This window comes from Janthinobacterium sp. SUN026, from assembly GCF_030397625.1.
GTDB lineage: Bacteria > Pseudomonadota > Gammaproteobacteria > Burkholderiales > Burkholderiaceae_D > Janthinobacterium > Janthinobacterium kumbetense.
Map to the genome: position 1 here is coordinate 1,127,982 of NZ_JAPQNU010000001.1, position 230,686 is coordinate 1,358,667.

203 protein-coding genes and 5 tRNA genes (1 of these 208 running past the window's edge) are annotated in these 230,686 nt (G+C 63.1%); 132 read left to right on the top strand and 76 right to left on the bottom strand.

Annotated elements, in window-relative coordinates; all coding sequences use genetic code 11:
* From OX459_RS05140 to OX459_RS05160, 5 genes are all read left to right on the top strand, one after another.
* Window positions 1–2,403: YDG domain-containing protein (locus OX459_RS05140; protein ID WP_289904086.1), on the top strand; the 2,403-nt coding region annotated here is incomplete at its 5' end.
* A 4-nt stretch (window positions 2,404–2,407) separates the two neighbouring features.
* Window positions 2,408–3,121, top strand: a complete 714-nt coding sequence (locus OX459_RS05145) for a FecR family protein (protein WP_354669648.1) — start codon at window positions 2,408–2,410, stop codon at window positions 3,119–3,121.
* Between the two features lie 105 nt (window positions 3,122–3,226).
* Window positions 3,227–5,677, top strand: coding sequence for a heavy metal translocating P-type ATPase (locus OX459_RS05150; protein WP_289904087.1), 2,451 nt, complete (start codon window positions 3,227–3,229; stop codon window positions 5,675–5,677).
* Window positions 5,674–6,093: a Cu(I)-responsive transcriptional regulator gene (cueR, locus tag OX459_RS05155; protein WP_289904088.1), complete on the top strand. Its 420-nt coding sequence runs from the start codon at window positions 5,674–5,676 to the stop codon at window positions 6,091–6,093. Before OX459_RS05150 ends, cueR begins: the two co-directional genes overlap by 4 nt.
* Before the next feature lie 21 nt (window positions 6,094–6,114).
* A complete protein-coding gene (locus OX459_RS05160) occupies window positions 6,115–6,843 on the top strand; it encodes a glutathione S-transferase (RefSeq protein WP_289904089.1) in 729 nt (242 codons plus the stop codon).
* Between the two features lie 44 nt (window positions 6,844–6,887).
* Here the strand turns inward: OX459_RS05160 and OX459_RS05165 are convergent, their stop codons facing one another.
* The 4 genes from OX459_RS05165 to OX459_RS05180 form a co-directional block, all read right to left on the bottom strand.
* Complete coding sequence (locus tag OX459_RS05165; protein ID WP_077407505.1) at window positions 6,888–7,088, bottom strand: heavy-metal-associated domain-containing protein; 201 nt, start codon at window positions 7,086–7,088, stop codon at window positions 6,888–6,890.
* Window positions 7,089–7,170: 82 nt separating this feature from the next.
* A complete protein-coding gene (locus OX459_RS05170; protein ID WP_289904091.1) occupies window positions 7,171–8,112 on the bottom strand; it encodes a bestrophin family protein in 942 nt (313 codons plus the stop codon).
* Window positions 8,113–8,380: 268 nt separating this feature from the next.
* Entirely contained in the window at window positions 8,381–8,911 is a 531-nt protein-coding gene (yidD, locus tag OX459_RS05175; RefSeq protein WP_289904092.1) for a membrane protein insertion efficiency factor YidD, read from the bottom strand.
* Between the two features lie 35 nt (window positions 8,912–8,946).
* Window positions 8,947–9,198 carry a hypothetical protein gene (locus OX459_RS05180; protein ID WP_289904093.1) on the bottom strand — a complete coding sequence of 84 codons (252 nt, stop codon included), beginning with the start codon at window positions 9,196–9,198 and terminating at the stop codon, window positions 8,947–8,949.
* Window positions 9,199–9,335: 137 nt separating this feature from the next.
* On the opposite strand from OX459_RS05180, the gene tssI reads away from it, so the two are divergent.
* The 4 genes from tssI (at window position 9,336) to OX459_RS05200 (ending at window position 16,323) form a co-directional block, all read left to right on the top strand.
* The gene (gene tssI, locus OX459_RS05185; RefSeq protein WP_289904094.1) at window positions 9,336–12,542 is read left to right on the top strand and encodes a type VI secretion system Vgr family protein; all 3,207 of its coding nucleotides are present in this window, start codon (window positions 9,336–9,338) and stop codon (window positions 12,540–12,542) included.
* Window positions 12,543–12,544: 2 nt separating this feature from the next.
* Window positions 12,545–14,035, top strand: a complete 1,491-nt coding sequence (locus tag OX459_RS05190) for a hypothetical protein (RefSeq protein WP_289904095.1) — start codon at window positions 12,545–12,547, stop codon at window positions 14,033–14,035.
* A 3-nt stretch (window positions 14,036–14,038) separates the two neighbouring features.
* Window positions 14,039–15,055 (top strand): PoNe immunity protein domain-containing protein, encoded by a 1,017-nt coding sequence (locus OX459_RS05195; RefSeq protein WP_289904096.1) that lies wholly within the window; start codon window positions 14,039–14,041, stop codon window positions 15,053–15,055.
* A gap of 422 nt (window positions 15,056–15,477) precedes the next feature.
* Window positions 15,478–16,323, top strand: coding sequence for a PoNe immunity protein domain-containing protein (locus tag OX459_RS05200; RefSeq protein ID WP_289904097.1), 846 nt, complete (start codon window positions 15,478–15,480; stop codon window positions 16,321–16,323).
* 184 nt (window positions 16,324–16,507) lie between these two features.
* Here the strand turns inward: OX459_RS05200 and OX459_RS05205 are convergent, their stop codons facing one another.
* The 9 genes from OX459_RS05205 to OX459_RS05245 form a co-directional block, all read right to left on the bottom strand.
* On the bottom strand, window positions 16,508–18,313 hold the full coding sequence (locus OX459_RS05205; RefSeq protein WP_099667012.1) for a PhoH family protein: 1,806 nt from the start codon (window positions 18,311–18,313) through the stop codon (window positions 16,508–16,510).
* Between the two features lie 289 nt (window positions 18,314–18,602).
* On the bottom strand, window positions 18,603–19,073 hold the full coding sequence (locus OX459_RS05210) for a peroxiredoxin (protein ID WP_034785468.1): 471 nt from the start codon (window positions 19,071–19,073) through the stop codon (window positions 18,603–18,605).
* Window positions 19,074–19,147: 74 nt separating this feature from the next.
* Window positions 19,148–20,107 (bottom strand): polysaccharide deacetylase family protein, encoded by a 960-nt coding sequence (locus OX459_RS05215; RefSeq protein ID WP_251350447.1) that lies wholly within the window; start codon window positions 20,105–20,107, stop codon window positions 19,148–19,150.
* Window positions 20,107–21,159: a bifunctional UDP-4-keto-pentose/UDP-xylose synthase gene (locus tag OX459_RS05220; RefSeq protein ID WP_070290550.1), complete on the bottom strand. Its 1,053-nt coding sequence runs from the start codon at window positions 21,157–21,159 to the stop codon at window positions 20,107–20,109. The genes OX459_RS05215 and OX459_RS05220 overlap by 1 nt, the downstream gene beginning before the upstream one ends.
* 21 nt (window positions 21,160–21,180) lie before the next feature.
* The gene (locus tag OX459_RS05225; protein ID WP_251350448.1) at window positions 21,181–22,098 is read right to left on the bottom strand and encodes a formyltransferase; all 918 of its coding nucleotides are present in this window, start codon (window positions 22,096–22,098) and stop codon (window positions 21,181–21,183) included.
* Window positions 22,098–23,093, bottom strand: a complete 996-nt coding sequence (locus OX459_RS05230; protein WP_289904098.1) for a glycosyltransferase — start codon at window positions 23,091–23,093, stop codon at window positions 22,098–22,100. The genes OX459_RS05225 and OX459_RS05230 overlap by 1 nt, the downstream gene beginning before the upstream one ends.
* A gap of 11 nt (window positions 23,094–23,104) precedes the next feature.
* Entirely contained in the window at window positions 23,105–24,241 is a 1,137-nt protein-coding gene (locus OX459_RS05235) for a DegT/DnrJ/EryC1/StrS aminotransferase family protein (protein WP_289904099.1), read from the bottom strand.
* A gap of 205 nt (window positions 24,242–24,446) precedes the next feature.
* Entirely contained in the window at window positions 24,447–26,120 is a 1,674-nt protein-coding gene (locus OX459_RS05240) for a glycosyltransferase family 39 protein (protein ID WP_289904100.1), read from the bottom strand.
* Window positions 26,117–26,509 carry an Mth938-like domain-containing protein gene (locus OX459_RS05245; protein ID WP_070260554.1) on the bottom strand — a complete coding sequence of 131 codons (393 nt, stop codon included), beginning with the start codon at window positions 26,507–26,509 and terminating at the stop codon, window positions 26,117–26,119. Before OX459_RS05245 ends, OX459_RS05240 begins: the two co-directional genes overlap by 4 nt.
* 424 nt (window positions 26,510–26,933) lie before the next feature.
* On the opposite strand from OX459_RS05245, the gene OX459_RS05250 reads away from it, so the two are divergent.
* Together OX459_RS05250 and OX459_RS05255 are read left to right on the top strand one after the other, a co-directional pair.
* On the top strand, window positions 26,934–28,163 hold the full coding sequence (locus tag OX459_RS05250; RefSeq protein ID WP_099667018.1) for a pyridoxal phosphate-dependent aminotransferase: 1,230 nt from the start codon (window positions 26,934–26,936) through the stop codon (window positions 28,161–28,163).
* A gap of 74 nt (window positions 28,164–28,237) precedes the next feature.
* On the top strand, window positions 28,238–29,560 hold the full coding sequence (locus tag OX459_RS05255; RefSeq protein ID WP_251350452.1) for a homoserine dehydrogenase: 1,323 nt from the start codon (window positions 28,238–28,240) through the stop codon (window positions 29,558–29,560).
* Between the two features lie 63 nt (window positions 29,561–29,623).
* On the opposite strand, the gene OX459_RS05260 is transcribed toward OX459_RS05255, so the two are convergent.
* The 4 genes from OX459_RS05260 to OX459_RS05275 all read right to left on the bottom strand — a co-directional run bounded on the left by OX459_RS05260 (window position 29,624) and on the right by OX459_RS05275 (window position 33,069).
* Window positions 29,624–29,989, bottom strand: a complete 366-nt coding sequence (locus OX459_RS05260) for a ribonuclease E inhibitor RraB (RefSeq protein WP_289904101.1) — start codon at window positions 29,987–29,989, stop codon at window positions 29,624–29,626.
* A 144-nt stretch (window positions 29,990–30,133) separates the two neighbouring features.
* Complete coding sequence (locus tag OX459_RS05265; RefSeq protein WP_099667021.1) at window positions 30,134–30,676, bottom strand: outer membrane beta-barrel protein; 543 nt, start codon at window positions 30,674–30,676, stop codon at window positions 30,134–30,136.
* A gap of 168 nt (window positions 30,677–30,844) precedes the next feature.
* A complete protein-coding gene (locus OX459_RS05270) occupies window positions 30,845–32,344 on the bottom strand; it encodes a sensor histidine kinase (protein WP_289904103.1) in 1,500 nt (499 codons plus the stop codon).
* A 2-nt stretch (window positions 32,345–32,346) separates the two neighbouring features.
* Window positions 32,347–33,069 carry a response regulator gene (locus OX459_RS05275; protein ID WP_251350454.1) on the bottom strand — a complete coding sequence of 241 codons (723 nt, stop codon included), beginning with the start codon at window positions 33,067–33,069 and terminating at the stop codon, window positions 32,347–32,349.
* Between the two features lie 214 nt (window positions 33,070–33,283).
* Here OX459_RS05275 and OX459_RS05280 point away from each other — a divergent pair, with 214 nt between their 5' ends.
* The 6 genes from OX459_RS05280 to OX459_RS05305 all read left to right on the top strand — a co-directional run bounded on the left by OX459_RS05280 (window position 33,284) and on the right by OX459_RS05305 (window position 40,478).
* Window positions 33,284–34,345: a porin gene (locus OX459_RS05280; protein WP_099667023.1), complete on the top strand. Its 1,062-nt coding sequence runs from the start codon at window positions 33,284–33,286 to the stop codon at window positions 34,343–34,345.
* A 3-nt stretch (window positions 34,346–34,348) separates the two neighbouring features.
* Complete coding sequence (locus tag OX459_RS05285; protein WP_289904104.1) at window positions 34,349–35,329, top strand: tripartite tricarboxylate transporter substrate-binding protein; 981 nt, start codon at window positions 34,349–34,351, stop codon at window positions 35,327–35,329.
* A gap of 48 nt (window positions 35,330–35,377) precedes the next feature.
* On the top strand, window positions 35,378–36,475 hold the full coding sequence (locus OX459_RS05290) for an ABC transporter substrate-binding protein (RefSeq protein WP_099667024.1): 1,098 nt from the start codon (window positions 35,378–35,380) through the stop codon (window positions 36,473–36,475).
* A gap of 69 nt (window positions 36,476–36,544) precedes the next feature.
* The gene (locus tag OX459_RS05295; RefSeq protein ID WP_070219148.1) at window positions 36,545–38,335 is read left to right on the top strand and encodes an iron ABC transporter permease; all 1,791 of its coding nucleotides are present in this window, start codon (window positions 36,545–36,547) and stop codon (window positions 38,333–38,335) included.
* 20 nt (window positions 38,336–38,355) lie between these two features.
* On the top strand, window positions 38,356–39,429 hold the full coding sequence (locus tag OX459_RS05300) for an ABC transporter ATP-binding protein (protein ID WP_289904105.1): 1,074 nt from the start codon (window positions 38,356–38,358) through the stop codon (window positions 39,427–39,429).
* A gap of 2 nt (window positions 39,430–39,431) precedes the next feature.
* On the top strand, window positions 39,432–40,478 hold the full coding sequence (locus OX459_RS05305; protein WP_289904106.1) for an AbrB family transcriptional regulator: 1,047 nt from the start codon (window positions 39,432–39,434) through the stop codon (window positions 40,476–40,478).
* Here OX459_RS05305 and OX459_RS05310 read toward each other — a convergent pair.
* From OX459_RS05310 to OX459_RS05320, 3 genes are read right to left on the bottom strand one after another with little or no spacing between them, the layout of a single operon-like run.
* Entirely contained in the window at window positions 40,475–41,260 is a 786-nt protein-coding gene (locus tag OX459_RS05310) for a DUF2145 domain-containing protein (RefSeq protein ID WP_289904107.1), read from the bottom strand. The genes OX459_RS05305 and OX459_RS05310 overlap by 4 nt on opposite strands.
* Window positions 41,261–41,264: 4 nt before the next feature.
* Window positions 41,265–41,681: a hypothetical protein gene (locus OX459_RS05315; protein WP_289904108.1), complete on the bottom strand. Its 417-nt coding sequence runs from the start codon at window positions 41,679–41,681 to the stop codon at window positions 41,265–41,267.
* A 26-nt stretch (window positions 41,682–41,707) separates the two neighbouring features.
* A complete protein-coding gene (locus tag OX459_RS05320; protein ID WP_251350458.1) occupies window positions 41,708–42,130 on the bottom strand; it encodes a hypothetical protein in 423 nt (140 codons plus the stop codon).
* 161 nt (window positions 42,131–42,291) lie between these two features.
* Here OX459_RS05320 and OX459_RS05325 point away from each other — a divergent pair, with 161 nt between their 5' ends.
* Entirely contained in the window at window positions 42,292–43,035 is a 744-nt protein-coding gene (locus OX459_RS05325) for a helix-turn-helix domain-containing protein (RefSeq protein ID WP_077407465.1), read from the top strand.
* Between the two features lie 253 nt (window positions 43,036–43,288).
* On the opposite strand, the gene OX459_RS05330 is transcribed toward OX459_RS05325, so the two are convergent.
* Both OX459_RS05330 and OX459_RS05335 read right to left on the bottom strand, forming a co-directional pair.
* Window positions 43,289–44,770 carry a DUF3999 family protein gene (locus OX459_RS05330; RefSeq protein WP_289904109.1) on the bottom strand — a complete coding sequence of 494 codons (1,482 nt, stop codon included), beginning with the start codon at window positions 44,768–44,770 and terminating at the stop codon, window positions 43,289–43,291.
* On the bottom strand, window positions 44,767–47,967 hold the full coding sequence (locus tag OX459_RS05335; RefSeq protein ID WP_289904110.1) for a DUF2339 domain-containing protein: 3,201 nt from the start codon (window positions 47,965–47,967) through the stop codon (window positions 44,767–44,769). The genes OX459_RS05330 and OX459_RS05335 overlap by 4 nt, the downstream gene beginning before the upstream one ends.
* Window positions 47,968–48,212: 245 nt before the next feature.
* Here OX459_RS05335 and OX459_RS05340 point away from each other — a divergent pair, with 245 nt between their 5' ends.
* Window positions 48,213–50,099, top strand: a complete 1,887-nt coding sequence (locus tag OX459_RS05340) for an MFS transporter (RefSeq protein ID WP_251350461.1) — start codon at window positions 48,213–48,215, stop codon at window positions 50,097–50,099.
* Between the two features lie 3 nt (window positions 50,100–50,102).
* Here the strand turns inward: OX459_RS05340 and OX459_RS05345 are convergent, their stop codons facing one another.
* Entirely contained in the window at window positions 50,103–51,647 is a 1,545-nt protein-coding gene (locus tag OX459_RS05345) for an ATP-binding protein (protein WP_289904111.1), read from the bottom strand.
* An 8-nt stretch (window positions 51,648–51,655) separates the two neighbouring features.
* Complete coding sequence (locus tag OX459_RS05350) at window positions 51,656–53,167, bottom strand: ATPase domain-containing protein (RefSeq protein WP_289904112.1); 1,512 nt, start codon at window positions 53,165–53,167, stop codon at window positions 51,656–51,658.
* 555 nt (window positions 53,168–53,722) lie between these two features.
* Here OX459_RS05350 and OX459_RS05355 point away from each other — a divergent pair.
* The 7 genes from OX459_RS05355 (at window position 53,723) to OX459_RS05385 (ending at window position 62,948) form a co-directional block, all read left to right on the top strand.
* Window positions 53,723–54,799 (top strand): efflux RND transporter periplasmic adaptor subunit, encoded by a 1,077-nt coding sequence (locus OX459_RS05355; RefSeq protein WP_289904114.1) that lies wholly within the window; start codon window positions 53,723–53,725, stop codon window positions 54,797–54,799.
* A gap of 15 nt (window positions 54,800–54,814) precedes the next feature.
* Complete coding sequence (locus tag OX459_RS05360) at window positions 54,815–57,979, top strand: efflux RND transporter permease subunit (protein ID WP_289904115.1); 3,165 nt, start codon at window positions 54,815–54,817, stop codon at window positions 57,977–57,979.
* A gap of 1 nt (window position 57,980) precedes the next feature.
* Window positions 57,981–59,429, top strand: a complete 1,449-nt coding sequence (gene adeC / locus OX459_RS05365; protein ID WP_251350465.1) for an AdeC/AdeK/OprM family multidrug efflux complex outer membrane factor — start codon at window positions 57,981–57,983, stop codon at window positions 59,427–59,429.
* 62 nt (window positions 59,430–59,491) lie between these two features.
* Window positions 59,492–60,106: a TetR/AcrR family transcriptional regulator gene (locus OX459_RS05370; protein WP_099667038.1), complete on the top strand. Its 615-nt coding sequence runs from the start codon at window positions 59,492–59,494 to the stop codon at window positions 60,104–60,106.
* A 102-nt stretch (window positions 60,107–60,208) separates the two neighbouring features.
* Window positions 60,209–60,285 (top strand) — tRNA-Pro (locus OX459_RS05375).
* A 229-nt stretch (window positions 60,286–60,514) separates the two neighbouring features.
* Entirely contained in the window at window positions 60,515–62,527 is a 2,013-nt protein-coding gene (locus tag OX459_RS05380) for a S9 family peptidase (protein ID WP_289904116.1), read from the top strand.
* Window positions 62,528–62,657: 130 nt separating this feature from the next.
* Entirely contained in the window at window positions 62,658–62,948 is a 291-nt protein-coding gene (locus tag OX459_RS05385) for a hypothetical protein (RefSeq protein WP_289904118.1), read from the top strand.
* 78 nt (window positions 62,949–63,026) lie between these two features.
* Here OX459_RS05385 and OX459_RS05390 read toward each other — a convergent pair whose 3' ends face one another.
* From OX459_RS05390 to OX459_RS05405, 4 genes are all read right to left on the bottom strand, one after another.
* Window positions 63,027–63,560 carry a tail fiber protein gene (locus tag OX459_RS05390; RefSeq protein ID WP_289904119.1) on the bottom strand — a complete coding sequence of 178 codons (534 nt, stop codon included), beginning with the start codon at window positions 63,558–63,560 and terminating at the stop codon, window positions 63,027–63,029.
* Window positions 63,561–63,596: 36 nt separating this feature from the next.
* Entirely contained in the window at window positions 63,597–64,130 is a 534-nt protein-coding gene (locus tag OX459_RS05395; protein ID WP_289904120.1) for a tail fiber protein, read from the bottom strand.
* 107 nt (window positions 64,131–64,237) lie between these two features.
* Window positions 64,238–64,771 carry a tail fiber protein gene (locus OX459_RS05400; protein ID WP_289904121.1) on the bottom strand — a complete coding sequence of 178 codons (534 nt, stop codon included), beginning with the start codon at window positions 64,769–64,771 and terminating at the stop codon, window positions 64,238–64,240.
* A 154-nt stretch (window positions 64,772–64,925) separates the two neighbouring features.
* Window positions 64,926–65,183 carry a hypothetical protein gene (locus OX459_RS05405; protein WP_289904122.1) on the bottom strand — a complete coding sequence of 86 codons (258 nt, stop codon included), beginning with the start codon at window positions 65,181–65,183 and terminating at the stop codon, window positions 64,926–64,928.
* Between the two features lie 172 nt (window positions 65,184–65,355).
* Here OX459_RS05405 and OX459_RS05410 point away from each other — a divergent pair, with 172 nt between their 5' ends.
* A complete protein-coding gene (locus tag OX459_RS05410) occupies window positions 65,356–71,910 on the top strand; it encodes a putative Ig domain-containing protein (protein WP_289904123.1) in 6,555 nt (2,184 codons plus the stop codon).
* Between the two features lie 66 nt (window positions 71,911–71,976).
* Here the strand turns inward: OX459_RS05410 and OX459_RS05415 are convergent, their stop codons facing one another.
* The 9 genes from OX459_RS05415 to OX459_RS05455 form a co-directional block, all read right to left on the bottom strand.
* A complete protein-coding gene (locus OX459_RS05415; RefSeq protein WP_289904124.1) occupies window positions 71,977–73,005 on the bottom strand; it encodes an acyl-CoA dehydrogenase in 1,029 nt (342 codons plus the stop codon).
* Between the two features lie 159 nt (window positions 73,006–73,164).
* Entirely contained in the window at window positions 73,165–73,791 is a 627-nt protein-coding gene (locus OX459_RS05420; protein WP_289904127.1) for a hypothetical protein, read from the bottom strand.
* Window positions 73,792–74,018: 227 nt separating this feature from the next.
* On the bottom strand, window positions 74,019–74,858 hold the full coding sequence (locus tag OX459_RS05425) for a hypothetical protein (protein ID WP_289904128.1): 840 nt from the start codon (window positions 74,856–74,858) through the stop codon (window positions 74,019–74,021).
* A 184-nt stretch (window positions 74,859–75,042) separates the two neighbouring features.
* On the bottom strand, window positions 75,043–77,121 hold the full coding sequence (locus tag OX459_RS05430) for a methyl-accepting chemotaxis protein (protein WP_251350476.1): 2,079 nt from the start codon (window positions 77,119–77,121) through the stop codon (window positions 75,043–75,045).
* 57 nt (window positions 77,122–77,178) lie between these two features.
* Window positions 77,179–77,973, bottom strand: coding sequence for a TorF family putative porin (locus tag OX459_RS05435; RefSeq protein WP_289904129.1), 795 nt, complete (start codon window positions 77,971–77,973; stop codon window positions 77,179–77,181).
* Between the two features lie 240 nt (window positions 77,974–78,213).
* Window positions 78,214–78,627, bottom strand: coding sequence for a hypothetical protein (locus OX459_RS05440; protein WP_099380849.1), 414 nt, complete (start codon window positions 78,625–78,627; stop codon window positions 78,214–78,216).
* A 65-nt stretch (window positions 78,628–78,692) separates the two neighbouring features.
* Window positions 78,693–79,712 carry a WYL domain-containing protein gene (locus OX459_RS05445; RefSeq protein WP_289904130.1) on the bottom strand — a complete coding sequence of 340 codons (1,020 nt, stop codon included), beginning with the start codon at window positions 79,710–79,712 and terminating at the stop codon, window positions 78,693–78,695.
* 81 nt (window positions 79,713–79,793) lie between these two features.
* Window positions 79,794–80,813 (bottom strand): GGDEF domain-containing protein, encoded by a 1,020-nt coding sequence (locus OX459_RS05450; protein WP_289904131.1) that lies wholly within the window; start codon window positions 80,811–80,813, stop codon window positions 79,794–79,796.
* Window positions 80,814–80,922: 109 nt separating this feature from the next.
* The gene (locus tag OX459_RS05455) at window positions 80,923–81,633 is read right to left on the bottom strand and encodes a FadR/GntR family transcriptional regulator (protein ID WP_289904132.1); all 711 of its coding nucleotides are present in this window, start codon (window positions 81,631–81,633) and stop codon (window positions 80,923–80,925) included.
* Between the two features lie 140 nt (window positions 81,634–81,773).
* Between OX459_RS05455 and OX459_RS05460 the strand changes: the two genes are divergently transcribed.
* The 4 genes from OX459_RS05460 to OX459_RS05475 all read left to right on the top strand — a co-directional run bounded on the left by OX459_RS05460 (window position 81,774) and on the right by OX459_RS05475 (window position 86,534).
* The gene (locus tag OX459_RS05460; protein WP_289904133.1) at window positions 81,774–82,571 is read left to right on the top strand and encodes a (Fe-S)-binding protein; all 798 of its coding nucleotides are present in this window, start codon (window positions 81,774–81,776) and stop codon (window positions 82,569–82,571) included.
* Complete coding sequence (locus tag OX459_RS05465; protein ID WP_289904134.1) at window positions 82,568–83,284, top strand: LUD domain-containing protein; 717 nt, start codon at window positions 82,568–82,570, stop codon at window positions 83,282–83,284. The genes OX459_RS05460 and OX459_RS05465 overlap by 4 nt, the downstream gene beginning before the upstream one ends.
* Window positions 83,281–84,726 carry a LutB/LldF family L-lactate oxidation iron-sulfur protein gene (locus OX459_RS05470; RefSeq protein ID WP_289904135.1) on the top strand — a complete coding sequence of 482 codons (1,446 nt, stop codon included), beginning with the start codon at window positions 83,281–83,283 and terminating at the stop codon, window positions 84,724–84,726. The genes OX459_RS05465 and OX459_RS05470 overlap by 4 nt, the downstream gene beginning before the upstream one ends.
* Before the next feature lie 101 nt (window positions 84,727–84,827).
* Complete coding sequence (locus tag OX459_RS05475) at window positions 84,828–86,534, top strand: lactate permease LctP family transporter (RefSeq protein ID WP_289904136.1); 1,707 nt, start codon at window positions 84,828–84,830, stop codon at window positions 86,532–86,534.
* Between the two features lie 58 nt (window positions 86,535–86,592).
* Here the strand turns inward: OX459_RS05475 and OX459_RS05480 are convergent, their stop codons facing one another.
* Window positions 86,593–87,120 (bottom strand): NADPH-dependent FMN reductase, encoded by a 528-nt coding sequence (locus tag OX459_RS05480; RefSeq protein ID WP_289904137.1) that lies wholly within the window; start codon window positions 87,118–87,120, stop codon window positions 86,593–86,595.
* Window positions 87,121–87,219: 99 nt separating this feature from the next.
* Entirely contained in the window at window positions 87,220–87,453 is a 234-nt protein-coding gene (locus OX459_RS05485) for a DUF3563 family protein (RefSeq protein ID WP_077407407.1), read from the bottom strand.
* 424 nt (window positions 87,454–87,877) lie between these two features.
* On the opposite strand from OX459_RS05485, the gene fucP reads away from it, so the two are divergent.
* A complete protein-coding gene (gene fucP, locus OX459_RS05490) occupies window positions 87,878–89,182 on the top strand; it encodes an L-fucose:H+ symporter permease (RefSeq protein ID WP_092607048.1) in 1,305 nt (434 codons plus the stop codon).
* 51 nt (window positions 89,183–89,233) lie between these two features.
* Here fucP and OX459_RS05495 read toward each other — a convergent pair whose 3' ends face one another.
* Window positions 89,234–90,127 carry a LysR substrate-binding domain-containing protein gene (locus OX459_RS05495; protein ID WP_289904138.1) on the bottom strand — a complete coding sequence of 298 codons (894 nt, stop codon included), beginning with the start codon at window positions 90,125–90,127 and terminating at the stop codon, window positions 89,234–89,236.
* A 159-nt stretch (window positions 90,128–90,286) separates the two neighbouring features.
* Between OX459_RS05495 and OX459_RS05500 the strand changes: the two genes are divergently transcribed.
* A complete protein-coding gene (locus OX459_RS05500) occupies window positions 90,287–91,780 on the top strand; it encodes a succinate CoA transferase (RefSeq protein WP_289904139.1) in 1,494 nt (497 codons plus the stop codon).
* A gap of 64 nt (window positions 91,781–91,844) precedes the next feature.
* Here the strand turns inward: OX459_RS05500 and OX459_RS05505 are convergent, their stop codons facing one another.
* Window positions 91,845–92,216 (bottom strand): hypothetical protein, encoded by a 372-nt coding sequence (locus OX459_RS05505; protein WP_289904140.1) that lies wholly within the window; start codon window positions 92,214–92,216, stop codon window positions 91,845–91,847.
* A gap of 96 nt (window positions 92,217–92,312) precedes the next feature.
* Window positions 92,313–92,975 carry a TetR/AcrR family transcriptional regulator gene (locus tag OX459_RS05510; protein ID WP_289904141.1) on the bottom strand — a complete coding sequence of 221 codons (663 nt, stop codon included), beginning with the start codon at window positions 92,973–92,975 and terminating at the stop codon, window positions 92,313–92,315.
* A 302-nt stretch (window positions 92,976–93,277) separates the two neighbouring features.
* Here OX459_RS05510 and OX459_RS05515 point away from each other — a divergent pair, with 302 nt between their 5' ends.
* Together OX459_RS05515 and OX459_RS05520 are read left to right on the top strand one after the other, a co-directional pair.
* Complete coding sequence (locus OX459_RS05515) at window positions 93,278–94,399, top strand: M14-type cytosolic carboxypeptidase (RefSeq protein ID WP_251350487.1); 1,122 nt, start codon at window positions 93,278–93,280, stop codon at window positions 94,397–94,399.
* 12 nt (window positions 94,400–94,411) lie between these two features.
* Window positions 94,412–94,876 (top strand): CYTH domain-containing protein, encoded by a 465-nt coding sequence (locus OX459_RS05520; protein WP_289904142.1) that lies wholly within the window; start codon window positions 94,412–94,414, stop codon window positions 94,874–94,876.
* 215 nt (window positions 94,877–95,091) lie between these two features.
* Here OX459_RS05520 and OX459_RS05525 read toward each other — a convergent pair whose 3' ends face one another.
* From OX459_RS05525 to OX459_RS05545, 5 genes are all read right to left on the bottom strand, one after another.
* Window positions 95,092–96,345: a DUF2863 family protein gene (locus tag OX459_RS05525; protein ID WP_289904143.1), complete on the bottom strand. Its 1,254-nt coding sequence runs from the start codon at window positions 96,343–96,345 to the stop codon at window positions 95,092–95,094.
* 213 nt (window positions 96,346–96,558) lie between these two features.
* Complete coding sequence (gene acnA / locus OX459_RS05530; protein WP_099667065.1) at window positions 96,559–99,279, bottom strand: aconitate hydratase AcnA; 2,721 nt, start codon at window positions 99,277–99,279, stop codon at window positions 96,559–96,561.
* Between the two features lie 88 nt (window positions 99,280–99,367).
* Window positions 99,368–99,922, bottom strand: a complete 555-nt coding sequence (locus tag OX459_RS05535) for a hypothetical protein (RefSeq protein WP_099667066.1) — start codon at window positions 99,920–99,922, stop codon at window positions 99,368–99,370.
* Window positions 99,923–99,935: 13 nt separating this feature from the next.
* Window positions 99,936–100,934: an aldolase/citrate lyase family protein gene (locus OX459_RS05540; protein WP_289904144.1), complete on the bottom strand. Its 999-nt coding sequence runs from the start codon at window positions 100,932–100,934 to the stop codon at window positions 99,936–99,938.
* 110 nt (window positions 100,935–101,044) lie between these two features.
* The gene (locus OX459_RS05545; protein ID WP_034789110.1) at window positions 101,045–102,034 is read right to left on the bottom strand and encodes a malate dehydrogenase; all 990 of its coding nucleotides are present in this window, start codon (window positions 102,032–102,034) and stop codon (window positions 101,045–101,047) included.
* 305 nt (window positions 102,035–102,339) lie between these two features.
* Between OX459_RS05545 and OX459_RS05550 the strand changes: the two genes are divergently transcribed.
* From OX459_RS05550 to OX459_RS05590, 9 genes are all read left to right on the top strand, one after another.
* Window positions 102,340–103,227 carry a GntR family transcriptional regulator gene (locus tag OX459_RS05550; RefSeq protein WP_289904145.1) on the top strand — a complete coding sequence of 296 codons (888 nt, stop codon included), beginning with the start codon at window positions 102,340–102,342 and terminating at the stop codon, window positions 103,225–103,227.
* A gap of 306 nt (window positions 103,228–103,533) precedes the next feature.
* Window positions 103,534–103,956: a succinate dehydrogenase, cytochrome b556 subunit gene (gene sdhC, locus OX459_RS05555; RefSeq protein ID WP_034752080.1), complete on the top strand. Its 423-nt coding sequence runs from the start codon at window positions 103,534–103,536 to the stop codon at window positions 103,954–103,956.
* 2 nt (window positions 103,957–103,958) lie between these two features.
* Window positions 103,959–104,324: a succinate dehydrogenase, hydrophobic membrane anchor protein gene (gene sdhD / locus OX459_RS05560; RefSeq protein WP_034752078.1), complete on the top strand. Its 366-nt coding sequence runs from the start codon at window positions 103,959–103,961 to the stop codon at window positions 104,322–104,324.
* A 2-nt stretch (window positions 104,325–104,326) separates the two neighbouring features.
* A complete protein-coding gene (sdhA, locus tag OX459_RS05565) occupies window positions 104,327–106,108 on the top strand; it encodes a succinate dehydrogenase flavoprotein subunit (RefSeq protein ID WP_099667069.1) in 1,782 nt (593 codons plus the stop codon).
* Between the two features lie 9 nt (window positions 106,109–106,117).
* Entirely contained in the window at window positions 106,118–106,828 is a 711-nt protein-coding gene (locus tag OX459_RS05570) for a succinate dehydrogenase iron-sulfur subunit (protein ID WP_034752075.1), read from the top strand.
* Between the two features lie 117 nt (window positions 106,829–106,945).
* Window positions 106,946–107,227, top strand: a complete 282-nt coding sequence (locus OX459_RS05575; RefSeq protein ID WP_034752073.1) for a succinate dehydrogenase assembly factor 2 — start codon at window positions 106,946–106,948, stop codon at window positions 107,225–107,227.
* A 122-nt stretch (window positions 107,228–107,349) separates the two neighbouring features.
* On the top strand, window positions 107,350–108,654 hold the full coding sequence (gene gltA / locus OX459_RS05580) for a citrate synthase (protein WP_099667070.1): 1,305 nt from the start codon (window positions 107,350–107,352) through the stop codon (window positions 108,652–108,654).
* 145 nt (window positions 108,655–108,799) lie between these two features.
* A complete protein-coding gene (locus tag OX459_RS05585; protein WP_289904146.1) occupies window positions 108,800–109,141 on the top strand; it encodes a helix-turn-helix domain-containing protein in 342 nt (113 codons plus the stop codon).
* A gap of 225 nt (window positions 109,142–109,366) precedes the next feature.
* Entirely contained in the window at window positions 109,367–109,909 is a 543-nt protein-coding gene (locus OX459_RS05590) for an NAD(P)H-dependent oxidoreductase (protein ID WP_289904147.1), read from the top strand.
* 16 nt (window positions 109,910–109,925) lie between these two features.
* Here the strand turns inward: OX459_RS05590 and OX459_RS05595 are convergent, their stop codons facing one another.
* On the bottom strand, window positions 109,926–110,390 hold the full coding sequence (locus OX459_RS05595) for a hypothetical protein (protein WP_289904148.1): 465 nt from the start codon (window positions 110,388–110,390) through the stop codon (window positions 109,926–109,928).
* A 116-nt stretch (window positions 110,391–110,506) separates the two neighbouring features.
* On the opposite strand from OX459_RS05595, the gene OX459_RS05600 reads away from it, so the two are divergent.
* The 20 genes from OX459_RS05600 (at window position 110,507) to OX459_RS05695 (ending at window position 136,863) form a co-directional block, all read left to right on the top strand.
* Window positions 110,507–111,481, top strand: a complete 975-nt coding sequence (locus OX459_RS05600) for a LysR family transcriptional regulator (RefSeq protein WP_289904149.1) — start codon at window positions 110,507–110,509, stop codon at window positions 111,479–111,481.
* Between the two features lie 257 nt (window positions 111,482–111,738).
* A complete protein-coding gene (locus OX459_RS05605; protein WP_034789088.1) occupies window positions 111,739–114,591 on the top strand; it encodes a 2-oxoglutarate dehydrogenase E1 component in 2,853 nt (950 codons plus the stop codon).
* A gap of 117 nt (window positions 114,592–114,708) precedes the next feature.
* Window positions 114,709–115,965 (top strand): 2-oxoglutarate dehydrogenase complex dihydrolipoyllysine-residue succinyltransferase, encoded by a 1,257-nt coding sequence (gene odhB, locus OX459_RS05610; protein ID WP_230542174.1) that lies wholly within the window; start codon window positions 114,709–114,711, stop codon window positions 115,963–115,965.
* A gap of 94 nt (window positions 115,966–116,059) precedes the next feature.
* On the top strand, window positions 116,060–116,437 hold the full coding sequence (locus tag OX459_RS05615; protein ID WP_077407361.1) for a PspC domain-containing protein: 378 nt from the start codon (window positions 116,060–116,062) through the stop codon (window positions 116,435–116,437).
* A complete protein-coding gene (gene lpdA, locus OX459_RS05620; protein ID WP_034752057.1) occupies window positions 116,427–117,857 on the top strand; it encodes a dihydrolipoyl dehydrogenase in 1,431 nt (476 codons plus the stop codon). Before OX459_RS05615 ends, lpdA begins: the two co-directional genes overlap by 11 nt.
* 70 nt (window positions 117,858–117,927) lie before the next feature.
* Window positions 117,928–119,025, top strand: a complete 1,098-nt coding sequence (zapE, locus tag OX459_RS05625) for a cell division protein ZapE (RefSeq protein WP_099667077.1) — start codon at window positions 117,928–117,930, stop codon at window positions 119,023–119,025.
* Between the two features lie 19 nt (window positions 119,026–119,044).
* The gene (locus tag OX459_RS05630) at window positions 119,045–119,761 is read left to right on the top strand and encodes a hypothetical protein (RefSeq protein WP_289904151.1); all 717 of its coding nucleotides are present in this window, start codon (window positions 119,045–119,047) and stop codon (window positions 119,759–119,761) included.
* 138 nt (window positions 119,762–119,899) lie between these two features.
* Window positions 119,900–120,100, top strand: a complete 201-nt coding sequence (locus OX459_RS05635) for a DUF465 domain-containing protein (RefSeq protein WP_034752051.1) — start codon at window positions 119,900–119,902, stop codon at window positions 120,098–120,100.
* Window positions 120,101–120,194: 94 nt separating this feature from the next.
* On the top strand, window positions 120,195–122,198 hold the full coding sequence (locus tag OX459_RS05640) for an ATP-dependent DNA helicase (protein ID WP_289904820.1): 2,004 nt from the start codon (window positions 120,195–120,197) through the stop codon (window positions 122,196–122,198).
* Between the two features lie 283 nt (window positions 122,199–122,481).
* Window positions 122,482–123,087, top strand: a complete 606-nt coding sequence (locus OX459_RS05645) for a toll/interleukin-1 receptor domain-containing protein (protein ID WP_035820738.1) — start codon at window positions 122,482–122,484, stop codon at window positions 123,085–123,087.
* A gap of 19 nt (window positions 123,088–123,106) precedes the next feature.
* Window positions 123,107–125,587: a tetratricopeptide repeat protein gene (locus OX459_RS05650; RefSeq protein WP_289904152.1), complete on the top strand. Its 2,481-nt coding sequence runs from the start codon at window positions 123,107–123,109 to the stop codon at window positions 125,585–125,587.
* A gap of 94 nt (window positions 125,588–125,681) precedes the next feature.
* Complete coding sequence (gene surE / locus OX459_RS05655; RefSeq protein ID WP_034789072.1) at window positions 125,682–126,419, top strand: 5'/3'-nucleotidase SurE; 738 nt, start codon at window positions 125,682–125,684, stop codon at window positions 126,417–126,419.
* A 22-nt stretch (window positions 126,420–126,441) separates the two neighbouring features.
* Window positions 126,442–127,329: a protein-L-isoaspartate(D-aspartate) O-methyltransferase gene (locus OX459_RS05660; RefSeq protein ID WP_251350503.1), complete on the top strand. Its 888-nt coding sequence runs from the start codon at window positions 126,442–126,444 to the stop codon at window positions 127,327–127,329.
* Between the two features lie 42 nt (window positions 127,330–127,371).
* Window positions 127,372–128,289, top strand: a complete 918-nt coding sequence (locus OX459_RS05665) for a peptidoglycan DD-metalloendopeptidase family protein (RefSeq protein WP_289904153.1) — start codon at window positions 127,372–127,374, stop codon at window positions 128,287–128,289.
* Between the two features lie 8 nt (window positions 128,290–128,297).
* Complete coding sequence (gene rpoS, locus OX459_RS05670) at window positions 128,298–129,329, top strand: RNA polymerase sigma factor RpoS (protein WP_077407335.1); 1,032 nt, start codon at window positions 128,298–128,300, stop codon at window positions 129,327–129,329.
* Window positions 129,330–129,568: 239 nt separating this feature from the next.
* Entirely contained in the window at window positions 129,569–130,909 is a 1,341-nt protein-coding gene (gene rlmD, locus OX459_RS05675) for a 23S rRNA (uracil(1939)-C(5))-methyltransferase RlmD (protein ID WP_289904154.1), read from the top strand.
* A gap of 527 nt (window positions 130,910–131,436) precedes the next feature.
* Complete coding sequence (locus OX459_RS05680) at window positions 131,437–133,413, top strand: glycosyl hydrolase family 18 protein (RefSeq protein ID WP_289904156.1); 1,977 nt, start codon at window positions 131,437–131,439, stop codon at window positions 133,411–133,413.
* A gap of 78 nt (window positions 133,414–133,491) precedes the next feature.
* Complete coding sequence (locus OX459_RS05685) at window positions 133,492–134,544, top strand: cupin-like domain-containing protein (RefSeq protein WP_289904158.1); 1,053 nt, start codon at window positions 133,492–133,494, stop codon at window positions 134,542–134,544.
* A 299-nt stretch (window positions 134,545–134,843) separates the two neighbouring features.
* On the top strand, window positions 134,844–135,989 hold the full coding sequence (gene cfa, locus OX459_RS05690) for a cyclopropane fatty acyl phospholipid synthase (RefSeq protein ID WP_289904821.1): 1,146 nt from the start codon (window positions 134,844–134,846) through the stop codon (window positions 135,987–135,989).
* Between the two features lie 28 nt (window positions 135,990–136,017).
* Window positions 136,018–136,863 carry a LysR family transcriptional regulator gene (locus OX459_RS05695; protein ID WP_289904160.1) on the top strand — a complete coding sequence of 282 codons (846 nt, stop codon included), beginning with the start codon at window positions 136,018–136,020 and terminating at the stop codon, window positions 136,861–136,863.
* A gap of 65 nt (window positions 136,864–136,928) precedes the next feature.
* On the opposite strand, the gene OX459_RS05700 is transcribed toward OX459_RS05695, so the two are convergent.
* Window positions 136,929–137,615, bottom strand: coding sequence for a Bax inhibitor-1/YccA family protein (locus tag OX459_RS05700; RefSeq protein WP_034752039.1), 687 nt, complete (start codon window positions 137,613–137,615; stop codon window positions 136,929–136,931).
* A 221-nt stretch (window positions 137,616–137,836) separates the two neighbouring features.
* Between OX459_RS05700 and ndk the strand changes: the two genes are divergently transcribed.
* From ndk to OX459_RS05795, 19 genes are all read left to right on the top strand, one after another.
* Entirely contained in the window at window positions 137,837–138,253 is a 417-nt protein-coding gene (gene ndk / locus OX459_RS05705) for a nucleoside-diphosphate kinase (RefSeq protein ID WP_034752036.1), read from the top strand.
* A 125-nt stretch (window positions 138,254–138,378) separates the two neighbouring features.
* Entirely contained in the window at window positions 138,379–139,554 is a 1,176-nt protein-coding gene (rlmN, locus tag OX459_RS05710) for a 23S rRNA (adenine(2503)-C(2))-methyltransferase RlmN (protein WP_289904161.1), read from the top strand.
* A gap of 11 nt (window positions 139,555–139,565) precedes the next feature.
* Complete coding sequence (gene pilW, locus OX459_RS05715) at window positions 139,566–140,363, top strand: type IV pilus biogenesis/stability protein PilW (RefSeq protein WP_289904162.1); 798 nt, start codon at window positions 139,566–139,568, stop codon at window positions 140,361–140,363.
* A gap of 67 nt (window positions 140,364–140,430) precedes the next feature.
* On the top strand, window positions 140,431–141,369 hold the full coding sequence (locus tag OX459_RS05720) for a helix-turn-helix domain-containing protein (RefSeq protein WP_354669649.1): 939 nt from the start codon (window positions 140,431–140,433) through the stop codon (window positions 141,367–141,369).
* Window positions 141,370–141,407: 38 nt separating this feature from the next.
* Window positions 141,408–142,676: a flavodoxin-dependent (E)-4-hydroxy-3-methylbut-2-enyl-diphosphate synthase gene (gene ispG, locus OX459_RS05725; RefSeq protein ID WP_289904164.1), complete on the top strand. Its 1,269-nt coding sequence runs from the start codon at window positions 141,408–141,410 to the stop codon at window positions 142,674–142,676.
* Window positions 142,677–142,709: 33 nt separating this feature from the next.
* Window positions 142,710–144,071, top strand: coding sequence for a histidine--tRNA ligase (hisS, locus tag OX459_RS05730; RefSeq protein ID WP_099667087.1), 1,362 nt, complete (start codon window positions 142,710–142,712; stop codon window positions 144,069–144,071).
* A gap of 54 nt (window positions 144,072–144,125) precedes the next feature.
* Entirely contained in the window at window positions 144,126–144,794 is a 669-nt protein-coding gene (locus OX459_RS05735; protein WP_289904165.1) for a tetratricopeptide repeat protein, read from the top strand.
* Between the two features lie 85 nt (window positions 144,795–144,879).
* Complete coding sequence (bamB, locus tag OX459_RS05740) at window positions 144,880–146,025, top strand: outer membrane protein assembly factor BamB (RefSeq protein WP_099667089.1); 1,146 nt, start codon at window positions 144,880–144,882, stop codon at window positions 146,023–146,025.
* 4 nt (window positions 146,026–146,029) lie between these two features.
* On the top strand, window positions 146,030–147,376 hold the full coding sequence (gene der / locus OX459_RS05745) for a ribosome biogenesis GTPase Der (RefSeq protein WP_070221915.1): 1,347 nt from the start codon (window positions 146,030–146,032) through the stop codon (window positions 147,374–147,376).
* 227 nt (window positions 147,377–147,603) lie between these two features.
* Window positions 147,604–147,840, top strand: coding sequence for an RNA chaperone Hfq (hfq, locus tag OX459_RS05750; RefSeq protein ID WP_008450615.1), 237 nt, complete (start codon window positions 147,604–147,606; stop codon window positions 147,838–147,840).
* A 114-nt stretch (window positions 147,841–147,954) separates the two neighbouring features.
* Window positions 147,955–149,178, top strand: a complete 1,224-nt coding sequence (gene hflX / locus OX459_RS05755; protein ID WP_099667090.1) for a GTPase HflX — start codon at window positions 147,955–147,957, stop codon at window positions 149,176–149,178.
* Between the two features lie 2 nt (window positions 149,179–149,180).
* A complete protein-coding gene (hflK, locus tag OX459_RS05760; RefSeq protein ID WP_070254060.1) occupies window positions 149,181–150,473 on the top strand; it encodes an FtsH protease activity modulator HflK in 1,293 nt (430 codons plus the stop codon).
* Window positions 150,473–151,360: a protease modulator HflC gene (gene hflC / locus OX459_RS05765; protein WP_099667091.1), complete on the top strand. Its 888-nt coding sequence runs from the start codon at window positions 150,473–150,475 to the stop codon at window positions 151,358–151,360. Before hflK ends, hflC begins: the two co-directional genes overlap by 1 nt.
* 270 nt (window positions 151,361–151,630) lie before the next feature.
* On the top strand, window positions 151,631–152,791 hold the full coding sequence (locus OX459_RS05770) for an ATP phosphoribosyltransferase regulatory subunit (protein WP_099667092.1): 1,161 nt from the start codon (window positions 151,631–151,633) through the stop codon (window positions 152,789–152,791).
* A 3-nt stretch (window positions 152,792–152,794) separates the two neighbouring features.
* Window positions 152,795–154,108, top strand: a complete 1,314-nt coding sequence (locus OX459_RS05775; protein ID WP_099667093.1) for an adenylosuccinate synthase — start codon at window positions 152,795–152,797, stop codon at window positions 154,106–154,108.
* Between the two features lie 66 nt (window positions 154,109–154,174).
* A complete protein-coding gene (locus OX459_RS05780) occupies window positions 154,175–154,720 on the top strand; it encodes a phosphoribosyltransferase family protein (RefSeq protein WP_034752020.1) in 546 nt (181 codons plus the stop codon).
* Window positions 154,721–154,787: 67 nt separating this feature from the next.
* A complete protein-coding gene (locus tag OX459_RS05785) occupies window positions 154,788–155,297 on the top strand; it encodes a GNAT family N-acetyltransferase (protein ID WP_099667094.1) in 510 nt (169 codons plus the stop codon).
* Entirely contained in the window at window positions 155,294–156,220 is a 927-nt protein-coding gene (locus OX459_RS05790; protein ID WP_289904166.1) for a hypothetical protein, read from the top strand. The genes OX459_RS05785 and OX459_RS05790 overlap by 4 nt, the downstream gene beginning before the upstream one ends.
* Window positions 156,217–156,522, top strand: coding sequence for an NIPSNAP family protein (locus tag OX459_RS05795; protein ID WP_034752016.1), 306 nt, complete (start codon window positions 156,217–156,219; stop codon window positions 156,520–156,522). Before OX459_RS05790 ends, OX459_RS05795 begins: the two co-directional genes overlap by 4 nt.
* Before the next feature lie 6 nt (window positions 156,523–156,528).
* Here OX459_RS05795 and OX459_RS05800 read toward each other — a convergent pair whose 3' ends face one another.
* The 4 genes from OX459_RS05800 to OX459_RS05815 all read right to left on the bottom strand — a co-directional run bounded on the left by OX459_RS05800 (window position 156,529) and on the right by OX459_RS05815 (window position 160,634).
* The gene (locus OX459_RS05800; RefSeq protein WP_289904167.1) at window positions 156,529–157,188 is read right to left on the bottom strand and encodes a glutathione S-transferase family protein; all 660 of its coding nucleotides are present in this window, start codon (window positions 157,186–157,188) and stop codon (window positions 156,529–156,531) included.
* A gap of 124 nt (window positions 157,189–157,312) precedes the next feature.
* On the bottom strand, window positions 157,313–158,740 hold the full coding sequence (locus OX459_RS05805) for a hypothetical protein (protein ID WP_289904168.1): 1,428 nt from the start codon (window positions 158,738–158,740) through the stop codon (window positions 157,313–157,315).
* Window positions 158,741–158,814: 74 nt separating this feature from the next.
* Window positions 158,815–159,279, bottom strand: a complete 465-nt coding sequence (locus OX459_RS05810) for a hypothetical protein (RefSeq protein WP_143451500.1) — start codon at window positions 159,277–159,279, stop codon at window positions 158,815–158,817.
* A 293-nt stretch (window positions 159,280–159,572) separates the two neighbouring features.
* Window positions 159,573–160,634 (bottom strand): AI-2E family transporter, encoded by a 1,062-nt coding sequence (locus OX459_RS05815; RefSeq protein WP_099667099.1) that lies wholly within the window; start codon window positions 160,632–160,634, stop codon window positions 159,573–159,575.
* A 199-nt stretch (window positions 160,635–160,833) separates the two neighbouring features.
* On the opposite strand from OX459_RS05815, the gene OX459_RS05820 reads away from it, so the two are divergent.
* On the top strand, window positions 160,834–161,460 hold the full coding sequence (locus OX459_RS05820; RefSeq protein WP_289904169.1) for a flavin reductase family protein: 627 nt from the start codon (window positions 160,834–160,836) through the stop codon (window positions 161,458–161,460).
* Window positions 161,461–161,564: 104 nt separating this feature from the next.
* Here OX459_RS05820 and uvrB read toward each other — a convergent pair whose 3' ends face one another.
* Window positions 161,565–163,652, bottom strand: a complete 2,088-nt coding sequence (uvrB, locus tag OX459_RS05825) for an excinuclease ABC subunit UvrB (protein WP_077407260.1) — start codon at window positions 163,650–163,652, stop codon at window positions 161,565–161,567.
* Window positions 163,653–163,764: 112 nt separating this feature from the next.
* On the opposite strand from uvrB, the gene OX459_RS05830 reads away from it, so the two are divergent.
* From OX459_RS05830 to OX459_RS05855, 6 genes are all read left to right on the top strand, one after another.
* A complete protein-coding gene (locus OX459_RS05830; RefSeq protein WP_180278725.1) occupies window positions 163,765–164,979 on the top strand; it encodes an amino acid aminotransferase in 1,215 nt (404 codons plus the stop codon).
* Window positions 164,980–165,110: 131 nt separating this feature from the next.
* Window positions 165,111–165,186 (top strand) — tRNA-Asn (locus OX459_RS05835).
* A gap of 135 nt (window positions 165,187–165,321) precedes the next feature.
* Window positions 165,322–165,397: transfer RNA gene (locus tag OX459_RS05840), tRNA-Asn, on the top strand.
* 123 nt (window positions 165,398–165,520) lie between these two features.
* The gene (locus OX459_RS05845) at window positions 165,521–165,847 is read left to right on the top strand and encodes a Dabb family protein (RefSeq protein WP_289904170.1); all 327 of its coding nucleotides are present in this window, start codon (window positions 165,521–165,523) and stop codon (window positions 165,845–165,847) included.
* A gap of 90 nt (window positions 165,848–165,937) precedes the next feature.
* A tRNA-Asn gene (locus OX459_RS05850) sits at window positions 165,938–166,013 on the top strand.
* A 184-nt stretch (window positions 166,014–166,197) separates the two neighbouring features.
* Complete coding sequence (locus OX459_RS05855) at window positions 166,198–166,908, top strand: alpha/beta hydrolase (protein ID WP_289904171.1); 711 nt, start codon at window positions 166,198–166,200, stop codon at window positions 166,906–166,908.
* Between the two features lie 63 nt (window positions 166,909–166,971).
* Here OX459_RS05855 and OX459_RS05860 read toward each other — a convergent pair whose 3' ends face one another.
* The 4 genes from OX459_RS05860 to OX459_RS05875 all read right to left on the bottom strand — a co-directional run bounded on the left by OX459_RS05860 (window position 166,972) and on the right by OX459_RS05875 (window position 170,329).
* Window positions 166,972–167,940 carry an alpha/beta hydrolase gene (locus OX459_RS05860; protein WP_289904172.1) on the bottom strand — a complete coding sequence of 323 codons (969 nt, stop codon included), beginning with the start codon at window positions 167,938–167,940 and terminating at the stop codon, window positions 166,972–166,974.
* 141 nt (window positions 167,941–168,081) lie between these two features.
* Entirely contained in the window at window positions 168,082–169,104 is a 1,023-nt protein-coding gene (locus OX459_RS05865) for a hypothetical protein (RefSeq protein WP_289904173.1), read from the bottom strand.
* Window positions 169,101–169,838, bottom strand: a complete 738-nt coding sequence (locus OX459_RS05870) for an aspartyl/asparaginyl beta-hydroxylase domain-containing protein (protein WP_289904174.1) — start codon at window positions 169,836–169,838, stop codon at window positions 169,101–169,103. The genes OX459_RS05865 and OX459_RS05870 overlap by 4 nt, the downstream gene beginning before the upstream one ends.
* Window positions 169,823–170,329: a GNAT family N-acetyltransferase gene (locus OX459_RS05875; protein WP_289904175.1), complete on the bottom strand. Its 507-nt coding sequence runs from the start codon at window positions 170,327–170,329 to the stop codon at window positions 169,823–169,825. The genes OX459_RS05870 and OX459_RS05875 overlap by 16 nt, the downstream gene beginning before the upstream one ends.
* 147 nt (window positions 170,330–170,476) lie before the next feature.
* Between OX459_RS05875 and OX459_RS05880 the strand changes: the two genes are divergently transcribed.
* The 6 genes from OX459_RS05880 to OX459_RS05905 all read left to right on the top strand — a co-directional run bounded on the left by OX459_RS05880 (window position 170,477) and on the right by OX459_RS05905 (window position 177,440).
* Window positions 170,477–171,493: a hypothetical protein gene (locus OX459_RS05880; RefSeq protein ID WP_289904176.1), complete on the top strand. Its 1,017-nt coding sequence runs from the start codon at window positions 170,477–170,479 to the stop codon at window positions 171,491–171,493.
* A gap of 122 nt (window positions 171,494–171,615) precedes the next feature.
* The gene (locus OX459_RS05885; RefSeq protein ID WP_289904177.1) at window positions 171,616–172,275 is read left to right on the top strand and encodes a sugar dehydrogenase complex small subunit; all 660 of its coding nucleotides are present in this window, start codon (window positions 171,616–171,618) and stop codon (window positions 172,273–172,275) included.
* Window positions 172,272–173,930 (top strand): GMC family oxidoreductase, encoded by a 1,659-nt coding sequence (locus tag OX459_RS05890; protein ID WP_099667110.1) that lies wholly within the window; start codon window positions 172,272–172,274, stop codon window positions 173,928–173,930. Before OX459_RS05885 ends, OX459_RS05890 begins: the two co-directional genes overlap by 4 nt.
* Entirely contained in the window at window positions 173,927–175,390 is a 1,464-nt protein-coding gene (locus OX459_RS05895; RefSeq protein ID WP_289904178.1) for a c-type cytochrome, read from the top strand. The genes OX459_RS05890 and OX459_RS05895 overlap by 4 nt, the downstream gene beginning before the upstream one ends.
* Window positions 175,391–175,668: 278 nt before the next feature.
* The gene (locus OX459_RS05900) at window positions 175,669–176,070 is read left to right on the top strand and encodes a GtrA family protein (RefSeq protein WP_289904180.1); all 402 of its coding nucleotides are present in this window, start codon (window positions 175,669–175,671) and stop codon (window positions 176,068–176,070) included.
* A gap of 71 nt (window positions 176,071–176,141) precedes the next feature.
* Window positions 176,142–177,440, top strand: a complete 1,299-nt coding sequence (locus tag OX459_RS05905) for an NCS2 family permease (protein ID WP_092606241.1) — start codon at window positions 176,142–176,144, stop codon at window positions 177,438–177,440.
* Between the two features lie 109 nt (window positions 177,441–177,549).
* On the opposite strand, the gene OX459_RS05910 is transcribed toward OX459_RS05905, so the two are convergent.
* Window positions 177,550–178,257: a GntR family transcriptional regulator gene (locus OX459_RS05910; RefSeq protein ID WP_099667112.1), complete on the bottom strand. Its 708-nt coding sequence runs from the start codon at window positions 178,255–178,257 to the stop codon at window positions 177,550–177,552.
* 269 nt (window positions 178,258–178,526) lie between these two features.
* Between OX459_RS05910 and OX459_RS05915 the strand changes: the two genes are divergently transcribed.
* A tRNA-Asn gene (locus OX459_RS05915) sits at window positions 178,527–178,602 on the top strand.
* A 145-nt stretch (window positions 178,603–178,747) separates the two neighbouring features.
* Here OX459_RS05915 and OX459_RS05920 read toward each other — a convergent pair.
* Window positions 178,748–179,131 carry a hypothetical protein gene (locus OX459_RS05920; RefSeq protein WP_251351372.1) on the bottom strand — a complete coding sequence of 128 codons (384 nt, stop codon included), beginning with the start codon at window positions 179,129–179,131 and terminating at the stop codon, window positions 178,748–178,750.
* A 337-nt stretch (window positions 179,132–179,468) separates the two neighbouring features.
* On the opposite strand from OX459_RS05920, the gene OX459_RS05925 reads away from it, so the two are divergent.
* The gene (locus tag OX459_RS05925; RefSeq protein WP_099667114.1) at window positions 179,469–180,260 is read left to right on the top strand and encodes an alpha/beta hydrolase; all 792 of its coding nucleotides are present in this window, start codon (window positions 179,469–179,471) and stop codon (window positions 180,258–180,260) included.
* Between the two features lie 5 nt (window positions 180,261–180,265).
* On the opposite strand, the gene OX459_RS05930 is transcribed toward OX459_RS05925, so the two are convergent.
* A complete protein-coding gene (locus OX459_RS05930; protein WP_289904181.1) occupies window positions 180,266–180,970 on the bottom strand; it encodes a hypothetical protein in 705 nt (234 codons plus the stop codon).
* A gap of 137 nt (window positions 180,971–181,107) precedes the next feature.
* On the opposite strand from OX459_RS05930, the gene OX459_RS05935 reads away from it, so the two are divergent.
* The 4 genes from OX459_RS05935 to OX459_RS05950 all read left to right on the top strand — a co-directional run bounded on the left by OX459_RS05935 (window position 181,108) and on the right by OX459_RS05950 (window position 187,800).
* Window positions 181,108–181,947 (top strand): M15 family metallopeptidase, encoded by an 840-nt coding sequence (locus OX459_RS05935; protein ID WP_289904182.1) that lies wholly within the window; start codon window positions 181,108–181,110, stop codon window positions 181,945–181,947.
* 217 nt (window positions 181,948–182,164) lie between these two features.
* On the top strand, window positions 182,165–186,022 hold the full coding sequence (tssM, locus tag OX459_RS05940; protein WP_289904184.1) for a type VI secretion system membrane subunit TssM: 3,858 nt from the start codon (window positions 182,165–182,167) through the stop codon (window positions 186,020–186,022).
* Window positions 186,019–186,999 (top strand): type VI secretion system-associated protein TagF, encoded by a 981-nt coding sequence (gene tagF / locus OX459_RS05945; RefSeq protein WP_289904185.1) that lies wholly within the window; start codon window positions 186,019–186,021, stop codon window positions 186,997–186,999. Before tssM ends, tagF begins: the two co-directional genes overlap by 4 nt.
* Before the next feature lie 9 nt (window positions 187,000–187,008).
* Window positions 187,009–187,800, top strand: coding sequence for an OmpA family protein (locus OX459_RS05950; protein WP_289904186.1), 792 nt, complete (start codon window positions 187,009–187,011; stop codon window positions 187,798–187,800).
* Here OX459_RS05950 and icmH read toward each other — a convergent pair whose 3' ends face one another.
* The 3 genes from icmH to tssJ are packed head-to-tail and all read right to left on the bottom strand — an operon-like array spanning window position 187,801 to window position 190,606.
* A complete protein-coding gene (icmH, locus tag OX459_RS05955) occupies window positions 187,801–188,583 on the bottom strand; it encodes a type IVB secretion system protein IcmH/DotU (RefSeq protein ID WP_289904188.1) in 783 nt (260 codons plus the stop codon).
* Window positions 188,580–189,950 (bottom strand): type VI secretion system baseplate subunit TssK, encoded by a 1,371-nt coding sequence (tssK, locus tag OX459_RS05960; protein ID WP_289904189.1) that lies wholly within the window; start codon window positions 189,948–189,950, stop codon window positions 188,580–188,582. Before tssK ends, icmH begins: the two co-directional genes overlap by 4 nt.
* A gap of 47 nt (window positions 189,951–189,997) precedes the next feature.
* Entirely contained in the window at window positions 189,998–190,606 is a 609-nt protein-coding gene (gene tssJ, locus OX459_RS05965) for a type VI secretion system lipoprotein TssJ (protein WP_289904190.1), read from the bottom strand.
* Window positions 190,607–190,886: 280 nt separating this feature from the next.
* Here tssJ and OX459_RS05970 point away from each other — a divergent pair, with 280 nt between their 5' ends.
* From OX459_RS05970 to OX459_RS06025, 12 genes are all read left to right on the top strand, one after another.
* Window positions 190,887–191,474 (top strand): hypothetical protein, encoded by a 588-nt coding sequence (locus OX459_RS05970; RefSeq protein WP_289904192.1) that lies wholly within the window; start codon window positions 190,887–190,889, stop codon window positions 191,472–191,474.
* Between the two features lie 37 nt (window positions 191,475–191,511).
* Window positions 191,512–192,021 carry a type VI secretion system contractile sheath small subunit gene (gene tssB / locus OX459_RS05975; protein ID WP_289904193.1) on the top strand — a complete coding sequence of 170 codons (510 nt, stop codon included), beginning with the start codon at window positions 191,512–191,514 and terminating at the stop codon, window positions 192,019–192,021.
* A gap of 1 nt (window position 192,022) precedes the next feature.
* On the top strand, window positions 192,023–193,522 hold the full coding sequence (gene tssC, locus OX459_RS05980; RefSeq protein WP_077407195.1) for a type VI secretion system contractile sheath large subunit: 1,500 nt from the start codon (window positions 192,023–192,025) through the stop codon (window positions 193,520–193,522).
* 31 nt (window positions 193,523–193,553) lie between these two features.
* Complete coding sequence (locus OX459_RS05985) at window positions 193,554–194,045, top strand: type VI secretion system tube protein Hcp (protein ID WP_034750126.1); 492 nt, start codon at window positions 193,554–193,556, stop codon at window positions 194,043–194,045.
* Window positions 194,046–194,110: 65 nt separating this feature from the next.
* Window positions 194,111–194,587 carry a type VI secretion system baseplate subunit TssE gene (gene tssE / locus OX459_RS05990; protein ID WP_289904194.1) on the top strand — a complete coding sequence of 159 codons (477 nt, stop codon included), beginning with the start codon at window positions 194,111–194,113 and terminating at the stop codon, window positions 194,585–194,587.
* Window positions 194,584–197,226, top strand: a complete 2,643-nt coding sequence (gene tssH, locus OX459_RS05995; RefSeq protein WP_289904195.1) for a type VI secretion system ATPase TssH — start codon at window positions 194,584–194,586, stop codon at window positions 197,224–197,226. The genes tssE and tssH overlap by 4 nt, the downstream gene beginning before the upstream one ends.
* 20 nt (window positions 197,227–197,246) lie before the next feature.
* Window positions 197,247–198,278, top strand: coding sequence for a type VI secretion system protein TssA (gene tssA, locus OX459_RS06000; RefSeq protein WP_289904196.1), 1,032 nt, complete (start codon window positions 197,247–197,249; stop codon window positions 198,276–198,278).
* 33 nt (window positions 198,279–198,311) lie between these two features.
* Window positions 198,312–199,112, top strand: a complete 801-nt coding sequence (locus OX459_RS06005) for a transporter substrate-binding domain-containing protein (protein ID WP_289904197.1) — start codon at window positions 198,312–198,314, stop codon at window positions 199,110–199,112.
* 34 nt (window positions 199,113–199,146) lie between these two features.
* The gene (locus OX459_RS06010; protein WP_289904198.1) at window positions 199,147–199,659 is read left to right on the top strand and encodes a lipocalin family protein; all 513 of its coding nucleotides are present in this window, start codon (window positions 199,147–199,149) and stop codon (window positions 199,657–199,659) included.
* A 264-nt stretch (window positions 199,660–199,923) separates the two neighbouring features.
* Window positions 199,924–201,708, top strand: coding sequence for a methyl-accepting chemotaxis protein (locus OX459_RS06015; RefSeq protein WP_289904200.1), 1,785 nt, complete (start codon window positions 199,924–199,926; stop codon window positions 201,706–201,708).
* Between the two features lie 85 nt (window positions 201,709–201,793).
* Window positions 201,794–202,501: a tRNA-uridine aminocarboxypropyltransferase gene (locus OX459_RS06020; protein ID WP_289904201.1), complete on the top strand. Its 708-nt coding sequence runs from the start codon at window positions 201,794–201,796 to the stop codon at window positions 202,499–202,501.
* Between the two features lie 128 nt (window positions 202,502–202,629).
* Window positions 202,630–203,772 carry a PA0069 family radical SAM protein gene (locus tag OX459_RS06025; RefSeq protein WP_289904822.1) on the top strand — a complete coding sequence of 381 codons (1,143 nt, stop codon included), beginning with the start codon at window positions 202,630–202,632 and terminating at the stop codon, window positions 203,770–203,772.
* A 208-nt stretch (window positions 203,773–203,980) separates the two neighbouring features.
* On the opposite strand, the gene OX459_RS06030 is transcribed toward OX459_RS06025, so the two are convergent.
* The 7 genes from OX459_RS06030 to OX459_RS06060 all read right to left on the bottom strand — a co-directional run bounded on the left by OX459_RS06030 (window position 203,981) and on the right by OX459_RS06060 (window position 212,611).
* Window positions 203,981–204,157 carry a hypothetical protein gene (locus OX459_RS06030; RefSeq protein WP_158301208.1) on the bottom strand — a complete coding sequence of 59 codons (177 nt, stop codon included), beginning with the start codon at window positions 204,155–204,157 and terminating at the stop codon, window positions 203,981–203,983.
* A 154-nt stretch (window positions 204,158–204,311) separates the two neighbouring features.
* Window positions 204,312–206,222, bottom strand: coding sequence for a S8 family serine peptidase (locus OX459_RS06035; protein WP_289904202.1), 1,911 nt, complete (start codon window positions 206,220–206,222; stop codon window positions 204,312–204,314).
* Between the two features lie 295 nt (window positions 206,223–206,517).
* Complete coding sequence (locus OX459_RS06040) at window positions 206,518–207,231, bottom strand: aspartate/glutamate racemase family protein (protein ID WP_289904203.1); 714 nt, start codon at window positions 207,229–207,231, stop codon at window positions 206,518–206,520.
* Entirely contained in the window at window positions 207,228–208,448 is a 1,221-nt protein-coding gene (locus OX459_RS06045) for a DUF917 domain-containing protein (protein ID WP_289904204.1), read from the bottom strand. The genes OX459_RS06040 and OX459_RS06045 overlap by 4 nt, the downstream gene beginning before the upstream one ends.
* Window positions 208,423–210,825 carry a sigma 54-interacting transcriptional regulator gene (locus tag OX459_RS06050; RefSeq protein WP_289904205.1) on the bottom strand — a complete coding sequence of 801 codons (2,403 nt, stop codon included), beginning with the start codon at window positions 210,823–210,825 and terminating at the stop codon, window positions 208,423–208,425. The genes OX459_RS06045 and OX459_RS06050 overlap by 26 nt, the downstream gene beginning before the upstream one ends.
* Window positions 210,826–211,037: 212 nt before the next feature.
* Window positions 211,038–211,622: a gamma-glutamylcyclotransferase gene (locus OX459_RS06055; RefSeq protein WP_289904823.1), complete on the bottom strand. Its 585-nt coding sequence runs from the start codon at window positions 211,620–211,622 to the stop codon at window positions 211,038–211,040.
* Window positions 211,623–211,675: 53 nt separating this feature from the next.
* The gene (locus OX459_RS06060; protein WP_077407156.1) at window positions 211,676–212,611 is read right to left on the bottom strand and encodes a LysR family transcriptional regulator; all 936 of its coding nucleotides are present in this window, start codon (window positions 212,609–212,611) and stop codon (window positions 211,676–211,678) included.
* A 118-nt stretch (window positions 212,612–212,729) separates the two neighbouring features.
* Here OX459_RS06060 and OX459_RS06065 point away from each other — a divergent pair, with 118 nt between their 5' ends.
* The 15 genes from OX459_RS06065 (at window position 212,730) to OX459_RS06135 (ending at window position 224,359) form a co-directional block, all read left to right on the top strand.
* Window positions 212,730–213,263, top strand: coding sequence for a VOC family protein (locus OX459_RS06065; RefSeq protein ID WP_092710160.1), 534 nt, complete (start codon window positions 212,730–212,732; stop codon window positions 213,261–213,263).
* 62 nt (window positions 213,264–213,325) lie between these two features.
* Complete coding sequence (locus OX459_RS06070; RefSeq protein ID WP_289904206.1) at window positions 213,326–214,354, top strand: fumarylacetoacetate hydrolase family protein; 1,029 nt, start codon at window positions 213,326–213,328, stop codon at window positions 214,352–214,354.
* 11 nt (window positions 214,355–214,365) lie between these two features.
* Window positions 214,366–215,016 carry a maleylacetoacetate isomerase gene (gene maiA, locus OX459_RS06075; protein ID WP_289904207.1) on the top strand — a complete coding sequence of 217 codons (651 nt, stop codon included), beginning with the start codon at window positions 214,366–214,368 and terminating at the stop codon, window positions 215,014–215,016.
* Window positions 215,017–215,149: 133 nt separating this feature from the next.
* The gene (locus OX459_RS06080) at window positions 215,150–215,929 is read left to right on the top strand and encodes a uracil-DNA glycosylase (protein WP_289904208.1); all 780 of its coding nucleotides are present in this window, start codon (window positions 215,150–215,152) and stop codon (window positions 215,927–215,929) included.
* Window positions 215,930–215,967: 38 nt separating this feature from the next.
* Window positions 215,968–216,519: an NADAR family protein gene (locus OX459_RS06085; protein ID WP_251351403.1), complete on the top strand. Its 552-nt coding sequence runs from the start codon at window positions 215,968–215,970 to the stop codon at window positions 216,517–216,519.
* A 204-nt stretch (window positions 216,520–216,723) separates the two neighbouring features.
* Window positions 216,724–217,200, top strand: a complete 477-nt coding sequence (gene iscR, locus OX459_RS06090; RefSeq protein WP_065310626.1) for a Fe-S cluster assembly transcriptional regulator IscR — start codon at window positions 216,724–216,726, stop codon at window positions 217,198–217,200.
* A gap of 70 nt (window positions 217,201–217,270) precedes the next feature.
* Window positions 217,271–218,497, top strand: a complete 1,227-nt coding sequence (locus OX459_RS06095) for an IscS subfamily cysteine desulfurase (RefSeq protein ID WP_289898886.1) — start codon at window positions 217,271–217,273, stop codon at window positions 218,495–218,497.
* A gap of 55 nt (window positions 218,498–218,552) precedes the next feature.
* Window positions 218,553–218,939, top strand: a complete 387-nt coding sequence (iscU, locus tag OX459_RS06100; RefSeq protein ID WP_034750082.1) for a Fe-S cluster assembly scaffold IscU — start codon at window positions 218,553–218,555, stop codon at window positions 218,937–218,939.
* Window positions 218,940–219,096: 157 nt separating this feature from the next.
* Window positions 219,097–219,417 carry an iron-sulfur cluster assembly protein IscA gene (iscA, locus tag OX459_RS06105; RefSeq protein WP_010399774.1) on the top strand — a complete coding sequence of 107 codons (321 nt, stop codon included), beginning with the start codon at window positions 219,097–219,099 and terminating at the stop codon, window positions 219,415–219,417.
* Between the two features lie 66 nt (window positions 219,418–219,483).
* Window positions 219,484–219,999 carry a Fe-S protein assembly co-chaperone HscB gene (gene hscB / locus OX459_RS06110; protein WP_230520945.1) on the top strand — a complete coding sequence of 172 codons (516 nt, stop codon included), beginning with the start codon at window positions 219,484–219,486 and terminating at the stop codon, window positions 219,997–219,999.
* Between the two features lie 108 nt (window positions 220,000–220,107).
* Window positions 220,108–221,988: a Fe-S protein assembly chaperone HscA gene (gene hscA, locus OX459_RS06115; protein ID WP_289904209.1), complete on the top strand. Its 1,881-nt coding sequence runs from the start codon at window positions 220,108–220,110 to the stop codon at window positions 221,986–221,988.
* A 71-nt stretch (window positions 221,989–222,059) separates the two neighbouring features.
* Window positions 222,060–222,401 (top strand): ISC system 2Fe-2S type ferredoxin, encoded by a 342-nt coding sequence (fdx, locus tag OX459_RS06120; RefSeq protein ID WP_034750070.1) that lies wholly within the window; start codon window positions 222,060–222,062, stop codon window positions 222,399–222,401.
* A gap of 1 nt (window position 222,402) precedes the next feature.
* Complete coding sequence (gene iscX / locus OX459_RS06125; RefSeq protein WP_071076333.1) at window positions 222,403–222,597, top strand: Fe-S cluster assembly protein IscX; 195 nt, start codon at window positions 222,403–222,405, stop codon at window positions 222,595–222,597.
* Complete coding sequence (locus OX459_RS06130) at window positions 222,584–223,501, top strand: SAM-dependent methyltransferase (RefSeq protein WP_099667142.1); 918 nt, start codon at window positions 222,584–222,586, stop codon at window positions 223,499–223,501. The genes iscX and OX459_RS06130 overlap by 14 nt, the downstream gene beginning before the upstream one ends.
* 99 nt (window positions 223,502–223,600) lie before the next feature.
* A complete protein-coding gene (locus tag OX459_RS06135; protein ID WP_289904210.1) occupies window positions 223,601–224,359 on the top strand; it encodes an rRNA pseudouridine synthase in 759 nt (252 codons plus the stop codon).
* On the opposite strand, the gene OX459_RS06140 is transcribed toward OX459_RS06135, so the two are convergent.
* The 5 genes from OX459_RS06140 to OX459_RS06160 all read right to left on the bottom strand — a co-directional run bounded on the left by OX459_RS06140 (window position 224,356) and on the right by OX459_RS06160 (window position 227,120).
* Window positions 224,356–224,784: a group III truncated hemoglobin gene (locus OX459_RS06140; protein ID WP_099667144.1), complete on the bottom strand. Its 429-nt coding sequence runs from the start codon at window positions 224,782–224,784 to the stop codon at window positions 224,356–224,358. The genes OX459_RS06135 and OX459_RS06140 overlap by 4 nt on opposite strands.
* A 63-nt stretch (window positions 224,785–224,847) precedes the next feature.
* Entirely contained in the window at window positions 224,848–225,384 is a 537-nt protein-coding gene (locus tag OX459_RS06145) for an RDD family protein (RefSeq protein ID WP_289904212.1), read from the bottom strand.
* Window positions 225,374–226,150, bottom strand: a complete 777-nt coding sequence (locus OX459_RS06150; RefSeq protein WP_289904213.1) for a DUF3106 domain-containing protein — start codon at window positions 226,148–226,150, stop codon at window positions 225,374–225,376. Before OX459_RS06150 ends, OX459_RS06145 begins: the two co-directional genes overlap by 11 nt.
* On the bottom strand, window positions 226,150–226,554 hold the full coding sequence (locus OX459_RS06155) for a DUF3619 family protein (protein WP_099667147.1): 405 nt from the start codon (window positions 226,552–226,554) through the stop codon (window positions 226,150–226,152). The genes OX459_RS06150 and OX459_RS06155 overlap by 1 nt, the downstream gene beginning before the upstream one ends.
* On the bottom strand, window positions 226,551–227,120 hold the full coding sequence (locus OX459_RS06160) for an RNA polymerase sigma factor (protein ID WP_034779551.1): 570 nt from the start codon (window positions 227,118–227,120) through the stop codon (window positions 226,551–226,553). The genes OX459_RS06155 and OX459_RS06160 overlap by 4 nt, the downstream gene beginning before the upstream one ends.
* A gap of 496 nt (window positions 227,121–227,616) precedes the next feature.
* Between OX459_RS06160 and OX459_RS06165 the strand changes: the two genes are divergently transcribed.
* The 3 genes from OX459_RS06165 to ilvC all read left to right on the top strand — a co-directional run.
* Window positions 227,617–229,347: an acetolactate synthase 3 catalytic subunit gene (locus tag OX459_RS06165; protein ID WP_099667148.1), complete on the top strand. Its 1,731-nt coding sequence runs from the start codon at window positions 227,617–227,619 to the stop codon at window positions 229,345–229,347.
* Window positions 229,348–229,349: 2 nt separating this feature from the next.
* Entirely contained in the window at window positions 229,350–229,841 is a 492-nt protein-coding gene (gene ilvN, locus OX459_RS06170) for an acetolactate synthase small subunit (RefSeq protein WP_010399754.1), read from the top strand.
* Window positions 229,842–229,915: 74 nt separating this feature from the next.
* Window positions 229,916–230,686: the 5' portion of a ketol-acid reductoisomerase gene (ilvC, locus tag OX459_RS06175; RefSeq protein ID WP_034750044.1), read on the top strand. Its footprint extends 246 nt past the window's final position; the window shows 771 of its 1,017 coding nt (coding positions 1–771); its start codon is at window positions 229,916–229,918; its stop codon lies off the right edge, out of view.

A 230,686-nucleotide genomic window follows, 5' to 3' on the forward strand; every position in this document is an offset into this window, starting at 1 on the left:
AGCGCGAATGCAGGCAGCACCACGGCCGACATCGGCGCGCGTACCTTGCATGTGAGCTTTAACGGCGTCAACAAGACGTATGACGGCACGACGGCAGCACAGGTCGGCTTTGGCGACGACCGCGTCCAGGGCGACGCCTTGAGCGTAAGCGGTAATGGCTCGTTTGGCAACAAGAACGCGGGCACGGGAAAAACCGTCGCCGTGACGAATGTGGGCCTCGATGGCGCGGATGCGGGCAACTATGTGCTGAGCGCGAATGCAGGCAGCACCACGGCCGACATCGGCGCGCGTACCTTGCATGTGAGCTTTAACGGCGTCAACAAGACGTATGACGGCACGACGGCAGCACAGGTCGGCTTTGGCGACGACCGCATCCAGGGCGATGCCTTGAGCGTGAGCGGCAATGGCTCATTTGGCAACAAGAACGCGGGTGCGGGAAAAACCGTCACCGTGACGAATGTGGGGCTCGATGGTGCGGATGCGGGCAACTATGTGCTGAGCGCGAATGCAGGCAGCACCACGGCCGACATCGGCGCGCGCGCGCTGAACCTGTCCGGCGTGGCAGGTAACAAGGTCTACGATGGCACGACGGGCGCCAGCCTGGTCCTGGGCGATGACCGTCTCGCCGGCGACAGCTTGGTGGCCTCGGCAGCGGCCAACTTTGCGGACAAGAACGTGGGCGCGGCCAAGGCGGTAGAGCTCAGTGGGGCGGCGCTGACGGGCGCCGATGCGGGCAATTACTTTATCATCTTGCCAACGGGCTTGCTGGCCAGTATTACACCCGCCAGCCTGACCCTGGCCAGCTTGAGCGCGGCCGGCAAGGTGTATGACGGCACCACGAATGCGGCCGTCAGCGCGTCGGCGAACGGCGTGCTGGGCCAGGATGTGGTCAGCGTGGTGGGCGGCAACGGCAGCTTTGCCGACAAGAACGCGGGCGCGGGCAAGCTGGTGACAGCCAGCGGCTTCCGCCTGGCGGGCGCCGATGCGGGCAATTACACACTGGAAACGACGGGCGGCACGGCGCAGGCAACGATTGCGCAAAAACAATTGTCAACCTGGGTCGGCAGCGGCAGCGGCTTGTGGAGCGACGCGGCCAACTGGGACGGCGGCGTGGTGCCGGAAGGCGCGAACGTGCTGGCTGTCGACTTCAGCAACAGCAAGGGCATCGTCACCTACAGCGCGGCGGCCGGCAATACCATCCTGAAAAACTTGCATTCGGCGTCGGGCTTGTTGTTGACGGGCGGCAACCTGACGCTCGGTGAAAACGCGCTGGACCTCTCCGTGCTGGGCGGCCTGGCGGGCCTGGAAATCAACGGCGGCAGCTTGCTGCTGAACGGCAGCCTGTCGGCCGACCGTTATGCGCAAGGCGGCGGCATGCTGAGTGGCAACGGTAACTTGCTCGTCGCCAACAGTTTTAATCAGACGGCCGGCGCCATCCGGTTGGCGGGCCAGCTGGCCATCACGCAAGCGGAGGGCGATATGCGCTTCGCCAGCCTGGCGGCCAACGAGGTGAAACTGAGCGCCCTGAACGGCGCTATCGGTCAGGATGGTGCCTTGCTTGCCGGCAGCCTGGCTGCGCAGGCGCGCGATGGTATCGTGCTGGGCCATGCGGGCAACCAGGTGGGCAGTTTTACCGCCAGCAATAGCGCAGGGGGCGGCATTGTGCTGAACAATACCTCGGCGCCGGGTACCCTGGTCCTGGGAACCTTGGCCACGGGCGCGGGCAACATTGCCATCGATAACACGGGCGGCGTCACGGCCGGCAACATCAATGCGAATGGCGGCAACGTCAGCGTGACGGCGCACAGCCCCGTCACCGTCAATGGCAAGATCGAGGGCAAGGACATTGCGCTCAATGCCAGCACGGATGTGTTGCTGGGCAATGGTGCGCAACTGGCAGCGGCGCGCGACATCAGCCTGGCGGCCGGCGGCGACATTCGTATCGAAGGCAATGCGCAGGTCCTCGGCGGCGGCAATTTCAGCGCCAGCGCGGGGGGCAATGTGCGCTTTGCGGACACGGCAAGCTTCGCCTTGCCGGCTGCGGCAAACATGAGCGTGCTGGCGAAAGCGGGCAGCATCACGGGCGACTCGGGCGTGCGCATCAACCGCCAGCGCGCCAACGTCAGTTTGCTGGCGCCGAATGGCACGGTGAATATGGCGGACGCCATCTTCCTGCCTGCCACGACCGTTGACAAGCCCGCCATCGATGCCAGCGCCAGCGCAGCCATCGATGAAGCCTTGCGTATCATCAAGCAGGCCGACCGTGCCAACGCCCCGCTCGCTTCTGCGTCGCCAGCCAAGGATGATGACAAGAAGAAAGACAGCAAGGATGTTGCCGATGCCACAGATAAACCCACAGGATACAAATACGATGATGCCGCAAAAAAAATGTACTGCAATTAAGGCCTTGTTGTGGCTGGCCCTGATGTGCGTGGGCGCGCACGCCTGGGCCGGACAGGTGGCGGGTACGGTGATGCAGTTGAGTGGTCCGCTGATGGCCAAGAAGGCGGATGGCAAGGTGAAAATCCTGGCCATCAAGTCCGAAGTCGAGCAGGGAGACACCTTGCTGACGGAAAAGGAAACCTATGCCTTGATCAAGCTGATCGACAATAGCGAAATCACCCTGAAGCCGAATACCAGTTTCGTCATCGAGCAATTCAGCTACACGGCCGAGCAGCCTGACGGCGACCACGCCATCTTCAGCCTGCTCAAGGGCGGCTTGCGTTCCGTCACGGGATTGCTGGGCAAGCGCAACAAGGAGCGTTTCGAGATGAAGACGCCGGCCGCCACCATCGGCATCCGCGGCACGACGTTTGTTGCCACCTATGTGCCGCCCTCGGCGCAGGCGGTGCCAACGGTGCCGACACCAGGCGGGGCGGCGAGGGCGCCGGGCCTGTATGTCCAGGTGCTCGATGGCTTGATTCACGTGACCAATCCTGCCGGGACGCAGAATTTTGCCGCCGGGCAATTTGGTTTTACGCCCAGCTTCAAGCAGCCGCCCGTGATGCTGCCTGTCAATCCCGGCATTCCGTTCACGCCGCCGCCGGTCTTTTCATCGTCGTCATCGGGCCCGGGCGCCGCCAGCGGCAAGCCGGCCGCCATCGATTGCGTCGTGCGCTAAGCGTCGTCAAACAAGCCCGGCACACCGTGCAAATAGGGCTTGACCTTCCCATCATGGGATAGCAGATCCTGACCCTATTCGTTACTCTTTCGTACAGGATCTGCCATGAACCAGGCCGCACTCGCTCCCGCCAATTCCAGTTCTCCTCCTCCCTCCGCCGCCCATGCGCAGGCGCTGGCCATCGAAGGCATGAGCTGCGCCTCGTGCGTGGGCCGCGTGGAAAAGGCCCTGGCCGCCGTGCCCGGCGTGACCCAGGCCAGCGTCAACCTGGCCACCGAAGTGGCCAAGGTCACGTCCAGCACGCCGATTCCCCTGGCCACCTTGCAGGCGGCCGTGGAAAAGGCTGGCTACAGCGTGGCGCAGCGCGAAATCGACCTGAACGTCGCCGGCATGACGTGCGCCTCTTGCGTGGGCAGGGTGGAAAAAGCCTTGCTGAAGGTGCCGGGCGTGCTGGCCGCCAGCGTCAACCTGGCCACGGAAAGCGCGCGCATCAAGGTGACGGGCGAGGCCGATGCTGGCACCCTGATCGCCGCCATCGACAAGGTTGGCTATGAAGCCACCGTGCCCGCCGCCAGCCGGACCAGCGCGCCCCTTGCCGCGCCGAACCTCGACGGCTTGAAAGTGGCGTTCGCGGCCGTGCTGGCTTTCCCCTTGATGCTGCCGATGCTGCTCGAATGGGCCGGCATCCATCTGATGCTGCCCGGCTGGCTGCAATTTGCGCTGGCGACACCTGTGCAATTCTATTTTGGCGCGCGCTTCTACAGGGCGGGCTGGAAGGCGGCCTGCGCCGGCAGCGGCAATATGGATCTGCTGGTGGCGCTGGGCACGAGCGCCGCGTATGGCTTGTCCGTCTACCAGTGGCTGACGGCGGGCGAGATGCTGCCGCACCTGTATTTCGAAGCGTCGGCCGTCGTCATCACCCTGGTGCTGCTGGGCAAATGGTTGGAAAGCCGCGCCAAGCGCCAGACGGCCTCTGCCATTCGCGCGCTGCAAGTCCTGCGTCCGGAATCGGCCCGCGTGCGCCGCGACGGCGTGGAAATCGACTTGCCCGTGGAACAAGTCAAAGTGGGGGACCTGGTGGTCATCCGCCCTGGCGAGCGGGTAGCCGTCGATGGTGTGGTGGTGGAAGGCGCCAGCCAGATCAACGAATCGCTGATCACGGGCGAAAGTTTGCCGGTCGATAAGCATCCGGGCGACAAGGTCACGGGCGGCGCCATCAATGCGGATGGTTTATTGCTGGTGCGCACGCAAGCCGTGGGTGGCGAGACGACTTTGTCGCGCATCATCCGTCTGGTGGAAGATGCGCAGGCGGCCAAGGCGCCGATCCAGCACCTGGTGGACAAGGTCAGCGCCATCTTTGTTCCCGTGGTGCTGGTGCTGGCGCTGCTGACCATGCTGGGCTGGTGGTTCGCCACGGGCGAGCTGGAAAACGCCATCATCAATGCCGTGGCCGTGCTGGTGATCGCCTGCCCGTGCGCGCTGGGCCTGGCCACGCCGACGGCGATCATGGCCGGCACGGGCGTCGCTGCCCGTTACGGCATCCTGATCAAGGATGCGGAAGCGCTGGAAGTGGCGCACGCCGTCAATACCGTCGTGTTCGACAAGACGGGCACCCTGACGGTGGGTAAACCTGCGCTGGCGGCCCTGCATGCGCATGGCATCGACGATGCCCGGCTGCTGCAGCTGGCGGCCAGCATCCAGCGCGGCAGCGAGCACAGCCTGGCTACGGCCGTGCTCGATGCGGCGGCCGCGCGCCACCTCGAACCCTTGCCAGCCACGGGCCTGTCGGCCTTGCCGGGGCGCGGCCTGGCGGCCCAGGTCGATGGCCTGGAGTTGAAACTGGGCAGCACGCGGCTGATGCAGGAGTTGCATGTAGACATGACGCCGCTGGCGGAACAGGCCTTGTCCCTGGAAGCCACGGGCAACACGATTTCGTGGCTGGCTGCGGGAGCGGAACTGCTGGGCCTGTTCGCCTTCAGCGACCAGGTCAAGCCGAACGCGCAGGCGGCCATTGCCCATTTGCACAGCCTGGGCATCCGCACGGTGATGTTGACGGGCGATAACCAGGGCAGTGCGGACGCCGTTGGCAAGCTGCTGGGCATCGATACGGTGGCTGCGAAAATGCTGCCGGCCGATAAAACCGCTAAAATTGTCGCGCTGAAAGGCGAAGGGGCGAAGGTGGCCATGGTGGGTGACGGCATCAACGATGCGCCCGCGCTGGCGGCCGCCGACGTGGGCATCGCCATGTCGACAGGCACGGACGTGGCCATGCATGCGGCCGGCATCACGCTGATGCGCGGCGATCCGGCCCTGGTGGCGGACGCCATCGATATCTCGCGCCGCACCTACAGCAAGATACGGCAAAATCTGTTCTGGGCCTTCATTTATAACCTGATCGGCATTCCGCTGGCCGCCTTCGGCTTGCTCAACCCCATGGTGGCGGGCGCGGCGATGGCCTTCAGTTCCGTCAGCGTGATCAGCAATGCCCTGTTGCTGCGCCGCTGGAAAGCCCGCAGTCATACAGGTAGCGCGCATACCAAGGAGCAACAAGGATGAATATCGGCCAGGCGGCAAGCGAAACGGGCGTATCGGCAAAAATGATACGCTATTACGAAAGCATTACCTTACTAAAACCCAGCGCGCGCAGCGACGCCGGTTACCGCATCTACACGCCGAACGATTTGCACGCCTTGCGCTTTATCAAGCGCGCGCGGGGCCTGGGTTTTTCGCTGGAACAGATCCGCGAACTGCTGTCGCTGTGGCAAAACGACCAGCGCGCCAGCGCGGACGTGAAAGGCATCGCCCTGGCCCACGTGGCGGACTTGAATCAGCGCATCGCTGAACTGACGGAAATGCGCGATACCCTGGCCCACCTGGCGCAATCGTGCCACGGCGACGACAAGCCCGATTGCCCCATCCTGCAAAGCCTGGGACTGGCCGGCGACACGGAAGCGAAACCATGTTGCCATTGATGTAAATCAACGGAGGTGTGTATGGTCTATGAACTGTACTACTGGCCCACGATACAGGGACGCGGAGAATTCATCCGCCTGGCGCTGGAAGAGGCGGGCGCCGATTACCGTGACATCGCCCGCTTGCCCGCACGCCCGGGGCAGGGCATGCCCGCGATGCTGGCCTGCCTCGATGGCGACAGCACGCCCCAGGCCGCCTACGCGCCGCCCGTGCTGCGCGACGGCGACATGCTGATCGGCCAGACCACGAATATCCTGTTCTACCTGGGTCGGCGCCTGGGCCTGGCGCCGCGCGCGGAAGGCGGCCGTTTGTGGCTGAACCAGCTGCAACTGACGATGGCCGACTGGCTGACGGAAGTGCACGACACGCACCATCCGCTGTCGATGAATCAGTATTACGAAGAGCAACAGCAGGCGGCCATGCTGCGCAGCGCGGATTTCCGCGCAACACGCTTGCCCAAATTCCTCGATTATTTCACCCAGGTCCTGCTGAATAATCGCAGCCGCGGCCAGTATCTGGTGGGTGCAAGACTCACGTATGGCGACCTGTCGCTGTTCCAGATGTTGGCCGGTTTGCACTATGCGTTTCCGCAAGCCATGGCGCGCCTGGCGCCCGAATATCCTGCCTTGTCTGACCTGCATGACGCCGTGGCGGCGCGGCCGAATATTGCCCGTTACCTGAAGTCGAAGCGCAGGATCCCGTTCAATGAGGAAGGAATCTTCCGCCATTACCCTGAACTGGACGGGTAAACAAAAACAGCCGGCGCATTGGCCGGCTGTCGTGTCCTTGCTGTTTATTGCGCGCTGGTAACGGGGTAGCCCGCCTCCACGATGGCCGCGCTGATGGCGCCCAGTTCGGCCGGTGACTCCACCGTGACGCGCTTGCTGGCCAGGTCGATCTGCACCTGGGCTTGCGGATCGACGCCTTGCACCGCTTTCGTGACCGAGCCAACGCAATGGCCGCAGCTCATGTTTTCAACTTGTAACTGATACATGCAAGTACTCCTTGAATGATTAAGTGCTGCCACTGTAAGCCTTCCCCCGATGGTAAGGTCAAGGGGAAAGCTGCCGTGCGGATCAATTCAGCAGGAAATCGACAGCTTGCATGGGCTGCGGCACGTTCTCATCCTGCACGGATTCGCGCAAGCTGATTTCGATGGCGCGGCACATGGCCGACAGCGGCAGATCGTTGGCGTCTTCGCCGAACGGTTCCTCGATCTCGTCGCCCAGGGCATCGAGGCCAAAGAAGGTGTAGGCGACGATGGCGACGACGAACGGCGTCATGAAACCCAGCGAATCGACGAGGCCGAAGGGCAGCAGGAAGCAGTACAGATAGGCCGTGCGGTGCAGCAGCAGCGAATACGAGAAGGGAATCGGCGTGCTGCGGATGCGTTCGCAAGAAGCGCCCGCGCCCACCATGGCCGAGACCGTGTTATCGATTTGCGTGGCGAGGATGCTGTCGATGCGGCCTTGCCGGACGCAATCGGCCAGGTCGTGGCCCATTTGCAGCATCAGGTAGTCGGACGGGTTCGTGGCCTGGCAAGCCGCTTCCCATTCGGACGGGCGCAGCAGAGGCTGCAAGTCGGCTGGTCCGCGCGTGTCGCGCAGCTGGTGGCGCAGCGCGTGGCAAAAGGCGATGGTGCGGTAAATCATGCGCACGCGCACGTCTTCCAGACCCAGCCTGGCGTGGGCCGGGATGTCGCCGCGTATCATCGTCTGGCACTGGCGCGAGAAATTCCGGCTGCGCAAGACCAGTTCTCCCCACAGCTTGCGCGCTTCCCAGTAGCGGTCGTAGGCGGCCGTGTTGCGAAAGCCCAGGAAGATGGCCAGCGGCAAGCCGATCAGGGTAAACGGGATGGTGGTGAGGATGACCTTGTGGTCGAACAAGGTGCCGTGGCACCACGTGACGAGGGTGGCGATCAGGGTATTGACGATGAGCGTGGTGCGGATGCGCGGCAGGACGGAGCCGCGCACCACCAGGAACAACCGCAGCGCCGAAGGACGCTCGCGCACGATCATGATGGGCTCCCCGTTTGGGGCTGGGCTGGCGGTGAAAGCCGTGCCCTGTTCTTGTTATTGAAAAACCATTGTGTTGAATGGCAGAGTGGCAAATGCCGGGAACAAAAAGCCCGCAGTGTGTGCGGGCTGAGCTGGGTGTGCATGGGACGCAGTGTAGGGGAGACGGCATGAGTATAGGCCGCCGTCCCGCTTCCCGCCAATTCACAGTGATAATGGATATTATTCATTTCATGAATGAATATTTCATTTGTAAGTGAATGTATGAATTTCAGTTGCCCGCATCCCGCCCTTGCCGCAGCTTCTTGCGGTGTTCCTCTTGCTGTCGTTTCAATGCTGCACTGGCTGCATAGTCGTTGCGGAACCACTTCGGGTTCTTGCTGCGGCCTAACCAGGTGCAATCGGCCAGGTTGGCGATATCGGCGCAGTCGCAGGCACAGTCGCCGCAATCGGGGACAGGCAGATCGCAATACCCTGCCTGCGCCCGATGGCGCGCACTGCGGCCCCTGGCGTGCTGGGCCTGGTGCAGGCGGTGGTGCGCGCTGCAGCTGTGCAAGCGGCGCCGCAGCAGGGACAGTCCCGGCCGCAAGCCATGGCGGGCGATGACCCTGTGGCCATACACGGAACAGCTGTCGCGTCCCGTGAGCACGCGGTAGGCGCAGGAAAACCCTTTATGGGGCGACAGATAGCGCTGGTAGGCACCGATTGCCCACAGGGCCAGCTGCGTACCGCAGGTGTCGAATGAGAAAATGCGATCTCCTTGGCCGGTCGCGTTTATTGGATGGGATAGTGGTGCGAGCATACGACAGGTCTACAAAAAAGAATAGCGCCAGCGCACTACATCCCTATGCTTTTCCAGCCATGCCAGGCAAACGCCGCCAGCCACGCCAGCCACGCCAGCAAGATCGCCAGACCCGGCAGCAACAGCCATTTTGCCGCCGTCTCTTCCCACGCCACAAAAGGTCGTCCACCTCGGGCGATGGCCAGCAGCGCCTGTCCCCCGTTCAAGCCGGCAAACGGCAGCAGCTTGAAGGCGCACAGTTGCAACGAGAACAGGGCGAACACCAGCGCAAAGCCGTGTGCGGGCAAGGCCGACTGCCCCGTCTGGCAGCGCGGATTTCAATTGAATCACTCTTGCTAGAAAAATAATTCCGAGGTGTAATGTCTTTAATAAGAATGCATATTTAGTAATTTTCAGACGGGAGACCGCCAATTGGGAGTATCCGATGCTCACTTCGCCGCTTGCGGGCTTCACGCAAGCCACCAGATTGCTGCGGTTGACCACGCCATTGGGCGAGAACCACTTGCTGGCCGAATGTGTGCGCGGCGAGGAAGGGCTGAGCCAAGGGTTCGCGTTTCAGATAGCGGCCCTGTCCACCGATGCCTCCATCTCGCTGCGCGCGCTGATCGGTCAGCCCGTTCTGCTTGAGTTATTGACCGTCACCAGCACCGACGACTGGCGCCCGTTTCACGGCCACATTACCGCCGTCGAACTGGTTGGCGCGAATGGTGGCCTGGCGCGTTATCAGCTGGCCGTGCAGCCGTGGACAGCGTTCCTGGCGCGCGGCCGGGATAGCCGCGTGTTCCAGGACCTGACCGTGTGCGATATCCTCGACGCGCTCTTTGCCGCGTACCAAGGTCAAGGCAAGCTGGCGCCCGCATGGCGCTTCGATATTGCCGAGCGCGCCGTGTATTCACCACGCAGCCTGACCACCCAGTACCAGGAAAGCGACCTGGCGTTTGCCGAACGGCTGATGCTGGAAGAGGGCCTGTTTTACTATTTTGAGCATACGGGCGACGCCAGCAGCCCGTCCCTGGGCAGCCACACGCTGGTCATCGCGGACCACAATGGCGCTTTTGCTCCCAATGTCCAGTCCGCCGTCAACTTCACGCAGCCGGGCGCCGTGATGAAGGTCGACAGCATCGACCGCTGGCGCACCGAGTGGCGCCAGCAAACCAATGCCATCGAAATGGGCAGTTGGGATTACCGTTCACTGGATCAGTGCCCGGTCGCCGCCCATGGCGACGCGTCCGGCGCGACCTTGCTCAGCCGCGACGCGCCGGGCGCTTATGCTTACGCGTCGCGCGAACAGGGGCAGCGTATCGCCGTCAGGCAGTTGCAAGCGCTACAGGCCGGCAAGGAGCTCCACGTCGGCGCCGGCACCGTACGCACGCTGTCGCCCGGCACCACTTTCAGCTTGCACGGCCATGCGCTGTTCGACGCGGCCGGCGGCGACGAACGCCATTTTTTGATCGTGCGCACGGTCCATTTGATGCACAACAACCTGAGTGCCGACTTGCAGGCCAGCATCACGGAGAGACTCAGCGCCTGTCCGCTGGCCATGGCGATCGGCAAGGAGCAGGACAGCAGCCTGCACCAAGTGGCGGGCATCGCCGAGCGGCCCCTGTACCGTAACCGCATCGATGCGATCCGCCGCAGTGTTCCTTATCGCGCCACAGGCGCAGACCAGCACGGTCGTCTGCTGCATCCGCGCCCGACCGTGGCAGGGCAGCAGACGGCGATCGTGGTCGGGCCTCCCGGCGCCGTGATCCATACTGATCGCGACCATCGCATCAAGGTGCAATTTCACTGGCAGCGGGGCACGCTCAGCCACAGCCGCCTGCCACACCCGCATGCCGACAGCCATACCGGCGCGCCCGGCGATGACAGCGCCGGTACCTGGGTGCGCGTGGCAACGACGTTGGCGTCTATGGCGGGCGCCAACTGGGGCGGCCATGCCGTGCCCCGCGTCGGCCAGGAAGTGGTGATTGACTTTTTAGAAGGAAACATCGATCGTCCGGTCGTCATCGGCACGGTCTATAACGGCCAGGGCCAGCCGGACGCGCAGCAAAACCGGGTGGTCCAAGGCGCTGGCGTAGCGACCGGCAACGCCCCGGCCTGGTTTCCCGGCATCGCGGCTGGCCACGCCCATCCGGCGGCCTTATCCGGCATCAAGTCGCAAACGATGAGCAGCAGCGGCCTGGGCAGCGGCGCCTACAGCCAGCTGGTGTTCGATGACAGTCCCGGCCAGTCTCGCCTGTCGCTGCAACGCCACGCCGCCGCGCACCAGGGTACGGCAGAACTGAATCTGGGGCATTTGCGGCACCAGACGGACAACCAGCGCCTGGCGCCGGCAGGTTTTGGCGCCGAACTGAAGACCGAGCACAGCGCCACGCTGCGCGCCGGACAAGGTTTGTTGCTGTCGACGCATCAGCGCAGCGGCGGCAGCCTGATGGATGCAAGCGAGGCGGTGGCGCAAATCGAACACAGTCTGGCGCTGCAAATGACGTTGGCGCAAACGGCGCAAAAACACAACGCCGCCCTGAAGGACGAGCATGGGCAGGCTGAAGCGTCGCCGGACGCCTTGCCTGCGCTGCAGCAAATGCGGCACAGCATAGACGCGCTCAAGGCCAGCGACAGCAGCGGCGAGGCCCAGGCCATCGCCTACAGCGCGCCCCTGTTGCAACTGTCCAGCCCGGCCGGTATCGCCGCTACCACGCCGGCCCATGCCATCTTCAGCGCCGGAAATAACGCCAGCATCGTGGCCAGCCAGGACATCAACTTTGGCGCACAAGGCAACTATTTCTACGCTGTACAGTCCGGCATCAGCCTGTTCACCTACGGCAAGGCCAGCGACGCCGGCAAGCCGAACCAGGAAACCGGCATCAGGCTGCATGCCGCCAGCGGAAAGGTCAGCAGCCAGAGCCAGTCCGGCGAAACGCGCCTGACCGCCGACAAGGCGGTCACTGTGACGAGCACCGCCAAAAGCGTCGCCATCGCGGCCAAGCAGCACGTGTTGATGACGGTGCAGGGCGCCTGCATCAAACTCGAAGGCGGCAATATCGAGATCCACGGGCCGGGCAAGATGGAGTTCAAGGCCAGCATGAAGGAGTTGACGGGGCCGGCGAGCAGCGCAGCGAAGCTGCCCTATCTGCCGCAGGCCGGCCAGGCTAAAAATTTCCTGGAACTGAATTACCGCTGGGACGATCTGCAACCCATGGTTGGTGCGCCGTACACGCTCCTGTTTGCCAATGGCGTCACGATGGAAGGCAAGCTGGATGCGCATGGCTTTGCCCGCCTGGACGATATTCCGAACAGCGGTGCGGTGGTGCTGTACGGCGAGGATGAGCGGGACGCCGAACCACGCAAGAAACAAAAAACCAATCAGGTGATCGGCGCCAAACCGCGTACCGATGAAGAGGCGCAAGCCGTCTTCGAAAAGTATCTGGCGCAGGAAGATGCATATTATAAAGATAACTATTTTCCGGACGAATTAGCCGAAATGGCCGCTGAGCGACCGCCCGGCGCGGGGAGCACTACGCTGGAATACGATTTCCACTATGACGATTACCGCTATGCCGATGAAGAGACGCCTGAAGACAGGGAAGCTGAAAAAAATTATCGTGAACGGCACGACAATGGCGAGGGTTAGGCATGAGTAATATCGTTTCGCCAGCCGGACGCGCCTTGCGCGAAGCCGACGACGGTATCGGCGGCTGGCTGGCTGAACTGGTGACAGGTGCAGGGTCCTCGCCATCGCACATCATCGTCACTGGCATCCTCGGCGTGATTCCGGGCGTCGGCCAGGCTATGGATGCGCGCGATCTGATCCTGGGCGTGATCCAGATTTCCAGGTCGCCGGCGGCGGTGGGCGGCTGGGTGGAACTGGTGATCACCTTGGTCGGCTGCGTGCCGGCAGTGGGCGACAGTCTGAAAGTGGGCTTTAAACTCATGAAGCAAGGCAGCCATTTCGGCCGCGTGCTTGAAGCGGTGTCGCCCACCCTGCGCGGCAACGTTGAAAAATTCATGCGCAAGATCGATTGGGGCGCGCTGAGCAAGGATAGCAAAGGCCTGTTCAACAGTGCCATCGAGACCTTCATCGACGGCATCGACAGCTGGGTGATTAAAGCCATGGCCGGCGGCCCGGAAATCAGGCAGCTCATCGGCGAACTCAAGGCATTGCAGAAGCAGGGGCCGCGCATGATCGACGATGCGTTTGCCGACCTGAAAAAAGTGCACGCGAAGATGATGGGAAATGAACTTCCCCACACCACGGCCGCGCTAGGGACGACCTCGGGCAAGGTCGTGCGGCAAGAGGGACAGGACGTGGCCACGACCGTTGCCAAGAAAGAAGGAAAGGTCGCCGCAGGGGCCGACAAGAAACTGCTGGCGAAGAAAAACAAGGACGCGAAGGAAAACAAGGCCACGCCGAATACCACCAAGGTTAATACCAAGAAAAAAGGCGAGAAAAAGAAAAATTGGCGTAGCGGGGTGCCTGCGGAACATATAACCGATTATCACATTAAGGGGAAACATCTCAAGGTGAATAATGGAGGGCGATTGACCGAGGAACATAGCATGCCGCATCATGGCTTGGATCATCTATGGTCAAATCCTTTGAATATTAGGCAGCCATTTATTGTTGGTGAGACTAAATCAAGTATTTTTGATTCCTTTACTTTAATTGCGGCCCTGCCGGCAGAGATGCAGGAGAAATTTCAAGCATTGCGGGAAAATGAGGCAGCCCATCCGGTAAAAAATGGAAAGCCTGATATTTTCAACAATGAGGGGCGTGATGAACACGCGAATAAAATTGTTAAAATAGATCGATCAGGAAAGACCGGTGAAGTAAGAAGCGGGTTAAATAAAGCCAATAAAAAAACGAAGTTGGCTACGCAGATGAGCCATGAGTGGATAGCTCAAGCGATAGTGGATGAGAACTTGACTGAGTCTGGAAGAAAAGCAAAATCAAAAATATCAAATTACAGAATAGATGCCGCAATAGATCCTGAAATTTTAGCGCCATATAAACGTTGGATATCTCTTGTTACAGGACGGCAACTAAGTTTGCATAAAAAATCAAGGGGTTCTGAACATCATGTGCAAATAATCCTTGACTTGCCAAACAATATCATAAAGAGGTGATGAATGAATGCGATATTAAGTTCCGATGATTTCTCAAAAAAAAAGAGAGAAAATTTGTTAGCCTATGATATTTATGAGGAGAATTTCGTAGGAACCATCACCTGTCTTGAGAAATTACGAAAGGCTTTTAGACAGCCGGAGGAAAAATTAAGAAAAATACCGTTATATAATTTCATGGTGGCCACTCAAGAACAGGCATGGAATGTTGTCAATAATATCGCAAATATGTACAGTGCTGGGCATGGTGTGAATGAAATTCGATCACGCTATCCAGAGGCATTGGAGTGTTGGGAACTATATGCAAAATACAATGAGGAATATGATAATAGTCAGAAAAACGAAAATGATCGTGGGTTCCCTCATTTTGCATTGCCAGGAAAGGAATATAACAAAGTAAATAGAATGCTTTGCTTTGCCATACTTTTGGGCTGGGATGGTTTGGTGGCGAGGTTGATTAGAATTATAGATTTTAATAATCATGAAAAAGACGGGATGATTGAGAGAATATTAAGTTATTACTCGGAAGATCGATCTGTTTCGTTGAATGATTGCGTACGACATCTGCCTTATTTTAAGACGCTGAAAATTTTTTCAGCATCGGAAAAAGATCGTCCTGCCTTGATGGCCGAGTATTTGGAAGATTGGTATCACGCCAGCCGGCGCGAGCCTTATTATGATGCGCATACGCGGGATATTTCCTTCTGGGGCTATTGGTCCTGGGAAGCCGCAGCCATTACCTTTCTACTCGACATCGACGACAGCAGTTATGCCAGCGCGCAGTTCTATCCCAAGGATCTGGTCGATTTCGCCAGGCAGGCAAGAAAGGATTACGCCCCCGAGGGCACCGACCCGATGGCACCCGACGAGTTGCGCGCCAAGGCTGGCGATCCCTGCCCCAAGGCCGGGCTATGGCAGTCGCTGGATGTGGTGCCGGAACTGCGTCGCTATCAACAGCACGAGGAAATGGACAATCTGGGCTCGCGCTATGGATTGACCGTCTGGCGATTTACCGAACAATAATTTTGTGAGTGAGGCTATTTCTCGAGTCTTATACGACCATCTTCTACCGTACATCATTTTAAAAAATACTGATACAGGATTTTGTTGAATTAATCTAAATGTCTATGGGATACAAAGGACTGCTGATCTTGATGTCAGAGATGGCGTGATGTTTTATCTGGATGTAAATTCTGGATTATGAGCAATAAATTGTGAAATTGCTTTAAAGGTGCGTAAGGGTAAATTCAACATAAGGGATTGCAAATGATCTATGAGAAAAATTATTGATATAAGAAATTTTATTAAGAAAAGGAGGGAAAAATTATTATCCTATGATATCTATGAGGAAAGGTATGAGGATATAGTGGAAAATTTTTGATGTTGTCGGTGATAGTCTTAATAAAAATCAAGATTGCCTGAATAAAGCCGAGCCTATTCGGCTAATGATCGCCACCCGAAGACGGTCTTGGGATGCAATAGATTTCCTCTCTGTTCAGTATAGTGCTGGAATTGAAATTAAAAAAATAAGAGGTTTTTATCCAGAAGTGCTGAATTATTGGGAATCCTATGCTAAGTATAATAATATTTATGATTCTCGGCAAACATCAGAAGCTGATAAGGGTTTTCCACATTTCGAATTGCCTGGAAAAGATTTTGAACGCGTAAATAGGATGATGTGTTTTTGTATTTTATTGGGTTGGAGTAATATAATTCCACTTTTAGTGCCAATCATTGATTTTAATAATTATCAAAAAGATGGGATGCTGGAGCGGATGCTTGGGTTCTTTGTCAGTAACAGACCAGAACCACCCGACTCTTGTTTACGACATTTGCCATACTTTAAGACGTTGAAAATTTTTTCAGCATCGGAAAAAGACCGTCCTGCCTTGATGGCCGAGTATTTGGAAGATTGGTACCATGCCAGTCGGCGCGAGCCTTATTACGATGCGCATACGCGGGATATTTCCTTCTGGGGCTATTGGTCCTGGGAAGCCGCGGCCATCACCTTTCTGCTCGACATCGACGACAGCAGTTATGCCAGCGCGCAGTTCTATCCCAAGGATCTGGTCGATTTCGCCAGACAGGCAAGAAAGGATTACGCACCGGAAGGCACCGACCCGATGGCACCCGACGAGTTGCGCGCCAAGGCTGGCGATCCCTGCCCCAAGGCCGGGCTATGGCAGTCGCTGGATGTGGTGCCGGAACTGCGTCGCTATCAACAGCACGAGGAAATGGACAATCTGGGCTCGCTGTATGGATTGACCGTTTGGCGGTTTACCGAACAATGATTGTGTGGCGTGTCTATTTTCGAGTCTAGAAAAGCATTGCTTGAAATCCTGGAGATAGTCCGCTGCGCGGGACGCATGGCCCTGCGGGGCGGCCGCCAGGCGCTGCAAACGTAAAAAAGCCCCGCCTGCATCGCTGCAGCCGGGGCTTTCGAATGACCGGGCAGCTTGCGCCGCCCGCTGGAACTTATAGCACTTCGCTGGCGTGGTCGGCCAGGCGCGAACGCTCGCCGCGCGCCAGAGTGACGTGGCCGCTGTGGGTCCAGCCCTTGAAGCGGTCGACCACGTAGGTCAGGCCGCTCGAGCCTTCCGTCAGGTACGGCGTGTCGATCTGCGCGATGTTGCCCAGGCACAGGATCTTCGTGCCGGGACCGGCGCGCGTGACCAGGGTCTTGACTTGTTTCGGCGTCAAGTTTTGCGCTTCATCAATGATGAGGAACTTGTTGACGAAGGTGCGGCCGCGCATGAAGTTGAGCGACTTGATCTTGATGCGCGAGCGGATCAGGTCTTGCGTTGCCGCACGGCCCCATTCGCCGCCATCGGAGTCGGACTTGTTCAGCACTTCCAGGTTGTCGTCGAAGGCGCCCATCCATGGCGACATCTTTTCCTCTTCCGTGCCCGGCAGGAAACCGATGTCTTCGCCCACCGGCACCGTCACGCGGGTGACGATGATTTCATTGTAGAGCTTGGTTTCCAGCACTTGCGCCAGACCGGCAGCCAGGGCCAACAGGGTCTTGCCGGTGCCGGCCTGGCCCAGCAGGGTGACGAAGTCGCATTCTGGATTCATCAGCAAGTTCAGCGCGAAATTCTGCTCGCGGTTGCGCGCCGTCACGCCCCACACATTGTTCTTTGTGTGGCTGAAGTCGCGCAGGGTTTGCAGCACGGCCGTCTTGCCGTTGATCTGTTTCACCTGGCCATAGAACGGCGTTTCGCCGTTTTTCGGTTCCAGGTAGATGAACTGGTTGACCAGCAACGATGGAATGAACGGGCCCGTCACGCGGTAGAAGGTGGAGCTGTAGCCGTTCTTGCTTTCCTGCCACGATTCCATGTCCTTGCCGTGCTTGTTCCAGAAGTCGTCCGGCAATTGCACGATGCCCGAGTACAGCAAGTCCGTGTCTTCCAGCACATGGTCGTTGAAGTAATCTTCGGCTGGCAAGCCCAGGGCGCGCGCCTTGATGCGCATGTTGATGTCCTTCGACACCAGCACGACGGGGCGGCCATCCTGTTCCGACTCGAGCGAGCGCACGACGGCCAGGATCTGGTTGTCGGCCTTGCCTACTGGCAAGCCAGCCGGCAGGTCGGCGCTTTGCAGGCGCGTCTGGAAGAACAGACGGCCCTTGGCATCCTTGTTGCCCAGCTTGGACAGCAGGATGCCGTGCTCGATGGCGTCGTCATCCGTGTTGCTGATCAGGGCGTCCAGGGTGCGCGAGACCTGGCGCGCATTGCGCGCCACTTCCGTCATGCCCTTTTTATGGTTGTCCAGCTCTTCCAGGGTCATCATCGGCAGGTACACATCGTGTTCCTCGAAGCGGAACAGCGACGATGGATCGTGCATCAGCACGTTCGTGTCGAGCACGAACAGCTTGCTGATGCCGCGCTGATCGGCGGCGCGGCTGGCGGACGACTTGAGCTGGACTTCGACCGCCTTGTGCTTGGCCGGATGCGGCTGCTCGACTTGCTTGACGGATTTCAGCGGCGTGACCTTGCCCTTGGCTGCCGGCTTGGTTTTCGCGGCAGGAGCAGGGGCTGCGGCCACTGGCGCCGGTGCGGGCGCCTGTACCGGCTTGGCGACCATCAGGGCCGCCACTTGCTTGATCTTCGTGGCCGCATTGCGGACTGGCTTGGCAACTTCGGCGATCGCCGCTTCAATGATCGGTGCAGCCACTTTCTTGGCTGCCGGGGTTTTGGTGGCCGGGCGCGCTGCGCCTGCGGTTGGGTAATCTTGGGTGGCCAGGATGGTGGCTGGCTTGCTCGGTAATTTTGGCAGTGGCATCAGGATCTCAATCAAAAAATTTCTGGAATGAATCGCCCATGGGCAGCCAGCTTCTGGCGGCACTTCTCATGGGGTGGATGCGGGGGAACAACAATGCTACAGGACGAGTAACTGCCGGAAGGCCTGCAGCATGGCCGGTCATGGACGCCATCGGCGGGCTGCAGGCCCGCCTGGCGGAGTGGATGGAGGCGCTTCGTTGACTCAAAATGGCGATAGGTACCGTGAACTGAACTGCGGTTGAACTAAGCTCGCTGGAAGCCGGCAACGCGCATTGGATCAAAATGGACGATCAATTCAGATGCGCTACGAATTCCAGCACTTCTTCCACGTGAGTTGCGACCTTCACGCCTCTCCATTCTTTCACCAATCGGCCCTGGGCGTCAATCACAAACGTACTGCGCTCGACGCCACGGACCGTCTTGCCGTACATCTGTTTCATCTTCATGACGTTAAACAGCAGGCAAACGGCTTCGTCCGGGTCAGAAATGAGCTCGAATGGCAGCTCCAGCTTGGCTTTGAAGCTTTCGTGCGAACGCAGGGAATCGCGGCTGATGCCGTAGATTTCCACGCCGGCAGCGACGAATTGCGAATACGCATCGCGAAAGGCGATGTTTTCCGTGGTGCAACCAGGGGTGTTGTCCTTCGGATAGAAAAACAGCACCGTGGCCTTGGCCGGGCGGCCCAGCAACTGAAAGGTCTTGCCGCTGGTCATCGCGGCGCTAAAGTCGGGTATGCTAACGAGGGATTGGCTATCAGCCACAGGTTCTCTCCTGAACGGTGATCATCAGCGCTGTTTTTAATCTGGCAACGCATCCAGGTGCAACAATACAGCATTCAGGCCGCTTTGCCCTGCACAATCAGGCGTCCCGAACGGCCTGGCAACTCATCCCAGGTGACGGGACAAACGGGCAAGTCCGTATTTTTTATCTTTTCATAATAATCGCCCATCGAGGCGAACTGGTAGCCCTGGGCTTTCCAGCCAGCCAGCAGTTGTTCGAAAATGGGGGCGAGTTTCTGTCCTTCAAGTTCCGCATGCAAGGTATATACGTGATCGCGCGGATTGTCGGCCGTCAATGACAGGATATGCGCCGCAACATTGCCGGTCGTGATCAGTTTGCCATCGATTTCGCAGCCCAGCAATTCATCCAGGGTGGGCAGGGTGGTGGGCAATTGCACGCATTGCAGGATCGTGTTGCCGTTGCGCACGCGGTGCGGGCCATTGCTTGGATGCACCATGGCGCCGCGCGCGTCGAGCATGGCGCGGCCATCGGAGGCAAAGCGGTAGCCGGCCGTGTCGTGTTCGACAAAGGCGCTGACATTCATTTGCCAGCCGGCCGCGCCGTGCGTGTGCGGCTTTGTTCCAAACACTTGTTCGTAGCGGTTGGCGGCCTTGCGCATCATGTTGATGGTCCAGGCGGCGTTGCGCTTGGCCACGTTGTCTTGCCACAGGGTGTGATCCCAGGTGTGGATGCCGCACTCGAAACCGGCATCGCGCACGGCGCGCAATTGCGCCGCGCATTGCTTGCCGATATCGGGTCCCGGCAGCAAAGTGCCGTACATCAATGTTTTCAAGCCGTAGTGCTCGACCACCGAGGTGCGCGATACCTTGCTGAAAAAGCCGGGTTTCAAGGCGCGCCGCAGGGCCCAGCCCGTGTGGTCGGGGCCCAGCGAGAACAGAAAGGTGGCCTTGGCCTGGTGCGCGGCCAGCATGCGCACCAGATTGCCCATGCCTTCACGGGTGCCGCGATAGGTATCGACGTCGATTTTCAGGGTCAGGAACGGCTTGCTCAACATTAATCCATCAGTGCTTTGGCTTGGGCTACCTGGCTGCGGTAGGCGTCGAAAATGTTGCGCAGGGAATCGGCCATGGTGGTGGTCGGCGCCCAGCCCAGCTCTTCGCAGGTATTCGTGATTTTCGGCACGCGGTTTTGCACGTCCTGGTAGCCGGCGCCGTAGTAGGCGCCTGAGGTCGTTTCCACGATTTTCACGTGTTTCGCGCCTTCGGCGTATTCCGGGTATTCGGCGGCCAGGGTCAGCATCATGCCGGCCAGGTCGCGGATCGAGTAGTTATTGGTCGGATTGCCAATGTTGTATATCTTGCCGCTGGCGATGCCGTTCTTGTTGGCGATGATGCGGATCAGCGCATCGATGCCGTCGTCGATGTAGGTGAACGCACGTTTCTGCGCGCCGCCATCGACCAGCGAGATGTTCTCGCCGCGCACGATGTGGCCGAAGAATTGCGTCACCACGCGCGAGGAACCTTCTTTTGGCGTGTGGATCGAGTCCAGGCCGGCGCCGATCCAGTTGAACGGACGGAACAGGGTGAAGTTCAAGCCTTCCATGCCGTAGCCCCAGATTACGCGGTCCATCAGCTGCTTGGCGTTCGAATAGATCCAGCGCGGCTTGTTGATCGGGCCGCAGATCAGTTCCGAGTTTTCCGGGTCGAATTCCTCGTCATGGCACATGCCATACACTTCCGAGGTCGACGGGAAGACCAGGTGCTTGCCGTACTTGGCGGCCGAGCGCACGATCGGCAGGTTGGCTTCGAAGTCCAGTTCGAAGACGCGCAGCGGCTGCTTGACGTAGGTCGAAGGCGTGGCGATGGCGACCAGGGGCAGGATCACGTCGCATTTCTTGACGTGGTATTCGACCCATTCCTTGTTGATCGTGATGTCGCCTTCGAAGAAGTGCATGCGCGACTTGTAGTTGTCATCTTCCAGCAATTCCGTGATGCGGTCCGTGTTCATGTCCATGCCGTAGACATGCCAGTCGGTGGTTTCCAGGATGCGCTTGGACAGGTGGTGGCCGATGAAGCCGTTGACGCCTAAGATGAGGACTTTTTTCATGTGAGATTCTCTTGAGTTAAATCAGTGTGTGCTGACGCGGGTGGTCAGACTTGCTTGCAATTGCTGAGCCGAAATCGGCTCCCCGGCAGCCCTCAGCGCGGAAATGGCCAGCATGCGGCCGTCTCCGCAGACGCCAAAGATGCAATTATCCACTACCGCCAAGCCCGGTGGCAAACTTCCTGCGGAAAGCTTGCTCAAACGGGCTTTTTCGATAATGTAAATGACATCATTGACTTCGGTGAAGGCGCCGGGATAGGGGGGCGCGACGGCACGGTGCAGGTTGTAAACCTGCTGCGCGGGTAACTTCCAGTCGATCCTGCCATCTTCGGGCTTGCGGCCGCCAAAGTAGCCGCCCTGGCGCAAATCGTTGAGCTGGCGCGGCGCCGTGCCGTCCAGCAAGGCCGGCAGCACGTTCCACAGGGTTTGTTCCGCCGCCACGGTGACCTTGCCGAAGACTTCGAAGGCCGTGTCGTCGGGCAGGATGGGCACGGCCGTTTGCGCGACGATGGCGCCGGCATCGGGCTTGACCGTCATTTCATGCAGGGTGGCACCCGTTTGCGGGGCGCCATGCAGCACGGCCCAGTTGACGGGCGCGCGGCCGCGGAACGCCGGCAGCAGCGAGCCGTGCATATTGTAGGCGGGTGCGACTTCCAAGATGCTAGCCGGCAACATGTGGCGGTAGTAAAAACTGAACAGCATGTCCGGTGTTGCCGCCTGCACCTGCGCCAGCAACTCGGGCGCGCGGGCGTCCGATGGCGTGATGTACGGGATGCCTTCCGCCTGGCACAGGCTGGCGACGGATTCGAACCACAGGTTTTCCGTGGGGCTGTCTTCGTGCGTGACGACGAGGGCGATGTCGACGCCGCCGGCCAGCAGCACCTTGATGCAGCGCACGCCCACATTGTGGTAGCCGAAGACGACGGCGCGCGGGGCGCCCATCAGCGGCCCACCTGGCGCTTTTCCAGGCGCCCGTACGATGGCGCCTCGGCTTCCGCCTGTGTCATGCCGTCCTGCAAGATGGTTTGCACCACGTAGCGGGGACGGGCGCGCACTTGCTGGAAGATGCGTCCCACGTATTCGCCCACCAAGCCGATGCCGAACAGGATCACGCCCATGAAGAAGAAGGCGATGGCGAACAGGGTGAACACGCCTTCGGCTTCCGCGCCCAGCAGGAAGCGGCGTACCAGCAGGAAGACCACCAGCAATGCCGAGCCCAGCGACAACGCCATGCCCAGCATGGAAAAGATTTGCAGCGGAATCAGCGAAAAGCCCGTGACCAGGTCGAAATTGAGGCGGATCAGGCTGTACAGCGAGTATTTCGATTCGCCGGCCGCCCGTTCCTCGTGTTCGACGATGATTTCCGTCGGCTTGCGGGCAAAGGTGTAGGCCAGTGCCGGCACGAAGGTATTGACTTCGGCGCATTGGTTGACGAGGTCGATCACGTTGCGGCCATACGCGCGCAGCATGTTGCCCTGGTCGGTGATCTTGATATTCGTGATTTTTTCGCGCAGGCGGTTCATCATCTTCGAGGCCAGCGTGCGCCAGGCGGAATCTTGCCGCTTGCGCCGGATCGAGCCCACATAATCGTAGCCTTCGCGCATCTTCGCCACCAGGTTGCCGATTTCCTCGGGCGGATTCTGCAGGTCGGCGTCGAGCGTGATCATGATCTGTCCGCGCGATGCCTCGAAGCCAGCCAGGATGGCCATGTGCTGGCCATAATTGCCGTTGAACAAGATTACGCGCGTGACGTCCGGGCGCTGACGGAATTGCTCCGCCAGGATGGGCACCGAATTGTCGCGGCTGCCATCGTTGATGAAAATGATCTCGTAGCTCGTCTGGAGGGCGTCGAGGGCCGGATACAGGCGGGCGAACAGGCTGGCCAGGCCATCTTGCTCGTTGTAGATCGGAATGATAATGGACAGTTCAGGTTTCATCGGCGCGCTGCTCATTTGATGAGAATGGATTTGACGGTGGCGACGGCGCGTTCCACGTCCTGTGTCGTCATGGCGTAGAACATCGGCAAGGTCACGGTCAGGCGGCCGATCTTTTCCGAGACGGGGAACATGCCCTCGGTAAAGCCGCGTTCGCGGTACATGGTAAACAGGTGGATCGGTGCGTAATGATAGCCCGTTCCCACGTTTTGCTGCGCCATTTGCTGCATGAAGGCGGCACGCGTGCCGGGTCCATTGTCGGGCAGGATGATCTGGAACAAATGCCAGTTGCTGTTTTCAAAGTCCTGCACGGGCAGCTGGGCGCCGCTCAGCGCTTCGAAATCGCTGCCGAACTGCGCGAAATAGTGGCGTGCCAGCGTGCGGCGGTGGGCCGTGATCGCGTCGATATTGGCAAACTGGCCCAGGCCGATGGCGGCCATGATGTCGCTCATGTTGTACTTGCCGCCCAGCACATCGACGTCGATGCCGTCGACGCCGCTGCGCGTCACGCCCTGCAGCCGGTACTTTTCGGCCAGCTTGGCTTCTTCCATGTTGTTGAGGACGAGGCAGCCGCCTTCGCCCGTGGTGATGTTCTTGTTGGCCTGGAAGCTGAACGAGACGAAGTCGCCAAACGCGCCGATGCGCTTGCCTTTCCACGTGGAGCCGAACGCTTGCGCCGCGTCTTCCACGACCCTTAAATTGTACTTTTCAGCAATCGCGTACAGGCGGTCCATGTCGACGGGCAGGCCGGACAGGTAGACGGGGATGATGGCCTTGGTACGCGGGGTGATGGCCGCTTCCAGTTTGTCGAGGTCGATATTGCGCGTGACGGGATCGATGTCGGCGAACACGGGCGTGGCACCCACTTCGATGATGACGTTGGCCGTCGCGACCCACGACACGGGCGTGGTGATGACTTCGTCGCCGGGGCCTATGCCAGCGATGCGCAGCGCGATTTCCATGGTGCACGTGCCCGAATTGAAGGTGCGCACGGGGCGCCCGCCAAAATACTCGGACAGCTGGGCTTCGAAAGCCTGCACTTTCGGGCCGCTGGTGATCCAGCCCGAGCGCAGCACTTCGCCGACGGCGGCGATGGTCGCTTCATCGATGGTGGGTTTGGAAAAGGGCAAAAAGGGCAGGGTAGAGGTCATGGGGCGCAGTTCTTGGATCTGTATTGTGTCAGGGTATCGGCATCGCCGACGCTGCCAGTGCCGTCAAAAGGCGCCGGCAGGCATGGCTATTTTATATCGTCAGTATGGCGGCGCAGCCTTTCAGCGGTGAAAAATCATGCTGATGCGGGGGCGGGGCAAGCTGGCCGGGGGCGCGATCCGTGCTGCCTCACGCCCCTTTAAATATTTACTTGTTGGCAACGACCATGCGGCGCGCATCTTCGGCAATCACACGCATGGGCACGCCACGACCCTGCAATTCCTTGTAACGGTTCAGGCTGATAATCGCCATGTCGGGCACGCCGGCATTGGCATCGTTCGTCCATTGCGTGATGAAAGGCTCGATGTTCGGGATGGACAGTTCGGGCTGCTGTTTCAGGCCAAACGTAAACTCATCCCAGTAATCGACGAGGATCACGGGCCGCTGCAGGTAATACGTCAGCGATTGTTCGTAGATGCCGACCGAATAGAGCTTGGTATCGGCTGTCAGTTCGGCCTGGATCTGCGGCAGCATGTCGGTGCCTGCGCGGTTCTGGCCATACAGTTCGGAGCCGGCCAGGATGCAGTGCGTGGCCAGGAAACCGGCGCCGGCGATGGTCAGCACCGTCATGTCCCGGCGCAACTGGCGCGCATGCAGCAAGGCCAGGGCGCCGCCAGCCAGGGCGAAGAAGCCGGCCGCCATCAGCCATGGCTGGTAGCCCTTCAGCGCGACCAGGGCTTCCGCATCGCGTGCGCTGGCCTTGCTGAAGGCGATCGGTCCGCCGATCAGGATGGCCGCGCCCAGCACGCACAGCAGGCCGGCGGCGAACAGGCGCTGGCGGCGCGAGGCCGATTCCAGGTACAGCGCCACCAGCAGGGCCAGCGCCGGGAAGATGGGCACGATGTAGCCAGGCAGCTTCGAAGTCGAATAGCTGAAGAAGAAGAAAATGAAGACGGCCCAGACGAGCAGCATCAAGCGAGGCTGGAAGGCGCCTTCCTGGCGCTTGAAGGCGGCGGCCAGGCTTTGCGGCAGCACGCCTATCCATGGCAGGATACCGGGAATGAGCAGCACCAGGAAGTAATACCAGGCGCCTTCGCGCTTGTGGCCCTTCATCAGGAAGCGCTGGAAATGCTCGTGGATGAAGAAGAAATGCGGCTGTTCCGGATTGCGCAGGGCGACCAGCACGAACCACGGCGTGGCGATGGCAAAGAACAGCAGCAAGCCCTTGACCAGGTGCAGCCGCGTCCAGATGCGCCAGTCGCGCGCACACAGCGAATACAGCACCAGCACGGCGCCCGGCAGCACGATGCCGATCAGGCCCTTGGCCAGCACGGCCAGCGCCATGGCGGCCCAGCAGGCCAGCATCCAGTTGCGCCGCTCGATCTCCGTGGCGTCGTCGCGCTGGGCGATCAGCAGGCTGCCCAGGGTGAGGGTCATCATGCCCGACAGGCCCATATCCAGCGAATTGATCTGGCCGGAAGCGAGCCAGAACAGGCTCGACGCCAGCACCAGGCCCGCATACAGGCCCACGCGCGGGCCGAACACTTTCTTGCCCGCGTAAGCCGTCATGCACACGCCGATGATGCCGCACAGGCCAGTCCACAGGCGCGCCTGCCATTCGCCCATGCCGAAGGCGGCGAAGGTCAGCGCATTCATCCAGGTTTGCAGCGGCGGCTTTTCAAAGTACTTGATGCCGTTCAGGCGCGTGGTGATCCAGTCGCCCGTGACGAACATTTCGCGCGCCATCTCGGCGTAGCGGCCCTCGTCGGGCGGTACCAGGGTGCGCACGCCCAGCGCATACAGGGTGACGACGATGAAGATGCCCAGCAGGGACCACATCAGCACCCGCGACGAGTGCAGTTCGTTGACATTGATTTTCATGCGGCCTTGCCCGCGGCCGGGGCCAGGATCAGTGCCAGCGTGACCTTGCGGCCTTCGCCCATGAGGATATTGTAGGTACGGCAGGCAGCTTGGCTATCCATGCATTCGACGCCGATGCGGCGCATGGTCAGCGCGGCCGTCAGCTTCGGATGCACGAAGCGCTGGCGCTCGCCCGTGCCGAGGATGACCACGTCGGGCGCATCGGCCAGGATTTGCGCGAAATGCGCCTCGTTCAATTGCTCGAAACTGTCCACTTCCCACGCCCGCGGGGGCATTTCCGGCATGACGATCAGGCTATAGTTGTAGGGCTGGGCATTGATCTCCACGCCGTTTTCGTCATAGCCGGTGACAGTCTGGTATTGTTGGGTGCTGCTGGCATGGAGTTTCATGGCGATATCGGGGGCTGGTCGTGTCGGTTGATCGGTGCGCGCGCGGCCAAACTGCGTGCCGCGGCCAAGGGCGTAAGCATGCCATAAATGACAGAAAAGAGCGACTGAAAAGCAATATCCTTTCCAAATTGCAATCTTCGGCGCCACAGTGGGACTGCCTGCTTGCGCCATGGTAATGCTGCCAGATTAAGGGAAGATGAAGATGGCGCGTGCCGGATTGCCGTCCGGAGGCGCCGGCGTGGCAGAATCGGCGTCAAATGCTGGGGTTGGCCATGTTTAATTTGATAAAATGGCCTGTTTTCGGCGAGAATGGTTGTTTTCGCCTTGCAGTCTTTCGCATCGCAGTTTCACGGGTTCATAGTTCTGGCGCGGCTATCATGCTGCAAGTTCTGCTTACCGCGCCGCATCACGACAGGGATTTATTTTGCGACCGATTCAGAAATCGAATAAATTGGCGGATGTCTGCTACGACATCCGCGGCCCGGTCCTGGAAAAATCCAGGCAAATGGAAGAAGAAGGCCACAAGATCACCAAGCTCAATATCGGCAACCTTGCCGTATTCGGCTTCGATCCGCCGGACGAGATCGTGCGCGACATGATGCTCAACCTGCAAAATGCCGCCGGCTATACGGATTCGAAAGGCATGTTCGCGCCGCGCAAGGCCGTCATGCACTATACGCAGGGCAAGAACATCGCCGGCGTCACCATCGATGACATTTATTTGGGCAATGGCGCTTCCGAACTGATCGTCATGTCGATGAACGCCCTGCTCAACAGCGGCGATGAAGTGCTGGTGCCGGCGCCCGATTACCCGCTGTGGACGGCCGCCGTCAGCCTGTCGGGCGGCAATCCCGTGCATTATGTGTGCGACGAGCAGAACGAGTGGTATCCCGACATCGAGGACATGCGCCGCAAGATCACGCCGCACACCAAGGCTATCGTCGTCATCAACCCGAACAATCCCACGGGCGCGCTGTATCCGGTGGAAGTGCTGCTGCAGATCGTCGAACTGGCGCGCCAGCACCAATTGATCATTTTCGCCGACGAGATCTACGACAAGGTGCTGTACGACGAAGCCGAGCACGTGTCGATCGCCTCGCTGGCCGACGACGTGCTGTTCATCACCATGAACGGCTTGTCGAAGAATTACCGCTCTTGCGGCTACCGTTCCGGCTGGATGGTGGTCTCGGGCGAAAAGCGCCACGCAAAAGATTACATCGAAGGCCTCAACATGCTGGCCTCGATGCGGCTATGCGCCAACGCGCCGGGGCAGTTTGCCATCCAGACGGCGTTAGGCGGCTACCAGAGCATACAAGACCTGGTGGGGCCCGGCGGGCGCCTGTTGAAACAGCGCGACCTGGCGCACAAGCTGCTGACCGATATTCCGGGCGTCACCTGTGTCAAGCCGAAGGCCGCGCTGTACATGTTCCCGCGCCTGGACCCGGAGATCTACCCGATCGCCGACGACCAGCAGTTTGCTTATGAATTACTGGCCGAAGCGAAGGTCCTGATTGTGCAGGGCACGGGCTTCAACTGGATCGCGCCGGACCATTTCCGCGTCGTCTTCCTGCCCAACTCCGATGACCTGACCGAGGCCATGGGCCGCATTGCGCGCTTCCTCGAAGGTTACCGCAAGCGCCATAGCCGGGGCTGAGCCAGACAGTAGCAATACCGATCAACCTGGCGCCGCCCAAGGGGGGCGCCACTTATGAGCAGTCAAGCACAACTATGAAATCCATCAAGATCGGCCTGCTGGGCCTGGGCAATGTCGGTTACGGCACGTTCAGCGTCCTGAAACGCAACCAGGAAGAAATCAAGCGCCGCGCGGGCCGCGGCATTGAAGTCGTCGCCGTCGCCGTGCGCGACGTGGCGCGCGCCGAAGCGCTGGTCGCCGGCGGCTGCAAGGTCGTCAATGACCCTTACCTGATCGTCAACGATCCCGAGATCGACATCGTCGTCGAACTGATCGGCGGCTACGACCTGTCGAAAACCCTGGTGATGCAGGCGATTGCCAACGGCAAGCACGTGGTCACGGCCAACAAGGCCCTGCTGGCCGTGCACGGCAATGAAATCTTCGCCGCCGCCCAGGACAAGGGCGTGATGGTGGCCTTCGAAGCGGCCGTCGCCGGCGGCATCCCCATCATCAAGGCGCTGCGCGAAGGCTTGACGGCCAACCGCATCGAATGGATCGCCGGCATCATCAACGGCACCACCAATTTCATCCTGTCCGAGATGCGCGACAAGGGCCTCGATTTCGCCACCGTGCTGAAACAGGCGCAGGAACTGGGCTACGCGGAAGCCGACCCCACCTTCGACATCGAAGGCGTCGACGCCGCGCACAAGGCCACCATCATGTCGGCCATCGCCTTCGGCATCCCGGTGCAGTTCGACAAGGCCTACGTGGAAGGCATCAGCAACCTCAATGCCGTCGACATCCGCTACGCCGAGCAACTGGGCTACCGCATCAAGCTGCTGGGCATCACCAAGCGCGCCACCGTCAATGGCGTGGAAGGCATCGAGCTGCGCGTGCATCCGACCCTGATCCCGGCCAAGCGCCTGATCGCCAATGTGGAAGGCGCCATGAACGCGGTGCTGGTGCATGGCGACGCCGTCGGCGCCAGCCTGTACTCGGGCCGCGGCGCGGGCGCCGAGCCGACCGCTTCGTCGGTGATCGCTGACCTGGTCGACATTACCCGCCTGGCCACGGCCGACCCGGAACACCGCGTGCCGCACCTGGCGTTCCAGCCGAACGCGATGACCGACATCGCCATCCTGCCGATGTCGGAAATCACCACCAGCTACTACCTGCGCATGCACGTGGCCGACCAGCCGGGCGTACTGGCCGACCTGACGCGCATCCTGGCCGAACGCAGCATCTCGATCGACGCCATGCTGCAAAAAGAGCCGGCCGAAGGCGAAACGCATACGGACATCATCATGCTGACGCACCAGACGCAGGAAAAGAACGTCACGGCCGCCATCGAGAAGATGGAGGCGTTAAATAGCGTGGTGGGCACGGTCACCAAGATTCGCCTGGAAAACCTCAGCTGAGCGTTTTTAGCGATTCATGCAAAACGGCGCCCGCGGGCGCCGTTTTTTCATCCGATGACTGTCTTAATGCTGCTGCACGTCGGGCGCGCCGACGGGCCCCACATCCATGCCGTCATAGCTGGCCAGCTGGTTTTCCTGGGCAAACGCCATCAGTTCGCCATTGCGCGCGTGCAGGCTGTCGACGCCATGCACTTCGGCCTTTTCCACGTGCAGCACCCACACGGGCGGTGCCGCCGGATCGTCGAGTTCCGGCTGGTACAGTTCCACCGGGCGGTAGCCCTGCAGCGCCAGCACGGTGGCGGCCTGCTCCAGCGGCTCGGAAGTTGGGTTGGTGAAGTAATAGCCCCACAGCAGCGGCTGGGACAGGTCCCAGGGCGCGTTCTCGGCGATGTTGGCGAACAGTTCGCTTACGTCTTCTTTGGTCATCATGGCGGAATCTTTCAGTCAATTTCAGGGCGAGATCTTAACATCGGCGCCCGTGGTGCGCCATGCGCCCATAAAAAAACCGGCTGTGCAGCCGGTTTTTCTTATCCGCCATGAAATCGGCTGGACATTCATTCACGCAAGCGTGAATCAGAACTTGTAGCGCAGGCCGATCGACAGCAGGTCGGCTTTCAGCTTGGCGCCGTCTTCGCTCGCTACCTTGCCGAAGTTTTCGTATTCCGCTACCAGCGACAGTTTTTTGTCGAAGTGGTAAGCAGCGCCGATGCCGAAGATGGCGGAGGTTTTGTTGATCGATTTGTCATCGGCTGGCTTGGTGCGGTTTTGCGCGGCGCCAGCCTTGGCGAACAACGAGAACTGTTCGTTCAGCGGCAGGGTGCCGGTGGCGGCGACGTAGAATGCGTGGTTTTTCACGTCCAGTTTTTCGCCGTCGATGTCGAAAGTCCGCTTGCCGAAGTCGATGTAGCCGGCTTCCGCGCCGAAGTTTTGCGTGAAGTCGTAGCCGGCGTAGGCTTTGTAGCCGGTATCGCTCTTTTTGGACGAACCTGCTTCATCGATGGACAGTTTCATTTCCGAACGGCCGACGTTGGCGCCGACGTAGTAGCCTTCAGCCTGGGCGAACAATGGGAATGCCAGGGCGGCGCCTACGACTGCTGCAAACAATTGCTTTTTCATATTGATCCTAGGTAATTAATGCGGAGAGACTGTCTCGCCGCTTAATGGGAGCCGAATTGTATAGGGATGAATATGTTTATGTAAGGCAATTATTTAAAAAATATTAGAAATAAACTACGTGTTGTTTTTGGGCAACGATTCGTGTCGAATGACTATCTATGCAGGCCATCATGCGGCCACGCCGAAATGCACGCTGACTTTCAATCCGTGGCCATTTTCCGCCGTCGCCAGTTCCAGGCGCGCGCCGTGCAGGGCGGCGATGTCGCGCACGATGGCTAAACCTAGCCCCGCGCCGCCAGGATTGCTCTCGAGCGCCGTGCCGACGCGGTAGAACGGCGTGAATACGCGTTCGCGCTCGGCCGGCGGGATGCCCTTGCCGCTGTCTTCCACCTCCAGCACGGCGCCGTGTTTGTGGTCGTTCTCCGTTTGCGCCGCGCGCACGCGCAGGATCACGCTGCCGCCCTGCGGCGTGTAGCGCAGGGCGTTGTCGACCAGGTTGGCCACCAGTTCATGCAGCAGCAGGGCCTGGCCATGCACGGGCGCTTCGTCGGGCGCTTCCAGCGACAGGTCGATATGCCTGCCGACGGCGGCCATGGCCATTTCCAGTCCCACCTGCTGCGCCACGTCTCGCAAGGGGACGGTGTCCATCGCCAGGCTGTCGCCGCCATGCTCGATGCGCGCCAGGGTCAGGAGCCGGTTGGCCAGCAGCACGGTCGAATCGGTGGTGGCGGCGATCGAGCGCACGATGTCGCGCAAGGCGGCGATGTCCGGCGGCGCGCCCGCCTGGCGGTCGCACTCGCGCATGGCCAGTTCGGCCTGGGTTTTCAGCACTGTCAGCGGCGTGCGCAACTGGTGCGAGGCGTCGGCGATGAAGCGGCGCTGGCTGGCGATCAGCTGCTGCAGGCGCGACATGGAGCCGTTCATGGCGCTCACCAGAGGGCGCATTTCCTTGTGCACCAGCGTGGGGTCGACGTCGGACAGGTCGGACAGGGTGCGCGTCTCGACTTCCGTTTTCAAGCGCATCAGCGGGCGCAGCACCAGGCGCACGGCAAACCACACGAGGGCGCCCATCACCAGTATCATCGCCGCCTGCCAGCTCAGGGTATCGAACAGGATCTGGTTCGACAGGCCGCGCCGCGCGTCCAGCGTTTCGGCCACCTGGATCAGGGCGATGCCGCGCATCGAGTCGTCGTACACGGGTTGCAGCAGGGCGGCGATGCGGATCGGCTTGCCGTGGTAGTCGGCGTGGTAGAAGCGCACCAGGGCAGGATAATTCTGCGAGCGGGGCACGTTTTTCGGCACGGGCGGCAAGTCGCCATAGCCCGACACCAGTTCGCCATTGATGCCCGTCACCTTGTAGTAGATGCGGCCCAGGGTGTCGGTCTCGAAGCTGTCGAGCGCCACGTAGGGTACTTCGGCCACCACTTTGCCGCCCACGATGGAGACGCGCTCGGCCAGCGCCCGCGTCGACGCCAGCAAGGAGCGGTCGTAGGCCATGTCGGCCGCGTCGAGCGCGTTGCGGTAGACAAAGACGGCATCGAGCAGCACCAGCATCACCAGGGGGATGAGCAGCCAGCGCAGCAGCTGGCTGCGCAGGCTGCCCAGCGGCCGGCCCTGCGCCCAGCGCCGGCGCAGGCGTTCGAGCAGGGGCGGGCGTGGGGCGCGCACCGTCATTTCGGCGCGGCCGGCGCCATGGCGCTGCGCGGCTGCAGCAGGTAGCCGATGCCGCGCAGGGTGGTGATGACGGCGCCGTCGGGCGAGCCGCTTTCCACGCCGCTTTCCAGCTTCTTGCGCACGCGGTGGATATACAGTTCGATGGCGTCCAGGTTGGCGTCGTCGGCCAGCGCAAAGACTTCGTCGAAGAGTTTTTCCTTCGACACGGCGCGTCCCGAGCGCGTGATCAGCGCTTCGAGCACGGCATGTTCGCGCGGCGTCAGGGGAAACGGGGCGCCGGCATAGCTGAACATGCGCGTGACGGTGTCGAAACTGAGGGCGCCGCACGCATGCACGAGGGCTTCGTTGCCCTGGCTGCGGCGCAGCAGGGCTTTCACGCGCGCTTCCAGTTCGGCCAGTTCGAACGGCTTGGCCATGTAGTCGTCGGCGCCCAGGTTCAGGCCCTGCACTTTTTCATCCAGGCCGCCGCGCGCCGTGAGTATCATGACGGGAGTCTTGCCGCGCGTGCCGCCGCGCGCGCGCAGGCGGCGCAGCACGTCCAGGCCGTCCATCTTCGGCAGGGTCAGGTCGAGCAGCACCAGCGAGTATTCCTGCGTGTGCAGCAGGGCGTCGGCATCGGCGCCGTTGTGGGCGGTCTCCACCGTCAGGTGCGCGTCGCGCAGGGCCTTTGCCAGCCAGTGCGACAGCTCCAGATGGTCTTCCACTAATAATATGCGCATGGTCTCCGCCATTCGTTGAAATGGATGCAGTGTAAGCCTGCCGGCGCCGCGCCGACAGGGGCGGCAATGAATATGTTTGTCCCCTTTGTGGCTGGCTGGCGACACCTGTCAGTCTGAAAGCGAATTGAAAGGATCGCGCTCATATAGTGTGATCCTGATTCATGAAATTGATCAGGCATATCACTAATAACTATATCTAAGGGAGATACTCTACATGAAGAAGACCGCATACTCGCTGGCCGCTTTGGCTGTCCTGGCCGCCGCTGGCAGCGCCCAGGCACAATCGAACGTCACGCTGTACGGCCGCCTGGACGCCGGCGTCAGCACCACCAGCAACGCCGGTCCGAACAAAAGCTCGATGACGCAAGTGAGCTCGGGCGGCATGAACACCTCGCGCTGGGGCATCCTGGGCAGCGAAGACCTGGGCGGCGGCCTGAAAGCTGTCTTCAATCTGGAAGGCGGCATCCTTGTCGACACGGGCGCGGCCGACGGCGCGCTGTTCAAGCGCCAGGCCAATGTGGGCCTGGAAGGCGCGTTTGGCCGCGTCGTGCTGGGCCGTTCGTTCACCACCGTGTATGACTTCGTGCTGCCGTTCGATCCGATGGCCTATGCGCCGTTCTATTCGTGGGCCACTTCGGCCAATGCGACGGGCCCGAGCAAATACGGCATGACGACGGCCTTCGACAACATGGTCAAGTACTCGGGCAAGACGGGCGACTTCAGCTACGGCGCATCGTACGGCTTCGGCGAGCAGTCGACGGGCAACTCGGACAGCGCCAAGCTGTCCACGGCCGTCACCTACAAGACCGGTCCTGTCAGCCTGCTGGCCACGTATGAGCAGGTGAACGGCAATGCCATCGCCGGCGGCGCGCGCGACAAGACCACCGTGTACCACCTGGGCGCCATGTATGACGACGGCCCGTGGAAAGTGCAGGCGGCGGCGCGCGACTACAAGCTCGATCCGGCTGCCTCCGGCAAGGCCGACGTACGCGGCACCCTGTACTGGGGCGGCGTCAGCTACAAGACCACGCCGGTGATCACCCTGACGGGCGTGATCTACTACCAGGACGTGAAAAACGTGGCCGCCAACCTCAATGCCGATCCGATCATGTACGTGGCGCGCGTGCGCTATGCCCTGTCCAAGCGCACCGACCTGTACGTGGCCGGCGCCTACGCCAAGGCCAAGCACAACCAGTTGGTCAGCTTGTCGCGTGACGATGCCGGTTTCGGCGACACGCAGCGCGGCCTGATCGCCGGCATCCAGCACCGCTTCTAAGGCATGACGATGCTGCGCTCCCTGTTCCTGTCCTTGCTGTGCCTGCTGCCCGCCCTCGCGGCGGCGCAGGCGTCGGCGCCGGCCGAGTGCGTGGTGCCGTCCAAGCCGGGCGGCGCCATGGACCTGACCTGCAAGCTGGCGAAAAAAGGCCTGGCGCAGGAGGGCGCGGCAGCCGCCATGGCGCCGATGCGCATCAGTTATCTGCCCGGCGGCATCGGCGCCGTGGCCTGGCACTCGATGGGTTCGCAGCGCCGCCGCGCGGAGCCGAACACCCTGGTGGCCTTCTCGGGCGGTTCGCTGCTCAATCTGGCGCAGGGCAAGTTCGGCAATGCCAAGGCGGGCGACGTGCGCTGGGTGGCGGCGCTGGGCGCCGACTACGGCATGATCGCCGTGCGCAGCGATTCGCCCTACAAGACGCTGGGCGACCTGATTGCGGCATTGCGGCAGCATCCGGACAAGGTGCTGATCGGCGTCTCCGGCACCATCGGCAGCCAGGACTGGCTGAAGATGGCGCTGGTGGCGCGCCAGGCCGGCATCGATCCGAAAGTGCTGCGTTTTGTCGCGCTCGAAGGCGGCGGCGAAGTGTTTACGGCGATGCAGGCCGATTATGTGCAGGTGGTCTCGGGCGACACGTCCGAAGCCACCCTGAACGCCAGCGCCAACCACGCGCGCGTGCTGGCGGTGCTGGCGGAGAAGCGCCTGCCGGGCGTGCTGGCAGGCGTGCCGACGGCGCGCGAGCAAGGCGTCGACGTGGTCTGGCCGATTATCCGCGGCGTGTGGATGGGGCCCCAGGTGCCGGAGGCGGACTACCAGCGCTGGGTGGCCACCTTTGACCGCGTCATGGCCACGCCGCAGTTCGCGGAATGGCGCGCGCAGGCCGGCCTGTATCCATTCGCCCTGACGGGGCCGAAGCTGACGGCGTATGTCAGGAAGGCGGTCGACGAGTATGCCAGGCAGGCAAATGAGCTTGGCCTGATGCGCTGATCGACATCCCATTAAATAAAAAACCTATTCATAGACGGAGACAACCCCATGCAAACCAAGACCCTGCTTCAAGCCGCCCTTGCCACCGCGTTTGCCAGCCTGGCCGGCGCCGCTTTCGCCCAGGTGCCGGCAGGTTATCCGGCCGACTACCAGAAGATCATCGACGCGGCCAAGAAGGAAGGCAAGGTGGTGATCTACAGCGCCACCGACAGCAAGGCCGCTGCGCCGCTGATCAAGGACTTCAGCGCCCTGTATCCCGGCATCTCGGTCGAATACAACGACATGAATTCCACCGAAGTGTATAACCGCTTCATTTCCGAAGTGGCCGCCGGCGGCAACACGGCCGACGTGATGTGGTCTTCGGCGATGGACTTGCAGATGCGCCTGGCCTCGGATGGCTACGCCCTGAAATACAAGTCGGTCGAAGCGGCCAAGATCCCCGGCTGGGCCATGTGGGACGACCAGGCATACGGCACCACGTTCGAGCCGGCCGCCATCGTCTATAACAAGCGTTTGCTCGACCCGAAGGAAGTGCCGAAGAACCACGATGACTTCGTCAAGCTGATCGCCACGCCGAAGTTCAAGGACAAGGTCACCACCTACGACATCGAAAAATCGGGCGTGGGCTTCATGTTCATGGCGCAGGACGCGAAGGAATATCCGCAATTCCTGGCGCTGCAAAACGCGTTCGGCACGGCCAAGGTGCGCGTGCAGTCGTCGACGGGCACCATGATGGAGCGTATCTCGTCGGGTGAAAACCTGATCGGCTACAACGTGCTGGGTTCCTACGCGCTGGTGCGCGCCAAGACCGACCCGTCGATCGGTGTGGTGCTGCCTAAGGATTACACCCTGATCCTGTCGCGCGTACAGTTCATCAACAAGAACGCGAAGAACGTCAACGCCAGCAAGCTGTGGCTCGATTACATCCTGTCGCACCGCGGCCAGACCATCATCGCCAACGGCGCCAAGCTGTTCGCCATCCGCGCCGACGTCACGGGCGAGACCACCTCGGCGGAGCTGATCAAGGAAATCGGCACGGCCAACGTCAAGCCGATTCCCGTGCATCCGATCATCCTGCAATTCCTGGGGCCAGCCAAGCGCATGGCCTTCCTGAAGCAATGGAAAGAAACAGCCGGCAAGAAATAACGCCGTCCTGGCCGTCCGCAGGCGCGTGCCCGCGGACGGATGCCGCACCCTTCATTCATTGGATTCATCATGCAAACTGCTATCTTGCCGCTGCCTGCACGGTCGCGCTCTCCCTTGTCGCGCCTGAACTGGCCGCGCGGCGTGGTCGTGGCGATTACCCTGGTCGCCATTTTCCTGCCGCTGTTCCTGATTTTTTACCAGAGCTTTTTGAACGCGCCCTTCTTCATGCCGGTGCGCGAATTCGGCTTTGATTCCTACCGTTTCATCTTCGATGATCCCGATTTCGCCATGGCCTTCAAGAATGGCCTGATGCTGGCCTTCGGCCTGACCGTCATCGCCGTGCCGCTGGGCGGCATGCTGGCCTTCCTGATGGTGCGCACGGATTTGCCGGGCCGCGGCTGGGTGGCGCCCATGCTGCTGGTGCCGATCTTTGTCTCGCCGATGGTGATGGGCTTTGGCTACGTCGTCTCGATGGGACCCGTGGGCTTCTATTCGATCTGGGCCAAGGAGTTGCTGGGCTTCGTGCCCTGGAATATCTATTCCTTCACCAGCATCGTCATCATCGCCGGCCTGACGCACGTGCCGCACGTCTACCTGTATGCCTCGTCGGCCCTGAAAAGCCTGGGCTCGGACGTGGAAGAAGCGGCCCGCGTGGCCGGCGCTTCGCCGATCCAGGTGATGCTCAATGTGTCGCTGCCGATGATCATGCCTGCGCTGGCGTATGCGGGCGTGTTGGTGTTCTTCCTCGGCTTCGAAGTGTTCGGCCTGGTGCTGGTGCTCGGCGATCCGGAAGGCCACCTGGTGCTGCCGACCTATCTGTACAAGCTGACGAACAAACTGGGCACGCCGTCGTACCACCTGATGGCCGCCGTCGCCGTCTGCCTGGTGATGGTGACCATGCCGCTGGTGATGATACAGCGCTGGCTGCTCAAATCCGCCAACAAATACGTGTCGATCAAGGGCAAGGGCGCGCGCAGCAAGGCCATGCCGCTGGGCCGCTGGAAGTGGCTGGCGTTTGCCTTGCTGGCCGGCTGGCTGATCTTCACCATCATCCTGCCGTTGACGGGCATCGTGCTGCGCTCCTTCGTGCAGTACTGGGGCGAAGGCGTGCACCTGGCCGACGTGCTGACGTTGCAGCATTTCCGCGACATTTTTGACCAGCCTTCGCTGGTGCGCGGCATCGTCAACACCATCCTGATCGGCGTCGTCGGCGGCGCGCTGGCCGTGGGCTGCTACAGCTTCATCGCGCTGGCCATGCACCGCAAGCAGGACGGCATCACGCGCCTGCTCGATTACAGCGTGCTAGTGCCGCGCGCCGTGCCGGGCCTCTTGGCCGGCCTGTCGTTCCTGTGGGTGTTCCTGTTCGTGCCGGCCTGGCTCGACGGCATATTGAAAGGCATGGACAACGGCGTGGCCCTGTGGCTCAGCGGCCATGTAATCCCCGTGCTGCGCGAAGTGCGCTCGACGATCTTCGCCCTGTGGCTCGCGTATTCGGTGGTGTGGATGGCCTACGGCATGCGCCTCATTTCGACGGCGCTGCTGCAGGTGGGGCCGGAGCTGGAAGAGGCGGCGCGCGCCGTCGGCGCCAGCCGTGGCCAGGTGACGCGCGACGTGACCCTGCCGCTGATCAAGTACGGCTTGCTGGGCGCCTGGCTGATGGTGTTCCTGATTTTCGAGCGCGAATATTCGACGGGCGTGTACCTGCTCTCGCCGGGCACGGAAGTGATCGGCGCCATGCTGGTGTCGCTGTGGGCGGGCGGCTCGACCGACCTGGTGGCGGCGCTGTCCTTCATCAATATCACCCTGGTGGCCATCGGCCTGGGCATCGCGCTGCGCTTTGGCGTGAAGTTACATAACTAATTAGAGACTGAGACCACATCATGAATGAATTGACCGTCAATGAGCTGTACCTGGACTACGGCACCGGCGCTGCCGCCAACCAGATCCTGAAAGGTGTCTCGATGCACCTGCAAAAAGGCGAAGTGGTCGCCCTGCTGGGGCCTTCGGGCAGCGGCAAGACCACCTTGCTGCGCGCCGTCGCCGGGCTGGAAAGCCCGAAGGCGGGCACCATCCAGATCGGCGAGCGCAATGTCTTCGACGGCGCGAAGCATTTCGAGATGCCGGCCGAGCATCGCAACCTGGGACTGGTGTTCCAGTCGTACGCGCTGTGGCCGCACAAGACCGTGTTCGACAACGTCGCCTACGGCCTCAAATTGCGCAAGATGGGCAGCACGGAAATCGCCGCGCGCATCAAGGAAGTGCTGACGCAGCTGGGACTCGGACACCTGGGCGAGCGCTATCCGCATCAGCTGTCCGGCGGCCAGCAGCAGCGCGTGGCGATCGCCCGCGCGCTGGTGTACAACCCGCCCGTGATCCTGCTCGACGAACCGCTGTCGAACCTGGACGCCAAGCTGCGCGAGGAAGCGCGCGCCTTCCTGCGCGAACTGATCGTGCGTCTGGGCCTGTCGGCCTTGATGGTGACGCATGACCAGGGCGAGGCGATGGCCATTTCCGACCGTATCTTGCTGCTCAATAACGGCAAGATCGAGCAGCAGGGCACGCCGCAAAGCATGTATGAAACGCCGGACACCCTGTTCACGGCCGAATTCATGGGCAGTAACAATCGTCTGCCCGGCAAGGTGGTGCAGCGCGACGGCAAGCAGGTGCGCCTGCTGGTCGACGGCGCCTCCATGCAGGGCGTGGCGCGCGGCGCCAACGCGGGCACGGAAGTGACGACCATGATCCGCGTCGAGGAAGTGAAGATCAGCGCCACGCAGGTGGAGAACGCCATCGAGCTGCCGCTGCTGACGTGCATGTACCTGGGCGACCGCTGGGAATGCCTGTTCGAACGTGGGGGCGCCGAGAACATCAGCTTGCGCGCGTATTCGCGCCACAAGCTCGAGGCGGGCAAGTACTGGCTGCACATGCCGGCCGATAAGCTCTGGGTGTTTTAACGGTGCCGTGGTGGCCGCGCTGGCGCGCAGTCGGCGCGGCGCTGGCCGCCGGGCTGGCGGGTGCCGCCATCTGCCTGTGGCTGCACACGCCGCTGCCGTGGATGATCGGCCCCCTGTTTGCCACGGCCGCGCTGCGCCTGGCAGGGCGCGAACTGGCCTGTCCCGTGCGCGTGCGGGAAGCGGGACAGTGGGCCATCGGCACGGCCTTGGGTCTGTATTTCACGGCGCCCGTGCTGGCCGTGCTCACCGTCTATACGCCATGGATCGCCGGCGCCGTGCTGTTCGCGCTGGCGCTGGGCGCGTCCGGCGCCATGCTGCTGCGTCGCCTCTCCGGCGTCGACCATGCCACCGCCTTCTTTGCCATGGCGGTGGGTGGCGCATCCGAGATGGCGGTGCAGAGCGAGCGCCATGGCGCCGACGTGGGCAAGGTGGCCGCCGCGCACAGCCTGCGCATGATGCTGGTGGTGGCGACGATTCCGTTCGGCGTGCGCTACTGGGGCAGCCATGGCCTGGCAGAAGGGCATGAGACTTTCGTGCTGGGCGCCGCGCTGGTCGACTATGGCGGGCTGGCGCTGCTGGTCGGCATCACGGTGCTGGCGGCCCTCGCATTAAAACGGGGCCGGCTGCCCAACGCGTGGGTCATCGGCCCGCTGCTGGCCGCGCTGCTGCTGACGGCCTGCGGCATCCATCTGTCGCGCCTGCCCGAATGGATGATACGCGCGGGCCAGCTGTTCATCGGCATCGCCCTGGGCACGCGCTTCACTCCCGCCTTCCTGCATGCTGCTCCCCGCTACCTGGCCGGCGTGGCTCTGTGCAGTTTCCTGATGCTGCTGCTGGCGGCCGCCTTCGGACTGGGCCTGTCGCACTGGCTGGGCATCCATCCCGGCACGGCCATCCTGGCCACCTCGCCCGGCGGCATCGCGGAAATGTCGCTGACGGCCAAGGCCCTGCATCTGGGCGTCCCCATCGTCACGGCTTTCCACGTGGCGCGCATGGTAGTGCTGGTATTGCTGATCGGACCGCTGTTTCGCCTGCTGCCGCGCCCTTAATTTCCCCGTACGACGATTTCCTGCACCTGCGGTTCGCGCTGGCGCATGAAGCGCACGATGGAGTCCACCGTGACGACGTCGATCTGGCGCGTCATGCGGCGCTCGAACGGGTGATCGTCGAAAGCGATATTGGCGCGGAACATGCGCGCGCCCAGGCGCGTGGCGGCCGGTATACTGAGCGTTTGCGGCGCGTAGCTGGCGCTGCGCAGCCAGCTTTGCGCTTCGGCGCGCGTTTCGATCTTGCCCGGCTCATTGCTGGCGGCGGCCAGGGTTTCCAGCACCCACTGGTTCGAGTTCTGGTACTTGGTGGAAAACGGATAGGCCAGCATGTTGTAGTGTGCCTCATGCAGGCGCTTGGGCGTGTTCGACGTCAGCAGTCGCACCAGTTGCTGCTGCGTATCCTGGCCGGGAATCAGGATCAGGGTTTCATACATGAACACGTCATCCATGAAGAAATTGCCCAAGCCTTCGTTGTACAGCGACGATTGCGCCGTGCCGCATTCATTGAGTTCATGCACCACCAGCCAGCGGCCCTTCGGGTGGTCGCGCCAGGCCAGCGCCATGTGCGAATAGCGCAAATTGTACTTCGACAGGTCTTGCCCGGCGCGCGCCACCAGCGCCACTTGCGCGCCCGAACCATCGAGCGCCTGCAGGGTCTTTTGCGCCAGGTCCATCGATTTGACGAGGGTGGTCGCATCCGTTTGCTTTTCCTCGCACGAGCGTCCCGCATGGGCGGCGCCGGCCAGGGCCAGGCTGATGATCATGACAGTCAGGCGTTTCATGGGTTCACGCTTTCGAATGGTGGAGGATGGCATTGCCGGCCGCATCCGGCACATAGGCGATGGCCTTGCCCGACAGCACCAGCATGTGGCCCGTGGAGACGGCCACCACGTTGACGACCGTGCCGGCCGCCAGCGACAGGCCTTGCATGGCTTTCTGGCTCAGCTTGACGGAAGCCGTGGCGGCGGAGGACGCCCCCTTGGCTGCGCTCTTCAGCACGAGGACGCTGCCGTCGGCCACGTCTTCCACCTTGTCGATGACGATTTCACCGGCGGCGGCCAGCACCGACATGGAGCCGACGAGCACGATGGCCGACGCCATGCTGGCGTTGTCGGACGCGTTGGTGGTGTCGGAATTGGCGGCCTGGGCCAGCGGCGCCATGGTGGCGGCGCACAGCAGGGCGGTGGCGAGCAGATGTTTCATGGGATTTCCGTTCTTCATTGTGGTGGTTACACTTTGGAGTGGTGCAGCAGCGCCTTGCCCAGTTCGTTCGGGATGAAGGCGATGGCCTTGCCGGAAAGTACCAGCATGTGGCCGGTGGACAGCGCCACCACGTTGACCACGGTGCCGGCCGCCAGCGACAGGCCCTTGGCCGCTTGCGTGCTCATCTGGATGGAAGCGCCGCCCGCTTCGGACGCGCCTTTCAACACGATGACGATGCCTTCGCCCACCGTTTCCACGCTGGCGACCACCACCTGGCCGGAGGCGACCAGCATCGACATGGAGCCGGCGACGACGATGGCGGAACCCTGGCTGAGGTTTTGCGAGCCTTTCGACAGGTTCTCCGAGGCGGCGGCGTGGACCAGGCCGGGAGCGGCCACGGAGAGCGTCAACAGCGACAGGGACAGGCAGAGGGGCAGCAGGCGTTTCATGTGTTTCTCCTTCAAGTGTGCCAAGTGGCAACGCCATCATTGTAGACTGTGGGCAATTGGTCAATGAAAACGCTACTCGTAGCGGGCAGGCATACCGCAGGTAGCGTATTGCGCTACTTTTTTTGCCGTCAGAACCGATGCCATTTTTATAAAGGAAATGCATGCCGCAAACCCACGCCTTGATCGAAGCCTTGAAACGCCTGTTGAAAGCGCGCGCCGTCACGTATGCCGAGCTGGCCCAGCGCATCGGCGTATCCGAAGCCAGCGTCAAGCGGATGTTTTCGCAAAAGCAATTTACCCTGCAACGCCTGGACCAGATCCTGGTGGCCATCGGCAGCGATTTCCAGCAGCTGGCGCTGGCCGTGCAGTCTGCCCAGGCCGCGCCCACGCTGATCACGGGACTGACATATGCGCAGGAAAAGGAAATCATCGAGGACACCCGGCTGTTCGTGGTGGCTGTCTCTGCCCTGAACCTGCTGCCGCTGGAACAGATCGTCGCCATCTATGACATCAGCGAGGCGCAAGCCGTGAAATACCTGCTGCGCCTCGACAAGATCGGTTTTCTGGAACTGCTGCCGAATAACCGGGTCAAACTGCTGGTGGCGCGCACGTTTGCGTGGATACCGAACGGTCCCATCCACACGTATTTCAAAAAGGAAGCCTATGGTGACTATTTGAATTCCCAATTCGATGGCGAGACGGAATTGTTGCGCCTGGTGAACGTGATGTTGTCGAAAAAATCCACGGCGGCCTTGCTGGAACGCCTGAAGCAAGTGGCGGTGGAATTCTCGCAGCAACACCAGGAAGACGCGCGCCTGCCCGGCGATGAACGCTTGGCCATCAGCTTCATGCTGGCGGCACGTCCCTGGATGCCGCAGACGTTCAAGGCGTTGCTGCGGCAGTGAGCGTGCAAGCCGGTCGATAAGCAAGCCTGCTAGCCTGTAAGCAAGCCAGCCGCCAGCCGCCAGCCGCCAGCCGCCAGCCGCCAGCAAGCCAGCAAGCCAGCAAGCAGTGAAGCCAGCAAGTCAGTACGCCGAATAAAGCCATTTGTGTAAAGCCATTCGTGGCGCCTGGTCTTTCTGGCCGCTAGTCTGGCTGCTGGCCGCGCTTGTTTGCGCCATCCTCCATTGCTTGCCGGCCCACTGCTTGCGGGTTCATTTATTGCTGGCCCGTTTGCTGTTGGCCTGATTTCTGCAGCTCCGTTTGTTCCTGTTGTTCCTGTTTCATTTGCGTCAGCAAGCGCCAGGCAAAGAAGCCCAGCACGCCCACGCCCAGCAGCAGTGCGCCCCACAGCGCGGCCAAGCGCCACGGTGCCCCGTCTTTTGTGGCGCGTGCGGGTGCCGCCGCGCCACCGTTGGGCTGGAGCGGGCCGGCGCTGGCCGCCTTGAGCGCCAGCAATTCGTCCGCCTTGAAGCCGGGCGCCACCTGCGACAGCGGTTGCGCCACGGCGGCGGCGTTGCTGTTGCCAAATGCCAGTTGATAAGGCGGCTTGCCGCTGGCCAGGAAAACGACGGTGGCCGGTGTCCAGCCCAGGCGCAAGGCGGGCGCATCGCTGGCGTCGAGCTGGAGTTCCGTGGCCGTCTGCAGCACCCATTCGCCCGTTTGCGTCACGGGCATGGCCAGGTCGCCCGAGATTCTCTCCTTGCCATCGAGGCCGATGCGGTAAAACGTCGTGCTCAGCAGGGGATCGAAATAGGCGCCTTGCGCGGGACGCGCCTGGTGGCGCAGGTGCAGCCGGTGCCGGGGAACATAGCTGTTCTGGCGATACACGCCCAGGGTCACGGGCAGCACCACATTGTTGCGCGTCAATTGCAGGGCGATGCTGTCGGCGGGAATGGCGAGGGGCGTGGCGTAGCGCCATTCATTGGCCTGCTTGCTGGGCAAGCCTTGCAGCACGATGGAGGCGCGCGCTGGAGCGATCTCCGTTTCGCTGACGGCTTGCGCCGTGATTGCCGCAAAGGCCAGCGGTTCGCCCGCTTGCCAGCTCAGGCGCGCATAGCGGAAGGCGCGCGGCGCAAAGGCGATGCTGTCGTTGGCCAGGGTTTGCGTGTCGCTGTTGCTGAGCCAATTCAGGGTGGTAGTGCCGATGGCGTCCCATTGCTTCAGGTCATCGCTCACTTCCAGCAGCACTTGCGCACTGTAATTGTCCGTGCGGGTAGGCGGCGTGAAGCGCAAGGCGGCGATACGCTTGTCTTGCGTCTGCTTGCCCAAGTCGAGGATCAGCGCCTGCAGCGCCGCCGTGGTCGCTGCCGTGCCGGCGCGCGTGCTGACCGACAGCAAACGGCCATCGTCCGCCGTGCGGATATCGATGCCTTGCAAGCCATCGCCAGTTGCCGGCGCGCCCGTCACGGGGAAAATGCGGGCGGGAATGGCAGTCCGTTGCGTGGCCGATTGCGCGGGCGGCGCGCCGATGGCGTAGGCCAGGCGCTTGCCGTCCGCGTCGAACAGGCGCAGGTCGGCCAGGCTGGCCGAGCTGGCGAGCAGGTAGACGTCCCTGGGCAATATCAGCTGGACGATGCCGGCGCCGGCCGGCACCTGCACGGGCATGCTCCAGGCATAGTCCTGTGGCCGGTCCTGGCCGGGCGCGGCCAGCGCGGTGCCTGCCACCAGCAGGCTGCAGCAGATCAATGAGGGCTTCATGCGGCTCCTTGTTGCGGTTCGGCTGAAGCGGGCGCGGCAGCCTTGGGGAACGGCGCCAGGTAGCCGATCAAGACCATCAGCAAACCGACACCCACGAAGGAGACGATGCGCTCGATGCCGCCCACGTTGGACAGGTCGATCAGGAACAGTTTCAGGACGACCAGACCCAGCAGCACGGCGCCCAGGCTCCATTGCTGGCGCCGCTGCAGGCGTGCCGCGTGACGCATCAGCAGCAGGGCCGTCACGCTCCACACCAGCGACAGCATCGCTTGCACGAACTGCGAGGCCAGCATGGCGTCAAAGGTGTAGGGCACGCCCAGGTACTGCGACACCGTGCGCAGCAGCATCAGGTTGAACCAGCCATACAGCAGGCACGCGGCCAGGACGGGCAAGCGCGCCTGCCATATGGCGGGCAGCGGCATCTGGCCCGCCGGCAACAAGCGGTAGCTGGCAACGGCCAGCAGGACGGCAAAACCCGTGCTCAGGTCCAGCGGATTGAGCAATGGCAAATACGGCAGCGGTGCCATGGCGCCGTCGTCGAAAATGTTCCACGCGGCGATCAGCAGCAGCGACCATGCCGCCGCCAGCGGTATCAGATAACGCTGGTACCACGCCGCAATCGGCGCCACCGGCCAGGCGCCAGCGCGGCAGCGGCGGATCAGCCAAGCCAGTACCAGCATCATGGCCCAGGCCGGCAAGTAGCGGGCCCAGGCAGGGCTGACGCTGCCTTCATGATGTGCCAGCCAGGCGCTGACCTGGATGGCGCCAACTGGCCACAGCATCAGCCAGGGCGCTGCCGTGCGCAGCGTATGCAGCAGGCGCAGCGCACGCACGTCGAGTTGCCAGCCCGCTTGCGGCCAGGCCCGCAGCAGGTATTCTCCTGCCGCCAGGGCACTGGCCAAAGCCAGCCAGCTCAGGCCGGTCGGCAGGTAATCGCGCAGGTACAGCGCCAGCAGCAGGTTGGCGCTCCACAAGCCCAGGCCAATCCAGGCGGCCACGCTGATCCAGCGCAGCTGCGGCCAATCGAGGCGTCGCGCCAGGAGGGCGAACGCGGGCGTCGTGACGCAGACGGCGATCAGGTACAGCGCCAGCCAGTGTTCGCCCGCGTGTGCTTGCAGCGCCAGGTTGCCGTCGATCAGGCGCAGCAGCCAGCTGGTGAAGGGCACGAGGATGGCGGCAAACCACAGCAAGCCGCTCCAGGCCAGCAGGGGACGTGCCACCAGGGCCAGCAGCTCGTCGCCGCCGCGCGCGCGCAGCGCAAGGAAACGGGCGCTGGCAAAGGCGGCGGCGCCCAGCAGCAGGGCGCTGAGGAAGGAACCGCCGAACAGGTTGGCCGGATGCTGGTCCCAGGCCCAGCTGGCGCGGCTGAGCAAGATCATGCCGGCCAGGACCTGCACGGCCAGCAGCAGGGCGCGCGGCGCATGCCATTGCTCGCGCCGCGCCAGCACCGCCAGCAGGGCTGCCACTGCCAGCGCGCTGACGGTGAGCAGGTTCAGTTGCGTGGTGGCATCCGTGCGCAGCAGGATTTCGGTCCAGATGCCGCCCAGCAGCCAGACCGTGGCGGCCGTCAGGAACAGCACGGACAGGCTGCTCATGAACTCTGGATGCAAGTGGCTGCCGTGGCGGCGGAAGTTGAAGGCCATCACCAGCGCGGCGGCGGCCAGCAGCGCGCAGCCCAGCCAGATGTTGGCGTCCAGGGCCGTTGCCGTAGTGAGTTCCTGCATGGCGCCGAGGAAGGCAAGCCAGGCGGCTCCCTGTACCAGCAGGCCGAAAGCCCAGGCCAGGGTCTGGCGTTGGCGCAAGCCGACCCAGACGATGCCCGCGCCTTCCAGCGCCCAGGCGGCGGACGTCCAGCGGCCGTCGAGGGCGAACGGGATGGCCAGGGTGCCGAAGACGATGCCCAGCGCGAGGAAGGCTTCGGCCAGCAGTTTGAAACCATTCCTGCGCCACAGCGCCACGGCCAGTCCCGTGTAGCATAGGCCGGCAAGCAGCGCGGAAAACGCCAGGCCAAAGTCAAAGTGCCGGACCAGGCCGTATTGCAGGCCCATCGCCGCCAGCGGCGTGCCGAAGACAAGGGTGCCATCCACGTAATGCTTGAGGCGCGGCGCCTGGCGCGCGCAGTAGGCGATCGCGATGCCGATATAGAACAGCACGAACAGGATCAAGAACAGTTGCGTCGACAGGTAGTGCTCGGGCGAGTAGCGCAGCAGGCCCCAGGTGGTGGCAACGACAAAGGTGAAGCCAAAGCTCAGTACATTCAGCACGCGCCAGGCGCGTTTCAGGGCGATGGCAAAGACGCCCGCATTGAGCAGCGCGTAATAACTGAACAGGCCGATATGGTTGCCGCTGCCAGTAGATACCAGCAGGGGCACGGCAAAGCCGCCGACGATGCCGAACACGGCCAGCCAGACGGCGTTTTGCAGCACGGCCAGCAGGCACGTGAACGCCGTCAGCACGAACAGCACGGCAAACGCCAGGCCGGCCGGGATCAGTTCATACAGGCGGAAGGCGCCAAACGTGACCAGCATCAATATCGCCAGCGCCGTGCCCTGCAGCGGCAGGCTGATGCCGGGACGGCTGAGGCGGATGCGCCAGGCCCAGGCCAGCAGGGCAATATCGGCCAGCGCGATGCCGGCCAGGCGCAGCTCGATGGGCAGCGTGACCTGGGCCGACACGTATTTGAGCAGGAAGCTGACGCCGAGGAAGAGGATCAGCAAGCCCAGCTTGGCGACCAGGTTGCCCGTGAATAGCCAGTTTTTCGCCTTGGCAACGAGGCCGTCCGGGTGCGCGATCCAGGACGGGGTATTCGGGACGGCAGGGGCGGGCCTGGCAGGGGGCGGCGGAGCCGATGGTGCTGGTGCGGATGGGGCGGCTGGCGCAGCCTTTGCCAGTGCGACGGGCTCGCTCGCGGCCGCTTGCGGCACGGGGGAGGCAGGCGGCGCAGGCACCGGCGGGGCAACCGCAACAGGCGCCGGTACTGGTACCGGCAGCGGCGCAGCGCTCTCTACGACGGGAACGGCAGCAGGCGCTTCGCCCTGGCCTTCCAGCGTCCGCAGGCGCTGCTGGATGCCGTCGACTTCCTTGCGCAGGCGGGCTGTCAGCAGTTCCAGATCCGCCACCTTGCGGCGGTACTGCAGCACCAGCACGAAGGCGGTAATCAGCAAGCCAAGGATGAACAGCGTGATCAATCCAAACATGGGGCAGCTTTCCTGAAAGGGCAGGGCGAAGGCGCCCGATGTATGCGCACATTACCTTATTATCAAGAAACAAGCGATTTCTGTTGTGTCAGGGCAAGTGCCAGGAAGTGCGTGCGGCGGCAAGGCAAGCATGGGGCCGGAGCGGGCTTTTCATATTGATGCCAAGCAAGATGTCGACATTCAGATTGTCGTGCGCAAGATAGTGCTGTATTTTAGCAATTCCTTAATTGCCAGTCCCCCATGCCATGAGTCAAAGCAGCCAGTTTTCCTTATTGTCGCAGCGCCGTTTCGGGCCCTTCTTCTGGACCCAGTTCTTTGGCGCCTTCAACGACAATCTGTTCAAGACGGCCTTGATGGTGATCCTCGCCTACGATGCGCTGAGCTGGACCACGCTCGACCCGTCCACCATCACCAACCTGATTCCCGGCCTGTTCATCCTGCCCTACGTCGTGTTTTCAGCCACGGCGGGCCAGCTGGCCGACAAGTTCGAAAAGGCGGGCCTGGCCCGTTTCGTGAAATGGATGGAACTGGCCATCATGGCCGTGGCCGCCGCGGGCTGGATGACGCATACCCTGTGGCTGCTGGTGGCCGCCGTCGTGGGCATGGGCGTGCATTCGACCCTGTTCGGCCCCGTCAAGTATGCGTACCTGCCGCAGCAGCTCAAACCCGAGGAACTGGTCGGCGGCAATGGTCTGATCGAGATGGGTACCTTTGTCGGCATTTTATTGGGCGAAATCCTCGGCGCCGTGTTGATCGTGCACAAGCCGCTGGGCGTGGAACTGGTGGCGGGCGCGACGATTGCCGTGGCCGTCTTCGGCCTCATCGCCAGCTACCGCGTGCCGCGCACGCCGGCGCCGGAGCCGGACTTGAAAGTGAGCCTGAACTTCGTCGCCGAATCGTTCCGCAACCTGAATTTTTCGCGCAAGAACCGTCCCGTCTTCCTGGCCATGCTGGGCAACTCCTGGTTCTGGTTCTATGGCGCCCTGATCCTGGCGCAGTTCCCCGTGTATTCGAAGGATTTCCTGCATGGCGACCACAGCGTGTTCGTGCTGCTGCTGACCGTGTTTTCCGTCGGCATCGGCACGGGCTCCTTGCTGTGCGAACGCCTGTCCGGCCACAAGATCGAAATCGGCCTGGTGCCGTTCGGTTCCATCGGCCTGTCGCTGTTCGGCATCGACCTGTATTTCGCCAGCAATGCCTATGCGAATACGCAAGTGGTCGATGCCCTGGCGTTCGTCAGCCAGGCGGGCGTGCCGCGCATCTTGCTCGACATCGTCATGATCGGCGTCTTCGGCGGCTTCTTCATCGTGCCCCTGTTCGCCCTGATCCAGACGCGCTGCGACCCGAAACACATTTCGCGCACGATCGCCGGCATGAATATCCTCAACGCCCTGTTCATGGTGGCGGCCGCCGGCGTGGCCATCGTGCTGCTGGGACAAGGCTTTACGATCCCGCAGCTGTTCCTCGTCACCGCCATCCTGAATGCGCTGGTGGCGGCCTACATCTTCTCGCTGGTGCCGGAATTCCTCATGCGTTTCCTCGCGTGGATACTGATACAGACCGTGCACCGCGTCAAAGTCGTCGATGGCGAGCGCATCCCGACGGAAGGGGCGGCCGTGCTGGTATGCAACCACGTCAGCTATGTGGACGCCATCGTCATCATGGCGGCCAGTCCCCGCCCCATCCGCTTCGTCATGGACCACCGCATCTTCAAGATGCCGCTGATGGGCTGGATTTTCCGCACGGCCAAGGCGATTCCCATCGCGCCGGCCAAGGAAGATCCTTTCCTCATGGAAAAGGCCTTCATTGATATCGCGCAAGCGCTGCACGAGGGCGAGCTGGTGTGCATCTTCCCCGAAGGCAAGCTGACGCGCACGGGCCAGATCAGCGAATTCAAGGGCGGCATCGCGAAGATCGTCGAGCGCAGCAAGGTGCCCGTGATTCCACTGGCGCTGCGCGGCTTGTGGGGACATCTGTTGAGCCATCGCAATGGCCATTTGTTCGAGCGCGCCTTCAAGGCGGGCTTGCGCTCGCGCCTGTCGCTGGCCGTGGGCATGCCCGTGGCGCCCGAGGCCGCCACGCCGGAATTGCTGCAGCAAAAGGTGCAGGAATTGCGCGGCAAGTGGAAATAAACGCTATTTTGTCCGCGTAGCGGTCCCCGTCCGCCGCGCCAGGTGCTGTTCCAGCAGGGCGGCGATGGCGGCGAAGTCCACCGGTTTCGTCAGATGATGGTCGAAACCGGCTTGTTCCGTGCGTGAGCGCGCCTCTCCCCAGCCCGTCAGGGCGATCAGCAGCACCTCGCGCCCCTGCGCACGCTGGCGTATCTGGCGCGCCGCCTCATAACCATCCATGTCCGGCATGCCCAGGTCCATCACGACCAGTTGCGGCCATGCCATGTCGACGGCCGCCAGGGCTTGCGCGCCGCCATACGCGACACTGGCGGCATAGCCCTCGAGCTGGAACAGGCTTTGCAAGGCATCGGCCGCATCGAGGTTGTCGTCCACCACCAGCACTTGCACGGGCTGGCCAGCGCCGCTGGGCGTCTCGCTGCCGGCGGCCGCCGGCGTGGCCGGGGCGGCTGCCTGGGCGTCGCCGGCGCTGGCCGGCAAGGTGACGATGAAGCGGCTGCCGCGGCCGGGGCCGTCGCTGTACGCTTCGATGTTGCCGCCATGCATCTCGGTAAATTGGCGCGCCAGACTCAGGCCGATGCCCAGGCCGCTGGCCATCTGGCCTTCCACCGTGCGCCCCTGTTCAAACATGGAAAAGATGCGCGGGATGGCGTCCGGCTCGATGCCGATGCCGTTGTCTTCGACCGTCACCTGTAGCAAGCCTTGCGCCAGGCGCGCCGTCATGTGGATGTGGCCGCCTTCCGGCGTGAACTTCACGGCATTCGACACGATATTGGCAAAGATCTGCACCACCCTGGCATAGTCGGCGTGCAAGGTCACGGCATGCGGCGGCAACGCTTGCGTGATGCTGATGTGCCGGCTGTCGGCCGCGGGCTGGCACAGTTCGATCACATGGTCGAGTACTTGCTGTAATTCAATATTTTCGCGCTGCAGCAGTACCTTGCCGCTGGTGATGCGCGCCACGTTGAGCAAGTCATCCACCAGCCGCGTCAGGTGTATCACCTGGCGCTCGATCACGCCGCTGACCTTGCTGACCTGCTCCGATGCCGGATACAGGTGCTTGAGCAGGGCCACCGAGGTCTTGATGGGCGCCAGCGGATTGCGCAGTTCATGCCCGAGGCTGGCGAGGAATTCGTCCTTGCGCCGTTGCGTCTCGCGCACCTGGTATTGGCGCTGGCGTGCGCGCAGCATGGCGTGGGCCGAGGTGATCAGGGTCAATATGTGTACGGGGCGTTCCAGCAGGGTCAGGTTGCCCAGGGTGGCGACGGCTTGCCGCAAAGGCAGGGAATCGAGGCCCGCGTGCGTCAGCAGGATGATCGGCAAATCGGACCAGTCCGGTTGCTGGCGGGCGTAGGCGTCGAGCACGGCGTACACGCCGGCAGGCAAGGATTCGTCCACCGTCAGCACGCCGCCGGCGCCCAGCGCCAGCTGCTCGGCCAGTTCGCCGGCGGAGCGGCAGGCGTGGCTGGCGATGGCCTCGCCGGCGAGCACCTTGGCGGCCAGGGCGGCGTCCTGGCCGCCAGGCGCATAGATCAGGATACGCTGCTCCATGGCAACTCCTAGGGGAAGGGCGTGCCGCCGATGGTGGGCAAGCCCGACAGGATGCCGTGAAAGCCGGCCAGGGCCGGGCCGATGCGGATGCCCTGCGGGCTGATCTCGAAGCGGCGGATGCTGCGCTCGTGCGCGCTGCCGCGCTTCTTGAAGACGGAAATGGCTTGCCGCACCTCGCCTTCCGTTTCGTAATAGCGCAGCATGATGACGCCGTCGGCCAGATAGCTGGCATCGGCCGAGGTCGTCATCGAGGTGCCCAGCATGTTTTGCTGCACGCCGACGAGCAGGGTGGCCACGCCCCGCTGGCCCAGGTAATTGAGCAGTTCATGCAGATAGGTGCTCTGGAAGCGCTCGTCGGGCACGGCATGCATGTAGCCGTTCAGGCTATCGATGACGATGACCCGGGCGCCCCGTTCTGCCGCGTCGACCGCGGCCTGGGCGAATTCTCCCGGTGTCAGCTCGGCCGGATCGACTTGCTGCACACTCAACAGGCCGGAATCGAGCGCCGCCTGCAGGCGCATGCCCACGCTGTCGGTCCGGTTCAGCAGCTTGCTGCGGGCTTCCTCGAACAGGAACATGGCGCACGGTTCGCCGCGCGTTATGGCCGCGTGCACGAATTGCGCCGCCAGGGTGGACTTGCCGCTGCCGGCCGGGCCGGAAATGAGCGTGCTCATGCCTTCTTCCAGGCCGCCCCCGGTCATGGTGTCGAGTTCGGGCACGCCGCTCGACAGGCGCCGATGGTCGCCATCGCGGCGCGTGTCGGCCGCCACCAGGCGCGGAAAGACGACCAGGCCGTCATGGGCGATCTTGTAGTCGTGCGTGCCGCTGCGAAACGGCACGCCCCGGTATTTCACCACCCGCACGCGGCGCCGGTCATTGCCGTAGGCCTGGTTTTGCAGCTCCAGCGAAATGACGCAATGGGCCACGCTACGCACTTGCAAGCCGTCGTCCAGCGCGGAACGGTCATCGATCAGCAGGGTGGTGCAGTGCCGGCTGGCCAGGTATTGCTTCAATGCCACGACCTGGCGCCGGTAGCGCAGGGGGTTTTCCGCCAGCAACTGCAGTTCGGACAGCGAATCGAGCACGAGGCGGGCAGGGCGGTGCTTTTCGATGGCGGCGAGGATGCGCTGGTTGGTCGAGGCCAGTTCGATTTCCGACGGGTGGAAGATGGTGTACTGGCGCTCGGGGTCGAGGATATCGTCGCCGGGTGCCACTTCTTCGATGGCGATGCCGGCCAGGTCCCAGCCATGCGACAGGGCCGCGCCGCGCAGCTCGATCTCGGATTCCGCCAGGGCGATATACAGCACGGGCACGCCGCTGCGCGCACCCTCGGCCAGAAATTGCAGCGCCAGGGTAGTCTTGCCCGTGCCGGGGACGCCTTCGACCAGGTACAGGCGCTCGGCCAGCAAGCCCCCCGTGAGGATGGTGTCGAGGCCGGCGACCCCCGTCGACAGCAGTGGCGGCGCGTCCGGGCCGCTCGCGCCATCGTGCTGCCCTGTGTTTCGCGCCTGTGCCGTCATCGTTGCGCCCCCGCTTTGCCACGCCGTGATCACTATACTAGCGCGTCCGGCGCGGCATGTCTTTTCGATACCATTGGTAAATATTCATCGTGGCCGGCGGGGGCGCGCAAGGCAGTGTTGCGTACGCGACCACGGCTTCAGCAAAAAACGCATTACCCTGCTACAGTAATCATTCAATCCAACTTTCCCGCTTTGCCGTTTTGCCGCCGCCGGCCCGCTTCCCGTTCGAATTGGCTGGCGTGCCGACGCTGTTGCTGCCTTCATTTTATTGCCTCATTGATAATTTAATTCGCTTGATAGTTACTATGTTTCAATTGTAACGATGCTTGACGATTTTAGAATGATCGTTCATTCTTTGATCTGCGTTAATAAATTTAGTCATTTCTAACGACACTAGCCAGCTTCTTTTTCAGAAAGTCCAAGATGCAACCAACATTTTCCTTGACGTCGCCGCGTACGAGCGGCGCTATTGCCGTTCTGTGCGCCACTGTAATCATGGCCGGCTGCAGTAAAAAACAGGAAGCACCTCACGCGCAGCAAGCGCCACAGGTGGTCGTGTTTACTGTTAATCCGGCCGCGTTGCCGATGAGCGCCGAATTGCCCGGCCGTACGAATGCCTACCAGGTCGCCGATGTGCGCCCGCAAGTCGGCGGCTTGATCCAGAAGCGCCTGTTCGTCGAAGGCAGCGATGTGAAAGCGGGCACGGCCCTGTATCAGATCGATCCCGCCACCTACCAGGCTGCCTATAATTCGGCCAAGGCCGCGCTGTCGAAAGCCAAGGCCAACCTGCTGACGGCCGGTCCGAAAGCCTCGCGCTACAAGGAACTGGTCGCCATCGAAGGCGTGAGCCGCCAGGAATACGACGATGCCGTCGCTGCGTTCGAGCAAGCCAAGGCAGACGTCGAGTCCGCTACTGCGGCGCTGGAAACGGCGAACATCAACCTGAAATACAGCACCGTGACGGCGCCGATCAGCGGCCGCACCAGCCGCTCGACCGTGACGGCCGGCGCGCTGGTCACGGCAGGCCAGGCCGACGCCCTGACCACCGTGCAGCAACTCGATCCCATCTATGTCGACGTGACCCAGTCGAGCACGGACCTGCTGCGCCTGAAGCGCCAGATGGCCGACGGCTCGCTGAAAAAAGCGGGCGAAGGCCAGGCCAAGGTCGACCTGATCTTGCCGGATGGCAGCAAGTACAGCGAACCGGGCAAGCTGCAGTTCGCTGGCGTGACGGTCGATCCGACCACCGGCAACGTGATCTTGCGCGCGCTGTTCCCGAACCCGAAAGGCGAATTGCTGCCAGGCATGTACGTACGTGCCCAGCTGGAAACGGGCGTCGATGAAAAAGCCATCACCGTGCCGCAAGTGGGCGTGACGCGCAACCAGAAGGGCCAGGCAACCGCCTTGATCCTGAACAAGGAAAACAAGGTCGAGCAACGCGTTCTGACCACCAGCGGCACCGTCGGCACCAACTGGCTGGTGACGTCCGGCTTGGCCGCAGGCGATCGCGTGATCGTGGAAGGCTTGCAAAAAGTCAAGCCAGGCGCACCAGCCGTTGCCGTACCGGCCAAGGCCGAAGCTGCGCCTGCCGCTGCCGCCTCTGCCGCAGCATCGGCTGCCAGCGCCCACTAATTCAGGAGAATATTAATGGCCCGTTTTTTCATTGACCGCCCGATTTTTGCCTGGGTGGTCGCGATCGTCATCATGCTTGCCGGCGTGATTTCGATCCTCAGCCTGCCGATCGCGCAGTACCCGAGCATCGCTCCGCCGTCGATTTCGATCAGCGGCTCCTATCCTGGCGCCTCCGCCAAGACCGTGGAAGACGCCGTTACCCAGGTCATCGAACAAAAGATGAAGGGTATCGACGGCTTGCGCTACATGGCCTCGTCGAGCGATGCCACTGGCGGCATCAGCATCACGCTGACGTTTACCAGCGGCACCAATCCCGACATCGCCCAGGTGCAGGTACAGAACAAGCTGCAGCTGGCTACGCCACTGCTGCCGACGGCTGTCACGCAGCAAGGCTTGGTCGTGTCGAAAGCGACGAAGAACTTCCTGATGGTGTTCGGCTTCATTTCCGAAAACGGCAAGATGGACCAGACCGACTTGAGCGACTATGTGGCCGCCAACGTCGTCGATCCGCTCAGCCGCGTGCCCGGCGTGGGCGACGTGACACTGTTCGGTTCGCAGTACGCCATGCGTATCTGGCTCAATCCGGCCAAGCTGCAAAGCTTTAACCTGACCCCGGCGGACGTGATCACGGCCGTGCAGGCGCAGAATGCGGAAGTGTCGGCCGGTGAGCTGGGCGGCACGCCGTCCATCAAGGGCCAGCAGCTGAACGCGACCGTGTCGGCGCAAAGCCGTCTGCAAACGGTGGAGCAGTTCGGCGCCATCTTGCTGAAAACCACGACCAACGGCGCCATGGTGTACCTGAAGGACGTGGCCAGCATGGAACTGGGCCGCGAGAACTACAATACCGTGGCCCGCTACAACGGCCATGCGGCAACGGGCGTGGCGATCAAGCTGGCGACGGGCGCCAACGCGCTCGATACGGCCAATGCGGCGAAAGCCATGCTGGGTAACCTGAGCAAGCAATTCCCTGAAGGCATGAGCTATCAGGTGGCGTTCGACACGACCCCGTTCGTGAAACTGTCCATCGAAGAAGTGGTCAAAACCCTGGTCGAAGCGGTGATCCTGGTGTTCCTGGTGATGTATCTGTTCCTGCAGAACTTCCGTGCCACCCTGATCCCGACCATGGCCGTGCCGGTCGTGCTGCTGGGTACCTTCGGCATCCTGAACGCGTTTGGCTACTCGATCAACACGCTGACCATGTTCGCCATGGTGCTGGCCATCGGTTTGCTGGTCGACGATGCCATCGTGGTGGTGGAAAACGTCGAGCGCGTGATGAGCGAAGAGGGCTTGTCGCCGCTGGAAGCGACGCGCAAGTCCATGACGCAGATTACGGGCGCGCTGGTCGGTATCGCCATGGTGCTGTCGGCCGTGTTCGTGCCGATGGCCTTCTTCGGCGGTTCGACGGGCGTGATTTACCGCCAGTTCTCGATCACGATCGTCTCGTCGATGGTGCTGTCCGTCGTCGTCGCGCTGGTGTTTACGCCAGCCTTGTGCGCCACCCTGCTCAAACCGGTCGAAAAAGGCCATCACGCGACGAACAAGGGCTTCTTCGGCTGGTTCAACCGCAGCTTCGATAGCAGCAGCAACAAGTACCAGGGCCTGGTCGGCAGCATGATCCGCCACCGCGCCCGTTCGATGCTGCTGTACGTGCTGTTGCTGGCCGGCCTGGTGTTCATCTTCATGCGCCTGCCGACCTCCTTCCTGCCGGAAGAAGACCAGGGCATCCTGTTTACGCAGATTCAATTGCCGACGGGCGCTACGCAAGAGCGCACCCTGAAAGTGATCGAACAGGTCGAAGACCACTTCATGAACAGCGAGAAAGACAACGTCGCTTCCGTGTTTGCCGTCGCCGGTTTCAGCTTCGGCGGTAACGGCCAGAATACGGGTATCGCCTTCGTGCGCCTGAAAGACTGGTCGCTGCGCAAGGACGTGGCGCAAAAAGCGCCGGCCGTGGCCGGTCGCGCCATGGGCAAGTTGTTGCAGATCAAGGATGCGATGGTGTTTACGTTTGCACCGCCTGCCGTGCTGGAGCTGGGTAACGCCACCGGTTTCGACATGCAGCTGCAGGATATCGGCGGTGTCGGCCATGACGCCCTGATGGCGGCGCGTAACCAGTTGCTGGGCATGGCGTCGCAGAATCCGGCCATGGTGGGCGTGCGCCCGAACGGCCAGGAAGATACGCCGCAGTACAAGATCGACATCGACCAGCAGAAAGCGACCGCGCTGGGCTTGCAGATCTCGGAAATCAACCGCGTGCTGAGCGTCGGCTGGGGTAGTTCATATGTGAACGACTTCCTCGACCGTGGCCGCGTGAAGAAAGTGTTCATCCAGGGTGACGCCAGTTCGCGCATGCTGCCGGAAGACTTGAACAAGTGGTTCGTGCGCAATACCGCTGGCCAGATGGTGCCGTTCTCGGCCTTCGCTACCGGCAAGTGGATTTACGCGTCGCCACGCCTGGAACGCTACAACGGCTTGCCGTCGGTAGAGATCCTGGGTACGCCGGCGCCGGGCCAAAGCACGGGCGCCGCCATGAACGCGATGGAAGAAATGGTGGCCAAGCTGCCGCCTGGCATCGGCTTCAGCTGGACCGGCGTGTCGCTGGAAGAGCGCGAATCCGGTTCGCAGACGCCGCAGCTGTACGCGCTGTCGCTGCTGATCGTCTTCCTGTGCCTGGCCGCGCTGTATGAGAGCTGGTCGATTCCATTCTCCGTGCTGCTGGTGGTACCGCTGGGCGTGATCGGCGCCGTGCTGGGCACCTGGTTCTTCGGCCTGTCGAACGACGTGTACTTCCAGGTGGGCTTGCTCACGGTGGTGGGCCTGTCGGCGAAGAATGCGATTCTGATCGTCGAATTCGCCAAGGAAATGCAGGAATCGGGCATGTCGCTGCTGGACGCGACCTTGCATGCGGTGCGTCTGCGTCTGCGTCCGATCCTGATGACCTCGATTGCCTTCGGCCTGGGCGTGTTGCCACTGGCTATTTCCAGCGGCGCCGGTTCCGGTAGCCAGAACGCCATCGGTATCGGCGTGCTGGGCGGTATGTTGACGGCCACGTTCCTCGGTATCTTCTTCGTGCCGGTGTTCTTCGTGCTGGTGCGCGGCTTCTTCTCGAAGTCGGACGCGCCCGCCACGCCGGCGACGCCTGGCTCGCCAGCCGTCACGCTTTCTAAGGATGCGCATTAATATGAAAAAAACGCTACTCTCCATGGCGGCACTGGCCTTGCTGGCCGGTTGCAGCCTGGCCCCGACGTATGAGCGTCCGGCAGCGCCGGCGCCCACGGCGTGGCCGACGGGCCCTTCCTACAAGGCCGACACGGCCGCCGCCGACGCCAAGCCGGTGGCGGACGTCGCCTGGCGCGAGTTCTTTGCCGATGCGCGCCTGCGCCAGGTACTGGAACTGGCCCTGGCCAACAACCGCGACCTGCGCGTCTCGATCCTCAACATCGAGAAGGCGCGCGCCACCTACGGCATCGAACGCGCCGCGCTGATCCCGACCCTGTCGGCGTCCGGCGGCCAGACGGCCAGCCGCGTGCCGAAGAACGCCAGCGCCAACGGCGAAGCGTCCATCAACCGCCAGTACACGGCGAACCTGGGCGTGTCGGCTTACGAGCTGGACTTCTTCGGCCGCGTGCGCAGCCTGTCCGACAGTGCGCTGGAGCAATACCTGGGCACGGAAGAAGCCCGCCGCGCACAGCAGATCAGCCTGGTGGCCGAAGTGGCCAGCACCTATCTGAACCTGGTGGCCGACCAGCAGCGCCTGCGCGTGGCGCAGGACACCCTGAAGAGCCAGCAGTCGTCGTATGACCTGGCCGTGCGCCGCTTCAGTGCCGGTGCGACTTCCGGCCTGGACAAGTACGATGCCCAGACCAGCGTCGAGTCGGCCCGTTCCGACGTGGCCGTTTACACGAGCCAGGTTGCGCTGGATCAAAACGCGCTCGTCCTGCTAGTGGGCGGCCCCGTGCCGGCCGACCTGCTGCCGCAAGGCGAGTTCGGCGCCGTGACGGCCCTGGCGGACATTCCGTCCGGCGTGCCGTCGGACGTGCTGCAACGCCGTCCCGACGTGCTGGCGGCCGAGCGCACCTTGCGCGCTGCCAACGCCAACATCGGCGCGGCGCGCGCGGCGTTCTTCCCGCGCATTTCGCTGACGGCCACGGCCGGTTCGCTGAGCGACAACCTGTCGGGCCTGTTCAAGGCGGGCAGCGGCACGTGGAGTTTCATTCCGCAGATCAGTTTGCCGATCTTCGATGGCGGCGTGAACCGCGCCAACCTCGATATCGCCAAGGTGCAGCGTGAAATTTCCGTGGCGCAATACGAAAAGGCGATCCAGGTCGCCTTCCGCGAAGTGTCCGATGCGCTGGCCCAGCGCGGCACCATCGACGAGCGCCTGCAATCGCAGGTCTCGCTGGTCGAGGCGTCGACGAAGAGCTACACCATCCACGACGCGCGCTACAAGCAGGGCGCCGAGTCCTACCTGAACGCCCTGGTGGCCCAGCGCGCGCTGTACACGGCGCAGCAAAGCCTGATCACGGCGCGCCTGGCCAAATCGACCAACCTGGTGACCTTGTACAAGGTGCTGGGCGGCGGTTGGCAGCCTGAGCAGACAGCCGTCGCGGCGGCTGGCGGCGTCCAATAATCACGGGGACGCCGACGCCGGCCTTGCCCGCAAGGGCAGGGCCGGCGCGCTACTGGAAAATCATGAACCAAGTTGAAAAGAAGCATCCGGATCCCGAGCGCGCCAACACGCGGCGCAAGCAGGTGCTCGATGCGGCCGAAAGCTGTTTCAGCCGCCGCGGCTTTCACGGCGCCAGCATGGCCGAGATCTCGAAAGCGGCCGGCATGAGCGCGGGCCACATCTATAATTATTTTGACAGCAAGGATGCGATCATCGCCGCCTTCGTCATGCAGAATACGGAGCGGGTGTCGAACCTGATGCAGGACCTGGCGCAGCGCGAAGACCCGCTGCAGGCCGTGATCGACAATGCGGGCGAGCATGTGCTCGAAGCGCTGGACCCGAAAACGTGGATGATGCCGCTGGAAATTTTCGCCGAAGCATCGCGCAATCCGGCGATCGCCGACATGCTGCAATGCTCGGACCAGCGCTCGCGCCAGTTGTTTCTCTCCATCATCCGCGATGCGCGCATCAAGCGCGGCTTGCCGGCCGATGAAGAGATGCTGGAAGGCCGCCTGAATGCCCTCGTCGCCATTTACCAGGGCTTGCCCGTGCGCTTCATTCACAATCCGGACGTGAAAGTCGAGCCGCTGATCGCGGGCTTCCGCATCGTCCTGACGGCGCTGCTGCTGAACGAATAGGCCGCTTGCCAGGGTCATGCAAAAAAGTTTGCGCAGTTCGATATGAATCATGCGCAAAGCATGGCAAAAACCTAAAAGCCTCTGCTATAATTCCCACCTCGTCGGGGCGTAGCGCAGCCTGGTAGCGTACATGCATGGGGTGCATGGGGTCGGAAGTTCGAATCTTCTCGCCCCGACCATTAGATTCAAGGACTTAGGCCACTCTTCGGAGTGGCCTTTTTCTTTTTGTGCGCCGTCGCCACGACAGCATGCATCAGCCGCTGTGCCTTCCATCCCCCGTTTCCACTCTCCTGCCCCCCGATTTTCGTCCCTTGTCGCGTAGTCAACCTCGCAATACTGCTTTGGCCTATGATGGGCTGGCACATGCACGTGTGAAGTTTCCCTTCATTCATCAACCATGAGGTGTCCATGATTCGCTATGTCCTGCCTGTCCTGTTGTTCGCCAGCGCACTGCCGGCGCACGCCCAAGCTCCTGTCAATGACACGCCGCTGATCGAGCGGGCCAAGCTGTTTGGCAATCCCAGCAAATCCGGCGGACGCATCAGCCCGGATGGCAAGTGGCTGTCGTGGATCGCGCCGCGCGACGGCGTGCTCAATGTGTGGGTGGCGCCGGCCAGTAATCCGGCGCAGGCGCGTCCGCTGACGGAAGAAAAGGTGCGTCCCATCCGCAGCAGTTTCTGGTCGCCCGATTCGAAAACCCTGCTGTTCATCCAGGACAAGGGCGGCGATGAAAATTTCCTGCTGTACGGCGTGAATGTCGTGAGCGGCAAGCAGGTCAGTTACACGCCTTTCGAGAAGACCCGCGTGCGCGTGATCCAGATCAGCAGCAAGGTGAAGGACCGCATTTTGATCGGCATCAATAACCGTGATGCGCGCTGGCATGACGTGTATAGCCTGGACCTGGCCAGCGGCAAGCTGACCCTGGTGGAGCAGAACGACGGCTACGGCGGCTACCTGGCCGATGAACTGCTCAATCTGCGCATCGCCAGCAAGGCGCGCGCCGACGGCGGCATGCAGTATTTCCGCATCACGGATGGCAAGGCCGAGAGCACGCCGCTGGCGGAAGTGGGTCTGGAAGATTCGCAGACGACGGCGCCGCTGGCCTTTACGGTCGACGGCAAGACCCTGTACTGGACCGATTCGCGCGGCCGCAATACCTCGGCGCTGCTGGCGCAGGACGTGGCCAGCGGCAAGACCACGGTGGTGGCGCAAGACCCGCGGGCCGACATTTCCGACGCACTGTACGACACGCGCACAGGCAAGGTGCAGGCGTATTCCGTTGACTATCTGCAGCACGAATACCTGCCGCTGACGGATGACCTGAAGGCCGACCTGGCCTTCCTGAAGAAGCATGCCAAGGGCCAGTTCAACGTGACGTCGCGCACGGATGCCGATGACAAATGGCTGGTGGGCGTCGATGCCGTCACGGCGCCGGCATCGAGCTGGCTGTACGACCGCAAGAGCAAAAAGTTCACGCAGTTGTATGTCACGCGGCCCGAGCTGGAAGGCGCGCCATTGGTGCCCATGTATCCGCAGCAAATCAAGGCGCGCGACGGCCTGACCCTGGTCTCCTATCTGACCTTGCCGCAGGCATCGAAGGCGGGCGCCGGCGGCGTGCCGTCGCAGGCGGTGCCGATGGTCCTGCTGGTGCATGGCGGCCCGTGGGCGCGCGATACCTATGGCTATAACAGCTACCATCAATGGCTGGCCAACCGCGGCTATGCGGTGCTGTCCGTGAATTACCGGGGCTCGACGGGCTTCGGCAAGCAATTCATCTCGGCCGGCGACCTGCAGTGGGGCCGCAAGATGCATGACGACTTGCTCGACGCAGTGCAATGGGCGGTGAAGAGCGGCGTGACGACGGCCGACAGGGTGGCCATCATGGGCGGCTCGTATGGCGGCTACGCCACCCTGGCCGGCATGGCGTTTACGCCGACGACGTTTGCCTGCGGCGTTGACATCGTCGGCCCGTCGAACCTGTTTACCTTGCTGCAAACCATTCCGCCGTACTGGGAAGCGGGCAAGCAGCAGTTCTACAAGCGCATGGGCGACCCGACCACGGAAGAGGGCAAGGCGCTGCTGAAGGAACGCTCGCCGCTGAACTTTGCGCAGAACATCCAGCGCCCGCTGCTGATCGGCCAGGGCGCGAACGACCCGCGCGTCAACGTGGCGGAATCGGACCAGATCGTGGCGGCCATGGCGGCGAAGAATATTCCCGTCACCTACGTGCTGTTCCCCGACGAAGGCCATGGTTTTGCCCGGCCCGTGAACAACATTGCCTTCAATGCGGTGACGGAAAACTTCCTGGGGCAATGCCTGGCGGGCCGCGCCGAGCCGATCGGCGCCACGCTGAAGGCGTCCACCGCGCAGGTCAAGCACGGCGCCGGGTTTGCGCCGGGGCTGGAAGAGGCGATGCGGTAACAGGCAATGCCGGCGGGTGCTGCCTGCGCGCCGCACCCGTCGGCAAATTCCGCATTAAAAGAGTTTCAATGAAACAATGATTCATTTAGAATAAGTCACTGTCTTGCCAATATCTGAACGGAAACGCACCATGGATATACTGACCCTCGAGCATTTTGCGCCGCGCCTGAATGAAACGTTTATCTCGGTCAGCGACGGCAACGCGCCGTTCATCCTGGTGGAGGCGCGTCCGTTGCCGGCGTCGACCTTGCAGGGAATGTTGCGCCCACCGTTCAGCCTGCTTTTCCGCAATTCTTCCGCCATCGTCTTCAACCAGAAAATTTTCCAGCTGCAGCATGACGCTTTCGGCGAAGTGGGGATTTTTCTCGTGCCGGTGGCGCGGGACAACCACGGCTTCCTGTACCAGGCCGTGTTCAACTAAGCTCTTGCCCCGCGTGTCCTGATGCGGCTGGAAACAAGGCTGGCTGTGCGCCTGCCTTGTTTCCCCATCCGGCTTGCCTCAATCAAACCGTGGGAACTCTCCCTGCAATGCGATGCAGTAGTTCAGTGCCAGCAAGGGCTGGCGGTTTTCGTGCGCCTGGTTGCCACCGGTAATGCCGATGACGTTGGGTGCCAGCCTGGTGTCGGGAGTGATGCTGAGCGTCATGGCCGTCGTCTTGCCCGGTGCCAGCAGCAGTGCGTCTGTTACAGGGATATTGCTTTGCAGAGTAGCCGTCGGCTGGCGGTTGACCGTCATGACATGCCGGTGCGCCGGCATTTCCTGCGCCGTCAGCGTCACGCCTGCGGCGCCAACGAACTCGCCGATGTCATATTGCGACAGGCCGGGCCCCGTACCCTGGCTGAACGCGGCGCGGCCGACCAGGTTGGGGAGCTGGAAGGTGGTGCTGCCATTGCCGCCATAGGTGGTGCCGATCAGCGCAAACAGGGCACTGTTCTGGTTCACTGACAGGGTGGCGCCGTTGCACAGCGCCCAGCCTGCTGGTGGATAGTTGAAACCGAAGATCTGAATCTCGCCAAGAAATGGTGATGCCACGATTTTTCTCCTGTGAAGTCGGGTGGACTGTCGTCGTTACTGCTGCGAAGGGAAGACGCCCTGCCATGCGATGCAAAACGACACGGCCAGCGTCGGCATGCGGTTTTCATGGGGGAGGTTGGCGCCAGCGAGGCCGCAGGCGACGCCCGACAGCACCGTCGGCGTGCTCCCTGTGGCACTGGTCGCGTACATATTGTCACTGTTGGTGGCGGCGCCCAGCGCCAGCGTCGGCCCCGGCGTTGCGGCATTGGCGGTGGCGTTGGTGGCAAAAAAGATGTGCGTGTGCTGGGGAATCTGATCTACTGTCAAGGTGACCTGCTCGTTGCCACCGGTGCCGCCGATGACGCGCGGCGTCAAACCTGCTCCCTGTCCCTGGTGCAAGGGCAACTGGCCGCGCAAGTCCGGCACGGCAAAGGTGTTGACGCCGTCGCCACCATAGGTGGTGCCGAGCAACATGAACAACACTTGATATTCAGAAATAGGTTTGAGGCTGCCGTCACAGGCAAACCACCCGGTGGGTATGCGTGGAAAGGCAAACTGGCGAATTTCACCTACGTAACAATCAGACATGGCTTACTCCGTAAAAAGGCGGGACACGGTTTGTAGCACCTGGGGGAAACCGGCTGCGCTTCGCGGCCACAAGGCACTGCCGCGCGCGACGGTGTTGTCAGGCGAGGTCAGTTGCGCGAGGGGTAGACACCACTCAAGGCAATGTTGAAGTTGATGACGCGGAAGGGTTGCAAATTATTATGCGGGCCGTTGCCGCCTGTCGTAGCCAGCGTCTGTTGCGCCAGCGCAACCTGCGGTCCCGTCGCGGCGACATAAATCGACTCCGCCCCGCTGCCGGCATACAGCGCGCCAGCCGGATTCTTGAGCGTTCCCGCAGTCGTCAGCGCGCTGGCCGCATGGTTGTGCGCAGGCAGCTGGCTCACTAGCAAAGTGACAGCTTCTGAACCGGCCGGGGTGCCCTGGGTGAGCGGGGATGGTTGCCAGCTGCCGTCGACAGAGGCTCCTGAACCGAAAGGCGTGCGTCCGCGTAAATCGGGCAAGCCAAAGGTCGATTGTCCATTTCCGCCGAACTGGGTGCCCAGCAGGGCAAACAGGGCTGCATTCTGTTGAACCGGCAGCAGCTGCCCGTTACAGGCGGCAAATCCTCTGGGTGCGAAAGCAAAACCGGCCATCATGATTTGGCCTACAAAGACGTCAGACATGCTATTTCTCTCCCCATAACTGTTGTGAAATGGAACACAAGGATAATACATTTAGCAACGGCAATTGATTTACATTAAAATATCTTTTTTTAGCAACACTTTTTAGTTGCTTTATTTGCTACTCGTAGTAGCATACGTTGATGTAAAGCAAGCGTCAATAGCGTGAGGCATCCTTTCCGGGGCCGTTGACAGTAGCTGAAATCGACATGAATGGTGGCCATATTGCCGTGTGCCAGAGCCGTACCTTCCTCACCCAAGAAATGTATCGAAGGAAAATAATGTTTCTAAATCTCAGCGAATCTGGTTGCCAGTCGGCCACCGTCAGTGGCATGGAAGTCTTGGCTGCCGGGAAGCGCGGCGCCGTGCGTGCCGCGCTCTTGCCGCCCTGGCTGATGCGCATGGCGGTGGCCATGCTGTTCATCCTGTTGGCTTTGTATTCGCAGCATGCGGGTGCGGCCACTGCATGCACGAATCCGGTCAACGTCACTATTTCAGCAGGGGGGACTGTTCTGGATGACTATAATCCCAATGGTTGCACTTATGGTCTGACGGCGATACAAATTCCGCCGATACATGGCAACATCATGCAGGATCCAGTCAGTACGAATATCGTGCACTATGTTAATAGAGCGAGCGACAACGCCACCTTTGATACCTTTACTGTCGGTGACGATGCTCTGAACCCCATCGTTTATAACGTCACGATACTGCCCACTACGCCAGTTGCCGGCGCCGCCAGCGCTACAGTGGCCTACGGCAGCAGCGCCACATCGATCCCCCTGAACCTGACCGGCGCGGCAGCGACATCGGTGGCGGTGGCTTCCGCCGCCGCGCATGGCACGGCGACGGCCAGCGGCACCAGCATCACCTACACGCCGACGGCAGGCTATGGCGGACCGGACAGCTTCACTTATACGGCCACCAACGGCAGCGGCACCTCGGCGCCGGCCACCGTGACGATCACAGTGGCCGGCCCCACCATCACGATTGCGCCTAGCACCGTGCCGGCAGCCACCGTGGGCGCGGCCTACAGCCAGAGCGTGACCGCCTCGAACGGCTTCGCGCCATACGGGTACGCGATCAGCGCCGGCACCTTGCCGGCCGGCCTGACCTTGAATGCCTCGACTGGGTTGCTGTCGGGCACGCCGACGGCCGGCGGCACCTTCAACTTCACCGTGCGCGCCACCGACAGTTCGACGGGCACTGGCCCGTATTCCGGCGCGCGCGCCTACTCGATGACGGTCAATGCGCCGACGATCAGCATTGCGCCGACGGTCATGCCGGCCATGACGGCCGGCGTCGCCTACAGCCAGTCCATCAGCGCCGCCGGCGGCACGGCCCCGTATACCTATGCCATCACGGGCGGCAGCGTGCCGACGGGCCTGAGCCTGGCGGCGAACGGCACCCTGTCGGGCACGCCGACGGCGGCGGGGCCATTCAACTTTACCGTCACGGCCACGGACAGCAGCACGGGCACGGGTGCTCCTTACACGGGTTCGCGCGCCTATTCCGTCACCGTGGCGGCCGGTGCGCCCGTTGCTGGCAATGTCAGCGCTCCGGTGGCCTTCGGCAGCGGCCCGACTGCGATCACGCTGAATCTGAGTGGCGGTGCGGCGACGTCGGTGGCGGTGGCGTCTGCCGCCAGCCATGGCACGGCGACGGCCATCGGCACCAGCATCACCTACACGCCGACGGCTGGCTACGGCGGGCCGGACAGTTTCACTTACACGGCCACCAACGGCATCGGCACTTCGACTGCCGCCACCGTGACGATCACGGTCGGCGGCCCCACCATCACGATTTTGCCAAGCACCGTGCCGGCAGCCACCGTGGGCGCGGCCTACAGCCAGAGCGTGACCGCCTCGAACGGCTTCGCGCCGTACGGGTACGCGATCAGCTCCGGCACCTTGCCGGCCGGCCTGACCTTGAATGCCTCGACTGGCTTGCTGTCGGGCACGCCGACGGCGGGTGGCAACTTCAACTTCACTGTGCGCGCCACCGACAGTTCGACGGGCAGCGGCCCGTATTCCGGTGCACGCGCCTACGCGATGACGGTCAATGCGCCAACGATCAACATCATGCCGACGGTCATGCCGGCGATGACGGCCGGCGTCGCCTACAGCCAGTCCATCAGCGCCGCTGGCGGCACGGCCCCGTATACCTATGCCTTCACGGGCGGCAGCGTGCCGACGGGCCTGAGCCTGGCGGCGGACGGCACCCTGTCGGGCACGCCGACGGCGGCGGGGCCATTCAACTTTACCGTCACGGCCACGGACAGCAGCACGGGCACGGGTGCTCCTTACACGGGTTCGCGCGCCTATTCCGTCACCGTGGCGGCCGGTGCGCCCGTTGCTGGCAATGTCAGCGCCACGGTGGCCTTCGGCAGCGGCCCGACTGCGATCACGCTGAATCTGAGTGGCGGTGCAGCGACGTCGGTGGCGGTGGCGTCTGCCGCCAGCCATGGCACGGCGACGGCCATCGGCACCAGCATCACCTACACGCCGACGGCCGGCTACGGCGGGCCGGACACCTTTACCTACACCGCGACCAATGGCGTCGGCACCTCGGCATCTGCCACCGTGACGATCACGGTCAGCGCGCCCACCGTGACGATTACGCCAGCCACCGTGCCGGCAGCCACCGTGGGCGCGGCCTACAGCCAGAGTGTGACCGCCGCGAACGGCTTCGCGCCGTACGGGTACGCGATCAGCTCCGGCACCTTGCCGGCCGGCCTGACCTTGAATGCCTCGACTGGCTTGCTGTCGGGCACGCCGACGGCGGGTGGCAACTTCAACTTCACCGTGCGCGCCACCGACAGTTCGACGGGCACTGGCCCGTATGTGGCAGCGCTGGCCTACACGATGACGGTGTCTGCGCCAACGATCGTTGTCACGCCGACGGTCATGCCGGCGATGACGGCTGGCGTCGCCTACAGCCAGAGCCTTGCCGCCAGCGGCGGCACGGCCACATATGGCTATACCATCACGGGCGGCAGCGTGCCGACGGGCCTGAGCCTGGCGGCGGACGGCACCCTGTCGGGCACGCCGACGGCAGCGGGGGCATTCAACTTTACCGTCACGGCTACCGACAGCAGTACGGGCACGGGTGCTCCATACACGGGGTCGCGTGCCTACTCCGTCACGGTGGCGATCGCTCCCCCCATCGCCAGTGCCGTCAGCGCCACGTTGGCCTTCGGCAGCGGCCCGACTGCGATCCCCCTGAACCTGAGCGGCGGTGCGGCGACGTCGGTGGCGGTGGCCTCCGCCGCCGCGCACGGCACGGCGACGGCCAGCGGCACCAGCATCAGCTATACGCCGACGGCCGGCTATGCGGGTCTTGACAGCTTTACCTATACGGCCACGAATGGCAGCGGCACGTCGGCGCTTGCCACCGTGACGATCACCGTTGGCGTGCCCAGCGTCAGCCTGACGCCGGCCACGCTGGCCAATCCAACGGCGGAAGCAGCCTACTCTGCAACGCTGACGGCCGCAGGCGGCACAGCGCCGTATACCTATAGCGTCAGCAGCGGCAGCCTGCCTGCCGGCTTGAGCCTGAATACGGCTACCGGTGTATTGTCCGGCACGACCAACCTGGCAGGTAGCTTTACGTTCAGCCTCAAGGCCACGGACAGCAGCACGGGAGCGAGCGCACCGTTCGGTGCGACCAACAGCTATACCGTGACCATCGCCGCACCGGTGATCGCGGTGGCGCCAGGTACGCTGCCGGCAGCGGCAGCGGCCACCGTGTACAGCCAGCAATTGACGGCCAGCGGCGGCGTCGGTCCCTATGCCTATACGGTATCGAGCGGTAGCTTGCCAGCCGGAATTACCCTGAATAGCAACGGTTTGCTCAGTGGTACGCCAACGGCGGCGGGCAGCTTCACGTTCACCGTGCAAGCAGCCGATGCGCACCTGTTTACCGGCACGCAAAGCTATACCTTGGTCATCTCCTCGGCGGCGGTCAGCCTGACGCCTGCCACCTTGCCCAATCCGACGGCGGAAGCGGCCTACACTGCAACGCTGACGGCAGCGGGCGGCACGGCACCGTATACTTATAGTGTCAGCAGCGGCAGCTTGCCAGTCGGCCTGAGCCTGAATGCGGCCACCGGCGTGCTGTCCGGCACGACGAACGTGTCCGGCAGCTTCACCTTCAGTCTGCGCGCCAGCGACAGCAGCACGGGGACGGGCGCGCCGTTTAGCGCAAGCAACAGCTATACCGTGAACGTTGCTTCGCCGACGATTTCTGTGACGCCAAACACCTTGCCGGCGGCAAGCGTCGCCACTGCATACAGCCAGCAGTTGTCGGCCAGCGGTGGTGTCGGTCCTTACGCCTACACGGTGTCGAGCGGCAGCCTGCCAGCCGGCCTCACCCTGAACAGCAACGGCTTGCTCAGTGGTACGCCGACGGCGGGCGGCAGCTTTAGCTTGACCGTGCAAGCGGCCGATGCACATTTGTTTACCGGAACGCGTAACTATACCCTGGTGGTCTCTTCTGCCACGGTCAGCCTGACGCCGGTCAGCCTGCCCAATCCAACGGCGGAAGCGTCGTACAGCTCAACACTGACTGCGGCGGGAGGCACGGCGCCGTACACATTTAGTGTCAGCAGCGGCAGCCTGCCTGCCGGCTTGAGCCTGAATACGGCCACGGGCGTGGTGTCCGGCACGACGAACGTGGCGGGCAGCTTCACCTTCAGCGTACGCGCCAGCGACAGCAGCACGGGGACGGGCGCGCCATTCAGCGCGACCAACAGCTATACCGTGACCGTGGCGGCACCGACCATGAACCTGACCCCGGGCAGTCTGGCGGCGATACGCGCCGGTGACGCCTACAGCCAGCAGTTCACTGCAGTCGGCGGCGTCGCGCCGTACGCGTATTCGGTGAGCAGCGGGGCCTTGCCTGCGGGCCTGGTGCTCGATGCCGCCAGTGGCGTGCTGAGCGGCACCCCGACCGCGTTCGGCAGCTTCAGTTTCACGGTGCAAGCGAAGGATGCGCACCAGTTCACGGTGCAGCAAGCGCTGAGCCTGCAGGTGAACCAGGCGCCGCCACCTGTGGTCAATGAAACTGGGGCCACTTCGGCCAACCAGGAAGTGAGCCTGACCATCGATGCAGCCGACGGCAGCCCCATCACGGCAGTCACCATCGTCACGCCGCCTCTCCATGGGCGGGTCGATATCGTTTCGTCGGCGCGCATGGCGGGAATGGCACGCAGCTTCGCCGCCGCGGCGGCTCCTGCTGTTACCCGCTTCATCGTCACCTATACGCCGAACAAGGATTACTTTGGACCCGATAGCTTCAGCTATACGCTGACAGGTGCCGGCGGTGTATCGGCACCGGCCACATTCAGCCTGACGGTGGCGCCGCAGCCGGTGCCGGTGCCCGTCGCCAAGACGGCGACGGTATTGGCCGGCACGCCGGTGACCCTGCAGGTGACGCAGGGCGCCACCGGCGGCCCGTTCACGGCGGTGGCCATCACCACGCAGCCGGCCAGCGGCACGGCAGTCGTCAATGGCATGGACATCGTCTACACGCCAGGCATCAACACCAGCGGCGACATCAGCATCGGCTACACCGTGTCGAACGTGTTCGGCACCTCGGCGCCGGTGAAAGCGACCATCAGCGTCAATCCGATGCCGCAGGTGGTCAGCCAGAGCGCCACGGTGGTGGCGGGCCTGACGGTGACGGTCGACCTGACGGCGGGCGCCACGGGTGGCCCGTTCACGGCGGCCAATGTGCTGAGCGTGGCGCCGGCCGAGGCGGGCAAGGTGGTGGTGCGCGACGTGGGCACGGCCGGCAAGCCGTCGTACCAGCTGAGCTTTGCAGCTTCGGGCAAGTTTGCCGGCGCGGCAGTCGTCAGCTACACCCTGAGCAATGCCTTTGCCACTTCGAAGCCGGGCGTGGTCAACGTGACCGTGACGGCGCGGCGCGATCCGTCGCTTGATCCGGAAGTGATCGGCTTGCAAGCGGCGCAAGCCGATGCGGCGCGGCGCTTCGCCACGGCGCAGCTGTCGAACTTCACGCAGCGCCTGGAAAGCCTGCATGGCGATGGCTGGGGACGGTCGAACTTTGGCCTGAGCCTGACGCCGCCGAACGACAGCGGCAATCCGACGGCGGCGCTGGCGCGCTGGCAAGAGCAGGAAGCGGACCGCGTGTTCGGCACGGCCGTGAAACCGTTCATGCGCAAGGCGTCCCTGCGCCAGCCCGATGCCGGTTTCAGCAGCGATAAGGCGGTGGGAGGCACGGATGTCAGCCAGGCAACGAATGGCTTGCCGGACATGCCGCAGAAGCCGGACACGCAGAAGCAGGCGCTGTCGCTGTGGCTCGGTGGCGCCGTGGACTTCGGCCAGCACTATGTGAATGGCCGCGACACGGGCTTCCGCTTCCGCACGAATGGCGTGAGCGTGGGTGGCGATTACCGCTTGAGCGACCTGGCGACCCTGGGCGTGGGTGCCGGTTTCAGCCATGACCGCAGCGATGTGGGCCAGAACGGCAGCCGCAGCACGGCCGACAGCGCCGTGGCGGCCGTGTATGGCAGCCTGCGTCCGAGCAAGGGCGTCTTCCTTGACGGCGTGCTCGGCTACGGTACCCTGCAATACGACGCCTCGCGCTACTTGACTGATGGCAGCGGTTTCGCCACGGGCGAACGCGACGGCAAGCAAGTGTTCGGCGCGTTGGTGGGCGGTATCGAGATGCGTCAGGAAACCTGGATGTGGTCGCCGTATGGCCGCGTGGAACTGATGTCGGCCAAGCTCGATCCGTACACGGAGAAGGCGGCGGGCATCAACGCCCTGAGCTACTTCAAGCAGACGGTGCGTTCGCGCATCGGCGCGCTGGGCGTGCGGGCCGAGGGTATCTATGTCGGTGGTCTGGGCACGTGGTTCCCGCGTGCGCGGCTCGAGTACCGCCACCAGTTCCAGGGCGCCGATGATGCGCGCCTGGCGTATGCCGACCTGGTGGCTGACGGTCCCGTGTACGTGATCCGCACGGTGCCGCAGCAGACAGGCAACTGGACGGCGGGCCTGGGCGTCAAGCTGCTGCTGTCGAACGGCATGACCATCACGCTGGACTACAACAGCAATCTGAACATCGATAGCGGACGTACCCAGTCGGTGATGTTCGGTATCGCCATGCCGCTCAAGTAATCAATCAGCCTTCAGGCTAGTCCTGATCGCCGGCCCGGAGTCCATCCGGTCCGGCGATTTTTTTTGTCACAGCGACCAAGGATGGTCTTCTGCGCCGGCGACGATGCCGCCCAGCACGGCCTGGTCGCGCTCCGCGTGGCTCTGGCGCAGGAACACGGGCAGGTCGGCAGCCAGGCGGGCGAAACGGGCATCGCGGCACAGGGGGCCTGCGCCCAGCGCCCGCGTGGCCAGGTGCAAGATCAGGGTGGCGGCGTCTTCCGTTGCCAGGCGCAGGCGCAGGGCCAGTCCCATGGCGTCGCGTTGCGGGTGCTGGTCGATTTCGGCGGCGCCTTCGCGCAGCAGGGCGCCGGTGGCGCGCAAGACGCAATCGATTTGTCCCAGCTGCGCCAGGCGGACGGGGTCGGGGGCGGCGTGTTGCGCGCGCGCATGCAGGTGGCTGGCGACGGCGCAGGCCGCGCCATACCAGGCGGCCGCGCTGCCCGCGCTGCCATGCCAGAAGCCGGGCCGCTGCAGATAGGCGCCCGGCGCGCCCACGGGAAAGGCGCGCGCGGCAGAAAAAGTCACGTCGACGCTGGCGCAGGCATGCATGCCGACGGCTTGCCAGCCTTCGTCCGTGACGTGCACGCCGGGCTGCGACAGGGTCACCGAGGCCAGGCAAGCCTGGCCAGCGTCGTTCCAGCAGCTGACCAAAGCATGGCTGAGGCCCTTCGCCCCGGCACACCAGGCCTTGCGTCCGTCGAGTACATGGCGGCCCTCGGCCGTCTGCCGCAAGCGGACGCGCGCGCCCGGCAGATCCGCGCACCAGACGCCCCAGCTGCTGCCGGCCGGCACGCCGGAGCCGCCGATTTCCGCCAGGATGGCGAGCGCATCGGTATGGCCTTCATACAGCTTGAGCAGGGAGAGGTCGACGGCGGCGATGGCGGCCAGCATTTGCCAGCGCTGCAGGGTGGCGCCGTGGCCGGGCAGGGGCAGCTGGTCCAGTCCCGCGTCGCGCAAGCGCCGCAAGCCTTCGATGGGGTGGAAAGCGCTGTCCTGAGGCTGCAGCAGGGCGTCCAGTGCAGCGTGGGAGGGCAGGGGAAAGGCATGGTGTGACATGGCAAGCTCCTGTTTTTCTACAGGATAGCTTTTTATTTTTGCAATGTCTGTTTGATTTTACACAGACTCCCGTTCACGCTTGCGAGTCCATGAAGCGGCGGGCGAGAAGATGCGCCGTGGCAACTGCAGGGCCGGGCGGCCCCACAGCTGATCACGCGCTTATTTTTTCACGTAATGCACGTCCAGGACATACACGCCCTTTTTCGGGTCCAGCACCACCGAGTACAGGTCGTTGCCGTGCAAGGACAGGCCGCCGGGGACGCTCAGCGCCGCCTGCATGCCTTCATCCCACATGCAAGATTCGCCATTGTCCACCTTGACGCACCATTGCTGTTTGCCATCGCGCAATACATATTGCACGGTGGCGCCGCTGCGCTGGAAGGTATAGGCCGGCACCGACGAGGTGACCTTGTCGACGCGCAAGTTCGTTGCCGCGGCGTTTTCCGCCAGCTTGATCAGCATGTCGGCTGTACCGTCCGGCTTACCGGTGATTTTCGCGCTCATACCGTCCGTCGCGACCACGGGGCCGGTGCAATCGGCCTTGAAGTAGGTTTCGCCGGTCGGCGTCAGTTCCAGCGAACCGCTGCCGTCGCTCTTGAGCGCGATGACGAGCACTTGACGGTCGTGATCGTCGCACGCCGATTGCCACGTGCCGAGATATGCGGCCAGTGGCGAGGTGGAACCGGAATCGCCGGCAAGCTGCTGCGCCGAACCGCCGCCACCGCCGCCGCAGCCGGTCAGGAGTGCCGCGGCCGAGCCGACCAATACTGCCAATAATTTTTTCATTCAGAGTCCTTTTTATCCGGCAGCGGTGCGTGCCGTCAACGCGGCCTGATTATAGGATTATTAATAGGAAGGAATTCTCACCGAATCTATCGCTGACTTGATTTGGATCATGTCGCGGCAATGCGCTGAAATGGTTTGCGGGAATGAAGGGAGGATGTGGTGTAACTGGTGCGCATTGCGCCGCTCACGCGACGCAATGGCTGATTATTGGCTGATTACTGACTGATTTATTGTTTTACATAGTGCATATCGAGCACATAAGCACCGTCTTTCTGCATCACGGTAAACAATTCGTTACCGCGCAAATAAAAGCCGCCGTTGCCACTTACTGCCTGTTGTATGCCGGTATCCGGGATGTCCGTGGTGTCGCCACTGCCATCAGTGATGCGCCAACGGGGTTTGCCATCGACCATTACCGTGGTGACGGCCGGGCCCGTAATCTGGATGGTGTGGGCTGGCAGCGACGATACGACCTTGTCGATGCGGATGTCCGTGGCAGGGCTGTCCGCCGTCAGTTTGAGCTGGATATTGCCTGCGCCATCCGGCGTCGCGGTAATCTTTTCACTCGTGGTTTCCGTAAATTGCACGGGGCCGCTGCAATCGGCAGTGCTGAAGGTTTCATCGTAGGTCGATATTTCCAGGGCGCCGCTGCCATCGTTCTTGAGGGCGACGACGAGGCGCTGGCGGAAAGAGTCGTTACACGCGGGTGTCCAGGTGCCAACATAGGCGGCCAGTGCGGGAGGAGGCGGAGGTGCGACCACCACTGGCGGGGGCGCTACCACCACTGGCGGGACCGCTACGTCTGCATTGCCGTTAGCACTACCATTAGCGCTACTGTTTCCGCCACCACCGCAACCAGTCAATACCACTGTGCCCGATACCATTAATAAAGCCAATACTTTTTTCATCCGTGATTCCTGTAAATCTTCAACCGGCTGGAAGCGTGCCGGATACGCGGCGATATTATAAAGTACATGCGTATCTTGTTTTTCTGAAATCTGTAATTGGCCGCAATGCCTGCATTGAAAATGGTCATCGGATAAATTCCGGCAGGAGCGGTTGACCATTTTCCTGGTGCTGACGTGGCGGGAAATAAAGGAAGGTAATCTCAGGTGCGGCCATTCAATGGCGTCGAGGAGAAACAGGCGGGTGCCGCGCCGAATCCGGCGCGAGGCAGGTATTGATATGGCCGTTTATGAAATTCGTGCCGGCGCCTGAATCTGGCGCCGGCCGCAGCCGGAAATGGCCGGCTTAAAACTCTTCCCAGTCATCGCCTGCCGGCGCCTTGGCCGGCGCATGCTGTGCCGCTTGCGGCTTGGCAACACTCAGGCGTTTGGCTGGCGCGGCTGTCTTGGGCGTCACGGCGCGCGGCGCGGCTGGCGCTGCAGCCGGCGTTGCCTGCCGCGCCTGCTCGCCCAGCTTGAACACGCTGACCACCTCGGCCAGATGGCTGGCCTGGTCTTGCAGGCTTTCGGCGGCCGCTGCCGCTTCCTCGACGAGGGCCGCGTTTTGCTGCGTCACGCCATCCATCTGCGCCAGCGCCTGGTTGACCTGGGCGATGCCGTCGCTTTGCTCGGTGGTGGCGACGCTGATGTCGGCCATGATGGCGGTGACCTTGCGCACGCTGTCGACCACCTGCTCCATGGTGGCGCCTGCTTCATCGACGAGCTTGCTTCCGGCGGCCACCTTGCCCACGGAATCGTCGATCAGCAGCTTGATTTCCTTGGCCGCCGCTGCGGAGCGCTGCGCCAGGTTGCGCACTTCCGTGGCGACGACGGCGAAACCGCGGCCCTGTTCGCCCGCGCGCGCCGCTTCCACGGCCGCGTTCAGCGCCAGGATATTCGTCTGGAAGGCGATGCCGTCGATGACGCTGATGATGTCGACGATCTTGTTTGACGAGTCATTGATCGACGTCATGGTTTCTATGACTTTGCCGACCACTTCGCCGCTCTTCTGTGCCACACTCGATGCGGAAGCAGCCAGTTGATTCGCCTGGCGCGCATGGTCGGCATTTTCCTTGACGGTACCCGTCAGTTCTTCCACGGAGGCGGCCGTCTCTTCCAGCGAGCTGGCTTGCTGTTCCGTGCGGGCCGACAGGTCGTTATTGCCTTGCGCAATTTCCGCGCTGGCGCGCGCCACGTTGTCGGCACTGGCTTGCACTTGCAGCAGCACGGCGTGGATCTTTTCGACGAAGGCGTTGAAACCCTTGCCGATGACGGCCAGCTCGTCGGTGCCCTTGACTTCCAGCTTGACGCGCAGGTCGGCGTCGCCGCTGGACAGGTCCGTCATGGTGCGGCCCAGGGTGCGCAGGGGGCGCGTCAGCTGGTTGACGACGAGAATCAAAATGCCGGCCGTGGCTGCCGCGCACAGCAGGGCGACGATCAGCGTGTAGACCATCAGGTCGCGCGCCGAGGCGGTGGCCACGCTTTTCGGGAAATTCAGTTCCACGCTCCATGGCGCGATGTCGGGGTGGATCTGCAGCGGTTGCAGCAAGTGGATGTAGCCCTTGTCGTCCTCGTATTCATACGCCTGGCCCTGGCGCACCTTTTCCAGGCCGGCGGCCGGCACGTCGTCCGCTTTCTTGCCCAGTCGTGCAGGCTCGGGGTGGCTGGCGTACAGGCCGCCGTTCGAGATCAGGGCCAGCTTGCCGCCCTCGATCACTTTCAGGTCGGCGAGGATTTTCGCCAGGCGCGTGAGCATGAAGTCGGCGCTGGCCGTACCCTTGAAGCTGCCGTCGATCATGATGGGCGCCACCAGCGAAGCCATCAGCACATCCTTGCCGTCGACGGGATAGATATACGGTTCCGTAAAGTAGGTCTTGCCGGTGCGCTTGGGCACGTCGTACCAGTCGTTGGCGCCCGCTTTCGGGTCGAAGACGATGGGTTCGACTTGCAGCTTGCCGCCGGCGCCCCGTGTCCAGTAGGGCATGAAGCGGCCGCTGGCGTCGTAGTTCGGTTTCTGGTTGGCAAACTCCGCATCCTTGCCGTCGAGCGCATTCGGCTCCCACGTCACGGCCGAGCCCAGCAAGTCTTCCGAGCTGGTCAACGTCGCCTTGGTCAGTTCATTGATCTGGTCGCGCTGCAGGGGCAAATTCGCGCCCTTGGTGCCGCGCATGGCGCCGGCCAGGCTGGAAACGCTCGACAGGTTGCTGGCGATGCGCGCCTGCAGCGCACCGGCCACTTCGCGTGCCGACGTGCGCGCCAGTTCCAAAGCAGCCGCCTCGGCGCTGGCGCTGCTCTTGTAGCCGATCACGGCCGCCGTGACGCCAAGGCTGAGGATGGCGAGCGCTGTGGCGGCGACGCAGATTTTACTGTTCAGTGATAGTTGCATGAGGCTGTTCCTTGATGGGGAGGGGTATCGGTGTCTCGGGCGTCGCGGGTAGCGCGCCTAGAAAGTCTTGCTGACGGCCAGCACGAAGGTGGCCGCGGCCGGGTTCGAGGTGTCGAACTGGCCGGCCGCATTCGGGATGCCCAGCGTGTAATGGTCGTAGGCGTCGGTGGCGCCCCAGGCGCGCGTCACGGCGCCACTCAGGCTCCAGCCGCCGTCGAAGGCCCGCGTGACGCCCACCTTGGCATCGCGCCAGTTCCACATGGCATTGCCCGTGCCCGCCACGCGGCCATTGCCGGCGTGCAGGTTCAAGGTCCAGGCATTGCCCAGGTCGACATTCGCGCCCACGTCCAGGTAGCCCGTGCCGCGCGCATGCGTGATGCCGAAGAAGTCCCGCGTGACGGTATGGTTGTATTTGGCGTACAGCATGCGGTAGGTCAGGCCCAGCGACAGTTCGCCATAGTCGTACCTGACGCCTGTGGCGCGGTACACGGCGCCCGGATACTTGTAGTAATACGCGAGCACGCTGTAGCCCAGCTCGCCCGCCGTGCCGCCGTAGCCACCGTACAGGTCCCATTCGACGCTTGCATCCTGGATATAGCGGTCGCTGACGGTGGAAGCCCAGGTGCCCAGCGACCAGCCGCTCGGGTGCGCGTAATCGACGCCCGCCTGCAGGGCCGGCTTGCCCCAGGTCTGGCTGAAGCCGCGCGAAATGTATTGCGAAGTGAGGCTGGCATTGGCGCTGAAGGTGGCGCCAGTGCTGTCCGTGGTCTGGGCTTGCACGGGCAGGGCGGCCGCCAGCAGGAAGGCGCAGCCCAGCAAGGATGATCCGGGGAAACGGTGGTGCGATGGCATGGCAGTCAGCTCCGTATTTGCCGGCAGCGGCCGTCCAGGCGCGTTGCCCTGATGGTTGCAATAAAAATGCGGAATGGACTTTTGTGAAGGCAAGGCGAGGCCGTTTGCATGTTCGTCTGAACATGCACACATTCTCACCAAACGTAACTGAAAGGATAGGGGCTAGGGCTAGTGGAAGTCAATAAAGTTGCGCTACGGAAATCGTAAGTTGTTGTTTCCTGGCACTTTTTCATGCTCCTGTCACATTTCCGGCCTGCCCCGGCTGGCGGCCTGTTGCAAGCCGGCCAGCAAGCCTGGCAGGGCCGCATGCAAGGCTTGCAGGCTGTCGGCGTCCAGCCCGGCCTGCATTTCCACCCGGCCCGAGGGCTGGCCCCAGACGACCTGTGCGCTGAGCCGGGCGCCGGCGTCGAGTCCCGTGACGCTGACCAGCAGCGCGACTTCTTCCGGCGCATCCTCGGGCACGTCCGCGAGCAGGCAGGAAATGCCGAAATGATAATCCTGGAAGGCGCTGGCCGTGCCGCTGGAAAAGGCGAAGACGGAAGCGAGCACCTGCGGCGCGGCGGCCGCCAGTGACGGCAGGGCGGCGCGAAACAGGGGCAGCAAGTCGTTTTCCAGCTGCTGTACCAGCGGATGAGTGTGGCTAAGGACGGTCATGGGCGGACGAAAGGAGTGGCGGCGCGCGCGATGGTAGCAGTTTTCGCCGCCGCCGGGGGGCATCGTCAGGCGGCGTAGCGGCTGGCCATGCTGGCGATGGTGCTTTTCATCTGTTCGCGCAGCGCGGCGGGCGCCAGCACTTCCACGCCATCGCCCAGGCCCAGCAGCCACCATTGCAGTTCGCGCGTGCTGGGCACGGTGGCGGTCAGGTGCAGCGTACCGTCGGCGCGTTCCTGCAATTGCTGGTCCGCGCTCAGCGGCGTCTCGTACAGGTGCTCGCCGCTGCGGCGGGCAAACACGGCTTCAAGCTGCAACGGTTCGCCCTCGCGGATGCCCATGGCGCCGGAGGCGATATACGCATCGATGTCGAAGCCGGGCTGCGCGCGCGCGGCAAGGAAGAGCATTTCCGCTTGTTGCACGCGGTGCAGGACCAGGGTGCGCACGTCGTGGTAGTCGGCGAACAGGCAGACCAGGTAGAGCAACTGGCCCCGCTGCACGATGGCCAGCGGATGGACGGCGTCATAGCTGACGAGGTTGTCATTGTCGCGCTTCTTGTAGCTCAGCTTGAGCTGGCGGTTCTGCATCAGCGCTTCATACACGGTGCGCTGGCAAGCTTCGTCGATGTCGGGCGCCAGCAGCCGCTGCATGGGGGCGATGACGCGTATCTTGCTCAGCCAGGCGGACGCGTTGGCACGCTCGCTGGCCGCGTTCAGGGTCTGGCGTGCCGCGCTGAAATATGGCTGCATGCTGTCCAGGGTGGACGGCGGCAACGCATGGCGCATGTGCTGTTCCATCAGGGCCAGGGTCAGCGCGGCAGGCGTCGACAGGCCAGGCATGTCCATGCGCGCCGCATTTTCCATCCAGCACCAGCCAAACGGCTTGCTGTCGGCTGGATTGGTCAGCGGGAAAATCTCGGCCAGGTCCAGCAAGTCGCGCTGGATCGTGCGCACCCCGATGGCGAAATCGATGGCCTTGAGCTTGTCGTGCAATTGGGCCACGGTGATGGTGCGTGGCGCCTGCGGTATCAGGCGCAGCATTTGCCATTGGCGCATGATGGTGGAAGGGCGGGACGCGGGTGCAGACATGATGATTCCGTTCTATTCAGTGGCAGGATGTGTACTGACAAGTACACAAGTTAACGAATGGTAACATTGATTCGATGGCAATTACAGGGTATCCAGCCTGGCTGCCCTGACGCAATTGCGCCCCGCGTGCTTGGCCTGGTACAGCAGGCGGTCGGCAGCGGCGACCAGGGCGGCGGCGCCGGGCACCCGGCTGCCGGGCGCACACGCGAGGGAGGCGACACCGAAGCTGGCCGTCGTGCCGATGTGCTGCGCCAGGCCGTCGCGCAGGCGTTCGGCCAGGCGCACGCCGCCAGCCAGGTCTGTTTCGGGCAGGATCAGCAGGAACTCCTCGCCGCCGTGGCGTACCACGCTGTCGATGCCGCGGCGCGTGGCGTTGCCGAGCAGGCCGGCAAAGGAGCGCAGCACGGCATCGCCTGCGGCGTGGCCGTGGGCGTCGTTGATGCGCTTGAAGTGGTCGAGATCGCACAGGATGGCCGTCAGGCACAGGCCATGGCGTTGTGAACGCGCCAGTTCGGCGCCCAGCAAGTGCTCGTCGAGGTAGCGGCGGTTGTAGCAGCCGGTCAGGTGGTCGCGCACGGCTTGTTCCGCGAGGACGGCGTGTTGCAGGGCGTGCGCGCGGTGCTGGCGCTGCTGGCCATGGCCGGCGCAGAGGCCGGTCAGGTTGAGCAGCAGCAAGGTGGCGGCGTTGCCGGCCTGAAAGTCATCCTGCAGGCCCAGCCAGACCAGGCTCGCCGCAATGGCCAGGCCGGCGCCGCCCAGCAGTTGCCGCGTGATGCCCGCATAGGGTGCGGCGAGCAGGATGCAAAAGGCGGTCGCATGCCAATCGGCGTCGGCCTCGCGCAAGGCATAGCAGAGCAGGAACACGAGCAGGTCCAGCGCCAGCAGCGCGGTGCCGGCGGCGGCGCGGCCAGGCTGTGCGGCATGTGCGCGCACGGCCCGCAGCAGCATGGCCAGGATGAGCAGGCAGCACGCCAGGGCCAGCGGCCAGCCGGCGGGCGGCAGCAGCGCGGCGGCAAAGGCGGCGCTGGCGCCGGCATGCAGCGCCAGCAAGGGAAGCGGCGCCGGCTTGCGGATATCGTCAATTGCGTGATGCAAATGCATGGAAACCTGTCGGATAGCGAATCGGGACCCCATTCTTGCCCGGCCCTGCGACAAGCCACGACGCGTTGCCCCACCATATTGCATATCAGATTGGTCCTACCAGTGACCCTTATTCGTCGCTGGTGACGCGCGTGCGCACGAAATCGATGTGGCCTTGCATGGCCGTGCGCGCCTCTTCGGGCTGGCTGGCGCAGATGGCCTCGCACAGTGTGCGGTGCTGCGACAGCAGTTGCAGCGAAGTGGCCTCGTCCTGCTGGCGCAAGCCCGTGCCATTGATGGTGATGTGTTCGCGCAGCATGCCGATGATACTGGTGTGCAAGTGCAGGAACATGGTGTTGTGCGACGCTTGCGCGATGACTTCATGCAGGCGCGCATCGGCCTGCGCCTCGCCGTGCTTGTCGTCGCTGGCGCGCGCCTGTTCCAGTTCGGCCAGCAGGGCCATGATCTGCGCGCGTTCGTCCCCGCTGGCCCGCTGCGCCGCAAAGTAGGCCGTCGCCCCTTCCAGCACGCGGCGAAATTCCAGGATGTCGTCGCGCAGGGCGGGGTGGTCGGCCACCAGCTGGCTCCACGGCGACGCCATGCCCGTGCGCAGCTGATCCGTCACGAACACGCCGGCGCCGCGCCGGCTGCGCACCAGGCCCCGCGCCGCCAGCCGCTGCACCGCTTCGCGCACGGTGTTGCGCGAGACTGCATATTGCTGCGCCAGCAGGCGCTCGGCCGGCAACTGCGCGCCCGCCGGCAAGCTGCCGTCCAGCAGGGCGGTTTCCAGCCGGCGCATCACCATCTCGACCCTGCCCCGCGTTTGCATGCCTGTCGCCATCGATGTCTTCCGGTGTTGTTTTAAAGTGGTCCGAGCAATTTGAAGTGGCTTGCGGAAGCTGGAATTATGCGTGAACCAGTCATTCTTAACAACACACAGCGGCGCCGCAGCAACACACAGAGCGCCGGGGAGACACACTCATGCAGCCAGATCCGCGCCAGCCACGCCGCTATCCACCCGCACCGCTCCAGGTGTACCTGTTCGCCACCTGCCTGGTCGACCTGTTCGTGCCGCAGGCGGGGCTCGACGCGGTGCGCCTGCTGGAGCGGGAAGGCTTGCTGGTGCATTATCCGCGCGGCCAGAGCTGCTGCGGCCAGCCCGCCTACAGCAGCGGCAACCCGGAACAGGCGCGCGCCGTGGCCCGCGCCCAGCTCGACCTGTTCGCGCAGCCCTGGCCCGTGATCGTGCCGTCCGGCTCCTGCGCCGGCATGATGCGCCACCACTGGCCGCAGTTGTTCCGGGACGACCCCGTCGCCGGCCCCAGGGCGGCAGAACTTGCCGAACGCGTGTATGAACTGAGCGAATTTCTCGTCTGCGTGCTGCAACTCGACCTGGAGGGCCTGGCCCTGGCTGGCCCGCGGCAGGCGCAGGAAAGCGTGGTGCTGCACACCTCGTGCGGCGCGCGCCGCGAAATGGGCACGCGGGTGCACGGCGTGGCCCTGGTCGACGCCTTGCCCGGCGTGACGCGCATCGAACACCAGCGCGAATCGGAATGCTGCGGCTTCGGCGGCACGTTTTCACTGAAGCACCCGGACATTTCCGGCGCCATGGTCAGCGACAAGATCGCCTCGGCCTGCGCCACGGGCTGCGACCGGCTCGTCTCGGCCGACTGCGGCTGCCTGCTCAATATCGGCCACGCCGCGCAGCACCAGGGCGCGCCGCTGCCCGTCGAACACCTGGCCAGCTTTTTGTGGCGCCGCACGGGAGGCGAAGCATGAGCGCCGCCTTGAGCGCCCGCGAACGCATGCTGGGACGCTTGCGCGCCGCCGCGCCGTCCGCGCCCGAGGCGGTGGACGTCATCGATACGGCCATCGACCAGCACTACCTGGCGCGCCGCGCACAAGCGCCGCTGTCGCCACGGGGCCGGATCGCCGCCCTGCAGGCAGCCCTGCGCGTCGCGCATGCGGAAGTCGATTGCGTGCGCGGCGACGCCTGGCCCGCCCTGCTGGCGCAGCGCCTCGGTGCGCATGGCGTGCGCCGCCTGCTGATGGATGCCGATAGCAGGGAGGGACTGGCCTTGCGGGCCGCCTTGCCGGACGGCGTCGAGGTGCTCTCTTTCGAGCGTCCGCTGGCGCAGTGGAAGGGCGAGTTGTTCGACACCGTCGACGCGGGTTTTACTGTCGCCCGTTCCGGCATCGCCGCCACGGGCACGCTGGTCATCGCGCCCGACGCGGCCACGCCGCGCACGGTGTCGCTGGCGCCGCCGCTGCACATTTGCCTCGTGTATGCGAGCACCCTGCATGCGGACTTGCATGCGGCGGCGCGCGCCGAGCGCTGGGCGGACGGCATGCCATCGAACCTGGTGCTGGTGTCGGGTCCCTCGAAAACGTCCGACATCCAGCAAACCCTCGCCTATGGCGCGCATGGCCCGCGCTGGCTGTGGGTGCTGATCGTCGATGACTTGCCAGCCCGTGAAGGAGGCCAGCCATGAACGCCAAGCCACTGCAATTCGTCAAACCGGCGGACTTCCATGCGCGCGCCCGCGCCGCGCTGGACGACCCGAAGCTGCGCCAGAGCTTTCGCGGCGCCATGGATTTTTTGCAGGACAAGCGCACGGCGCAGTTCCCCGACGGCGACGAGCTGGAACGCCTGCGCGACCTTGGCGAAGCTGTGCGCCGGCACGCGCTGGCGCGCCTGCCCGATTTGCTGGTGCAGTTGGAAGACAGGCTGACGGCGGCCGGCGTGCAGGTGCACTGGGCCGAGGATGGCGAGCAGGCCAATGCCATCATCCACGCCATCGCGCAAAAGGCCAAGGCGACGCGCTTCATCAAGGGCAAGTCGATGGCCAGCGAGGAAATCGAGCTCAATCACTATCTGGAAGCGCGCGGCATGACCTGCCTGGAGTCGGACATGGGCGAGTACATCGTGCAGCTGGCCGGCGAAAAACCGTCGCACATCGTCATGCCTGCGATTCACAAGACCAAGGCCGATATCGCCGGCCTGTTCGCCGAGCACATTCCCGACGCGGCCTACACGGAAGACGTCGACAGCCTGATCCAGACGGGGCGGCGCGCGCTGCGCCAGGCTTTCGTCGAGGCCGATATCGGCTTGTCGGGCGTGAACTTCGCGGCGGCCGACACGGGCACCCTGTGGCTGGTGGAAAACGAGGGTAATGGCCGGCTGACGACGTCCGTGCCGGACGTGCACATCGCCATCATGGGCATGGAAAAGGTGGTGGCCAAGCTCGAACATATCGTCCCGCTGGCGAGCTTGCTGACGCGCTCGGCCACGGGGCAGGCCATCACCACGTATTTCAACCTGATTTCCGGCCCGCGCCGCGCCGGTGAACAGGATGGGCCGCGCGAAGTGCACCTGGTCTTGCTCGACAACGGCCGCAGCCAGGCCTACGCCGACGAGCAGCTGCGCGCCACCCTGCAATGCATACGCTGCGGCGCCTGCATGAATCATTGCCCCGTCTACACGCGCATCGGCGGCCACGCCTACGGCACCACGTATCCGGGGCCGATCGGCAAGATCATCTCGCCCCACTTGCTGGGACTGGCTGCGACGGCCGACCTGGCCACCGCGTCGAGCCTGTGCGGCGCCTGCGGCGAAGTGTGCCCCGTGCGCATCCCGATTCCGCAACTGCTGGTGCGGCTGCGCACGGAGGCGAACCGCAATCCGAACGAGGAAGTCAGCCATCCGCTGCGCGGCCAGGGGGCCAAGTTCAGCCGCGGCGAAAGCCTGGTCTGGCGTTTCTGGAGCGGCGCCTTCGCGCGCCCATTCAGTTATCGCCTCTTCCGCTGGGCCGCCACGCGGCTGCGCGCACTGACGCCGGGCAAGCAGCTGGGCTGGACGCAGCACCGCAAGCCGTTGACGCCGGCGCCGCGCAGCCTGGCCGACCTGCTCAATGCGCGCGGGCAGGAAGAGTAACCCGGCCCGGCAGCACCGAAGCACCGCAAAAAACACGCTACACACAATTACATCAAAAGCCGTTTTTTCAATCAACCCGCATCCACCGGAGGAGACCCGACATGCAAACCTGGACCCAACTTTATACACCGCTCGGCAGCCTGTGGCTGTCGTCCCTGGCGGCAGCCGTTCCCATCATTTTCTTCTTCATCGCCCTGGCCGCGCTGCGCATCAAGGGCCACGTGGCGGCCGCCGTCACCCTGGCGCTGGCGCTGGCCGTGGCGATTTTTGCGTACGGCATGCCCGTGCCGCAGGCGCTGGCGGCGGCCGGCTATGGTTTTGCGTATGGTTTGTGGCCGATCGCCTGGATCATCGTCACGGCCGTCTTCCTGTACAAGATCGTCGTGAAAACGGGGCAGATCGAGATCATCCGCGCCTCGGTGCTGTCGGTCACGGACGACCAGCGCCTGCAGGTGCTCTTGATCGGCTTTGCCTTCGGCGCCTTCCTGGAAGGAGCGGCCGGTTTCGGCGCGCCCGTGGCGATTACCTCGGCCCTGCTGGTGGGCCTGGGCTTCAACCCGCTGTATGCGGCGGGCCTGTGCCTGATCGCCAATACGGCGCCCGTGGCCTTTGGCGCCATGGGCATCCCCATCATCGTGGCGGGCCAGGTGACGGGCATCGACCCGTTCCTGATCGGCGCCATGGCGGGCCGCCAGTTGCCGCTGCTGTCGCTGGCCGTGCCTTTCTGGCTGGTCTTCATGATGGATGGCGTGCGCGGCGTGCGCGAAGTGTGGCCGGCCGCCCTGGTGACGGGCGCCAGCTTTGCCGTCACCCAGTATTTCACGTCGAACCATATCGGGCCGGAGCTGCCGGATATCACTTCGGCCCTCGTCAGCCTGGTGTCGCTGACCCTGTTCCTGAAAGTGTGGCAGCCGAAGAATGCCAAGGTGGTCAACGCCGTCGGCGGCGGCGCCGCCGCGCTGTCCGGTTTTGGCGGCGGGGCAGGCAATGTGGACTTGCGCGGCAGCGGCAGCCGCGCCGCCTCGCCCTACACGCTGGCGCAGACGGCGCGTGCCTGGGCGCCGTTCGGCCTGCTGACAGCCATCGTCACCGTCTGGAGCCTGCCCGGCTTCAAGTCCCTGTTCGCCGCCGGCGGCGCGTTATCCAGCCTGGTCGTCAAGATCCACGTGCCTTACCTCGATAAACTGGTGATCAAGACGATGCCCATCGTGGCGGAGCCGAAAGCGTATGACGCCGTCTTCAAGCTTGACCTGCTGTCGGCCGTGGGCACGGCGATCTTGCTGACGGCCGTGCTGTCGATGTGGATGCTGCACATGAAGCCGCGCGATGGCATCAAGGCCTTCGTCGAAACGCTTGTGGAATTGCGCCGTCCCGTGCTGTCGATCGGCCTGGTGCTGGCGTTTGCCTTCGTAGCCAACTATTCGGGCATGTCGTCCACCCTGGCCCTGCTGCTGGCCGGCAGCGGCGCCGCCTTCCCGTTCTTCTCGCCGTTCCTGGGCTGGCTGGGGGTGTTCCTGACGGGGTCCGATACGTCGTCGAATGCCTTGTTCTGCTCCCTGCAAAACACGACGGCGCACCAGATCGGCGTGTCCGACACCTTGCTGGTGGCGGCCAATACGACGGGCGGCGTGACGGGCAAGATGATCTCTCCCCAGTCGATCTCCGTCGCCTGCGCCGCGACTGGCCTGGTGGGCAAGGAATCGGACCTGTTCCGCTTCACCTTGAAACACAGTCTGTTGTTTGCCGTCATCATCGGCGTCATTACCATGCTGCAGGCGTATGTGTTCACCGGCATGATCCCGCATTGAGCGATCCGTAGAAGTACGTAGTAAAACTAGATGAATTGATAGTAAAACGTGCAGATGGTCATGAAAATGACCTGATGCACTGCAGCATATCGAGCAGGGCCCGGCGCAATGCCGGGTCCGCGGCGATGCCTTCCGCATCGAGACCCGATCCCAGCAGGGGCAGGCTGATGCAGGCTTCGTCGATCAGGCGCGCCGACATGGTGCTTACCGTTTCGCGCAACGCCGCCTGCGCATTCGTGGCGCGCGGCGAGGCGTTCAGCAGCACCAGCGGCTTGTCGATGAACGACTCATTTCCCACCATCCAGTCCAGCGCGTTCTTCATGGGGCCGCTCACGCCGTGCGCGTATTCGGGGCTGGCGAGCAGCAGCACGTCGGCCGCCAGGATGGCGTCGCGCAAGCCCGTCACGGCCGGCAGGCTGTCGGCGTCGAGGTCGGGATTGAACAGCGGCAGGTCACCGAGCCCCTGATAGATGCGAATGTCGAATGGCGCTGGGGCAAGCCGGGCGATGGCGCGCAGCAGGGAGGTGTTCAGCGAGGCGGCGCGCAGGCTGCCGGCGATGGCGAGGATGGTAATGGGCGTTTGCATCCCGCCTGTATAGCCCATCCTGTGCTCAAGCGCAAGGCGAGCAGGATGGCGCTATCGTTGTTGCAACAGCCGATGATGGGCTGCGTGCTGCAGTACTAATTAACGGCTCAGGCCGCTCATCCAGGTGGGTTGCGGGTTGGCACGTGCCAGTTCGCGCATGCGGTATTCCAGATCGTAGCGGTCGGTCGATTCAGCCAGGTAGGCTTCTTCATAAGCGCGTTCGCGGCGGTCGCTGCTTTGGTTCAGCCAGGCACCGACGCGCTTGGCGGCGTGGACCAGGGTGGCGACGATATTGCTGTTTTGCGTGGTGTGGTAAGTAAATGCGGTAGACATGGCAGACTCCTTGAGTGGCGTGCCGCGTTGTGCTGCACTGCAATATAAGTATAGCGATTCCAAGTTATAAGGCTACTTTTGATTTCAAATGTCAGCTATTCATTTTTCAAATAATGGTCGCTAAAGCTGCGCAATACGGGGCTTTAAGGCATAATGCCGGCGCAGGATCGTAGTTTTACTACAAGACGTTTTTGTCCTGGATGTTGTTTTCAGACGCAGCCCGCAGGCATGCCGCGCCCACAAGACATCGTTCTGACGAGAAACGGTCGGCCGCACGCGCGAGATGCCATGCCTGCCCCGTATCGCTGATGGCAGTCATGGCCCACGCTGATATCTGCGTGGCGCTTGCGCGTCTTGGTGCTGCCCGGGTGGAAACGCTTCCATGCCTGGCGCGATCAACTTGGAATTGAAAAATGGAGAAGGTATGGAATATGTAAAGCAAGGCCAGGGCGTACCGTCCGCACGGGCCGGCACGCAAAACAATACAGGCGCCCTGATCATTGTCACGGTGCTGTTTTTCATGTGGGGATTGCTGACATCGCTCAATGATGTGCTGATTCCCCATCTGCGCTCGATCTACACCTTGACGTATGTCCAGGCGATGCTGGTGCAGTTCTGCTTCTTCGGCGCCTACGCCATCGTTTCGCTGCCGGCCGGCATGCTGATCAAGAAAATTGGCTACCAGCGCGGCGTCGTCGCAGGTTTGCTGATCGCGGCCGCCGGCTGCGCCATGTTTTACCCGGCGTCCACCGGCAGCTATGCGCTGTTCCTCTTGTCCTTCTTCATCCTGGCGGCCGGCATCACCGTGCTGCAGGTGGCGGCCAATCCGTATGTGACGGAACTGGGCGACCCGCAGACGGCGTCGAGCCGCTTGACCCTGACGCAAGCGTTCAACGCGCTGGGCACCACCGTGGCGCCTGCGCTGGGCGGCATGCTGATTTTGTCGGGCACCGTGCTGACGGTGCAACAGTTCGACCTGCTGCCGGCAGCCGAGCAACTGGCTTACCGCGCCAAGGAAGCCGCTTCCGTGCAAGGCCCGTACCTGGTGCTGGCCGCCACCCTGGTGATCCTGGCCGTGCTGTTCGCGCTGGCAAAATTGCCGAAGATTTCGCATGCCGACGATGCGGCCGCCGTGGCGCAGGATGGCCACAAGGTGTCGATCTGGTCGCACCGCCACCTGGTGCTGGGCGCGCTGGCCATCTTCCTGTATGTGGGCGGTGAAGTGAGCATCGGCAGCTTCCTGATCAACTTCCTGGGCGAGAGCCATATCGCTGGCCTCAGCCACGCCGACGCCGCGTATTTCGTCAGCTATTACTGGGGTGGCGCCATGCTGGGCCGCTTCGTCGGCTTTGCCGTGATGCGCTATGTCAGCCCGGGCAAGACCCTGGCCTTCAACGCCGCCGTCGTCATCGCGCTGATCCTCGTCGCCGTGTTCTCCAGCGGTCACACGGCCATGTGGGCATTGATTGCCGTGGGCCTGTTCAACTCCATCATGTTCCCGACCATCTTCAGCATGGCGCTGAACAAGCTGGGCGCGCAAACGGGTCAAGGTTCGGGCATCCTGTGCATGGCCATCGTCGGCGGCGCCATCGTGCCGTTCATCCAGGGCTTCCTGGCCGACCACATCAACCTGCAGCTATCCTTCCTCGTGCCGGCCCTGTGCTACACCTTCATTCTGTACTTCGGCTGGAAGTACGCCAGCATGTACAAGGACGACGCCGCCAAATAAGCAAGGTGGCGCGATCGATCAAAAGGGTGGCCTCGGCCACCCTTTTTTACGTCAGTGCGCGAACTGCGTGCCCAGCACGTCCTGGCACACTTCGAGCCAGGCGCGCGCCGCGTGCGACAGGTAGCGCCCGCTCCAGACGTGCGCCACCTGCCACGCCACCTCCGGCTCGACGATGCGCACCGCCTCCAGCCGTTCGCCGGCCAGGCGGTGGATGAACGGCTCGGGCAGCAGGGCCACGCCCAGGCCGGCCGAGGCCATCGCCACCAGCCAGTCCCACTGGCCGCTCTGCGCGGCGATGGTCGGCGTGAAGCCCGCTTGCGCGAAATGCTGGCGCAGGCTGCGCGTGAGCGCGAAATCATCCTTCAATAACACCAGCGGCAAGTCGGCCAGCGCCTTGAAGGGCAGTGTCGTGCGGTTTTTCTGGAACGTGCCCGGCTCGGCCAGGGCCCAGATCGGGTAGTTGGCCACTTCCACGGCCACGAGATCGAGTTCCGGGTCGGCCGGCAGCACCGTCATGCCGATTTCCAGCTCGCCGGCCGCCACCTGGCGCTCGATCTGCTGGCCCGTGTCTTCCTGCAGGGTCAGGCTGATGTTCGGGTGGCGCGCGCGGAAGGCTTTCAATACGGGCGTGAACAGCACGTTTATCATGGGCGGGATGCCTACTGTCAGGCTGCCGCGCTGCAAGGTCTGGGTGTCGCGCACTTCCAGGGTCAGCTGGCGCATATTGGCCAGCATTTCCTGGCCGTGCTGGTAGACGATGCGGCCCGTGTCCGTCAAGGTCAGCTTGCGCCCGTCGCGCACGAGCAATTGTGCGCCCACCTCGTCTTCCAGCTGGCGCACCATCTTGCTGATGGTGGACTGGGTCAGGTGCAGCGATTCCGCCGCCTGCGTAAAGCTCGACAGGCGCACGGTTTCGACGAAATAGCGCAGGGAACGGATATCCAAGAGGGGCTCGGCGTTGGTAGGGCATGAAAATATCGACTGGATGTGACGAAATTAATTCATGCCATGCATGTAAGCGGGATTTTATACTGAATCCACTTATGGGGTTGGTGTATGACAGCCATCCAGTTTGAGAATATTAAGAATATCAGGAGCATCACGATGTACGAGGACCGTATCCGCCACCCAGGCTTGCTCAGCAAAATCATGAGCGCCGATGAGGCAGCCAAATTGTTCCACAACGGCATGCGTGTCGGCATGAGCGGCTTTACCCGTGCCGGCGACGCCAAGGCCCTGCCGCGCGCGCTGGCCGAGCGCGCCCTGCAAGACCCGTTGAGCCTGACCCTGATCACGGGCGCTTCGCTGGGCAATGGCAGCGACGGCCTGATGGCCGAAGCGGGCGTGCTGGCGCGCCGCATGCCGTTCCAGGTCGACCCTGTGCTGCGCGGCAAGATCAACAACGGTGAAGTCATGTTCATCGACCAGCATCTGTCGGAGACGGCCGAGCAGCTGCGCTCGGGCAACCTGGCGGCCGTCGATATCGCCGTCATCGAGGCCACCGCCATCACGGCGGCCGGCGCCATCATCCCGACCATGTCGGTGGGCAACTCCGCCGCCTTTGCCCAGCAGGCCACGCAGGTCATCATTGAAATCAACCTGTCCACGCCGCTGGCGCTGGAAGGCTTGCACGACATTTATATTCCGCAAACCCTGCCGGGGCGCGAGCCGATTCCCCTCACGCGCGTGGACCAGCGCCTGGGCAGCACGGCCATCGCCATCGACCCGGCCCGCATCGCAGCCATCGTCATCACGGACAGTCCCGACAGCCCGTCGAACGCCTTGCCGCCCGATGCGGAAACGCAGGCGATCGCCGGCCACGTGATCGCCTTCCTGCAAGGCGAAGTGGCGGCCGGGCGCATGGGCCCGGAATTGCTGCCCCTGCAGGCGGGCATCGGCACCATCGCCAACGCCGTGCTGCATGGCCTGATCGGCTCGCCCTTCCGCAACATGACGATGTATTCGGAAGTGCTGCAGGACAGCGCCATCGAGTTGCTCGACTCGGGCCAGCTGGCGTTTGCCTCGGCTTCGTCGATTACCCTGTCGGCCGCCGTGCATCAAAAGCTGATGGACAATATCGACCATTACCGGTCAAAAATCGTGCTGCGCCCGCAAGAGATCAGCAACCACCCGGAAATCGTGCGCCGCCTGGGCATCATCGCCCTGAACACTGCGCTCGAGTTCGATATCTACGGCAACGTCAATTCCACGCATGTGTGCGGCACGCACATGATGAACGGCATCGGCGGCTCGGGCGACTTTGCGCGCAATGGGCAAGTGTCGATGTTCGTGTCGAAATCGGCGGCCAAGGGCGGGCGCATTTCCAGCGTCGTGCCGATGGTCTCGCATGTGGACCATACGGAGCATGACGTCGACGTGCTGGTGACGGAGTGGGGCTATGCGGACTTGCGCGGCCTGGCGCCGCGCGAACGGGCGCCGCTGATCATCGAACGCTGCACGCACCCAGACTACCGCGCGCAACTGCGTGCGTATTATGACGCGGCATGCCAGCGCGGCGGCCATACGCCGCACATCCTGGAGCAGGCGCTGTCGTGGCACACGCGCCACCAGGAAACGCAGAGCATGCTGGCAGCGTAGCAGCTGCGCTAACATCAGGATAGGGCAGGGCGGTGCGGCACCGCGCCTGCCTTTTTGTTTTTCCTCAGTACATATGCAGCGCCTTGGCACCCAAGCCCAGCAGGGCAAACGTGGTGGTGGCCTGTATGCCCATGAACCACAGGAAGTGGGTGTGCATGTGCTTGCGGATGTCGCCCAGTTCCGTGCGCAAGGCATGGCAGTCGCCGCGCAAGTCGCCGCGAAACTGCGTCAGGTCGGCGCGCAGCAACTGCGATTCGTCGCGCAACTCCGTGCGTACATTGTCGAGGCCGTCGCCAAGACGCTGTTCCAGGGTCTTGAACCATAGCCGGTCATGTTCCCGGTCCGTTTCCAGTTTTGTCAGGCGCGCTTCCATGCGTACAGCATTGTGCGCGCCTTGCTGTTTGTCAAGCCGGTCCGTGGCATAGGCTTCGTTCATCTCGCCCTCCTTCGCGCGAGCCGCGCTGCACCAGCGCAGGCGGCTTCACTCCACTGTCCGCCTTTTCTGTCGGGACGGTTTGCGCTGGATCAAACGTCAGAAAGCCGGTGCAAAGCGCAGACGGATACCTGCCGTGACGACGGCCAGCAAGTCGTCGATATGCGCGTTCATTTCCGGGTGCGGCGTCCACGGGTCGCCCGCATCCATGACGATGCGCAGCGACACGAGGCCATGCAGCGATTGCCAGAAGACTTGCGTCATCGTGTGCAGCGCCGGCTCGTCCTGGCGCACCTGGCCCGCTTGCGCCAGTTCGGTAAACAGGTGCAGCGCGTAGGCGTACGGATCCTGCTCGATATTGCCGTGTTCGACCTCGACGGCGTCGATTTCCGCGTGCGGCCGCAATTCCATGAAGATCAGCGAGTATTCGTCGGGATGCTGGAAGCCGTACTCGATGTAGGCGCGGCCGACCAGGGTGATGCGCTGCCACGGATCATCGCTGGTAGCGCACGCCGTGCGCATGGCGCGCACCAGTTCCAGCAAATCCTTGTCCATGGCCTGGGCGATCAGGGTGGCCTTGTCGCGGAACAGGGCGTACACGACGGTGGTGGAAAAACCGGCCGCCTCGGCTACCTTGCGGATGGAGACGGCGCGCGCGCCGCCCTTCTTGATGAGATCTTTGACGACGTCGATGATGTGCTCGCGCCGCGCCTGAGCCTCGCGTAACTTTCTTTCCTGGATGTTAGTTAACTTCTTGTCCACGACTCTTTCCTGGCGACTCTATGAAAGCAAGAATTATAGGGGGCCGACCGGGCGCCAATGTGTCAGCCGTTGTTACAAAGCAGTTTTTTGTCCGGTAGATGCAACAGCTGACCGATTTTTCGCGCTTTTGCCTGGCACTTTTCCATCGATGCCCCGGATTGGTGCATAAAACGCCGGGCCAGGCTTTGCGAACGGTGCCAAAGGGCGGAAAATAGCGGGATAGCTTACACTGCGTTTTTTAGCGCAACGGCGCCAGCCCACGAGGCAACGCCGGAACACTTACATTCGGACGGGATCATTACATGACCATTAAAATCAGCCAGAACTTCGACTCGGGCGCCATCGACGTGGTGAGCGCCACCAGTGCCGGCGCCATCGACCTGAACTTGCGCAAGGATAGCCACGCCGACATCCACCAGTGGTTCCACTTCCGCCTGCAGGGCGCGCGCGGCCAGGCGTGCACGATGCGCTTCCTGAACGCGGGCCAGGCCACCTATCCGGCCGGCTATGAAGACTACCAGGCCGTGGCCAGCTACGACAGCGAAAACTGGTTCCGCGTGCCAACGTCGTTCGACGGCCAGGTCATGACGATTTCGCACACGCCGGAACTCGACAGCGTGTACTACGCGTATTTCGAGCCGTATTCGTGGGAACGCCATCTGCGCCTGCTGGGCGAAGTGGCCGAGCATCCGCTGGCGCGTGTGTCCGACCTGGGCAGCACGGTCGACGGCCGCGACATGAACATGGTGACCATCGGCAATCCGCAGGCGGAAAAGAAAATCTGGGTCATCGCGCGCCAGCATCCGGGCGAATCGATGGCCGAATGGTTCGTCGAAGGCTTGATCGACTCGCTGCTGGACGACGCCAACCCGATCGCGCGCAAGCTCTTGCAGCGCGCCGTGTTCCACATCGTGCCGAACATGAACCCGGACGGCTCCATCCGCGGCAACCTGCGCACGAATGCGGCAGGCGCCAACCTGAACCGTGAGTGGATGACGCCATCGCTGGAGTCCAGCCCGGAAGTGCTGTGCGTGAAAAACAAGATACACGAAACGGGCGTCGACATGTTCTTCGACATCCACGGCGATGAAGCGCTGCCGTACAACTTTGTGGCCGGCAATGAAATGTTGGAAAACTTCACGCCGGCGCAAGCGGCGCACCAGAAAGCCTTCATCGAGCGCTACAAGCAGGCCAGCCCCGACTTCCAGGACAAGTTCGGCTATGCCGCCAGCAAGTACAAGTCGGACATGCTGACCCTGGCATCGAAGTACGTCGGCCACCACTTCGGCTGCCTGGCGCTGACCCTGGAAATGCCGTTCAAGGAAAACGCCGACTTGCCGGATCCGGCCGTCGGCTGGAACGGCGCGCGCAGCGCGGCCCTGGGCGCGGCCATGCTGCAGCCTATCCTGCTGTCGCTGGATTGAACGGCGTTGTTCATGGGTATCGAGATCGAGCGTAAATTTCTGCTTGCCGGCGACGCCTGGCGCGGCCTGGGCCAGTCGGTCCTGCTGCGCCAGGGGTATTTGTCGTCCGCGCGCGAGCGCGTGGTGCGCGTGCGCATCGAAGGCGAGCAGGCGATGCTGACCATCAAGGGGGCGAACGTGGGCGCGACGCGCGGCGAGTGGGAGTATCCGATTCCGCTGGCCGACGCGGCCGAACTGCTCGACGGCCTGTGCGAACAGCCGCTGATCGAAAAGGTCCGTCACCGCATCGAACACGCGGGCATGGTGTGGGAAGTCGACGAGTTCCTGGGCGCCAATGCGGGCCTGGTGGTGGCGGAGATCGAACTGGCTTCGGAAGACCAGCCGTTCGAGAAACCCGACTGGGTCGGCGCGGAAGTGTCGGGCGATGCGCGCTACTACAACGCGAACCTGATCCGCCACCCGTTTTCACAGTGGTGACGAGGCGTCAAAAAGCTTGTTGAAATGAAAAAGGCGGAACTGGGGTTCCGCCTTTTTTTGTCTTTGAACGACTTGTCATCAACGTATCTACACCTCTTCAAACCGTAGCGAGCAAGCCCGATATCGGGTTGAGTAACGCAGCGGTACTAGAGTACCGCGAGTAACGCCGACCCGAGAGCGGGCTGCGCAGTAGGTTTGAAGAGCGTGTCATCAGATCAATGGAAATGCTCGGTACCTTGCGGCGTATCTTCCGGCATTTCCGCATGCGCCAGCTCGCCCACCGGGTCGGCAAACAGGGGCGCGCCGCAATCGTCGCAGTATTCGCCGACAAAACGTTCCGCGTGGCGTTTGATCTGCGTCACGCCGGCGGCGTTCAGATGTTCGATAATTTCATCGACGGGCGTCTTTTGCTTGTCCAGCGCGGCGATGCCGACCTGGATCAGGCCTTCGATCGGCGTGCCATCCTCGTCTTCCTGGCCGTACAAAGGCCAGACGATGCCGTAGATGACGTCCGGCGCCTGGCGCAGGGTGAAGGCGATGCGGTACTCGTCCACCTGGCCATCGGCCGCTTCCTCGCCGAAACCGGCGATGACGGCGCGCAGTTCCGACGGCTCGATGGCCAGCGTGTGCGTCAGGTAGTGCACGGCGGCGCGCACGGAGACGGGGCGTATCAGCTTGTCCGCTTCGCGGCAGGCCACGTAGTACGCTTCCGGCAGCAGCAGTTCCAGGCCGCAGCCCGGCAGCAGGCGGGCAATCGTTGGCGTCGCCTGCGCGCGCCATTGTTCCAGGGCGGCGCTGCGCTCCTTGATGAAGTCGGCCTGGCTGGCCGGCGTCTGCCAGCGGAACAGGGGGGCGCCGCTTGGGGCCACCACGGCCACCAGCAGGTAGCGCGTATCGGCCAGGAAGGGTGCCGTTTCCGCCTCTTTGCCTGATGGCTTGACTGCCGTGCCTTTCAGGGCGGCCAGTGCCAGCTTTTGCGTCTTGGCATAGGTTTCGACGTGGCTGCGCGGCAACTGGTCGATCGAATACAGGGTCGGCGCCATGGCCATCTTCGTGCCATCGGCCAGCAGGTGGGCGGCGAAATGTGCGGACAATACACCGTGCGCGTCGCCGGCCATGGGGCCGGAGGCGATGGAAAAGCGCGTCCACGCGAGGATGGGCACGGCCACCAGCAGGGCGTCGTAGCGCACGTCTTCATGCGTGACGACGGTCGATTCGCTGACGGCTTCAACGCAGTCCATCAGCACGTCGTAGGCGTTCAAGTCTTCCTTGAACAGGCTGCCCAGGGTGTTGTCGATGGTGTCCTGGTGGCCGGTTTTGAGTAATTTCTGGAGCTGCGTATCCAGGCTGTGTTCCCAGGACCGCTCTTCGAGACGGCTGGCTGCCTGTACGATCGCCTGGGCAAAGGTGACCAGGCGCTGGCTGTCGGCAGTCAGTTTATGGGATGAATCTTTGGAAGGACGACGCATAGCGGGATAAGAGTCTCGGAAAGTGAAAAAAATGGATCAGTCAAACAATGATAAACCCTTATAACCGTATTGTAGAGGATTCAGCCGCACGCAATACGTAAGCTGTCCTTAGATCATGCCAATAGTCTGAATTTCAAGGAAAAACGGGGTGCCGGGACGAAAAAAAGCGCCGGTCGGAACCGGCGCTTTTATCTTACCTCACAGCTGGGCTGATTACTCGGCCAGCAGTTGACGCAACACGAATGGCAGGATACCGCCATGCTTGTAGTAGTCGACTTCGATCGGCGTATCGATGCGCAGCAGGACTTTGACTTCCTGGCTGGAGCCGTCGGCGCGGTGGATCACCAGGGTAGCCAGTTGCTGTGGCTTGATTTCGCCTTCGAGGCCTTTCAGGTCGAAGGTTTCCTTGCCGGTGATGCCCAGGGTTTGCACGCTGTCGTCGCCGATGAATTGCAGCGGCAGCACGCCCATGCCCACCAGGTTCGAGCGGTGAATACGCTCGAACGAACGGGTGATCACGGCTTTCACGCCCAGCAGTTGGGTGCCCTTGGCTGCCCAGTCGCGCGACGAGCCCGTGCCGTACTCTTCGCCGCCGAAGACCATGGTTGGCGTGCCTTCAGCAACATATTTCATCGCTGCGTCGTAGATCGACATTTCTTCGCCGGAAGGCTGGTGGATCGTGATGCCGCCTTCGACTGCCGAACCGTCCGCTTTCGCAGGGATCATGCGGTTCTTGATGCGCACGTTGGCGAACGTGCCGCGCATCATGATTTCATGGTTGCCGCGACGCGAGCCGTAGGAGTTGAAGTCCGCTTTCAGGACGCCGTTTTCCTTCAGCCACTTGCCTGCAGGACCGTTTTCCTGGATCGAGCCGGCTGGCGAGATGTGGTCGGTGGTGATGGAATCGCCGAACACGCCCAGTGCGCGCGCGCCTTCGATGCCGGTGGCCACTGCCGCTGGCGTCATCGAGAAGTTGTCGAAGAACGGTGGTTCCGCGATGTAGGTCGATTTCGGCCAGTTGTAGACTTGACCGGACACGGTGGTGACTTTCTCCCACAGCTTGCCTGGCGCGCCCTTGACGTCCGCGTAGTTGTCCTTGAACACTTTGGCGTTCATGGCGAACTTCATCATGGCCGAGACTTCAGCCGAGGTCGGCCAGATGTCGCCCAGGTAAATGTCCTTGCCGCCCTTGCCCTTGCCGACTGGTTCCGTCATCAGGTCGCGCGTCATGTTGCCGGCGATGGCGTAAGCGACGACCAGCGGTGGCGAAGCGAGGAAGTTCGAGCGGATGTTCGGGTGAATACGCGCTTCGAAGTTACGGTTGCCCGACAGCACGGCCGACGCGACGATGTCGTGCGTGGCGATCGCTGCGTTCAGCTCAGGCGTCAGGTCGCCCGCATTGCCGATACAGGTGGTGCAGCCGTAGGCGGTCACGCCGAAGCCCAGTTTTTCCAGGTATGGCAGCAGACCGGCGGCCGTCAGGTACTCGGTCACGACGCGCGAGCCAGGGGCCAGCGAGGTCTTGATGTGCGGAGCGACTTTCAGGCCGGCTTCCACTGCTTTCTTGGCCAGCAGGCCGGCAGCCAGCATCACGCTCGGGTTCGAGGTGTTGGTGCACGAGGTGATCGCGGCGATCAGCACGTCGCCGTTCGACACTTTTACGCCGTTCGTCGTTTCGTACACGGCAGCCAGGTCGGCCGGGTTCTTGTTGAAGCCGTTTTCCGTCGTTGGCTTGGCGAACAGCTCGGCGAAGTTCGCCTTGACGTTGCCGATTTCGATACGGTCTTGCGGGCGTTTCGGGCCGGCCAGCGACGGAGCGACCGACGCCAGGTTCAGTTCCACCACGCGGGTGTAGTCGATGTCGCCCGCTTTTGGCACGCCGAACAGGTTTTGCGCCTTGAAGTAGCCTTCGAACGCGGCGATTTCAGCCTTGCTGCGGCCAGTGCCCTTGAAGTAATCGATGGTGGCTTCGTCGACAGGGAAGAAGCCCATGGTCGCGCCGTATTCCGGGGCCATGTTGGCGATCGTCGCGCGGTCGGTCAGGGTCAGCGATTCCGTGCCTTCGCCGAAGAATTCGACGAACTTGCCAACGACTTTCTCTTTGCGCAGCAGTTCGGTGATGGTCAGTACTAGGTCGGTGGCGGTGCAGCCTTCGCGCAGCGCGCCCGACAGGTTCACGCCGATGACGTCTGGCGTCAGGAAGTAGACCGGTTGGCCCAGCATGCCGGCTTCCGCCTCGATGCCGCCCACGCCCCAGCCGACCACGCCGATGCCGTTGATCATGGTGGTGTGCGAGTCGGTGCCGACCAGGGTGTCAGGGTAGTACACGTCGCCGGCTTTCTTGCCTGCGTGGTGCACGCCGCGTGCCAGGTATTCCAGATTGACCTGGTGGACGATGCCGAAGCCTGGTGGCACGACGCCGAAGGTGTCGAAGGCTTGCATGCCCCATTTCATGAACTGGTAACGCTCGTTGTTACGCGAGAATTCCAGTTTCATGTTCAGGTCCAGCGCTTTCTTTTCGCGGTAGTGATCGATGGTCACCGAGTGGTCGACCACCAGGTCGACCGGCACCAGCGGTTCGATTTTCTTCGCGTTGATGCCCATCTTGGCGGCCACGTTGCGCATCGCTGCCAGGTCGGCCAGCAGGGGCACGCCGGTGAAGTCTTGCAGCACGACGCGCGCCACTACGAACGGGATCTCGTCGGTGCGCTCGGCGGTCGGGCCCCAGCTCGCCAATTGCTTGACGTGTTCTTCGGTGACTTTTTTGCCGTCGCAGTTGCGCAATACCGATTCGAGCACGATACGAATCGACACTGGCAGGCGGGAGACATTGATGCCCAGGCTTTTTTCCAGCGCAGGCAGGGAGTACAGCTTGCCCTTCTTGCTATCCGAAATATTAAAGTCCTTGAGCGTGTTCAGAGTGTTGCGGGACATGACCTCTCCTTGTTGGGTATCGTCTATTTATTGATTATTCAAATTACAAAACATGACTGAGCCCCCGAAGAGGCCCTTGCTGCTCACATCAGCCGCCGGTCGCCGGCAGCACGCCCAGCGATGGTGCGGCTTCCACCACTGCCGCTGGCTTGGCTTGCTCCGCATCCTTGCATTCATTGGCCAGCTGGCGGCCCTGCTTGGAATCGAGCAGCATGCCTTTGGCCGGGATGCCGATCCAGACGAGACCATATAAACGGTTCTCGAAGCGGTTGGCGCCGGTGGTGGTGCCCACGCGGCTCAGGCGGTGCAGGCGCTTCTTCCAGCGCAGGGCGATGTGTTTGTCGTCAGTCGCATTGGTGTAGATGGTAATTTTATTACCAAGTTCACAATTAAAATCGGTGGAAGCGGAGCCGGCGGTGTCCGGCTCATCGGACTCTTCCTTGTCGACCACCGACATGGCGAGCGGATGCGCTTCCTTGGCGGCAGCTTTGGCCTTGGTGGCCTTGGCTTTCGGCTTGGCCTTGACGGCCTTGGCTTTTGCCGGCTCCTTGGTGTCCGTGGCGGCGAAGCTGGCCGGCGCCAGCGTGAGGGTCATGGCGCCCAGCGCGACGCTGCAGGCAATGGCTAATTTGGAGAGGGACATCGTGTAATTCCTGTCAGTTTTCAGTGGTGCTGGAAGAGGGGGTGTTGAGCAATGCAGCGGCCGCCTCGGGCAGGCCGAGGCCTGCCAGTTTGGCGCGTTGCAAAACGGTCCAATAATATCGGTAGCTGGCGCGGTCGTGCAAGCGGCCATTTTGCGCAATCGGTCCCCAGTTGGCACGCAGCGCTTCATTGAGGATATTGCTGGCTTCGTTGACTTCGGACAGGCGCGGCGTGAAGGCCTTGATGATGGGCTTGATCTGGTCCGGGTGGATGCTCCACATGCGCGTGTAGCCGAACTCGGCTGTCGCGCGCTGGGCGTCATTTGCCACCACGGCCGAATCGCGCACGTCCGTCGTCACGTTATGCGACGGCACCTTGCCGTGCGCGTGGCAGGCGGCGGCCACTTCCAGCTTGGCGCGCACCACCAGCGGATGCGTGAACTGGCCCGGCGTGCGCATGGCGGCGGCGGGAATGGCGCCGTAGTGGGCCGAAACGAAATCCATGATGCCGAAGGACAGGCATTCGACCTGGGGCAGGGCGGCGATCGCGTAGGCGTCGCGCAGCGCGCCATGCGTCTCGATCAGGATATGCACGGGCAGGTTGTCGCGGCCGGCGCGGCGCGCGTGCAGGTTGATCAGGTCGATGGCCAGCATGGCATCCTGCACGCCGCCCACCTTGGGTACGGCGATATAGGCCAGGCGGGACGCGGCGCTGCAGATGATTTCCACATCGCGCGCGAAAAACGGGCTGTCGACGTCGTGCACGCGCACACCGATGCGGTTGAACTGGTTCTCGTCGCTGGCCAGCAGGCCGGCGATCATGTGGGCGTGGGATTCTTCATTGCCGGCGCTGGCGCCGTCTTCGCAGTCGAACGTGATGTCGAACAGGGGGCCAAGCTCTTGTTGCAAAGCAATCGATTTACGCATCAGCTTTTCAGAGCCGGCGTAGTGGTCGCAAGCGGCGAGCAACAGCGGCTGGCGTTTGCCTTGGAATAAAACCTCGGAAGGGTGCATGCTTAAGGCATTTCTGCAGGTAAAAACTACTTGAGAAAACAGCCGCGCCGCGAATGTCGCGGGCGGCCTTCTTGGCGGGCGGCGCTCAGGCCGCGCCGCCAATACTGGATTTACGCCAGCAGGTGTTTCACGCCTTCGCGCTCTTCGGTCAGTTCTTTCAGGGTCAGGTTGATGCGCTCTTGCGAGAATGCATCGATTTCCAGACCTTGAACGATGGTGTACTCACCGTTGTCGGTGGTGACCGGGAAGCCGAACACGGTGCCTTCAGGAATGCCATACGAGCCATCCGAAGGAACGCCCATGGTGGTCCACTTGCCGGCGGTGCCCAGCATCCAGTCATGGATGTGGTCGATGGCGGCGTTCGCTGCCGACGCTGCCGACGACAGGCCGCGCGCTTCGATGATGGCCGCGCCGCGCTTGCCGACGGTTGGCAGGAAGGTGTTGGCGTTCCATTCCTGGTCGTTGATCAGGTCCTTGACAGCCTTGCCGTTCACGGTGGCGAAACGGTAGTCGGCGTACATCGTTGGCGAGTGGTTGCCCCACACGGTCAGCTTTTCGATGTCTTTCACTGCGGTGCCGGTCTTGGCAGCGACTTGCGACAGCGCGCGGTTGTGGTCCAGGCGCAGCATGGCGGTGAAGTTTTTTGCCGGCAGCGATGGCGCCGATTTCATGGCGATGTAGGCATTGGTGTTGGCAGGGTTGCCGACCACCAGCACTTTGACGTTGCGCGAAGCGACGGCGTCGAGCGCCTTGCCTTGCACGGTGAAGATCTGGGCGTTCGCTTCCAGCAGGTCCTTGCGTTCCATGCCTGGGCCGCGTGGACGCGCGCCAACCAGTACGGCCACGTCGACATCCTTGAAGGCGGTCAGCGGATCGGAGTGGGCGGTCATTTCCGTCAACAGCGGGAACGCGCAGTCGTCGATTTCCATCATCACGCCCTTGAGCGCCTTCTGGGCTTTTTCGTCCGGGATTTCAAGCAATTGCAAGATGACAGGCTGGTCTTTGCCGAGCATGTCGCCATTGGCGATGCGGAACAACAGGGCGTAGCCGATCTGGCCGGCGGCGCCGGTCACTGCAACACGCATTGGGGTTTTAGCCATGATGAATCTCCAAAAATGGGAAAGAAAACGGGCTTGAAGCTGGGCTTACGCTTATCCGGAAAAACTATAATGATACCAAAACCGGCCCGCGCCACCGAATTGCTGGTGTACGCTGCCGTCACGCTTGTGCTGCACGAGGCCAGAGTGGCTGGCCGACAACATAAAACGCTGGCTCACAAGTTTTATCGAGGGCAGTTTAGGCCTCCGATCTCTATCTGTCAATCATATCTTATGTCTTATATAAGACAGATAACTGCGTGTGTTTTACTGGACGCGGGCAGTGATTTGTGTTGAAATGTCGGACTATGAATTCCGCCTCGTCCAATCTGACCAACAATGCCACTGCTGCAAGCGGGGCGGTCAGTCCGACCGCGGGCACCCCGGCCACGCCTGTTGCCGCAGCGGCCAGCACCGCCTCCGCCCCTGTTGCCAGCGTCAATGCCACCGCTGCCGTGCCAGCGCCTGCCGCGAATGCCTCGCCCACCTTCAGTCCCCTGTACCAGCAGATCAAGGCGCTCATCACGCAGAGCCTGCAATCGGGCGAATGGAAGCCGGGCGAACTGATTCCCAGCGAAGTCGAGCTGGCGGGCCGTTTCAAGGTCAGCCAGGGCACGGTGCGCAAGGCCATCGATGAACTGGCCGCCGAGAATCTCGTCATGCGCCGCCAGGGCAAGGGCACCTTCGTGTCCACCCACCATGAGGCGCGCGCACATTTCCGCTTCCTGCGCCTGGTGCCGGACGAAGGCGTGCCGCATTATCCCGAAAGCAAGTTTATCGAAGTCAAGCGCGTGCGCGCGCCGGCCGACGTGGCGCGCCTGATGGACCTGAAGTCCGGCGACGCCGTCATCTTCATCAAGCGCGTGCAGTATTTCGACGGCGTGCCGACCATCGTCGAGGAATTGTGGCTGCCCGGCCTGATCTTCAAGGGCCTGACGGCCGAGCGCCTGGTGGAATACAAGGGCCCCATGTACGGCCTGTTCGAAACGGAATTTGGCACGCGCATGATCCGCGCGTCCGAACAGATCCGCGCCGTGTGCGCCGACGCGGGCGCCGCGCAATTGTTAAATATCGACCTCGGCACGCCCTTGCTCAGTTCCGAGCGCGTGTCGTTTACCTACGGCGACAAGCCGGTCGAACTGCGCCGGGGCTTGTACCTGACCAGTCGTCATCATTATCAGAATGAACTCAGCTGAAGCGGCGGGGCGCCCGTGGGCGTCCGAACAAGCAGCAAGGCTGAAGTGCATCGCTTGCAAGATGCCTGCCGCAAGGCTGGCAACGGAGACAACGGAAAGCGCAGCGACAGCATGGCCCGCCCCGGCGGGCCGTGTTTTGCCGGCGATTCTGTAATTAAATTACGTGAACTACGGAAAGTAGCGCGGTATTTTGTAGTAAAAAACCATTTTGGTTATATGTAACAATAGATATTGGTATGGGTTGCGAAAATCGGCGAAAATCGCGGCTTCAATATTTAGTTGAAATTCAAAGGGGAGGTTTTTGTTATGTCTGAAGCCGTAAGAGAAGTACCAAAAAAAGAACGGCCGCAATTCCGTAACATTCATGTTACCGAATTGTCGAACTACCGCATGGCTGTCGGCGCCATCGTCTCGATCCTGCATCGCATCAGCGGTTTCATCATTTTCGCCTTGCTGCCGTGCATCCTGTACATGCTGGAACTGAGCCTGCGTTCCGAAATGTCGTATGCCTACTTCCAGGGCATCGCCTCGCACTGGTTCGTCAAGCTGATCACCCTGGGTCTGGTCTGGGCCTTCCTGCACCACTTCTGCGCCGGCATCCGCCACCTGTTCATGGATGTGCACGTTGCCATCGAAAAAGATTCGGCACGCAAGACCGCGTCCTCCGTGCTGGTCGTGAGCCTGGTGCTGACGGCTTTGGTCGCTTTGAAACTGTTTGGAGTATTTTAAACATGGCAGACAATAATATCGGACCGAAACGCCTCGTCGTCGGTGCCCATTACGGCTTGCGCGACTGGCTGGCGCAACGCGTTACCGCCATCGTCATGGTGGCCTATGTTGCCATCCTGCTTATTTCTTTCCTGACCGGCAGCAACTTCAGCTATGAAGGCTGGGCTGGTCTGTTCGCACAGCAGTGGTTTAAATTGTTCAGCCTGGTGACCTTCGTCGCCCTGTTCTACCACGCATGGGTCGGCGTACGCGACATCTGGATGGACTACGTGAAAAGCGCTGGCCTCCGTCTGACCCTGCAAATTGCCACCATGCTGTGGTTGATCGCTTGTGCCGGCTGGACGGTACAGATACTCTGGAGTGTGTAATCGTGGCAGCATATAAATCTGCAATCCCTACCCGCCGCTTTGATGCGGTAATCGTTGGCGCCGGCGGTTCCGGCATGCGCGCGTCGTTGCAACTGGCTGAAGCCGGTCTGAACGTCGCAGTTCTGTCGAAAGTTTTCCCGACCCGCTCGCACACCGTTGCGGCGCAGGGCGGTATCGGCGCGTCGCTCGGCAACATGGCCGAAGACAACTGGTTTTGGCACATGTTCGACACCGTCAAGGGTGGCGACTATCTGGGCGACCAGGATGCCATCGAATTCATGTGCCGCGAAGCACCGAAAGTCGTGTACGAGCTGGAACACTTCGGCATGCCATTCGACCGCAACCCTGACGGCACCATCTATCAGCGTCCATTCGGCGGCCACACGGCCCACTTCGGCGAAAAGCCGGTGCAGCGCGCTTGCGCGGCAGCCGACCGTACCGGTCACGCCCTGTTGCACACCCTGTACCAGCGCAACGTGCGCGCCCGTACGCACTTCTTCGTCGAATGGATGGCGCTCGACCTGATCCGTGACGCCGAAGGCGACGTGATCGGTGTTGTCGCGCTGGAAATGGAAACCGGCGAATGCATGATCCTGGAAGCAAAAACGACGGTCATGGCAACGGGCGGCGCAGGCCGCATCTTCGCCGCGTCGACCAACGCCTTCATTAACACGGGCGACGGCATGGGCATGGCGGCACGCGCCGGCCTGCCGCTGCAGGACATGGAATTCTGGCAGTTCCACCCGACCGGCGTGGCCGGCGCGGGCGTATTGATCACCGAAGGCGTGCGCGGCGAAGGCGGCATCCTGATCAATAGCGAAGGCGAACGCTTCATGGAGCGCTATGCGCCGACCCTGAAGGATCTGGCGCCGCGCGACTTCGTCTCGCGTTCGATGGACCAGGAAATCAAGGAAGGCCGCGGCTGCGGTCCGAACAAGGACCACGTGATGCTGGACTTGCGCCATATCGGCGCCGACACCATCGCCAAGCGCCTGCCGTCGATCCTGGAAATCGGCCACAAGTTCGCCAACGTCGACGCCACCAAGGAACCGATTCCTGTCGTGCCGACGATTCACTACCAGATGGGCGGCATCCCGACGAACATCCACGGCCAGGTCGTCACCCCGACCGGTCCGGATAATTCGGCCAAGGTTGTCAACGGCCTGTACGCGATCGGCGAATGCGCCTGCGTCTCGGTGCACGGCGCCAACCGCCTGGGCACGAACTCGCTGCTCGACCTGGTGGTCTTCGGCCGCGCGGCCGGCAACCACATCGTCAACAGCGGCCTGAAAGCCAAGGAAAACAAGCCTTTGCCAGCCGATGCAGCCGATTTCGCCATGGGCCGCCTGGCGCGCCTGGAAAACTCGACCGGCACGGAAACCGTGCAGGGCGTGGCGAACGACATCCGCGCAACGATGCAGAAGTACTGTGGCGTGTTCCGTACCGACGAGATGCTGAACAAGGGCGTCGAAGAAATCATGAAGCTTGACGAGCGCCGCAAGCACGTCTCCTTCAAGGATAAGTCGATGGTCTTCAACACGGCCCGCGTGGAAGCGCTGGAGCTGGACAACCTGATCGAAACGGCGAAAGCGACCATCGTTTCGGCAGCTGCCCGCAAGGAATCGCGCGGCGCCCACGCCCAGGACGACCATCCGCAACGTGACGACGACAACTGGATGAAGCACACTCTGTGGTATTCGGAAGGCAACCGACTGGAATACAAGCCAGTCGTGACCAAGCCGCTGACGGTTGATACCTTCAAACCGAAACCACGTACTTTCTAAGGCTATACCATGGCACGCACTCTCAAATTCAAAATCTACCGCTACGATCCTGACCAGGATGCCAAGCCGTACATGCAAGACCTGACGGTCGAACTGAAAGACACCGACAAGATGCTGCTCGACGCACTGCAGCGCATCAAGGCGGACGTCGATGACTCGCTGGCCCTGCGCCGCTCGTGCCGCGAAGGCGTGTGCGGTTCGGACGCGATGAACATCAACGGCAAGAACGGCCTGGCATGCACGACCAATCTGAACGAACTGTCGGAGCCTATCGTGCTGCGTCCGTTGCCAGGTCTGCCAGTCATCCGCGACCTGATCGTCGACATGACGCAATTCTTCAAGCAGTACGATTCGATCAAGCCTTTCCTGATCAACGATTCGATCCCGCCTGAAAAAGAGCGCCTGCAGTCGCCGGAACAGCGCGAAGAACTCGATGGCCTGTACGAGTGCATCCTGTGCGCATGCTGCTCCACGTCGTGCCCGTCGTTCTGGTGGAATCCGGACAAATTCGTCGGCCCGGCCGGTCTGCTGCAAGCCTACCGCTTCATCGCCGACTCGCGCGACGAAGCCACCGGTGCGCGTCTGGACAACCTGGAAGACCCGTACCGCCTGTTCCGCTGCCATTCGATCATGAACTGCGTCGACGTCTGCCCCAAAGGGTTGAACCCGAACAAGGCGATCGGCAAGATCAAGGAATTGATGGTCCGCCGCGCGATCTGATCACCCTGATCGCGTCCGCCGGGCGCCGTTTGCGGGAAGAGGGTATCCTCTCTTGCCTGCAGGCGGCGCCTGCAAAGCAGCACCGTGCCGCAAGGCACACGTAAAGTGGTAAACCAAATGACAGAATCAATTTTGTCCTCGCATCAGGCCGACCCGGCCAACCGCGCCCGCCTGCGCTGGCGTTCACGCCGTGGCCTGCTGGAAAACGACATTATCCTGACCCGTTTTCTCGATGCGTATGAAACCGAATTGACCGATGAAGAAGTTGACGCGCTGACGCGTTTGCTGGATTTATCGGACAATGCGTTAATGGATCTGGTACTGGCCCGTAAAGAGCCGGAAGGCGAAGTCGATCTGCCGCATGTGCGCGCACTGCTGCAACGACTGCGCATTGCCTAGACGCCTGGGCGATATATTGCAAACGGTGCGAGTGGCGCGCTGTAGCACTGCCGAATTGCGGTGCGAATTGCAGCCAGAATTTTTGATTTTAATTTCGACTCACTCCCGAGAAGGAAGAGCCCATGAATATCTCTGACACAAAAGCTACCCTGTCGTTCTCCGATGGCAGCCCATCGCTTGAATTTCCAATCTACAAAGGCACGGTTGGCCCGGACGTCATCGACATCCGCAAACTGTACGCCGGTAGCGGCAAGTTCACCTACGACCCAGGCTTTATGTCGACGGCCGCCTGCAACTCGTCAATCACCTACATCGACGGCGACAAGGGCGAGCTGCTGTACCGTGGTTACCCGATCGAACAGTTGGCCGTCAACGCCGACTTCATGGAATCGTGCTACCTGCTGCTGAACGGCGAACTGCCGAACGCGGCGCAGAAAGCCAAGTTCGTCGACACCGTCACCAAGCACACGATGGTGCACGAACAGATGCAATTCTTCTTCCGTGGCTTCCGCCGCGACGCGCATCCGATGTCGGTCCTGGTGGGCACCGTCGGCGCGCTGGCATCGTTCTACCATGACTCGCTGGACATCAACGACCCGCGTCACCGCGAAGTGTCGGCCATCCGCCTGATCGCCAAGATGCCTACCCTGGTCGCCATGACCTACAAGTACTCGGTCGGCCAGCCGTTCGTGTACCCACGCAACGACCTGTCGTACAGCGCCAACTTCATGCACATGATGTTCGCCAACCCGTGCGAAGAGTACAAGGTCAACGACGTGCTGGTGCGCGCTCTGGACCGCATCCTGATCCTGCACGCGGACCACGAGCAAAATGCATCGACTTCGACCGTCCGTCTGGCCGGTTCGTCGGGCGCCAACCCGTTCGCCTGTATCGCTGCCGGTATCGCCTGCCTGTGGGGCCCTGCCCACGGCGGCGCCAACGAAGCGGCACTGAACATGCTGAAAGAAATCGGCACCGTCGAGAACATCCCTGCCTTCATCGCGCAAGTCAAGGACAAGAACTCCGGCGTCAAGCTGATGGGCTTTGGCCACCGCGTGTACAAGAACTTCGATCCACGCGCCAAGCTGATGCGTGAAACCTGCTACGAAGTGCTGCAAGAACTGGGTCTGCAAGACGACCCACTGTTCAAGCTGGCGATGGAACTGGAAAAGATTGCACTGAACGACGAATACTTCGTTTCGCGCAAACTGTACCCGAACGTCGACTTCTACTCGGGCATCGTGCAATCCGCACTGGGCATCCCGGTATCGCTGTTCACCGGTATCTTCGCCATGGCCCGTACGATCGGCTGGATCGCCCAGTGGAACGAAATGATCGCCGACCCGGAACAGAAAATCGGCCGTCCGCGCCAGCTGTTCGTCGGTTCGACCACGCGCGAAGTATTGCCACTGGACAAGCGCGCTTAAGTTACCGCGTATTGTTCTTGCCGGGCCTTGCGGCCCGGCGCACAAAAGCGAGCCTCGCGGCTCGCTTTTTTTATGCCTGTCCGCACCGCCGGCCGCAAGCCGGGCTGGTATGCTCAGGCCTGGCTTCAACAGAAAACATAACGCGATGAATGACGAAACATGCGCCCCCAGCGGCGTAGCCTTGGGCGATACGGCATTTGGCTACACCTTGTCGCTGATCGGCGGCAAGTACAAGATGCTGATCCTGTATGCGCTGGCGGAAAACACGGTGCTGCGGCATAACGAACTCAAACGACACCTCGGCGGCATCGCCTTCAAGACCCTCAGCGTGGTCCTGAAGGAACTCGAAGCCGATGCGTTGATTCTCCGCAAGGAATATCCGCAAGTGCCGCCCAAGGTGGAATATTCCCTCTCAAGCAAGGGCGCTTCGCTGATCCCCGTGCTGCATACCTTGTGCGAATGGGGTGAACGGCACCAGCCTGCCTGATCCGGATATGCCTGGCAAAGGGGATTTCTGCAATAAAGTAACTTACTTTTTATACTGTATGGGTAATCAATGTGCGTACTTGTGGAAAGTACTCGCCATGGTTATGCTGTTTTTGCCCTTGCAGGCGCGCGGCCATGTGCTGCGCGCCTTGGGGCAGGGTACCGGCTTGCCTGCTTTTCTGTGCATGCGCGTCCGGTGCATCCATCCCATACTCAGGAAAGCAGCATGAAGAAAACCCTCGTTATCGTCTTCCATCCCTCGATCGACACATCGGTCGCCAACAAGCGCTGGCTGCAGGAGCTGGCGCAGCATCCCGAGCGCTACACCCTCCACGACGTGCACCGGGCTTATCCGGATGGAAATATCGATGTGGCGCGGGAGCAGGCGCTGGTGGAGGCGCACGCCAATGTGGTCTTGCAGTTCCCCGTGTACTGGTTTAACTGTCCGCCCTTGCTGAAGCGGTGGCTCGATGACGTGCTGGCGTATGGCTGGGCCTACGGCACGGGCGGCGACGCCTTCAAGGGCCGCAAGGTGGCGCTGGCCGTCACGGCAGGCATCCGCCAGGAAGACTTCACGCCGGAAGGCAAGTGGAAGGTCGCCCTGGCGCAGCTGCTGGCGCCGTTCGATGTCACCCTGGCGTATATCGGCGCCGACAACCGCCGCTTCTTTGCCTTCTATGGTGCGGAAGACGGGCCGAAGGAAACGGGTTATGCCGGGCGGCTGGCGCGCAGCGCGCAAGAGTATGAACGCTTCCTGGCCGCCTTATAGGAGCGCTGGTCCAGCCTCAGTTCAAGGCCGCTTCCAGCTGGTGCAGGGCGACCTGCCGGCCCTCCAGCTGCAGGCTGTCGCCCTCATAGGGTTGCGGCAGGACGATGCGGTGCGGCGCATTGTGCTTGAGGATGCCGCCCCAGTGGGCGACCCTGGCGCCGGCCTGGCGGCGTATCGCCTCGACCGTGGCGCCGCTGGCGAGGATATGGGCCTGCGGAAAAGCTTGCTGCAGCACGCCCAGGCCGAAATAGGCTTGCGGTTCGGCCGCGCTGATATAGATGGTGGTCAGGCGCTTGCCGCTGGCGGCGATGGTGTGCGCTAACTGCGCCGCATCGTCGCGCAGGAACTGGGTATTGACGAGGATGGCGTCCGCCACGCCGCTCAGCAGCAGCGAGGTGGACGGTGCGCGGCCCAGCACATCCAGTTGGAAGGTCTCCAGCGTGCGGGAGGGGTGAAAGGGGAGGGCGGCGCGTGCAAGCATATTATTCTTTCAATATTAGATACTCTCTTGCATATTATCCTTTCGACCAGACACGGGAAATAGGGTAGATTGCAATACTTAGTTGCATGAATCGGATGAATCAAGGGAGTACCCGCATGGACCGCATCACCGCCGCACAAGTATTTGTCGCCATCGCCGAGCGTGGCAGCATGGTGGCCGCCAGCGACGCGCTCGACATGTCGCGCGCCATGGTGACGCGCTACCTGGCCGAGATGGAGCAGTGGGCGGGGGCGCGCTTGCTGCATCGCACCACGCGCCGTTTGAGCCTGACGGATGCGGGCGAGGCCACCCTGGCGCGCTGCCGGCAGATGCTGGAAGTGGCCGGCGCCATGGCCGTCACCTCGCCCGAGGGCCTCGACACGCCGCACGGCTTGCTGCGCATCACCTGCTCGCAATCGCTGGCGCAGACGGCGCTGGCCGGCGCAGTGACCGCTTACCTGCGGCGCTACCCGCGCGCCGCCGTCGACCTGCAGATGGAGAACCGCGCCGTCAACCTGGTGGAGCAGCGCATCGACCTGGCGATCCGCATCACGAACGCGCTCGAGCCGAACCTGATCGCGCGCCAGCTGGCCAGCTGCGCTTCGGTGGTGTGCGCCGCACCATCGTACCTGGCGGCGCACGGCACGCCGCGCCGGGCGGAAGACCTGGCCCTGCACAACTGCCTGACGTACACGTATTTCGGCAAGAGCCTGTGGCAGTTCACGCACGACGGGGAAGCGCTCACTGTTCCCGTCAGCGGCCGCCTGTCGGCGAATGAGTCGCTGGTCTTGCTGGTGGCCACGGTGGCGGGGGCGGGCATCTCCATGCAGCCGCGCTATTCGGCCGCGCCGCTGATCGCCAGCGGGCAGCTGGTGGAGCTCCTGCCCGCGTATCAGCCGCAGGACATGGGCATCTACGGCATCTACACCTCGCGACAGCACATGTCGCCCTTGCTGCGCACCATGCTCGACTTCCTGGTGGAGTGGTTTGCCGGCGATCCCGATTGGCTGGCGGCCATCGCGGCGGCGCCGTTGCCGGGCAGACCAGTTGGACGCAAGCGGCACGCCGGCAGGGCTGCCGATGTGCTGTAAGCGCAACAGTGACAGGCTTGCAAGCCCGGGAAAATCAACAACACAGCTTACATTTGCTTGCCAAATAAAATTCAACTAGCGGTTGTTGCGTTACAATACCGCGTGCTATTCTAAATGACGGTATGCAGAATGCTGGTGCAATAAAAAAGCCCTTCCCCACAACTTGATGTGCAATCCGCTAACCGGTCAGGCCGTGTCGCGGAAGGTTAGATTAACCCGCTAATTCCTCGCGAAGCGCGAAGAAAGGTGAGCAATATATGCAGCAATTAACGACCAACTCCTACCTGTTCGGTGGGAATGCTCCGTACGTGGAAGACCTGTACGAGGCGTATCTGAACAACCCAGGCTCGGTACCCGATAACTGGCGTTCCTACTTCGACGCAATGCAGCACGTGCCTGCCGTCGATGGCACCAACAAGCCTGACGTGGCGCATGCCTCCGTCGTCGCCTCGTTCGCCGAGCGCGCAAAAGCTGGTCCGATCCGCACCGTGACCGCTTCCTTCGATGCTGAAATGGGCCGCAAGCGCGTCGCCGCCACGCAGCTGATCGCCGCTTACCGCTACCTTGGTTCGCACTGGGCCAACCTGGATCCGCTGCAACGCCAGGAACGTCCGATGATCCCTGAGCTCGAGCCGAGCTTCTACGGTTTCACCGACGCGGACATGGACACCGTGTTCAACATCAGCAATACCTATTTTGGCCCCGAGACCGCCACCCTGCGCGATCTGCTGAACTATCTGCGCGATACCTACACGCGTTCGATCGGCGCCGAATTCATGTACATCTCCGACCCGGCCGAAAAGCGCTGGCTGCAAGAGAAACTGGAAGCGATCCGCTCCACCCCGAATTTCACCCCAGAGAAAAAAATCCACATCCTCGACCGCCTGACCGCGGCTGAAGGCCTGGAACGCTATCTGCACACCCGCTACGTGGGCCAGAAGCGCTTCTCCCTGGAAGGCGGCGAAACCTTCATCGCCTCGATGGATGAAACCATTCAGCGCGCCGGCGAAAAAGGCGTGCAGGAAATCGTTATCGGCATGGCCCACCGCGGCCGCCTGAACGTACTGGTGAACACCCTGGGCAAGGCGCCGCAGGAACTGTTCGAAGAATTCGAAGGCAAGCATGGCGACGACCTGCCTGCCGGAGACGTGAAATACCATCAAGGCTTCTCGTCGGACATCTCCACCGCAGGCGGCCCGGTCCATCTGTCGCTGGCGTTCAACCCGTCGCACCTGGAAATCGTCAACCCTGTGGTCGAAGGTTCCGTCAAGGCCCGCATGGATCGCCGCGGCGATGCGCAAGGCGCGCAAGTGCTGCCTATCCTGGTGCACGGCGATGCCGCTTTCGCCGGCCAGGGCGTGGTCATGGAAACGCTGAATCTGGCGCAAACCCGTGGCTACCATACCGGCGGCACGGTGCATATCGTGATCAACAACCAGATCGGTTTCACCACCTCGGATCCGCGCGATGCCCGCTCGACCCTGTACTGCTCGGACGTCGTCAAGATGATCGAAGCACCGGTCCTGCACATCAATGCCGATGATCCGGAAGCCGTGGTGCTGGCGACGCAGATCGCGCTCGACTACCGCATGGAATTCAAGAAGGACATCGTCCTCGACATCATCTGCTACCGCAAGCTGGGCCACAACGAGCAGGATACGCCGGCACTGACGCAACCGCTGATGTACAAGAAGATCGGCCAGCATCCAGGCACCCGCAAGCTGTACGCGGACAAGCTGGTAGCGCAAGGCGTGATACCTGCCGATGGCGGCGACAAGATGGTGGCCGCTTTCCGCGACGCCATGGACGCCGGCAAGCACACCGTCGATCCGGTCATCTCGAACTTCAAGAACAAGTACGCCGTCGACTGGCTGCCGTTCCTGAACAAGAAATGGACCGATTCGGCCGACACCGCCGTGCCGATGACGGAACTGAAACGCCTGGCCACCCGCATCACCACCGTGCCGGAAGACTTCAAGGTCCACTCGCTGGTTGAAAAAGTACTGGGCGACCGCGGCACCATGGGCCGTGGCGAAATGAACCTGGACTGGGGCATGGGCGAACACCTGGCCTACGCTTCGCTGGTATCGTCCGGCTACGCCATCCGCCTGACGGGCCAGGACGCCGGCCGCGGCACGTTCGTGCACCGCCACGCCGTCCTGCATGACCAAAACCGCGAGCGTTGGGATGCGGGTACCTACATTCCGCTGCAAAACGTGTCGGACAACCAGGCGCCGTTCACCGTCATCGACTCGGTGCTGTCCGAAGAAGCCGTACTGGCCTTCGAATACGGCTACTCGACCGCTGAACCGAACACGCTGACGATCTGGGAAGCCCAGTTCGGCGACTTCGCCAACGGCGCGCAAGTGGTGATCGACCAATTCATCAGCTCCGGCGAAGTGAAGTGGGGCCGCGCTTCTGGCCTGGTCATGATGCTGCCGCACGGTTACGAAGGCCAGGGTCCTGAGCACTCGTCCGCGCGTCCAGAGCGTTTCCTGCAGCTGTGCGCAGACAACAACATGCAAGTGGTGCAGCCGACGACGGCTTCGCAGATCTTCCATTTGCTGCGCCGCCAGATGGTGCGCCAGTTCCGCAAGCCGCTGGTCATCCTGACGCCGAAGTCGCTGTTGCGCAACAAGGATGCCGGTTCGCCGCTGACCGACCTGGCCAAGGGCGGTTTCCAGACCGTCATCGGCGAAGTCGACGACAAAATCGACGCCAAGAAAGTCAAGCGCGTGGTCGCCTGCTCGGGCAAGGTCTACTACGACCTGGTCAATGCACGCAAGACCCGCGGCCAGACCGACACGGCCATCGTGCGCCTGGAACAGCTGTATCCGTTCCCGCACAAGTCGTTCGCTGCTGAACTGAAGAAGTTCCCGAACCTGGTCGAAGTCGTCTGGGCGCAGGACGAGCCGCAAAACCAGGGCGCCTGGTTCCAGATCCAGCACAACATCTTCGAAGGCCTGGAATCGGGTCAACGTCTGGCTTACGCCGGCCGTCCTGCTTCGGCGTCGCCTGCTGTCGGTTACTATGACAAGCACTATGCCCAGCAAAAAGATCTGCTGGAAACGGCATTCTCGAAGCTGAAGGGTTTTATCCTGACCAAGTAAGTGGCAGGATGACGGGGGCCATGCGTATGCATGGCGCCTGTTCGCATACATCGTGACGGAGCGCCGCCCTTGCTACGCAGGGGCGGCGCCGCAATAACAAAATAAACGGAGTTTTACATGGCACAAATCGAAGTCAAAGTTCCCCAGTTGTCGGAATCGGTTGCAGAAGCGACCCTGCTGGCATGGCACAAGAAAGTCGGCGAAGCAGTTGCGCGCGACGAAAACATGATCGATATCGAAACCGATAAAGTGGTGCTGGAACTGCCGGCGCCAGCCGCTGGCGTGATCGTTCAAATTATCAAGGCTGACGGCGCTACCGTTGTCGCCGGCGAAGTCATCGCCATCATCGACACCGACGGCTCGGCCAAGGTCAGCCCGATGGAAGTGTCGGCCGTGCCTGCACCAGCCCTGGCTGCCGCCGCGCAAGACGCCGCTACCGCGTCCGCGCCAGCCGCTGCGACCAAAGGCGATGTCGCCATGCCTGCCGCCGCCAAGATCCTGTCCGAAAAAGGCCTGTCCGCTGGCGACGTCGCCGGTTCGGGCAAAGACGGCCGCGTGACCAAGGGCGACGCCCTGGCCGCTTCCGCCAAGCCAGCTGTTGCGCCGCTGGCGCCAGCCGCTGCCAAGCCAGCGCTGCAGCAAGTTGCCACGCCGTCGGCCGCCAGCCTGGGCGACCGCCCAGAAGAGCGCGTGCCGATGAGCCGCCTGCGCGCACGTATCGCCGAGCGCCTGCTGCAATCGCAATCGACGAACGCCATCCTGACCACGTTCAATGAAGTGAACATGCAGCCGGTCATCGACCTGCGCAACAAGTACAAGGACAAGTTCGAGAAAGAGCACGGCGTCAAGCTGGGCTTCATGTCCTTCTTCGTCAAGGCCGCCGTCGCCGCCCTGAAAAAATACCCGATCATCAATGCTTCCGTTGACGGCAACGACATCGTCTACCACGGCTACTTCGACATCGGTATCGCTGTCGGTTCGCCACGCGGCCTGGTCGTGCCTATCATCCGCAACGCGGACCAGCTGTCGATCGCCGACATCGAGAAAAAAATCGGTGAATTCGGCGCGAAAGCCAAGGAAGGCAAGCTGACCCTGGACGACCTGACGGGCGGCACGTTCTCGATCTCGAACGGCGGCACCTTCGGCTCCATGCTGTCGACCCCGATCATCAACCCGCCGCAATCGGCCATCCTGGGCGTGCATGCGACCAAGGACCGCGCGGTTGTCGAAAACGGCCAGATCGTGGTACGTCCGATGAACTACCTGGCCATGTCCTACGACCACCGCATCATCGACGGCCGCGAAGCCGTCCTGGGCCTGGTGGCGATGAAAGAAGCGCTGGAAGATCCTGCACGCCTGCTGCTGGACCTGTAAGCACTGTAGTCCCCCGGCGTAGCCGCCGGGGCAATGTAGCTGATACCCCTTGCCAGAAGACGCAGCTGGCTGATCTCAATGAAAGAGGATTCCCATGAACGTCTCTGAAGAAATCAAGCGTCTGCACGAGTTGCACCTGGCAGGTGCCCTGAGCGACGCGGAATTCGCGCAAGCGAAAGCCAAGCTCCTGAGCAATATCAACCTGGACAAGCCGGACAACGCGTCCGGCGCCGCTTCCGGCCCCGCGAACGACCTGGTGCAGGAATTCAACCGCCTGCGCCGGTCGCGCAACGACCGCTGGCTCGGCGGCGTCTGCGGCGGCCTGGGTCGCGCTTCCGGCATGGAAGCGTGGATCTGGCGCCTCGTCTTCGTCCTGTTTACATTGACCTTCGGCTTCGGCGTGGTGATTTACCTTCTATTGTGGATTTTCGTACCAGACGAAGAGATTGGAATAACAAAACATGAGTACTAAACAATTTGACGTAGTTGTCATCGGTGCGGGCCCTGGCGGCTACATCGCCGCCATCCGCGCAGCGCAGCTGGGCTTTTCCGTCGCTTGCGTCGACGAGTGGTCGAACGCCAAGGGCGGCGCCGCGCCTGGCGGTACCTGCACCAACGTCGGCTGCATCCCGTCGAAAGCGCTGCTGCAATCGTCCGAGCATTTCGAACACGCGGGCCACAGCTTCGCCGAGCACGGCATCGACGTCGCCGGCCTGAAGCTGAACCTGGGCCAGATGCTCAAGCGCAAAGACACCGTCGTCAAGCAAAACAACGACGGCATCCTGTACCTGTTCAAGAAGAACAAGATCGCCTTCTTCCACGGCCGCGCCGCTTTCGCTGCCGCCGCCGCTGGCACGTATGACATCAGCGTGACGGGCGAAGCCAACGAAACCCTGACGGCCAAGCACGTGGTCATCGCCACGGGTTCGAACGCGCGCGAACTGCCGGGCGCACCCTTCGACGAGAAACTGATCTTGTCGAACACGGGCGCACTGGCCATCGACGCCGTACCAGCCAAGCTGGGCGTCATCGGTGCCGGCGTGATCGGCCTGGAAATGGGCAGCGTCTGGCGCCGCCTGGGTTCCGACGTCACCGTGCTGGAAGGCCTGCCGGTCTTCCTGGGCGCTGTCGACGAGCAGATCGCCAAGGAAGCGTCGAAGCTGTTCACCAAGCAAGGTTTGAAGATCAACCTCGGTTGCAAGATCGGTGCGATCACGCCAGGCAAGAAAGACGTCACCGTGGAATTCGTGGACGCCAAGGGCGAAGCGCAAAAAGCCGTGTTCGACAAACTGATCATCTCGATCGGCCGTACGCCGAACACGAATGGCCTGGGTGCCGACAAGGTCGGCCTGCAGCTGGACGAACGCGGCTTCATCGCCGTCGACGGCGACTGCAAGACCAACCTGCCGAACGTGTGGGCAGTGGGCGACGTCGTGCGCGGCCCGATGCTGGCGCACAAGGCGGAAGAAGAAGGCGTTGCCGTGGCCGAGCGTATCGCCGGCCAGCACGGTCACACCAACTTCAACACGATTCCCTGGGTGATCTACACCTCGCCGGAAATCGCGTGGGTCGGCAAGACCGAGCAAACCCTGAAGGCCGAAGGCATCGCCTACAAGGCCGGTACCTTCCCGTTCATGGCCAACGGCCGTGCGCGCGCGCTGGGCGACACTTCGGGCATGGTGAAATTCCTGGCCGATGCGACCACCGATGAAATCCTCGGCGTGCACATCGTCGGCCCGATGGCGTCCGAATTGATTTCCGAAGCCGTCGTGGCGATGGAATTCAAGGCTTCGGCCGAAGACATCGCGCGCATCTGCCACGCTCACCCATCCCTGTCGGAAGCGACCAAGGAAGCGGCACTGGCGGTTGACAAGCGCACGTTGAACTTTTAATTGTAGTTAGTCCTACGGGGGCGCTCGCGGATTTTTTCCGCCGGCGCCCCTGTGCGTTAAAGCGAATCCCATGAACGTAGAAGAGTTTTACCAGCACGCGCTGCAGAAGCGTGATTTCAAGGCCGATGCCGCCCAACGGCGCGCGGTCGACCGCCTGCAGCTGTGCTATGACGAGTGGGTGGCCTACAAGGGCCAGCGCTCGAGCACCTTCAAGCGCCTGCTGAACCGTCCTGCCGTGCCGAAAGGCGTGTACATGTGGGGTGGGGTGGGGCGCGGCAAATCGTTCCTGATGGACAGTTTCTACTCGGTCGTGCCCCTGGTGCGCAAGACGCGCCTGCACTTCCACGAATTCATGCGCGGCGTGCACCAGCAGCTCGATGAATTGAAAGGCGTGGCCGACCCGCTCGACGAGGTGGCCAAGCGCATCGCCAAGAAATACCGTTTGATCTGTTTCGATGAATTCCACGTCTCCGACATCGCCGACGCGATGATCCTGTACAACCTGCTGTCGGCCCTGTTCGCCAACGGCGTGTCCTTCATCATGACCTCGAATTACGACCCGGACCTGCTGTATCCGGACGGCCTGCACCGCGACCGCATGCTGCCGACCATCGCGCTGCTCAAGGACAAGCTCGACGTGATGAACGTCGACGCTGGCGTCGATTACCGCGGCCGCGCGCTGGAGCAGGTGGAAAGCTACTACACGCCGCTGGGCGCGGAGACCGACAAGGCTTTGCGCGACGCTTACACGCGCATCGCCGAGACGGCAGACGAAGACGCGCGCATCCGCATCGAGAGCCGCGAAATCCATTGCCTGCGCCGCGCCGGCGGCATTATCTGGTTCGATTTCGCCACCCTGTGCGGCGGTCCCCGCTCGCAAAATGATTACCTGGAAATCGCCAGCCGCTTCCATACGGTGATATTGTCCGGCATACCGGCCATGTCGGCGGCGCAGTCGTCCGAAGCGCGCCGCTTTACCTGGCTGATCGACGTGTTTTATGACCAGAAGGTCAAGCTGATCATGTCGGCCGAAGTGGCGCCTGATGAGTTGTACACGAACGGCATGCTGGCCAACGAGTTTCACCGCACCGTTTCGCGTATCATCGAGATGCAATCGCGCGAATACATGGAAAAAGAACAGCGCGGCGCGGCCGACGCGATCGTTTGAGGCAGGGATAAGGAACATGATGGCAAATACACTATACAAGCTGGGTGCGGCGCTGGGCCTGGTCCTGGCGTTGTCCGCCTGCGCGCACCAGGGTGCCGCGGCGTTGGATGAGGTCGGCGCGCCGCAGGTGCCTGCCACCTTGTCGGTGGACGAGGCGGACGCCAAGCTGAAGCTGGTCGCCAGCGAGCGCGCGGCGGCGGAAGACGAGTTTGCCGCGCGCGAACTGGAGTGCTACGACAAGTTTTTCGTGAATAACTGCCTGGACAAGGCCAAGGAAAAGCGCCGCCTGATCCTCGTGCGCCTGCGCGCCGTCGAAGCGGAAGCGAATTACTTCAAGCGCGCCGAGTCCGTGCGTCTGCGCGATATCGACCTGGCCCGGACGCAGGAAAGTGCGCGCCTGGACGCCGAACAGCGTGCCGCGGCCTTGCCCAAGCCCGTGAAAGTGGTTGCGCCCGAGCCGGCGCCGCCCAAGCCGGAAGGCAAGAGCGTGGCCGAGCGCGAGGCTGAGCACGCGGCGAAGGTGGCGAAACAGGCTGCCGCCGACGCTGCCGATGCCCCGCGCCGCGCCGCCCGCGAAGCAGCCTATGCCCGCAAGCAGGCTGACGCCGTGGCGCGCCAGAAACGGGTGGCGCAACGTCTGGCCGAGCGTCAGGCCGAGGCGCAGGCCAAGGCTGCCAAGGCGGCCGCCGCTGCCAGCACGCCGGCCGTTGCTGTACCTGTGCCGCCGGCCAAATAACACCGCCGCGCAGGGGGCAGGCCGGAAAGGGCGTGCCCTAAGCCGCGCGGCAGGTTAAACTACGCCCACTGGCTGCCTGCGTACGCTGCGCGCGCCGGTTTCCCAACACCGTTACCAACACTGCCTGGAACGCAACACATGAGCGATGCACAGCAAATAGAGCGGCGCCTGATTGAACTCAACGTGGAACACCGCGACCTCGATGCCGTCATCGAGTTGCTGATACTCGATGGCCACCATGACGAGCTGCAACTGCGCCGCCTGAAAAAACGCAAATTGCAATTGAAGGATCACATCACCTTGCTGAAAATGCAGTTGGTGCCCGACGTTCCCGCCTGAGGGGCGCCAGTAGCGTCCAGTCCAGCCTTCACCTAAGTATATTTTGACCGATCACAATTTATTGCCCGCAAGCCCAGATGGCCAGCCTGCCGATCTGCCAGCCAGTCTGCCCGCCGAGCTCCAGGCGCCGCCTGGCAAGCATGATGCCGACATCGAGCGCCTGTTTGGCGCCGGCGGCCCGCTCGGTCCGGCCGTGGGCAGCTACAAGCCGCGCCGATCGCAAACGGAAATGGCGAAAGCCATCGCCAGCGCCATCGACAGCCAGACGACCCTGATCGCCGAGGCGGGCACGGGCACCGGCAAGACCTTCGCCTACCTGGTGCCGGCCCTGATGTGGGGCGGCAAGACCATTGTGTCCACCGGTACCAAAAACTTGCAGGATCAGCTATTCCTGCGCGATATCCCCACCGTGCGCGCCGCGCTGCAGGCGCCCGTGTCCGTCGCCTTGCTGAAGGGGCGCTCGAACTACGTCTGCCACTATCACCTGGAACGCACCCTGCAAAACGGGCGCATGACGTCGCGCGACGACGTGGGCCACCTGCGCGAAATCTCGCGCTTCATCAAGATGACCAGCTCGGGCGACAAGGCCGAGCTGACCAAGGTGCCGGAAAACGCCATGATCTGGAACCTGGTGACGTCCACGCGCGACACCTGCATGGGCGCCGAGTGCCAGTATTATCAGGATTGCTTCGTCATGAAGGCCCGCAAGGAAGCCCAGCAGGCCGACGTGGTGGTGGTCAACCACCACTTGTTCTTTGCCGACGTGGCCCTGAAGGATACTGGCGTGGCGGAATTGCTGCCCTCGGCCAACACCATCATCTTCGATGAGGCGCACCAGTTGCCCGATACGGCCACTTTGTTTTTTGGCAATACAGTGTCGACGTCGCAAATCCTGGAGCTGTGCCGCGACGTCCTGGCCGAAGGCCTCGCGCATGCGCGCGGCATCGACTGGGCCAAGACCGTCACGGTGGTGGAAAAGGCGGCACGCGACCTGCGCCTGACCTTCCCGCAGGATATCGTGCGCCTGTCCTTGCCGCAGATCGCCCCCTCGAGCGACTTTTTCCCCGCGCTCGACACCCTCAAGGATGAGCTCGACGGCATGGTGGCCGTGCTGGAAACCCAGGCGGAACGGGCGGAAACGCTGGAGCAGTGCCGCGTGCGCGGCGTCGAACTGGCGCAGCAGCTGAGCGGCTGGAAGTTCGATCCGAAAGCCAAGGTTGCGGCCGGCGAAGAAGCCGTGTTCTGGGTGGAAGCGTTTTCCAGCTCCTTGCAATTGCATAAAACACCATTGTCGATCGCGCCCATCTTCAACAACCAGCGCGAAGGCACGCCGCGCAGCTGGATTTTCACGTCCGCCACCCTGGCCGTGAAGAACGACTTCAAGCATTTTTCCGAACAGATGGGCTTGACGGGCGAACCGTCGCACACGTGGCCGAGCCCGTTCGATTATGGCCAGCAAGGCTTGCTGTTCGTGCCGCAAAACCTGCCGCAACCGAACTCGCTGGGCTACACGGACGCCGTCATCGACTGCGCTTTGCCCATCATCGAGGCGGCGGGCGGGCGCACTTTCTTCCTGTGCACCACCTTGCGCGCCGTCAAGCGCGCGGCCGAGCGCCTGGCCGACGAATTCAAGCAGCGCGGTTTGAATTTCCCCCTGTTCGTGCAGGGAGAAAAGGGGCGCACGGAATTGCTGGACCAGTTCCGCGCGGCCGGCAATGGCGTGCTGATTGGCAGCCAGAGTTTCTGGGAAGGCGTCGACGTGCGCGGCGACGCGCTGTCGCTCGTGATCATCGACAAGCTGCCGTTCGCGCCGCCCGACGATCCCGTGCTGGCGGCGCGCATCGAAGTGATGGAAAAGCAGGGCAAGAACGGTTTCATGCACCATTCGCTGCCGGAAGCCATCATCAACCTGAAGCAGGGCGCGGGCCGCCTGATCCGTGACGAGGGCGACCGGGGCGTGCTGATGATCTGCGACCCGCGCCTCATTTCCAAGCCGTACGGCAAGCGTATCTGGCAAAGCCTGCCGCCGTTCAAGCGCACGCGCGACACCGCCGAAGTGGTGGAGTTCTTCCGCAACCTGCCCGCCAAGGGCGCTTAAGTCCTCGCTTAAGTCCTGCCTGCCGGCGCCACCCGCGCGCCGGCATATTTCCCTTTGTTATCAATCACATGGCGTCTTTCGCGCGGCGCCCGCTTGCGCGCCTCGCATGCCAGGAATCGGCGCGATCGCGCCAGTTTCTGGCATTTTTCCACATGTCCAGGACGCCAGACACATCTTTGCGCCAGCGCAAACAGGCTTGTTGCCGAGCGGTCTACAGTGAGCTCATGCCTTGCAGGGTCAAGGCGCGGCGATGGCAGGGCCGCACGGGGAACAGGGGGATGCCATGGAGATCCGCTACGGCTGTTTCTTGAGCTACGCGCACGGCCAATATGCGTTCATGAACAAGTTCAAGAATGACCTCATCGAGGCGTTGGCTTGCTATCTGGAACCGCACCTGGACCGCGAGGAAGTCCTGTTCATCGACAGCGAGCAACTGGGGGGCGGCGACGATATCGACTTGCGCGTGGCGCGCGCCATGTGCCAGAGCGTGTGCATGATCGTGCTGTACACGCCCAAATATGAAGCGCACGGCTACACGCGGCGCGAATTTGCCGCCATGCAACTGATCGAGCAGGAGCGGCGCGCCTGGTACGACTTGCCCAGCCACCTGATCATTCCCATCATCATGACGCGCCATCCGGACGGCTTGCCGCCGCAAATCACGGAATCGGGGCTGTACGTGGATTTTTCCGGCTATACCCTGGCCAGCGGCGACCTGAAATCGAATCCGCAATACCTGCCCGACATCGAACGCATCGTGCAGCGCATCGCCACGCATTACCACTTGCTCAAGCGGTCAACACCGCCCGGCCACGATTGCAGCCGTTTTGTGTTGCCCGCTATTCCGCCGGAATGGCGCGCCATTCCGCCTCCCCACTTTCCACGTTAATCACGTAAAAGGTCCTGTCATGGAATGCCAACGCCTCTCCCTGCCGCCTTTGAGCGCCCCTGGCGAAGTCGTCACCTTCTACTCCTACAAGGGCGGTACCGGCCGCACCATGGCCCTGTCGAACATCGCCGTGCTGCTGGCGCGCCGCGAAAACGCCAGCGTGCCCGTGCTGATGCTGGACTGGGACATGGAAGCGCCGGGCCTGCACCATTATTTCGAACAGCACGAGGAGCGACCGGGCGTGCTCGAGTTCTTCGAGGCGTGCCGCCAGCAGCTCGAGCGCATCAGCCTGGAAACGGCGGGCGCGCGCGCCGGCGCGCAGGCCAGGGGGCGGGAAGATGGGGGGCGCGAGGATGCGGCGCTGGCCCAGCGCGTGCTCGACGCCATCGACTGGCAGCAGTACGTGGTGCGCGTCGACCAGGGCAGTCCGCTGTACCTGATGCGCGCGGGGCGCTTCGACGCCAGCTACAGCGAGCGCCTGGCGCAGATGCGCTGGGATCAGCTGTTCGACAGTTGCCCGGCCCTGTTCCGCTGCTTCGCCGATACCCTGGCCCAGCATTTCCGTTACGTGCTGGTCGATTCGCGCACGGGCCGCACGGACAGCGCCGGCATCTGCACCACCTTGCTGCCGAAAAAGCTGGTGGTGGTCTTCACGCCGAACCGGCAAAGCCTGGAGGGCGTCGACGCGCTCGTCACGCGAGCCATCGAGTACCGCCGCAGCCATGAAGACGAACAGCGCCCGCTGCTCGTGTACCCCTTGCCCTCGCGCATAGAAATGGGCGACGGCGCGCAGCGCGCCGAGTGGCGCCGCGGCGACGCGCACAAGGGCATCGCCGGCTTCCAGCCCATGTTCGAGCGCCTGTTGCGCAGCTCGTATGGCTTGCCGCAGATCGCCCTCGACAGTTATTTCGACGAAGTCCAGCTGCAGCAGACGAAAACATTTGCCTATGGCGAGCAATTGGCCGTGCGCATCGATCAGGGCGGCGACCGCTTTTCCCTCACGCGCACCTTCGAAGCCTTTTTGCACTGGCTGACGGGCGGCTACTTCCCCTGGCAATCGAGCCGTGAAATCGCCTTGCTGGGCGCCATCAGCGAAGCGCGTCAGGCCTTGCAGGCCGAACCGGGCCGCGCCGTGGCCCTGCCGCTGGCGCGCGACCTGGCGCGCCTGGGCGAGTTGTACCGCAAGGATGGCCGCAGCGGACAGGCGCTCGATGCCTTCCGCCAGAGCGTCGAGATCCGCGTGCGCCTGCTGGGCGAGGAGCATCCCGACAGCCTGGCGTGCAAGAGCGGCATGGCGCGCCTGTTGCGTCAGTTGGGCAAGCTCGAGGAAGCCCGCTTCCTGGAAGAGGACGTGCTCGACGTGCGCGAACGCGTGCTGGGCAGCGAACATCCCGACACCCTGGCCGCCCGGGCTTGCCTGGCGAAAACCCTGTTGCTGCAGGGCGAACTGGCGGCGGCGCTGCTGCTGCAGGACACGGTGCTGGCAAGCTACGCGCGCCAGTTGGGCGGCGAGCATCCGCTGACCCTGGAAGCGATGGATGGCCGCGCCGCCACCTTGCTGCGCATGGGCCGGCTGGCGCAGGCGCAGCAAGTGCTGGCCACGGTGGTGGCTGCGCGCGAACGCCTGTTCGGCGCCGAGCATGGCGATACCTTGCGCAGCAAGCTGGCCTTGGCGCAGGCGCTGGGGCGCGAAGGCGACCTGGAAGGGGCGCGGCGCCTGTTCGCTGCCGTGCTGCAGGCGCAGGAGCGGCGCCTGGGCAGCGACCATGCGGCCACCCTGTCCACGCGCGATTTGCTGGCCGACATCGTCGCCGGGCAGGGCGACTGGGCCGGCGCGCGCCAGTTGCACGAAGACCAGGTGGCGGCGCGCGAGCGCACGCACGGGCTCGATCATCCGGAAACCCTGATGAGCCAGCGCAAGCTGGCCGAGGCGCTGCTGCGGCGCGGTGAACTCGATGCGGCGCGCAGCGTGCAGGAGCAGGTGCTGGAAGTGCATGCGCGCCTGCTGGGCGAAGACCACCTCGATACCTTGCACAGCAAGACGCAACTGGCGGGCACCTTGCAGCAGCAGGGCGACAGCGCGGCGGCGCGCCTGCTGGAAGACGCCGTGCTCAGCGGCAGTGACCGGCTCTTGAACGCACCCGTCACGGGACATGCGGACAGCGTGCTGGACGGCGCGCGGCATTTGCAGGAAACCATCCTGGCCGGCCGCGCCAACGGGCACGAAGGGGCCGAGCCGGAGACCCTGGCCAGCATGATCTCTATGCTGCAAGGCATGATCGAGCGCGAACAGTATGCGCAGGCGGGTGAGCTGGCCGAACATCTGAAGTCTTGCCTGCTGCGTCCGGGCGTGCCGAGCAAGCTGCGCCGGCGCGGCATGGCGCAGCTGAAAAGAATGTACAAATTGCAAGGTGATTTGAATGCCTTGCTGGCCTTGCAGGAGGATGAAGTGCAGGCGCTGGAAGGGGCGCTGTCCGAGGCGCGCATCGAGCAGCGCTGATGCTGCGCGCCATGTCCGCGCGGCGGCACAAATAATGCAGTCTATCGGCGTGCGGTACGCGCAGTGTTGGCATTGCTTCAGGTAAAATCTCGTTATGAGAATTCTTATCAGTAACGACGACGGCTACCTGGCGCCTGGCCTGGCGGCCCTGGCCGACGCGCTCGCCCCTATTGCCGACATCGTCGTGGTGGCGCCCGACAGCAACCGTTCGGGCGCGTCCAATTCGCTGTCCCTGGACCGGCCCCTGTCCGTGCACAAGGCCGCCAACGGCTTTTATTTTGTCAACGGCACGCCCACCGACTGCGTGCACGTGGCGCTGACGGGCATGCTGATCGAGCGCCCCGACCTGGTGGTCTCGGGCATCAACAACGGCCCCAACATGGGCGACGACACCCTGTATTCGGGTACCGTGGCCGCCGCCACGGAAGGTTATCTGTTCGGCATTCCCGCCATCGCCTTTTCCCAGTCGCAGTTCGGCTGGGCCAACCTGGACGCGGCCGCCCGCGTGGCGAGGGAAATCGTCGAGCGCCAGTTTGACGCCTTGCAGAAACCGTATCTGCTGAACGTGAATATCCCGGCGATTCCTTACGAGCAAATGCAAGGCGTGGTGGCCACGCGCCTGGGCAAGCGCCATTCGGCCGAACCCGTGATCCGCGCGCTCGACCCCCGCGGCCGTGAAATCTTCTGGATCGGCCCCGCCGGCGCCGCCAAGGAAGGGGGGCCGGGCACGGACTTCCATGCTGTTGAACATGGGCAAGTATCGATCACGCCGTTGCAGATCGACCTGACCCATACCACCCAACTCGATGCACTGGCAAAAGGCCTGGCATGACCGCTCACGATGACCGACAACCATGACCGATAAGCCGCGCACCTTCCCCCTGTCCCTCGATTCGCTGGCCGGCAAGCCCGCCAGGCAGGGCGGGGGGCAGTCGCTGGCCCAGTCCAGGATCGCCACGCCGCAGACGGCCACGCAGAATGCGGCGCAGAGCGCGGCGCGCGGCGGGGCGCCGCACCATGGCGCTGTGCCTATCGCCCCGTCGCGGGCCCAGGCCATCGCCAATGAGCGGGCGCAGCCGGTGGCGGTGTCGCCGCCGCGGCAAAATCCGCTCGTTTCGGAGGCCGTGCGCCGTGCCATGGTGGCGCGCATCGCGAAACAGGGCGTCAAGGACCAGGTGGTGCTGGACGCCATGCAAGCCGTGCCGCGCCACATGTTCATGGACGAGGCGCTGGCGTCGCAGGCGTATATCGACGCTTCGCTGCCCATCGGCCACCACCAGACCATTTCGCAGCCGTACATCGTGGCGCGCATGATCGAAGTGATGCGCCAGGGCGGGGCGTTGCAGCGCGTGCTGGAAATCGGCACGGGCTGCGGTTACCAGGCGGCGGTGCTGTCGCTGGTGGCGAAAGAGGTGTATTCGATCGAGCGCATCCGGCCCCTGCACGAGCTGGCGAAGGCGAATTTGCGCCCGCTGCGCGTGTCGAATCTGCGCTTGCAGTACGGAGATGGTATGCTTGGCCTGCCGCAGGCGGCGCCCTTCGACGGGATCATCCTTGCCGCAGCCGGCCTGGAAGTCCCGCAAGCCCTGCTGGAACAGCTGGCGCCCGGCGGGCGTCTGGTTGCGCCGGTGGGGGCTAAATTGCAACACTTACAACTCATTACCCGGGTGGGGAAAATGGAATGGACTAGCCAAACCCTGGAAGATTGCCATTTCGTACCTTTGCGCCCGGGCACCATATGATCCCCGGATCAGCTAGCAAGCAGGACATATAAATACATGCGAATGATTAAGAAAAGTAACATACTTCTATGTGGCATCACCTTGGCCGCGCTGTTGAGCGGTTGCGGCACGACGGGCGTCCAGGCGCCCGTCGTCGAGCGCCACCCCTCGAGCAGCAGCGCCGCCGCCAGCGATCCGCGCGACCGCGACCCGGCCTATTACACGGTCAAGCGTGGCGACACCCTGCTGCGCATCGCCCTCGAGCACGGGCAGAATTACCGCGACCTGGTGGCCTGGAATGACTTGAGCAACCCGAACGACATCAAGGTCGACCAGGTGCTGCGCGTGTTGCCGCCGAATGGCGACACGGGCGGCGCGCAAACGTCGGCCATCGTCATGCCGCCAGCGACGGAAGTCAAGCCGGCCGCGCCTGTCGTACCGAAGAAAACGGGCCCGCGCGGCGAGAAGCGTGCGTATTCCGACGCCACCCTGGCCGAATTGCGTGCCGATGGCGGCACGGGCGACGCCAAGCCTGCGCCAGCCCCGGCGGCAACCGTCGCCGCCGCACCGGCCGCCGCCGCGGCAGCCCCTGCGGCATCGGCGCCTGGCGACGACAAGATCAGCTGGATGTGGCCTTCCGAAGGCAAGGTCATCGGTACTTTCGACGAAGGCAAGAACAAGGGCGTCGATATCGCCGGCAAGGCGGGCCAGCAAGTGGTGGCCGCCGGCGCGGGAAAAGTCATGTATGCCGGGAGCGGAATCCGTGGTTATGGTAATCTTGTCATCGTGAAGCACAGTAATAGTTTATTGTCGGCGTATGCGCATAACCGCAGCATCCTGGTGAAGGAAGGGCAGAACGTCAACAAAGGCCAGGCCATCGCCGAAATGGGCGATTCCGATGCCGACCGCGTGAAGCTGCACTTTGAAATCCGCCAGCAGGGCAAGCCTGTCGACCCTTCGAAATTCCTGCCTAACCGTTAGGTAAAGCAATGACACACGCGCCGCACGACCAGCTGGACGATGACCCGGAACTGCCGGAAGACGGGGCAGACGAAGTCGTGACGGACGATGCCGGCGAACTTGACGGCATCGACGCCGTCGACGCGGGCGAAGGCGGCGAGGTGGCCAGCGTCAGCGTGCTGGTCGAAAGTGTCGATGAATTGAAAAAAGTGCTGGCGGCCGAGCTGTCGACCGATACCACCCAGCACTATCTGAACCAGATCGGCACGCGGCCCCTGCTGACGGCGGCGCAAGAGGTGCATTACGCCACCCTCGCCAAGCAGGGCAATTTCGAAGCCCGGCAAACCATGATCGAGCACAACCTGCGCCTGGTCGTGTCGATCGCCAAACACTACATCAACCGCGGCGTGGTCTTGCTCGACATGATAGAGGAAGGCAACATCGGCCTGATGCGGGCCATCGACAAGTTCGAGCCAGAGCGCGGTTTCCGTTTCTCTACCTACGCCACCTGGTGGATACGCCAGAGCATCGAGCGCGCCATCATGAACCAGGCGCGCACGGTGCGCCTGCCCGTGCACATGGTGCGCGAACTGAATCAAATTCTGCGCGGCAAGTACCACCTGGAAGCCCAGCACCACGACGGCAAGGATGCCACCGCGGAAGATATCGCCCATCTGGTGGGCCGTCCCGTGGAAGAGGTGCAGGATATCCTGGCCCTGTCCGAGCACGCCACTTCGCTCGACGCGCCGCTCGACAACGACCCGCAATCGTCGCTGATGGACATGTTGCCCGGCGCCAGCGAAGACAGCCCCGACGCGCGCGCGGAACACCATGAAATGACGGTGCTGGTGCGCGACTGGCTGACCAAGCTGCCCGACAAGCAGCGCGTCGTCATCATGCGCCGTTTCGGCCTCGACAACGATGACCCTGCTACCCTGGAAACCCTGGCCGAGGAAATGGGCGTGACGCGCGAGCGGGTGCGCCAGATCCAGCAAGAAGCCTTGATCAAGCTCAAACGGGCCATGGCGGCACGCGGCGTCGTGCGCGACTCCCTGCTGTAGCAAGTCTGATAAAACGCCCATGGCGGCGTTGCATGGCCTCGCCGTACTGGCGTACTGTCTTCGGCCACGCGCCTTGCCCTGCGCATTTTCTCAGGCTTGCTGCCCGGTGCGGGCTTGAGCGGCTTTTGCCTGTCGCGATCTGCTATCATACGCCCCGCTCGCGGCGCCTGACCTTTCCCCCATTCTTTCAAGTTCCAGCGCGGCCCTGCGTCCTGGCCCACTCTTACCTATTGATCGCTATGCAAGAAAATATCATCGAAATCAAATCGCTCGACATGGACGCCCGTGGCGTTGGCCATATTGAGAACGAAGACGGCTCGCCGGGCAAGGTCGTGTTTGTCGAAGGCGCGTTGCCGGGCGAGCGCGTCAGCTTTGTGACGTTCAAGAAAAAGAAGAACTGGGAAATGGCCCGCATGACGGCGCTGCACCGCGAATCGTCCATGCGCGTGACGCCCAAGTGCAAGCATTTCGACAATTGCGGCGGCTGCTCGATGCAGCACCTGGAGCCGTCGGCGCAGGTGGCGATCAAGCAGCGCGTGCTGGAAGACAACTTGTGGCATATCGGCAAGGTGCGTCCGCAAAGCATCATGCGCCCGATGTATGGCCCGACGTGGGGTTACCGCTACCGCGCGCGCCTGTCCGTGCGCCACGTCAAGAAGAAAGACGCCGTGCTGGTGGGCTTCCATGAAAAGAAATCGGCGTTCGTGGCCGACATGGATAGCTGTGAAATCTTGCCGCCGCACATCTCCGCCATGCTGCTGCCGCTGCGCGGATTGATTGCTTCGCTGTCCATCTTCGACCAGATGCCGCAGATCGAGCTGGCCGTGGGCGAAGACGTCACCGCCATGGTCTTGCGCATCATGGCGCCATTGACGGCGGATGACGAAACGAAATTGAAGGCCTTTGCCGACGAATACGGCGTGCAATGGTGGCTGCAGGTGAAAGGCCCGGAAACGGCCGTGCCGTTCTATCCGCTGGACAAGCAATTGCACTACCTGCTGCCGGAATTCGGCGTCAAGATGCCGTTCAAGCCCGTCGATTTTACCCAGGTGAACCACCACATCAACCGCGTGCTGGTATCGAAAGCCCTGCGTTTGCTGGAAGTGCAGCCGACGGACCGCGTGGCCGACCTGTTCTGCGGCCTGGGCAATTTCACCTTGCCGCTGGCCACGCAAGGCAGCGAAGTGGTGGGCATCGAAGGCAGCACCACCCTGACGGAGCGGGCGCTGGAAAACGCGCTGGCCAATGGCCTTGCGGAAAAAACCTCGTTCTCCACGCGCAACCTGTTCGAAGTGACGACGGACGACCTGATCGCGCTGGGCAAGTTCGACCGCATCCTCATCGACCCGCCGCGCGATGGCGCCATGGCCCTGTGCCAGGCGCTGGTCGGCCTGTCGCAAGTGCGTCCGGACCTGCTGCCGAAACGCATCGTGTATGTGTCGTGCAGCCCGTCCACCCTGGCGCGCGATGCCGGCATCCTGGCGCTGGAAGCCGGCTATGTGCTGAGCAAGGCGGGCGTGGTGAACATGTTCCCGCATACTTCTCACGTGGAATCGATGGCGGTGTTTGATTTGATCTGAGGGCACACCTGATAAAACGTCCATAGCTGCGTTGCCTTGCCTAGCCGTACTTGCGTACTGTCTTTGGCAAGGCGTCTTGCCCTGAACGTAGAAAAACGTCCATAGCTGCGTTGCCTTGCCTAGCCGTACTATTCGTACTGTCTTCGGCAAGGCGCCTTGCTCTGAACGTTTTTCAGGCACGCCGAGGCTATTCACGGCGCTTACACAAATTCTGCCTTTTCTCCTGACTCCACGGCAATACCACTTACAGCGTGTTATAAAACTGGTCTGTCTTTTCCCGATCCAGCGTCTTTTTTCATCTTTCCCCTGCCGTTTTTTTGCTTGTCCAGTAGGACAACGCGCCGTCCGTCTCCGCCGTGATGCTTTCTGCGTAAAGTGGTATTGCCCACTTTGAGGCCACTTCAAAACCACTTGACCGCCTATTTTTTCAGCAGCATGCTGTTCTTGCAACTGCAAAAAACAAAATCACAGGGTAGCTTTTTCATTGAAGCAGAGTGGTATTTCCGCAAACCTGAACAGGAGACAACGTGGAAAATTTAATACTCAAGAAAACGATCAGGAACATGATGGTGTGTCTGGCCAGCGGTGGCGTGCTGGCGGCCTGCGGCGGCGGTGGTGACGCCGGCGCGCCGGCCGGTTCGCAATTGCTGGCGGCCAGCACGGTGGTCGCGTGCGTGCCGTGGCAAGAGGGCGGCACGTATAACGCGGGCACGGTGGTCACCTACCTGGGCGCCAACTACACGGCCCTGGTGACGCAGACCGATCACGTGGGCTCGGGTTGGAACCCCGTCGCCACGCCGAGCCTGTGGAGCGCAGGCGGCACGTGCGATGGCGGCACCACGCCAACGCCTACGCCGACACCAACGCCGACCCCGACGCCCACACCCACGCCGACACCGGCGCCTACCCCGAATCCGACGCCCACCCCGACGCCAACGCCGACCGGCGGCACGTGCGCGCTGGCGTGGGTGGCCGGCACGGCCTACAGCGCGGGCGCCACCGTCAGCTATGCGGGCACGAATTACCGCGCCAATTACTGGACGCAGGGCGATAATCCGTCGACCAGCAGCGGCGCCGCCGGCACGGGCAAGCCATGGACCAGCCTGGAGATCTGCAGCACCACGCCGACACCGACACCGACGCCGACACCGACGCCGACGCCGACACCGACACCGACGCCTACTCCAACACCGACACCGACGCCGACGCCGACGCCGACGCCAACTCCGACGCCAACGGGCCGCGAAGTCGGTTCCTATTTCGCCCAATGGGGCGTGTATGGCCGCGACTATGAAGTGGCGAACGTGCATACCAGCGGCGTGGCCGACAAGTTGACCTTCATCAACTACGCTTTCGGCAATATCTATCCGAAAAACGGCGGCTATGAATGCGCCATGATCACCAAGACGGAGCCGGGTGCGACGAATCCGAATTCGCCGGATGCGGGTACGGGCGGCGATGCCGAGGCCGACTACATCCGCACGCCGAAACGCACCGTCGATGGCCAGGCGATTCCTTGGGACGCACCGTTGTCGGGCAACTTCCTGCAGTTGAAAAAGCTAAAAGCGGCGCACCCGAACTTGAAACTGTTCATCTCGCTGGGCGGCTGGAGTTGGTCGAAGAACTTCTCCGTCGGTTCCGCCACGGATGCGCTGCGCAAGCAGATGGTGCGCTCGTGCATCGACATCTACATCAAGGGCAACCTGCCGGTGCAGGGCGGTCGCGGCGGCGTGGGCGCGGCGGCGAATATCTTTGACGGCATCGACATCGACTGGGAATATCCGGTCGGCGGCGGCCAGCCGTACAACACGGTCAGCCCCAACGACAAGCGCAATTTCACCTTGCTGATGGCGGAATTCCGTGCCCAGCTCGATGCGCTCGGCGCAGCCAACGGCAAGCGCTACCTGTTGACGGCCGCGGTCGGTGCCGGCAAGGACAAGATCGACAACACGGAACCGGCCCTGTACTCGCAGTACATGGATTGGATCAACCTGATGACCTACGACTTCCACGGCGGATGGGAAAACAGCACCAACTTCAACGCCCAGCTGTTTGCCGACCCTGCCGATCCATCGACGGGCATGGCGCGCGAATACGTGGGCGACAAGGCGGTGCAGTACATGATTGCCGCCGGCGTGCCGCGCGACAAGCTGCTGCTGGGCATACCGTTCTATGGCCGCGGCTGGACGGGCGTGGCGCCGGGGCCGAATGGCGATGGCCTGTACCAGGCGGCCACGGGCACGGCGCCGGGCACCTACGAGTCGGGCATCGAGGACTATAAAATCCTCGTCGCCAAGGCCGGCACGCGCTACTACCATCCCGTGACCAAGCAGCTGTACCTGTACACGGGTGCGGGCGGCCAGTGGTGGAGCTATGACGATCCGACCGTCATCGGCACCAAGGTGAAATACGTCAAGGACCAGGGCTTGCGCGGCGCGTTCTCGTGGGAACTCGATGGCGACGCGAATGGCGTGCTGGCAACCGAGGTGTGGAAAGTGCGGTAATGTTGATGTAGCGTAAGACGCGGCCGGATAGCCATGCTGTCCGGCCGTGTATTCATATAAAAACACGGGAGGCGGGCGATGGCGGCGGTATCGACATTCGGAGTCAAGCAGAAGCAGCAACAGGAGCAGCAGGAGCAGGAGCTGAGCCGCGAGTGGCGCAGCTGGATCGCGGAAAACCTCATGCTGGGCAGCCATCCGTCGGCGCTGATGCCGGTGCTGCAGCAGGCCGGCATCGCGGAGCCCCTGGCGCGCCGCGAAATCGAGCTGGCGCTGCAGAGTCCCTACCTGGCCGGCGCCGTGCGCCTGTCGAACCGCCTGGCCAAGCGCGACTGGGTGATCGACATCCAGCGCAAGCTGAACCACCTGCGCACCCCCGAGATTCCCCGCCGCGACAGGCTGTCCGCGCAGGAATTCCTGGACGAATACTATTCCACCAACCAGCCCGTCATCATCACGGGCATGATGGACGACTGGCCCGCCCTGCGCAAATGGAGTCCGGCATATTTCCGCGAGCATTACGCGCAGCGCGAGGTGGAAGTGCAGTTCGGCCGCGAAGCGGATGCCCAGTATGAAATGAACAGCGTGGCGCACAAGCGCAAGATGGCGTTCGGCGAGTACGCCAGCCTGGTCGAGGCCAGCGGCTCGACCAACGATTTCTACATGACGGCGAATAACAATTCGCAGAACCGGCAAGCCTTGCGCGAGCTGTGGGACGATATCGGCCAGCTGCCCGAATACCTGGAACAGGGTGGCGGGCCTACGGGTTTCCTGTGGTTCGGCCCGGCCGGCACGGTGACGCCATTCCACCACGACCTGACGAACAACTTCATGGCCCAGGTCAAGGGGCGCAAGCGCCTGCGCATCATGGCCGCCTGCGAGGTGGCGCGCGTGTACAACCAGCGCCACTGCTTTACGCCCGTCGACGGGCGCGACATCGACCTGCGGCGCTACCCGCTGATGGCCGACGTGCAAGTGCGCGAATGCGTGCTGGCGCCGGGCGAGATCCTGTTCCTGCCCGTCGGCTGCTGGCATTTCGTCGAAGCGCTCGACGTATCGATGACGGTGGCGTTTACCAATTTCAAATGGGATAACGATTTTTACAGCAAGTATCCATCGAATCACGACTTTTGATCGTGGCGCCGCATGGCGCGAACCTGCCGCGAACAGCCGCCTTACGGGCGGCTTTTTGCATGTTACGGGGCCATACTTGTATAAAATATTTCCACAAAATAATTGATTCAAATCATTTTGCAGCAATTATTTTGATATGAATGACCATGATGTTTCATTATCCAGATGGCGATGGCGGGCGGATAATTTTATGGCTGGCGCGGAGCCGGGCCGCTGATGGGATTTGCCGGCGCGCGCCAGCACCGACAACCATCTGGAGGCGGCAGGGCATGAACACGCAGCACACGACACAAGCAGCAATGCAGTTGCAGCAAACACCGAAAATCACCGTGGACACGCGGCTGACGCGCGAAGCGGCCGAATTGCTGGCGAAGGCCGACATCCATTTGAATGGCCGCGCCGCCTGGGACATGCAGCTGCGCAAACCGGGCGTGCCGGAGCGCGCCTTCGCCAGCGGCAACCTGGGCCTGGGCGAAGCGTACATGGATGGCGACTGGGATGCGCAGCAGCTCGATGAATTCTTTTGCCATTTGCTGCGCGCCAGGGTGGCCGACGATGTGCGCCCCATGCGCCTGGCCTTTCACGCCCTGTACGCGCGCCTGTTCAACTTGCAGACGGAGCGCCGCGCCTGGATGGTGGGCAAGGAACACTATGACCTGGGCAATGCCTTCTATGCGGCCATGCTCGATCCGCGCATGACTTATACGTGCGGCTACTGGAAGGATGCCGGCAACCTGGCCGAGGCGCAGGAAGCGAAGCTCGATTTGATCTGCCGCAAGCTCGGGCTGGAACCGGGCATGCGCGTGCTCGACATCGGCTGCGGCTGGGGCAGTTTCATGCGCTATGCGGCGGAGAAATACCAGGTGCAGTGCGTGGGCGTGACGATCTCGAAGGAGCAGGCCGCGTATGCGCGCAGCATGCCGGGCGGCGAGCGCCTGGACTTCCGCCTGCAGGATTACCGCGACACCGATGAAAAATTCGACCGCATCGTCAGCATCGGCATGTTCGAACACGTGGGCCACAAGAACCACCGCACCTTCATGGAAGTGGCGCACCGCTGCCTGGAAGACGATGGCCTGTTCCTGCTGCACACGATCGGCAAGAACAAGCGCCATTCCACGTGCGACCCGTGGATCGACAAATACATCTTCCCGAACGGTGACTTGCCGTCGCTGGGCCAGATCGGCGACGCCATGGACGATTTATTTGTGGCCGAAGACTTGCACAACTTCGGCGCCGACTACGACAAGACCCTGATGGCCTGGCATGCGAATTTCGAGCAGGCGTGGCCCCGCTTTGCCGCCCAGCTGGGCGAACGCTTCCACCGCATGTGGTCATACTATCTGCTGTCCTGCGCGGGCGCCTTCCGCGCGCGCGATTTGCAGCTGTGGCAATGGGTCTTGTCGAAACAGGGCGTATTGGGCGGCTATGAGCGTGTCAGTTGAGATGTGCGGCAACTGATATGATGGATTGATGGATATCAATCAAGCGCGTACCTTCCTGGAAGTGGCTTCCTGCGGCAGCTTCATCATGGCCGCCGAACGCATGCACGTGACGCAGACGGCCGTCAGCGCCCGCATCCGTACCCTGGAGCAGCAGCTGGGGCGCCAATTGTTCGTGCGCAACAAGGCGGGCGCGCGCCTGACGCCGGCCGGCGAGCGCTTCATGCGCCACGCGGCCACCATGGTGCAGGTGTGGGAGCGGGCGCGCCACCAGGTGGCCTTGCCGCCGGGGCGCGACGACGCCGTCAGCATCGGCTGCGAGTTGAGCTTGTGGCAGCCGCTGCTCGGCGACTGGCTGATACGCATGAGCCGCGACTGTCCCGAGATCGCCTTGCGCGCGGAAGTCGACAGTCCCGCGCGCCTGCTCGACGCCGTGCACGATGGCTCGCTCGACCTGGCCGTGCTGTACAACCCGCCCCAGCGTCCGGGCCTGGCCAGCGAATTGCTGGCCGAGGAAAAGCTGGTGATGGTGACCACGCGCGATGACGGCCAGATGCAGGCCGATACGTATGTGTACGTGGACTGGGGCCCCAGCTTCGCCGCCAATCACCAGGCCGCGTATCCGGAGCTGAGCAGCCCTCCCATCTCGATCTCGTTGGGGCCGCTGGCGCTCGTCTACCTGCTGGACGTGGGTGGCGCCAGTTACTTCCGTATCGGCAGCGCGCAGCCCTATCTCGATGCGGGCCTCCTGTTCCGCGTGCGCGACGCGCCCGAATTCTCGCATTCCGCCTACGCCGTGTATGCGGCCCAGCGCGACAACCCGACCCTGGACCGCGCCCGCGCCTGCCTGCTGGAGGTGGCGGAAAAGGTGAAGTGAAGCTGCAGACGTAAAAAAGCCGACCCGTGGGTCGGCTTTTATTTTCATGCGCATAAGCGCAGCGCTTAGTCGCGGCTGCCGCCAGCGAAGCCCAGCAAGGAGAGCAGGCTGGTGAAGATGTTGTACACGTCCAGGTAGATGCGCAGGGTGGCCGAGATGTAGTTGGTCTCGCCGCCGTTGATGATTTGCTGCACGTCATACAGGATGTAAGCCGAGAAGATGGCGATGGCGACCATGGAGATCACGATCGACAGTGCCGACAGGCCCAGGAAGATGTTCGCCACCGATGCCAGGATCAGCACGATCACGCCGGCGAACAGCCATTTGCCCATGGCGGAGAAGTCGCGCTTCGAGACCGTGGCGATGGTCGCCATCACGGCCAGGATGGTGGCCGTGCCGCCGAATGCCGTCATGATCAGCATGCCGCCGTTCGAATAGCCCAGGGTACGCGTCAGGATAGGCGTGAGCATCAGGCCCATGAAGAAGGTAAAGCCCAGCAGGACGGCGACGCCCAGGCCCGAGTTCTTGGTCTTTTCAATCGCGTACATGAAGCCGAAAGCGACGGCCATGAAGATGATGAAACCCATGCCGCCGGTCAGCATCGGCAAATGCATCTGCACGCCGATGAAGGCGCCCAGCACGGTCGGGATCATGGACAGCGCCAGCAGCCAGTAAGTGTTGCGCAAGACCTGATGGCGGACTTGCTGCATGCCCCCCGACAGGTCAAAGGTGCGTTGCATGTTCTGATTCATAGTGCCTCCGTGTTGTCAATTCAAATTACTGCTTTGCCCAAGGATAGCATGAGGGCCGGAATTTGCCAAAAAAGCAGCTTAAGATTTCATTAAACGGGGGCAGGGCGGCAAGATGCCCCCTGCCTGTCTGGGTGATATGGGGTGGAGTATGGTAAAATCAAAGGTTGATTGAGTTATCAATTTACCGTTTTAAACCTTACTTTTTATTGGAGTTTTCACACATGGCAATCGAACGCACCCTGTCGATCATCAAACCAGACGCAGTTGCAAAAAACGTAATCGGTCAAATCTACTCCCGTTTTGAAAACGCTGGCCTGAAAATCGTTGCAGCACGCATGACCCAACTGTCGCGCGAACAAGCTGAAGGCTTCTACGCAGCGCACAAAGAACGCGGCTTCTTCAAGGATCTGGTCGACTTCATGGTTTCCGGTCCAGTCATGATCCAAGCCCTGGAAGGCGAAAACGCCGTTCTGGCCCACCGTGACCTGATGGGCGCGACCGATCCGAAGAAAGCAGAAAAAGGCACGATCCGCGCCGATTTCGCCGATTCGATCGACGCTAACGCCGTACACGGTTCCGACGCTGTCGAAGCTGCTAAAGTGGAAATCGCTTACTTCTTCCCAGAACTGAAGGCTTAATTGCCTTAGATAACGTTATTTCCTGGCGTTATCTGTGAAATAACTTATCACCCCCTGTTCCCGCTGCGCTGTGGAGTTTTCGCTCCGGATGCGCGCGGGGACGGATTTTTAGAATAGACATGATCATGAATACGACGACCCTCACCAACTTGCTGGACCTTGATCCCGCGCAACTCATCGCCTACTGCGCCGAGTTGGGAGAGAAACCGTTTCGTGCGAAACAATTGCAACGTTGGATACACCAGTTCGGCGCTTCCGATTTCGACGCCATGACGGACCTGGCCAAGTCGCTGCGCGACAAGCTGGCCACGCGCGCCGAAGTGCGCGCCCCGGCCATCATCAGCGACCACACGTCGACGGACGGTACGCGCAAGTGGCTGGTCGACGTGGGCAATGGCAATGCCGTGGAAACCGTGTTCATTCCGGAAGAAAACCGCGGCACCCTGTGCATCTCGACCCAGGCCGGCTGCGCCGTGAATTGCCGTTTCTGCTCGACGGGCAAGCAAGGCTTCAACCGCAACCTGTCCGTGGGCGAGATCATCGGCCAGCTGTGGATGGCGGAATTCGAATTGCGCCGCACCAAGGGCATCGAGCCGGGCCCGAAAGGCGAGCGCCAGATCACCAACGTGGTGATGATGGGCATGGGCGAGCCCCTGCTGAACTTTGAGCCGACCGTCACGGCCCTGAAATTGATGCTCGACGACAACGCCTACGGCCTGTCGCGCCGCCGCGTGACCCTGTCGACGTCGGGTGTGGTACCGATGATGGACAAACTGTCGCAGGAAGTGCCGGTGGCCCTGGCCGTTTCGCTGCACGCCTCGAACGATGCCTTGCGCGACGGTTTGATTCCACTGAACAAGAAATACCCGCTGAAGGAATTGATGGCGGCCTGCAAGCGCTACCTGGAATTCGCCCCGCGCGATTTCATCACCTTCGAATACTGCATGCTGGACGGCGTCAACGACAGCGACGAGCACGCGCGCGAACTGCTGGCGCTGGTGCAAGACCGCGAGTTCGGCGTGAACTGCAAGTTCAACCTGATCCCGTTCAATCCTTTCCCCGAGTCGGGCCTGTTCCGCTCGAAAAACCCGCGCATCAAGTCCTTTGCCCAGGTGCTGATGGATGGCGGCATCATCACCACCGTGCGCAAGACGCGCGGCGACGATATCGATGCGGCCTGCGGCCAGCTGGCCGGCGAAGTCAAGGACCGCACGCGGGTGCAGGAGCGCATGGAAAAGATGACTGAGTATCAACAAAAATTTGGCGCCAATTTCGGCAAGATCGTGGAAATCCGCTCCTGATGAGGGAAGGCATGGCTTACCAACGCTCGCTCGCTGTGGCCGCTGTTTGCCTGGCCGTGCTGCTGGTCGGCTGTGCTTCCGCTCCCGTCGATGCGGGCGCCGCCTTGCGCCAGGAGGCGCTGGCGAGTACGCAGGAGCGCGCCGCGCTGCGCTTGCAGCTGGCCAGCGCGTATTATGCGCAAGGCCAGCTCGACGTGGCCCTGGCGGAAGCGGAACAAGCCGTGCAACTGGCGCCGGACGATGCGCAAGCCTATGGCGTGCGTGCCCTGATCCTCGCGGCCCAGCGGCAAACTGTGCCTGCTGAGAAAGATTTCCTTTACGCTTTGCGCCTTGCGCCCCACAATCCTGAGTTGAGCAATAATTACGGCCTGTTTTTGTGCCAGACGGGACGCGCCGCGCAATCGCTGGCGTATTTCGATGCGGCCTTGGCCGATGCGGCGTATGTGTCGCCGGAAAAAGCGCTCAACAATGGGGGCGCTTGCAGCCTGGCCCTGAACGATTACCCGCGTGCGGGCGCATATTTGATGCGCGCCGTGCGCATCGCACCGGACGTGGCAGTGACGAACGCCGGCCTGGTGCGCGTGTATTACCAACAGCAAGACTACCGGCAAGCGGCTTATTATTTGCAGCGGCTCGGCAGGATAGCAACAATGGAGAGCCAGACGGCCGATGTGCTGTGGCTCGGGATCAAGGTGCAGCATAAGCTCGGGGATGCGGGTGCGGAAGCTGGCCTGGGGGCGCATTTGCGCAACCACCATTCCGGCTCCCCCGAATATGCTGCTTATCAAAATGGGGCGTTTGATGAGTGAGACAGGGATACCAATGAATTCAGAGTGGGCAGAAACGCCTCAGCAGCAGCCCCAGGGCAATCTTGCGTTGGCAGGCGCACAGTTGAAGGCGCAGCGCGAAGCGCTGGGCTGGCCGGTGGAACAGGTGGCCGACCAGCTCAAGTTGGCGCCGCGCCAGGTGATCGCGTTGGAAGAGGGCGACATGGCGGCTTTGCCGAACGTGGCCGTAGTGCGCGGTTTCGTGCGCGCCTACGCCAAGGTGGTGCGCCTCGACGCGGCGCCGCTGGTGGCCATGATCGAGGTCCATCCGGCGCCGGCGCAAGATCCGGCCGCGCCCGTGCGGCGCGAGATTTCCGCCACGTTTTCCGAATCGCGCTTCCCGTCGATGACGCAGCGTTCGTCGAACCAGACTCCCCTCTGGATCGCCGGCGCCGTGGCTGTTGTCGTGGCGGCCGCCTTTGGCGCCTATAAGCTCGGTTATGTGCCGGCCAGCCTGCTGTCCGCGCATGTCGAGAAAGAAACGGCGCATGCGGAAGTGGGCCCCGTGGAAACGACCTTGATCAAGCCGGGCCAGGATTTGACGCCCGTGCAGTCGCCGTCCGTGCCCCTGATTTCCGTGCCGCCGCCGCCAGGCAACGATACGCAGACGGGCGCTCCGGCCTCCGCCATCGCTTCGGCGCCGGCCGCCGCCGTGCCGCCAGCAGCTGCGCCGGCAACGACGCCAGCCGTGACGCCAGCGGCCACGGCCGCCGTCACGCCGCCGGCGGCTGCCGTTGCCGCCGCCGTGGGCGCGAATGCGCTGGTGCTGAAGGTGGAGCAAGATTCCTGGGTGGAAATTCGCCGTCCCGGCACCTCGCCGCTGATTTCGCGCATGGTCAAGGCGGGCAGTACGGAAACGTTCGATATCACCGGTCCGGCCACCTTGGTGGTGGGCAAGCCTGGTGTCGTGCAGGCAACTTTGCGCGGCGCCAAGCTGGACTTGCCGACCGTTGCCGGCGGCACGATTTCCCGTGTCAGCATCAAATAATTGCAGTAATCGTTCAAGCAAACTCAGAAGATAATATTATGGCTACCTCGAAAACAGCGATCGGCTCCGGTCCATCCGGCCGGCGCGACAGCCGCAAGGTGCTGATCGCGCACGGCCAGCGCCAGATCTGGGTGGGCGGCGACGCCCCCGTGGTGGTGCAGTCGATGACGAACACGGATACGGCCGACGCCATCGGCACGGCGATCCAGATCAAGGAACTGGCGCGTGCCGGTTCGGAACTGGTGCGCCTGACGGTGGACCGTCCGGAAGCGGCCGCGGCCGTGCCCTACATCCGCGAGCAGCTCGACAAGATGGATATCGACGTGCCGCTGGTGGGCGATTTTCACTATAACGGCCATACCCTGCTCAACGATTACCCCGATTGCGCGCGCGCGCTGTCGAAGTACCGCATCAATCCGGGCAACGTGGGCAAGGGCGCCAAGCGCGACACGCAATTCGCGCAAATGATCGAAGCGGCTTGCCGTTATGACAAGCCGGTGCGCATCGGCGTGAACTGGGGCAGCCTGGACCAGGTCTTGCTGGCGCGCATCATGGATGAAAACGCGGGCCGTGCCGAACCGTGGCCGGCGCAAGCCGTCATGTATGAAGCGCTGGTGACGTCGGCCATTGAAAACGCCGTGCGCGCCGAAGAGCTGGGCCTGGCGCGCGACAAGATCATCCTGTCCTGTAAAGTGTCTGGCGTGCAGGACCTGATCGCCGTGTACCGCGAACTGGCGCAGCGCTGCGACTATCCGCTGCACCTGGGCTTGACGGAAGCGGGCATGGGCAGCAAGGGCATCGTCGCCTCGACGGCGGCCCTGGCCGTGCTGTTGCAAGAGGGCATCGGCGACACCATCCGCATTTCGCTCACCCCGGAACCGGGCGGCGACCGCACGCGTGAAGTCATCGTCGGCCAGGAAATTTTGCAAACCATGGGCTTGCGCAAGTTCGCGCCCATGGTGATCGCTTGCCCCGGTTGCGGCCGCACGACGTCGACCACCTTCCAGGAGCTGGCCGACAACATCCAGACGTATCTGCGCGAGCAGATGCCGGAGTGGAAAAAGTCGTATCCGGGCGTGGAAGCGATGAACGTGGCCGTCATGGGCTGCATCGTCAACGGGCCCGGCGAATCGAAGCATGCAAACATCGGCATCAGCCTGCCCGGCACGGGCGAGTCGCCGGCTGCGCCCGTGTTTGTCGACGGCGAAAAAGTCGTCACCCTGCGCGGCGAACGCATCGTCGAGGAATTCCAGGACATCGTCTTGAATTATGTAAAGAGTCACTATGGAAACACGGTTGCCGTCTGAGCCTGATCCAATAAAAAAGTAAAGAAGAACACTATGTCCGAAAATAAGAAATTCGATAAAATTACCGCGGTGAAGGGCATGAATGACGTACTGCCCGCCGACGCCCCGCTGTGGGAATTGTTTGAAAACACGGCGCAATCCGTGCTGCAAAGCTATGGTTTCCAGCAAATCCGCACGCCGATCGTGGAAGAAACGAAATTGTTCGCGCGCGCCATCGGCGCCGTGACCGATATTGTTGAAAAGGAAATGTATTCGTTCACCGATTCGATGAACGGCGACAACCTGACCCTGCGCCCTGAAGGCACGGCCGGCGTGGTGCGCGCCGTGGTGGAGCACAACCTGGTCTACGAAGGCCCGAAACGCCTGTGGTACAAGGGCCAGATGTTCCGCCACGAGCGCCCGCAAAAAGGCCGCTACCGCCAGTTCCACCAGTTCGGCGTGGAAGCCATCGGTTTTACGGGCCCGGATATCGACGCGGAAATCATCATGCTGTCGCGCCGCCTGTGGGATGACCTGGGCCTGGAAGGCATCCGCCTGGAACTGAACTCGATCGGCGACGCGGCCGAGCGCCTGCGCCACCGCGCCGACCTGATCGCCTACCTGGAAAGCCACAGCGAGCTGCTCGACGAAGAAGCCAAGCGCCGCCTGCACAGCAATCCGCTGCGCATCCTCGACACCAAGAACCCTGCCATGCAGGACCTGGTCAATGGCGCGCCGAAGCTGCTGGACTACCTGGGCGAAGAATCGCTGGCCCACTTCCACGGCGTGCAGAAGATCTTGAACCACAACAACATTCCGTTCACCATCAATCCACGCCTGGTGCGCGGCCTCGACTACTACAACCGCACCGTGTTCGAGTGGGTCAGCGACAAGCTGGGCGCGCAAGGCACGGTTTGCGCCGGTGGCCGCTATGATGGCATGGTGGAAATGTTCGGCGGCAAATCGACGCCAGCCGTCGGTTTCGGCATGGGTGTGGAACGCCTGGTGCTGCTGATGAAGGATGCAGCCGAGCCGGAAGCCCCGGCCCAGTGCGACGTCTACCTGGTGCACCAGGGCGAGCAGGCAGGCTTGCAAGCCTTCGTGCTGGCCGAGCGGATTCGCGATGCGGGCCTGGACGTTGTGCTACATTGCGCAGCGAGCAACGGCGGCGGCAGCTTCAAGACGCAAATGAAAAAAGCCGATGCCAGCGGCGCGGCGTTTGCCGTGATCATGGGCGACGATGAAATCGCCAATAACGTCGCGACGGTGAAAGCCATGCGCGAAGCCGATGCCGGTGCGCAACAGAACACGGTGCCGTTCGACGATGTCGTCGACTACGTGGTGGACCAGATCATCGGCGACCACGATTGCGGCCATGACCACGGTCCTGGCGGCCACGTGCATCATCACCATTGATTTGACGCAATACCGTTCTACCCTCGATCAACTACTCATTAAAACTGACGACCCATGGCATACGATCACGAAGAACAAGAACAACTGGCAACCCTCAAGGCCTGGTGGCAGCGCAATGGCAATCTGACCTCCTGGGTCCTGATCGTGGCGCTGGCAGGCTACAGCGGCTGGGCTGGCTGGCAGTACTACCAGCGCACGCAGGCTGCGCAAGCGGGCCAGCTGTACGACGAACTGCAAAACGCCATCGCCGCCAAGGACACGGCCAAGGTGATGCGCGCGGCCGGCGACATGCAATCGCGTTTCAGCGGCACGGCGTATGCACAGATGAGCGCCCTGTCCGCTGCGAAGGTGGCGTTCGACGCGAATGACCTGAAAACGGCCAAGACCCAGCTGCAATGGGTGGCCGAGCATGGCACGGAAGAGTACAAGGCCATCGCCAAGCTGCGCCTGGCCGGCGTCTTGCTGGATGAAAAAGCCTACGATGAAGCGCTGAAAGTGCTGGCGACGGCTTCCGTGGCGCAATTTGCCGGCGCCGTGGCCGACCGCAAGGGCGACGTCCTGGTGGCGCAAAACAAGCTGGCCGAGGCGCGCACGGCTTACCTGGCCGCGCTGGCTGCGACGGATAAGAACAATCCAGGCCGTCAATTGATCCAGGTCAAACTGGAAGCGATCGGCGGTACGGTACCGGAAGACAAGGCCAAGGCTGACAAGGCTGCCGCCTGACAGGAACACTGATGGCGTGGCCGCGCGGCGTTATACGTCGCCGGCCTTGCCCTTACAAGTACAAGAAAAAGGTTGGATAACACTTATGCGTGTCACTGAAAAGCTGGTAGCTGCAAGTCTGTTGGCCCTGATGGCCGGTTGCTCGTCCTGGAACCCGTTCGCCTCGAAAGATCCGAAAGTCGAACCGGCCAAGCTGGTCGAGTTAAAATCGAGCATCGCCGTGCGCGACGCCTGGAAGTATTCGATCGGCAAGGCCGGCGTGTACGCATTTACGCCTGCGCTGGCCGGCAACAGCCTGTACGTGGTCAATGCCGATGGCGCGCTGGCGCGCCTGGATGCGGCCAGCGGCCGTGAAACGTGGCGCATCAAGGCCGGCAGCGACATCACCTCCAGCGCCGGCAGCGATGGCGCGCTGGTGGCCGTGGGCGCCGCCAAGGGCGCCGTACTGGCGTTCGACGCCGATGGCAAGCAACTGTGGAAGGCGCAGGCGTCCAGCGAAGTATTGACGGCGCCCGTCGTGGGGCAGGGCGTGGTCGTGGTGCGCAGCGTGGACAACCGCATCGTCGGCTTCGACGCCAAGACGGGCGAGCGCAAGTGGACGGTACAGCGCGCCACGCCGGCCTTGACCTTGCGCAATGCGCCGGGCATGGTGCTGGGCGGCGCGAACATCTACGTGGCCCAGCCGGGCGGCAAGCTGCTGGCACTGACGGCGGCCACCGGTGTGGTACGCTGGGAGATCGTCGTCAGCGAACCGCGCGGCGCTACCGAACTGGAGCGCGTCTCCGACATCGCCGGCACGCCGGTGGCGTTCGAAGGCGAAGTGTGCGTCGTCACGTACCAGGGCAAGGCAGGCTGCTTCGATGCCGCCACGGGCGTGCCGCGCTGGACCAAGCCGATCTCGTCCGATGTGGGCGTGGCCGTCGACCAGCGTTTCGTATTTGTTGCCGATGACCAGGGCGCCGTGGTGGCGTTCAGCCGCGAAGGCGGCCAGAGCGCCTGGAAGAATGAGGCGCTGGCGCGCCGCCGCCTGTCGACGCCGGCCTCCTACGGCCGCAGCGTCGCCGTCGGCGACTATCAAGGTTATATCCACTTCCTGTCACGGGAAGATGGCGCATTAATAGGTCGTGTCAGCACCGACGGTAGCCCGATTGTTTCGGCTCCCGTTGTTGCCGGTTCGAATTTGATTTTTCAAACCCAATCAGGGACAGTGACCGCTCTCGCGGTCGAGTAATACAATGAAGCCGGTAATTGCACTAGTAGGTCGACCCAATGTTGGGAAATCGACTTTATTCAATCGTCTGACCCGCTCGCGCGATGCGCTGGTGGCGGATTTGCCTGGGTTGACGCGCGATCGTCACTATGGCGAAGGCCGTGTCGGCGAACGTCCCTTCCTGGTCATCGATACGGGTGGTTTCGAACCCGTCGCCAAGGAAGGCATCATGCACCAGATGGCACTGCAGACCAAGCAGGCCGTGGCCGAGGCCGACGTGGTGGTATTCATCGTGGACGGCCGTCAAGGCCTGACCCCGCATGACAAGACCATCGTCGACTTCCTGCGCAAGAGCGGCCGCCCGGTCTTGCTGGTGGTCAACAAAAGCGAAGGCATGCGCTACACGGCCGTCGTGTCCGAATTCTATGAATTGGGCATGGGCGATCCGTATGCGATCTCGTCGGCGCATGGCGACGGCGTCAACGACCTCGTCGAAGTGATGCTGGACCTGGCGTTCGCGCAGCGTCCGGATGAGCCTGAAGAGCTGGAAAAGACCGACCGCGGCATCAAGATCGCCCTCGTCGGCCGTCCGAACGTGGGCAAGTCGACCTTGATCAACACCCTGCTCGGTGAAGAGCGCGTGATCGCCTTCGACATGCCGGGCACGACGCGCGATTCGATCGAAATTCCGTTCGAGCGCGACGGCCAGCAATACACCTTGATCGACACGGCCGGTATCCGCCGCCGCGGCAAGGTGTTTGAAGCGATCGAGAAATTCTCGGTGGTGAAAACCCTGCAGTCGATTTCCGAAGCCAACGTGGTCGTGCTGATGCTTGACGCACAGCAAGATATTTCCGAACAGGATGCGCATATCGCCGGCTTTATCCTGGAATCGGGCCGCGCGCTGGTCGTGGCCGTGAATAAATGGGATGGCTTGCAATCGCACCAGCGTGACGAAATCAAGATCGATATCGACCGCAAGCTCGATTTCCTGTCGTTCGCGCAGATGCATTTCATTTCCGCGCTGAAGGGCACCAACATCGGTCCGCTGATGAAATCGCTCAATGCCGCGTATGCAGCCGCCATGTGCGACCTGTCGACGCCGAAGCTGACGCGCGCCCTGATCGAGGCCGTGGAGAAGCAGGAACCGCGCCGCAAGGGCTCGATTCGTCCGAAGCTGCGTTATGCCCACCAGGGCGGCATGAACCCGCCTGTGATCGTCATTCACGGCAATGCGCTCGACGCCGTTGGCGACCCATACAAACGCTATCTGGAAAAACATTTCCGCGATACGTTTGCGCTGGTCGGCACGCCGCTGCGTATCGAATTGCGTACGGGTAAAAACCCGTTCGCACGCACGCCAAGCAAGTAAAATTAAGTGCATATTAAGGCGCCGCAGAGATAATGCGGCGCCGACAGCCAATTCAATGGCTTTTGCACGGAAATAATAAAGTGTTAATGCGCCATGCGCGACAGCGATCGCGAAAACAGGTTACAGTAGCTATGACGCATCTTTCTTTCTTTGAAAGGTGTGAGAGCACTTGAAATCAAGCGAGTCGCCTCCAATTCTTACACAACAACATAAACAACGGAGCTGTTATGAGCAACAAAGGGCAACTGTTACAAGACCCATTCCTCAATGCATTACGCAAAGAGCATGTTCCTGTCTCGATCTACCTGGTCAATGGCATTAAATTGCAGGGCCATATCGAATCGTTCGATCAATATGTCGTATTGCTGCGCAATACGGTGACACAGATGGTGTACAAGCATGCCATCTCGACAGTGGTGCCGGCCCGTGCCGTCAATCTCAATATTGAATCTGAAGCGGAGTAAAGCGTTGAGCTTGACGGCCCAGCGCCTTTCACCCTCCATCGCCCCCGTCCGCGCCAGCGGCGCTGATGCGTTTGCATCGGCGTCGGCGTCCGCCACAACTCATCAGTTGCCATCATGCGTGCGGCACTAGTCGGGGTTGACTTCGGTCACAGCGACTTCGCCGCCAGCATGGAGGAACTCATGCTGTTGTCGCGTTCGGCTGGCGCCGACCCGATTTCCACCATCACGGCCAAGCGTTCCAGTCCGGATTCCGCGTATTTCGTCGGCAGCGGCAAGGCCGATGAAATTGGCGACGTCGTCGTCAATGATGGCCTGGAAATCGTCATCTTCAACCACGCCCTCTCGCCAGCACAGCAGCGCAATCTGGAAAAGCGCCTGAATGTGCGCGTGCTCGACCGTACCAGCCTGATCCTCGACATCTTCGCGCAGCGCGCCAAGAGCCACGAGGGCAAGCTGCAAGTCGAACTGGCCCAGTTGCAGCATCTGGCCACGCGCCTGATCCGCGGCTGGACCCACCTTGAGCGGCAAAAGGGCGGTATCGGCTTGCGCGGTCCCGGCGAGACGCAGCTCGAGACTGACCGCCGGCTGATCGGCGACCGCGTCAAGGCCTTGCGCGCGCGCCTGGAAAAGCTGCACAAGCAGCGCGAAACGCAGCGCCGCGCGCGCGGCCGCAATCACACATTTTCCGTGTCCCTGGTCGGCTATACCAATGCCGGCAAGTCGACGCTGTTCAATGCCGTGACCAAGGCCGGCGTGTACGTCGCCGACCAGTTGTTCGCCACCCTCGACACCACCTCGCGCCGGGTTTACCTGGGCCAGGAAGTGGGCAATGTGGTGATCTCCGACACGGTCGGCTTCGTGCGCGAATTGCCGCATCAGCTGGTGGCGGCCTTCCGCGCCACGCTCGAAGAAACCATCCATGCCGATTTGCTGCTGCACGTCGTCGACGCCGCGTCGCCGGTGCGCATGGAGCAGATCGAGCAGGTCAACCTGGTCTTGAAAGAGATCGGCGCCGATCACATTCCGCAAATCCTCGTGTGGAACAAGATCGATGCGGCCGGGCTCGAGCCTTCGGTGGAGCGCGATGAATATGCTACGATCAGTCGCGTGTTCGTCAGTGCGCAGAAGGGCAGCGGGCTCGACCTGCTGCGCGATGCGATTGTCGAGATGGCCAGGAAGGCGCCCGGTTCGGCCCACCTGTATCAGAACGATGAAGCACTGCAGGAAGATCAGTTTGACGGTCAGTACGACCAGCACGATGGCGCCGCCCCGGACCAGGACGAAGAGCCTGGCGAGGACGATAGGATTTCCACCCACTCCCAAGTCGGAACACGATAGTTATGCTTGTCTCCCTACTCAAAAAAACAGGCTTGAAGTTGTCCCTGAACGATCCCCGCTGGGGCAATCGCAAGGACGACGGCAAGAAAGCCCAAGAAGGCAAAAAGCCCGGCGAAGGTCCGCCGGACCTCGATCAGTTGTGGCGCGATTTCAATCAGCGCCTGAACGCCTTTTTCGGACAGAAGAACCGTCCCGACAACGGCGGCAATAACAACGGTGGCGGCGGTGGTCCGCGTCCCGACATGAAGGGTGCCGGCATCACCGCCGGCGTGGTCGGCGTGATCGCCGTCTTCATCTGGCTCGCCAGCGGCGCCTTCATCGTGCAAGAGGGCCAGAACGGTGTCGTGCTCACGTTCGGCAAGTACAGCCACACCACGCCGGCCGGTTTCAACTGGCGCTGGCCGTACCCGTTCCAGACCGATGAAACCGTCAACGTGTCGCAGGTGCGCACGGTGGAAGTGGGTTATCGCCAGTCGCTGCGCAACAAGCAGGCCAGCGAATCGCTGATGCTGACGGACGATGAAAACATCATCGACATCCAGTTCGCGGTGCAATACACCTTGAAAGACCCCGTCGCGTGGCTGTTCAACACGCGCGACCAGGAAGACACCTTGCGCCAGGTCGCCGAAACGGCGATCCGCGAAGTGGTCGGCCGCAGCAAGATGGACTTCGTGCTGTATGAAGGCCGCGAAAAAGTGGCGTACGATACGCAGCAGTTGATGCAGCAGATCCTCGACCGCTACAAGGTCGGCGCCGTCATCACCAACGTGACGATGCAGGCCGTGCAGCCGCCGGAGCAGGTGCAAGCCGCCTTCGACGATGCCGTCAAGGCAGGCCAGGACCGCGAACGCCAGAAGAATGAAGGCCAGGCTTACGCCAACGACGTCATTCCAAAAGCGCGCGGCGCCGCATTCCGCCTGATGGAGGAAGCCGCCGCGTACAGCGCGATGGTGACCGAGAACGCCGCCGGTAATGCTTCGCGCTTCAAGCAGGTGCTGGTCGAGTACCAGAAGGCGCCGGTCGTCACGCGCGACCGCATGTACCTCGAGACGATGCAGCAAGTGTTCAGCAGTGCCAGCAAGGTCATGGTCGACGCGAAGACGGGCAGCAATCTGCTGTACCTGCCGCTCGACAAGTTGATCGCCCAGACGGCTGCCACCGACGCTGCCGCTGCCGCCGCCCGTGCTGCCGCGACACCCGCAGCCAACACCGTTTTGCCACAGGAAGCCATGCCGACAGTAGAAGTCAATACGCGCCGCGACAGCCGCTCTTCGCGTGAACGGGAGAGCCGCTAATGAACCGTATCGTAGCCGCCCTGATCGCGGGCTTTATCGCGATCATGCTCTTGTCCTCGACCGTGTTCGTGGTCGACCAGCGTAAGTATGCGGTCGTCTTCGCCCTCGGCGAAGTCAAGGAAGTCATCAGCACGCCGGGCCTGTATTTCAAGCTGCCGCCGCCGTTCCAGAACGTGCTGTACCTGGACAAGCGTATCCTGACCCTGGATACGCCGGAGCCGGAACGCTTCATCACGGCCGAGAAGAAGAACATCCTCGTCGACGCGTATGTAAAATGGCGCATCGCCGATCCACGGCTGTATTTCCGCAGCTTTGGCGGCGATGAAAAGCCGGCCCGCAACCGCATGTCGCAAATCGTCAAGGCGGCGCTGAACGATGAAATCACCAAGCGCACCGTGCGCGAAGTGATCTCGGGCCAGCGCGGCAAGGTGATGGAAGCGATCCTGGCGAAGGTTTCGGCGGAAGCGAAGGCCATCGGCGTGGAAATCGTCGACGTGCGCCTGAAACGCGTCGACTACGTCGAGCAGATCAACAACTCCGTGTACGAGCGCATGAAGTCCGAGCGCGTGCGCGTGGCCAATGAGCTGCGTTCGACCGGTTCGGCCGACTCCGAGAAAATCCGCGCCGACGCCGACAAGCAGCGCACGGTGATCCTGGCCGAAGCGTATCGCGAAGCCGAGAAGATCCGCGGCGAGGGCGATGCCAAGGCGTCGCAGATCTATGCGGAAGCGTTTGGCAAGAATCCGGAGTTCTACAAGTTCTACCGTAGCCTGGAAGCCTACCGCGCCACGTTCAAGGACAAGGGCGACGTGATGGTGGTCGATCCGAGTTCGGAATTCTTCAAGTACTTCAAGGGTGGCGGCGCAGCCGGTCCGGCCAAGAAGTAAGGCAGCATCCAGACTGCTCCCGGCCGCAAGGTCGGGTGCGGCAGCAGCGGGGCCGGCGTGAATGCCGGCCCCGTTTTTTTGTGCCCGGCACGCTGTTGCGGGAAGGCGTAAAATGCGGTGTTTTTAGGGCTGTGCGGCAGCGTTTCGGACAACTTATCCCTAAAGGCCCGTGTTTTCGCGTAAAATATCAGGTTCGGCCTCTTGCCTGGCGCGCCCGCCGCTGCCTCGCATGATGCATTTTTTCAACTTTCTTCCGTATCTCGCTCCCTCATGCCGAATTGGCTTTTGCCCGAAAATATTGCCGATGTTCTGCCGTCGGAAGCGCGCAAGATCGAAGAGCTGCGCCGCCTCATGCTGGATAATTTCCGTCTGTACGGATATGAACTGGTCATGCCGCCGCTGCTCGAGTATCTGGAATCGCTGATGACTGGCGCTGGCAAGGATACCGACCTGCGCACGTTCAAACTGGTCGACCAGCTGTCGGGCCGCATGCTCGGCCTGCGCGCCGACATGACGACGCAGGTGGCGCGCATCGATGCCCACCTGCTCAACCGTGCCACCGTCACCCGCCTGTGCTACGCCGGCAGCGTGCTGCATACCCGTCCGTCGGGCCTGCACGCCACCCGCGAACCGCTGCAGATCGGCGCCGAGATCTATGGCCACGCCGGCCTGGAAGCGGATGCCGAGATCCAGGAACTGGCGCTCGCTTCGCTGGCACTGGCCGGTTTCGACGCGGTCCGCCTGGATTTGTCGCACGTCGGCCTGTTGCGCGCTATCATTGCGCAAGACGCCGCTGCCGTGCGCGACGAGGCTGCGCTGTACACCCTGCTGCGCGCGAAAGATGCGCCGGGCTTGCGCGCCCTGACGGCCGGCTACGACGCCGTGACGCGCGATGCGCTGCTGGCCCTGCCGAACCTGTATGGCGATATCGACGTGCTGGCGCGTGCGCGCGAAGTGTTGCCGCCGCTGCCGGGCGTGCTCAAGGCGCTGGCCGAACTGGCCGCGCTGGCCGGTTCTGCCCTGGGCCGCGCCGAAGTGGCGATCGACCTGGCCGACCTGCGCGGCTACCAATATGAAAGTGGCGCGATGTTTGCGCTGTATGTACCTGGCTTGCCGAACGCGGTTGCGCGCGGCGGCCGTTATGACCACGTCGGCGAAGCGTTCGGCCGGGCTCGTCCCGCGACCGGCTTCTCGCTCGATTTGCGCGAACTGGCGCGCCTGTTGCCGACCGCGGAACGGAAGCATTCGATCCGCGCGCCGTGGGGCAGCGCGCCAGAATTGAAGGAAAAAATCGCCGAGTTGCGCAAGGCGGGCGAGGTCGTGATCCAGAGTATGCCGGGTCACAGTAATGAACAAGACGAGTTCGAGTGCGATCGCGTGCTGGTACTTGCCGATAATGGTAGTAGCTGGATTCTTAAAAACTTAGGTTGAGTGATGTCAAAGAAAATTATGGCAAAGAACGTTGTTGTCATCGGCACCCAATGGGGCGATGAAGGTAAAGGCAAGATCGTCGATTGGTTGACCGATCACGCCCAGGGTGTGGTGCGCTTCCAGGGCGGCCACAATGCAGGCCACACGCTGGTCATCGGCGGCGTGAAAACCGCGCTGCAGCTGATCCCGTCGGGCATCATGCGCCCAGGCGTCGCCTGCTACATCGGTAACGGCGTGGTCGTTTCCGTGCCGGACGTGCTGCGCGAAATCGACAAGCTGGAAGCCGTCGGCGTCGAAGTCGCCTCGCGCCTGAAAGTGTCGGACGCCGCACCGGTGATCCTGCCTTACCACTCGGCACTCGACCTGGCCCGCGAAGCTGCGCGCGGCGCGGCCAAGATCGGCACCACGGGCAAGGGCATCGGCCCGGCCTACGAAGACAAAGTGGCGCGCCGCGCCATCCGCGTCGCCGACTTGCTGAACGAAACCCGTTTCGCCGAAAAACTGGCGGAAAACCTCGATTACCACAACTTCGTGCTGGAGCACTACCTGAAGGCTCCGCGCATCGATTACCAGAAGACCCTCGACGACGCGCTGGCCTATGTGCCGCGTCTGCGTCCGATGGTCACCGACGTGTCGAGCGCGCTGTACAAGGCGCACAAGGCTGGCGCGAACCTGCTGTTCGAAGGCGCGCAGGGTTCCCTGCTCGACGTCGACCACGGCACCTATCCGTTCGTCACCTCGTCGAACTGCGTGGCCGGCAATGCCGCCGCCGGTTCGGGCGTCGGTCCTGGCATGCTGCACTACATCATGGGCATCACCAAGGCGTACACGACGCGTGTCGGTTCCGGCCCGTTCCCTTCGGAACTGCCAACGGATGCTGGCGTCGGCCATCACCTGGCGCAAGTGGGCCATGAATTCGGCACCGTGACGGGCCGCGCCCGTCGCTGCGGCTGGTTCGACGCCGCCTTGCTGCGCCGCTCCGTGCAGATCAACGGCGTGACGGGCATGTGCCTGACCAAGCTGGACGTGCTGGACGGTATCGAAACCTTGAAACTGTGCACCGGCTACACCATCGACGGCGTGGCCACGGACATCTTCCCATCGGGCGCCGAAGAAGCCGCCCGTTGCGTACCGGTGTACGAAGAGATGCCAGGCTGGACGGAAAGCACGGTCGGCGCGAAATCGCTGGCGGCCCTGCCGGCAACGGCCCGCGCTTACATCAAGCGCATCGAAGAACTGGTCGGCGTGCCGGTGGACATGGTTTCGACCGGTCCGGATCGTGAAGAAACGATCGTGCTGCGCCACCCATTCGAGTAAGCTGCTGGACACAATCCGCCGCAAGGCGGATTTTTTTAATCACGCTAATAATAAGATTCCACTATCATGACTACCCCACAATCGAACGATCAACATCTCTGGGTCAACTGGGAAGAATACCACCGTCTGATCGAGCGCCTGGCGCTCAAGGTCTACGAATCGGGCTGGAAATTTGACCAGGTACTGTGCCTGGCGCGCGGCGGCGTGCGTCCCGGCGACGTGTTCTCGCGCATTTTTGATTTGCCGCTGGCCATCCTGTCGACCAGCTCCTACCGCGAAGACGCTGGCACGGTGCGCGGCGACCTCGATATCGCCAAGTACATGACGATGACCAAGGGCCCGCTGGCTGGCCGCATCCTGCTGGTCGATGACCTGGCCGATTCCGGCGTCACCCTGGACAAAGTCACGCGTCACCTGAAGGAAAACTTCCCTGACGTGACCGAAGTCAAATCGGCCGTGATCTGGCTGAAAGGCTGCTCCGTCGTGCGTCCCGACTACTTCCTGGACGAACTGCCGCACAATCCATGGATCCACCAGCCGTTCGAAGACTACGACGGCCTGCGCCCGCACCAGTTGGCGGCGTGGATCAAGAAGGGCGAAGCAGGCAAGTAATTTTGCGTGCACTCTTGCTAAAAAAAGACGATCGTGTATCGTCTTTTTTTTCGTCCAAGGAAATGCCATGACCATCTTGCACACGGCGCGCCTGCGCCTCGAACCCGTCACCGAGAAGCATTACGACGCCATGCACGCCATGAACTCGGATACCGAAGTGATGACCTACCTCAATGCGGGCCAGCCGGAGACGGAGGAACATACACGTGCCGCCGTTGCCCGCATCATGGGGCGCTGGGTCGAGTGGGGCTATTCGTGGTGGGCCTTGATCCGCACCGAAGATGAGGTGCTGGTAGGGCTGGCCTGCCTGCAGCATATCGGCGGCGACAAGGCGCAGCCGCACGAAATCGGCTGGCGCCTGGCGCGGGCCGGCTGGGGCAAGGGCTACGCCAGCGAGGCGGCCAATGCCATCGTCGCGCATGCCTTCGACGTCGTCGGCGCGCCCGAAGTGGTGGCCGTGGCCCACCCGGACAATGCCGCCTCGATCAAGGTCATGACGCGCCTGGGCATGCAGTACGTGGGCATGGAGCGCCACTACGACCTCGATAGCGTCGTGTACCGGCTGGTGCGCCCATGACGGCAAGGCCGAAGCCCCTGAAGCTGGGCTGCAGCTACGGCGTGCGCTTTTCGCCCGATGGCACGCGCCTGGCCGTGCTGGGACGCGACCTGGTCCTGTGGGACGTGGCGGCGCGCCAGAAGCTGTGGCGCGGCAAATTCATCGCGCATATGTCGGACATGGCCTTTTCGCCCGACGGCAGCCGGCTGGCCATCAAGAGTACGACGGGCCAGATGGTTGTGGTGGATGCCCTCGCTGGCCAGTTGCTGCTGAACTTACAGAACAAGAAGGAGGGCGAAGGCTGCGGTCCCGCGTGGTCGCCTTGCGGGCAGTATCTTGCCGACGGCGGCTGGGATGGCCGCCTGCGGGTGCGCGACGCGCAAACGGGCGAGGTGCTCTTCACGCAGGCGCACCCGGGCGAGATGCTGCGCGGCATGTGGGCTATCGATGGCGGACGGCGTTTGCTGCTCCTGCATGGCGTCAAATCGGTGGAAGAGGGGCAAGTGCAGCCGCCCGACTATTGCAGCGTGTGGGACTGGCCGCTGCAGACCGGCGCCGGCCGCGTGGTGCTGTCGCTGCCGAAGCTGGCGTCGTGCGCGCCGTCGCCCGATGGCACGCTCCTGGCAGTGCTGCATTACGCTGACGGCCAAGAGTGTCTGTCCGTGCATGCGCTGGACGATGGCCGCCGGCTGGCCACGGTGGCCGTGGAGGCGGGCGGCGGCACGGGCGACGCCTTGCGCTGGCTGCCCGACGGCGGCGCGCTGGGCCGCATCGGCAAGGGCAAGCTGCTGTTCTACGCCTGGCCGGGTCTCGGCGTGCTTGCCGAACACGCCATTGCCTATCCCTGCGCGCTGGACTTCTTGCCTGGCACGCCACTGGCCGCCATCGGCTCCTGGGAGTCCGGCATGCTGACGGATCTGAATCTTCACAAGGAAACCGCATGATTACCTGTTATTTGCGTTACATCATCGACCCATATAAATTGCGGGAGTTCGAAGCCTACGGCAAACTGTGGATACCGCTCGTCGAACGCTTCGGCGGCCAGCACCACGGCTATTTTTTGCCATCCGAAGGCGCCAGCAACGTGGCGCTGGCCATGTTTTCGTTCCCCAGCCTGGCCCTGTACGAGCAATACCGCAGCGACTCGATGCAGGACGCCGAATGCCAGGCCGCCTTCCGCTATGCGGAAGAGACGCGCTGCATCGTCAGCTATGAGCGCAGTTTTTTTCGTCCCGTGTTTGCCTGAACGGGGTCAATCGCGCTGCGGCGCGCCCAGGGGGAAGAGGTGGCGGTACGGACGTGCCTCCTCCACCGCGCGGGCGAACGAAGGACGGGCCAGCAGGCGCGCGCGGTAGGCGCGCAGCAGGGGCAGCGTTGCGGGAATCGGCTGCGTCCAGTCCGCATAGAACAGCGCGGGGGCAGCGGCGCAGTCGGCCAGGCTGAAGCGGTCGCCGGCGGCCCACGTCCTGCCGGCCAGGTGCTGTTCCAGCCAGGCGTAGGCAAGGTCCAGCTTTTCGCCGGCAAACGCGCGGCCTTCGCGGGTCTTTGCCGGGTCGCCAGTCAGGGCGGCGCCGACGGCATGCTGCACGGGTGTCATGACGTGCAGGTCGAAGTAGCGGTCGAGAAAACGCACGTCCAGCGCCTGCATCGGGTCGTCCGGCAGCAGGCGCAGCGGACCGGGATGGGCCAATTGCAGGTATTCGATGATGATGCTGGTCTCGGCGACGTTGCGCTCGCCGTCCACCAGCAGCGGAAACTTGCGCAGTGGCCAGCGCTCGAGCCACTCTTGAAGGTGCTGGGGCAGGTCCGGCGCCAGGCAGCGGAAGGCGAACGGGATGGCGTTCTCGTACAGCGCGATGAGTACCTTCTGCGTGTACGAGGAAAAGGGATGGCCGTAGAGGATCAGCGACACGGTGGGAACTCCTGTCATTGTGAAAGGTTGGCAACACGCGCGTGTGCCAACGATAGTGCAATGACAGGATCAATGCAAGCGGTACGCGCCGTTCCCGCTTGCTGCCGTGGCGCGCCCGCCTCGCCTAGCCGAGGTTCGCCAGGTAGCGCAATCCCGTGATGCTGGGGAAGAAGCAATACACGCCGCCACGCGTGATGACGCTGCGCGAGAAATGCTGCAGTTCGGTATTGCCGCTTCCCTTGGCGCCCACGCCGGGCAAGGTGAAGGAACTGACGGCCGGGTCGTTGATGCCCAGGAACACGTCCTGGCCGCTGATGTTGAACGTGGCATCGCCCGCCTCGGGACCGGCCGGGCCGACGGCCGATTTGACGAAGGCATCGTCATTGTTCCATTGCTTCATCAGGAATTCGAACTGATTGCGCAGGCTGGCATTGATGAAATAGCCGACCAGGCCGCGCTGCGTTGCGATGGGCGCTGCCGGATCATATTCGCTGCCGTAGGGCATGGCGCGCCGCACGATGCGGTGGTGGCGGGAGGGAGCGCCCACGACGGCTTCGTCGCGCGGATTGTTGCGCCGGATATGCGCGCCGATCGGGCATTTCAGGCCCAGCGTGTCATCGAGGTCCGGCTGCGCATCGACATAGTGAAAGCGGTTCAGGCTGGCGTCCGGCAGCACGGGGCCGGCCTCGTCCGGCCTGAGCACGAGCGGATTGCCGTTGCGCCAGCGCCCGCACATCTTGGCGGCCACCATTTCGGTCGTGAGCCCGGAACTGGCCGCGCCCTGGCTCAGGATGCTGTCGAACAGCGGCACGTCCTGCTCCAGGATGCGGAAGGCGGCATAACTGCCATTGGTGGACAGTTGCGGCGGCTGCACCTGGTAGGTGCCGCCGTTTTCATTCGGATAGCCGAGCAGGAATTCCCCCGTCTTGACGCTGTTGAGCGGATCAGGGTCGTGTTCGCGCTTGCGCTGCGGGGCGCCATCGACGTCCGGCTGGGCGATGCTGTCGCGGTAGCCGAAATGCACGCGGTTGTCTGGCAGGGCCACGCCGTCGTGCGCATACAGTTCGCGCCAGCCGGCGGCAAAGGCGCGGCGTAGTGTGGCCGAGGTCGCCTGCAGCACTTCCGTCGATTCGCTGACCCACAGGCTCAGCAGCGCATGCACCTGGCCATGCTGGGTAGCCGGCCCCAGGTTGCCGAGCCAGTGCTCGGGGGCGCTGTCGCCCACGTCACCCACGGCATTGACGCTGGCCGGATCGGCCGCGCCCCGTTGAAATGCCTGGTCAAAGGTGGCGAGGTCGGTCGCGGCAACGCCCAGCGCCGACAGGCCGGGCGCGGTAAAGCTGAGATTCAGGAAGCAGGGCGGCTTGGGGTGGATGTGCCGCGCGGTGGTAATGGACGGCAAGCCGTCGCTGCCGTCGAGCAGGGCCGCGATGGTGCGCCGTGCCTGCGCCGCATCCGTGATGCTGAAGATGAAATGGCGCGCCAGGTTGACGCGGTAGCCGCGCAGGATCGTGCCTTGCACGTCGTCGTAATCGATGGTGGAATCGGCCATGCTGTCTCCGGGGGCTGGGGTGGTGGCTGGCAGGGTGGTGGGGCCGCTTGCGCAGCCCCGGCGTGGCTTTCGGCTCAGGTTCGGAATGCGGCGATGATTTTCTGGACGGTCTGCGGATAGGCGCTGTACAGGCCGTTATTGGGCACGTGCTGCGCGGCGTCGTTGGCCGTGATGAAGGCTTCAAATGCAGCCACATGGTTAGCCACAGGAATCAGCGCCTTGCCGCCCACGACAAATTGCAGCAGCGCGTCGAATACCTCGCCCAGTTCGCCCACGAAATCTTCGATGTAGTCGTTGAAGTTGCCGTCATACTCGGTGATCACGCCGATGACCAGGCTATCGGAAGTGCCCGCCGATTGAATGTTGGGCAGCAGATTGGGCTGGGAGCGGTCAAGCAGGGTAAAGCGGGCAAAGTGCACGGTACCGATAGTGGTAAGGGCGGCATTGATCTTCGGTTGGTATTCCAGCAATGTTGCGGCGATGGCGGTCGGATTGGTGCCGGGCAGCGCCGGCATCATTAAGCACAGTGGATTTGCCATGGGAGGCTCCTCATTACGTGGTTGTCGGGACGACCGACACTACGCCGCGGCACCTGCTGCGTCAAAAACTATATTTTTGCATGTGTTGCTAAATACACACTGTTGCATCATGGTAAATGATGGGAAATGCGGTCTCATGTGGATAGTTGCCGAGCCTGGTCAGCGCTGGCGGGCACTCTGCCGCCAGGCTGTTCCGGCCTGTTTCAGGAAGCGCAAGTGGCGCCGCCGGCAAGCCGGCTTCCGTCGCCATTATTTTTGCCGGATGGGGTGCTGACGCTCCCGATTGCCACGCTTCAATCCTCGGCCTGGAATTCGCTGGCCGAGACGAACAGATCCCACGAGGCGATGAACAGGGCCGCCACCACGGGGCCGATGACAAAGCCGTTCAGGCCGAACAGGGCCATGCCGCCCACGGTCGACAGCAGCACCACGTAGTCGGGCATCTTGGTGTCCTTGCCCACCAAAACGGGGCGCAGCACGTTGTCGACCAGGCCGATGACGAAGACGCCGAAGGCGGCCAGGCCTGCGCCTTGCCAGATGGCGCCCGTGGCCAGGAAGTAGACGGCAACGGGCGCCCAGACGAGGGCGGCGCCGACGGCCGGCAGCAGCGACAGGAAGGCCATCAGCACGGCCCACAGCAGGGGCGCGGGCACGTCGAGGAACCAGAATGCCAGGCCGCCGAGGGCGCCCTGGGCAATCGCCACGAGGATGTTGCCCTTCACCGTGGCGCGGATCACCGTGGTGAAATTGGTGAACAGGCGTTGCTTGTATTTGCGGCTCAGCGGCACGGCGCCCTTGATGCGGGCCGACAGGGCCGAGCCATCGCGCATCAGGAAAAACAGCAGGTACAGCATGATGCACAGGCTGGTGAGGAATTCGAAGGTGTACAGGCCCACATTGATGGCTTTCACCGCCACCACCTGGCTCACCTGCGTGGCGCCCTCGGCCAGCTTGTCCTGCAGGCTGGCCAGGCTGGTCAGGTTGAAGCGGTCGAGCAAGTTGATCAGCCATTGCGGCAGCACCGCCATGATCTTATCGAAGAACATGGCGACCGTGATTTCACCCGAACGTACCATTTCCACGACGCTGGCCGCCTGGTTCACCAGCGACACGGAAATGAGCGACAGCGGCAGGATCACGATGACGATGATCAACAGCAAGGTGAGCAGCGACGCCACGCCGGCGCGGCCCCGGGTTTTTCGCAGCAGCCAGCGGTACACGGGCGCGAACAGGATCGCCAGGACGACGCCCCAGAAGATGGCGCCCGCATAGGGCGCCAGTATCCAGCCGAAGCCGATGGTGACGACGCTCAGGAGGAGCAAGAACACTTTCTGGTGCAGCGTGAGGGTAGGCATGGGCGGCGGCGCAATGATCGGGGTTGAGTTGCCCCATCATAAGCGAGGCGTGCTGCGGCGCGCCATACAATTGTCATGCTGCGTGCGCGAACGCACCTGGCGCCGCGGGCTGGCAACGCGGTGGCGGCAATTCCAGTAAGCTGTCGTTCCAGGCGTTCCATCCCGGGCGTCTTGACTTCCTTTGACTGCAGGAGCGCGCGTGCTTGACCCCATTCACTTTTATGAACCCGCACAGGGCCATGGCTTGCCGCATGACCCGTTCAACGCCATCGTGGGGCCGCGGCCCATCGGCTGGATCGCCTCGCGCAGCGGCGAGGGCGTGCTCAATCTGGCGCCGTACAGCTTTTTCAACGCCTTCAATTACCATCCGCCGCTGATCGGATTTTCCAGCATCGGCCGCAAGGATACCTTGCGCAATATCGAACAAACGGGCGAATTCGTGTGGAATCTGGCGACGCGTCCGCTGGCCGAGGCGATGAATGCCAGCTGCGCGCCGGCGCCGTCCGAAGTCGACGAATTCGTGCTGGCCGGCCTGACGCCGGCCGCCGCGCGCCTCGTCAACGTGCCGCGCGTGGCAGAAAGCCCCGTCTCCTTCGAATGCCGGCGCACGCAGATCATCGAACTGCAGGGCGTCAAGGGTGACGGTGTCGGCAGCTGGCTGGTGCTGGGGGAAGTGGTGGGCGTGCATATCGCGCGCCACCTGTTGACCGATGGCGTGTACGACACGGCCGCCGCCGCGCCGATATTGCGCGGCGGCGGTCCGGCCGATTATTTCGAGATCGGACCGGACAGCCTGTTCCACATGCGCCGGCCCAGTTATCCCTGAAGGGGCGAGGCGGGGCGCTATTGTGGCATGACGCAATGGCATCCGCGACCGGCCAGCGGCGCCGGCCGGATCGCGCAGGCCTGCGCCCACGCATGGCGTGACATTTACTTGCCCAGGATCGACGCCACGTTGTCGGTGCCCGGTGCGCCGAACAGTTGCTGCTTGAGGATGTGCAGCTGGTCGCGCACCTGCGCCGCCTTTTCGAACTCCAGGTTCTTGGCGTGGTCGACCATCAGTTTTTCCAGGCGCTTGATTTCCTTGCTGACCTGTTTTTCGCTCATGGCTTCGAACTTCGCCGCTTCCTGCGCCACCTGCAGGGTTTCGCGCGCTTCCTGCGGACTGTAGACGCCGTCGATCATTTCGCGGATCGATTTCTTCACGCCGATCGGGATGATGTTGTTGGCCGTATTGAAGGCGATCTGCTTGGCGCGGCGGCGCTCCGTCTCGTCGATGGCGCGGCGCATGGAGTCCGTGATGCGGTCGCCGTACAGGATCGCCGTGCCGTTCAGATTGCGCGCGGCGCGGCCGATGGTCTGGATCAGGCTGCGCTCGGAACGCAAGAAGCCTTCCTTGTCCGCGTCGAGGATGGCGACCAGCGACACTTCCGGCAAGTCCAGGCCCTCGCGCAGCAGATTGATCCCCACCAGCACGTCGAAGGTGCCCAGGCGCAGGTCGCGCAGGATTTCCACGCGTTCCACCGTCTCGATGTCGCTGTGCAGGTAGCGTACCTTGATGCCATGGTCGCCCAGGTACTCCGTCAACTGCTCCGACATGCGCTTGGTCAAAGTCGTCACCAGCACGCGCTCATCCTTCTTGATGCGCTCGACGATTTCCGACATCAGGTCGTCCACCTGGCTGCTGGCGGGACGCACGATGATTTGCGGGTCGACCAGGCCCGTGGGGCGTACCACCTGCTCGACCACCTGGTCGGAATGGTTCTTTTCGTATTCGGCCGGGGTGGCCGAGACAAACACGGTCTGGCGCATCTTCTGTTCGAATTCCTCGAATTTCAAGGGCCGGTTGTCCAGCGCCGACGGCAGGCGGAAGCCGTAGTCGACCAGGTTCGTCTTGCGCGAGCGGTCGCCGTTGTACATGGCGCTCAGCTGGCCCGTCAGCACGTGCGACTCGTCGAGGAACATCAGGGCGTCGGGCGGCAGGTAGTCGACCAGGGTCGGCGGCGGCTCGCCCGGCAGCGCGCCGGACAGGTGGCGCGAATAGTTCTCGATACCCTTCGTAAAACCGATTTCCGCCATCATTTCCAAGTCGAAGCGCGTGCGCTGTTCCAGCCGCTGCTCCTCGATCAGTTTATTTTCCTTGCGGAAAAATTCGAGGCGCTCGCGCAGCTCGTCCTTGATGGTTTCCACGGCGCGCAGCACGGTGGAGCGGGGCGTCACATAGTGCGAGCCCGGGTACACGGTGAAGCGGGGGATCTTTTGCCGCACTCTGCCCGTCAGCGGGTCGAACAGCTGGATCGATTCGATCTCGTCGTCGAACATTTCCAGGCGCACGGCCAGTTCCGCATGCTCGGCGGGGAAGATGTCGATGGTGTCGCCGCGCACGCGGAAGGTGCCGCGGCCGAAATCGACTTCGTTGCGCGTGTACTGCATCTGGATCAGGCGCGCGATGACGTCGCGCTGCGCGACCCTGTCCTTGACGCGCAAGGTCAAAATCATCTGGTGGTATTCGTTCGGGTTACCGATACCGTAGATGGCCGAGACGGTGGCGACGATGATGACGTCGCGCCGCTCCATCAGCGACTTGGTGCACGACAGCCGCATCTGCTCGATATGTTCGTTGATCGACGAATCCTTTTCGATGAACAGGTCGCGCTGCGGCACGTAGGCTTCGGGCTGGTAGTAATCGTAGTAGCTGACGAAGTATTCGACCGCGTTCTGCGGGAAAAAGTCGCGGAACTCGCTGTACAGCTGCGCCGCCAGCGTCTTGTTCGGCGCGAAGACGATGGCGGGCCGGCCCATGCGCGCGATGACGTTGGCCATGGTATAGGTCTTGCCGGAACCGGTCACGCCCAGCAGCGTCTGGAAGGCCAGTCCGTCGGCAATCCCCTCGGATAACTGGGCGATCGCCGTGGGCTGGTCACCGGCCGGAGGGAATGGCTGGTGCAGCTTGAAGGGGGAGTCCGGGAAAGAGATAATTGCGCTTTCCGCCTCGCTGGCGGTAGATAATTCGGGCATGTGAATCAGACCTTTGTTAGAATAGTGCTCTGCTGGCGGCCCTGGCGTTGTATTTTGGGGCGCTGTCTACAACTCCGCTGTGAACCTGCTTCCAATCGAATCCAATCTTATCATGACGAACCCAACTGTTTCTGCCAGTCTGTTTAGCGCCATCGAGATGGCCCCACGCGACCCGATCCTGGGCATCACCGAAGCATTTAACGCGGACCAGAATCCCGCCAAAATCAATCTGGGCGTCGGCGTCTATTATGACGACAACGGCAAAGTGCCTCTGTTAGCTTGCGTACGCAAGGCGGAAGCCATCCTGATCGAACAGGCCGCCCCACGCACCTACCTGCCGATCGAAGGCCTCGCCGCCTACGACAAGGCTGTGCAAGAACTCGTATTTGGCGCCGATAGCGCCGTAATTCAAGAGCGCCGCGCCGTGACCGTGCAAGCCATCGGCGGCACGGGCGCGTTGAAGATCGGTGCCGACTTCCTGCAGCGTTTCGCGCCGGGTGCCCAGGTCTACATCAGCGACCCAAGCTGGGAAAACCACCGCGCGCTGTTCGAGAACGCCGGTTTTGTCGTGAATAACTACACGTATTACGATGCCGCCACCCATGGCGTGAACTTCGACGGCATGCTGGCCAGCCTGAACGCCATGCCAGCCGGCTCCATCGTCGTGCTGCACGCCTGCTGCCACAACCCGACCGGCGCCGACCTGAGCGTGGCCCAGTGGGATCAGATCATCAGCGTGGTGACGTCGCGCGGCCTGGTGCCGTTCCTGGACATGGCCTATCAAGGCTTCGCCAACGGCATCGCCGAAGACGGCGCCGTGGTGCGCCGCTTCGCCGACGCGGGCGGCCCGCTGCTGGTATCGAACTCGTTCTCGAAATCGTTCTCGCTGTACGGCGAGCGCGTGGGCGCCCTGAGCGTCGTCGCCGCCAGCGCCGACGAAGCGGCACGCCTGCTGTCGCAACTGAAGCGCGTCGTGCGCACCAACTACTCGAACCCGCCGGTACACGGCGGCAAGGTGGTCGCCACCGTCCTGGCCACGCCGGAACTGCGCCAGCTGTGGGAAGAGGAACTGGCCGGCATGCGCGTGCGCATCCGCGAAATGCGCAATGCCTTCGTGGAAAAACTGAAAGCCAAGGCGCCAGGCCACGACTTCGAATTCGTGCGCCAGCAAATCGGCATGTTCTCGTACTCGGGCTTGACCAAGGAGCAGGTGGCGTCGCTGCGCGAGCAGTCGATCTACGCCGTCGACACGGGCCGTATCTGCGTGGCAGCATTGAATTCGCGCAATATCGACATCGTTATTGACGCGATCGCCAAAGTGCTTTAAGATCTTGCTTCTTCGGCGCTGCATGCAAGTGCGGCGCTGATGGCGGTAGAAAGTCGGCGATGGCCGTGTTTGTGAAGATACAGTATCAGTCTTGCAAATATGGAACAAGCGACATATAATATTGCCTCTTTTCCCTGATAGCTCAGTTGGTAGAGCGACGGACTGTTAATCCGCAGGTCCCTGGTTCGAGTCCAGGTCGGGGAGCCAGAATTCGGAAGGCCACGTTGAAAAACGTGGCCTTTTTTGTTTTTGCGCCGCCTGCGCGCAGCTTGGGGCAAGATAAGATTTTCCCTATGGAAATCTGGACAGCGCCAAGTTTGGCCTATATAATACGGCCTCTTTTCCCTGATAGCTCAGTTGGTAGAGCGACGGACTGTTAATCCGCAGGTCCCTGGTTCGAGTCCAGGTCGGGGAGCCAGAATTCGGAAGGCCATGTTGAAAAACATGGCCTTTTTTGTTTTCCGCCGCCGCCAGCGGGGCTTGCCTGTGCGTGATCGCGTTTTGCGCTATCCTGAATGTATCACTTCAGGAGCACCTTCCCATGACTTGTACCTCCGCCTTGCGCCACATCGTCCTGTGCGACTTCCTCGATGGCATCACGTCTGCCAAGCATGCCGAGCTCGTCTACGAGTTTTCCCATCTGAAACACCGCATTCCCGGCGTGCGGCAATTCGAATGGGGGCCGAACGTCAGCCCGGAAGGCCTCGACGACGGCTTTACCGATTGCTTTACCCTGACCTTCGATGATGCCGCCGCCCGCGATGGGTACCTGACCCATGCGGCCCACCTGGCCTTTGTCGAGCAGCTCAAGCCATGGCTGGGCCGGGTGCTGGTCTTTGACTACTACCCGCAAGAGCATCCCGGCTGACCGACGGGCAAGGTGAAGCCGGGAAAATATACATTTTTCTGGGGGAAATCTGGACATCGTAAAATTTCCCCTATAGAATGCGGCCTCTTTTCCCTGATAGCTCAGTTGGTAGAGCGACGGACTGTTAATCCGCAGGTCCCTGGTTCGAGTCCAGGTCGGGGAGCCAGAACACGCAGTAGCAGAAAGCCCAGCCTTCACCGGTTGGGCTTTTTGCATTTCAGGGCCGGCGCAGACGCCCGTGTCGCCTGCTCTTGATCCACCGCATGGACCACTAGGCATCTGGCGCTATGCTGGAAGAGACAAGGCGTTGGCGGCTCTGTCATCGCTTGCAATTTCCGGGAGGGGCTGACATGGATGACATCGCACGTGCCGGACCGGCGACGATCGTGCTCGTGCATGGTGGTTTTGTTGACGGGTCCGGCTGGGAAGGCGTTTACCGGGCACTGCGTGACGAAGGCTGTCACGTTGCCGTTGTGCAAAACCCAACGCTATCGCTGGCGGACGACGTGGCCGCGACGGGCCGGGTCATCGCCGCAGTACCGGGTCCCGTGGTCCTCGTCGGTCATTCGTACGGGGGCGCCGTGGTCACGCAAGCGGGGAACGATCCCAGGGTCAAGGCATTGGTCTACATCGCGGCGTTTGTGCCGGATCAAGGGGAGTCTGTCGATTCCTTGCTGAAGAATGCCCCGCCTGGCGCGCCGGTGCCGCCGATCTTGCCGCCGCACGATGGCTTCCTGTTGCTCGACCAGAAAAAGTTTGCGGCCGCCTTCGCCGCCGATGTGCCCAGGCACAAGGCCAACTTCATGGCGGCATCGCAAGTGCCCTGGGGCATGGCTGCCTTGACGGGCGTGGTCAGCGCGCCAGCGTGGAGGAGCAAGCCCAGCTGGTACCTGGTCGCGACCGGGGACCAGATGATTGCGCCGGCGATGCAGCGCCAGATGTCGGAACGGGCGGGCTCGACGGTGGTCGAAGTTGCCGGCAGCCATGCCATTTACATTTCGCAAGCCCAGGCGGTGGCGTCGCTGATTAGCAAGGCTGCGGCGAGCATTGCCGGCGACTAGGCCGGCAGTGTGCCGGCCAGCCTGTCGGCCCCCGAAAAGGGCGTCATGTCATGGGGCGTTGCATCAGGGCTTGGCAGTCGCATCCAAGGTCTTGATGATGGCTTCTTGAAATTGCACCGGTTCATCCTGGTGTATCTGATGGCCGGAATGCTCGAAGAAGAACAAGCCCTTCCTTGGCGCCTTCAAGGTGTCGAAATACGCTTGCGTGATCCTGGTCGAGGTCTGGATATCGTTTTTGCCGACGAAGAAATACACGGGGCAGTCAACGCTCTTCAAGGTCTTGGGCAAATCAATGTTCATGACCTCGTTCCAGACGGGCGACCAGGTCTTTGACCACTGCAGAAAGCCCGTCTTGAAACCTTCGCTCGTCGCAAATGCCTTGCCATCCTTGTAGAAAAGCCATTTTCTTAAATAGAACATGCTTTCGTCACTTGCAAACGGAAAACTGATGCTGTTCAGTTCCTGGCTGGCGACGGCATTGTCCTTGAAATGCACTTTCAAGGCTTGCAGCAATTCTTTCTCGCTTTCCAGCTGGCTCACGACAGGATTCGACGCGAAATAGGCATGCAGCAGTTCCGGGTGACGCTTGACGATATCAAAGCCCAGGACGTTGCCCCAGGAACTGCCCAGCAAGTATATTTTGTCCTGCTTTAACTCCTTGCGCAGAAATTGGATGACTTGATACGTGTCCTGCTCCATGTGCCCGACGGACGGCTGCGTGGGGGAGGGATTCAGTTTCAAGGTTTTTCCGGCATCCCGCTGGTCCCATTGCACAATCGTAAATCTGCTTTTCAGGAGATTCGTAAAGGCATCCGCCCCCTTGATCATGGAGCTTCCCGGGCCGCCGGATAAAAACAGCAGCACGGGCTTGTTCGCGTCGTCCGTCTTGATTTCCACCACTTGCTTGATGCCGCCAATATCGGGTGTCAGGGTGGTGGTGACTTCCGCGGAAGCGGGTGTCGCTGCCGCCGTGGTTTGCGCCTTGCATGCGTAGAAGGGAATCAGGGCGGTCAAGAGCACTGCCAATGTCATTTTTTTTATCATGGTGTCAGGGTCGGTTTTAGGTTGCTTGCACCGGCGCATTCTGCGCCGCAGTTGAACAGCTAATTTATCGCATGGTTTCCAGTGGGTACGTCGACATGCCTCCTTGTCAAAAAGTTGGGTTTATGAAAATCATTGACCTTGCCCGGCATGCAGCCGCAACGCTTCCAGCGCCAGATACGCGGCTTGCAATTGCGCGGCGATGGCGGCCAGGCCGCTTGCCGCGGGCGCGGGCGGATCGCCGTGGTAAGCCGTGCCGTACTTCGCATGCACGCCGCCTTGCGCGCGCATCGCTTGCAACTGCGCCGCTGTAGGGGCGATGCCGAAGCGGGGCAATACATCGCTGAAAAGGATGTCTGGCAATTGCTTATAGTTAATTAACTGCAGCTGGCCTGCGGCTGCATGGGACCGGGCGGCGTCGAACAGGCTGGCCAGCACGAGGCCCGTATAGCCATCGAGATCGCTCGGCGCCAGCTGGTGTGCGGGCAGCGGCAGCTGTGCCGGGTGCAGCATGCCGGGCACCATCTGCGGGCCGCGCTGGCGCTGGTGCGAGGCCAGCACGGCCAGCGGTTCGCGGTAGACGAACAGGCAGGGCGTGCCGGGAAACGCTTGCCGCAGCAAGTCCAGGCTGTGGATGTGCCAGCAGTCGAACTTGATGAAGAAGTGCGTCTCAGCAAAGGTGCGGCGCTGGCCCAGGGCCAGGATGGCCTGGCGCAGCAGGGCGATGCCGGCGGCCGGGTCGGCGCCGTCGTGATGCAGGCGCAGCAGCGAGTCGATGACGGGCGGCTCGGACATGACGATGCATTGCGGCAAGGACGCCAACAGCTGGCTCAGCAGGGTCGAGCCGCAGCGCGAGACGTGGAAGATGAAGGCGTCGGGTGCCAGGCAATCGCCGAGCGTCGCCAGCGCCGCCAGCGGCGTGCGGCAGACGCGGCGCTCCCCGTGCGGCTGGCGCGCCAGGGTATTGACAAAGAAGGCGTCGCTGAAGGGTGTTTTTCCCAGCTCGCGCCAGCACATGGCGGCGTCCGTCCATGTTTCGCCCCGCTCCACGTACAGCGGATACCAGCCGCGCAGGTCCATGCCCTCGTGCCACGGCACTGTCTCGCCCCTGGCCAGCAAGCGTTCCTGCTGGGCCAGGCCCGGCGCGGCGCTCACGGCGCGTTCCCGTCGGCCAGGGCAGCCAGCGCGCCGGCCAGCGCCAGGCTGGCGGGCGAGGGCGATAGCCGCAACTGGGCGATGACGGCCCGCACATTGCCATCGTTGATGCTGGGGTCGCCATACCTGTGGGGCGCTTTCGGCACGAAGCCGGCCGAGGCGAACAGCGCTTCGAGCCAGGCATTGCTGATGCAGTCGAGCACGAGGTGGATGCGCGGCGTCGTGCCCCGGTTGTGCACCGCGTGCAGGCAGCTGGCATCCATGTACCAGGCGTGCCCGGCCGTGAAATGGACGGTCTCGCCATCGATGGTAAACAGCACCTGCGGCGAGGTGTGGATGGGGATATGGATGCGGACCAGGCCATCGGCCAGCGACATGCCGGCGTCGCGGTGCTCGCGGATGAGGGTGCCCGGCGCCAGCGCCATCAGGCGCGCGGCGTGAAGCTCGCATGCGAAGCTGGCAAGCACCTCGCGCAGGCAGGGGCAGCGCGCCAGTTGCGGCGTGGCGGCATAGGCGGGGCCGTTGACGGGCATGATATCGCCGGCTGCTCCGCCGGGCGAGCGCAGCGGTATGCAGCTCCAACCCGTGTCATAGGCGCCCGTGTTGAAATGGCTGATCCACTCGCTGGCGGCGAACTGGTCGCTGTCACCCTGCATGCGCGCCACGTCGAAGCGCAGTGGCAGTTGCAGCCAGGTGCTGGGGGTATGTTGCGCCGGCACTATGGCGCGCTCCATTCCAGTTGCTCCTGCACCTCGTTTTCCCCGCGCAGGCGAAAGCCCAGCCGCTGGTACAGTGCGCGCGCGGCGGCGTTGCTCTTGTTGACGGCAAGGTGGATCTGCCATTGCTGCGCAGCGGCTTGCGCCTGCAGGCCGCGCAGCACGGCGCTGCCGGCGCCCTGGCTTTGCGCGGCGGGCAGGATGGCGATGTCGACCAGGTGCAGCACCTGATTCCGGCGCTCCAGGATCAGGCGGCCGATGGGCGTGTCGCCGTGCTGCAGCACCAGGTACACGGCGTGCGGATACGCTTGGCGATAGCCGTGGCTTTGCATGCGCTGCTGCATGGCGATCAGCTGTTCGATGACGGCGGGCGCGGCCGGCATCTGGCGCAAGTCGTCGCGCGTGGAGCCGTACAGCGCGGCGGCAAAGCCTTCGTCGTCGTCGCGCTGGACGCGCAACTGGTAGGGGGCGGGCAGGCTGGCGAGGGCGGAAAGCGGCAAGGCGTGCATCGGTGCTCCGGTAGGTGGTTGCGATGGCGGCAAATGAGCAGGCATGTATTTATTTGCTATGCTGCCAATTTTTCCGCGTACTTGCAATCATTTCAAGGAGGCCGCCATGCATTCTGTCTTTATCCCGCCTTGCCCGTGGAGTCGCGCGTGAATCCGGCGCGCGCGGAACTGGCCGCCATTGCGGCCGCGCTGTGCGATCCGCAGCGCTCCCTGGCCAGCCTGGTCGGCGAAACGGTGCAGCTGCGCCAGCTCGTCGAGCGCCATTCGCGCCTGTCCATGGACCGGCAGGACGGCTTGCGCGATGGCGAAAGTTTTCTGCCCAGCGGCTGGGCCATCTCGCCCGTGCAGGCGGGACTGTGCGCGCGCGAGCCGTACCGCAGCGCCGCCTTCATCCAGGGCCTGGCGCTGGCCGTGCGCGAGCGCCTGGACGTGAGCGGCGGGCGGCCCGTGCGGGTGCTGTACGCGGGTTGCGGCCCGTTCGCCCTGCTGGCCTTGCCGGTGATGGCCGTGCTGGATGCGCAGTTGGTGCAGTTTTCCATCCTCGACGTGCATGCCGAGACCCTGGCGTATGCGCGCGACCTGATCGCAGTCCTGGGCCTGGACAGCCACGTCGCCGAATACCTTTGCGCCGACGCGGCCGCCTGCCGCATTCCTGCCGGCGCCATGCCGGACGTGATCGTCAGCGAAACCATGAATACGGCGCTGGGCAAGGAGCCGCAGGTGGCCATCCTGCGCAATCTGCACGCGCAAGCGCCTGCGGCGACGCTGCTGCCGGCGGCCGTCACCGTGCACCTGGGCCTGGACCGGCGCGCGCCGGATGCGCCGTGCACCGACTGGGGCCGCGTGTTTACCCTCGATGCGGACGCCTTGCGCGCCTGGCAGGATGAAGGGGGCGACAGCCTGCCGGCCGCCACCATCCGCCTGCCCGACGTGCTGGAACAGGCGCCGCGATTGCTGACGCGCATCCGCGTGCATGGCGACATCGTCCTGGGCGACCATGAGTGCAGCCTGAACCTGCCCCTGGCCTTGCCCGGCAAGCCCAGCCTGGCCGGCGGCAGCGTGCTCGACTTCCATTACCGCCTGGGCAACCAGCCGGGACTGGCGTTTTGCCTGCGCAGAATGCCTGAATCCATACCGGAATTGCCCAGGGCAGTGTCTCAGTAGTAGTACTACATTGGCAGACTATTTACTTCTGTAGGATAATATGGAACCGGTTCCATATATGCGCAAATGCAATGTAGCGCAATCATCGAAGTCAATAAAATAACAAGTCTTGCGGGAGTCTCATGAACCATCCAGGCACTGAACCATCTGCAACATCCGTTTCATCCCTTCCTCGCGTCAGCCGCCGCCACGCCCTGATCGGCCTGGCTGCCCTGCTGGCGCAGGCCGGTTTCTGGAGCAATCCCCTGTCCGCCGCCATGTCGGCGCCGGCCAGCGCTCCGGCCACCGGCCTGGCGCCCGCCACCATGCTGTTCTACACCTTGTCGCAAACGATCACGGGTCACCGCGACCTGTCCGCCGCGACGGCGGCGCGCATCGAGCAAGCCATGCGCACCAACGTGCCCGGCTTTGCCGACCAGTTGCCACGGCTGGGTGCGCTGCTCGTCACGGGCCAGGAAGCCAAGGCCCTGCTGGCGGCCGCCAGCGCCGCCGATGCGGGTCTGCGTGAGCTGGCGCTGGCCATCGTTGCCGCCTGGTACACAGGCACCGTCGCCGGAAATGCGGCGCAGGGCACGAAATCCATCGTCGTCGCGTATGCGGAAGCGTTGATGTACCGCACGGTGGCCGATGGCCAGGTCGTGCCGACTTACTGCAATTACGGCCCCCTGTGGTGGCTGAAGGCGCCGCCCGCCGTGGGCGTGTCCGCGCCCGTGGCGCCAAAACCCGTACCGGCCCCGGCCACCACCGGCACTCCCGAAACCAAAGGCAAGCAAGCAAAATGAAATCACCCCAATTCAAGAGTAATGGCGACGTCGTCGCCGATGTCGTCATCGTCGGGACCGGCGTCGTCGGCGCCATGATGGCCGACCAGCTGGCCGCACAGGGTCACTCCGTGATCATGCTGGAAGCGGGCTTGCGCATCGAGCGGGGCCAAGCCGTGGAAAACTGGCGCAACATGCCGTTTGAGAACCGCGTCGGTTCCGACTTCCAGGGCCTGTATCCGCAGGCGGACAACGCGCCCGCGCCGTTGTATTTTCCAAAAAACAACTATGTGGAATTGTCCGGCCCCAGCGGCAGCAGTTTCCAGCAGGGTTATCTGCGCACGGTGGGCGGCACGACCTGGCACTGGGCCGCATCGTGCTGGCGCCATTTGCCGTCCGACATGCGCATGAAAAGCGATTACGGGGTAGGGCGCGACTGGGCCATCTCCTATGATGAGCTGGAACCGTACTATTGCCGCGCCGAGCAGGAAATGGGCGTGGCCGGCCCCAACGATCCCGCGCTGCAGTCGCCCAGCGAGCGCAGCGCGCCGTATCCGATGGACATGGTGCCCTGGGGCTATGGCGACAAGCGCTTTGCCGAAGTGGTCAACCCGCACGGCTACCGTTCCGTGCCGATTCCGCAAGGCCGCTCGACGCGCCCGTGGCAGGGACGCCCGACTTGCTGCGGCAATAACAATTGCCAGCCGATCTGCCCCATCGGCGCCATGTACAACGGCATCCACCACGTGGAGCGGGCCGAGCTGAAGGGCGCGGGCGTACTGGCCGAGGCCGTCGTCTACCGCATCGACACGGACCACAACAACCGCGTGACGGCCGTGCACTGGTATGACGCGAAAAAACAGTCGCACATGGCGACCGGCAAGGCCTTCGTGATTGCCTGCAATGGCATTGAAACGCCCCGCTTGCTGTTGCTGGCGGCCAACCAGAACAATCCGAACGGCATCGCCAACAGTTCCGACCAGGTGGGCCGCAACATGATGGACCACTCGGGTTTCCACTGTACCTTCCTCGCCAATGAACCGATCTGGACGGGCCGCGGCCCGGCGCAGAGCAGCTGCCTGGTGGGTCCGCGCGACGGCGCCTTCCGCGCGCAGTATTCGGCCAACAAGATGATCTTGAACAATATCACCCGCGTTGGACCTGCTACCCAGCAATCCTTGAAGCTGGGCCTGGTGGGCAAGGACCTCGACGATGAAATCCGCCGCCGCGCCGCGTTCGGCGTGGACCTGTCGATCAGCCTGGAGCCGTTGCCGGAAGCGCACAACCGTTTGACATTGAGCAAGACGCGCAAGGACCCGCTGGGCCTGGCCTGCCCGGACATCTACTATGACGTGGGCGACTACGTGCGCGATGGCGCGAAGGCCGCGCATGCGCAGCTGGAGCACATCGGCAAGCTGTTCGGCGCCGTGGAATTCCATATTACCGACAGCCTGAACGCGAATAACCACATCATGGGCGGCGTCATCATGGGTTCCAATCGCGCCGATTCCGTGGTCGACGGCAATTGCCGCGCCCACGATCACGCCAACCTGTGGCTGCCCGGCGGCGGCGCCATGCCGTCGGCCAGCGTCGTCAACACCACCCTCAGCATGGCCGCGCTCGGTTTGCGCGCGGCCGACGACATCGCCCGCACCCTGGCAAGGGAGGCAGCATGATGCGCCGCCTGTCCTTCGCTCTTGGCCTGGCCTTGCTGGCCGGCGGCGCCATCGCTGCCGTGCCTGCCTCGGCGCCGCCCGTCACCCTGACGCCGGACCGTCCCGCCGCGCCGGCGGCGGCCAAGCCCGATGCGCGCCTCGAGCGGGGCCGCTACCTGGCCATCGCCGCCGACTGCATGGCTTGCCATACGGCAGCGGGCGGCAAGCCGTACGCGGGCGGCTACGCCATCGATTCGCCCCTGGGCACGATTTACGCGACGAATATCACGCCTTCGAAACAAGGCGGCATCGGCCACTACACGGAAGCCGACTTTGCGCGCGCGCTGCGTGAAGGCGTGCGCGCCGATGGCAGCCATCTGTATCCCGCCATGCCCTACACCAGCTATGCGCAGCTGACGGATGCGGACGTGGGCGACCTGTATTACTACTTCATGCAGGCCGTTCAACCCGTCGACGCGCCGGAGCGCCAGACGGCCTTGCCATTCCCGTTCAATGTGCGCTTGTCGATGCTGGGCTGGAATACTTTGTTCCTGGACAATAAACGCTTCGTGCCGGACCCCACGAAGAGCGCGCAGATCAACCGCGGCGCCTACCTGGCCGAAGGCCTGGCGCACTGCAGCGCCTGCCATACGCCGCGCAACGCGCTGATGGCGGAAATCGGCAGCCAGACCCTGGCGGGCGCGTCGCTCGGTTCCTGGCATGCGCCGAACATCACGTCCGACAAGGTCAGCGGCATCGGCGCGTGGACGGATGCGGAACTCACGGCTTACCTGAAGACGGGCCACGTGGAAGGCAAGGGGCAGGCGGCGGGCGGCATGGCCGAAGCCATCCAGAACAGCCTGCAGTTTTTGCGCGACGACGACGTGGCCGCCATCGTGGCCTGGCTGCGCACGGTGCCGCCCGTGCGCGCGCCGGGGCAGACGCAAGCTGCCTTCAGCCATGGCAGCGCCGCCAGCGAAGAGCCGCTGCTGCGCGGCATGGCCAGTTCCACGGAGCGCCATTCGCTCAACAGCGGCGCGATCCTGTTTTCCGGCTATTGCGCCAGCTGCCATTCGGCCAGCGGCGCCGGCAGCACGGGCCAGGCCTATCCCGCCCTGTTCAACAACACGGCGACGGGCGGCAGCACGCCGGCCAACCTGGTCTCGGCCATCTTGTTTGGCGTCGAGCGCAAGATCGAAGGGGAAGAGCACGAAGCGTTCATGCCCCGTTTCGACCAGCGTTCGTATGTGCAACCCTTGACGGACGAGCAGATCGCCGCTATCGCCAATTACGTGCTGAAGCAGTATGGCAACCCGGATGTGTCCGTTACGCCCGCGTATGTGGCGCAGGCGCGCAGCGGCGGCGAGAAACCCGTGCTGGCGCGGGCACAACCGTTCATGCTGCCGGGCGGTATCGTGGGAATCTTGTTGTTGATCACGCTGTTTGTGTGGCTGCGCAGGCGCCGCCAGCGCAAGGAATAAGTACGCCTATCAAAACCTACTGCGCGTCGTAATTTGCGGTCTGCGATGCTCACTGCCTCGGCGGCCCCGTACTTCGTACAGTTGCGCTTCTCAACCACAACTTCCTTCCGCTCGCTACGGTTTTGTTAGGCGTTATAAGTGTCGAAACGGCGGCGAATATGAACGTTGGGCGCAACTTGCAGTAAAATGCAGGCTGAAAAATGGTTACGAGCAATCGTAGCCATTTTTTATTCTGGCCCGATCCCGGCAATTGTTTTCGTCTTATTTGAAAATTGACAATGTCCCATTCCCTGCATCACCAATTTTTGCGTTTCGCCGCCGTCGGCGCTTCCGGCACGGCCGTGCAATACAGCGTGCTGTGGGGTGGCGTGGAATGGGCCGGCATCAGTGCCGCCGCCGCGTCCGGCATCGGCTACATCCTCGGTTCCGTCGTCAACTACCTCCTCAATTACTTTTTCACGTTCAAGAGCGACAAGGGCCATGGCGAGGCGGCCAGCAAGTATTTCACCCTGCTGGGCATCGGCTGGTGCATCAATACGGGCCTGATGTGGCTGCTGGTACACCAGCTGGACTGGTATTACTGGCTGGCGCAGGTGCTGGCGACGGGAATCGGGCTGGTCTGGAATTTCGCGGGCAGCCGCTGGTGGGCCTTCAAGCCGGCCGGCGCAGCGGGAAAGTAGTCATTTCGTCATAAAAAGAGGCGCACTGGCCACACGCAGGCGCCCGGTTTTACCAAAACAAGGGGTTAATCATGCAGTTCCTGGAACGCTATTTCAAACTGAAGGACAACGGAACCAATGTGCGCACGGAGCTGCTGGCCGGCCTGACCACGTTCCTGACGATGGCCTACATCATCTTCGTCAACCCGTCCATCCTCGGCGACGCGGGCATGCCGAAAGACTCCGTTTTTGTTGCCACCTGCCTGGCGGCCGCCATCGGCACCCTGATCATGGGCCTGTACGCGAACTACCCGATCGCGCTGGCGCCGGGCATGGGCTTGAATGCGTATTTCTCGTACACGGTGGTCAAGGGCATGGGCATGAGCTGGGAAGTGGCGCTGGGCGCCGTCTTCATTTCCGGCTGCCTGTTCATCCTGGTCAGCCTGTTCAAGGTGCGCGAGATGATCATCAACAGCATTCCGCCCGCACTGCGCACGGCCATCACCGTCGGTATCGGCCTGTTCCTGGCAATCATTTCCCTGAAAAGCGCCGGCGTGGTGGTGTCGAACCCGGCCACCATCATCGCGCTGGGCGACTTGCACCAGGCGGCGCCCATCCTGGCCATCCTCGGCTTCTTCATCATCGTTGCGCTGGACCGCCTGAAAGTGCCGGGCGCCATCCTGATCGGCATCCTCACCATCACCGTCGCCAGCTTCTTCTTTGGCGGCAACCAGTTCAACGGCATCGTTTCGACGCCGCCCGCCATCGAGCCGACCTTGTTCAAGCTCGACATCATGGGCGCGTTGTCGATCGGCATCGTCAACGTGGTGCTGGTATTTTTCCTGGTGGAATTATTCGATGCGACGGGCACCCTGATGGGCGTGGCCAACCGTGCTGGCTTGTTAAAAGACGGCAAGATGGAACGCATGAACAAGGCCTTGCTGGCCGACAGCACGGCGATCGCGGCAGGCGCCTGCCTGGGTACGTCGAGCACCACGGCCTTCGTGGAAAGTGCTGCCGGCGTGCAAGCGGGCGGCCGCACGGGCTTGACGGCCGTGGCCGTTGCATTGTTGTTCCTGGGCAGCCTGTTCTTCGCCCCGCTGGCGCACACGGTGCCGCCGTATGCGACGGCGCCGGCGCTGCTGTACGTGGCGTGCCTGATGCTGCGCGAACTGACTTTCATCGACTGGGATGACAGCACGGAAAGCATTCCTGCCGCCATCACGGCCTTGATGATGCCATTTACGTATTCCGTGGCCAGCGGCGTTGCGTTCGGCTTCATCACCTATGCGGTATTGAAACTGTTGACGGGCAAGGGCAAGCAAGTGTCCGTGGTGGCTTACATCATCGCCGCCATCTTCCTGTTCAAGTTTATCTACCTGGGCGAATAGCGGGGAGGGCAGGGCCGGAGCCGCGCGTCCGGTACTGCTATCGAAAAAGCGGCAATCGCAAAAAGGCCGCCCGTGCATCCGCAGGGGCGGCCTTTTTTGATGACGGGGCCTACATCAGCAGCGCGGCCACCAGGTCTTTCCTGTCGTCGCTGGCGCTGCCGTCGAAGCGCAAGGCCGCTTCCACGTGCGACAGGTGCTCGACCATCAGGCGCGCCGCCAGGTCCGCGTCGCCGTTGCGCGCCGCCTCGAGAAAGCGGCCGTGTTCGTCGTACGAGCAGGCGGCGGCGTGGCCGGACTGGTACAGCATGGTGATGAGCGAGCTGCGGCCCACCAGTTCGCGCACGATGTCGCGCAGGACGGCGTTGCCGGCGATATCGGCCAGCAAGACGTGGAAGTCGCCCAGCAGTTGCGAACGCAGCGGCGTCGCTTGCGCCAGCGCCAGGCGTTCCGCCTTCAGGTGGCGTTCCAGCATCCGGTAGTCGGCAGGCTTGGCCCGCGCGACGAATTCGCGCGCCAGGGCCGCTTCGATGACGCGCCGCGCGGCAAAGATGTCGCGCGCCTCCGCCTCGGTCGGCTGGCTGACGAAGGCGCCCTTGTCGGGCACCATGCGGATCAATTTATCTTTTGAAAGAATGAGCAGGGCGGCGCGGATCTTGGTGCGGCTGACGCCATACAGCCGGCACAGCGCTTCTTCGCGCAGCCGGGTGCCGGGCGGCAATTGGCGCGCCACGATGGCGGCCGCCATATGCTCGGCAATTTCCGCCGAGCTGTCGCCGCTGCCGGGTTTGTCCACCAGGGTTGCGCTTGATTCTGTCATGTCGGGTGAGAGCAGTCAGCCAGGGGCAAGGTGAGCTTGCAAGCGCATGTCCGCGCGGCGGCGTGGTTGACGCCCCGTTGCCAGCATGCCGTTGTGCGCCTTCCATATCGGCAAGGCCTGGCTATTCTACTATCTTGCGTGGCACCGCGCAGACGGGCGCAGCCATCCGGCGAGGCTGGCCTGCCGGCGGCCTGTTTTGCTGCTCATGCAGCAACCATGTCGTAACGACTGGACATGGGAAATTTTGACGTATATAATTCGGCCTCCTTTCCCTGATAGCTCAGTTGGTAGAGCGACGGACTGTTAATCCGCAGGTCCCTGGTTCGAGTCCAGGTCGGGGAGCCAGAACAAGCAGCAGCAAAGGGCCACGTGGCAACACGTGGCCCTTTTGTCATGCGCGCACGGTTTTCCGTTCACGCTGGCCATGCCGTGTTAGCGGCGTGCGCGACGCCGGCCCGCTGGTGGCAGGGGGCGCGCAGTGTTTCCCGGATCAGGGATCGACAAACACGTCGAAACGCACCTTGAGCGGGCTGCCCCACGAGATTTCCACCCAGGCCCGGAAGCCGCCGTTGTATGGCGCAATGTTGTACACGGCCATGCGGGCGGCGCCAATGAAACGGTCCTGGGCAGTGGCGCCGTATTCGCTGATGTTGAGGAAGACGCGCGAATTGGCTTTCACGTTGGCATTGGCGAAGTTGACCGAAGGATGCACGCCGTTGGCCGTCCACGTGTAGTAGGTGGTGAAGGCGGCGGGGCTCAGGTTCAAGTCCTGCGCGGCCGCGCCTTTGGCGCTTTGGCCTTCCTGTTCCATCGGCAGCTCGGTTTCTTCCAGTGCCAGGTTGCTGCCGGTGCGATGTTCTACTTTCATTTCCATGATGTACTCCTGATCGATAGTTTGGACGCCGCGCCTGTCGTCGTGCGGCAAGACGCCCTATCTGTTGCCGTGACGGCCAGTGTCACGTCCTGGCTGATAAGGTAACCGCCTGCTCCATGCTGTGGGAGTAAGCTATTCTAGGCAAACGCGCGGGCAAAAAGGGGGCGGCGCCACCGGAAAAACGGCGCTCGCTTGTGCTGGCGCAAACACCTTGCAGGCAAACGGCAAGATCTTTTCCCGCAGGCTATTTTTGCGGGGCGCCACGCATGCCACGCAGGACAATGGCACAATAGGTCCAGCCGACCTGCCGATGCGGAACCCGTTGCGAGCCTAGCCCATGCCGATACTGAACCTGAGTGCCGAAACCGATATCTATTACGAATTGATCGAAGGCGACCCCGCCAAGCCCTGCCTGGTGTTCCTGCACGAGGGACTCGGTTGCTGTGCGATGTGGAAAGACTTCCCTGCGCAGCTATGCCAGGCGACGGGGTGCCGCGGCTTGCTGTACGACCGCCACGGCTATGGGCAGTCGTCGCCGCTGGCGGCGCGCCGGCAGCTCCATTATTTGCACGACTATGCGCTGTGCGAGCTGCCGCAAGTGCTGGCGGCACTGCTGCCGGGACAGGATCATTTTCTCGTCGGCCATTCCGATGGCGGCAGCATCGCCCTGATCTATGCTGCGCAGCAACCACCCCGCTTGCGCGGCATCATCACCGAAGCGGCGCACGTGTTTGTCGAGGGCATCACGCTCGAGGGCATCCGCGTGGCGGACGCGGCGTTTGGCGCGGGCAAGCTGCGCGCGCTGGCGAAATACCATGGCGACAAGACGGAGACCATCTTCAAGGCCTGGTCGGATACTTGGCTCAGCTATGGTTTCCAGTTCTGGAACATCGAGTACCTGCTGCCTTCCGTCGAATGCCCGGCGCTGGTGGTGCAGGGCAGCGAGGACCAGTACGGCAGCGCGGCCCAGGTCGACACGATCGTGGCGCAGGCGCTCAACGCCGTGCCCGCCATGGTCGAGCAGTGCGGCCATACGCCGCACCAGGAGCAGCCGCAGGCATTGCTGGCGCTGATGGAAGGCTTTTTGCAAGGCCGTATGGACGCGGCCACGCATCCGAGACACACATGAGTTCCTCAATGGCAGGCGGGATCGCTGTCCCAGCGGCCCGAACAGATGCGCGAGCGGCACAGCATGCCTTCGATCAAGCCCAGCTGCTTGCAGCGCCGTAACAGTTCCGCCGTTTCCTGCTCCTGCTCTTGTTCCTGTTTCTGCCTGCGCAGCACCACGTCGCGCACGGGCGCCGCCGTGCCTTCTTGCCGGTGCGCATGGGCCACCATCGCCGTCAGCAAGGCGACGTCGCTGTCGCCGGGCGCGGCAGCCGGCCGCGTCCCCTGCGGCCGTGCGGCCGCCTGGCGCACGGGCGGCGGCGTCTTGCGCGGCGCGCTCGTGGCCGCCGCCTCGGGCAAGGGCGGTGCCGCCGTATTGACGATGGTGGCCGCCTGCGCCGCCTGCGCCGCCTGTGGCGGCACCGTTGGCGCCGGCACTGCGGGCGGCGCCATGGCCGTGGCTGGCGCTGCCGGCCGGGGCCGGGGGCGCGGCAAGACCTCCGTATCGTAGGCGAACACGGCCGTGATCAGCACCGCCAGACACAGCGCGCCAACGGCCCCATGCCGCCAGCCGGGACGCCAGCGCAGGGCCGGCATGGCTGCGGGCGCGGCGACGCCGTGTTCGAGCTGCGACAGGATGCCCTTGCCTTCGATGCGCGCGCCAGCCGCGCCGGCCTTGCTCAGCAGGTCGGGACCGCGCGCCTGGCCATCCCCGGTTTTCAGTAAAGACAAAATATCACCTCCGCAGTGGATCAAATTCGACTGACCTTGATGTAAACCGCGCTCATGCGGGCCGCGGACGCCTACGATCTAGCGATACCGCCGAGCACGCTGCCCGGCCCCGCCGATTCCCCGTCACGGAGCGCCCCATGTTCGTCGCCCTGGTCCTGATGTATTTCTTGCTCGCCTGTTTTGCCTGCTGGCTGCTGCTGTTTCCCGGCGGCCGGGCCATCGTGCTGCACACGCTCGTCAACCTGGGCTGGCGCATGCAGCGGCGCGCGCAGCACTGGAAGGGCGGCAGCGGCGCGCAGTGGCAGCGCGTGCAACGCTACACGGGCTCGGGCATGGCGCGCGCCTGGCAACTGCTGTGGCGGCACCGCTGGCTGAGCCTGGCGGGCAGCGTGCTGGTCATCGTGCCGCCGCTGCTGGCCTGGCTGTCCAGCGACCGCATCGCGCTGCGCGGCTATGCCGACCAGCAACACGTCATCAATGACCAGGTCAGCGACTTGCTGAAAGGCGAGCAGCTGGTGCCGCCGCCGGCCTTGCCGCCGCTGCTGTTTTTTACGGCGGAAGTGACGCAGCTGCGCCCGCTGCTGGGCGGCGCCAGCCGCAACTGGCAATTGCTCGACCACGATTTCGCGCAGCGTTTGCTGCTGGTCTTCAAGATCATGAAGGACGTGCATGGCTACGACATGGTCTTGCTGGAAGGCTATCGCAGTCCCGCGCGCCAGGACCAACTGGCGGCGGCCGGCCCGAACGTGACGAACGCGAGGGCGTTTCAAAGCTATCACCAGTATGGCCTGGCGGCCGATTGCGCATTCATGCATGAAGGAAAGCTCATCATTTCTGAAAAAAATGCCTGGGCCATGCGCGGCTACCGTCTATATGGCGTGACGGCCGAATCGGTGGGTCTGCGCTGGGGCGGGCGCTGGACCATGATGGACTTCGGCCACACGGAATTGCCGCAACCGCGCGTGCTGGGCAAGTAAGCCGCGCCAGCCATTCTAGCGCCGGGCGGCGGTCGGATTTTCACAGCTGCAAGCTTGCTTGCGCAGCGTCAAGGGCACAGCGGCACCTGCCGGGCGCTGGCGCCTGGTACTTGTCATATGTCAACAAAGGCGCGCCGCATTGCTGTCAGCATGGGCCGACTCCGCCTCGCTGCGCGGCGGCGTTCCTCCTGCTTTGCGACCTCACCCTGGGCTCATCATGCTGCGACGAATCTGGCATTTCCTCACCGACAGCCGCAATCTGACCATCCTTGGCTTCGTGGCGCTGGCCGTGTTCCTGTACCTGGGCGCCGAAGTGCTGGAAGTGGCGCTGATCTGGGCGCTGGCCTTGCTGTTGCTGGCCTTTGTCACCTGGCTGGGCCTGTGGCTGTGGCGCCGGCGCCGCGCGCGGCGCGATGCGCAGGCGCTGGGCCAGGCCATCCTCAACGAGGCCGAGATCGCCGCCGCGCAAGCGGCCTCGGCGTCGACGGCCAGCAGCACGCAGCAGGGCGAACTGGGCGCCGTGCGCACGGGCATGCTGGCCGCCATCGAGACCATCAAGACGTCCAAGCTGGGCATCAAGTCGGGCGCCGCCGCCCTGTATGAATTGCCGTGGTACATGATCATCGGCAATCCGGCCGCCGGCAAGAGCAGCGCCATCCTGCATTCGGGACTGCAGTTTCCCTTCGCCGACGGCAAGATCGTGCAAGGCGTGGGCGGCACGCGCAACTGCGACTGGTTTTTCACCACGGACGGCATCGTGCTCGACACGGCGGGACGCTATTCCGTCGTCGACGAGCACCGCGGCGAGTGGTTCGGCTTTCTCGACCTGCTGAAAAAATACCGGCGCAAGGCGCCCATCAACGGCATCCTCATCGCCGTCAGCATCGCCGAACTGCGCGGCGACCCCGATGTCGGCATGCAACTGGCGCGCAGCCTGCGCAAGCGCGTGCAGGACGTCATCGAACGCCTGGAAGTGTTCGCGCCCCTGTACATCGTGTTTACCAAGGCGGACTTGATCGCCGGCTTCACGGAGTTTTTCGCGGATGCCGAACGCAGCGAGCGCGAACGCGTCTGGGGCGCCACCATGCCCTACCAGCGCAAGTTGCCGACGGCCGACCTGCTGGCGTTCTTCGACCAGGGTTTCGATGAATTGCACGATGGCTTGACGGAGCTGAGCCTGGCCAATATGGCGCACCGGCAACGTAAGACGATGGCGCCCGGCGTCTTCACCTTTCCGCTCGAATTCGCCGCCATCAAGCCGGCCCTGCGCGCCTTCATCGCCACCCTGTTCGAGGAAAACCCGTTCCAGTTCCAGCCCGTGTTCCGCGGCTTTTACTTTACCAGCGCGCTGCAGGAGGGCGAGCCCGTCAGTGCTTCCTCGCAGCAGGTGGCGCGCCGCTTCGACCTGGCTTTCGCGCCGGCCCCGGCCACGGTGCCATCGGGCGCGCGCCAGCATGGCTATTTCCTGCTGGAGCTGTTCCGCAAGGTCATTTTTGCCGACAAGCACCTGGTGGCCAACTATGCCAACCGCGCCAGGCTGCGCTTCAAATATGCCGTGTTCTTTGCCGCCACCGTGTCGCTGGGCGCCTGCCTGGGCGGCTGGAGCTGGTCCTACCTGGGCAACCGGCAACTGGTGGCCAACGTCGAGGCCGATCTGAACAAAGTGGTGAAGCTGCAGGAGCGGCGCCTGGACTTGCAGTCGCGCCTGGAAGCGCTGGAGATCTTGCAGGACCGCATCGAGCAGCTGGAAGCGTACCGCACGCAACGGCCCTGGTCCTTGCGCCTGGGCCTGTACCAGGGCGACTTGCTCGAACGCAAGCTGCGCGAGGAATATTTTTCCGGCGCGCGCGAGGTCATGCTCACCCCCGTGGCGGGCGCGCTGGAAGCGCTGCTGTTCGAGATGAACGCCAGCGCCGACCAGTTGCAGCCCACGGCGCGCACGCCGCAGACGCCGGCCGCCGCTTCCGCAGCGCCTTCCGCCGCGCCGCGCGGCGTGCAGTACCAGGCGGCCAGCGCGACGAACGTGGAAGATGCCTACAACGCGCTGAAAACCTATTTGATGCTGGCCGATAAATCGCATGCGGAAAGCAGCCACCTGAACGACCAGCTGACGCGCTTCTGGCGCGGCTGGCTGGAGGGGAATCGTGGCGCCATGCCGCGCGAACAGATGATACGCAGCGCCGAGCGGCTGCTGACGTTTTACCTGGCGCAGATCGGCGACCCGTCCTGGCCGCGCATCGAGCAAAAGCTGGCGCTGGTCGACCAGGCGCGCGAAAACCTGCGCCGCGTGGTGCGCGGCATGCCGGCGCGCGAGCGCGTGTATGCGGACGTCAAGGCGCGCGCCTCGACGCGCTTTCCCGGCATGACGGTGGCGCGCATCGTCGGCGAACAGGATCAGTCGCTGCTGGCGGGCAGTCACGCCGTCTCCGGCGCCTTTACGCGCCAGGCGTGGGAAAAGTTCGTCGAAGGCGCGTTTCGCGACGCCGCCAACCGCGAGCTGCAAAGCGCCGACTGGGTGCTGAAAAGCGCCACCACCGACGACCTGACCCTGGAAGGCAGTCCGGAGCAGATCGAGAAAAACCTGGTGGCCATGTACAAGGCCGATTACGCGCGCGAGTGGCAAAAATTCGTGCAGGGCGTCGCCGTCGCCGACCTGAAAGGCTTTGACGGCGCCGTGCAGGCGATGAACCGCCTGGGCGACCCGCAGTCGTCGCCGGTCGCCAAGCTGCTGACGACGATTTACGAGGAAACCTCGTGGGACAACCCGGCGCTGCAAAACGCCCAGTTGCGCAAGGCCGAGCGGGGCCTCGTTGCCTGGTTCAAGGAAACCGTGCTGCGCCGCGCGCCGTCGCAACTGACGTCCAGTCCCGGTCTCAATGCGCAGCTCGACCCGGCCCGCCTGGACAAGCCCATGGGACCCGTGGGCCGCGAATTTGCCGGCGTGGGCAAGCTGGTGGCGGCCAGGGACAACAATGCGTCCCTGATGCGCGCCTACCTGGAAGCGCTGTCGAAACTGCGCAGCCGCTTGAACCAGTTGAAGAACCAGGGCGATCCCGGGCCGGGCGCGCGCCAGTTCATGCAGCAGACCCTGGAAGGCAGCGGTTCCGAACTGGCCGACGCCCTGAAACTGGTCGACGAGCAGCTGCTCACGGGGATGAGCGACGCGCAAAAGCAGGCGATCCGTCCCATTCTCGTGCGCCCGCTGATGCAGACCTTTGCCGTCATCGTCGCGCCGGCCGAACTCGATATCAACAAGACCTGGGCGGCGCAAGTGTATGAACCGTTCCAGAGGTCGCTGGCGAACAAATATCCGTTTGCGCCCACGGCGCGCATCGAGGCGAGCAACCTGGAGATCGGCCAGTTCTTCGGCCCCGAAGGCCTGGTGGCGAAATTCGTCACGACCTCCATGGGACCGCTGGTGGTGCGGCGCGGCGACGTGCTGGCGCCGCGCACCTGGGCCGACATGGGCATCAGCCTGTCGCCGCAGGTGGTGGCGCGCTTTCCCGGCTGGATCGCGCCGCTGGGCGCCGGCGGCGTGGCGGCCACGTCGACGGCGGCGCAAACCGTCTTCCAGATCCAGCCGTCGCCCGCGCCGGGCACGCTGGAATACACGGTGGAGATCGACGGCCAGCAGCTACGCTACCGCAACACCCCGGCGCAGTGGACGAACATGGTGCATCCGGGCCCGCAGGGCGCGGCGGGAGGGCAGGGGGCGCGTATCACGGCCGTCACCTTCGACGGGCGCACGGTGGAATTGTTCAACGAGCCGGGCCAGTTCGGCTTGAAGCGCATGATCGATGCGGCAACCAAGAAGCGCAAGGATGGCGGCGTGTTCGAACTGCGCTGGGCGCGCGGCGAGGTGGCCGTGGCGGTCGACCTGAAGATCACCAGCAGCGCCGAGACGGCGGGCGCCGGCGCGGGCGGGACTGCGGCGGTGCAGGAGCAGGGCTTTCGCGGCATGCAGCTGCCGGAGACCATCGTCGGCGCGCCCGCTGTTCCTGCCGCGCCCGCGCCGGCCATGGCCGCCGTTGCCGCGGTTGCAGTTGCTGCAGTGGCAGCGGGAGTGGCGCCATGATGCGCGGGCAACAGCAGGTGCGTCTCGGCTATTTTGGCAAGATCCCCGCGCGCGGCGATTTCATCAAGGCTTGCGATAATCACGCGCTGGTGCAGCTGCTCGACGACTGGCTGGCGCAGGTGATGACTGCACTGACGGTGGAGCCGCGCTGGAAGCTCAATTACGACGCCTTGCCGCCGCTGCGCTTTGCCTTCGTCGGCACGCGCAGCCGGCGCGCCATCGCCGGGCGCCTGGAAGCGAGCAGCGACCAGTCGCTGCGGCGCTTTCCCTTCATGGCCATGGGCGCGCTGGAAGTCGATGACGCGGAAGCCTTTGTCGCCTGCAGCCCGCTGGTTCTGGCGCCCCTGTGGCAGCGGGTGGAGCAGTTGTCGCAAGGCATCGTGGCCAGCGCCGAACCGTTGCCGGCCCTGCTGGTGCTGGCCGGCAACGTGGTCGACATCGAACCGGCCGCGCCACGCCACGCGGCGCGCCTGGCCGCCTTTTTGCAGACGCAGACGCTGCATGGCCTGCAATCGATGCTGGCTTCGCCCGCGTTTCCCGTGACGGTGCGCGAATTGCTGCTGGGCCTGGGCCTGCTGCTGCGGCCCGTGCGCCAGAGCGGCTTGCCGCGCCTGGAGAAAAGCCTGGTGCTGCCGTTGCCGCAGGACGCGCAGCTGCGCGAACTGGTGGCCAGCTTCTGGCTGCATCTGATCGCGCCCTTCCTGCGCCAGGCCGACTTCGAACTGGCGCTGTTCTTTTCCCACCTCGACGAGTCGCCCGTGCTGGTGATCGGCTTTTGCGGCGCCGACCCGCACGGCTTGCGCGCGCTGATCGATCCGCAGGCCGGCTGCGAACGGCTGATCGTCTTCGACCAGCTCGACTGGGTCGAGGAGCAGCTGGGACACGATGCGGCGCTGCGCCGGTTTTCCGCCTGCCTGCAGCAGGAGCAGCTGTCGCTGCGCTCGGCCTGCGCCATGTTTGCCGATACCTTTGCCTGAAGGATTGCGATGAAATCTCCCGTCATTTTCCTGCTGCCGCTGCTGCTTGCCGCCACCTCTTGCCACGCCCAGGCGCAGGCGCAGGCGCCCCAGACGCCGATGCCGGGGCAGATCCTCGTCACGGGCACCCTGGCCGACGAGGCGGGCAAGGCGGCCGTGCTGGCCCGCCTGCGCGAACTGTATGGCGCCGAGCGCGTGGTCGACCAGATCGCCATCGGCAACGTGGCCGTGCCGGCCAACTGGAACGGCTACGTGCAAAAGCTGATCGCGCCGAACCTGAAGCTCATTTCACGGGGACAGATCAGCATCGACGGCAACAACGTCAGCGTGCGCGGCGAAGTGGCGAACGAGGCGCAGCGCCAGCAGATCGCCAGCGACATCGCCACCAGCCTCAATCCCACCTACATCGTCAACAATGGCTTGCGGGTCAAGGCAGCCGAGGCCGAGCAGGGCTTGCTCGATGCGGCGCTCGACAAGCGCATCATCGAATTCGACAGCGGCAAGGCGTCCATCACGCCGGCCGGCCTGGCCATCCTCGACGAGATGGCGGCCGCCATGCTCAGGCTGCGGGGCCGCAAGGTGGAGGTGATCGGCCACACGGACGACACGGGCCTGCGCGCCAGCAATGTGGCCCTGAGCCAGGCGCGCGCCGAAGCCGTGCGCGCCTACCTGGCCGGCAAGGGCGTCGTCGCCGATACGGTGCTGGTGTCGGGCCAGGGGCCGGACCGCCCCGTGGCCAGCAACGCCACGGCCGATGGCCGGGCGAGAAACCGGCGCATCGAGTTCCGTATTGCGCAATGATCAGGGCAGTGTGATCGTGAGGTGCGCGGGGCGCGGCGCCAGCTTGACCAGGTCCGCATACGCGGCCAGGGTCGTTTGCGTACCGCGCGTCAGATGCGTTTTCAGGCCCAGGTAGGCGCAGATGGCCAGCAGGGCGAAAAAGCTCGACAGCGCCCATAGCGGCACGTCGCTGCCGCGTTTGTTGACCACCTGGTCGGGGCGTTCCGCGCGCGGCGCGAAGCCGCGGCTCTTGCCCTTGATGTGGGCGATTTCGTCGCCCAGGCGCGCCGTCAGGTAGCTGAGTTTTTCGCCGCCGTCGATCGCATACTTGCCCTGGAATCCCAGCAACAGGCACATATGGAATACCTGCAGCGCCTGCACGCGCATGGCGCCCTTGCCGCGCAGGGCGTCGAGGCGGTCGAAAAAATGTTCGCCGGCCAGCTGGTCGCCGAAGATCAGCAGCTGCAGCGGGCGCCGCTCCCACTGCTTGCGCAGCGCGAAGGGCGAGGCCAGGATGATTTCATCGACGGCCGCGCAGAATGCATATTTGGCCGCCTCGATATCGTCGCCGTCGGCGCGGATCTTTTTCGCCTCGCGTTCGAAGTCGTCGAGGAAGGCCGTGATGCGGTCCATGAAGCCTTGCTCGTCGCCGGGCGCCGAACCGTGCTTCAGCATGAACAGCATGTAAAAGCCTTCATGCATCAGGTCCAGCAGGGCGCTGCCGGCATGCCGGGCGCCGACAGGGGCGGGGCCGCGTGGTCCCAGCAGGGAAGGCGCCGCGCGCCGTTCGATGAGCTGGCTCATGCCGTCACCGCGATCAGTTCCAGCTGCAGGTCGCGTATGCCGGCCGGCACGTACACGGAAATCGACTGCGCCTTGAGCATCTGCTCGTACAGCGCGCCGCGGTTTTCAATCGCAAAATAATAGGTGTCGGGCCGCACGGGAATGGCGGCCGGCACTTGCGGCGCATGCGACAGTTTCAGGCCGGGCATGGCCGTGAGTACGCATTTCTCCACGTCGTCGGGCGCGCCCACCTTCACGCGAAGCGGCACCACGTCCACCAGTTCGATGGCCGGCATGGCGGCGCGGATCGCCAGGTACAAGGTGGTGTGCTGGTCGATCTTGCCAGAATCGAGCTTGCCCAGGTAGTACGACGGCTGCTCTTCCAGCAGGGCGATGGAAAAATACTTCGACGAGATGACGGTGTCGAGCAGTTCGCGGATGATGCCGTCGATGGCGTCGAAGCAGGCGCCCGGCTGCGCGTGGTCGTAGGCGGGGAGGCTGGCCAGCGTGTAATGCTTGGAGTAGCTGAGCAGGCCGCCCGCCAGGCCCAGCAGCGCCTCGTACAGGCGCTCCGGATGCAGGGCCGGATGGCGCACATAGTGCATCAGCGCGGCGGCGGCCGTGCTGGCCGTGTGCAGCAGCCAGAACGAGGACACGTCGCCGGAGCGGAACTCGATCACGTTGCGGCTCGGTTCCCGGTGGTGGCCGTGCAGCGCGCTCACTTTCGCCTGCAAGGCGTCGAGCAGGTGTTCCAGCACGCCCCGCAGGCGCGGCGCGCCGGCGATCGCCAGGCTGGGCGCCATGAACGAGGGCACGGGCTCGAAGCCGCCCGACACCGTGCGCCGCAGGGCGATCAGCGGCAGGCAGTCGTAGGAGCCGCGCGCTTCGCTGTCGGGAATCAGGCGCACGCTCTTCTTCAGGTAGGCCACGTCGGCCACGGCGGACTCCGTGAACAGGTCGGGCGTGGCGCGCAGCGCGTGCGCAAAGCGCGTGGCCGCCGGCGTGCCCGCCGTTGACGCCTGCGCCGTGTAATTCATGCCTTCGCCGTTGAGGATGGGCAGCGCCGCGTAATACGTCACTTCCTGCACCGCCGGCGGCAGCGCTTCCAGGTCCACCGGCGGCGGCAGGGTATCGCTGCCCGTTGCGCCGTCGCCCAGCGCCTCGAACACTTCGCCGTCGCGGAAGATCGCCGACAGGGCTTGCAGGCGCAAGGTGCCCGTCTTCAGCGCCGCCAGGTCCCACTCCATGTGCGCCACGCCCCATAGGTAGGGATGCAGCGCGCTGGCCGTGTGATGCAGGCGCGCTTCGTGATATTGATCCTGGCGCTGGAAATGCTGCGGCCGCAGGAACAGGCCCTCTCCCCACAAGATTTTCGCTGCCATGCCCATTGCGTTTCTCCTTGAATGTGTGGCGTGCCGCTGCCGCCGTTACTGCGTTAGCGGCAGCGCAGGGTGGACAGCGGCGCTATGCCGCCGTCCATGCCGGCCACGCTGAGCGCGCAGGCGTGCAGGCCGACGGTGATGCCGCCGCGTTCCGCGTCGGCGGCGGCAAAGGTGGCGCGCCAGCGCTGTGCCGCAGGCGCGCGGAACAGGGCCACGACGCCGATGAAATACGCTTCCTTGCTGACTTTTTCCTGCACCTCGTAGCGCTGGCCCGGCACCAGCAGCACTTCCTTCACTTCCATCAGGTCGGCGCCCAGCGCCGTCTTTTCGCGCTGCGTGTCGAGGAAGCTGTCGTACGGCGCCTGCTCGAAGGCGGCGCTCTGGCGCAGCTTGTAGATGCGTGCCACCAGCGCCAGCGGCCGGCCGTCGGCATCCGTGTTGAGGCGCTGCGCCGCATGCAGGCGGATGCTGACATTGCGCGGCGGCTTTTGCGCGTCGGGCAGTTCGGGCGGCGGCTTGGCCGCGCCGGCCATCTGCAGCGCCGCGTTGGCCAGGGTGCCGATGGCGCCGCCCGCGCAGCCGGCCAGCGGCAGCGTCTGCAGCAACAGCAGCGGTAACGCGGCGGTGCGGGCCAGGCGGCGGAGCGGGGCGTCAAATGGCATGGCTGCTCTTTGCAAAAAATGGTGCGTGGAAATGAAAGTGCTGCAGTCATTTAAACGCATGCAGGGGCGGCCCGCTTGCGCTGGCGCAAAATCGGTCAGCGATCAAGACAATTACTGCGCCAGATCAGGTTTCATGTCGCTGTTCGCGGCTGTGATGTGGAACTTCTTCTTTGCTGATTAATCTCAATCTGGCAAAAAAATTGGCGATCAATAATGGCCTCCACCAAGGCGCCGCCCATCTTTCCCAGCGGTAGCGTCCTCCACGTGAAGGAATGCCCCGATGAAGCCAGCCACCGTGTTGCCCCGTATTGCCTGCCTCGCCAGCGCCTTGCTGCTGGCCGCCTGCGCCTCGCCGGACCAGCCGGCGCCCAAGAAACCTGCCGCGCCGACCCTGGCGCAAGTGATGAGCGACGCCGATGCGGCGGCGCGCGCCGGCCAGTACGAACGGGCCATGATCCTGCTCAAGGGCGGCGGCAGCAGCTACCCGGCCGACAAGGCGCCGTGGCTGCAAATGGCGCAGATGAAGTTCGACCGCGGCCAGTACGGCGACGCCATCGGCCATGCGCTCGAAGCGCTGGAGCGCGACCCGGACGACAAGGTCGCCAACAGCATCGTCGCCGTCAGCGGCTTGCGCCTGTCCGGCAAGGCGCTGGCCGACCTGTCGCGGCAAAACAATCTGAATGGCTCGCTGCGCTCGGAAGCGCAGGACCTGGCCAAGCTGCTGCGCGCGAGCATCGGCGAAGACGTGCTGGTGCCGCCGGCCAAGCGCCCGCCGGCGGCCGGCAAGCGCGCCGCCGGTTCCGGCACGCCGGCGGCGAAGGGCGCGGCGCAAGGCAGCGCGGCCGACCCGTTCAGCGGCCTGAAATAAGCCGGCATCCCCACCATCCACTTGCAAAGGAAGCGACATGCCCAAGTCCGACAGCGTGCAAAAACGCCTGAAGCAGATACGCGCGCCGCGCGTGCAAATGACCTACGACGTCGAAATCGGCGACGCGATTGAAAACAAGGAGCTGCCCTTCGTGGTCGGCGTGCTGGGCGACTTTGGCGGCAATCCGGACAGCGAAAAAAAACGCCTGAAGGACCGCAAGTTCGTCGCCCTCGACCGCGACAACTTCGACGAAGTGCTGGCCGGCGTGGAACCGGTGGCCCGTTTCGCCGTGCCGAACCGCCTCGGCGAGGCGGGCGGCACGTTCGCCGTCGACCTGCACTTCCGCTCGATGGACGACTTCCGCCCGGAATCGGTGGTGCGCCAGGTCGACCCATTGCGCAAGCTGCTCGAGGCGCGCACCAAGCTGGCCGACTTGCGCAACAAGCTGGCCGGCAACGACAAGCTGGAAGACTTGCTGACGGAAGTGCTGAACAACACGGACAGCCTGGCCGCCCTGAAACCGCAGTTCCCAGCGCAGGAGGATTGAGATGAGCGCCCAGGCAGAAGCCCCAGAATCCCTCGCTGTATCCGCTCCCGATGCGCCGGCCGCCACCGACTTGCTGGACCAGATCGTCGAGCAAAGCCGCGTCGCCAAGTCCGGCGCCGAACATGCGCGCGCGCGCGACCTGATCTCGGAACTGGTGGCGCAGGTGCTCGACGGCACGGTGCTGATGTCCAGCAGCCTGTCGGCCACGCTGGACGCGCGCGTGGCGGAAATCGACCGCCTGATTTCCGCCCAGCTCAGCGAAATCATGCACGCGGCGCCGTTCCAGCAGCTCGAACAAAGCTGGACGGGGCTGCGCTACCTGGTCGGCAATTCCGATACGGGCACGCGCCTGCAGATCCGCATGTTCAACGCCACCAAGCGCGAACTGGTGAAGGATTTCCAGGCCGCGCTGGAGTTCGACCAGAGCAGCATGTTCAAGAAGGTCTACGAAGAGGAATTCGGCACCTTCGGCGGCGCGCCGTTCGCCGCGCTGCTGGGCGACTTCGCCATCTCGCGCCAGCCGGAAGACATGTATTTCGTCGAACAGATGTCGCACATCGCCGCCGCCGCGCATGCGCCATTCATCGCCTCGGCCGCGCCGGAACTGTTTGGCCTGGAAAGCTACGGCGACCTGGGCAAGCCGCGCGACCTGGCCAAGGTGTTCGACACCATCGAGTACGCGAAATGGAAAGCGTTCCGCGAATCCGAGGATGCGCGCTATGTGGGCCTGACCTTGCCCCGCTTCCTGGGCCGGTTGCCGTTCAATCCTGTCGACGGCACCACGGTGGAAGGTTTCAATTTTGTCGAGGAAGTCGACGGCAGCGACCATCACAAATACCTGTGGTGTAACGCCGCGTATGCGTTCGGCTGCAAGCTGACGCGCGCCTTTGCCGACTACGGCTGGTGCGCCGCCATCCGCGGCGTGGAGGGCGGCGGCCTGGTGGACGACCTGCCGACCCACACCTTCAAGACGGACGAGGGCGACGTGGCCCTGAAATGCCCGGCCGAAGTGGCGATCACCGACCGCCGCGAAAAGGAATTGAGCGACCTGGGTTTCATCTCGCTGGTGCACTGCAAGAACACGGCGTACGCGGCGTTCTTCGGCGCGCAATCGGCGCAGAAAAGCCGCAAGTACAACAGCGACGCGGCCAACGCGAACGCGGTGCTGTCGTCGCAGCTGCAGTACATCTTCGCCGTCTCGCGCATCGCCCATTACATGAAGGCCATGATGCGCGACAAGATCGGCAGCTTTGCCGCCGCCTCCAACGTGGAGGATTTTTTGAACCGCTGGCTGATGCAGTACGTACTGCTCGACGATAACGCCAGCCAGGAACAGAAGGCGCAGTTCCCCCTGCGCGAAGCGTCCGTGCAGGTGCATGAAGTGCCGGGCCGGCCCGGCGTGTACCGCGCCGTGTCGTTCCTGCGGCCGCACTTCCAGCTCGATGAATTATCCGTTTCGCTCCGACTGGTCGCGGAGTTGCCGAAGTCGACCAATTCCTGATCCACCCCTCTTTCAACCACAGGAGCACACCATGGCAATCGATGTATATCTGCAGATAGACGGCATCAAGGGCGAGTCCACCGATGACAAGCACAAGGACTGGATCGAGTGCAAATCGGTCAGCTGGAGCGTCGAGCAGCCGAAGTCCGCCACCGCGTCGACGGGCGGCGGCCACACGGCCGAACGCTGCGAGCACAAGGACATCGTCATTTCCAAGCTGGCCGACCTGGCCTCGCCGGTGCTGCTGCAGACCTGCTCGGCCGGCAAGACCATTCCCAAGGCGCGCTTCGAATTCATGCGCGCCGACGGCCAGGGCGAGCGCGTCAAGTACTTTGAAATCGAAATCGAGAATGTGCTGATCGGCGCCGTCACGCCGAACGTGGAAGAGGGCGACATCCTCGGTGAACACGTCGGCTTCAAGTTCTCGAAAGTGAAGTGGAAATACACGCAGCAAAAAGTGACGGGTGGCGCCGGCGGCAATACCTCGGGCGGCTGGGACCTGGCCGCGAACCGCGTGGCTTGATCCATCCTCGCGCGGCGCGCGGCGGCCACCTGCGCCCGCGCCGCGCCGACTTTTCAGGAGAGCGCATGGACTGTTATGTACCTGGCCTGTTCGACCGCCTGATGGGCGATGGCGGTGCGGCGGCGGCCGGCGTGGCGCCGCGCCTGTCGCTGGAACAATTGAAGGATGCGGTGGGGCGCGACCTGGAAGAGCTGCTCAATACGCGCGTGGCCCTGCCGCCCGGCGCGCTCGACGCCTATCCGGAATGCGCGGCCTCCATCGTCAACTATGGCTTGATCGATTTCGCCGGCATGTGTTTGTCCAGCAGCGATGACCGCGCCCGCATCTGCGCCGCGCTGAAGGCCGCCATCGAACGCCACGAGCCGCGCCTGCGCAACGTGCGCGCCCGCCTGGAACGGGAAGCGGGCGCCATCAACCGGGTCGGCTTCGTCATCAGCGGCACCCTGGCCGTGAGGTCCGGTGGCGAGACGGTCAATTTCGACGCCGTGCTGCAGCCGTCGTCGCTGCGCTATTCGATCAACCGCAAGGGAGCCGCCGCATGAGCAATAACTTGAAAACCCTGATCGCCAAGCTGAATGATACGGCGCGCACGGCCGCCACCCGCGCCGCCGCCATCTGCGTGGGACTGGGCCAGTATGAAGTCGATATCGAACACCTGTTCCTGGCGCTGCTGGAGCAGGAGCGCAGCGATTTCGTCACCATCGCGCGGCGCAGCGAGATCAGCCTGACGGCGCTGGAGGCGGACCTGCGCCGCGAGATCGGCGGCTTCCGCACGGGCAGCGCGCGCACGCCCGTGTTCTCGCCCCACTTGCCGCTGCTGTTCGAACACGCCTGGCTGATCGCCTCGCTGGACGCGGCGCAGCCGGGTCCCATCCGCAGCCGCCATCTGCTGTTGGCGCTGCTGACGGAGCCGGAACTGTCGCAGCTCGCGTACCGCGGCTCGAAGCTGTTCGCCCGCTTCAGCGTGGAGCAATTGAAGCACCATCCGGACAAGCTGACGGCCGGCTCAGGCGAGGAGGAAAGCGCTGGCGTGCCGCGGCTTTCCGACACCGGAGACGATCCTGTTGCTAGCCTGGCCAGCAAAACCCCGGCGCTGGACCAGTTCACCACCGACCTGACGCAGCTGGCGCGCGACGGCAAGCTCGATCCCGTGATCGGCCGCGAGGCGGAGATACGCCAGGCCGTCGATATCCTGCTGCGCCGGCGCCAGAACAATCCTATTTTGACGGGCGAGGCGGGCGTGGGCAAGACGGCCGTGGTGGAAGGTCTGGCCTTGCGCATCGCCGCCGGCGACGTGCCCGAGGTGCTGCAGGGCGCGCATATCCACGCGCTCGACATGGGCTTGCTGCAGGCCGGCGCCAGCGTGAAGGGAGAATTCGAAAGCCGTTTAAAAAATGTCATCGACGAGGTGACGAAAAGCCCGCACCCCGTCATCCTCTTCATCGACGAGGCGCATACGATGATCGGCGCCGGCGGCCAGGCGGGGCAGAACGATGCGGCCAACCTGCTCAAGCCGGCGCTGGCGCGCGGCGCCCTGCGCACCATCGCCGCCACCACCTGGAGCGAGTACAAGAAGTATTTTGAAAAGGATGCGGCGCTGGCGCGGCGCTTCCAGGTGGTGAAGGTGGAAGAACCCAGCGAAGACATCGCCTGCGCCATGTTGCGCGCCATGGCGCCGCTGATGGAGCGCCATTTCGGCATCCGCGTGCGCGACGCGGCCATCGTCGAAGCGGTGCGCCTGTCGCACCGCTACATCAGCGGGCGCCAGTTGCCCGACAAGGCCATCGGCGTGCTCGATACGGCGTGCGCCAAGGTGGCGCTGGGCCAGCGCGCCACGCCGGCGCAGCTGGAAAACGCGCACCGGCGCCAGGAACGCATCGGCGCGGAAATCGCCGCCCTGGCCCGCGAGGCGGCCGATGGCGAAGTGCCCGATAAAGCCGGCGCCGCGCGCCTGGCGCAGCTGCGGCGCGAGCATGACGAAGGGCAGGCGGCGGTTGCGGCGCTGGCGCAGCGCTGGGAGCGCGAAAAGGCGCTGGTGGCGCAGATCGGCGAGCTGCGCGCGCAGCTGCGCGGCGAGCGGCCGGGCGAGATCGGCGCGGCGCGCCTGCTGGCGCTGAAGGACGAGCTGGCGGCCCTGCAGGGCGACGCGCCGCTGTCGCCGCTGGAAGTCGATGCGCAGGTGGTGGCTGGCATCGTCGCCGCCTGGACCGGCATCCCGCTGGGGAAAATGCTCAAGGACGAAATCCGCACGGTGCTGACCCTGGACGGCGCGCTGCGCGAACGGGTGCTGGGACAGGACCATGTCATCGAGGCCGTGGCGCAGCGCGTGCGCACGGCGCGCGCCAGCCTGGACGACCCGGACAAGCCGCAAGCCGTGTTCCTGTTCACGGGGCCGTCCGGCACGGGCAAGACGGAAACGGCGCTGGCGCTGGCCGACTTGCTGTATGGCGGCGAGCGCAAGCTCATCAGCATCAACATGAGCGAATACCAGGAAGCGCACAGCGTGGCCGGCCTGAAAGGCTCGCCGCCCGGCTATGTCGGCTATGGCGAAGGCGGCGTGCTGACGGAAGCCGTGCGGCGCCAGCCCTACAGCGTGGTGCTGCTCGATGAAGCGGAAAAGGCCCATCCCGACGTGCTGGAACTGTTCTTCCAGGTGTTCGACAAGGGCGTGCTCGACGATGCGGAAGGGCGCGAAGTCGATTTTCGCAACACCATCATCATCGCCACCTCGAACCTGGGGTCGGGCGCGATGATGGCCGCCTGCCTGAACCGGGCGGCGCAGGACTTGCCCACGCCGGCCGCGCTGGAAGAACTGGTGCGACCACAACTGGTGGCGCACTTCAAGCCGGCCTTGCTGGGACGCCTGAAGGTGCTGCCCTTCTATCCCCTGAACGACGCGGTGCTGGCCGAGATCATCGCCCTGAAGCTGGCGCGCATCGGCGCGCGCATCGCGCGCAACCACCAGGCGCAGTTCAGCCATGACGCGGGCCTGGTCGATGTCGTGCTGGCGCGCTGCACCGAGGTCGATTCGGGCGCGCGCAACGTCGACCAGATCCTCAACGGCAGCCTGCTGCCGGCGATCGCCGAAGCGGTGCTGGCGCGCATGGCCGCGGGCGAGCCGGTCGCGTCGATACGCGTCAGCGCGAACAAGCAGGGGCAGTTCAAGTACACGATCCGATAATCCACCTTCCGGAGAGCGCCATGTTCAATCTGGAGCAGTTGCTGCACCCCGTCAGCGCCGTCAGCCCCTGCGGCGACGACCTCACCTTCAGCCAGGAGCTCGACGCCATCGCGCGCGCGCGCCAGCACGACGACCCGAGCCTGGACCAGGGCGAGTGGGTGACGGCGCTGAAGGAAGCCGACTGGCCCTTCGTGGCGACGCGCTGCGAACAGCTGATCGCGGCGCGCAGCAAGGATTTGCGCATGGCCGTGTGGCTGGCCGAGGCGCACGCGAAGACGCGCCATTTCCGTGGCCTGGGCGATGGCTACGCGCTGCTGGCCGGCCTGTGCGAACGTTACTGGGATGGCCTGTACCCGCCGGCGGAAGAGGGCGACCAGGAACAGCGCATCGGCAATGTCTTCTGGCTGCTGTCGCGCACACCGCAGCTGCTGCGCGAGATCCCGCTGACCGAAGGCGCCGACGGCCTGTATTCGCTGCAGGATTTCGATGCGGCGCGCCAGCGCGCGGCCGCCGGCGTAGCGCAGGGCGCGGCGGAGCAGGGCTGGGGCGACGCGCGCCACGACGAAGCGGCAACGCTGGCGCAGATGGAGGCGGCGCGGCAAAGGAACACGCGCGCCTTTTCCGACGGCTTGCTGGCCGATGCGCAGTACTGCATGCAGTCGCTGCTGGCGTTCGAGCGCAGCGTCGATGCGCGTTTCGGCGCCGACGGTCCGAGTTTCCGCGCTGCGCGCGAAGCGCTGGAAAACGCCATTCATTTCATCGCGCCGCTGTCGCCTGGCGCGGATTTTATCGGCGCGCCACCCGCCGCCGGCCAGGCCGCCGGCGAGGGCTGCGGCGCCATCGTGCAGCGCCAGCAGGCGCTGGCCCAGCTGCGCCAGGTGGCCGATTTCTTCCGCCGCACGGAGCCGCACAGTCCCGTCGCCTACCTGGCCGAGAAGGCCGCCAGCTGGGGCGAGCTGCCGCTGCACCTGTGGCTGCGCGCCGTCGTGAAGGATGCGAATACCCTGGCGCAGCTCGACGACATGCTGGGCACGAACAGTGCGAATGGATGATGGCGTCGACCCCTTCCATGCTACTCTTCGGGCATGTCCAGAATGCTCATTTTGCCTGCCGCGCTATGCCTGTTCATCGCCGCCGGCGCGCGGGCCGGCACTGCGGTGCCGCTGGTGATTTACGGCGACGACGACTATCCGCCGTACTCCTACGTTGAAAACGGCCAGCTGAAAGGCATTTATACGGAGATCGTGCGCGAAGCGGCGCAATCGATGCCGCAGTATGCGGTGCAGCTGCGTCCCGTGCCCTGGAAACGGGGCTTGCTGATGCTGCAGACGGGCGAGGCGTTTGCCCTGTATCCGCCGTATTCCTGGCGCAGCGAGCGGCCGTATGTGCGCTACTCCGTGCCGCTGCTGATGGAGCAGCTGGTCGTGCTGTGCAACCAGGACGTGCTGGCCAGGCGCAAGCTGCGGCAATGGCCCGCCGATTACGGCGGCCTGCACATCGGCGTGAACGCCGGTTTCCTGCCGGGCGACGCGGGGTTGATGGCGTCCCTGCGCGCTGAAAAAATCGTGCTCGACCCCGCCAAGGGCACGCGCACGAATTTGCTCAAGCTGATGCGCGGACGCATCGATTGCTATGTCAGCGACCGCCTGTCGGCGCAGTGGGAATTGCAGCGCATCCGGCGCGAGGGGCCGCCGGGCACGCCGATGCAGGCAATCGAGGAAACGGCGCAGCTGGCCAGCCAGCAAGGCCACCTGGGTTTTACGGCGCGCCAGCCTGCCGCCTACCCGTATCGCGATGACTTTATCGAACAATTCAACGCGGCCATCGTGCGCATGCAAAATAGCGGCGCGATCCGCCGCATCGTCGAGCGCGCATTGCAACCCTGACGCTGCCACCCTGATTCACCCGATGGAGAAGACCATGAAAAAATTGCTGTTTCTGAGTGTGCTCGTGCTGGCCGGCTGCGTGGGCCGCCCCGACAATATTGTGCCTGTCAGTCACTTCGACACGACCCGCTATCTGGGCAAATGGTATGAGATCGCGCGCCTCGACCATTCGTTCGAGCGGGGCCTGAGTCATGTGACGGCCGATTACAGCCTGCGCCAAGATGGCGGCCTGAAAGTGCTCAACCGCGGCTACAAGGATGTGGATGCGAAATGGAAGGAAGCGGAAGGCAAGGCGTATTTCGTGGACAAGAAAGACGTGGGCTACCTGAAAGTGTCGTTTTTCGGCCCCTTCTATGGTTCCTACATCGTCTTCGACCTCGACCAGCAAAATTACAGCTATTCCATGATCAGCGGCCCGGACAAGTCGTACTTCTGGCTGTTGTCGCGCACGCCCACCATGGACCCTGCCTTGCAGCAGCGCCTGATCGAGAAAGCCGGCGGCCTGGGTTTTGATACGTCAAAATTGATCTATGTGAAGCAAAACTGACCTTGCTTGCCTGCCGCCCGTTCGTGGCGGAAAAGCGCCTTCTGGTTGTTGCTTTTCTGCATGTTATTTCTTGCAATACCACTCTGATTCACTCACAATCTGCTCCAAAGTAGTGCGCTGCGGCGCGCTGCCATTCCGGTGGCGACGTTCGCGTTGCGCCACCGCTCGTGATTGCCGCACGGCAGATGCCTGCTATATTGGTACGTAGCAGTAGGTCGGTTTCGTGGCGTCTGTGCATCGTTTTCTTCAGATAGGAATCACGCAATGAAAAACCTCAAAATCGGCGTACGTCTCGGTGGCGGTTTTGCCGCCGTCCTGTTCCTGTTGACCAGCCTGACCGTGGTGGGCATCGTGCAGATGCAAAGCGCCAGCAAGGAAACCGATGCGCTCGTCAACGTCAAGGTGCGCAATGAGCGCCTGATCGCCGAGTGGACCAAGGTCATCGAGGTCAACGCGGCGCGCACGGCGGCCGCCTGGAAAGTCAGCGATCCCGAACACCAGAAGCAGTTTGAACAGGAAATGGCGGTCTCGTCTGCACGCGCCACGGAAATCCAGAACGATATCGGCAAGAGCGAGCTGAACACGGACGAGCAGGCGCTGTACCAGGAAGTATTGAGCACGCGCAAGGCCTACACGGAAGTGCGCAAGAATGTGTTCAAGGCCAAGAATGCGGGCGACCTGGAACTGGGCAAGCGCCTGTACGAAGGCGACATGGCCGTCAAGCGCGACATCTACCTGGCGTCGCTGAAGAAGCTGGAATTGCTGGAAGCCAAATTGCTCGATGAAACGGCCGCGCAAATCCGTTCGCGCTACGAAAATGGCCGCATGCTGCTGATCTCGCTGGGCGTGGTGGCCATCTTGCTGGGCATCGCCTGCGCCTACTGGATCACGCGCTCGATCACGCGTCCCATCACGCGTGCCGTCGAGGTGGCGGAAGCCGTTTCCGCTGGCGACCTGACCAGCCATATCGTCGTGGAAAGCCGCGACGAGACGGGGCAATTGATGCATGCGCTGAAAAACATGAACGATAAACTGGTGAGTATCGTGGGCCAGGTGCGCGCCGGTACCGAATCGATCAGCACGGCGTCGAGCGAAATTGCCGCCGGCAACCTGGACTTGTCGTCTCGCACGGAAGAGCAGGCCAGCTCGCTGGAAGAGACGGCGTCGTCCATGGAAGAGCTGACCTCCACCGTGAAACTCAACGCGGACAATGCGCGCAGCGCCAACCAGCTGGCCATTGACGCTTCGCAGATCGCCAGCAAGGGCGGCGTGGTGGTGTCGGAAGTGGTCAGCACCATGGGCTCGATCAACGATTCCTCGCGCAAGATTGTCGACATCATCAGCGTCATCGACGCCATCGCCTTCCAGACGAATATCCTGGCCCTGAACGCGGCCGTGGAAGCGGCCAGGGCCGGTGAACAGGGCCGTGGCTTTGCCGTCGTGGCTTCCGAAGTGCGCAACCTGGCGCAGCGTTCCAGCGCGGCGGCCAAGGAAATCAAGGGCTTGATCGACGATTCCGTGCAAAAGGTCGAGGCCGGTTCGCAACTGGTGGACAAGGCGGGCCGCACCATGGACGAGATCGTGCAAAGCATCAGCCACGTGACGCAGATCATGAACCAGATCACCGACGCGAGCGATGAACAGCGCGCCGGCATCGAACAAGTCAACCAGGCCATCGGCCAGATGGACCAGGTGACGCAGCAAAACGCGGCCCTGGTGGAAGAAGCGGCCGCGGCGGCCGAATCCATGCAGGAACAGGCGGCCAGGCTGGCCGAGGTCGTGGGCGTGTTCAAGCTCGATGCCACGCAGCAATATGCTGCCGCCCGTAGCAGCCCGTCCGTGACGGCGCCTGCGCCAGTAGCGGCTGCCACGCGAGCCGCCATGCGGCCCGCCACGCAGCCTGCCATGCGACGCGCGCCGGCATCCCGCGCGCCAGCACCCGCCGTGGCCGCGACCTCGCCGGACAAGGCGGCGCAAGCGGACGCGGTGCGCGCACGCACGCCGAAGACGCCGGTGGCCTCGGGCGCCGACGAATGGGAAGAGTTTTAAGCACGGATTCTTAAGCGCAGATTCCCCTTGGCATGGCGCGGGCGCTACAATCGCGGCTTGAAGACAGCCGCGAACGCGCTCCGCCATGACCACCCGCCGTACCTCCAGCCCTAGCTCAAATCATCCCGCCAGCCATCCCGCCAGCCCTGCAGCTGCATCGTCTTCCCTGGCTGAACCTGCCAAACGCGCGCGCTGCCCAGCCTGCCTGCGCGCCGTCTCCAGCTGCATCTGCCGCTGGATCGCCCCCGTTTCCCACGCGGTGGAAGTGCTGATCCTGCAGCATCCGCTGGAAGTGCACAATGCCAAGGGCAGTGCCCGCCTGCTGCACTTGAGCCTGCCGAACAGCCGCATGCTGACGGGCGAGCAATTTGCCCCCGATACGCTCGCCGAATTGCTGGCCGACAAGCACAACGTGCTGCTGTACCCGGATACGCCCGGCGACCGTTCGCTGGGCATCGCCCCGCCACCGGCGCTCGACCCAGCCAGCTTGCTCGATCTTGCCCGCGTGCGGCTGGTGGTGCTGGACGCCACGTGGCGCAAGAGCCGCAAGATGCTGTATCTGAATCCCCCGTTGCAACAGCTGCCGCGCCTGCCCCTGCGCGATACGCCCGCATCCCATTACCTGATCCGCAAGGCGCACGCGCCAGACCAGTTATCGACCCTGGAAGCGACGTGCTATGCCCTGATGCAGTTGGAGCAGGACGCGGCCCGCTTCGTTCCCCTGATCGCGGCATTTGACGGCTTTGTCGCACAGCAGTTGAGCTATGTCATGCCGCACGGTGAAAAAGCTTGAAACGGCATCACGCCAGCCCTTGATCTTGCCCGCACAGCGGCATAGTATACTGTACGTATATACAGTTGATGGGGCCGTTCATGAAAGCAATCATTCCAGAGCACGATGACAGCTTCGCCGGGCAAGCCATGTTGCCGCCGCAATCGCTGAAAGCCCACAAGGGCCGCGGCGCCGTGTCGAACCTGCAAGGGCGCTACGAGACACACGCGCGCGGCGCTTTCGATGATGGCTGGAGCGTGGGCGGCCTGGATGAGGCGGCCGGGGAGGCGGCGCCTCCCACCTGGAAGACACAGGTCAGCGACGAGCAGGCGCGCACCATTCTCACCCGCAACGCTTCGCCCGACTTGCCGTTCAATGTTTCCTTGAATCCGTACCGGGGTTGCGAACACGGCTGCATTTATTGCTTTGCCCGCCCCACGCACAGCTATCTGGGCCTGTCGCCGGGGCTGGACTTCGAAAGCCGCATCTACGCCAAGGTGAACGCTCCCGAACTCTTGCGCCGCGAACTGGCCAAGCCCTCGTATGTGCCCGAACCGATCGCCCTGGGCGTGAACACGGATGCGTATCAGCCGTGCGAGCGCGAACGGCAACTGACGCGGCGCGTGCTGGAAGTGCTGCACGAGTGCGACCACCCCGTGGCGCTGATCACGAAATCGTCGCTGATCGAGCGCGATATCGACATTCTGGCGCCGATGGCGGCCAGGCGCCTGGCCGCCGTGGCCGTCACTGTCACCACGCTCGACCCGGCCATCGCGCGCACCCTGGAACCGCGCGCGGCCGCTCCGGCGCGGCGGCTGCGCACCATCCGCACCCTGACGGAGGCGGGCATCCCCGTGGGCGTGAGCATCGCGCCCATCATCCCGTTCGTGACGGAACCGGAAATCGAGCAGTTGCTCGAAGCCGTGCGCGACGCGGGCGCCATCCACGCCCATTACGTGGTGCTGCGCCTGCCGTGGGAAGTGAGCCCGCTGTTCCAGCAATGGCTGGAAGCGCACTTCCCGGAACGTGCCCAGCGCGTGATGAACCGGGTGCGCGAAATGCGTGGCGGCAAGGATTACGACAGCGCGTTCGGCGCGCGCATGCGGGGCGAAGGCGTGTGGGCTGACCTCATCCGCCAGCGCTTTGAAAAGGCCGTGCACCGGCTGGGCTTGCACGGCAAGGGCGGCCGCTTCAAGCAGCTCGATTGCACGCAGTTCCGCCGGCCGCTGGTGGTGCCGCCGCTGGGCGCAAAAGTAAAAAAAGGTAATGCGGGGCAGCTGGATTTGTTTTAGCGCAAGCAGTGCGGGGCGCGCGCTTGTGCGTTGACAAGGGCACGCGCAAGGGCATGCGTACTGCGCGAAACAGGCGGGCTTGGTGGCGAGTCGCATCGCCGTCCTGCGTCCGTCGTGGGGGATGCCGGCAGGGGGAGCGGGCGACGAGAAACTCATCGCCCGCAGGCATGCCGGGCTTAGCCGGAACGGCTCGATCTTGCTGGCTTGATCAGCAAACGGTGGCGTTGCAAGCCATCAGGCAGAGTTGCTGTGCGGTGCCGCTCAAGGCGCCGCAAGCCGCTTTGCACAGGGTGCAGGTAATGCCGGAAGGGGCGACACCCTGGCTGATGGCGGAGATGCTGGGGCTGCGTTGTACGGCTTTGGCTTGCAATGGCAGATTGTTCATTTTAAAACTCCTTGTGGTGGCGCCGCCGCGGGCAACGGCAATGGGTGTGCGTACCGAAGTACGGTGCTGATCGTTTCCCGCCAACGACCGTATGCTGAAGCGCGTGCACGCATTGCTGCGCCCACGAGCCCCGACAATTCAAATGCTGTTGACGTCAGCGTTGCGACCAGTAGCGCACTGCGCCGACGCTGACCGGTATCACATCGCTGACGTCGACGGCGAAACGGGCGACCGTGTTGGCTACCTGCAGGTTTTCCGGGTTGAAGAAGGTCATGATGATGTCGTAGCACTCGGAGCCCGGGCGGCACACGGGACTCTGTTGCACGACGATGGTATCGAGCTGCATGCCCGTGGTCTTGGCCAGCATTTCCGCCGCTTGCATGGCATTCGTGGCCGAGAAGTTGAGCGCGCGGTCCATGCCCGTGACGCCCAGGTTGCGGAAGTCGTAATAGATGCGGTTCAGGAAGTTTTCCAGGCGCGCGCCCGTGTTGCTGCTGTTGATGTCCAGGCTGTCCTGCACCGCCATCAGGCTGTCGATCAGCTGCGGCACATTCCAGCTGAACATGCCCCGGATGGCCGGCTGGATCACGGGAACGACCTGGCCGGACATCAGCCTGGCGGCGCCCGAGATTACGCCTGGAAACGAATTCATTACGACGAGGCCATCGATGGTGCCGACATAGGCCTCGAACAGCAGTTCATAGGTCATGTCGGCATACGGACCGACGGGGACGACCGCGTAAATCGGCGTGGCGTCCAGGTTGACGGTCCAGGTCAGCGATTGGCGGAAATATGGCTTTGCGCGCAGAAATTCGATCAATTGCTGCGGATCGCTCGGATTGTCCCTGCCTGGCGGCATGGCCTGGACGAAGGAATCGCGGCGCGCTTCGCTGCCGAAGTCGATGCCCAGGTTGCCCAGCGCATACACCAGGGTCGGGCCCTTGGCGCTGCCGCCGCAGCCGCAATCGGAGGCATCGATGCCGGAAGCGGCGATGCCTTGCCGCGTCGCGCCGGAAGGGCCCGCAAGGTTGGCCAGGGAGGGGGTTTCCAGCATGGGAATGCTGAGCGGATGCGCCTGCGCGGAAGTGTCGGCATTGGCTGGGCTCGCTTCAATCACAGTATCGTCTGACATTTCAATTTTCCCTTTTAATAATAGTTGAGTGGCGCCCGGCACATTCAATGTCCCAGTCAGGAGGCGGCGACAGTCCAGCTCGCCATTGGTGTTGCAACGCGTTGCGCTTTGCAGCAATGCGCTGCAAACTCCACGAGGGTCAGGACGATCCCCATGTTGGTGTTGCCGGCATAGCAGCAAGGCTGCGATGGCCGAGACGATCGGGGTGGCAAAGCTGGTGCCGCTGCTGAGCCGCACGCGCCCTGCGGGCGCGGCGCCGAGGATGTCGGTGCCGGGCGCCATGATGCCGCGCGCGCGATAGGCTTCGCCCCAGTTGCTGTTGGGCATGGGCGCGCCTTGCCGGTCCAGTGCGCCGACGACCAGCGTGTATTTGATGGAGGCGGGGATGTGCAGGCAATCGCAGCCGTCATTGCCCGCCGCGGCGATCAGCAGGACGTTGCGTTCATGGCACAGCTGTATGGCTTTTTGCAGCAGGCCATCGGCGGTGCCGCTGTCGGACAGTTCGCCGCCGCTGACATTGATGATGTGCGCGCCGTGCTCGACGGCCTGGGTGATGGCGCGGGCCAGGTCGAGCTGCGTGCATTGCGTCAGTGCGCCGTCGGCGCGGTCGGCAAAGATGGGCAGGATCAAGCCCCGACAATGGGGGGCCAGGCCCGTGACGGGACTGCCCGGCTGGCCAAAGATGATGCTGGCGACATGGGTGCCGTGTTGCGATGCCCGGCCGCTGCCGCTGGCACCCGTGGCGAGCGTGTCGAGCAGTTGCAGCCTGGCGCCGGCAAAGCAAGGGTGGCTGGTATCGACGGGACCGTCGAGCACGGCGATGCAGATGTCGGCACAGCCGGTGTTGCCATCTTGCAAGGCAGCCAGGCCGTGCAGCAAGCCATGATTGGCCAGGCTGTCGTGGGTGGTGGATACTTCCATGGTCGTCGGCACGCGGTGCTCCTTGCTGGGTCCTGGAGGGCGGGCGGCGCACCGCTTGAGGTGCTCCGCCCGCCTGCTGCGGCGCCTGCTGCTCCAGCGCCGATAGCATGATCTTTAGCAAGGGGCGTGCCAGAAGGCCAAGTGCTTGATTTTTAAAGGATGGGGCGGATTTGCATTGTCGTGCTGCAATAATGTTGGCGGATATCGTCCACCCTTGTTGAGCGGGATGGACGAAAACGGCAGGCGGCAAGGACGGGGAGGGGGCGCCCGGGACACGGCATGGCGTGTCCCGGGCGCGTGCGGCGGTTCAGCTATCCTTGCTGTAGCAGGCGCGGCTGGGCCGCAGGCGCATGCGCACGAGGGACACCAGGAAGCTGAAGCCTGCCTGGTTCGGATCGATGACCGGCACATAGGTGTGCAGCGCGTCTTCCAGCAGCGCGCTGACGCGCGCGGCGACGCCGACAAAGCCTGTACAGCCCAGCAGGATGGACTGGGCGCCGTCTTCCTGTATGGCCAGCATGGCGGCCTTGAAGGTTTTTTCGACCACCTTGTCCAGCTGGCCGAGGTCGGCGACGGGACAGTCGATGGAGCGGATGGAGGCGAAGCTGTCCTGCAAGCCGTAGGCCTGCATGTGACCCTGCTGCATGGCGAGCGTGCTGGGCAGTATCGTCATGATCGACAGGCGCTGGCTGAGGGCCAGCGCGGTAAAGGCGGCGGGCGGGAAGCCGCCCAGGATGGGGATGTCGATCACTTCGCGCGCTGCCTCCACGCCGCACATGTCGAAGTCGCTGAGCCAGATGCCGTCATAGCCTTCGCGTTCGATTTCCCTGGCCAGCTGCACCACCGGATAGCCGTTTTGCAGCCAGTCGACGCGGTATTCGATGCAGTCGTTCCCAGTAGAAATATTGCGCACGGACACTTCGACATCGGGCGGCATCACGGGCTCGATGGCGTCGAGCAGGCGCTGGTTGTAGATGGACGTGGCCACCGGCGCCACGATGCAGATGCGCAGCGGCTTCATGCGGCGCTCCCTGCCGCTGCGCCGGCGTTGCCAGTGAGCGGCACGTAGGGTCCCAGGTAGCCGATGGCGTTGATCAGTTGCATGAAGCTGTCGAGTATCAGTCCATTCCGTTCCCGCAATGCCGGATGGGCTTGCAAGCCCAGCAGCGTCACCTTGCGCTGCATCAAGGCCGGGTTGAGCGTGCCGTCCGGCAGCAGCAAGTCGCCATTCGAATACACGGCCTGGCCATCGCCCTCGACAAAGTAACTGATGGTGTCGGGCGCCATGCAGAGGGGCGTGCTGCGGCTGCTGTCCCAGGCCAGCAGCGATTCGTTCTGGTACAGGACCGTGCAAAGCCGCTCACCCGCGCGGATGGTGATCTTGCCCAGGTCGAAGCCATTGCGCGAGTCGACTTCGGCGGCGACGAACGTTCCCTGTGGAAACAATGGCCAGGCGCGCATGTCGCATTGCCGCGCAAGATAATCGACCACTTCCTCCGCGCTGCGCAAGCGGCCTGCCTGCAGTTCGCGGCCCAGGCGCAGTGCGCGTCCCAGGGTGCCGCGTACGGGCAGCGCCCGGGCCAGCTCCGCCGGCGCCATGATCCACATGGCCAGGCCGCCGAACTGCTTGAAATCGGCCTGCGAAACGATGGGGCGCATCATCTGGTCGATGATCGTTGCTACGTCTTGCTGGTGGGCATGGGCGCCGTTCACGCCCTGGCTCGGCTGGACGTCGAGTTCCACGCGCAGCCCCGCCTGGCTGACGAGGAAGGCGGGGCGCGGATTGATGTGCGCGGCCGCATACGTCAGCTGGGGCAGCGAGGGAACGGCGCGGCCGGCCCCGTCGGCGTCGATCACGGCCAGGCCCAGGCGGGCGGCGACCAGGCAGGCGACGAGAAACCCCAGCGCGCCGCTCTCGGGCGGCGCCAGGTAGGCCAAGGTGCGATTTTCCAGCGCCAGGCGCTCCCTGACGGCGAGCACGGCGTCGACGGGGCCCTGCGGAAAATGGGCGCCATTGATCGCCACGGGCGAACCCAGGTAAGCCACCATGACCGTTTCGCCAGCGGTGGCTTCGTCGACGCCGACCACGCGCACCTGGGCGTCCGGATAATAATCGCCGGCGTGGAACTGGGCCAGCAGGCTGCGCGCGGAAGCGAGCGTGCCGCCGCCACCGCTGCCGAAGAAGCAGGCGCCCAGCAACAGCGATTCAAGGTCATCGTGGTTCAGCACATAGGTCATGTTGCGGGTCCTCAGGTTGGCATGGCATGGAAATGGTTTGCGCCAGGACGGCCTGCAACTGCAGCGCCTGGGCAAACCGGGGAAAAGCCGTGTCGCGTTCCACGCCGCGCAAGGCGCGCGTGAGGTGATCGAGTGCTTCGTGCCGGCGGCCGCGCTGCAGCAGCAGTTGCGCCAGGCGGGTCGCCACCAGCAGGCTGCCGGCCGCGGCGCCCAGCGCCTTGGCGGTCGACAGCGCACTGCCCAGTTCGCGTTCCGCGTTGTCCAGGTCGCCCACCGCGATCCACGTCCGGGCATGCATGTCGAGCAATTCGACCAGGTAGGCCCGTTCGCCATGTTCCAGCGCCAGTTCGATGGCGCCGTGCAGCAATTGCCGGGCTTGCGATGGCTGGCCTGCCGACAGCAGCAGTTCGCCCCGCTTCCAGGCCTGGAATGAATGGAAGAGCATGCCGCCTTCGCACAGCATGTATTGCTGGTAGCCGTCGGCGATGCGCTGTTCGGTCTGCGCATGGATGTTGCCTGTTGCCAATGCGCAGGCATGGAATATCTGCCCCACCCCCAGGTAGAATTGATAGCCGTATTCGCTGGCGACGGTTTGCAGGTCCGCCGCCAGGCTTGCCAGCCGGACCCAGTCCTCGAACATGCAGGCCAGCCATGCGGCGCCTTGCAGCGCGATGGCGCGGTGGAAGGGGTGCGGGTTGTCGGCGCCGCCGCGCAACGCCAGGTGTTCCATCACCGCGCGCGCGCGCCGGAAGGCGCCGCTCTGGAAGCAGGACAGGCCTTCGAAAGTGCTCGACAGCGCGGCGATGTCCAGGCCCTGTCCCCCCGTGTCGGCCGCTGCCGCGCCGCACAGCAGGTGTCCGCGCGCCAGGCAGGCCAGCGTCTCGCGGTAGTCGCCGAGCCAGAACAGCGTGTTGGCCAGGGCCAGGTGGGCCTGCGACAGCAAATCCGTGTCGCCTATCGCTTGCGCCCGCTGCAGCATGTCTTGCGCCGTTGCCCGCGCCGCCACCAGGTCCAGCGCCATCAGTTGCGAGCTCCAGATGCCGAACCGCAGGGCGGTGATTTCCACCTCGTCGCCCAGCGCCGCCGCTTCCTGCAATGCCTGCTGGTAGCAGGCGAGCGCTTCGGCGCTTTGCCAGCCGCTGATGCCGCGGTGCGAAATCGCCAGCCAGCGGTGCAGGTCGCAGCTCAGGCGGCGCGCGGTGCAGGGATGCGCATCGGCGGCCAGCAAGGTGAGGCCGCGGCGCAACACTTCGATGGCTTCCTTGAAGCGGGCCGCCTCGATCAGCGCGCGTCCCTCCAGCAGGCAGACGCGGGCGAAATTGCTGCGCTCCTCGTCGCCATGCACGCGGCGTTCGATGACCTTGCGGTTGATGCCCAGGTGGCGGGCCGCGGTCGTCTTGTTGCCATCGGCAAGGCGCATCGCATAGTCGATCAGCAATTGTTCGGCGGCCGCCAGCTTGTCGTCTCCGTCCAGCCGCATGAGGGCTTCCGCCAGCAGCGTGTGATCGGCGTCCTGCGGCTTGCCCGCCGACAGGAAGGCTTCCAGGCTGTGGGCATCGATCAGCGCCGATTCGGCCAGTATCGACAGCCGTTCCACCAGGTTGCGCAGTTCGCGGATATGTCCGGGCCAGGCATGCCGGCCCAGGCGTTCCATGGCGGTGGCGGTAAAGCGGATGGGGCGCTTTTGCTGCCCGGCAAAGTGCGCGGCGAGGGCGGCGACGTCGCCGCGGCGCTGGTCCAGGCCCGGCACGTCGAGTTTCAATACGGCCAGCCGGTAATACAAGTCTTCGCGGAAACGGCCCGCCTGCACCATCGCGGCCAGGTCGCAATGGGTGGCGGCCACGATGCGGCCGTTGAACGGCTGCGTATCGCCGCCGCCCAGCGGCCGGAAACAGCGCGATTCGAGCACGCGCAGCAGCTTGCTCTGTACCGCCAGCGGCAATTCGCCGATTTCATCGAGAAACAGCGTGCCTTGTCCCGCCTGGGCGAAAAAACCGGCGCGGCTGCTCAGCGCTCCCGTAAACGCCCCCTTGGTATGGCCGAAGAGTTCGGCGTCGATCAGGTGTTCCGGCAGGGCGCCGCAGTTGAGATCGACAAAGGGCGCGCTGGGATCGCCGCTTTGCCGGTGCACGAGCTGGGCGATGATTTCCTTGCCGGAACCGGTGGGACCGCTGATGAGCACCGTGCAGCGGGTCGGCGCCACGGCGTCGACCATGCGCAGCAGGCGCTGGAAGATGGGGGAGCTGCCAATGACGTTCAGCCCACCCCCGAGGCTGGCGCGGTGCAGGGGGGCTTGCACAGGAGCAATGGTGCCCGTCCCGGGCAGAACGTAATGCGGCTGCCTGCCATGCTGTTGCAGCATAGACCTGTCGGACATGGTCGTCTCGCTCCGATGAATTCGCTCCGATCGTGCAGGGCCATCATTTTTGTTTTGCCCCGCTGCCTCCTGACGCGTGCCATTGCCCTACTCGGGCATAAAGGAATCGCGCGTTCCGATTATGGGCGTTAATGAAACGGCGATAGTCGCCAATTGTCACAATAAAAAGATTTTCATCGCTTGCATCATGCAAGCCGGCGGCCCGCTGCAGCTCACTGCGCGGCAGGCGGCGCATCCTTCAATTGCGCCAGATGTTGCTCGATGGCAAAGACGTGCGGATCGCTCTTGCCCAGCTCGCGCAGGGCGCTGGCCAGGTGCAGCAGGTAGTCGCTGTTCGGGCCGCTGGGGCCGCTTGATCGGGCGATCTGGCGCGCGATGTCCAGTTCCGGCGCGGCGCCGAGGAAGGCGGCGTTTTCCTCGTTGGCGATGTACACCAGGCCTTCGGCCTTGCTGCCGTCGTCGAAGGTGATCTCGGTGGCCAGGCGCAGGTAGCCGTTCTTTTCGCGGTGGTCGAGGTGGGCGAAGACTTCGGGCGTGATCAGGTAGGCCATGCCGTCGCACACGGCGCCCGCCTGCGGCACGATGGTGGCGACGCGGCCCGGCGCCATCGGCGTGCCCCGGTGGTCGTGCGAACCTTGCCAGAAGCGCCGCGTCCAGCCGGCGATGCTGGCGGGCCGCCGTTCGAGGTAGGGAAAATCGGCCTTGTAGATCAGCGAGCCATAGCCGAACAGCCAGACCTGCGCATGGCCGTCGAATGTGGTCATGCGCTGGTTGATGGCGATGGTGGCGGCGTCGATGGCGGACAGGTCGGGCTGGGTCATGGTGCGGGCGGTGAGGGGGCGATGCGCGATTATAAAACGGCGCCAGCCGGGCCGCCCGCTCCCACGTTCCACTCGTGCGTCTCGACAAAGCGGAACAGGAAGGCCATGAAGCTTTCGGCCGCCGGCGACAGCGAACGGCCCGTCTTCGTGTAGACGAAAAAGCGCCGCGTCAGTTCCGGTTCGTGCAGGGCGCGCATGTGCAAATTGTATAGTTTGACCATCGGCTCCGCGTACGGCAGGCACACCGTGATGCCCAGGTTGGCGCTGACCATGGCCAGCGCCGTCGTCATGAAGGTCACTTCATTGTAGGGATTGAGCGACAGCTCGCGAAACGCGCCGTGCATGTCGCGCAGCAGGCGTTCCGTGAACTGGCCCTGCAGCGAAATGAATGGGTAGTCGCCCACGTCGGCCCAGGTGACGCGTTCTTTCTGCCGCAGCGGATGCTGCTCGGGGTAGACCAGCACGAAGGGCATTTCGAACAGCACCTGCGCGGCGATTTCCGCCGTCGGATCGCGCTCGGGGCCGATGCCGAAATCGACTTCGCCGCTGAACACGCGCGCCGAGACATTCTCCACGGGGCAGTCGACCAGGCGCAGCTGCACGTCCGGGTGCGCCTGGCGGTAGGCGGCGATCACTTCCGGCAGCAGGGTGCACGCCATCATCTGCGGCGCGGCGATGCGCACCATGCCCGTTTTCAGGGCCTTGCGCTGGGCGATGCCGGCCATGGCGCCGTCGAGGTCCTCGATCATCTTCTCGAACAGCGGATACAGCTCGCGGCCGATTTCCGACAGCTGCGTCTTGCGCGTGCTGCGCTCGACCACGCGCACGCCCAGCACGCTTTCCAGTTCCTTGATCAAGCCGCTCAAGGCGGACTGCGTCACGTGCAGGTATTCGGCGGCCAGGGTAAAACTGCCCGTCTTGGCCAGCGCCACGAAGGCGCGCATCTGTCGCAGGCTGGGACTCATAAGATAATCCGATAAATCGATGGTTAAAAATTGTTTGTATGATAGCTGTAACTGGATTCTAATGGTGAAAAGCTGAAAAACATCGCGCCCAGGGCGCCATCCATCGGAGACAGACCGCATGAAAATCAAGCAGATCCACCACGTCGCCTACCGCTGCATCGACGCGAAGAAAACCGTCGAGTGGTACGTCAAGCATTTGAACATGAATTTCGTCCTCGCCATCGCGGAAGACCTGGTGCCGTCGACCAAGGCGCCGGACCCGTACATGCACGTGTTCCTCGACGCGGGCCAGGGCAATGTGCTGGCCTTCTTCGAGCTGCCCACGCAGCCGCCGATGGACCGCGACCGCAATACCCCGGCCTGGGTGCAGCACCTGGCGCTGGAAGTGGGCAGCATGGAAGAACTGCTGGCCGCCAAGGAGCGCCTGGTGGCCGGCGGCATTGAGGTGCTGGGCCCCGTCAACCACGCCATCTTCCAGTCGATCTATTTCTTCGACCCCAACGGCCACCGCCTGGAGCTGGCGGCCAACGTGGGCACGCCGGAAATGATGGCCAAACTGGACGCCGTCAAATGGGAAATGCTGGAAGAATGGTCGCAGACGCGCCGCGCACCGAAGCACGCCGCCTGGATGCATGCGCCGGCCGACGCCTGAACGCAGCAGATTGACTGCTGCAGACCGACACTCTCTGACCAATACACCGAACCAGGAATACCATGAAACTCGCAACCCTGAAAAACGGCAGCCGCGACGGCGCCTTGATCCTCGTCAGCCGCGACCTGCGCCAGTACCAGCGCGTGGCCGCCATCGCCCCCACCCTGCAGGCGGCGCTCGACAACTGGGACGCCGTCGCGCCCAAGCTGGAACAGGCGTACGCCAATCTGAACGCGGGCCAGGCGCCGGACGCGCAGCCGTTTGATGCAAATCAGTGCCACTCGCCGCTGCCGCGCGCCTACCAGTGGGCCGACGGTTCCGCCTACATCAACCACGTGGAACTGGTGCGCAAGGCGCGCAACGCGGAAGTGCCGGCCTCGTTCTACACGGACCCGCTGATGTACCAGGGCGGCTCGGACAGCTTCATCGGCCCGCGCGACCCCATCTTCGCCCTGTCCGAAGAGTGGGGCATCGACCTGGAAGCGGAAGTGGCGGTGATCATGGGCGACGTGGCCATGGGCGCCGGCGCGGATGACGCGGCGAAGGCGATTCGCCTGGTCATGCTGGTCAACGATGTCTCGCTGCGCAACCTGATTCCGGGCGAACTGGCCAAGGGTTTCGGTTTCTTCCAGTCGAAGGCGGCCAGCGCGTTTTCGCCCGTCGCCGTCACGCCCGATGAACTGGGCGCGGCCTGGGCGGACAGCAAGCTGCATTTGCCGCTGCTGGTGGACCTGAACGACAAGCCGTTCGGCAAGCCGAATGCGGGCGAAGACATGACCTTCAATTTTGCGCAACTGGTCGCCCATGCGGCGAAGACGCGCGAACTGGGCGCCGGCACTATCGTTGGCTCGGGCACCGTGTCGAACAAGCAGGGCAACCTGTTTGGCTCCAGCATCGAGAACGGCGGCGTCGGTTACTGCTGCCTGGCCGAAGTGCGCATGTATGAAACCATCGAACACGGCGCGCCAAAGACGGCGTACCTGAAGTTCGGCGACACGGTGCGCATCGAGATGCGCGACGCGGCCGGCGCCAGCATCTTCGGCAGCATCGAGCAGACCGTGGCCCTGTACGCTGGCGCCACGCGCGCCTGAGGAGGCCGCCCGTGAAGCTGTACACCTACTTTCGCAGTTCGGCCGCCTACCGCGTGCGCATCGCCTTGAATCTCAAGGGCATCGCTTACGACAGCATCCCCGTGCATCTGCTGCAGGATGGCGGCCAGCAGCTGCTGCCGGCCTACCGCGCCGTCAACCCGTCGGCGCTGGTGCCGGCCCTCGACGACGACGGCGCCATCCTGACGCAGTCGCTGGCCATGCTCGAGTATCTGGAAGAGACGCGCCCTGGCGTGCCCTTGCTGCCGGCGGACCCGCTGGAACGGGCGCGCGTGCGCGCGCTGGCGCTGGCCATCGCTTGCGACGCCCATCCGTTGACGAACCTGCGCGTCCTGAAATACCTGAAAGGGACGCTTGGGCTGTCGGACGAGGTCAAGCAGGAGTGGTACCGCCACTGGATGGCCGAAGGGCTGGCGGCCGTGGAAGCGCTGCTGGCGCAGGGCGATCCTGCCGGCACGGGGCTGTTCTGTCATGGCGACAGCCCAACGATGGCCGATTGCTGCCTGGTGCCGCAGGTGTTCAATGCGCTGCGCTTTGCCATCGACCTGGCGCCGTATCCGCGCGTGGTGCGCATCCATGCGCATTGCGCCGGCTTGCCAGCCTTTATTGCGGCGCACCCGTCGCAGCAGCCTGACGCCGAATAGCAACACACGGCGCGGTGCGGGAAGCCCCGTCTGGCAACAGGCGGGGTTTTTTTATGCGTGCTTGATTTTGATCAGTCAATGCCATCTTGCCGGTGCGCTACAATTTGCGTTTGCCCAAATACTTCACGTGCCCATGACCGCAACAACCGTTCCTGCCAGCATCAGCGATGCCCTGTCCCTGGCGCATGCTTCCTGGCGTCCCATCCTGCTGCGCGGCTTGCAGGCCGTGATGGCGGCCGATCCCGCCTACCTGCCGGCGCTGGCCGCCGACGATTACCTGCCCACGCAGGGCCGGCTGTTCGCCGCCTTCGCCCTGCCGCTGGCGCAGGTGCGCTACGTGCTGGTGGGCGAGGGGCCGTATCCGCGCGCCGACAGCGCCACGGGCGTGTGTTTCATGGATGGCGCCGTCGGCAGCCTGTGGTCGGCCACGGGCCTGTCGAAACCCGTCAACCGCGCCACGTCCTTGCGCAACTTCATGAAGATGCTGCTGGTGGCCGGTGGCCAGCTGCAGGGCGGCGATACGTCCGGCGCGGCCATGGCGCCCGTGGCAGCGGCCGCGCTGCAAGCCGACAGCGGCGTGATCCAGACCCTGCCCGACTTGCAGCGCAAGATGACGGAGCAGGGCTTTTTGCTGCTGAACGCGGCGCTGGTGTTCCGTTCCCACGTGCCGCCCGTGCAGGATGCGCGTGGCTGGCTGCCTTTCCTGCAGGTGGTGCTGGAAGCGCTGGCGCAGCCGGGCGGGGCGGTGCATCCGCAACTGGTGCTGTGGGGCAAGATCGCCGAGCTGATCAAACGTCTGCCGGTGGCGACATCCTTGCCGCAGGTGACGGCGGAACATCCGTATAATCTGTCCTTTATCGGCAATCGTGACATGCAGGCCTTGTTTGGCCCGATGCAACTATTGCGTGCTTGAGCTTGAATCATCGCCTGTCTGGCGGAAGTGCGGGGAATATGCAAATCAGTAACGTGGAAGAATTGAAGGCGTGGATCGCGGCGGGCGGCGTGCCCGACTATCTGTATTTCTGGGGGCACACGCCGGCGCAGCCGCAGGTGCCCGACAAAAGCTGCTTCAGCCAGTGGTTTCCGTCGCCGTTCAGCCTGGCCGGCGTGACGTATGCGACGGCCGAGCATTACATGATGGCGCAAAAGGCGGCCCTGTTTGGCGACACGGCGGTGCAGGCGCGCATCGTGGCGGCCGAGCGGCCGTCGGAAGTGAAGAAGCTGGGACGTGAAGTGGCGAACTTCGACGCCAGGGTGTGGGAAGCGGCGCGCGCCGGCATCGTTTTCGATGGCAACTTTGCCAAGTTCTCGCAAAAGGCTGCGCTGCGCAAGTTTTTGCTGGGCACGGGCGAGCGCGTCATCGTCGAAGCCAGTCCCGTCGACCGGATATGGGGCGTGGGCCTGGCGTCGGACAATCCGCGCATCCTGGACCCCGCCCGCTGGGACGGCTTGAACCTGCTGGGGTTTGAACTGATGAAAGTGCGGACCGCTTTGCGGGGCTGAGAACGCCCTGCGATTTCCCGACTGTTGTTTTCCTGATGCCGCCGCGCCTGGCGCGGCCGGCCATGCCCCTTCCAGCCCTGTGGTCATCGAGGGGCGCTCTGACAAACCCCGCCGAATTTGTTATACTTGACTAAATCATTCAACTACTCGGGGTTTGAGGAGTTGAAAAGCCGCAATATTTTAAACCAGTTGACCAGAGGATGTATGCGTCTGACTACAAAAGGCCGTTTTGCCGTGACAGCGATGATCGATCTTGCCCTGCGCCAGGGCAAGGGACCGGTCACCTTGTCCGGTATCAGCCAGCGCCAGTCGATTTCCCTGTCCTACCTGGAGCAGCTGTTCGGCAAGCTGCGCCGGCATGAGATCGTCGAATCGATCCGCGGCCCAGGCGGCGGTTACAGCCTGGCGCGCCGCGCCGACAAGGTGACGGTGGCCGACATCATCATCGCCGTCGACGAACCGCTGGACGCCACGCAGTGCGGCGGCAAGGAACATTGCCACGGCGCCGACGCGGCCACGGGCGCGCGCTGCATGACGCATGAATTGTGGTCCACACTCAACGAAAAAATGGTCGATTATCTGGATTCTGTGTCCTTGCAGGACCTGGTCGACCAGCAGAGACAAAAGAATGCCGAGCAAAGCGTGATGGTGATGCACCGTAACCACGCCGCCCTCGGTTGATAATGACAAAAATACCAGTTGCTGATTGCAGGAGTTATTGATGAACGCCCCAGAAAAAAACGTAGGCCAAGTGCACTTTGAAACCGCACCGCATTTCCCGATCTACATGGATTACTCGGCCACGACGCCGATCGATCCACGCGTCGCCGACAAGATGATTCCCTACCTGCGCGAGCAGTTCGGCAATCCGGCATCGCGCAGCCACATGTACGGCTGGACGGCGGAAAAAGCCGTGGAAGAGGCACGCGGCCACGTGGCGGCCCTGGTGAACGCGGATCCGCGCGAAATCATCTGGACGTCCGGCGCAACGGAAAGCAACAACCTGGCCATCAAGGGCGCGGCGCAGTTCTACAAGACCAAGGGCAAGCACATCATCACCGTCAAGACCGAGCACAAATCGGTGCTGGACACGGTGCGCGAACTGGAACGCATCGGCTTTGAAGCGACCTACCTGGAACCGCAGGACAACGGCCTGATCACCGTCGAGCAGCTGGCCGCGGCCGTGCGCCCGGACACCATCCTCGTGTCGGTGATGCTGGTGAACAACGAAATCGGCGTGATCCAGCCGATCGACGAGATCGGCGTATTCTGCCGCTCGAAAGGCATCATCTTCCATTGCGACGCCGCGCAAGCGACGGGCAAGGTCGTCATCGACCTGCAAAAGACCAAGGTCGACCTGATGACCTTCACGGCGCACAAAACCTACGGCCCGAAAGGCGTGGGCGCCCTGTACGTATGCCGCAAGCCGCGCGTGCGCCTGGAAGCGCAGATGCACGGTGGCGGCCATGAGCGCGGCCTGCGTTCGGGCACCCTGCCGACGCACCAGATCGTCGGCATGGGCGAAGCGTTCCGCATCGCCAAGGAAGAGATGGACAGCGAAATCGGCCGCATCCAGGCCTTGCGCGACCGCCTGGCCAAGGGCTTGCAGGAGATCGAAGAAGTCTACATCAACGGCGACATGGAGCACCGCGTGCCGCACAACCTGAACGTCAGCTTCAACTACGTCGAAGGCGAGTCGCTGATCATGGCGATCAAGGATATCGCCGTGTCGTCCGGTTCGGCCTGCACCTCGGCCAGCCTGGAGCCATCGTACGTGCTGCGCGCCCTGGGCCGCAGCGACGAACTGGCGCACAGCTCGATCCGCTTCACCATCGGCCGCTTCTCGACCGAGGAAGACATCGACTTCGCCGTGAACCTGCTGAAATCGAAAGTACACAAGCTGCGCGACCTGTCGCCGCTGTGGGACATGTTTAAAGATGGCATCGATATCAATTCGATCCAATGGGCTGCCCACTAACCAATACCCTGGCCCTGTTGGACAGGGCCGGCAAGAATATTTAAGGAGCATCAAAATGGCTTACTCGGACAAAGTACTCGATCACTACGAAAACCCGCGCAACGTGGGCGCTTTCGACAAGGGTGATGAAACCATCGGCACCGGCATGGTAGGCGCGCCTGCCTGCGGCGACGTGATGAAACTGCAGATCAAGGTCGGCGCCGACGGCCTGATCGAAGATGCGAAATTCAAGACCTACGGCTGCGGTTCGGCCATCGCCTCGAGCTCGCTGGTGACCGAATGGGTGAAAGGCAAGACCCTGGACCAGGCGCTGGCCATCAAGAATACGCAGATCGCCGAAGAGCTGGCCCTGCCGCCAGTGAAGATCCACTGCTCCATCCTGGCGGAAGACGCCATCAAGGCGGCAGTGCTGGACTATCAGACCCGCCATCCGGCCGCGTAGAGCACCTGAGAAAACGCCCATGGCTGCGTTGCATTGCCTTGTCGTACTAGTCGTACTGCCTGCGGCAATGCGCCTTGCCCTGAACGTTTTTCAGGCACTCTAGAATTTGTTGGATTTTGATACCTGTTCCCATGTGGGAACAGGAGCGGAGAAATACATGATCACACTGACCGAAAAAGCGGCGAAACACATCAACCGTTATATCGAACGGCGGGGCAAGGGCATGGGCTTGCGCTTTGGCGTGCGCACCACGGGCTGCTCGGGCCTGGCCTACAAGCTCGAATATGTCGATGAAGTGGCGGCCGAAGACAGCGTCTTCGAATCGCACGGCGTGAAAGTCTTCGTCGACCCGAAAAGCTTGCCTTACATCGACGGCACGGAACTCGATTTCGCGCGCGAAGGCTTGAACGAAGGCTTCAAGTTCCACAATCCGAACGAAAAAGACGCCTGCGGCTGCGGCGAGTCCTTCAGGATTTAAACAGCTGGCAAGACCCCGGTCGGTGCGCTGTACCCATCGATTGCGGTACAGCGACCACTGACCATTATGCAAAACCACTTCGAATTATTCCAGTTGCCGGCGCAGTTCTCGCTCGACATGAGCGCGCTCGACGCGGCCTACCGCGACGTGCAGGGCAAGGTCCATCCGGACCGCTTCATCAATGCCAGCAGCGCTGAAAAGCGCGTGGCGATGCAATGGGCCACGCGCGCCAATGAAGCCTATCAAACCCTGAAAAGCCCGCAAAAACGCGCGCAATACCTGTGCGAACTCAATGGCGTCGACCTGCAGACGGAGTCGAACACGGCCATGCCCGTCAGTTTCCTGATGCAGCAGATGGAATGGCGCGAAGAACTGGGCGACGCCCGTGCCGGCAAGGATGCCGACGCGCTCGACGCCCTGGACCGCCAGCTGCGCGGCGAACGCAAGGCCTTGCTGGCCCAGGTGGCGGCCCAGCTGGACGCGGCCGACTACGCGAATGCCGCGCAAAGCGTGCGCGCCCTGATGTTCCTCGACAAATTCGGCGAGGAAGTCCGTTTTGCCTATGAGGCCATCGAGGCTTGACCAGGCGATCGCTTGACCGGCGTGCCAAGCGCCAGTCTGGCCCGCGACTTATAATGCGCGTCAGGCATCAACTGCATCACGCAAAAAATTAATCGAGGCACGAATACAATGGCACTTCTGCAAATTTCCGAACCAGGCATGTCGACCGCGCCGCACCAGCACCGCCTGGCCGTCGGCATCGACCTTGGCACCACCAATTCCCTGGTCGCCACCGTCCGCAACAGCATTCCCGAGGTGCTCAACGACGAAGACGGGCGCTCCCTGCTGCCCTCCGTCGTGCGCTACCTGCCGAACGGCCACGCGAACATCGGCTACAAGGCCCTGGCTGCGCAAACCACCGACCCGAAGAACACCATCGTTTCCGTGAAACGCTTCATGGGCCGCGGCCTGGCCGACATCGCCTATGCGGAAAACCTGCCCTACGATTTCCAGGACACGCCTGGCATGGTGCAGCTGAAAACCGTGGCCGGCGTGAAAAGCCCCGTCGAAGTGTCGGCACAGATCCTCGCCACCCTGCGCCAGCGCGCGGAAGATTCGCTCGGCGACGACCTGGTGGGCGCCGTGATTACTGTACCAGCGTATTTCGACGATGCACAGCGGCAAGCCACGAAAGATGCGGCGCAATTGGCCGGCATCAATGTCTTGCGCCTGCTGAGCGAGCCGACGGCCGCCGCCATCGCGTATGGCCTCGATAACGCGTCCGAAGGCGTGTACGCCGTGTATGACCTGGGCGGCGGCACCTTCGACATCTCGATCTTGAAATTGAGCAAGGGCGTGTTCGAAGTGCTGTCCACGGGCGGCGACTCGGCCCTGGGCGGCGACGATTTCGACCGCCGCCTGTTCTGCTGGATCAGCGAGCACGCCAAGCTGGCGCCGCTGTCGGACGAAGACACGGCCATCCTGATGGTGAAGGCGCGCGAGATCAAGGAATTGCTGTCGACTAAGTCGGAAACGACGATCGACGCCAAGCTGAACTCGGGCGAAGAAATCCATCTGCGCATCACGGCAGCCGACTTTGCCGCCATGACGCAGCACCTGGTCGTGAAAACCATGAACGCCATCAAGAAAGCCTTGCGCGACGCGAACGTGGATGCGGACGACGTCGACGGCGTGGTGATGGTGGGCGGCGCCACGCGCATGCCGCACGTGCAGCGCGCCGTGAGCGAATTCTTCCACACGACGCCGCACGCGAACATCGACCCCGACAAAGTGGTGGCGCTGGGCGCGGCCATCCAGGCGAACTTGCTGGCAGGCAACCGCGCCGCCGGAGACGACTGGCTGCTGCTGGACGTGATCCCGCTGTCGCTGGGTATCGAAACGATGGGCGGCCTGGTGGAAAAGATCATCCCCCGCAATTCGACGATACCGTGCGCGCGCGCCCAGGAATTCACGACATTCAAGGATGGCCAGACGGCCCTGGCCGTGCACGTGCTGCAGGGCGAGCGTGAACTGGTCAGCGATTGCCGTTCCCTGGCGCGCTTCGAGCTGCGCGGCATTCCGCCGATGGTGGCGGGCGCCGCGCGCATCCGCATCACGTATCAGGTCGATGCGGACGGCTTGCTGTCCGTGTCGGCGCGCGAGCTGCGCTCGGGCGTGGAAGCGTCGATCAGCGTCAAGCCGGCCTACGGCCTGGGCGACGACGACATCGCCCGCATGCTGCAGGATTCGTACACCTCGGCCGACGTCGACATGGTGGCGCGCGCGCTGCGCGAAGAGCAGGTGGAAGCGGAACGCATCCTGCTGGCCACGCAGTCGGCGCTCGATGAAGACGGCGGCTTGCTCGATGCAGACGAACGCGCAGCCGTCGACGGCCTGATGAACAAGGTGCGTGACGCCATTGCGCAATCGCAAAGCGGCGCCATCGATCACCAGGCCCTGAAGCTGGCGATCGAGGCGCTGGCCGACGGCACCGAGGATTTCGCCTCGCGCCGCATGGACCGCAGCGTGCGCACGGCCTTGACGGGTAAATCCCTGGACCAGGTCGTATAAAACCAATTGAACAGCGCGCCGCAGGCACTCGCTACGGCCGCGCTCCGAATGACAGACTGAAAGAAGACACCATGCCACAAATCGTTATCCTGCCGCACGCCAAGCTTTGCCCGGACGGCGCCGTCATCGAAGCCCCTGCCGGCAAGTCCATCTGCGACATCCTGCTGGAAAACGACATCGACATCGAGCACGCCTGCGAAAAGTCGTGCGCCTGCACCACCTGCCACGTGCTGGTGCGTGAAGGCATCGAATCGCTGAACGAAGCGACGGAACTGGAAGAAGACATGCTGGACAAGGCCTGGGGCCTGGAAGCCGTGTCGCGCCTGTCGTGCCAGTCCATCGTGGCCGAGGCCGACCTCGTCGTCGAAATCCCGAAATACACGATCAACCAGGTCAGCGAAGGCAGCCACTAACATGAAATGGTCCGACATTCACGCGATCGCCGAGGCGCTGTACGATGCGCATCCGGACATCGATCCCCTGACCGTGCGTTTCACTGACCTGCACAACTGGGTGGTGGAACTGGACGGCTTCGACGATGACCACACGCGCGGCGGCGAAAAAGTGCTCGAAGCGATACAGATGGCGTGGATCGATGAAGCGCGCTAAGGGCGCGGCAGCCGCCGCCACCGCAGTCGCCGCGCCGAAAGACGTCATCACCGCCGCCAGCAACATGCCCGAGATCAAGGATGGCCAGTCGGTCGCCTTGCTGCAGGAATTGCACATCCTGACGCGCGACGGCAAGATGAACCAGGACAGCCGCCGCAAGTTGAAACAGGTGTATCACCTGACGCAATTCATCGAGCCGCTGCTGCGCGAAGTGCAGCTCGACCACCCTGGCGTGTCGCTGGTCGATCACGGTGCCGGCAAGTCCTACCTGGGCTTCATCTTGTACGACCTGTTCTTCAAGAACGGCAACGACGGTTCGCACATCTACGGCATCGAGACGCGCGAAGAACTGGTGCAGCGTTCGCAGGAGCTGGCGAAGAAATTCAAGTTCCCCGGCATGTCGTTTTTGCCGCTGTCCGTGGCCGAATCGACGGAATCGACCTTGCTGCCGCAGCAGATCGACATCGTCACGGCCTTGCACGCGTGCAATACTGCCACCGACGACGCCATCCATTTCGCCTTGAAGAAAAAGGCGAAATTCATGGTGCTGGTGCCATGTTGCCAGGCTGAAGTCGCCTCCGTATTGAAGAAGAACAAGGGCAAGAGCCTGGGCAAGAATGTCTTGACGGAATTGTGGCGCCACCCGCTGCATACGCGCGAATTCGGCAGCCAGATCACCAACGTGCTGCGTTGCCTGCAGCTGGAAGCGCATGGCTACCAGGTCAGCGTGACGGAACTGGTGGGCTGGGAGCATTCGATGAAGAATGAACTGATCATCGCCAGCTACAAGAACTTGCCGCGCCAGCGTCCGACGGAACGCTTGCAGGAAGTGTTGCAAACCCTGGGCCTGGAAGAGATGGGGCACCGCTTCTTTGCCGAAGAGCTGGCCAAGGCGGGCGCGTAAAGTATCCGCAGGGCAAAGTATCCGCAAGGGCAAACGAGGGGAGGAGCGGGTCGGTTACAATACCGGCTTTCTCCTCCTCTTGCTTTTTGCGCCTCCTCCATGACCACACCTATTGAAATGCCCACCGTCCGCCTGGCCAAGCGCCTGTCTGAAGACGTGCCCTGTTCGCGCCGCGAGGCCGAGCTGTATATCGAGGGCGGCTGGGTGACGGTCGACGGCGTGCTGGTGGAAGAGTCGGGCGCGCGCGTGGCCGACAATCAAACGGTGGTGCTGTTGCCGAACGCGACGCTGGAAGAAATGCCGCCCGTAACGATTCTGCTGCACAAGCCGGCCGGCATCAACGGCGGCATCGGCGCGGAAGGCAAGCCAGCCTTGAGCTGTTTGCGTCCCGAAGAGATCTTCACGCCGGAAAACGTGGCGCCCAGTTCCGTCACGCGCTTCCTCAAGCGCCACCTGATCGGCCTGACCATCACCAATCCGCTCGACACCATGGCGTCCGGCTTGCTGGTATTCACGCAGGATTTCCGCGTCGCCCGCAAGCTGGTCGACGAAGCGAAAACGGTGGAGCAGGAATTCATCGTGGAAGTGGCCGGCAGCATCATGGAAAACGGCCTGGCGCTGCTCAATCACGGCTTGCCCTTCAATGGCAAGCCTTTGCCGCCGATCAAGGTCAGCTGGCAAAATGAAACGCGTTTGCGTTTCGCCCTGAAAAACGTGCAGCCGGGCCAGATCGCCCACATGTGCAAGATGGTGGGGCTGGACGTCGTCGCCATGAAGCGCTTGCGCATCGGTCGCATCCCGATGGGCGCCATGCCGTCAGGTCAGTGGCGCTACCTGCAGGGTTACGAACGCTTCTAAAGCTGCGGCGCCACGATGGAATGGCTTTCTGCAAAGCTTTTCCATAGCCGTTCGGCAATATTCAAGGCGATGGTGTCGGCCTTCTCTTGCAAGGCCGCATTGCCCATGCTCTCCGTCGTGGCGAAGAACAGGGTCAGCCAGCGGCGGAACATGCAGGGCGTGAGGTGTTCCATTTGCGCATGCTGGGCCAGCGGCTTGCCGTGGTAGCGCATGGTGCCGCGCAGCAAGCCTGACCAGAAATCGACCAGTGTGGCCAGGTGGGCATCCCAATCCTTGACCTCGGCGGCAAAGATGGGGCCCAGCATGGCATCGTCGCGCGCGGCCGCATAAAAGGTGTGGACGAGATGCTTGACTTCGTCTTCGCTGCAGACTTCCTCGCGGTAGGGAGCGAAGCGTGTGTGGGGGAGGGGGGCAGTAGTATTCATGGCATGCCATGATCGCAGAGCCCCCGTGGCGCTTCAATGACCCAGGTCAAGCCGCGTAAAAACTCAGGCGGCGACTTTCTTCGGCTTCTTCGCGGGAGCCGGCAATTGCACGATGTGCGTGCCCGCCAGCTTGTCGTGCAGAAATTGTCCATTGCCCGTGAACAGGGCCGTGCTGGACCACGCCAGGATGCCGACACCGATGGCGCCCAGGGCCGTCCAGTGCTGCAAGTCCAGCAGATACGACACCAGCAGGGCAGGCAGCAGCCACATCCACGACAGCACATAGCGGTACGCGGCCACGCGCAACGGCACGTGGGCGTGGCCCGGCAGCACGACTTTCAGGCGCCACGTCTTCATGGCCAGGGTTTGCCCTTCGCGGCTCCATTGATGGATGAAATACGCACCCATGACGAGGAAGGCCAGGCACTGGCGCATGTGTTCCGTCAACGGCGTATGCGCGCCTTGCACGGCCAGCTCGAACAGCAGGAAGGGCAGGAACAGCACGGCCAGGGCCAGCAGCGACTCGTACACCATGGAAATCAGGCGGCGCTTGATCGTGGGATGGGAAGTGAGGCTGGCGGCAGGCGTGCTATTTGGCATTGGTTGGCAGTGGGGCAGGCGTAATAGATGGCGTAACAGATGGCGTGACGGGCACGGTGGCGGGGGCCACGGCGGGATCGCTCGGCACGGCCGTCGCTGCGGGCGCGGGCGGCAGGACGGGCGCGGCGGCCGCAGGCGCTGCCGGCGTGGCGGGCAGCAGGATCGGGGCCGGCTTGCTCGTATTCGAATTGATCGCGGGCACTTTTTCCAGCGGCTTTTTCGGCACGAGTTCCGTCGCCAGCTTTTTCTTTTGATCTTCCGGCAATTGCTGGTACTGCTCCCATTGCGCGGTTTTTTGACCAGGATCAATCTTCTTCGTGCGCGTATAGTTTTCGCGCACGAGACGGCGCTGTTCCGGCGTCAGCTTGATCCATTCGCGCATGCGTTCATGCACGCGGGTTTGCTCGTCCGGCGTCATGGAGGCGAAACGGCTGGCAATATCGAGCCATTTCTGCTTGCGCAAGGCTTCCAGCTTGTTCCATTCGCTCGCCAGCGGCTGCAGTGCTTCCTGCTGCGCGCGCGACAACTTGTTCCACGAGGGATTCTCACCCGTCTTCGGCGGCGTACCGCCCTTGCCGGCCGTGCGGGGCGAACCGGGCTTGGCTGTCGAGGCCGGCGCGGGCGCCACCACGGGTGCGGCTGCCACGGGAGGAGCGGCGGGCGCGGCATGTTGCTGCGCGCCAACCCAGGCGGCGCCGGCCAGGGCGCAGGCACCCAGGCCGATGCCGCCGGCCAGCCAGCCTTTGCGTACGCTTGAGCGTGTCATTATTGCTCGCGTTTCGTCAGGTAGGCGTTGAAGCCATGGTCCATGTAGGCGGAAAGCGGCAATTCGTCCGACAGCACGGCGGCGTCGATTTCTGCCAGTTCGGCAATATGTTGTTCTTGCTCAAACTGATAGATGCCCACCATGCCGCCGACCAGCAGCAGCAGGGGGATGATCACGCTCATGCGGCCCAGCCACGACAGCGGCTCGACAAACAGGCTGCTGGCCACGCCGGCGAACACATTCTGGCGCACGGCGACGGCGGCGGGCGCGTCCGCCTTCTTGCGCGACAGGGCCAGCTTGCGTGCCGCTGCCAGGCGATCGGTGGCCGATGCGGGCAGGTCGTCGAGTTTTTCGTTCAGTGCATGGCGCACTTTGTAAGCGAAATTGAGATCGTCGGTGTTCATAATTTAATTCCCTTGGCTTTCAGCGATTCGGCGAGCGTGTGGGTAGCTCTAGAGCAATGTGTTTTCACGCTACCTTCGGAGCAACCCATCGCTTCCGCTGTTTCAGCCACATCCATGTCCTGCCAATAACGCATGAGGAAGGCTTCGCGTTGACGTGACGGCAGTTTTTGTACCTCTGCATCAATCAAATCAAGGATTTGCGCGCGTTCGACCTGGTCGGCCGACGATTCGGCGGCGCTGGAGCCCTGTTCCGATTCATAAGTGTCAAGTATATCAAAATCTTCATGCTCGTCGCCCGAGGGCTTCATGCCGGAAAACAGGCTGACCCAGGTGTTGCGTACTTTTTCGCGGCGGAAGTAATCGAGGATGGTGTTTTGCAGGATGCGCTGGAATAGCATCGGCAGCTCGGCGGCCGGCTTGTCGCCGTATTTCTCGGCCAGCTTGATCATGGCGTCCTGCACGATGTCGAGTGCCGATTCTTCCTTGCGGACCGCGTAGGCGGCTTGCTTGAAGGCGCGCCGCTCGACATTTTCTAGAAAGTCGGATAATTCTTTGTCTGTTGCCATGCGGTATGGGGGATCTTAGCGGCTGCGGGTGCGGTGGGCGAAATGGGGGCGGGTATGCTTTTTGCAACCCCGTGCATGCTAGCAAAAAATGTGCGTTTCCGCAGAGTTTTTGCACTCCGTGCGCGCAAAATGGCCTTTCGGCTGACATTTTCCTTGACCATAATGGTGCGACGCGATACCGTATAGGACGCTTTGAACACCCCAAAGCCCTATGGTCAGGTCGCGACCGGCACACAAGGCCATCCGCGGCAAGACGCGCTTTCATTTGTAGGCAGTTTGTTCTAACCCGCGCCACAAGCGCGAGCGGTTCGTACAGGCGCCACAGAAACTCCGGCCAAACGAGTTGCGTTAAGCGTTGTTTTGTAAGGTATCTATGGGTGCCCAAAGAAATTGCGTGACCGCATGAAAAGGGAAGCAGGAGCACTGTCGCGCACAGCGAACTTCGTCAGGAAAGAACATCCGATCAATCTCCAATGGACCTTGAAAGGAATGTTTCATGAATACCGAAGCAGCAGCAGGACCAATTACGGGCGCAGAAATTGTCGTGCGCTGTCTGGCTGAAGAGGGCGTCGAGCACGTCTTTGGATACCCGGGCGGAGCCGTACTCTACATCTACGACGCCATCTTCCAGCAAAACAAATTCCAGCATATCCTGGTACGCCACGAGCAGGCCGCGATCCACGCCGCCGATGCCTATTCGCGCAGCTCGAACAAGGTCGGTGTCGCCATCGTCACGTCCGGTCCGGGCGTCACGAATGCCGTCACGGGCTTGTCCACCGCGTACATGGACTCGATTCCCATGGTGGTGATCTCCGGCCAGGTGCCGAGCCACGCCATCGGGCAGGATGCGTTCCAGGAATGCGACACGGTCGGCATCACGCGCCCCGTCGTCAAGCACAACTTCCTCGTCAAGGACGTCAAGGACCTGGCAGCGACGATCAAGAAAGCCTTCTTCATCGCCCGTACCGGCCGTCCGGGACCCGTGCTGGTCGATATCCCCAAGGATATCAGCATGCACAAATGCCATTTCGACTATCCGAAGGAAGTCGAGATGCGTTCCTACCGTCCCGTCGACAAGGGCCACTCGGGCCAGATCCGCAAGGCCGTGCAGCTGTTGCTGCAAGCCGAACGCCCGATGATCTACACGGGCGGCGGCGTGATCCTGGCGAACGCCTCGGCCGAGCTGAACAAGCTGGTCGACCGTCTGGGTTTCCCTTGCACCAACACCTTGATGGGCCTGGGCGGCTACCGCGCCTCGAGCGAGCAGTATGTCGGCATGCCCGGCATGCACGGCACCTATGAAGCGAACATGGCGATGCAGAATTGCGACGTCCTGATCGCCATCGGCGCCCGTTTCGACGACCGCGTGATCGGCAACCCGAAACATTTCGCCTCGCATCCGCGCAAGATCATCCACGTGGACATCGATCCCTCGTCGATTTCCAAGCGCGTCAAGGTCGATATCCCCATCGTCGGCAACGTCAAGGACGTGCTGATCGAGTTCCTCGCGCAACTCGATGCGGCCGAAGCCAAGCCGAACGTCAATGCCTTGAGCAACTGGTGGAAGCAGATCGCCGAATGGCGCGGCCGCGAATGCCTGAAGTACCCGACTTCGGATCTCGTCATCAAGCCGCAATCGGTGGTGGAAAAGGTGTTCCAGATCACCAAGGGCGATGCCTTCATCACGTCCGACGTGGGCCAGCACCAGATGTGGGCTGCGCAATACTATGGTTTCGACAAGCCGCGCCGCTGGATCAATTCCGGCGGCCTGGGCACCATGGGTGTCGGCTTGCCGTACGCCATGGGCGTGCAGATGGCCAACCCGGACGCCACCGTTGCCTGCATCACGGGTGAAGGTTCGATCCAGATGTGCATCCAGGAATTGGCGACGTGCAAGCAATATCACTTGACGCCAAAGATCATCATGCTCAACAACCGTTTCCTCGGCATGGTGCGCCAGTGGCAGGAAATCGATTACGGTTCGCGCTATTCCGAGTCGTACATGGATTCGCTGCCCGACTTCGAGAAGCTGGCCGAGGCATATGGCCACGTGGGCATGAAAATTGAAAAACCGGGCGACGTTGACGGCGCCCTGAAAGAGGCGTTCGGCATGAAAGACAGGCTGGTATTCATGAACTTCATTACTGACCAGTCCGAAAACGTGTGGCCCATGGTGAAAGCCGGCAAAGGCCTGTCCGAAATGATGCTCGGCTCGGAGGACCTCTAATCATGCGCCATATTATTTCTGTCTTGCTGGAAAACGAAGCGGGCGCCCTGTCGCGCGTGGTGGGCCTGTTCTCGGCACGCGGTTACAACATCGAAACGTTGACCGTGGCGCCGACGGAAGACTCGACCCTGTCGCGCATGACCATCGTCACCAGCGGCTCGGACGACATCATCGAGCAGATCACCAAGCACTTGAACCGCCTCATCGAAGTGGTGAAGGTGGTGGACCTGACCGAAGGCCAGCATATCGAACGCGAGTTGATGCTGATCAAGGTTCGTGCCGTGGGCAAGGAGCGCGAGGAAATGAAGCGCACCGCCGATATCTTCCGTGGCCGCATCATCGATGTCACCGAAAAGACGTACACGATCGAACTGACCGGCAACAAGGTCAAGCTCGACGCGTTCATCGATTCGATCGACCGCGCCGCCATCCTGGAAACCGTCCGCACGGGTGGTTCCGGCATCGGCCGCGGCGAACGCATCCTCAAAGTATAAAAATACAAGCAGCTCTACGCGGCCCTGGCGCCGCATTTAAAACAACAACGCATCATCAAATTATAGGAAATACCATGAAAGTTTTTTACGACAAAGACGCTGACCTCTCCTTGATCAAAGGCAAAAACGTTGCCATCATCGGCTACGGTTCGCAAGGCCACGCGCACGCGCAAAACCTGAACGATTCGGGCGTCAACGTCACCGTCGGCCTGCGCAAGGGCGGCGCGTCGTGGACCAAGGTCGAGCAAGCGGGCTTGAAAGTAGCGGAAGTCAACGACGCCGTGAAAGCGGCCGACGTCATCATGATCCTGTTGCCGGATGAAAACATCGCCCAGGTCTACAACGAAAACATCGCCCCGTTCGCCAAACAAGGCGCCGTGCTGGCCTTCGCCCACGGCTTCAACGTGCATTACGGCCAAGTCGTGCCACGCGCCGACCTGGACGTGATCATGGTCGCGCCGAAGGCCCCGGGCCACACCGTGCGCGCCACCTACACCCAGGGCGGCGGCGTGCCCCACCTGATCGCCGTGTACCAGGACAAATCGGGCATCGCCCGCGATATCGCCCTGTCGTACGCGTCGGCCAACGGCGGCGGCCGTGCCGGCATCATCGAAACGAATTTCCGTGAAGAAACCGAAACGGATCTGTTCGGTGAGCAAGCCGTGCTGTGCGGCGGCGCCGTGGAACTGATCAAGGCTGGCTTCGAAACCCTGACGGAAGCCGGTTACGCGCCTGAAATGGCGTATTTCGAGTGCTTGCACGAACTGAAACTGATCGTCGACCTGATCTATGAAGGTGGCATCGCCAACATGAATTACTCGATCTCGAACAACGCCGAATACGGC

Coding starts and splice junctions, on each gene's coding strand:
- OX459_RS05890 (WP_099667110.1), top strand. CDS start 172,272: ATGAAATCACCCCAATTCAAGAGTAATGGCGACGTCGTCGCCGATGTC.
- OX459_RS05480 (WP_289904137.1), bottom strand. CDS start 87,120: ATGCAAACGCCCATTACCATCCTCGCCATCGCCGGCAGCCTGCGCGCC.
- OX459_RS05785 (WP_099667094.1), top strand. CDS start 154,788: ATGACCATCTTGCACACGGCGCGCCTGCGCCTCGAACCCGTCACCGAG.
- OX459_RS05460 (WP_289904133.1), top strand. CDS start 81,774: ATGCAGCCAGATCCGCGCCAGCCACGCCGCTATCCACCCGCACCGCTC.
- zapE (WP_099667077.1), top strand. CDS start 117,928: ATGAACGTAGAAGAGTTTTACCAGCACGCGCTGCAGAAGCGTGATTTC.
- OX459_RS05540 (WP_289904144.1), bottom strand. CDS start 100,934: ATGCACCCTTCCGAGGTTTTATTCCAAGGCAAACGCCAGCCGCTGTTG.
- OX459_RS05970 (WP_289904192.1), top strand. CDS start 190,887: ATGAAGCCAGCCACCGTGTTGCCCCGTATTGCCTGCCTCGCCAGCGCC.
- OX459_RS05615 (WP_077407361.1), top strand. CDS start 116,060: ATGAACGTCTCTGAAGAAATCAAGCGTCTGCACGAGTTGCACCTGGCA.
- OX459_RS05515 (WP_251350487.1), top strand. CDS start 93,278: ATGACCATTAAAATCAGCCAGAACTTCGACTCGGGCGCCATCGACGTG.
- OX459_RS05855 (WP_289904171.1), top strand. CDS start 166,198: ATGGATGACATCGCACGTGCCGGACCGGCGACGATCGTGCTCGTGCAT.
- iscA (WP_010399774.1), top strand. CDS start 219,097: ATGATCACACTGACCGAAAAAGCGGCGAAACACATCAACCGTTATATC.
- OX459_RS06160 (WP_034779551.1), bottom strand. CDS start 227,120: ATGGCAACAGACAAAGAATTATCCGACTTTCTAGAAAATGTCGAGCGG.
- OX459_RS05500 (WP_289904139.1), top strand. CDS start 90,287: ATGTACGAGGACCGTATCCGCCACCCAGGCTTGCTCAGCAAAATCATG.
- ndk (WP_034752036.1), top strand. CDS start 137,837: ATGGCAATCGAACGCACCCTGTCGATCATCAAACCAGACGCAGTTGCA.
- ispG (WP_289904164.1), top strand. CDS start 141,408: ATGGCTACCTCGAAAACAGCGATCGGCTCCGGTCCATCCGGCCGGCGC.
- OX459_RS06010 (WP_289904198.1), top strand. CDS start 199,147: ATGAAAAAATTGCTGTTTCTGAGTGTGCTCGTGCTGGCCGGCTGCGTG.
- OX459_RS06130 (WP_099667142.1), top strand. CDS start 222,584: ATGAAGCGCGCTAAGGGCGCGGCAGCCGCCGCCACCGCAGTCGCCGCG.
- OX459_RS05920 (WP_251351372.1), bottom strand. CDS start 179,131: ATGGAAATGAAAGTAGAACATCGCACCGGCAGCAACCTGGCACTGGAA.
- OX459_RS06080 (WP_289904208.1), top strand. CDS start 215,150: ATGACCGCAACAACCGTTCCTGCCAGCATCAGCGATGCCCTGTCCCTG.
- OX459_RS05440 (WP_099380849.1), bottom strand. CDS start 78,627: ATGACCGTCCTTAGCCACACTCATCCGCTGGTACAGCAGCTGGAAAAC.
- OX459_RS05320 (WP_251350458.1), bottom strand. CDS start 42,130: ATGAAACGCCTGCTGCCCCTCTGCCTGTCCCTGTCGCTGTTGACGCTC.
- OX459_RS05225 (WP_251350448.1), bottom strand. CDS start 22,098: ATGGGCGCCCCGCGCGCCGTCGTCTTCGGCTACCACAATGTGGGCGTG.
- OX459_RS05275 (WP_251350454.1), bottom strand. CDS start 33,069: ATGCGCATATTATTAGTGGAAGACCATCTGGAGCTGTCGCACTGGCTG.
- OX459_RS05885 (WP_289904177.1), top strand. CDS start 171,616: ATGAACCATCCAGGCACTGAACCATCTGCAACATCCGTTTCATCCCTT.
- OX459_RS06070 (WP_289904206.1), top strand. CDS start 213,326: ATGAAACTCGCAACCCTGAAAAACGGCAGCCGCGACGGCGCCTTGATC.
- OX459_RS05645 (WP_035820738.1), top strand. CDS start 122,482: ATGGAGATCCGCTACGGCTGTTTCTTGAGCTACGCGCACGGCCAATAT.
- OX459_RS05575 (WP_034752073.1), top strand. CDS start 106,946: ATGACAGAATCAATTTTGTCCTCGCATCAGGCCGACCCGGCCAACCGC.
- OX459_RS06005 (WP_289904197.1), top strand. CDS start 198,312: ATGTCCAGAATGCTCATTTTGCCTGCCGCGCTATGCCTGTTCATCGCC.
- OX459_RS05415 (WP_289904124.1), bottom strand. CDS start 73,005: ATGTCACACCATGCCTTTCCCCTGCCCTCCCACGCTGCACTGGACGCC.
- OX459_RS05660 (WP_251350503.1), top strand. CDS start 126,442: ATGACCGATAAGCCGCGCACCTTCCCCCTGTCCCTCGATTCGCTGGCC.
- hflK (WP_070254060.1), top strand. CDS start 149,181: ATGCTTGTCTCCCTACTCAAAAAAACAGGCTTGAAGTTGTCCCTGAAC.
- tssI (WP_289904094.1), top strand. CDS start 9,336: ATGCTCACTTCGCCGCTTGCGGGCTTCACGCAAGCCACCAGATTGCTG.
- OX459_RS05235 (WP_289904099.1), bottom strand. CDS start 24,241: ATGACCTCTACCCTGCCCTTTTTGCCCTTTTCCAAACCCACCATCGAT.
- OX459_RS05420 (WP_289904127.1), bottom strand. CDS start 73,791: ATGAAAAAATTATTGGCAGTATTGGTCGGCTCGGCCGCGGCACTCCTG.
- der (WP_070221915.1), top strand. CDS start 146,030: ATGAAGCCGGTAATTGCACTAGTAGGTCGACCCAATGTTGGGAAATCG.
- OX459_RS05605 (WP_034789088.1), top strand. CDS start 111,739: ATGCAGCAATTAACGACCAACTCCTACCTGTTCGGTGGGAATGCTCCG.
- rlmD (WP_289904154.1), top strand. CDS start 129,569: ATGCAAGAAAATATCATCGAAATCAAATCGCTCGACATGGACGCCCGT.
- OX459_RS05905 (WP_092606241.1), top strand. CDS start 176,142: ATGCAGTTCCTGGAACGCTATTTCAAACTGAAGGACAACGGAACCAAT.
- OX459_RS05200 (WP_289904097.1), top strand. CDS start 15,478: ATGATCGCCACCCGAAGACGGTCTTGGGATGCAATAGATTTCCTCTCT.
- fucP (WP_092607048.1), top strand. CDS start 87,878: ATGGAATATGTAAAGCAAGGCCAGGGCGTACCGTCCGCACGGGCCGGC.
- cueR (WP_289904088.1), top strand. CDS start 5,674: ATGAATATCGGCCAGGCGGCAAGCGAAACGGGCGTATCGGCAAAAATG.
- tssE (WP_289904194.1), top strand. CDS start 194,111: ATGGACTGTTATGTACCTGGCCTGTTCGACCGCCTGATGGGCGATGGC.
- OX459_RS05900 (WP_289904180.1), top strand. CDS start 175,669: ATGTCCCATTCCCTGCATCACCAATTTTTGCGTTTCGCCGCCGTCGGC.
- OX459_RS05290 (WP_099667024.1), top strand. CDS start 35,378: ATGCAAACCAAGACCCTGCTTCAAGCCGCCCTTGCCACCGCGTTTGCC.
- OX459_RS05595 (WP_289904148.1), bottom strand. CDS start 110,390: ATGCTTGCACGCGCCGCCCTCCCCTTTCACCCCTCCCGCACGCTGGAG.
- icmH (WP_289904188.1), bottom strand. CDS start 188,583: ATGAGCCAGCTCATCGAACGGCGCGCGGCGCCTTCCCTGCTGGGACCA.
- tssC (WP_077407195.1), top strand. CDS start 192,023: ATGAGCGCCCAGGCAGAAGCCCCAGAATCCCTCGCTGTATCCGCTCCC.
- odhB (WP_230542174.1), top strand. CDS start 114,709: ATGGCACAAATCGAAGTCAAAGTTCCCCAGTTGTCGGAATCGGTTGCA.
- lpdA (WP_034752057.1), top strand. CDS start 116,427: ATGAGTACTAAACAATTTGACGTAGTTGTCATCGGTGCGGGCCCTGGC.
- OX459_RS05160 (WP_289904089.1), top strand. CDS start 6,115: ATGGTCTATGAACTGTACTACTGGCCCACGATACAGGGACGCGGAGAA.
- hscB (WP_230520945.1), top strand. CDS start 219,484: ATGCAAAACCACTTCGAATTATTCCAGTTGCCGGCGCAGTTCTCGCTC.
- OX459_RS05985 (WP_034750126.1), top strand. CDS start 193,554: ATGGCAATCGATGTATATCTGCAGATAGACGGCATCAAGGGCGAGTCC.
- tssB (WP_289904193.1), top strand. CDS start 191,512: ATGCCCAAGTCCGACAGCGTGCAAAAACGCCTGAAGCAGATACGCGCG.
- bamB (WP_099667089.1), top strand. CDS start 144,880: ATGCGTGTCACTGAAAAGCTGGTAGCTGCAAGTCTGTTGGCCCTGATG.
- OX459_RS05285 (WP_289904104.1), top strand. CDS start 34,349: ATGACGATGCTGCGCTCCCTGTTCCTGTCCTTGCTGTGCCTGCTGCCC.
- OX459_RS05245 (WP_070260554.1), bottom strand. CDS start 26,509: ATGAAACTCCATGCCAGCAGCACCCAACAATACCAGACTGTCACCGGC.
- OX459_RS05780 (WP_034752020.1), top strand. CDS start 154,175: ATGACTACCCCACAATCGAACGATCAACATCTCTGGGTCAACTGGGAA.
- OX459_RS05470 (WP_289904135.1), top strand. CDS start 83,281: ATGAACGCCAAGCCACTGCAATTCGTCAAACCGGCGGACTTCCATGCG.
- OX459_RS05525 (WP_289904143.1), bottom strand. CDS start 96,345: ATGCGTCGTCCTTCCAAAGATTCATCCCATAAACTGACTGCCGACAGC.
- surE (WP_034789072.1), top strand. CDS start 125,682: ATGAGAATTCTTATCAGTAACGACGACGGCTACCTGGCGCCTGGCCTG.
- OX459_RS05380 (WP_289904116.1), top strand. CDS start 60,515: ATGATTCGCTATGTCCTGCCTGTCCTGTTGTTCGCCAGCGCACTGCCG.
- OX459_RS06030 (WP_158301208.1), bottom strand. CDS start 204,157: ATGAACAATCTGCCATTGCAAGCCAAAGCCGTACAACGCAGCCCCAGC.
- OX459_RS06065 (WP_092710160.1), top strand. CDS start 212,730: ATGAAAATCAAGCAGATCCACCACGTCGCCTACCGCTGCATCGACGCG.
- OX459_RS05445 (WP_289904130.1), bottom strand. CDS start 79,712: ATGTCTGCACCCGCGTCCCGCCCTTCCACCATCATGCGCCAATGGCAA.
- OX459_RS05810 (WP_143451500.1), bottom strand. CDS start 159,279: ATGGCAAATCCACTGTGCTTAATGATGCCGGCGCTGCCCGGCACCAAT.
- acnA (WP_099667065.1), bottom strand. CDS start 99,279: ATGTCCCGCAACACTCTGAACACGCTCAAGGACTTTAATATTTCGGAT.
- hscA (WP_289904209.1), top strand. CDS start 220,108: ATGGCACTTCTGCAAATTTCCGAACCAGGCATGTCGACCGCGCCGCAC.
- OX459_RS05205 (WP_099667012.1), bottom strand. CDS start 18,313: ATGCCACTGCCAAAATTACCGAGCAAGCCAGCCACCATCCTGGCCACC.
- OX459_RS05685 (WP_289904158.1), top strand. CDS start 133,492: ATGGCGGCGGTATCGACATTCGGAGTCAAGCAGAAGCAGCAACAGGAG.
- OX459_RS05195 (WP_289904096.1), top strand. CDS start 14,039: ATGAATGCGATATTAAGTTCCGATGATTTCTCAAAAAAAAAGAGAGAA.
- OX459_RS05350 (WP_289904112.1), bottom strand. CDS start 53,167: ATGACGGCACAGGCGCGAAACACAGGGCAGCACGATGGCGCGAGCGGC.
- OX459_RS06020 (WP_289904201.1), top strand. CDS start 201,794: ATGACCACCCGCCGTACCTCCAGCCCTAGCTCAAATCATCCCGCCAGC.
- iscU (WP_034750082.1), top strand. CDS start 218,553: ATGGCTTACTCGGACAAAGTACTCGATCACTACGAAAACCCGCGCAAC.
- OX459_RS05300 (WP_289904105.1), top strand. CDS start 38,356: ATGAATGAATTGACCGTCAATGAGCTGTACCTGGACTACGGCACCGGC.
- OX459_RS06015 (WP_289904200.1), top strand. CDS start 199,924: ATGAAAAACCTCAAAATCGGCGTACGTCTCGGTGGCGGTTTTGCCGCC.
- OX459_RS05265 (WP_099667021.1), bottom strand. CDS start 30,676: ATGAAAAAGCAATTGTTTGCAGCAGTCGTAGGCGCCGCCCTGGCATTC.
- OX459_RS05220 (WP_070290550.1), bottom strand. CDS start 21,159: ATGAAAAAAGTCCTCATCTTAGGCGTCAACGGCTTCATCGGCCACCAC.
- OX459_RS05310 (WP_289904107.1), bottom strand. CDS start 41,260: ATGAAACGCCTGACTGTCATGATCATCAGCCTGGCCCTGGCCGGCGCC.
- OX459_RS06165 (WP_099667148.1), top strand. CDS start 227,617: ATGAATACCGAAGCAGCAGCAGGACCAATTACGGGCGCAGAAATTGTC.
- OX459_RS05335 (WP_289904110.1), bottom strand. CDS start 47,967: ATGTTTGGATTGATCACGCTGTTCATCCTTGGCTTGCTGATTACCGCC.
- OX459_RS05405 (WP_289904122.1), bottom strand. CDS start 65,183: ATGGCCACCGCCATGCGCATCAGCCAGGGCGGCAAGAGCGCGGCACGC.
- OX459_RS05410 (WP_289904123.1), top strand. CDS start 65,356: ATGCAGGATCCAGTCAGTACGAATATCGTGCACTATGTTAATAGAGCG.
- OX459_RS05485 (WP_077407407.1), bottom strand. CDS start 87,453: ATGTCTACCGCATTTACTTACCACACCACGCAAAACAGCAATATCGTC.
- tssK (WP_289904189.1), bottom strand. CDS start 189,950: ATGGGCATGGCAGCGAAAATCTTGTGGGGAGAGGGCCTGTTCCTGCGG.
- OX459_RS05545 (WP_034789110.1), bottom strand. CDS start 102,034: ATGGCTAAAACCCCAATGCGTGTTGCAGTGACCGGCGCCGCCGGCCAG.
- cfa (WP_289904821.1), top strand. CDS start 134,844: ATGCAGTTGCAGCAAACACCGAAAATCACCGTGGACACGCGGCTGACG.
- OX459_RS05430 (WP_251350476.1), bottom strand. CDS start 77,121: ATGCAACTATCACTGAACAGTAAAATCTGCGTCGCCGCCACAGCGCTC.
- OX459_RS05830 (WP_180278725.1), top strand. CDS start 163,765: ATGACGAACCCAACTGTTTCTGCCAGTCTGTTTAGCGCCATCGAGATG.
- OX459_RS05590 (WP_289904147.1), top strand. CDS start 109,367: ATGAAGAAAACCCTCGTTATCGTCTTCCATCCCTCGATCGACACATCG.
- OX459_RS06150 (WP_289904213.1), bottom strand. CDS start 226,150: ATGACACGCTCAAGCGTACGCAAAGGCTGGCTGGCCGGCGGCATCGGC.
- OX459_RS05770 (WP_099667092.1), top strand. CDS start 151,631: ATGCCGAATTGGCTTTTGCCCGAAAATATTGCCGATGTTCTGCCGTCG.
- hisS (WP_099667087.1), top strand. CDS start 142,710: ATGTCCGAAAATAAGAAATTCGATAAAATTACCGCGGTGAAGGGCATG.
- OX459_RS05695 (WP_289904160.1), top strand. CDS start 136,018: ATGGATATCAATCAAGCGCGTACCTTCCTGGAAGTGGCTTCCTGCGGC.
- hflC (WP_099667091.1), top strand. CDS start 150,473: ATGAACCGTATCGTAGCCGCCCTGATCGCGGGCTTTATCGCGATCATG.
- OX459_RS05925 (WP_099667114.1), top strand. CDS start 179,469: ATGCCGATACTGAACCTGAGTGCCGAAACCGATATCTATTACGAATTG.
- adeC (WP_251350465.1), top strand. CDS start 57,981: ATGAAAAAAACGCTACTCTCCATGGCGGCACTGGCCTTGCTGGCCGGT.
- tssJ (WP_289904190.1), bottom strand. CDS start 190,606: ATGCCATTTGACGCCCCGCTCCGCCGCCTGGCCCGCACCGCCGCGTTA.
- OX459_RS05425 (WP_289904128.1), bottom strand. CDS start 74,858: ATGGTCAACCGCTCCTGCCGGAATTTATCCGATGACCATTTTCAATGC.
- iscX (WP_071076333.1), top strand. CDS start 222,403: ATGAAATGGTCCGACATTCACGCGATCGCCGAGGCGCTGTACGATGCG.
- yidD (WP_289904092.1), bottom strand. CDS start 8,911: ATGCTCGCACCACTATCCCATCCAATAAACGCGACCGGCCAAGGAGAT.
- OX459_RS05400 (WP_289904121.1), bottom strand. CDS start 64,771: ATGTCTGACGTCTTTGTAGGCCAAATCATGATGGCCGGTTTTGCTTTC.
- OX459_RS05455 (WP_289904132.1), bottom strand. CDS start 81,633: ATGGCGACAGGCATGCAAACGCGGGGCAGGGTCGAGATGGTGATGCGC.
- OX459_RS05635 (WP_034752051.1), top strand. CDS start 119,900: ATGAGCGATGCACAGCAAATAGAGCGGCGCCTGATTGAACTCAACGTG.
- OX459_RS06140 (WP_099667144.1), bottom strand. CDS start 224,784: ATGAATACTACTGCCCCCCTCCCCCACACACGCTTCGCTCCCTACCGC.
- OX459_RS05215 (WP_251350447.1), bottom strand. CDS start 20,107: ATGTTGAGCAAGCCGTTCCTGACCCTGAAAATCGACGTCGATACCTAT.
- OX459_RS06025 (WP_289904822.1), top strand. CDS start 202,630: ATGTTGCCGCCGCAATCGCTGAAAGCCCACAAGGGCCGCGGCGCCGTG.
- OX459_RS06155 (WP_099667147.1), bottom strand. CDS start 226,554: ATGAACACCGACGATCTCAATTTCGCTTACAAAGTGCGCCATGCACTG.
- OX459_RS05360 (WP_289904115.1), top strand. CDS start 54,815: ATGGCCCGTTTTTTCATTGACCGCCCGATTTTTGCCTGGGTGGTCGCG.
- OX459_RS05325 (WP_077407465.1), top strand. CDS start 42,292: ATGCCGCAAACCCACGCCTTGATCGAAGCCTTGAAACGCCTGTTGAAA.
- rpoS (WP_077407335.1), top strand. CDS start 128,298: ATGACACACGCGCCGCACGACCAGCTGGACGATGACCCGGAACTGCCG.
- OX459_RS05150 (WP_289904087.1), top strand. CDS start 3,227: ATGAACCAGGCCGCACTCGCTCCCGCCAATTCCAGTTCTCCTCCTCCC.
- OX459_RS06040 (WP_289904203.1), bottom strand. CDS start 207,231: ATGAAGCCGCTGCGCATCTGCATCGTGGCGCCGGTGGCCACGTCCATC.
- OX459_RS05600 (WP_289904149.1), top strand. CDS start 110,507: ATGGACCGCATCACCGCCGCACAAGTATTTGTCGCCATCGCCGAGCGT.
- pilW (WP_289904162.1), top strand. CDS start 139,566: ATGGCTTACCAACGCTCGCTCGCTGTGGCCGCTGTTTGCCTGGCCGTG.
- OX459_RS05870 (WP_289904174.1), bottom strand. CDS start 169,838: ATGGAGCGCGCCATAGTGCCGGCGCAACATACCCCCAGCACCTGGCTG.
- tssM (WP_289904184.1), top strand. CDS start 182,165: ATGCTGCGACGAATCTGGCATTTCCTCACCGACAGCCGCAATCTGACC.
- OX459_RS05435 (WP_289904129.1), bottom strand. CDS start 77,973: ATGCCATCGCACCACCGTTTCCCCGGATCATCCTTGCTGGGCTGCGCC.
- OX459_RS05860 (WP_289904172.1), bottom strand. CDS start 167,940: ATGACATTGGCAGTGCTCTTGACCGCCCTGATTCCCTTCTACGCATGC.
- OX459_RS05585 (WP_289904146.1), top strand. CDS start 108,800: ATGAATGACGAAACATGCGCCCCCAGCGGCGTAGCCTTGGGCGATACG.
- OX459_RS05190 (WP_289904095.1), top strand. CDS start 12,545: ATGAGTAATATCGTTTCGCCAGCCGGACGCGCCTTGCGCGAAGCCGAC.
- OX459_RS05775 (WP_099667093.1), top strand. CDS start 152,795: ATGTCAAAGAAAATTATGGCAAAGAACGTTGTTGTCATCGGCACCCAA.
- OX459_RS05815 (WP_099667099.1), bottom strand. CDS start 160,634: ATGCCTACCCTCACGCTGCACCAGAAAGTGTTCTTGCTCCTCCTGAGC.
- OX459_RS05875 (WP_289904175.1), bottom strand. CDS start 170,329: ATGCACGCCTTGCCGCTTTCCGCCCTCGCCAGCCTGCCCGCCCCCTAC.
- OX459_RS05450 (WP_289904131.1), bottom strand. CDS start 80,813: ATGCATTTGCATCACGCAATTGACGATATCCGCAAGCCGGCGCCGCTT.
- OX459_RS06050 (WP_289904205.1), bottom strand. CDS start 210,825: ATGTCCGACAGGTCTATGCTGCAACAGCATGGCAGGCAGCCGCATTAC.
- OX459_RS05280 (WP_099667023.1), top strand. CDS start 33,284: ATGAAGAAGACCGCATACTCGCTGGCCGCTTTGGCTGTCCTGGCCGCC.
- OX459_RS05650 (WP_289904152.1), top strand. CDS start 123,107: ATGGAATGCCAACGCCTCTCCCTGCCGCCTTTGAGCGCCCCTGGCGAA.
- gltA (WP_099667070.1), top strand. CDS start 107,350: ATGAATATCTCTGACACAAAAGCTACCCTGTCGTTCTCCGATGGCAGC.
- OX459_RS06145 (WP_289904212.1), bottom strand. CDS start 225,384: ATGCCAAATAGCACGCCTGCCGCCAGCCTCACTTCCCATCCCACGATC.
- OX459_RS06045 (WP_289904204.1), bottom strand. CDS start 208,448: ATGACCTATGTGCTGAACCACGATGACCTTGAATCGCTGTTGCTGGGC.
- OX459_RS05550 (WP_289904145.1), top strand. CDS start 102,340: ATGAATTCCGCCTCGTCCAATCTGACCAACAATGCCACTGCTGCAAGC.
- OX459_RS05895 (WP_289904178.1), top strand. CDS start 173,927: ATGATGCGCCGCCTGTCCTTCGCTCTTGGCCTGGCCTTGCTGGCCGGC.
- OX459_RS06085 (WP_251351403.1), top strand. CDS start 215,968: ATGCAAATCAGTAACGTGGAAGAATTGAAGGCGTGGATCGCGGCGGGC.
- OX459_RS05665 (WP_289904153.1), top strand. CDS start 127,372: ATGATTAAGAAAAGTAACATACTTCTATGTGGCATCACCTTGGCCGCG.
- OX459_RS05170 (WP_289904091.1), bottom strand. CDS start 8,112: ATGATCGTGCGCGAGCGTCCTTCGGCGCTGCGGTTGTTCCTGGTGGTG.
- OX459_RS05260 (WP_289904101.1), bottom strand. CDS start 29,989: ATGATGACCAAAGAAGACGTAAGCGAACTGTTCGCCAACATCGCCGAG.
- hflX (WP_099667090.1), top strand. CDS start 147,955: ATGCGTGCGGCACTAGTCGGGGTTGACTTCGGTCACAGCGACTTCGCC.
- OX459_RS05630 (WP_289904151.1), top strand. CDS start 119,045: ATGGCAAATACACTATACAAGCTGGGTGCGGCGCTGGGCCTGGTCCTG.
- OX459_RS05255 (WP_251350452.1), top strand. CDS start 28,238: ATGAAATCCATCAAGATCGGCCTGCTGGGCCTGGGCAATGTCGGTTAC.
- OX459_RS05735 (WP_289904165.1), top strand. CDS start 144,126: ATGGCATACGATCACGAAGAACAAGAACAACTGGCAACCCTCAAGGCC.
- sdhC (WP_034752080.1), top strand. CDS start 103,534: ATGTCTGAAGCCGTAAGAGAAGTACCAAAAAAAGAACGGCCGCAATTC.
- OX459_RS05385 (WP_289904118.1), top strand. CDS start 62,658: ATGGATATACTGACCCTCGAGCATTTTGCGCCGCGCCTGAATGAAACG.
- OX459_RS05790 (WP_289904166.1), top strand. CDS start 155,294: ATGACGGCAAGGCCGAAGCCCCTGAAGCTGGGCTGCAGCTACGGCGTG.
- hfq (WP_008450615.1), top strand. CDS start 147,604: ATGAGCAACAAAGGGCAACTGTTACAAGACCCATTCCTCAATGCATTA.
- OX459_RS05935 (WP_289904182.1), top strand. CDS start 181,108: ATGTTCGTCGCCCTGGTCCTGATGTATTTCTTGCTCGCCTGTTTTGCC.
- OX459_RS05505 (WP_289904140.1), bottom strand. CDS start 92,216: ATGAACGAAGCCTATGCCACGGACCGGCTTGACAAACAGCAAGGCGCG.
- OX459_RS05950 (WP_289904186.1), top strand. CDS start 187,009: ATGAAATCTCCCGTCATTTTCCTGCTGCCGCTGCTGCTTGCCGCCACC.
- OX459_RS05345 (WP_289904111.1), bottom strand. CDS start 51,647: ATGGAGCAGCGTATCCTGATCTATGCGCCTGGCGGCCAGGACGCCGCC.
- OX459_RS05395 (WP_289904120.1), bottom strand. CDS start 64,130: ATGTCTGATTGTTACGTAGGTGAAATTCGCCAGTTTGCCTTTCCACGC.
- sdhD (WP_034752078.1), top strand. CDS start 103,959: ATGGCAGACAATAATATCGGACCGAAACGCCTCGTCGTCGGTGCCCAT.
- OX459_RS06060 (WP_077407156.1), bottom strand. CDS start 212,611: ATGAGTCCCAGCCTGCGACAGATGCGCGCCTTCGTGGCGCTGGCCAAG.
- OX459_RS05295 (WP_070219148.1), top strand. CDS start 36,545: ATGCAAACTGCTATCTTGCCGCTGCCTGCACGGTCGCGCTCTCCCTTG.
- fdx (WP_034750070.1), top strand. CDS start 222,060: ATGCCACAAATCGTTATCCTGCCGCACGCCAAGCTTTGCCCGGACGGC.
- OX459_RS05535 (WP_099667066.1), bottom strand. CDS start 99,922: ATGTCCCTCTCCAAATTAGCCATTGCCTGCAGCGTCGCGCTGGGCGCC.
- OX459_RS05570 (WP_034752075.1), top strand. CDS start 106,118: ATGGCACGCACTCTCAAATTCAAAATCTACCGCTACGATCCTGACCAG.
- tssH (WP_289904195.1), top strand. CDS start 194,584: ATGAGCAATAACTTGAAAACCCTGATCGCCAAGCTGAATGATACGGCG.
- OX459_RS06135 (WP_289904210.1), top strand. CDS start 223,601: ATGACCACACCTATTGAAATGCCCACCGTCCGCCTGGCCAAGCGCCTG.
- OX459_RS05700 (WP_034752039.1), bottom strand. CDS start 137,615: ATGAATCAGAACATGCAACGCACCTTTGACCTGTCGGGGGGCATGCAG.
- OX459_RS05475 (WP_289904136.1), top strand. CDS start 84,828: ATGCAAACCTGGACCCAACTTTATACACCGCTCGGCAGCCTGTGGCTG.
- ilvN (WP_010399754.1), top strand. CDS start 229,350: ATGCGCCATATTATTTCTGTCTTGCTGGAAAACGAAGCGGGCGCCCTG.
- iscR (WP_065310626.1), top strand. CDS start 216,724: ATGCGTCTGACTACAAAAGGCCGTTTTGCCGTGACAGCGATGATCGAT.
- tagF (WP_289904185.1), top strand. CDS start 186,019: ATGATGCGCGGGCAACAGCAGGTGCGTCTCGGCTATTTTGGCAAGATC.
- OX459_RS05230 (WP_289904098.1), bottom strand. CDS start 23,093: ATGAAACCTGAACTGTCCATTATCATTCCGATCTACAACGAGCAAGAT.
- OX459_RS05465 (WP_289904134.1), top strand. CDS start 82,568: ATGAGCGCCGCCTTGAGCGCCCGCGAACGCATGCTGGGACGCTTGCGC.
- OX459_RS05795 (WP_034752016.1), top strand. CDS start 156,217: ATGATTACCTGTTATTTGCGTTACATCATCGACCCATATAAATTGCGG.
- OX459_RS05340 (WP_251350461.1), top strand. CDS start 48,213: ATGAGTCAAAGCAGCCAGTTTTCCTTATTGTCGCAGCGCCGTTTCGGG.
- OX459_RS05165 (WP_077407505.1), bottom strand. CDS start 7,088: ATGTATCAGTTACAAGTTGAAAACATGAGCTGCGGCCATTGCGTTGGC.
- OX459_RS05910 (WP_099667112.1), bottom strand. CDS start 178,257: ATGACAGAATCAAGCGCAACCCTGGTGGACAAACCCGGCAGCGGCGAC.
- OX459_RS05805 (WP_289904168.1), bottom strand. CDS start 158,740: ATGGCCGATTCCACCATCGATTACGACGACGTGCAAGGCACGATCCTG.
- OX459_RS05845 (WP_289904170.1), top strand. CDS start 165,521: ATGACTTGTACCTCCGCCTTGCGCCACATCGTCCTGTGCGACTTCCTC.
- uvrB (WP_077407260.1), bottom strand. CDS start 163,652: ATGCCCGAATTATCTACCGCCAGCGAGGCGGAAAGCGCAATTATCTCT.
- OX459_RS05315 (WP_289904108.1), bottom strand. CDS start 41,681: ATGAAACATCTGCTCGCCACCGCCCTGCTGTGCGCCGCCACCATGGCG.
- OX459_RS05520 (WP_289904142.1), top strand. CDS start 94,412: ATGGGTATCGAGATCGAGCGTAAATTTCTGCTTGCCGGCGACGCCTGG.
- tssA (WP_289904196.1), top strand. CDS start 197,247: ATGTTCAATCTGGAGCAGTTGCTGCACCCCGTCAGCGCCGTCAGCCCC.
- OX459_RS05370 (WP_099667038.1), top strand. CDS start 59,492: ATGAACCAAGTTGAAAAGAAGCATCCGGATCCCGAGCGCGCCAACACG.
- OX459_RS05240 (WP_289904100.1), bottom strand. CDS start 26,120: ATGAAAATCAATGTCAACGAACTGCACTCGTCGCGGGTGCTGATGTGG.
- OX459_RS05330 (WP_289904109.1), bottom strand. CDS start 44,770: ATGAAGCCCTCATTGATCTGCTGCAGCCTGCTGGTGGCAGGCACCGCG.
- rlmN (WP_289904161.1), top strand. CDS start 138,379: ATGAATACGACGACCCTCACCAACTTGCTGGACCTTGATCCCGCGCAA.